Genomic DNA, 188,263 nt, shown 5'->3' on the forward strand with positions numbered 1-188,263 from the left:
TATTCTGATCAATCCGACGGGCCGGTTCGTGGTTGGTGGTCCGATGGGTGATGCGGGTCTGACGGGTCGGAAGATCATTGTTGACACCTATGGCGGGATGGCCCGTCATGGTGGTGGCGCGTTCTCGGGTAAGGACCCGTCGAAGGTGGACCGGTCGGCGGCGTATGCGACGCGGTGGGTGGCCAAGAACGTGGTGGCTGCTGGTTTGGCGGATCGGGCTGAGGTGCAGGTCGCGTATGCGATCGGTAAGGCGGCTCCGGTGGGGCTGTTCGTGGAGACGTTCGGTACGGAGAAGGTGGCGCCGGAGAAGATCCAGGCGGCGATCAACGAGGTGTTCGACCTGCGTCCGGCGGCGATCATCCGTGATCTGGATCTGCTGCGGCCGATCTACGCGCAGACGGCGGCCTATGGTCACTTCGGCCGTCCGGATGCGAACCTGCCGTGGGAGAACACCAACCGCACCGACGACCTGCTCCGCAGCGTGGGCTGACCAGGCCCGCAGCGCGTCTCGGCCGACCGTGGCCGTCCGGCGAGACCCGGGCGGCCACGTCGCTGTGCGTAGTTCCTGTCGCGGGTGAACGGGCCGACACGCCGCGGCCCTGCCGCTCGTCCGGGTGAGGCGGTGCCTTACGCTACGGAACTTGTGGTGAGCACGCAGGGAGTACAGGACACGGCGTCCGGGGCCTCGGGTGGGACGCCGCAGCCCCCGCGCGGCACCCGGTACATCAGCTGGGACGCCATCCGCGTCCTCGGTATCGTCGCGGTCCTGGCGTTCCACGCCACCTTCCTGACCCCGCACACGCTGCCCGGGTACGACATGCCGCCCGGCCCGCTGCAGATGGACTTCCCGTTCGGCGCCTCATTGCTGATCGTCATCTCGGGGTACTTCGCCGCGATGACCGTCGGCAGGAAGCCGCCGCTGCGGTGGTGGCTGCGCCGGCTCGCCCGGCTTCTGCCCGCGTTCTTCGTCGCGGTGATCGTCATCTTCGTGGCGAGCGTGGCGCTGCATCCCGAGGGCTTCTACCGGCCGTCCTACACCGACCTCGCCGGCAACCTCGCGCTGTTGCCGAACCTGCTCGGCGGTGTCGAGTACATCGACCGCGCTCACTGGACGGTGCCGATCCAGGTGTGCGGCTTCACCGCCATCGCGCTGTTGGCCTGGAAGGGCCGCGTGCGAGGGCGGGCCGCGACGGCGGTGCTGTGGGGTGTGCTGCTGTTCCCGCTCGCGCTGCGGTACCTGTTCATGGGTCCCGGGAAGGTCGCGCCCGAGTGGGTCAGCATGCTCATGGACGGCACCGGGCTGGCTCGTGCGCACCTACTGATCGCCGGGGTCGCGATCTTCCGGTGGTCGAAACAGCGCATGACGTTCACCCAGCTGTTGCTGATGCTGGTGGTCGTGCTCGTGGCGCACACGAAGCACCCACCGCCCGGCGACTCGGTCGTGGCGTTCGCGGTGGCGCTGGTGCTGATCTGTGTGGCCGCCTACCAGCCCATGTGGGACACGCCCCTGCTGACGAACTTCGCCAGGCCGATCCGCTGGCTGGGCGGCATCTCCTACGGCGTGTACCTGATGCACTACGTCATGGGGTCGCTGGTCGCCCGTCACCTCGCTGACCTGGGCGTGCCGTGGTACGGCTGGATCCCGGCGTACGTGGCGGTCGCCGTGTTGCTGGGCTGGGCACTGACCCGGTGGGTCGAACAGCCCGCGTTCACGTTGCTGAACCGCGGCATCGATGCGCTGCCGTCCCGGTCCCCGAAGGGGTCGGGGGCAGCGCACACCGGAGGGTGAGCAGCGCTCTGGTAGAGAAGACGGCGTGAGCGGCCCCGAACCGACCCCACTGTGGGAGCTGGACGATCTGCCCGCGCCGAAACCGGACGGGGCGGCCGGCTCCGGCGCGTCCGGAAGTGCCGGCGCGACCGCGGGTGGCGCGGGGCGCACCACCGGCAAGCGCACCACCGGCAAGCGCGGCGGTGGCAAGAGCAGCACCAAGGGACGCAAGCAGCCGGCCGACCGCGATCCGATCGCCCGTGTGGCCGTCGACGTGCCGCTGCCGCATCTGGACCGGACGTTCGACTACCAGGTTCCCGCGGAACTCGACGCTCGCGCGGTCGCGGGCTGCCGCGTGCGGGTGCGATTCGCCGGCCAGCTGGTCGACGGCTTCGTTGTCGAACGTGCCGCGACGACCGAGCACCGGGGGAGGCTGGCCTTCCTCGAACGTGTCGTCTCCAGCGAGGTCGTCCTGACCCCTCAGCTGGCCGGGCTCTGCCGGGCGATCGCCGATCGCTACGGCGGCACGTTCATGGACGTCGCCCGGCTGGCCATCCCGCCCCGCCACGCTGCCGTCGAGGGCGAGGGCAGCGTCGGATCCGGCGGTGACGCAGGCCGCGGATCACCGCCACAGGCCACGGACCCACAGCCCCCGGATCCGGGCGCCACGGACCCACAGGCCACGGACCCACAGGCCACGGATCCGGAAACCTCGGATCCGGAGGGCGGGAGTGCGAGTGCGGCGGTCGCGGGCCCGGCGAGCTCGGAGGAGGCGGCCGAGCCCGGCCATGTGACCGGCGAACGACCGGACGCGACGTCACCCGGAACGAGGCCATCGGACAGCACGCCACCCGACACGACGGCGTGGGAGCGGTACCAGTGGGGCTCGTCGTATGTCGGCGCGTTGGCTGCGGGACGGGTGGCCAACGCGGTGTGGCAGGCCCTGCCGGGGGAGGACTGGCCCAGGCGGCTCGCCGAACTGGCCGCCACGGTGGCCGCGGCGGGCCGGGGCGCCGTGCTCGTCGTGCCGGACCACCGGGACGTGACGCGACTGGCGGCCGCCTGTGCCGAACTGGCGGGCCCGGCTGCGGTCACCGCACTGTCGGCCGATCTCGGACCAGCCGAGCGGTACCGCCGGTGGCTGGCGGTGAAACGCGGCACGGTCCGCATCGTCGTCGGCACGCGTGCCAGCATGTTCGCGCCCGTGACCGATCCCGCCCTGTACGTGGTGTGGGACGACGGCGACGACCTGCACGCCGATCCGCACATGCCGTATCCGCAGGTGCGGGACGTGCTCATGGTCCGAGCCCACACCGACGGTGCGTCGTTGCTGGTCGGCGGGTTCGCCCGGACCGCGGAGGCCCAGCTGCTCCTCGAATCCGGGTGGGCACAGCCGCTCGTGGCCCCGCGGCAGCAGCTGCGTTCGCGGGCGCCGCGGGTGACCCCGACCGGCGAGGACTTCGACGTCGCGCGGGACCAAGCGGCGCACGCGGCACGGCTGCCCGCGGTGGCGTTCGAAGCGGCGCGCGCCGCCTTGAAGGCGGGGGCGCCGGTGCTGGTGCAGGTGCCCCGCCGCGGCTACGTGCCCGGACTCGCGTGCGCACACTGCCGCGCGCGGGCACGATGCCGGCACTGTGCGGGGCCGTTGGCGTTACCCGGCGGCGGGGAAGCGGGTTCGCCCCGTTGCCGGTGGTGCGGGGTGACCGACGCGGCGTTCCGCTGCTCGGCGTGCGGGTCGGTGCGGCTGCGTGCGGTCGTCATCGGGTCGAAACGGACGGCCGAAGAGCTGGGCAGGGCGTTCGCGGGTGCTCCCGTGCGGACCTCCGGCGGCGGCGAGGTGCTCGACAGGGTGGTTGCGGCACCGGCGATCGTCGTGGCGACCCCGGGCGCCGAACCGGTCGCCGACGGCGGTTACGGGGCAGCGCTGCTGCTCGACGGCTGGGCGTTGCTGGGCAGGCAGGACCTGCGCGCGTCGGAGGAGGCGCTGCGCCGCTGGATGGCCGCGGCCGCGCTGGTGCGTCCCGCGGAGGCTGGTGGCCGTGTGGTCGTCGGTGCCGAGGCGGGCATACCCGTGGTGCAGGCGCTGGTGCGGTGGGATCCCGGCTGGCTCGCGGAGTCGGAACTGGCCGAACGCCGCGAGCTCGGCTTCCCGCCCGCGGTGCGCATGGCCAGCCTCGACGCCTCGCCCGATGTTCTGGCGGCGGCGCTCGACGAACTCGAGCCGCCCGAGAGCGCGGAGATCCTCGGCCCGGTGCCGCTCGGCGAGGTCGACGAGGACGGCAACGCCGAACGCGAGCGGGCGCTGGTGCGGGTTCCGCGCGGCGACGGGCGCGCCCTCGCCGCGGCGGTGCACACGCTCAACGCCGTGCGAGGAGCCCGCAAGGAGCAGGAGCCCGTGCGGATCCGGCTCGACCCCCTCGACCTCATCTGACGCGCGGGCGGCGCTCTAGACTGGCGAGGATGATCGCACCGCTGACCCGTGCGGGCGGCCGATGAGGCTCGTCTTCGCCGGCACACCGGAACCCGCCGTCCCCACGCTCCGCGCGCTGCTCGCCTCGCGGCACGACGTCGTCGCCGTCGTCACCCGCCCGGACGCACCCGCCGGTCGGGGCCGCAAGCTCGTACGCTCTCCCGTCGGCGCGCTGGCCGACGAGCACGGCATCGAGGTGCTCACACCGACCCGCGCGGATGATCCGGACTTCCTGTCGCGGCTGGGCGCGCTCGCGCCCGACGCCTGCCCCGTGGTGGCCTACGGTGCACTGTTGAAGCAGGATGCGCTCGACATTCCCGCCCACGGCTGGGTGAACCTGCACTTCTCGCTGCTGCCCGCGTGGCGCGGCGCCGCCCCGGTGCAGGCCGCCATCGGCGCGGGCGACGACTACACGGGCGCGTCGACGTTCCGGATCGTTCCCGAACTCGACGCCGGTCCCGTGTTCGGTGTCGTGACCGAGCGCATCGGCGCCACCGACACCGCGGGCGCACTGCTCGGCAAGCTCGCCGAATCGGGCGCGGACCTCATGGTGTCCACGATGGACGGCATCGAGGACGGCACCGTCACCGCCGTGGAGCAGCCCGCCGACGGGGTGAGCTACGCGCCCAAGGTCACCGTCGACGACGCGCGGGTGCAGTTCGACCGGCCCGCGCTCGCCGTCGACCGGCACATCCGCGCGGTGACGCCGGACCCGGGTGCTTGGGCGCAGTTCCGCGACGCGCGCTGCAAACTCGGCCCGGTGCGGCCGCTGGAGGCCGACTCCGGTGTGCCCGAGCTGGCTCCCGGACAGCTGCTGGTGGAGCGCAAGCGCGTACTCGCGGGCACCGCCACCGCACCCGTCGAACTGGGCGAGGTGCAGGCACAGGGGAAGAAACGCATGGCGGCGACCGACTGGGCTCGCGGCACGAGAATCGAGCACGGGGAGCGCCTCACATGAGCGACGACGGCAAAGGTGGCAACGGCAAGGGCGGCAACGGCGGCGGCGACCGCCGTCGCCGTGACCGCGGCGGGCAAAGCGGTGCGGGCGGCAGGCCCGGCGGCCGCGGGGGCCGGGGCGGCAGGCCGCAGGACGATCGACAGCGCAGGCAGGGCGGCAGGCCGGATCGTGGCAGGCGGCCCGCGCCGCGCAAGGAAGGTCCGCGCAAACCGCCGGTCGACGATCCGGCGCGCCGAGTGGCGTTCGACGCCCTGCGTGCCGTCAGCGAACGCGACGCCTACGCCAACCTGATTCTGCCGGAGCTGCTGCGGCAGCGGCGCGTGTCCGGGCGTGACGCCGCGCTGGCGACCGAACTCACCTACGGCACGGCGCGCGCCGCCGGACTCCTCGACGAGATCATCGCGTCCTGCGTGGACCGCTCGCTGTCCGACGTGGACGGAGCCGTACTCGACGGGCTCCGGCTCGGTGCGTACCAGCTGCTGCGTACCCGGATCCCGCCGCACGCGGCGGTCGACTCGGCCGTGGAGCTCGTGCGCGACGTCGCAGGCTCGCACGTCGCCGGATTCGTCAACGCGGTCCTGCGCAAGGTGTCCGATCAGGACGAACAGGCGTGGGTCGACCAGCTGGCACCCGACATCGAGACGGACCGGATCGGCCATCTCGCGATGCGCACCGCTCACCCGCGGTGGATCGCGCGCGCGTTCGCCGAAGCGCTCGGCGACACGGGGGACGAGCTCGAAGCGGCGCTGCGGGCCGACGACGCCCGGCCCGAGGTTCACCTGCTCGCGCGACCGGGCGAGATCAGCTCCGACGAACTCGCGGCGATCACCGGTGGCGACGTCGCGCCGTACTCGCCGTACGGCGTGCACCTGCCGGCCGGCAGCGGTGACCTGGCCGCCTCGGAACCCCTGAAGGAGCACCTCGCGGCGGTCCAGGACGAGGGCAGCCAGCTGGTCACGCTCGCGGCAGTGGGCGCGCCCGTCGACGGGTCCGACGCGCGCTGGCTCGACCTGTGTGCCGGACCGGGCGGCAAGGCGACGTTGCTCGGCTGCCTGGCGGCGACGGCGGAGGACGAGGTGGCCGTGGACGCCGTCGAGGTCGCCGACCATCGCGCGCGGCTCATCGAGCAGGCCGTCGACGGGCTGCCCGTGACCGTGCACCGGGCGGACGGGCGCGACCCCGGTCTCGACGGCGGCTACGACCGGGTGCTGGTCGACGCGCCGTGCAGCGGGCTCGGCGCTCTGCGGCGCCGCCCGGAATCGCGGTGGCGCAGGCAGCAGAGCGACGTCGCGGACCTGACGAAACTGCAGGCCGAGCTTCTCGAATCGGCGTTCCGACTCGTACGGCCCGGCGGGATCGTGGCGTACGTGGTGTGTTCCCCGCACCTGGCCGAAACCGACGGTGCGTTCACCACGGCCGTACGGCGTGCCGGGGCCGAGCCCCTCGACGCGCGGGAGTTCTTCCCCGGCGTGCCGCACCTCGGCGACGGCCCTGCGGTGCAGCTCTGGCCGCACCGGCACGGCACCGACGCCATGTTCTGCGGCCTCGCCCGCGCCACGTGACGGCGACAGCCGGCCCGGCGGCGAGCGAGCCACCGGGCATCGAACGCGGCTGTCTTGGTCTCGTCGCGTCGGCGTGCGGGGGCGTGGAGACCCGGCTGGCGGCCGAACTGGCCGAACCCGCGGCCGAACGGGGCTGGCGGCTGGCGATCACGCTGACGCCGACGGCCGCGTCGTGGTTCGACGACCGGCAACTCGCCCGGCTGCAGGCGAGCACCGACCTCGACGTCCGGTGGACCGCGCGGTTGCCCGAACAGCCGCGGCCCCATCCGGATCCCGAGGCGTTCGTCGTCGCCCCGGCGAGTGCCGGCTCGGTGGCGAAACTCGCCCTCGGGCTGGCCGACAACCAGGCACTGACCGTGCTCGGCGACGCCGTCGGCGTGGTGCCGATGGTCGTGGGCCACCGGGTGCAGCCCACCAGGCCGGCCCATCCGGCCTGGCAGGGCCACCTCGACACGCTGGCAGGCGCCGGGGTGGCCGTGGCCGAGCTCGGCGGCGCACCGTGGACGGAGCTGCTGGACCGGCTGCCCGCGACGGCGTCCGGTGAGCACGGTGCCCGGTGAGTCCCGATGAGCACGGTGCCCGGTGAGTCCCGTGCCCGATGAGTGCTCCGGTGCGGTTCACCTCACTCCGGAGTGAGGTGAACCCCTCCCCGGACGGCCGCGGCGCGGGGCGCTGCCTAGGATTCGCGGTGTGGCCTCTCAACCGCTTCACCCGATGATCGCCCCGAGCATCCTGTCCGCCGACTTCGCCCGCCTCGGCGAGGAGGTGGCGGCCGTCGCCCGCGACGGTGAAACCCGTGCCGACTGGGTCCACGTCGACGTGATGGACAACCACTTCGTCCCCAACCTCACGCTCGGCCTCCCGGTCGTCGAGTCGCTGCAGAAGGTCACCGACGTCCCGCTCGACTGCCACCTGATGATCGAGAACCCGGACAAGTGGGCACCCGGCTACGCCGAGGCGGGCGCCTACAACGTCACGGTGCACGCCGAAGCGGCCCACGATCCGGTGATGCTCGCGAAGAACCTGCGCGCCGCGGGCGCGAAGGCGGGCCTGTCGGTCAAGCCCGGCACACCGCTCGAGGATCATCTCGAGACGCTCAAGCACTACGACACGTTGCTGATCATGTCGGTCGAACCGGGATTCGGCGGCCAGTCGTTCATCCCGGACGTGCTCGAGAAGGTGCGCACGGCGCGCCGCCTCGTCGACACCGGCCACCTCACCCTCGTCGTGGAGATCGACGGCGGCATCAACGCCGACACGATCGAACAGGCCGCCGAGGCCGGCGTCGATTGTTTCGTGGCCGGATCCGCCGTCTACGGCGCCGAGGATCCCGGCAGGGCCGTCGCGGCGCTGCGCGATCAGGCGGCCGGCGCGCGCTCGGCGCACTGACGTGCCTGCCGGATCGGCCGACCGCGAGGCCGGGACAGGTGTGGCGGGGGCGATGGCGGCGGCGCTCGCGCTGAGCGAGGGCGTACGCGGCACGACGAGCCCCAACCCGCCCGTCGGAGCGGTGATCGTCGACGTCGGGGGCGAGGTCGTGGGCAGGGGAGCCACACAGCCTCCCGGCGGGCCGCACGCCGAGGTGATGGCCCTGCGCGAAGCGGGGGAGCGGGCGCGCGGCGGCACCGCGTACGTGACGCTCGAACCGTGCGGTCACCAGGGCAGGACCCCGCCGTGCGCGCAGACGCTGCGCGACGCCGGTGTCGCCGCGGTGCGGTACGCGGTCACCGACCCGAACCCGCCGGCGGCAGGCGGTGCCGAGGTGCTGCGTGCGGCGGGCGTGGACGTGGCGGGGGGACTGCTCGCAGACGAGGTCGCGGGCGGGCCGCTGCGGGCGTGGCTGCACTCGGTGCGCACGGGCAGGCCGCACGTCACGTGGAAGTACGCCGCCACGCTCGACGGCCGCGTGGCTGCTGCCGACCGCACGAGCCGGTGGATCTCCGGGCCCGAGTCGCGCGCCGAGGTGCACCGCATCCGCGCGGCGGCCGACGCGGTGGTCGCGGGCACCGGAACGGTTCTGGTCGACGACGCGTGGCTCACCGTCCGCGGCGCCGACGGTGACCTCGCCGACCGGCAGCCGCTGCGCGTCGTCGTCGGCGCGCGGGAAATACCCGGGACCGCGCGCGTGTTGGACGACGCGGCTCCGACCCTGCAGCTGCACACGCACGATCCACGGGAGGTGCTGGCCGCACTGGCCGAGCGCGGGGTCGTCGACGTGCTGCTCGAAGGTGGGCCGACGCTGGCGGGTGCCTTCGCGGGGGCGGGCATGATCGACCGGATCGTGGGATACGTCGCGCCGGCGCTGCTCGGGGCAGGGCCGACGGCGCTCGGCCCTGCGGGCGTGTCGACCATCACCGAAGCCCACCGGTGGCGTGTCGAAGGGGTCACCATGAGTGGGGACGACGTGCGGATCACGGCCGTACCGGCCGCCGGTGAAGGAGGACCCTGACGTGTTCACGGGCATCGTGGAGGAGCTCGGCGAGATCACGGCCGTCGAGGGGAGCGGTGACGCGGCACGACTGCGCGTCCGCGGCCCGGTGGTGACCGGAGACGCGAAGCATGGGGACTCGATCGCGGTGAACGGTGTGTGCCTGACCGTGGTCGAGGTCCACGGCGACGAGTTCACCGTCGACGTCGTGTCCGAGACTCTCGAGCGCACCAGCCTGGCCAAAGCCGAAGCGGGGCGGGCGGTGAACCTCGAGCGTGCGATGGCCGCGGGCGGCCGGTTCGGCGGGCACGTCATGCAGGGGCACGTCGACGGCACGGGGGTGTTCCTGCACCGTGACGCCGATGATCTCACGCATTTCGCGTTTCCCCCGCAGCTCGGGCGCTACATCGTGGAGAAGGGTTCCATCGCGATCGACGGCGTGTCGCTGACGGTCGCGAGCGTCTCGCCGGAGGAACTGACGATCGCGCTGATTCCGACGACGCTGTCGCTGACCACGCTCGGCCGCACCGAACCGGGTGACGTCGTGAACCTCGAGGTGGACGTCCTCGCCAAGTACGTCGAGAAGCAGACCGCCGGTGGAGCAGCGTCGCTTCCGGTGGACAATGGCGGTGGCAAGGAGGACGGGTGAGCATGACAGAGACGTCAGAGACGTCAGCGGCGTCGCAGGCGGGTGCACCGGCCGGATTCGACATCGAGTCGATCGAGCTGGCCATCCAGGACATCGCCGACGGTAAGGCCGTGGTCGTCGTCGACGACGAGGACCGCGAGAACGAGGGCGATCTGATCTTCGCCGCGGAGAAGGTGACGCCGGAGCTGCTGGCGTTCATGGTGCGGTACACGTCCGGCTACGTGTGCGTGTCGCTGACCGGTGAGGATTGTGATCGGCTCGATCTGCCGCCGATGTTCCACACCAACCAGGACGTGCGCGGCACGGCGTACACCGTCACGGTCGACGCCGGAGAGGGCATCGGCACGGGCATCTCCGCCACCGACCGGGCGCACACGATCTCGCTGCTGGCGGACCCGTCGACAGGGCCGAAGGACTTCAAGCGCCCCGGACACGTCGTTCCGCTGCGCGCCAAGGACGGCGGCGTGCTGCGCCGCCCCGGTCACACGGAGGCCGGCGTCGACCTCGCGCGCTTGGCGGGGCTGGCTCCGGCGGGCGTGCTGTGCGAGATCGTGTCGCAGAAGAACGACGGCGACATGGCCAAGCGGGACGAGCTCGAGGTGTTCGCCGCCGACCACGACCTGCGGCTGATCACGATCGCGGACCTGATCGCCTACCGCAGGCGCATGGAGAAGCAGGTCGAGCGGGTCGCCGAGGCACGGATCCCGCTCGCCGCGGGCACGTTCCGCGCGATCGGCTACGACAGCCTGCTCGACGGCATCGAGCACGTCGCGTTCGTCTACGGCGACATCGGCGACGGTGAGGACGTGCTGGTCCGGGTGCACTCCGAATGCCTGACCGGCGACGTGTTCGGCTCGCTGCGTTGCGACTGCGGCCCGCAGCTGCAGGCCGCTCTCGAGGCCGTGGCGGCCGAGGGGCGCGGCATCGTGCTCTACATCCGCGGTCACGAGGGCCGGGGTATCGGGTTGCTGCACAAACTGCAGGCGTACCAGCTGCAGGACGACGGAGCCGACACGGTCGACGCGAACCTTCAGCTGGGCGTGCCCGCCGATGCGCGGGACTACGGCACGGGCGCGCAGATCCTCACCGACGTCGGGGTGCGGTCGATGCGGCTGCTGACCAACAATCCGACCAAGCGGGTCGGGCTGGAAGGCTACGGCCTGCGCGTGACGGGCCGGGTGGCGCTGCCGGTGTCGCCGAACCCGGAGAACCTGCGGTACCTGCAGACCAAGCGCGACCGCATGGGCCACGAGCTGGCGCAACTGGAGAACGCGGACGACGTCGGCGCGGGCTTGATCGAGTTTGGCGAGGCCGCAACCGGCGCCGCCGGCACGGGAACGGAAGACGGTGGTGGAGCGCCGTGAGTGGCGAAGGACGGCCGGACGAGAACGTCGAGGGGCTGCGCGAGTGCGAGAATCTGCGGCTCGCCGTCGTGGCCACCCGCTGGCACACGACGATCACCGACAGCCTGCTGGAGAACGCGCTGCACGCGGCGTCGGAGGCGAACCTGGCCGATGAACCGACGGTGGTGCGCGTGGCGGGTGCGGTGGAGCTGCCCGTCGTGGCGCAGGCGCTGGCCAGGGGACACGACGCGGTCGTGGCGCTTGGCGTGGTGATTCGCGGCGGCACGCCGCACTTCGATTACGTGTGCGATGCCGTCACGGCAGGTCTGACGCGGGTGGCGCTCGACGAGTCGACGCCCGTCGGCAACGGTGTGCTGACGTGTGACACCGAGCAACAGGCCCTGGACCGTGCCGGTCTGGCCGACTCGGTGGAGAACAAGGGACGGGAGGCCACCGTCGCCGCGCTGACCACCGCGGGCGTGCTGCGTGGCCTGCGCCAGCCGTGGACCGAACGGGGCTTCGTGTGAACGCGGGTGACCAGATGACCGCACATTCCGGCGATGGCGTGACCGGCGACGACGTGGTCGTGGCCCGGCCGCGGCGGACCGCGTGGATGGGTATCTCCCTCGGGATCGCGCTGCTGGCGGTGTTCACGGTCGTGGCCGTGTTGCTGCGCGGCTCCGACAGCGGGGCGATCTTCCACCTCAGCGACCAGATCGCGATGGTGTTCGTGGGCCTGCTGCTGGGCCTGGCGTGCGCGTCGTTCGGCACCCCGAAGGTGCGCGCCGACTCCCGTGGCATCGACGTGCGCAACGTCGGCACCACCCGGCATTTCGAATGGGACCAGGTGCTGTCGGTGAGTTTCCCGGACGGCGCCTCGTTCGCCCGCCTCGAGCTGCCCGACGACGAGTACTACCCGCTGCTCGCGGTGCAGGCCGTCGACCGGGACCGCGCCGTGACGGCCGTGCGCGGGCTGCGCAGGCTGCACCGGCGCGCCCGGGAGGACTGATCAGCGCGGGCGCGTCACCGGTGGCGCGCCCGCGCTGATGGGGTCAGAGGTCGACGTCGACGACGACGGGCGCGTGGTCGGACGGGCTCTTGCCCTTGCGTTCCTCGCGGTCGACGTAGGCGTCCGAGACGGCGCCCGCGACGGTGGCGTCGGCGTACACCAGGTCGATCCGCATGCCCTTGTTCTTGGGGAAGGCCAGCTGGCGGTAGTCCCAATAGGTGTACGGGTGGTCGTATTTCAGCGGCCGGGGCACGACGTCGGTCAGCCCGGCGTCCCGCAGCGCGGCCAGCGCCTTGCGCTCGCGCTCGGTGACGTGCGTCGATTCGGCGAACAGCGCGATGTCCCACACGTCGTCGTCGGTGGGGGCGATGTTGAAGTCCCCGAGGACGGCGAGCGGCCGTGCCGGGTCCGCCGCGGTGTCCGCGGCCACCGTGTGGCTGAGCGTCGCGAGCCAGTCGAGCTTGTAGTCGTAGTGTGCGTGCCCGGGTTCGCGGCCGTTGGGTACGTACACCGACCAGACGCGCACGCCGCCGCAGGTCGCGCCGATCGCGCGGGGTTCGACCGCGCCGTCGTAGGCGGGCTGGCCGGGGAGGTCGCGTACGACGTCGTCGAGCCCGGCCTTCGACAGGATCGCCACGCCGTTCCAGCGGCCGGTGCCGTGGGAGGCGATCTCGTAACCGAGTTCGCGTACCTGGTCGGTGGGGAAGGCGTCGTCGGTGCACTTGAGTTCCTGCAGGCACAGCACGTCCGGCCGGGCCGAGTCGAGCCAGGCGAGCAGCCGGGGGAGACGGGCGGTGACCGAGTTGACGTTCCAGGTGGCGATCCGCATGCGGGCAGCCTCGCACAACGAGGTCGATGTATAATGACCTATACGGCATCGCTGTGGTGGCCGTGTCCTTCGCCGCTGTCCGGCGTCGCACGCCGGTCACCGTCCCATACATGCCCGGACGTGGGAGGTCGGCTCGGGCAGTGGCCACCGTCGGGTATCCACGGTGGTGTCCTCGGCTCCGCCGCGGACACCACCGGTTAGAGCGCCAGCAGGCCCGCCACCACCTCGTCGACCCGGCTCGCCACGACGTGGGGGCGTTCGACCAGCGGAGTGAGATCACCTTCGAGGCGCGAGGCGAACCCCGCGAGCAGGCCGGCCTTCACCGCGCCGTGCGTGTCCCACGAGTGCGCGGCCACCAGTGCCGTGTCCCCGGGCGTGGCGCCGGCCTGCTCGCACGCCCAGTGGTACACGCGCGCCGGCGGTTTGAACGAGCGGACGGCTTCGGCGGAGAGGACGCCGCGCAGTCGCCCGCTCATCCCGTGTCTGTCGAGAATGGACTCCAGGATGCCGGCGCTGCCGTGGGTGAAGCCGTAGGCGGGCACCTGCGCCTCCGCGAGCAGGGTGAACGCGGTCTCCGCCTCGGGGTGCAGCGGGAGGTCGCCGAAGCCGTCGAGGATGTGGGCGATCGCATCGTCGGTCAGCGTGTGGCCGGACGTGATCGCGAGCTGCGCCGCGGCGACGGCACGGAACGGCGGTGCCTCGCCGGCGAGGGTGTACGCCATGCCGTCGCGCAGCGTGCGCGCGAAGAACAACTCCAGCTCGTGGCCCGGCCTGCCCGTCTCGACGAACCGCTCCCGCAACGGCTCCAGCTGTACCAGAGTCTCGAACACGTCGAACAGCACCACCGACGGCCGCCTCGGCACAGCGCGTTCCATGTCGGCCAGGCTACGTTGCGGCCCCGGGCGCCGCGAGGTGATCGCACGGGAACCGGACCGGCCTCGGGTTCCCACACGGCGCGGCCACCCGGCGGACCCCGCACTCTGCTCTCTGCGTCGCGCACCCCGCACCCGCGACGTCGCAGGGTCGTGACCCGTGGCCCCTGACCAGGGTGTCGGCGGGTCGCCATAGAGTGGAGCCCGTGGCTGACCCGTCGACCTACCGGCCCGCCCCTGGGAGCATTCCGGACGAACCGGGCGTGTACAAGTTCCGCGACGAGCGGCGCCGCGTCATCTACGTCGGCAAGGCGAAAAGCCTGCGCAGTCGGCTGAACTCCTACTTCGCCGACCTCGCGGGGCTGCACCCGCGTACCCGGCAGATGGTCACCACGGCGGCGAGTGTCGAATGGACCGTCGTCTCCACGGAGGTCGAGGCGCTCCAGCTCGAATACAACTGGATCAAGGAGTTCGACCCGCGGTTCAACGTCCGCTACCGCGACGACAAGAGCTACCCGGTGCTGGCGGTGACACTGAACGAGGAGTTCCCCCGGCTGCACGTCTACCGCGGGCCGCGGAAGAAGGGTGTGCGCTACTTCGGCCCGTACGCCCACGCGTGGGCGATCCGCGAGACGCTCGACCTGCTGCTCCGTGTGTTCCCCGCCCGCACGTGCTCGAACGGGGTGTTCCGCCGGCACGCTCAGATCGGCAGGCCCTGCCTGCTCGGCTACATCGACAAGTGCTCCGCCCCGTGTGTCGGCCGCGTCACCGCCGACGAGCACCGCGCGATCGTCGACGACTTCTGCGACTTCCTCGCCGGCAGCACCGACAAGATGGTGCGCAGGCTCGAGAAGGCGATGGCGGAGGCCTCGGAGGGGCTGGAGTTCGAACGCGCCGCCCGGCTGCGCGACGATCTCGCCGCGCTGCGCCGCGCGATGGAGAAACAGGCCGTCGTGCTGGGCGACGGCACGGACGCCGACGTCGTCGCGTTCGCCCACGACGAGCTCGAGGCGGCCGTCCAGATCTTCCACGTGCGCGGCGGCCGGGTGCGCGGCCAGCGCGGCTGGGTGATCGACAAGGTCGAGGAGATGGACGTCGCGGCACTGGTCGAGCAGTTCCTCAGCCAGTTCTACGCCGAACAGCTCGACCTGGCCCGGGAGGCGCCGGGAGGCGGCGGGCCGACCGTGCCGCGCGAGGTGCTGGTGCCCGAGCTGCCTGCAGACGCCGAGGCCATGACCGACTGGCTGTCGGAACTGCGCGGCTCGCGGGTCCGCCTGCGGGTGCCGCAGCGGGGCGACAAGCGCGCGCTCGCCGACACGGTGGAGCGCAACGCCAAGGAGGCGTTCTCCCAGCACAAACTCCGCCGCGCGGGTGACCTCACCGCCCGGTCCGCGGCACTGCAGGAGCTGCAGGAGCACCTCGCTCTCGACACGGCGCCGCTGCGGATCGAATGCGTCGACATCAGCCACACGCAGGGCACCGACGTCGTCGCATCGCTCGTCGTGTTCGAGGACGGCGTGCCACGCAAGACCGAGTACCGCCGGTTCGCGCTTCGCGAGGCCGCCGACGAGGGCGACGTTGCGGCGATCGCCGAGGTCGTCCGGCGCCGGTTCGCCCGCTATCTCAAGGAGACGGCCGACAGCGGCAACGGCGAGACCGCCGGGGACGCCGGCACCGCGGACGCGACGCCGGGGGAACCGGCCCCCGCCGGTATTGCGCCTGCGGAAACCGACGGCGCGCAGGACGGCCCGCCGGGGATCGATCCGGAGACGGGCAAGCCGAAGAAGTTCGCCTACCCGCCGAATCTGCTGGTCGTCGACGGCGCCGGACCGCAGGCGACGGCGGCGTCCGACGTCCTCGCCGAGCTCGGCATCACCGACGTGGCCGTGGTCGGCCTCGCCAAACGCCTCGAAGAGGTCTGGCTGCCGTCCGACGACGAGCCGGTCATCCTGCCGAGGACCTCGGACGCGCTGTACCTTCTGCAGCGAGTGCGCGACGAGGCGCACCGGTTCGCCATCCGGTACCACCGGGAGAAGCGCGGCAAACGGGTGCAGGCCTCCGAGCTGGACGGGGTGCCGGGACTCGGGCAGGCGAGGAAGTCGGCCCTGATCAAGCACTTCGGTTCGGTGAAGAAGCTCAAGCAGGCCAGTGTCGACGACATCGCACAGGTGCCGGGCTTCGGGAAGCGGACCGCCGAGGCCGTGCACACGGCGCTCACAGGGGGACAGAACATGGAGCGAGGGGAGTCAGACCAGTGAACAGTGCGGCAGCCGACAGAGCCGACGCGGCCGACGAGGACGGCCGGGGCTCGGGCATGGAGGTCGCGGTCGTCACCGGCCTGTCCGGGGCCGGCCGGAGCACGGCGGCGAAATGCCTGGAGGACCTGGGCTGGTTCGTCGTGGACAACCTGCCGCCGGAACTGATCTCGACCATGGTCGAGCTCGGCGCGCAGTCGCGGGGTGCGATCACGAAGGTCGCGGTCGTGATGGACGTGCGGTCGCGGGCGTTCACCGACGACCTGGCTTCGGTCATCAAGGGTCTGGACATGCGCGGGTACAAGCCGCGAGTCCTGTTCCTGGAGGCGACCGACGCGGTGTTGATCCGCCGGTTCGACCAGGTGCGGCGGGGACATCCGATGCAGGGGGACGGCAGGCTCGTCGACGGCATCGGCGCCGAGCGGGCGCTGCTGGAACCGCTGCGGGCCGAGGCGGACCTGCTGCTGGACACCTCGTCGCTGTCGGTGCACGATCTGCGCGCCAAGATCGAGGACGCGTTCGGCAGCGAGGCGTCCGCGCAGACCCGGGTGACGGTGCTCTCGTTCGGCTACAAGTACGGTCTGCCGATGGACTCCGACCTCGTAATGGACGTGCGGTTCCTGCCCAACCCGTTCTGGATCCCCGAGCTGCGGGACCACAGCGGCCTGGACACCGAGGTGCGCAATTACGTGCTCGGCCAGGAGGGGGCGGAGGAGTTCCTCGACCGCTATCAGGACCTGCTGCGGTTGATCGGTGCCGGATACAAGCGCGAGGGCAAGCGGTACCTGACGCTCGCGATCGGTTGCACCGGCGGCAAGCACCGCAGCGTGGCGATCTCGGAGGAACTCGCGAACCGGCTGTCCAAAGAGGATGGAACGGCCGTGAAGGTGGTGCACCGGGACCTGGGCCGGGAGTGAACACGGAGATGCGCGCGGTCGCCCTGGGCGGGGGTCACGGTCTGCACGCCACGCTGACGGCGTTGCGGCGGCTCACCGACGACGTCACGGCGGTGGTCACGGTCGCCGACGACGGCGGATCGTCGGGACGGCTGCGCCGCGAACTCGGCCTGCTGCCGCCGGGAGACCTGCGGAAGGCGCTGGCCGCACTGGCCGCGGCGGACGACGGCGGCGCGCGGTGGGCCGAGGTGTTCCAGCACCGGTTCGGCGGTAGCGGCGCGCTGACCGGCCACGCGGTCGGCAACCTGCTGCTGGCCGGGTTGTTCGAGGTGCTGGGCGACCCCGTGGCCGGGCTCGACGAGGCGGCCCGGCTGCTGGGCGTCTCCGGCCGCGTGCTGCCGATGTCGACCGACCCGCTCGACATCGAGGCCGAGGTCACCGGCCTCGAACCCGACGGCGCGGTGAGCCGCATCCGCGGGCAGGTCGCCGTCGCCAGCACCCCGGGGCAGGTCCAGCGCATCACCCTGCACAGCGTGGTGCCGGCCGACAGTCCGGGAGCGGGCGCAGGCGTGACGCCCGCGGTGACGCCCCCGCAGGCGTGCCGGGAGGCCGTCGACGCCGTGCTGTCCGCGGACGCGGTGTTCCTCGGCCCGGGGTCGTGGTTCACGAGCGTGCTGCCGCACCTGCTCGTGCCCGAGCTGCACGACGCGCTCGTGAAGACGTCCGCCACGAAGATCGTCATTCTCAACCTGGTGCCGCAGCCGGGGGAGACGGCGGGCTTCTCACCCGAACAGCACCTGGACGTACTCTTCCAGCACGCTCCCCGGCTCGGAGTGGACGCCGTGATCGCCGACCGCGATTCGGTGCCAACGCCGGCGCGGCTGCGTTCGGCGGCCGCGGCGCTGGGCGGGCGTGCACATCTGGCGTCGATCGCCGCCCCCGGTGCGGTGGGGCGGCACGATCCGGATGCGCTGGCCGGTTGTGTGCGAGACGCGCTCGGTGCGACGAGCGCGAAGGAGGGGCTCTCATGGCGATGACCGCTGCGGTCAAGGACGAACTCAGCCGGCTCGAGCTGACCAAGGTGAGCCCACGGCGGTCCGAGGTCGCGGCGATGCTGCGGTTCGCGGGCGGGCTGCACATCGTGGCGGGCCGGGTCGTCGTCGAGGCGGAACTCGACACCGGTTCGGTGGCCCGGCGGCTCCGTAAAGAGGTCCACGAGCTGTACGGGCATCAGGCCGAAGTGCACATGATCACCTCGGGTGGGCTGCGCAAGGGCAACCGGTACGTGGTGCGCGTGGTCAAGGACGGTGAAGGGCTCGCGCGGCAGACCGGCCTGATCGATCAGCGCGGCCGCCCGGTGCGCGGTCTGCCCGCGCCGGTGGTGTCCGGCGGGATCGCCGATGCCGAGGCTGCGTGGCGCGGGGCGTTCCTGGCCCACGGTTCGCTGACCGAACCGGGACGCTCGTCGTCGCTCGAGGTCACGTGCCCCGGACCGGAGGCTGCGCTGGCGCTCGTCGGCGCGGCGCGCAGGCTGGGCATCCAGGCCAAGTCGCGGGAGGTGCGCGGGGCCGACCGGGTCGTGGTCAGGGACGGCGACGCCATCGGCGCGCTGCTGACCCGCCTGGGTGCGCATTCGAGCGTGCTGGCGTGGGAGGAGCGGCGCATGCGCCGCGAGGTGCGGGCGACCGCGAACCGCCTCGCCAACTTCGACGACGCCAATCTCCGCCGATCGGCCAGGGCCGCCGTGGCTGCGGCCGCCAGGGTGGAGCGGGCCATGGAGATCCTGGGCGAGGACGCCCCGGACCACCTGCTCACGGCGGGCAGGCTGCGGGTCTCCAACCGGCAGGCCTCGCTCGAAGAGCTCGGTCAGCTCTCCGACCCGCCGATGACGAAGGACGCCGTCGCGGGCCGGATCCGCAGGCTCCTCGCCATGGCGGATAAGAAGGCGGCCGATCTGGGTATCCCCGATACGGAGTCGGCTGTGACCGCGGAGATGCTCGACGAGGAAGTGTGACTACGCGCACGTTACCCGGGCCGCGCGGCGACCGTGATCTCGTAACGTAGCGGTTGCGCGGCCGAGCCACGGCCGGAAACGCGGCGCCCCGACGCTCGGGGGCGAACGGTTCGTACCTCATCCCGGAAAGCCGCCCGCGGCGGAACACGATCGGGTTCGACGAAAGGGGGCATCACGTGCACGCGACCGGTACAGGCTTCGACGGCACCGAACTCGCCGTCTCACCCGAGATCGGGACGTGGCTCGAACAACGGTCCGGCCGAGCCGACGATTGGACGGCCGCGGACCTCGTGACCGCCAAGCGCGGGCGCACCGTGAGCGTGGTGATCCCGGCCAGGGACGAGGACGAGACGGTCGGCGGGATCGTGCGCACGATCCGCACCGAACTGGTCGAGCGGGAGCCCCTCGTCGACGAGATCCTCGTGGTCGACTCGCACTCGCAGGACGCGACCGCCGAGGTCGCCGCGGACGCGGGTGCCGCCGTGGTCGCGCAGGACGACGTGCTGCCCGCGCTGCCGCGCCACCGGGGCAAGGGTGATGCGCTGTGGAAGGGTCTCGCGGCCAGCCACGGCGACCTGGTGGTGTTCGTCGACGGCGACCTCTACGACTTCACCGCGGGGTACGTGACCGGCCTGCTCGGGCCGCTGCTCACCCGGCCGGACGTCGACTACGTCAAGGGCTTCTATCATCGCCCGCTCGCCGGGGAGGGGCGCAGGGAGGTCGACGGCGGGGGCCGCGTCACCGAGCTCGTCGCGCGGCCGCTGCTGAACATGTTCTGGCCGCAGCTGTCCGGGTTCGTGCAGCCGTTGGCGGGCGAGTACGCGGGCCGGCGCGAGGTGCTGGAGGCCATCCCGTTCGTCACGCACTACGGCGTCGAGATCGGCCACCTCATCGACCTGGTGGAGTGGCGGGGCCTCGACGCGCTCGCCCAGGTCGATCTGGGACACCGCACGCACCGGCACCAGACCACGCAGGCGCTGGGCCGCATGTCCGCGCAGATCATCCTGACGATGCTGGACCGCCTGACCCGGCACGGCCGGCTGTCGATGCCGGTGCCGCCCGCGACGTTGCTGGCCCAGTTCCAGCGCAGCGTGACCGGACCGGGCAGCGGTGTCGAGCGGGACCTGGTGCTGACCGACCTGACCCTCGAGGAGCGCGATCCGCTCGCGGCCGTCACCCGCGACACCGGCGACGCCGGGGGCGGCGACGTGGCCGCGCCGACGTCGGAGTGCGGCGGCGCTCTGCGCCGGACGGCCTGACCCGCGAGGCGGCTGACGGGCGCGGCATCCGGACGTCACCGGTCCGATCCCGCGCCGCGCCCGGGGGCCTGCGCGGGAGTCAGGGGCCGGGTTGCTAGCTTCCTGACGTGCTCGCTCCCGCGCTGTTGAAGCGCCGTGCCCTCGAACTCGGCCGCCATCACTGGCTCTTCCTCGTGGTGTTCGTCGCCGGTCTCGGCCTGCGTGCGGCCGCCTGGTTGGCGTACCCGCCCGCGTTGCTGTACGGCGATTCGTTCCGATACCTGGACAACGTCGGCACGCATAACCCGACCGGACTGCACCCGATCGGCTACGACCTGTTCGTCCTCGAACCCGTGCTGGCGGTCGGCGGGCTGGGTCTCGTGTCGTTCCTGCAGCACGTCGTCGGCTTGGGCTGTGGCCTCGCGCTCTACGCACTGGCCCGCCGGCTGGGGGTGCGCCGGAACTGGCTGGCGGCACTGGCGGCGGCACCGGTCCTGCTCGATGCCTACGAGGTGCAGATCGAGCAGATGATCATGTCGGACGTCTGGTTCCAGGTCATCCTGGTCGCGGTGCTGTGGCTGCTGCTCGGCACGAAGCGCGGCGGACAGCCGCCGGTGTGGGCGACCGCCGTGGCGGGTGTGCTGTTCGGCGTCGCGGTGATCTTCCGGATGGTCGCGCTGCCGCTCGCGTTGCCCGCCGTGGTGTTCCTGCTCATCGCGGGCGGCGTCTGGCGGCGCTGGGGTACCTGGGCGGCGTGGCGCACGATCCTCGTGCGGGTCGCCACGCTCCTGCTGCCGTTCGCGCTCGTGGTCGTCGGCTACGGCGCCTACTACGCGAGCTGGTCGGGTCACTTCGCGCTCAGCCCGTCGACCGGCAACGTGCTCTACGCCCGCGGCGCCGTGGTGGCCGACTGCCAGAACCTGGAGCTGGCGGAGCGGCTGCGCCCCGCGTGCCCCGACGAGCCGCTGGACGAGCGGATGGGCAGCGACCGGTACGCGCACATCGGCGCGGACGACGAGTGGCGGGCGCAGTGGCCGGAGGGCACGAACATCGTCCGGATCCAACAGGACTTCGGCAAGGAGGTCATCCGGCAGCAGCCGTTCGACGTCGCCGTCGCGATCATGACCGACTTCCTCAAGGGCTTCCGGGGCTGGCGCGTCGACACCCCGGGTGACGTCTCGGTGGAACGCTGGCACTTCCAGTCCACGTACCAGTTCTACAACCACGAGGAGAAGAGCCGGGAGTACGCGCTCCGCTACAGCGGCGAGGAGCCCGAGTCGCGGCCGACGCTGGGCACGGCGCTGCGCTGGTACCAGCTGTTCGGCGGCTTCACACCGGGCAACGTGCTCGGTGTGGCGCTACTGCTCGCGCTGGCTGCCGGTCTCGGGGTGACCCGCAGGGCACGGGCCAGCGGCCTGCGCTCGGCGATGTTGTTGCCTGCCGGCATGGCACTGGTGTCGCTCGGTGGCGCCGCGGCGTTCGAGTTCTCGTGGCGCTATCAACTGCCCGGCATCACGCTGCTGCCGTTGGCGGGCGTGCTCGCCCTGACGGCGTTGCTGCGGCACCGGAAGCGGCGTGACGCCGATCCGGTCGGCGTACCCGCGCCCGACGGCGGTCCCATGGACGGCGCCGGACAGCGGCACTCCGGTGGCAACGGGCGGGTCGGTCCGGCTGCGGGTGACGGCAACGGTGTCGGAAAGGGCAACGGTGTCGGAAAGGGCAACGGTGTCGGAAAGGGCAACGGTGTCGGAAAGGGCAACGGCGCCGGAAAGGGCAACGGCGTCGGGAACGGGGCCGCTCACGGCGACGGCGCCGTGAGCGGTAACGGTCACCGCGAGCCCGCGCACGGATCCACCGGCGAGGCGGCAGCCGAGTCCCCGGACGACGAGACCGGCCGGGGCGAGGTTCCCGCGGAGACCGGCCCGGAACGGGGTTGATCCGGCCGACGCGGAAACGACCCTCGCCGGTCCGGCAACCGGCGGGCCCGAAGAAGACGGGAGCGCGGTTCCCCGCCGGAAGCGGCGCGGCGCGGCTGCCTTAACCTCACACCGTGCGAGCTGACGAGACGACCGCCGACCCCGACGAGGGGCTCGCGCGCCGGCTGAAGGCACTCGCGTGCACCGCGCCGTTGCACGACCTGGACGCGCGTAAGTCCAAGCTCGACTGGGCCGATGCGACCGTCTACCAGATGGCCGAGATCGGGCTGCACACGATCGACCAGGTCACGATCGCGATGGACTTCGACACCGGCGCCGACCACCACCAGGTCACCCGCCGGCTGCTGCCGTTCATCGCGGCGCAGGCGCCCGATCGCACCACCGACGAGCACACGCGGGTGGCCCGGTGGGTGCTCGACAACCTGATCAACGTCGGCACCACCGATCGCGGGTTCCGCCGCGTGTACGGAGCCGTCGACGCCGACGGGCGGTACCGCAGGCGGGCGTTCGACTTCAAACTGCTCGTCGAACTGGCCGCGCCGGACGGCGAGGTGTACCTGCGTGCGACGGACGAGGCGATCAACGTGCTCGTCGGTGCGCTGGACACCGACGTCGAATCGGCCCACATCGCCGCCGAGGTCAAACTCGAGAACCTGATCACGCGCGGCAGGCTGGCCGACGCGAAGCTCGCCGCGGAGCAGGCGCGCTACCGCACCGTGCAGTACGGCGAGATCCTGCGCGCCAAGCTCGACGCGACCCGGCGTGACGTGCGGTCGGTCGACTGGGAGCGGGAGTTGCCCGAGCTGCTCGACTCCGCGCTGACGCACATCGAATCCCGGTTCCGCGCGGAGACGGCGATCCTGAAGAACATCACGGCCGCCAGGGACGAGGCGGAGGACCCCGATCACAAGCGCCGTGCCGCCGAGCTCGTCGACATCGTGGCGGACTGCATCCGCAGGCACACCCAGCTGCAGAACCGGTTGCAGGCGGCGGGTGCGGTGTTTCGCGCCGAACAGGACCGGCAGCAGTTCTCCGGCCCGGCTCAGCGCGCCGCCGTCGACGTGTTCGGGCAGTTGCTCACGCCGACCCTGGACCTGCCGCTGGCCGACGCCCTCGCGCCCGTCGAGGCGTACTTCCGGGCGGGGACCGGAACCACGGTGCCGAGCGTGCCGTCCCTGCCGTCGCTGGTGTCGCTGCTGCTGCGGCCCGCTCCGGAACGCGAGCACGTCGTGGGTGAGGTGCCGGATCCCGAGCTGCAACCGGCCGAGGACACCGACGCGTTCACCGACGAGCAGTGGCGGCAGGCCGATGCGCTGCTCGACCTGCCCGAGGTGCCGCGGCGGCTCTCCGGCCTGCTGGAGGAGGCCCGCAGTGCCGACCCGGCCGTCGCGCGGCTCGTCGCCCTGCGTGCCGTGCACGCGTACGGTCCCGAGGTCGGCGGTGCGCTGCGGCAGTCGCAGGGGTCGGTGCTGCTGGCCGTCGACGACGGCACCGAACTGGACGACCCCGAGATCGGCGGTGCCGACCTGCTGCTGATGGCCGCGGTCGTCGACGGCGACCCCGCGGGTGAGGACCCCGGCACCGGCGAGACCGGCACGGAAGCCGATGGGCCCGCGGGCGACGGCGAGGACCAGGCGGGCAGCGGCGGAGCGGAGCGCGAGCCCGCGCTGTTCGACGACACCGAGGCCATCGACGACACCGGGGCCATCGAGGAGGCTGCTCTGTGAGCACGGGACATGCGTCGGCCGACGCCGAGGCGGCGGCGCGGCTGCTCGCCTTCGGCATGCGGCCCAAACTCGTGCCGGGACGGGACGTGGTCTACGCGGACCTCGTGCGGCGTTACGGCGAGGACAGCGCGTTCAAGCAGCTCACCCACTCCGTGGCGGCGGGGCTGGGACTGCTGGTGCTCGAGGTGAACGCCCAGGCGGGCGCGGTGCTGGCCGCCACCGACGAGTCGATCTTCGAGATCAAGATGGACAGCTACGCGCGGCAGTCGAAGATCCGGGAACGGCGAGACACGGAGAAGGTCCTGCACGGGCTCATCCACCTGGCGACGGCGGCGCTGGGATATCCGAGACCCGACGACCTGGCCAACGACACCTACATCGGCAGGGTGAGTGTCGAGCAGGTGGACGGGGTCGTGCGGGAGGCGTGCCGGATCCTCGACGAACGGGCCGCGGCGAACACCGACCCGCTCGCCGACGCGCCGGAACTGGAACAGGCGTGGCGCGCGTACGCCCGCAGGCCCGCCGCCGCGGCGACCAAGGACGGCAGGCTCGCCCCGGACACCACGCGCGGGATGGTGACGCGGGCGCTACGGTTCCTGGCCGAGCAGGGATTCCTCGTCCCGGTGAGTTCCGAGCAGGGCGGGACGTACCGGACGACGCCGCGTTACCAGGTGCAGGTGCGCGAGCTGGCGGCCGACGCCGCGTTCGACGAGCTGCTCGCACTCGGGGTCGTCTCGGTCCCGGGTGAGGGTTCGACGCTGCGGGCGTCGGCCACCGACACGCTGTAGGGGAGTGGATGTACGAGCTGTCGCGGGTGCGGCTGCACTCGGTGGGCCCGAGCGGTGCGCGGTACCAGGACGTCGTGCTGGACTTCTCCGGCGTCGGCGACGTGGTGGCCACGCTGACACAGGATGCGCTGTTCGGCGCGGGCATCCACCATGCCGAGGGCGGGCCGCCGCGTCGCCCGTCACCGGCGAGCGTGCTGTTCCTGGAGAACGGCGGCGGGAAGTCGGTGCTGATCAAGCTGATCTTCTCGGTGATGCTGCCGGGCAGGCGGCAGGTCGTCGGCACGACCAACACACGCGTGCTGGAGAAGTTCGTCGGCTCGAAGGACGTCGCGCACGTGGTGCTCGAATGGCAGCACGTGGAGACGGGCGAGCGGTTGATCACCGGCAAGGTCTCCGAGTGGCGCGGCCACGTGGCCTCGTCGGACCCGGCCAATCTGGTCGACTCGTGGTACTGCTTCCGCCCCGGTGCGGACGTCGGCCTGGAGTCGCTGCCGCTGACCGCCGAGGGCAAACTGCTGACGATGTCCGGGTTCCACGACCGGATGACGTCGCTGCACGGGGACGTGCCCGAACTGCAGCTGTTCTGGACCCGCAGGCACCACGAGTGGACCGAGCGGCTCGACCAGCTCGGCCTGGACACCGAGTTGTTCCGCTACCAGCGCGCCATGAACGCGGGCGAGGGTGAGGCGGCGGACGCGTTCGCGTTCAACACCGACGAGGCCTTCGTCGAATTCCTGCTCCGTGCGGTGATCACCGAGGACGAGCCGAAGGACCTCGCCGACGTCGTGGTCACCTACGCCGACAACCTCGCCCAGCGCGGTGAGCTGATGACCGAGCGGGACTTCGTGGCCGGTGCTCTCGATGCGCTCACGCCGCTGATCGACGAGGAGAAGCTCGCGGCGGCGGCGCGGAAGCTCGCCGACGCGGCCCGCGCGGAACTCGAGACCCTCGCCGGTGAGGTCGCGGGTAGGAACGCCGCCGAGTCCGAACGGCTCGAGACGCTGACCGCGCACGTGCAGGAGGTCTCCGACGCCGAACGGCTCGCCGAGGGTGATCATCGGCGCAAGCAGGCCGTGCTCACCGAGTTGCGCAGGCAGGTCGCGGCGATGCTGCGGGAGGAGGCGCAGGCCGAATCCGAGCGCATCGACGCCGAGCTCACGGAGGCGAAGACCCTCGCGGAGGCGTGGCGGGAGACCGGAACCGTGCTGACGCACCTGGGCGCCACGCGGAAGGCCGCCGACATCCGTGAGCTCGTCGGCAGCAGGGAGGAGAAGGCGCGGCCCGCGCTGGAGGCGAAGAACGCCGCCGCGACGGCGCTGGCGCGCGGCCTGCTCGGCCTGGCGCGGGAAGCCCAGCAGCAGGCTGACGAGGCGGACCGGCAGGCGAACCAGCTGCAGGCCGAGGCCGAGGACGCGCAGCGGGAACGGGACGAGGCGACCTCGGCGGCTGCGAACCGCCGCGCCGAGGCCGACGGGCTGACCGCACGGCTGGACGAGGTGCGGGCGGAGATCGCGCAGGCGACCGCCGACGGGTTGGTGAGCCACGGTGCGGACGTCGCCGAGGCGGCCCGGACGGCCGCGGCCGAGGGCGAGGAGGCGACCGCCGAGCTGGCCAGGAGGGAAGCGGAACTGGAGCGCGTCGCCGAGGAGCTCGGCGCCGCCCAGACCGCCGCGCACGAGGCGCAGCGGGAGGCCGCGAGCGCCCGCGACCGTGCCCAGCGGGCGGCCGAGGAACTCACGCGCGCGCACCGCCGCACCGACGCGCTCGCCGCGGAGCCGCGGCTGGCCGAGCTGCTCGGCACCGACACCGTCACGCTGGAGACCGACACGCCGGCGGTGCTGGAGCGGCTCGCCGAGGCGCGCGGTGAGGCCGAACGCGAGCAGACGACGCTGCGGATGGAGGAGTCGCGGGACGAACGCGCGCTGGGAGCGCTCGGCTCGGGCGGCCTGTTGCCCGCGCCCGAGGAGCTGCAGGCCGCGCTCGAAGTCCTCGAACAGGCCGGCATCACGGCGTGGTCCGGCTGGCGCTACCTGTCCACGCTCGACGCCTCGACGCGCGCGGACGCGGTGCAGCGGGCACCGCAGCTGGTGTCGGGCGTGCTGCTCAACGACCCGGCCCAGCTCGGACGTGCCCAGGAGGTCCTGACCGAGCACCGGCTGCTGCCCGGTGCGGCCATCGCCGTGGGCACCACCGCGGCGCTGGCCGACCGTGATCTCGACGAGGCACCCGGGGTCGCGTTCCTCGTGCCGCCGAACCCCGCGATGTACGACGAGGACGCGGCCGACGCGGAACGCGAGGCCATCAGCCGCCGCCAGCACGACCGGCAGCGCCGGCTCGCCGACCTGGAGGAGTCGATCGGCCGCGACGCCGCGCTGACGTGGAAGCTCTCCGCCTGGCGCGAGGACTACCCGCCCGGCAGCATCGCCGTGCTGGCCGAGCAGTCCCAGGAAGCCGAGACGGCACGGGATGCTGCCGAGCGGGCGGCCCAGGAGGCCGAACAGGCCGCCGGGCGGCTCACCGAGAAGCGCGACGCGCTGCGGGAACGGGTCCCGGCGTTGCGGACGGAGGCCCGCCGCGCCGAGGACGCCGCGCGCACGCTCGACGATCTCGCGGGCCGCACCGGCCGGATGGCGCAGTGGACCGAGGAGGCGGAGCGGGCCAGGGAAGCGGCCGCGCTGGGGGACCAGCGCGCCGACGACGCCGCGGCGCGGGCAGCCCGGCTGCGGGAGCAGGCCGCCGAGCACCGGCGCACGGCCGACGGCCACCGGCGTACCGCGACCACCGCACGCGGTGAGCTGGCGGAGGTGCCCGGCGGCGGGTCCGTGTCGGCCGACGACCCGGTGCCCGCGGAACCGGTCGACGCGCTGCGCCGGGCGTTCACGTCCGCGTCCGAGGCCTACTCCCGGGTCGAAGTGGGCGGTGACCTGCGGGCCGAACTCGAGCAGGCCGAAGCGGCCGAGTCGGCGGCCAGAGCCGCACTGGAGAACCTCGACGAGGACGTGCGCGCCCGTGCGGCCGAGCTCCTCGACACGCCCGACGGCTCGGACTCGTCGGCGCGCGCGGCCGCCCAGGCGCGTGTGGTGCGGACCGTGGAGACCCTGGAGGCCGAACGCACCGAGGTGATCGGCAGGCTCGCCACCCGGACGGCCGAGCTGGAACAGCTGCCCTCACCGTCGGGGCCACTGGACACGGTGACCCGACCGCGGGACGTCGACCACGGCCGGGAGCTCATCGACGAGGCAGGCGACGAGGTGTCGGCCGCCGCGAGGGAGTGGGAGGAGCTGCAGCAGCGGCACGCGGCCGCGCAGGCCTCCCTCGACGCGGCGAAACAGAGCGCCTCCGGTTTCCGGCTGCTGGCCGAGTCGCTCGCGGCGTACGTACCCGCGGGCGAGCCTGCACGGGCGTTTGACGGTGACGTGGAGGAGGCGCAGGCCCGGGCCACCGAGCTCACCGGACGTCTCACTTCGGCGCAGCAGCAGGTCGACGAGGCCGCCGCACGGGTGCGGGCCGCCGCCGACACGCTGGCGCAGTACGCCACGGAGAAGCGGTTCGAGCAGCTGGACACGCCGGTGCGGCAGCAGGTCGTGTCCGTCCGCCGCGACAGCCTGCCCGAGCACGCGCAGGAGTGGGCCGAGGCGCTGCGGCCGCGGCTGCGGACGCTCACCGACGACCTCGCGCAGATCGACCGCCACCGCTCCGGCATCGTCACCCGGCTGCAGAGCATGGTCGAAGGCGCGATCCGCACGTTGCGCTCCGCGCAGCGGGTGTCGCGGCTGCCCGACGGGCTCGGGGACTGGTCCGGCCAGGAGTTCCTCCGCATCCGCTTCACCGAGCTCGACGACGCCGACCTCGCCACGGCCCTTGGCGAGGTCGTCGACGAGGCGGCGGTCGGCAAGACCGCAGACGGCAGGGACGTCAAACGGGACGGGCTGTCACTGCTGCTGCGCGGCGTCCGCGCCGCGGTGCCGAAGGGCTTCCGCGTGGACATGCTCAAACCGGATTCGGTGCTCCGCACCGAACGCCAGCGGGTATCGGAGATCCGCGACGTGTTCTCCGGCGGCCAGCAGCTCACCGCGGCGATCATCCTGTACTGCACCCTCGCGGCGCTGCGGGCCAACAACCGCGGCCGGATGCGGAATCCGCACTCGGGCGTGCTGTTCCTCGACAATCCGATCGGCCGCGCCTCGGCCGGTTATCTGCTGGAGTTGCAGCGCGCCGTCGCGAGTGCACTGGGGGTGCAGCTGGTCTACACGACCGGCCTGTTCGACGCGGGGGCGCTGTCGGAGTTTCCGCTCATCGTGCGGTTGCGCAACGACGCGGACCTGCGGGCGGGCCGCAAGTACCTGTCGGTCGACGCGACGATGCGCAAGCAACTCGAGGAGCTGCCCGAACCCGACGGCACGGCCCGGCTGACGTCGACCCGGGTGTACACGAAGTCGGCGGCGGGCTGAGCGGCACGCCTCGGGCTGACCGGCCCGTGCTTGTCGGGGACCGCTGGTAGACACGGCCCGTGACCCCGACCATGACCACGGCCGAGCGGCGGGCGCGTCTCGCGTGGCGCCATTTCCTGAGCGCACCCGCCGACAGCGTCGCAGCGATCGCCGAGGGCGTGGTCGCGTTCCACGCCACGGACCCGGCCAGCGTGTACCTCGCCGCGGCGGCCCGCCTCGCCGAGTCCGGACCCGGCGGCCACGCCGTCGATGCGGTCGGCGCGGTGGAACACGCGCTGTACGAGGATCGTTCCGTGCTGCGGATGCTCGGCATGCGCCGCACGATGTTCGTCGTCGGCCGCGGCGTCGCGCCCCTCGTGCAGGCTGGTTGTGCCGTCGACATCGAGCGCAAGCAACGGCGACTGCTGTTGCGCCACCTCGAACAGACCGGTATCCCGCATCTCGACCGTTGGCTGGCCGACGATCTGGTGCGACGGCCGCGTCGTCGGCGGCTGGGCCCACCGGTGGAACGGCGAGGGCACCGCGGGAGAGGTCGCGACGCGGCTGCTGGAGGACGTCGGCGCCGAACGGACGGCACTGGTGGCGGCCGAGGCCGAACGGCTCACGCAACGGTTGTGCAGCTGGCTGCCCGACGCCGTGGTCGTGCCGCGCTTCCGGACCCCGGTGGAACGGGAACTGAGTGCGGTCGGCGGGCATCCGGCGTCACCGGGTGACCGGGCGATGTGACCTGAGCGATCTTGAACGATTTCTGCAAGGTTCAAGGTGCGCGACGTCTCGCACGGGGTATCCGGGTATGGCCTGGTCGCCACGCTAGGGTGTGGTCGTCCCAAGGATGTGCAAGCCGGCCTTCGCGCCGGGTCGAGAACACTGTGAGGAGAGAGCAGACGTGACGGTTCGCGTAGGCGTCAACGGCTTCGGCCGGATCGGCCGCAACTTCTTCCGTGCCGCGGCGGCCAGCGGCCACGACATCGAGGTCGTCGCCTTCAACGATCTCGGTGACGTCTCCACGATGGCCCACCTGCTCAAGTACGACAGCGTGCTCGGCCGTTACCCGGAAGAGGTCACCACGTCCGACGAGGGCATCGTCGTCGGCGGCAAGACGATCAAGGCGCTCGCCGAGCGCGACCCCGCGAAGCTGCCGTGGGGCGACCTTGGCGTCGACGTGGTCGTGGAGTCCACCGGCTTCTTCACCAACGCCGAGGACGCCAAGGCGCACCTGTCCGGTGGCGCGAAGAAGGTCATCATCTCCGCGCCGGCCAAGGGTGAGGACCTGACCGTCGTGCTGGGCGCCAACGACTCCCTGTACGACGGGTCGCAGGCGATCATCTCGAACGCTTCGTGCACCACGAACTGCCTCGCGCCGCTGGCCAAGGTGCTCAACGACGAGTTCGGCATCGAGAAGGGTCTCATGACGACGATCCACGCCTACACGGCCGACCAGAACCTGCAGGACGGCCCGCACAAGGACCCGCGCCGTGCCCGCGCCGCCGCGCTCAACGTCGTGCCCACCTCGACCGGTGCGGCCAAGGCCATCGGCCTGGTGCTGCCGGAGCTCAACGGCAAGCTGGACGGCTACTCGCTGCGCGTGCCGGTGCCGACCGGCTCGATCACCGACCTGACCGTCAACCTGTCGAAGAAGGCCACGGTCGACGAGATCAACGCCGCCTACAAGGCCGCCGCCGAGGGGCCGCTCAAGGGCATCCTGCGCTACAGCGAGGACCCGATCGTCTCGTCGGACATCGTCAACGACCCGGCATCCTGCGTCTACGACGCGCCGCTGACGAAGGTCATCGACGACCAGGTGAAGGTCTTCGGCTGGTACGACAACGAGTGGGGCTACTCCAACCGTCTCGCGGACCTGGCCAACCTCGTCGGTTCCAAGCTGTCCTGAGCCATGGCGGTCAAGTCACTCGACGATCTTCTGTCCAGTGGGGGCACCCCCGCCAACGAGGGCGTAGCCGGTGGAGGGGTCGCCGGGCGGTACGTGCTGGTCCGCTCGGACCTGAACGTGCCGCTCGACGGCGCGACCATCACCGACGACGGCCGGGTCCGTGCCGCGCTGCCGACGATCCGTCGTCTCGCCGAGGCAGGCGCACGGGTGGTCGTCACAGCGCATCTCGGCAGGCCCAAGGGAGCGCCCGACGACGCGTACTCGTTGCGGCCCGTCGCCGCGCGGCTCGGTGAGCTGCTCGGCAGCGACGTCCCGCTGGCCGGTGACGTCGTCGGACGCGAGGCCCGCGACGTCACGGCGAACCTGGCCGACGGCCAGGTCGCCATGCTGGAGAACGTCCGCTTCGACCCGCGGGAGACGAGCAAGGACGCCGACGAGCGCGGCGAACTGGCCCGTGAGCTCGCCGCGCTGGTCGGTTCCGGCGCCGCGTTCGTGTCCGACGGCTTCGGCGTGGTGCACCGCAAGCAGGCGTCCGTCTACGACATCGCCCGTGAGCTGCCCGCCTATGCGGGTGGCCTCGTGCTGTCCGAGCTCGAGGTGCTGCGCACGCTCACCGGTGATCCGCAGCGGCCGTACGCCGTCGTGCTCGGCGGCTCGAAGGTCTCCGACAAGCTCGCGGTCATCGAGGCCCTGCTGCCGAAGGTCGACCGGCTGCTGGTCGGCGGCGGCATGTGCTTCACGTTCCTGGCCGCACAGGGCCAGGGCGTCGGCAGCTCGTTGCTGGAGGCCGACATGGTCGAGGTGTGCAAGCGGCTGTTGGCCGAGGCGGGCGACAAGCTCGTGCTCCCGGTCGACGTCGTCGCCGCCGATGCCTTCTCCGCCGACGCCGCCACTCGCACGGTGGGGGCAGGTGAGATCGAGGAGGGCTGGATGGGCCTGGACATCGGTCCGGAGTCCGTGCGCCGCTTCGCCGACGCCGCCGGCTCGGCCGCGACCGTGTTCTGGAACGGCCCGATGGGCGTGTTCGAGATGGCGCCGTTCGCCGGTGGCACCCGCGGTGTCGCGCAGGCGATCGCCGACGGCGGCGCCTTCAGCGTCGTCGGCGGCGGTGACTCCGCCGCCGCAGTGCGGCTGCTGGGACTGCCCGAGGACGGGTTCTCGCACATCTCCACCGGCGGCGGAGCCTCGCTGGAGTATCTGGAGGGCAAGGACCTGCCCGGCGTGGCGGTCCTCGGCGAGTGACGCGCGGACCCGACACGGACACGTGCCGATGCGTGCCGAGGGCGCCAGGCCATACGGCCCGGTGCTCTCGGCACGCACCCTCGAGAAGTTCCACCCCAAGTACCATTCGTGATCCGGAAGGTGGCCGCATGACGCGCAAGCCGCTCGTCGCCGGCAACTGGCTGTGCTGTCCATTCAGGGGGAGCTCCGCTCCAACCCGGCCCCCCTCGTCCCCCGGGAGGTGCAGGTATGACGACGCGCAAGCCACTCGTCGCCGGCAACTGGAAGATGAATCTCAACCACCTCGAGGCCATCGCCCTGGTGCAGAAGATCGCCTTCTCGTTGCCGGAGAAGTACTACTCGAAGGTGGACGTGGCGGTCATCCCGCCGTTCACGGACATCCGCAGCGTGCAGACGCTCGTCGACGGCGACAAGCTGCTGCTCACCTACGGCGCGCAGGACGTGTCCCAGCACGCGTCCGGTGCCTACACCGGTGAGGTGTCGGCGTCGATGCTGGCCAAGCTCGGCTGCACCTACGTGGTGGTCGGCCACTCGGAACGGCGGGAGCACCATGCCGAGACCGACGAGGTCGTGGGCAAGAAGGTGCGTGCCGCGCTCAAGAACGACCTCACACCGATCCTGTGCGTCGGTGAGCCCCTGGAGGTGCGGGAGGCCGGTGACCACATCTCCCACACGACCACGCAGCTCATCGAGGCCCTCAAGGGCCTGAAGACCGAACAGGTCGCCGACGTCGTGGTGGCGTACGAGCCGGTGTGGGCGATCGGCACGGGCCGGGTCGCGACGCCGGCCGACGCGGAGGAGGTGTGCGCCGCCCTGCGCAACGCGCTGGCGGAGAAGTACGGTGCCGACCTCGCCGGTGGGGTGCGCGTCCTTTACGGTGGCTCGGTGAAGTCGGGCAACATCGCCGATCTCATCGCCTGTGAGAACGTGGACGGTGCGCTCGTCGGCGGCGCCAGCCTCGACGGCGACGAATTCACGAAACTCTGCGCGATGGCCGCCGGAGGCCCGCTACCCTGACAGCGTGTGGCACCCGCTACTCTGGGTGCCCTCGCCACCCGCAGTAGACAGAGGATGACATGCAACTGTTCCTGCAAATCTTGTTGGTCGTGACCAGCGTTCTGCTGATCATCGCGGTGCTGTTGCACCGTGGCCGCGGTGGGGGCCTGTCGTCCTTGTTCGGTGGCGGGATGCAGGCCAGCCTGGCCGGCTCGAGCCGGGCCGAGTCGAACCTCGACAAGGTCACGATCGGCCTCGCCGCGGTCTGGATCATCGCGATCATCGGGCTCGGCCTGCTCCTCAAACTCTGATCGGTCGCGTGCCTAGCGCACGCCGGGTTACTGGTGGGTGAGGTTTGATGGTTGGCGGTAACGCGATCCGGGGGACGCGCATCGGCGCGGCCGGTCCGTCGAGCGAATCCGAGCGTGGCGAGACCGCGCCGCGGAGTGTCGTGTCGTACTGGTGCGCCAACGGGCACGAGTCGCGGCTGTCGTTCGCGCTCGACGCCGAGATTCCGGACGAATGGGATTGTCCGAAGTGCGGTCTGCCCGGTGGGCAGGACGTGCAGAATCCGCCGTCGGCGGGCCGGACGGAGCCGTTCAAGTCACATCTGGAGTACGTGAAGGAACGGCGCAGCGACGAGGAGGGCGAAGCGCTCCTCGAAGAGGCCCTGGAGAAGCTGCGGCAGCGCCGCGGCAGGGCCTGACCCACCGCGGACAGGCACCGGCGACGGGCGGAGGCCCGCACCGCCTGTCTGAGACGTGCGACAGGCTGGCACGGCCGCGAGGCCGGCAAGCGTTGCGTTCGCCGGCGACGGAATGACCGTCGCCGGCGAACGTGTGTCTCACGGTGCAGGCTGGCCGCGCGGGTTCTCGCAACCTCGGCTCGGGCGCGACCGGCCCGAGCGGGCCGCTCGCGCCCGTTGGCCTGCCCACGTGGGCGGTGTCGACGAGCAGGGACGGCGAATGGCTACGACGCCGACGACGCCTCCACCGGCTCGGCGTCTCCCAACGGGGTGACCGGGTAGCGAGCCGTGACACAGAACCCGCCGTCGGCCGTGGGCGCCGACTCGACCGTCCCACCGAGCATCCTGGCCCGCTCGGCAAGGCCCGTCAGCCCGAAACCACCCGAGGGCAGGGGGCCGCTGTCGGCCGTCCTCGCAGGCGGGTCGTTGCGGACCTCCACCAGCAGCGCTTCGTCGTCGGCCGACACCTTCACCAGGGTCGTCGCGCCCGGGGCGTGCTTGCGGACGTTGGTGAGCGATTCCTGCACCGTCCGGTAGGCGGCGGCCGACACCTGGTCGGGCACATCCGCGGGAAGCGTGTCGAGCTCGAGTTTCACCGGCACCTGACAGCCGTGCACGAGATCGGGGATCTCGCAGACCTTCGGTGACCCGCCGTCGTCCTCGGCCGACCCCGACCGGAGGAGACCGACCAGGCCGCGCAGCTCTTCGAGCGTGTGCGTGCTCAGCTCCCGGATCGTGCGCGCGGTCCGTTCCGCGTCACCGCCCGGTGCGGCCGCGGTGAGCACCCCGGCCTGCATCGCGATGAGCGTGATGTTGTGCGACACCACGTCGTGCATTTCCCTGGCCAGGCGGGTGCGTTCCTCTGTTCGGACCATCTCGGCGTGCAGTTTGCGTTCTCGGTCCCGACTCGCAGCCAGTTCGGCCAGGCGGGTGGCGAGTTGCTGCCGGGCGCCGATGAGCAGCCCGATCGCCAGCGGCATGCCGGCGACGACAGTGCTGTAGATGATGTCGAGAGCGTGGAGTTGCCAGCTCAGGGCGACGAACTCGTCCAGCGGCCAGAGGATGAAGCGGCACATCCAGACGACCCAGGCGCCGACCCAGACCTGCCAGTGGGTCTGCTTGCGGGTGGCCAGGAACCCCAGCGCCATCATGGCGGCGACCTGCGCCCAACCCGCCATGAACCCGGGTGCGGCGAGCATCAGCACTGTGAACGGGAACCAGCGGCGCAGCAGGAGCGCACCGCAACTGAGTGCCGACAGGTACACCGAGTAGGTCGGCGCGTCGGCGGGGACGACGAGCCACACGTCCAGAACAGCGATCAGGAACACCGAGACGTCGATCACGGTGCTCCGGACCGCGGTGCGGCTCCACAAGGTCGACAGCGAGTTTCGGATGGCGGAGAACGCGAGGCGTACGCGGTGTGCCACGGAGCGCGGGCCCTGAAGCGAGACGTCAGGGAGAAACGTTCCCTCTGTGGTCATGGTCGAGACCTCTCGTCTTGTGGACCTCACCATGAGAGAACATCCTGCCCCGCAGTGTCTCCCTATTCGAGAAAAAGTGTGCGGATGTTAACGCAACGCGCATAAGTTTTTCGTGTGACGCCCCCTGTGCGTGCCGGCGGCGTCACACCTGCGGGTAGTTTTCCTACACGCGCTGTGACCAGGGAAGTTCGGCCGCGGCCTCGGTGTCGAGCAGCCACAGCGTCCTGCCCGTGCCGCGGGCTCCCGCGACCGGAAGCTCGACCTCACCCACGCCGCGGTGCGCCGCAGCGACCGCGCCCGCCTTCGCGGCCCCGGCGGTCACCAACCACACCTCGGTGGCCCGCCGGATCGCCGGGAACGTCAACGACACCCGGGTCGGCGGCGGTTTCGGGCAGTCCCGCACCGCGACCACGGACCGCTCGGCCTCGTGCGCCGCGGGCGTGTCCGGGAAGATCGACGCCGTGTGCCCCTCGCCGCCGAGGCCGAGGAGTATCACGTCGAAAGTCGGCGCGTCGGCGCCGGACGCCGCCGTGGCCAGCACCTGCGCATAGGCGGCCGCGGCGGCGTCCGGATCGTCACCGAACTCGCCGTCGGCGGCCGCCATCGCGTGCACCCGCGCGGGATCGACCGGCACGTGGTCGAGCAGCGCCTCGCGGGCCTGCTTCTCGTTGCGTTCCGGGTCGTCCGCCGGGACGAACCGTTCATCGCCCCAGAACACGTCGAGCCGCGACCAGTCGACCGCATCCTTGGCAGGGGAGCGGCGCACCTGTTCCAGGATCGCGATGCCCGTACCGCCGCCGGTGAGGACCACCGACGCCGAACCGCGGGCCGCCTGCGCGTCGGTGAGCGCGGTGATCAGCCGTGCGGCCGTCGCCGCGGCCAGTACGTCGGCATCGGAATGGACGACGACGTCGCCTGCCGGCGAGGCGGAGGTGCTCATGCCCGGCCCTTTCCTGTCTTCGTGGTGGACTGTTTCGACGAGGACGCCGATGTCGACGAGGACGTGGACTTCGCCTTCGACGACGTGCCCGGCGACCGGGTCGACCCGGACTTCGCCTTCGAGCCGGCCTTCGAACCCGACCTACCCTTCGAGCTCGACGTTGACTTCGTGGTGGTCGTGGCCCCGGTGGACGACGCCCCGGTGGACGATGCCGAGGCCGACGCGGTCTTCGCCGTCGCGGCCGTCCGGGACGAACTGCGACCCGAACCGCGATCCGAACCGCGGCTCCGGGCACCCGACAGCTTCGCCAAGCCACGCAGCGACGCCTCGTACACCTCGTCCGAGTCGAGCCGCCGCAGCTCTTCGACCAGGCAATCGCGGTTGTCGCGCCGGTGCAGGGCCACCTTCCGCATGGGCTGGCCCGGTTGTGTCAGCGTGCCCGTGCGCCCGTCGGGACGTTCGATCGAGACCGGTCCCGACGGACGGTCCAACGTGACGGACAGGATCCCCTGCGCGCTCGAGCTCTTGTTCCGCTTGACCGGCACGTCCAGGTACTCGGCCAGCCAGCCCGCGAGCAGCTCGGTCGACGGCGAGTCACCCTCGCCGACCACCGTGGCGCCGGTGACCTGCTCGTACGGCGGCAGGTCCAGCGCGCCCGCGAGCTGCGCCCGCCAATGGGTCAACCGCGTCCACGCCAAATCGGTGTCGCCGTCGGTGTACGCCTTGGACCGGGACAGCAGCGACCGGATCGGATTCTTCTCGGCCGCCGAATCGGTGATGCGGCGCTGCGCCAGCTTGCCCAGCGGGTCCTTCATCGGCGACTTGGGACCGTTGCTCGGCCACCACGTGACGATCGGAGCGTCGGGCAGCAGCAGCGGCACCACCGCACTCTGCCCCTGATTCGCGAGCGGACCGTACAGCCGGAGCACGACGACCTCGCTGGCACCGGCGTCACCGCCCACCCGGATCTGACCGTCGATGCGAGGAGCCGCCGTGCGGACGCCCTTCGCCACGACGATCACCCGCGACGGATGCTCGCGGCTCGCCTCGTTCGCCGCGTCGATCGCATCCTCGAGCTGTTCGTCGTCCTCGGCGACGATCACGAGCGTCAGGACCCGGCCCAGCGCCACCGCGCCGCCCCGTTCCCGCAGCTCGACCATCTTCTTGTTCAACTGCGACGTCGTCGTCGACGGCAGGTCGATGATCACGGGCGCCTCCAGTGACGGCCTGTGCGCTCCAACATCCGGTCCGCCGACGGTGGTCCCCAGCTGCCCGGTGCGTACGGCTCGGGACTACCCCGTTCGGCCCAGTGCTCCAGCACCGGATCGAGGATCTTCCAGGACAGCTCGACCTCCTCGTTCACCGGGAACAGCGACGGCTCGCCCAGCAGCACGTCGAGGATCAACCGCTCGTAGGCCTCCGGCGAGCTCTCGGTGAACGAATGGCCGTAGCCGAAGTCCATCGTCACGTCCCGGACCTCCATGGTGGTGCCCGGAACCTTCGACCCGAACCGCATCGTGACACCCTCGTCCGGCTGCACCCGGATCACCATGGCGTTCTCCCCGAGCTCCTCGGTCGAGGTGGAGTCGAACGGCAGGTGCGGCGCCCGCTTGAACACGACGGCGATCTCCGTCACCCGCCTGCCCAGTCGCTTGCCGGTGCGCAGGTAGAACGGCACACCGGCCCACCGGCGGTTCTGCACCTCGAGGGTGACCGCGGCGTAGGTCTCGGTCGTCGACTCCTTGCGGAACCCGGCCTCCTGGGCCAGTCCGGGCACCTTCTTGCCGCCCTGCCAGCCGCCCGCGTACTGCCCGGCCGCGGTCGTCTCGTCGAACGGGCCGACCGCCTTCGTCGCGCCCAGCACCTTGACCTTCTCGGCCCGCAGCGCGCCGGGTTCGAACGAGACCGGTTCCTCCATCGCCGTCAGCGCGAGCAGCTGCAGCAGGTGATTCTGGATGACGTCGCGGGCCGCGCCGATGCCGTCGTAGTACGCGGCACGGCCCCCGAGGCCGATGTCCTCGGCCATCGTGATCTGCACGTGGTCGACGTAGTGGGCGTTCCACAGCGGTTCGAACAGCTGGTTGGCGAACCGCAGCGCCATGATGTTCTGCACCGTCTCCTTGCCGAGGTAGTGGTCGATGCGGAACACCGACTCCTCGGGGAAGACGTGGTTCACCACGGAGTTGAGCTCCTGGGCGCTGGCGAGGTCGTGACCGAACGGCTTCTCGATCACGACGCGGCGCCAGGTGTCCTCGTCGGAGTCGGCAAGCCCGCTGCGGGAGAGCTGCTTGGTCACGATCGGGAACGCCCACGGCGGGATCGACAGGTAGAACGCCGTGTTGCCGCCCGTGCCGCGTTCGGCGTCCAACTGGTGCACCGTCTCCGCCAGCCGGTCGAACGCGTCGTCGTCGTCGAACGTGCCCTGCACGAACCGGATACCTTCCGCGAGCCGGTTCCAGACCGACTCGCGGAAGGGCGTACGCGCGTACTCGGCAACGGCGTCGTGAACGACCTCACCGAAATCCTGGTTCTCCCACTCGCGGCGGGCGAACCCGATGAGGGAGAAGCCAGGGGGCAGCAGCCCGCGATGGGCCAGGTCGTAGATCGCCGGCATCAGCTTCTTGCGGGACAGATCGCCCGTCACGCCGAAGATCACCAGGCTGGACGGCCCGGCGATGCGGGGGAGACGTTTGTCCCTGGGGTCGCGGAGCGGATTGGTCCAGCTGCGCGTCATCGATGGAGCTCCTGTACGGCACGCACCAGCTCGGCGAGACCGGCCGCGCGGTCGGTCAGGTGCAGCCGCAGCACGGGCCTGCCGTGGTCGGCGAGCACCTGGCCGTCGCCGAGGGCCTGCGCCAGCTGAAGCGTGCCCAACGTGTAGGGACGGTCCGGCACCTGCAGGTCCTCCTCGGACGCGCCGGTGAGCTGCAGGAACACCCCGTTCTGATGGCCGCCCTTGTGGTACTGACCCGTCGAGTGGAGGAACCGCGGGCCCCAGCCGAACGTGGTCTGCACCCCGGTCCGCTTGGCGAGCTCGGACCGCAGCAGCGCCGCGGACGCGTCGTCCAGCCGGTCGAGGTAGGCCTGTACGGCGAGATAGCCGCCGTCGGGGACCGTGGCGGTGAACTCCCGCAGCATGTCGGCGAGCGACCCTTCGGCGCTCGTGCCCGCAGAGGCGTAGACCTCCACCGCGCCGGCCACGGCCGCGGGCGCGGAGGTCGCGTGGAGGGCATCCGGATCGTCGAGCAGCGAACGGGCCGCCTTTTTGGCGGCCTCGACGTCGGGCTGGTCGAACGGGTTGATGCCGAGCAGCCTGCCCACCATCGCGACGGCCGACTCCCACAGCAGGAACTGTGCCCCGAGCGAGCCTTCCGCGGCGATCCGTGCGCCGTTGCCTGCCGGGCCGATCGCCACCGGGGTGGCGTCGCCGCCCGCATCGCCGAACCCGGGGGCGTCCGGGCCTTCGACGACGACCGGCAACAGGCCCGTGCCCTGCTTGCCCGTCGACTCGGCGATGAGCTGCTCGGCCCAGTCGCCGAACCCGGTGATCCCCGATCCGGTGTCGGCGAGCACGAGCTTCTCGGCACCACCGTCGTGGGCCGCGGCGAACGCCGCCGCGAGCCGCAACGCCGGGTTCTCCGACGTGTCGGCGGCCAGCACGTCGGCGACCAGCGCCGAATGGTCGAGCAGCCGCGCGACGTCCGCCCCCGCCAGACCGGCGGGCACGAGGCCGAACGCGGTCAGTGCCGAGTAGCGGCCGCCCACGTGCGGATCGGCGAGGAAGACCTTGCGGCACTGCTCCAGCTCCGCCAGCGGCGAGCCAGGATCGGTCACGACGACGATGCGCCGTGCCGGGTCGATGCCCTCCTCCTCGAAGGCGGCGGCGAACACCCGGCGGTGGCTGTCGGTCTCGACGGTGGTGCCGGACTTCGACGACACGACGAGCACGGTGCGGTCCAGGTCGCCCGCGAGCGCGTCGGCCACCTGGGCGGGATCGGTCGTGTCGAGGACCGTGAGCGACACACCCTCCGTGGCGGTGATGACCTCCGGTGCGAGCGACGAACCGCCCATCCCGGCGAGTACCACGCGGTCCACGCCTTCCGAGCGCAGATCGTTGCGCAGCGCCTCGATCTCACCGATCAGCGGACGCGACGTGCGGTGCAGCCCGGTCCACGACAGACGGATCGACGCCTCGGACTCGGCGTCGGAGCCCCACAGCGTCGCGTCCTGGGCGGAGAGCTTGCTCGCCACCCCGTCGGACACCAGCTTCTCGAGCAACGGTGCCGCAGCGGCCTCGAGTGCGGGATCGACGGTGATCCCGATCTGTTGAGCGCTCATCTCCGCGTCTCAGCCCTTCGCCTTCTCGAGCTGGCCCGACACGGTGTCGAGCAGCTCGCCCCACGACTTGTCGAACTTCTCCACGCCCTCGTTCTCGAGCGTGATGAACACGTCGGTGATGTCGATGCCGGCGGCGGCCAGCTTGTCGAACACGGCCTGGGCCTGCTCGGCGGTGCCGGACACCGTGTCGCCGGTGACGTTCGCGTGATCGGCCGAGGCCTCCAGCGTGGCCTCCGGCATCGTGTTGACGGTGCCGGCGACGACCAGCCCGTCGACGTAGCGCGTGTCGGAGTAGTCCGGGTTCTTCACACCGGTGGAGGCCCAGAGCGGACGCTGCGGGTTCGCTCCGTCGGCCTTCAGGGCCTGCCACCGTTCGGAGGAGAACAGCTCCTCGTAGGCGGCGTAGGCGAGCCGGGCGTTGGCGATGGCGGCCTCGCCACGGAGCCCGAGTGCCTCATCGGTGCCGATCGCCTCGAGTCGCTTGTCGATCTCGCTGTCCACGCGGGACACGAAGAACGAGGCGACCGACTGGATGGCGGACAGGTCGTGGCCGTTGGCCTTCGCCTGCTCCAGGCCTGCGAAGTAGGCGTCGATCACGGCGCGGTAGCGCTCGACCGAGAAGATCAGCGTGACGTTGACGCTGATGCCCTGGGCGAGCGTCTTCGTGATGGCGGGCAGACCCTCCTCGGTGGCAGGGATCTTCACCAGCACGTTCGGCCGGTCGACCGTCTTCCACAGGTCGGCGGCCTCGGCGACGGTCTTGTCGGTGTCGCGGGCCAGCCCCGGGTCGACCTCGATCGACACGCGGCCGTCGAGGCCGCCGGTGCTTGTGTACACGTCGCGGAACACGTCCGCGGCGTTGCGCACGTCCGTGGTGGTCAGCTCACGCACGGTCGCGTGCACGTCGGCACCGCGCGCCGCGAGCTGGCGAACCTGCTCGTCGTAGGCCTCGCCGTCGGACAGCGCGCCCGCGAAGATCGTCGGGTTGGTCGTGACGCCCACGACGTGCTTGTCGCGGATCAGCTCGGCGAGATTGCCGGAGTTGATCCGGTCGCGGGACAGGTCGTCGAGCCAGATCGACACGCCGGCCTGGGACAGAGCCGCAAGGTTGGTGCTCATCAGATGATTCCCCAATCCGGTCAGGAGTTCTTGTCCAGTGCGCGGCGGGCCGCGGCGACCACGGCCTCCGCGGTGAAGCCGAACTCACGGAACAGCGTCTTGTAGTCGGCGGAGGCGCCGAAGTGCTCGATCGAGACGATCTCGCCGCCGTCGCCGACGAACCGGTGCCACGGCTGGGCGATGCCCGCCTCGACGGCGACCCGCGCCTTCACGGTCGGCGGGATCACGGCGTCGCGGTAGGCCTGGTCCTGGCGATCGAACCACTCGACACACGGCATCGACACGACGCTCGCCGCGACGCCGTCGGCTTCCAGCGCCGCCCTGGCCTCGACGGCCAGCTGCACCTCGGAGCCGGTCGCGATGAGCACGACCTCCGGGTTGCCGTTGGACGCCTCGGCCAACACGTAGCCGCCCTTGGCGACCCCTCCGGCGTTCGTGCCCTCGAGCACCGGGACGTTCTGCCGGGTCAGTGCCAGGCCGGTCGGGTGCTGGGTGTCCTCGAGAGCGGCCTTCCACGCGGCGGCCGTCTCGTTGGCGTCGGCCGGGCGCACGACGCTCAGCCCCGGAATGGCGCGCAGCGAGGCGAGCTGTTCGATCGGCTGGTGCGTCGGCCCGTCCTCGCCGAGGCCGATCGAGTCGTGCGTCCAGACGTAGGTCACCGGCGCCTTCATCAGGGCGGCCAGGCGGACGGCGGGGCGCATGTAGTCGCTGAAGATCAGGAACGTGGCACCGTACGGGCGAGTGCCGCCGTGCAGGGCGATGCCGTTGAGGATCGAGCCCATCGCGTGTTCACGCACGCCGAAGTGCAGGTTCCGGCCGTACGGGTTCATCGTGAACATGTCCGTCGACGCGGACTCCGGGCCGAACGAGTCGGAACCGTTGATGATGGTGTTGTTGCTCTCCGCCAGGTCGGCAGAGCCGCCCCACAGCTCGGGCAGCACGTCCGCGACCGCGTTCAGGACCTGACCGGACGCCTTGCGCGTGGCCACGCCCTTCTCGTCCGGCTCCCACGTGGGCAGCTGCTCGGCCCAGCCCTCCGGCAGCGACCGGGTGCGCAGGCGGTCGGCGAGCTTCTTGCGCTCCGGGTTCTGCGTGGCCCAGGCGTCGAAACGCTCCTGCCACTGCGCACGCTCGGTCTTGCCGCGCTCCAGCGCCTTGCGGGTGTGGTCCAGCACCTCGTCCTCGATCACGAAGCTCCGGTCCGGATCGAAGTCGAGGGCCTTCTTGACGCTGGCGACCTCGTCGGCGCCCAGTGCGGCGCCGTGGGCCTTGCCGGTGTCCATCTTCGTCGGCGCGGGGTAGCCGATCACCGTGCGCAGCAGGATGAACGACGGCTTGTTCGACTCGGCCTTCGCCGCGGCGATCGCGTTCTCGAACGCGACGACGTCCTCACCGCCGTCGACGACCTGCACGTGCCAGCCGTAGGCCTCGTAGCGCTTGGCCGTGTCCTCCGACAGCGCGACGTTCGTGTCGTCCTCGATGGAGATCTTGTTGTCGTCGTAGATCACCACGAGGTTGCCCAGTTCCTGCCTGCCCGCGATCGAGGAGGCCTCGGACGTGACGCCCTCCTCGATGTCGCCGTCGGAGGCGATCACATAGACGTGGTGGTCGAACGGGCTCTCGCCCGCAGGGCTCTCCGGGTCGAGCAGGCCGCGCTCGCGGCGGGCGGCCATGGCCATGCCCACCGCGTTCGCCAGGCCCTGGCCGAGCGGCCCGGTGGTCGTCTCCACGCCGGGTGTGTGCCGGTACTCGGGGTGGCCCGGGGTCCTCGACTCCCACTTCCGCAGCTGCTCGAGGTCGGCCATCTCGAGGCCGTAGCCCGCGAGGAACAGCTGGATGTACAGCGTCAGGCTCGAGTGACCCGCCGACAGCACGAACCGGTCACGCGCGGGCCACTCCGGGTCGGCCGGGTCGTGGCGCATGGTGCGCTGGAACAGCGAGTAGGCCACCGGCGCCAGGCTCATCGCCGTGCCGGGGTGGCCGCTGCCGCAGTGCTCGACCGCGTCGGCGGCGAGGACGCGGACGGTGTCCACGGCGCGGGTGTCGACATCGGCCCAGTCGGCCGGGTAGTTCCGGCGCAGCAAGGGGTTGTTCTCCGCGGTCGAGGCGTTTTCCGACACTAGAACTCGGCTCCTGATCGTCTTTGGTTGAAGCTGTCTTCGGTGCGCGCCGCGGGTCGGCGGACGCTGTGTTGTCGTGGCGAACGTTGTCGTGGCGAACGGTTTGGGTTGTCGTGGCGAACGGCTGTCCGGCGAACCGTCGCCGGGCGGACGGCCGCCGGGGCGAACCGCTGTCCGGCGAACCGTTGTCCGGCGACCGCTGTGCTTCGACAGTCGCTGTGCTTCCACACCGGCTGTTTCCGCACACACCACACTGTGTTCTGCGGTGCACGCTGTTCTCCGACGCACGCTGTTCTCCGGCGCACGTTGTTGTGCCCGGAGTGTGTTTCCGGACACCACAGCGTGCGTCGGAGCAGTGAGCGTCGTTGGCGCCGTGGACACGTGCTGCGACCGCGTGGACGCCGACACCGCGATCTTAATCGATCAGGCGCCGTGTGCCCATGGTGCTCGCCGGGTGGGTGCCGGCCGGGTGGCCGACGCGGTCAGCGTAATCCGCGCGTCCCGGCGGCGCGCCCGGGCGCGCCGCCGGGACGCGCGCGGTGTGACACGGCCGGCGCCTGCGTGCCCGCGAATGTGACGTGCGCTGCGCCGCGGGGTGCCGTGCGCCGGGGTCCGGCAGGGCTCTACTACCCTTTGTCACGGAAACGGCCGATCCGCGGCCGTCACGGCGTCTGAGCCGTCACGGTCCGACCCGAATCTGACGCAGGGAGCGACATGTCGTTGGTGCACGCTGCGCATCCGCCACATGGGCGCAGTGGTCACACCAGCGCCGGCAACAGCAACGTCGACGGTGCCGAGGTGGCCGGAGGTGGGGGAGCCGGTGCCGAGGGTGGGCCGTCGGGTGGCAGGCGCGGCGTGCGCGGTGCCGTCGCGGCCTACGCGGCCCTGGCGAAGCCGCGCGTGATCGAGCTGCTGCTCGTCACCACGATCCCCGCGATGTTCCTGGCGGGCCGCGAGATCCCGAACCCGTGGCTGCTGCTCGCGACGCTCGTCGGCGGCACCATGGCGGCCGGCAGTGCCAACGCGCTCAACTGTGTCGTCGACGCCGACATCGACAAGGTCATGAACCGCACGAAGAAGCGGCCGCTCGTGCGGGACACGGTGCCGCGCACGAATGCGCTGATCTTCGGGCTCGTGCTCGGCGCGGCGTCGTTCGCGCTGCTCTACGCCACGGTCAACCTGCTGGCGGGGCTGCTCGCGATCGCGACGATCCTGTTCTACATCTTCGTCTACACCCTCGGGCTCAAGCGGCGGACGCCGCAGAACGTCGTCTGGGGCGGCGCTGCGGGCTGCATGCCGGTGGTGATCGGCTGGGCCGCCGTGACCGGCACCGTCGAATGGCCTGCCTTCGTCATGTTCGGCGTCATCTTCTTCTGGACGCCCCCGCACACGTGGGCGCTCGGGATGAAGTACCGCGAGGACTACGAACGCGCGGGCGTCCCGATGCTGCCCGTCGTCGCGAGCCCGCTGCACGTCGCGAAACAGATCGTCATCTACTCGTGGGTCATGGTCGGCTGGACGCTGCTGCTGGTCCCGGCCACGAGCTGGCTCTACGCGGCCTTCGCCGGACTGGCCGGCGCGTGGTTCCTCTTCTACGCCCACAGCCTGTACGCCGGCGTCAAACGCGGTCGCGAGACCAAGCCGATGGCGCTGTTCCACCGTTCCAACACGTATCTCATGATCGTGTTCGTCGCGCTCGCCGTCGACGCCGCGATCGGCATGCCGGTCCTCGGCCTGCCGTTCTGACCTGTTTGTCGCGCCGCTGGGATCGCTCGGGCAGGCGGCACCGCCGCCGTGCGCCCAGGCTGCCGGCGTCGCCCCGGCGTCCCTGACCTCGCGATGCGCGCGTTCGGCTCCGCGACTTCGCCTCCTCGCCCGCCGGGGTACCGGCGTGAGGGGCGACCCGCGGGGTGGGCGGGGTGGGTTACTCATCCCGTCTCCCGGGAATTCATGCGCGGCCGCGGTCGTTGAACCTCGGCCGAACCTCCCCACGTCCGAAAGGCGCCGCCCTTGTCCGTGTCCGCCGACGCTCGGGCCACCGAAACCGGTAAGACCACCGCGATCGCCGAGGAACAGGAATACGTCACCGGTCTGTACACCGCCCTGGACGCCGAGCGCGAGCTCGTCGCCCGGAGGCTGGCCGACAGCCTCCGCGCCGTCGACGACGGCGAACCGCAGGCACAGGCCGAACGCGAGGCAGCGACGACCACCTACAGCGATCGCATGGCACAGCTGAAGTCCGTGGAGCAGGGGTTGTGCTTCGGCCGGCTCGACTTCACCGACGAGCGGCTCGCCCGTGGCGATGTCGAATCGCCGCTGTACATCGGCAGGCTCGGGCTGTTCGACGAGTCCGACGACTACCGGCCGCTGCTCATCGACTGGCGGGCCCCGGTGGCCCGTCCGTTCTACCTGGCCACCGCCGCGTCCCCGGACGGCGTGCGCAGGCGCCGGCACCTGCGCACCCTGACCCGGCGTGTCGTGGACGTGGACGACGAGGTGCTCGACCTGGGGTCCGAGGGCGACAGCGACCACCTCGGCCTGGCGGGTGAGGCCGCGCTGTTGTCCGCGTTGGAGCGGCGGCGCACCGGCGAGATGAGCGACATCGTCGCCACCATCCAGGCCGAGCAGGACCGCATCATCCGCGCCGACATGGGCGGTGCGCTGGTCGTTCAGGGCGGTCCCGGAACCGGTAAGACCGCTGTCGCGCTGCACCGCGCTGCGTACCTGCTCTACACCTACCGTAGGCAGCTCACCACCCGCGGCGTGCTGGTCGTCGGTCCGAACAGCACGTTCCTGCGCTACATCGGCCAGGTGCTGCCGTCGCTGGGTGAGACCGGGGTGCTGCTGGCCACGGTCGGGGAGCTGTATCCCGGACTCGAGGCCGTCGGCACGGACACCCCGGAGGCCGCGGAGATCAAGGGGCGCATCGTCATGGCCGACGTGCTCGCACGGGCGGTGCGGGATCGGCAGACGGTGCCCGACGACGTGATGCGCATCGACGCCGAGGACAACGACGTGCTGACGCTGGAGCGGCGCACCTGTGAGCGTGCGCGGGAGAAGGCGCGGGCCACGCTCAAGCCGCACAACGTGGCGCGCCGCGTGTTCGTCGACACGCTGCTGGACGCGCTCGCGGAGCAGGCCGTGGCTCGGCTCGAGTCCAGCGTGCTCGACGACGTCCCGCAGGTCCCGCTGACCGAGGACGAGGCCGACGACGGCGTGCTGCTCGACGAGCGCGATTACGCGACGATCCGACAGGAGCTGACCGAGGACCGCGCGGTGCGCGCCGCGCTGCACGCGCTGTGGCCCAAGCTGACGCCGCAGGAACTGCTCGCGGACTTGCTGACCGACGCCGATCGGCTGGCCTCGGCCACCGAGGGCTCGCTGTCCGCCGCCGACCGGGACGCGCTCCTGCGCAGCCCCGGCTCGTGGTGGACGCCCGGTGACGTGCCGCTGCTCGACGAGCTCGCCGAGCTGCTCGGTGAGGACGACACCGAGGCCAGGCAGCGGCGCGAACGGCGCGAACGGGAAGAGCGCGCGTACGCCGAGGGCGTGCTGCACGTGCTCGAACAGGACGACGAGATCCTCGACGAGGACCAGATCCGCGTACGTGACGTCCTCGACGCCGAGATGATCGCCGAACGGCAGGAGGCCCGGAGCAACCTGACCGCCGCCCAGCGGGCCGCGCAGGACCGGACATGGACGTTCGGGCACGTCATCGTCGACGAGGCGCAGGAACTGTCGGCGATGGATTGGCGCACGCTCATGCGGCGCTGCCCGAGCCGCTCGATGACGCTGGTCGGCGACGTGTCGCAGACCGGTTCGAGGGGCGGCACGTCCTCCTGGGGCGAGGTGCTCTCGCCGTACGTCGGCGATCGTTGGCGGCTGCGGGAACTGACGGTGAACTACCGCACGCCCGCCGAGGTGATGGACGTCGCGGCCGGGGTACTCGCGGCGATCGACCCCGAGCTGCAGGCGCCGCAGTCCGTGCGCGACACCGGAGTCCTGCCGTGGCAGTGCCGCGCCGACCGCGGCGACCCGGCACCCGTGCTGCGGTCCGTTGTGGATGGTGAACTGGCCGAAGTGGACGGCGGCACGGTAGCGGTGGTCGTGCCCGAGACCCTGGCGGATGTGACGTTCGACTCGATCGCGGCCGACACCGATCGCGTGTCGGTGCTGACCGTCGGCCGGGCGAAGGGGCTGGAGTTCGACGCGGTGGTCGTCGTGGCACCGGACGAGATCATCGCCGAGTCGCCGCGTGGCCTGAACGACCTGTACGTCGCGCTGACGCGTGCCACCCAACGGCTGGGGATCGTCCACACCGGGCCGGTGCCCGCCGCGCTCGATGCCGCGGTGTCAGGTGCGGAAATCGCCCACTGAGCGGGCGGCTAGGGTAGGCGCATGCGCAAAGCTGGCAAAATCCTGATCGCGGCTGCCGCCGCCACGGCGCTCGCGGCGTGCTCGCCGTCCCTGGAGGAACCGACCGACCAGCCGGCGGGCGAGCAGAACTCGCACACGCCCGCACCCGTGTCGGTGTCCGAGAGCGCCGCCTCCGACAGCGCCGACGGCGGCGGGCACGCCGGAGGGGGCAACGGTGCCGCCACGTGTGCGGCCGACGACGTCACGGTCGACACCTCGGCCGCCGAGTCGCAGGTCGAGATCCCGCGTGATTGCGCGGCACCGGCACAGGTCCTCACCCGTGATCTCGAATCCGGGTCCGGTGCGGCCGCGACGCCGCAATCGACGGTGCAGCTGGACTACACCGTGTTCGGCTGGTCCGACGGCAGCGTCGCCGACAGCGGAACCGCGTCGGTCGACCTGTCGGCGCAGGCGGGGGAGATCGAGGGCTGGCCGCAGGGCCTGGAGGGCGTCCGGCAGGGCGGCGAGCGGCTCATCGTGCTTCCGCCCGACCTCGGCTACTCCGAGCAGAGCGGGAACCCGCTCGCCGGTCAGAACCTCGTCGTGGTGGCCGAGATCACCGGCATCGCCTGACGCGGACCGTCCCCACGTCGCGAACCCGCCCCCAGCCGCGCCGGTGAGGCACCGCTGGGGGCGGTCGTACGTCCGCGGCCGTCACGGGACGAGCAGCACCTTGCCGGTGGTGCGGCGGCCCTCGAGGTCCTCGTGGGCGGTGCGCGCGTCGGCCAGCGGATACCGCGCCCCGACCCGGACGTCGAGCGTTCCCGCGGCCACGGCCGAGAACAGCTCCCCGGTACGCCACGTGAGCTCGTCGCGGGTGGCGACGTGGTCGGCGGCCGTCGGGCGCGTGAGGTACAGCGATCCGCCGGAGTTGAGCACCTGCGGGTCGATCGGCGGCACCGGGCCGCTCGAGGCGCCGAACAGCACGAGCATGCCCCGCCTCCGCAGGCACCGCAGGCTCGCCTCGTACGTGCTCGCACCGACGCCGTCGTAGACCACGGCCACGCCCTCGCCGCCGGTCAGCTCGTCGACCGCCTCGGCGAAATCCCGGTCCGTGTAGCGGATCACCTCGTCGGCGCCCGCCCGGCGCGCGAGCGTCTCCTTCTCCGCCGTCGACACGGTGCCGAGCACGCGGGCACCCTTCGCCTTGGCCAGCTGGGTCAGCAGCAGTCCCACCCCGCCCGCGGCCGCGTGCACGAGGATCGTGTCGCCTGCTGCCACGGGATACGTCGAGTTGACGAGGTAGTGCGCCGTGACTCCTTGGAGCATCACCGCGGCCGCCGTCTCGGCGGGCACCGCGTCGGGCACGGGAACGGCGACGTTCGCAGGGATGAGAGCCCGCTGCGCGTACCCGCCGGGATGGCCCTGCCAGGCCACGCGGTCGCCTGGCGCCAGTCCGGTGACGCCGGAACCCACCTCGGCGATCGTGCCCGCGCCTTCGAGGCCCGGCGTGTACGGCAGGTTCATCGCGTAGACGCCGGCGCGCTGATACGTGTCGATGTAGTTGACCCCTGCGGCGGCGACATCGACCAGCACCTCGCCGGGGCCGGGCGAGGGCACCTCGACGTCGGCGGGGGTGAGGACCTCCGGACCTCCGGTCCGCTCGATCCGGATGGCTGTGGGCATGCGGGTTCCTCCTCGGCGAGGTTCGTCGGACGTGACGGCTCCGACCTTAGAGCCCGCACCATGATCGTGACGTGGAGCGCGTCCCTGCCCCGTACTGCGGGACCGGCCCCTACACTGTCGCCGTGGCTGAGACCGAGAGCACCGAGCAGACCCCGGCCGAGCCGACCAAGGCGCAGGTGACCGCCGCGCGCGGGTTCGTCGCCGAGCACGGCGCGCCGACGAAGGCCGTTGTGGAGCGGATCGGGCGCCTGGGCGCCCGCGTCGTGCTGGTGGGCGCCGACGGCGCCATGGGTGACGTGGTCGTGCCGAGCACGGAAACCGGCACGGCGCTCGTCGAGGCGATCGACGACATCGAACCCGCCGAATGGGATTCGGACACCGTGAACGCCACGGTGATCGGCGCGGAGCACCGCCGCACGATGGCCGGTCCGCGCGCTCGCGCGTGATCGGGGCGAAACGTACGGCCCTGCTGGTCGGCTGCAGCCGAGTACCGCAGGGCGACGGGGACGAACGCGCAGTTCCGGACGCCCTCGCGGATGTCGGGGTCGACACGCGGTGGGCCGTCTGGGACGACCCGGCCGAGGACTTCGCGGCCGCCGACATCGTGATTCCGCGATCGACGTGGGACTACACGGAGCGGCGCGACGAGTTCCTGGCGTGGTGCGCGTCGGTACCGGGACTGGCGAACCGGGCGAGCGTGGTCCGTTGGAACACCGACAAGGCCTACCTGCTCGACCTCGCCGCCGCCGGTGTCGATGTCGTGCCCACCGAGCTGGCTGCGCCGGGTGAGACGCCGGAGTGGCCGGACCGCGACTTCGTCGTCAAGCCGTCCGTCGGTGCGGGATCGCGGCGTGCGGCGCGGTTCACACCCGCGGGCCGCGACGCGGCGACGCGCCACCTCCGCGCGCTGCACGACGACGGCCACACGGCCCTCGTCCAGCCGTATCAACCCGCGGTCGACAGCGAGGGCGAGACGGCGCTGGTGTTCTTCGGCGGCCAGTATTCGCACGCGTTCACCAAGGGGCCGATGCTCAGCGGTGCGGACCTGCACGAATCGGGGCTGTTCGTCACCGAGAAGCTGGCCAGCGCCGCTCCGGAGGGGCCGTGGCGGGCGCTCGCGGAGGACGCGCTCGACGCAGCCGCCACCAGGCTCGGCCTGCGCCGTAGCGAGTTGCTCTACGCCCGCGTCGACGTGGTGCGGACCGCCGCCGGTGAGCCTGCGGTCCTGGAGCTGGAGGTCAGCGAGCCGAGCCTGGGATTCCGTCAGGCCGACGCCGGCGCACCCGTGCGGTTCGCGTCGGCGGTGCGGGCCGCGCTGAGGTGACCGGACGGTGCTGCCCGCACCAGCGGGCGGGCAGCACGCGCTCGCGGTGTCAGGCGGCGACGCGCTTGGCGGCGAGCCGCTCGGGCTTGGGCCAGCGGACACCCCGGACCCAGCCGAGCTTCTCGAAGATCCAGATCAGCCGGGCGGAGATGTCCAGCTGGCCGCGCAGCACCCCGTGCCGGGCGCACGTCGGGTCGGCGTGGTGGGAGTTGTGCCAGGATTCGCCCATGGACAGAATCGCCAGCGGCCAGAAGTTGGAGGCCTTGTCGCGACTGGTGAACGGACGCTCGCCGACCATGTGGCACACCGAGTTGACCGACCACGTCACGTGGTGGGAGAAGGCGATGCGGACTAGCCCTGCCCAGAAGAACGCGGTCACCGCACCCCACCAGGACCAGGTCACGAGTCCGCCGATGAGTGCGGGCAGGCCGAGGCTGGCCACGATCCACAGGGCGAAGAACCGGTTGACGATCTTCAGGTCCTCGTCGGCGAGCAGGTCCGGTGCGAACCGCTGGTAGTTCGTGACGTCGCGCTGGAACATCCACCCCATGTGGGCGTGCCAGAAGCCGCGCAGCAGCGCGCCGGGGGAGGTGCCGAACAGCCACGGCGAGTGCGGATCGCCCTCCCGGTCGGCGAACGCGTGATGCCTGCGGTGGCTGGCGACCCAGAAGATCACCGATCCCTGCACGGCCATGCTGCCCGCGATGGCGAGTGCGATGCGCAGCGGACGGCCGGTCTTGAACGCGCCGTGCGTGAAGTAGCGGTGGTAGCCGACGGTCACGCCGAGCGTCCCGATCGTGTAGAAGCCCACGGCGAGGCCGAGGTCGAGCCAGCTGAGTCCCCAGCCCCAGGCGAAGGGGACCGCGATGATCAGCGCGGCGAACGGGATGAGCAGGAACGTCTTCAGCACCAGCATTTGCCCTGTCGTGCGGGCTTCACCGAGAAGGGGCTTCGGTCCGGACGTTCCGGATGTGGTTTCCGGTGCCTGTTCGGCAGTGCTCATGGGGAGGTGCGACCTCGTCTCGATGCGGTGGCAGGGGAGTGGGACGGTCTCGCGCCCGCGGCGGAGGCGGGCGTCGGGGCCGCCGGTGGGCGACGCCGGTCGGAGAATACCGGCCCGCCACGGGGCCATGGGCACTTCCGTGGTGACAGGTGACGAAACGTACGGTCGGCCGCGGTCGGCGCCGGCGTGAACGATCCGGTGGCATCGGTGATGGCGGCAGGCGGCCGGGCGAGGGTCAGTGGGACGTGGTGCCCGCGGCGGGGCCGGGCGCCGGAGTGTCGGACGGAGTGTCCGCCGGATCCGCGGGCTCCACGGCACCGGCCGGGGCGGGGTGGTGGCTGACTGCGGTGCCGCGGTCGCGAGCGGCGCACCAGAGCGCGGACACGGCGACGATGACGGCGGCGGAGCCGAGGACGTGGAACGACACGAGCTCCTCCGGAACACCGAGTTGGTACTGCACGCTGCCGAGCACCCCCTGGGCCAGCGCGACGACCCAGACCATCGCGTACCTGCGCCGCAGCGCGGGCGGCGGCGGAGTCTGTGCTCGGTGGCGCCGTGCGGCGACCCCGAGTGCGGCGAGGATGGCGAGGAACACGACGAGCAGCCCGCCGTGGATGAACGAGAGCGTTTCGATGGGCGCGTCGAACCGCGGGGTTTCGGGGTCGCCGCCGTGCGGTCCTGCGCCGGTGACGGTGGTGCCGGCGGCCAGCAGTGCGGCGAGGGAGACGACCAGTGCCTGCAGCAGCGGCCGGTGCCGCGCGGGCAGGACGGGGCGGGGTTCGTCGTCGCCTTCGTCGAGGGCGTACAGCAGCTGTGTGGCGAGCCAGACGAGAACGGCGGAGACGAGGAAGTGGATCGCGACCGTCCACCACAACAGGCCCGTGACGACCGTGAGGCCGCCGATGATGGCCTGGGCGACGACGCCACCGGGCATGGTCCACGCCAGTGCGACGAGTCGGCGGCGGCCGGGGTGGTCGAGCTTGATGCGCCAGGCCACGATCACGCAGAGGGCGGCGACGATGCCGACGATGCCGGTGAGCAGGCGGTTCCCGAATTCGATCCACTGATTGAACATCGCGTACTCGGCGTGCTCGACCGGGAACATGCTGCCGGGGAAGCACTGCGGCCAGGTGGGGCAGCCGAGACCGGAGCCGGTGACGCGCACGATCGAGCCGGTGACGCCGATGCCGCCCTGGGTGATGATCGCGGCGATCGCGATGGTGCGTTGCACCGCGCGGGACGGATAGGGCAGGCGGCCGACGAGCGAGGACAACCGCTCCACGAATGCGCTCACACTACAGATTGTAGGGGCAGCGCGGAGCGCTTCCGGTTGGGTGGTGGTGGGAGAGGGGCTGGCCGTAAGAGGTGGCGCGAAGCGCCTCGTTTTGGTAGGTGGCGGGAGAGGTGCCCGAGGCGCCCTTGGGGCATCCAACGCCGCACCTGTGACGTGGCCCCGGAGTCAGGTGAGTTTCGTCGTCCTCGTGGCGACCGCGGCGGCGAGGGCCGTCCAGACGGCGAGCACGGCACAGGATCCCGCGGAGAACGTCCCGTCGACGAGAGCGGCGTGCAGCCCTTCCGCGAGCGCCCCGGACGGCAGGAGCGCGACGACCGTCGCGTAGGCGTCGGGCAGGGCGGACGGAACCATGAGGATCCCGCCGGCGAGCAGCAGGACGAACCACACGATGTTCGCGAGGGCCAGAACCGCCTCCGCCTTCAGCGCGCCGCCGAGCAGCACGCCGAGCGCGCCGAAGCACAGCGTGCCGAGCACGAGCGCGGCGACACCGAACGCGATGCCTGCCGCCGAGGGCGACCAGCCGAGCAGCGCCGCGACGCCGCCGAGAATCAGCACCTGCAGGGTGACGACGACGAGCGCGGCGACGAGCCGGCCCGCGACGAGCAGCCACCGTGGCAACGCCGTGGCGGCGAGTCGTTTCAGCACGCCGTACCGCCGGTCGAAACCGAGCGCGATGGCCTGGCCGGTGAACGCCGAGGACAGCACCGCAAGGGCGAGGATCCGCGGAGTGATCCAGTCGACGCGTGGCATGTCGGCGAACTCGCCCGCGGGCAGCACGTCGAGCAGGCTGAGCCCGAGGAGCAGGGCGAGCGGGATGAGCAGCGTGAGCAGGATCTGTTCGCCGTGGCGCAGCGTGAGTGCCGTTTCGACGCGCGCGTGGGCGGCGAGCATGCGCCCGAGCCGGCCGCGGCCGGGTGCGGGCGTGAAGGTGCCGGGGGCGAAGCGGGACGTCGTCATGTGCGCAGCTCCCGTCCGGTCAGTTCGAGGAAGACCTCTTCGAGATCGCGTCTGCCGACGTGCAGCTCCTCGGCCAGCACGCCCTGTTGGGCGCACCACGAGGTCACCGTGGACACGACCTGCGGGTCGACGTGCCCGATGACGCGGTAGGAGCCGGGTGACGATTCGCGGACGACGTACCCCTCGGGCAGTGCGGCGGCGAGCAGGCGCGTGTCGAGGCCGGGACGGGCACGGAACCGCAGCTGGGCGTCCTCGGCGTGTTCGGCCGTGAGCGCGCTGGGCGATCCCTGGGCGATGACGGTGCCGTCGTCCACGATCACGACGTCGTCGGCGAGAGCTTCCGCTTCCTCCATGAGGTGGGTCGTGAGCAGCACGCTGACCCCGTCGGTACGGAGCGCGCCGAGTAGTTCCCACACGAGCCTGCGGGCCTGCGGGTCCATGCCGGCGGTGGGTTCGTCGAGGAACACCAGCTCCGGCTTGCCGACCAGGGCGCACGCCAGCGACAGCCGCTGCTGCTGACCGCCGGAGAGACGTTTGAACGGGGTGCGGCGCGCGCCACCGAGGCCGAGGACGTCCAGCAGCCACGCCGGGTCGAGCGGATCGGCCGCGCAGGCGGCGACCAGGCGGAGCATCTCCTCGGCGTGCACTCCGGGGTAGGCGCCGCCGCCCTGAGGCATGACACCGACCCGCGGGCGGAGCGCGGCCCCGCCGCGTGCGGGGTCGAGTCCGAGTACGCGCACCGTGCCCGCGTCGGGCGTGCGGAATCCTTCGCAGATCTCGACGGTGGTCGTCTTGCCCGCACCGTTGGGGCCGAGCAGGGCGAGGATCTCGCCTCTCGGCATCTTCAGATCCAGCCCGTCGACGGCGGTGACCGATCCGAAGCGCTTCACCAGACCGGTGATCTCGACGGCCGCAGCATTCACGAATGTCAAGGGTACGGCCTGCGGGCCGCGTGCTCGCGTCGCCCTGGCGCCGGCCACCCGGTCAGGGCCTGTTCCGCGGCGTCGTGTCGCGTGGTGCGGCGCCGCTCGCCTCCGGTGCGTGCTCGGCGCCGGCCGTCGCAGGGCCGGCGCTGACGGGGCCGGTGGAGTGCCTGCGGTGCCTGCGCCCGATCGTGCTCGCCTGCGGGTGGAGCAGGTCGTCGGGATCGGTGCGAGCGAAGAGCACGGCCGGTGCCCGCCACCACAGCAGTGCCAACGCGCCGAGGACGACGAGACCGCCCGCGAAGTAGGCCTGCGGCAACGTGTAGAGGCGGCCGTCGAACGGGCTGCCGTTCGGCGGGATCAGCACGGCCAGCACGACACTCATGCCGGTGGCGAGCACGCGGAACCGGGACGTGCCCGCCGAGGCGGCGAGCGGGATGATCGCCCAGAGCAGCCACCACGGCTGCATCGCGACGTGCAGGAACATGAACGCGCCGACGGAGACGCCGAGGCCGATCATCGGCCGGTACCGCCAGTGGAGGCTGTCCCAGAGGAACTTGACGGTGATCGCCCCTGCAGCGAGGTAGCTCAGGATGGCGAGCACGGCGATGATGCCTGCCGTGTGGTTGCCGAGTCCGAGTGTGACTCCGAGTACGCCGCCGAGCTGGCCGATCTCGGCCGTCGGGGCGATCCAGTTCCAGAGCTTCGTCGGGGTGCTGAGCCCGTTGACCCAGCCGTAGTCGAGGCCGACCCCGTAGGTCACCGCGGTCATGACGACGGCGCAGATCACGAGCATGCCGGAACCGGCCTTGAGCAGGTCCTTGATGCTGCCGTACCAGCGCCGGGCGATCATCACGCCGAAGAAGCCGAGCGCGACGATGGCGTGCAGCTTGATGGTGGCGGCGACGGTGATGATCGCGGCACCGGCGACGATGAACCCGATCTCGCCGTTGACCAGCGGCGGGGGTGAGTCGCCGCGGACCCGGTACGGCAGGCGCCGGAGGCCGACCTCGAGGCCCAGCAGCATGAGGCCGATGCCGAGCGCGTCGTTGTGGGCGCCGCCGACGATGTGGAACAGCACCAGCGGGTTGGCCACGCCGAGCCACAGCGCGGTGCTCGGCGGGACCCCGAACCGGTCGGCGAGCCGGGGCAGTACCCACACGACGACGCCGAGTCCGACGAGGGTGAGCAGGCGGAACAGCAGGATGCCGCCGGAGACGTGCTCGCCTGTGATGCCGGTGATCCAGCTGCCGATGCGCAGGAACAGCGGTCCGTAGGGGGCGGGGGTGTCGCGCCAGATGTTGGCGACGCCGACCACGAGCGGGTCGTCGTTGCCGAGGGCCTCGGGGCCGACCTCGTAGGGGTCCATGCCGCGGGTGAGGACCTCGCTCTGACCGAGGTAGACGTACGGGTCCCGGGTGAAGATCGGTGGGATCACCACGAGTGGGGCGATCCACAGCAGCAGGGTGCGGTGCAGTTCCCCTCTGCCGACGATGCGCTTGCGACTGGGCCTGGCGAACCGGCCGAGCAGCAGCCAGCCGACGATCAGCATGATCATGCCGATGAACGCCAGCGCGAGTGACACCGTGGGGATTCGCGCGAAGATCCGCAGGACCGGCAGCGTGTTCACCGGGTTGAGTACGGGGGCGGCGCCCGCGCCGAGGGAACCGAACGCGAGCATCAGCGAGCCGAAGGTGCCGAACGTCTGCACGAGGCGGACCGAACGTCGCTCGTCGGCGGTCAGCGGCTCACGGTCGCCCGGATGCGCGGGCGAGCGCGCGGGGACCCACACCGTCGAGGCGGCCAGTGAGGACAGCCGGGAGCCGCCACCGCCGGTCTCCCGCGCCGGCGCGGGGTCGTCCTCGTCGCCGGGTCGCCGCCTGCGTCCCCCGCCGAAAGTCACGGGGCCCCTGCCGAATGCCACGCCGAGAGACTAGCGGTGGGCAGCCATCCATCGATCGGTGGTGGTCGGGGCCTGGTGCTGCGGGCTCGCGCGTGGGCTGCTGCGCGCCCCGAGGGGCACCTTCGAGGCGATCGGCCCGGCCACCGTGGCGCGGAGCGCGCCTTCCGGGGCTCCCGCCTGCCTCCCGCCACCATCTGGACGGGCTGTCCACGGCCGGTGTCGGCAGTGTGTACCGAGGGGGTGCACGTCTCGAGTGGTGACTCCAGTCACGGCCGGTGAGGCACCTTTGCCTGCCGCGAGGAAATAAGACACAATTATGTTGTGAAAAACGACGGCAACCAGGATCAGCAGGGTGGCACCACGCCACCGGCGCCTCCCGGTTCCGTCACGGCACCCGTGCCGCCGCCGGGTTCGGACGGTGGCACGCGGGGTGAGGTCGCCAGGGTCCTGCTCGAGCAGGGTCCGATGACCGCGGCCGCGGTGGCCGAACAGCTCGGTATCAGCCCGACGGCGGTGCGCCGGCATCTCGACGCACTGCTGGCCGACGCTGAGGCCGAGACCAGGGAGGCATCGCGACGTGGCCGAAGGGGGCGTGGCAGGCCCGCGAAGCTGTTCCTGCTCACCGAGCAGGGCAGGGCGCGGTTCGGGCACGCCTACGACGACCTTGCGGTCTCCGCGATCCGATTCCTCGCCGAGCACGTGGGCGAGGAGGCGGTTCGCGCGTTCGCCGAGCGGCGCGTGGCGGCGCTCGTCGATCCGTACCGGGAGCAGATCTCTAACGAGGGTGCTCCCGCGGACAAGGCGGAGGCCCTCGCCACCGTCTTGACCAGGGAGGGTTACGCTGCGTCGACCAGGCAGGTCGGCGCCGGCGGTCCGGACACCGGAGCTTCTGGCGCCGGAACTTCCGGGACCGGAGCGCAGCTCTGCCAGCACCACTGCCCGGTGGCCCACGTCGCAGCGGAGTTCCCGCAGCTGTGCGAGGTCGAGACCGAGGCTTTCGCACAGTTGCTCGGCACGCACGTGCAGCGACTGGCCACCATCGCGCGCGGCGACGCCGTGTGCACGACGCACGTGCCCGGCCCGGCGCCGGGTCACGAAGCACGAACTCCGAATGGAGGGACGACCGCATGACTGCCGCTGCCGAGCAGCGCAATCCCACCACCACGCCGTTGAGCCAGGAAGAGACCATCGAGTCTCTCGGCAATTACGCGTTCGGCTGGTCGGACCCGGATACGGCGGGCGCGAGCGCTCGGCGTGGGCTTAACGAGGATGTCGTAACGGACATCTCGGATAAGAAGTCCGAGCCGGAGTGGATGCGCGACGCACGTTTGAAGGCCCTGAAGCTCTTCGAGCGCAAGCCGATGCCCAACTGGGGCGCGGACCTGTCGGGGATCGACTTCGACAACATCAAGTACTTCGTGCGTTCCACCGAGAAGCAGGCCACCAGCTGGGACGACCTGCCGACGGACATCAAGAACACCTACGACAAGCTCGGCATCCCCGAGGCGGAGAAGCAGCGCCTCGTCGCCGGTGTCGCCGCGCAGTACGAGTCCGAGGTCGTCTACCACCAGATCCGTGAGGACCTGGAGGCCCAGGGCGTGCTGTTCCTGGACACCGACACGGCGCTGCGCGACTACCCGGAGCTGTTCAAGGAGCACTTCGGCTCGGTCATCCCGGCGGGCGACAACAAGTTCTCCGCGCTGAACACGGCCGTGTGGTCCGGTGGTTCGTTCATCTACGTGCCGAAGGGGGTGCACGTCGACATCCCGCTGCAGGCCTACTTCCGCATCAACACGGAGAACATGGGCCAGTTCGAGCGGACGCTGATCATCGTCGACGAGGACGCCTATGTGCACTACGTCGAAGGCTGCACGGCGCCGATCTACCAGTCCGACTCGCTGCACTCGGCGGTCGTGGAGATCGTGGTGAAGAAGGGCGGCCGCTGCCGCTACACGACGATCCAGAACTGGTCGAACAACGTCTACAACCTGGTGACCAAGCGCGCCAAGGCCGAAGAGGGCGCCACCATGGAGTGGGTCGACGGCAACATCGGCTCCAAGGTGACGATGAAGTACCCGTCGGTGTTCCTCATGGGTGAGCACGCCAAGGGCGAGGTCCTCTCGGTCGCGTTCGCGGGCGAGGGCCAGCACCAGGACGCGGGCGCGAAGATGGAGCACCTCGCACCGCACACCTCCTCGACGATCGTGTCGAAGTCGGTGGCGCGTGGTGGCGGCCGTACCTCGTACCGGGGTCTGGTGAAGGTCGCGAAGCGGGCTCACCACTCGCGCTCCAGCGTGGTCTGTGACGCCCTGCTGGTGGACACGATCTCGCGGTCGGACACCTACCCGTACGTGGACATCCGCAACGACGACGTGTCCATGGGCCACGAGGCCACCGTGTCCAAGGTGAGCGAGGACCAGCTGTTCTACCTGATGTCGCGCGGCCTCACCGAGGAGGAGGCCATGGCGATGGTGGTGCGCGGGTTCGTCGAGCCCATCGCGCGCGAGCTGCCCATGGAGTACGCGCTCGAGCTCAACCGCCTGATCGAACTGCAGATGGAAGGAAGCGTCGGCTGACATGACGGTTGCTGACAACACCGCAGCCGCGAACGCAGCGGAGGCCGCCGAGGTCACGATCCCGGCGGCCTCCCGCGCGGAGCGTTTCGCCTCGTACGACGTCGAGGCGTTCGAGGTCCCGGGCGGCCGTGAGGAGAACTGGCGTTTCACGCCGATGAAGCGCCTGCGCGGCCTGCACGACGGTTCGGCACCCGCCACCGGTGAGGCCGAGCTGGAGCTCGAGGCCGCGCCGGAGGTGCGGGTCGAGACCGTGGGCCGGGACGACGAACGACTCGGTCAGGCAGGCGTTCCGAGCGACCGGATCTCCGCTCAGGCGTACTCGTCGTTCGAGAAGGCGACGCTGGTGACGGTGCCCGCCGAGACGAAGGCCTCGGCCCGCACACTGGTGCGGTTCCACGGTCCCGGTGAGGGCAAGACCGCCTACGGGCACGTGCAGGTCCGCGCCGAGCAGTTCGGCGAGGCGACGGTCGTGCTGGACCACGTCGGCTCCGGCACCTACGCCGACAACATCGAGTTCGTCCTCGGTGATGGGGCACAGCTGACCGTCGTGTCGGTGCAGGACTGGGCCGACGACGCCGTCCACGTCTCCGAGCAGCATCTGAAGCTGGGCAGGGACTCGCGGCTCAAGCACATCGTGGTCACGCTCGGCGGCGACCTGGTGCGCGTCAGCCCGACGGCCACGTTCGCGGGCCCCGGTGGTGACGTGGAGATGCTGGGTCTGCACTTCGCCGACTCCGGCCAGCACCAGGAGCACCGGCTGTTCGTGGACCACGCCGTGCCCAACTGCAAGTCCAACGTCCTCTACAAGGGCGCGCTGCAGGGCGACAATGCGCACTCGGTGTGGATCGGCGACGTGCTCATCCGCGCGGCTGCCGAGGCGACCGAGACCTTCGAGCTCAACCGCAACCTCGTACTGACCGAGGGTGCCCGGGCCGACTCGGTGCCGAATCTCGAGATCGAGACCGGCGAGATCTCCGGCGCCGGGCACGCGAGCGCCACGGGCCGTTTCGACGACGAGCAGCTGTTCTACCTCCAGGCGCGCGGCCTGCCCGAGGACGAGGCGCGCAGGCTCGTTGTGCGCGGGTTCTTCCACGAGATCCTCATGAAGATCGAGGTCCCCGAGGTGCGCGAACGGCTCGAGGCGGCCATCGAGGCCGAACTCGAAGCCATCGGCGTGTAACGCGGCCGGACCATCACTGACGACTTTCGAACGCCGAAGAGAAACGAAGAAGGCATGGCCACACTGGAAATCAAGGATCTGCACGCCGACGTCGTGACCGACGAGGGCAACAAGCCGATCCTCAACGGCGTCAACCTGACGATCCGCTCGGGCGAGACCCACGCGATCATGGGCCCGAACGGCTCCGGCAAGTCGACGCTGTCGTACGCGATCGCCGGTCACCCGAAGTACGAAGTGACCTCGGGCGAGGTGCTGCTGGACGGCGAGAACGTCCTGGAGATGAGCGTCGACGAGCGTGCTCGCGCGGGCCTGTTCCTCGCGATGCAGTACCCGGTCGAGGTGCCGGGCGTGTCGATGTCGAACTTCCTCCGCTCGGCCGCCACCGCGGTGCGCGGCGAGGCCCCGAAGCTGCGGCACTGGGTCAAGGAGGTCAAGGACGAGATGAGCCAGCTGGACATCTCCTCCGAGTTCGCCGAGCGCAGCGTGAACGAGGGCTTCTCCGGCGGTGAGAAGAAGCGCCACGAGATCCTGCAGCTGGCGCTGCTGAAGCCGAAGTTCGCCATCCTCGACGAGACAGACTCGGGCCTCGACGTCGACGCTCTGCGCACGGTGTCGGAGGCGGTCAACGACTACAAGTCGAACAACGAGGTCGGTGTCATGCTGATCACGCACTACACGCGGATCCTCAAGCACATCGAGCCCGACTTCGTGCACGTGTTCGCCGGTGGCAAGGTCGTGCAGTCCGGCGGCAAGGAGCTGGCGGACGAGCTCGAGGCCGACGGTTACGTCAAGTACACGACGGAAGCCGCGGTCTGACACGTCACGCGCGGTCTGCCGGGGGCGGTGACAGCACCGCTCCGGCAGGCCCGGACCGAAGGGAGCCGGCGATGACCACCACGGATTCACTGCCTGTGGACGTCACGGCACTGCGAACCGATTTCGCCATCCTGTCGCGCACCGTCCGTGACGGAAAACCGCTGGTGTACCTCGATTCCGGGGCGACATCCCAGCGTCCCGCCCAGGTGCTCGACGCGGAGCGGCGGTTCGTGGAGACGTCGAACTCCGCGGTGCACCGTGGGGCGCATCAGCTGTCCGAGGAGGCGACCGACGCCTACGAGGGAGCCCGCGCGACGATCGCGTCGTTCGTCGGGGTCGCGCCGGGCGAGGTCGTGTTCACGAAGAACGCGACCGAGGGCATCAACCTCGTCGCCTACGCGATGAGCAACGCCGGCACGGCGGGCCCGGAGTCGGCGCGGTTCGCCGTCGGGCCGGGCGACGAGGTCGTCGTCACGGAGATGGAGCACCACGCGAACCTGGTGCCGTGGCAGCAGCTGTGCCAGCGCACCGGGGCGACGTTGAAGTGGTTCCCGGTCACCGACGAGGGCAGGCTCGACCTGTCGGGGCTGGACTCGATGATCACCGAGCGGACGAAGGTGGTCGCATTCGCCCACCAGTCCAACGTGCTCGGGACGGTGAACCCGGTCGAACCGTTGGTGCGGCGGGCCCACGAGGTCGGTGCGCTGGTCGTGCTCGACGCGTGCCAGTCCGTGCCGCACGGCGTGTACGGGCGGGGTGCGGTCGACTTCGGCGCGCTCGGCGTCGACTTCGCCGTGTTCTCCGGGCACAAGATGCTCGGTCCGTCGGGTATCGGTGTGCTGTACGGGCGGCGGGAACTGCTCGAGGCGATGCCGCCGTTCCTGACCGGTGGGTCGATGATCGAACTGGTCCGGATGGAAGGGTCGACGTTCGCGCCGCCGCCGCAGCGTTTCGAGGCGGGTGTGCCGATGACCTCGCAGGCCGTCGGGCTCGCCGCTGCGGTGGACTATCTGAACGGTGTGGGCGTGGACCGCATCGCGGCGCACGAGCACACGCTCGTCGAGCGGGCGCTCGCGGGCCTGTCGGGAATTCCGGGCGTGCGGATCATCGGACCGGCCGACACGGTCGACCGCGGTGCGACCGTCGCGTTCGTCGTCGACGGGGTGCATCCGCACGACGTGAGCCAGGTACTCGACAGCGTCGGCATCGCCGTGCGGGTGGGACACCACTGTGCGTGGCCGCTGCACCGGGCGTGCGGCGTGCCGGCGACGGTGCGCGCGTCGTTCTATCTGTACAACGAACCGTCCGAAGTGGATGCGCTGGTTGCGGGGGTCCGTGAGGCGCAGCGGTTCTTCGGAGTGGGGGAGTAGGCATGCAGCTCGAGAGCATGTACCAGGAGATCATCCTGGACCACTACAAGAACCCGCATGCCCGCGGCCTGCGTGAGCCGTTCGACGGGGAGTCGTTCCAGGTCAATCCGACCTGCGGTGACGAGGTGACCCTGCGTGTCAAGGTCACCGACGACGGCAAGGTTGAGGACGTGTCCTACGAGGGGCAGGGCTGTTCGATCAGTCAGGCCGCCACGTCGGTGCTGACCGATCTGGTGATCGGCCGCAGCGTCGACGAGGCGATGACCACGATGGATGCGTTCACCGAACTGATGCAGGGGCGCGGCCAGGTCGAACCGGACGAGGACGTGCTCGAGGACGGCATCGCGTTCGCCGGTGTGGCGAAGTATCCTGCGCGGGTGAAGTGCGCGTTGCTGGGATGGATGGCCTTCAAGGACGCACTGGCCCGCACGTCGAACGGTGTGGAGGCCGGGTGAGCGACAATGGAGCTTGCGCAGCACCGCTCACCAAGGCCGACTCCCGCAAGATAGAGGTGGAAGCATGACCGAAGCCGGCACGCAGCAGGAGCGAGAGGGCCGGACCGCGGCCGATCTCGATCAGGAAGCACAGGCCGCCGAGGCCGTGGCGGGCGGCGACGTGGCGAAGGTCGAAGACGTCGAGGAGGCCATGCGCGACGTGGTCGACCCCGAGCTCGGCATCAACGTCGTGGACCTGGGCCTGGTGTACGACATTCGGGTGGAGCCGGACAACACGGCGACCATCGACATGACGCTGACGTCGGCGGCCTGCCCGCTGACGGACGTGATCGAGGACCAGACGGCGTCGGTGCTGAAGGGTTCCGGCAAGCTGGTCGACGACTACCGGATCAACTGGGTCTGGATGCCGCCGTGGGGGCCGGAGAAGATCACCGAGGACGGCCGCGAACAGCTGCGCGCCCTCGGCTTCACCGTCTGAGACGTTCCACGGCCTGAGGCGATGCACGCGCGCCGGACACCCGCTCATGGGTGTCCGGCGCACGTGTTTCTGCGGGGCCGCAGGTCTCGTGCGGTCGGCTCGGGGCGTGCCCGCGCGTGGCGTGGGCCGAGGGTGGAGTGGGCCGAGGGTGGAGTGGGTTCCGCCCCGGCCGACGGCGGGTGGCGCGTCGGCCGGGGCGGTGGCTCGGGCAGGACGGCGTCCGGAGCGGCGAACGTCAGAGGGATGCGCTGAGCGCTTCGAGGAGGCGGTCGGCGCGGCCGTCGGCGTTCTCGCTGCGCAGTTCGTTGGTGACGAAGGAGAAGCCGAGGCCTGCCTGTGGCCACGCGCCGTGACGCCCGCCGCCGGCTCCGGAGTGGCCGAACGCGCCTGCCGAGCGTGACGTGGGGCCGTAGGTGCCGATCGGGTCCTCGAGTTCGTAGCCGAGGCCGAACCGCAGTGGCCGGTCGTTGATGGCGTCCACGCCTTCGGACCAGGTCCGGGTGGCGCGTGCCAGCGGGTCCGGTGGGACGACCTGCCCGTGGCCGAGCAGGTCGTAGAGCCGTGCCATCGATCGTGCGGTGCCGGTGGCACTCCCGGCCGCCAGTTCGGCGCGGCGGTAGGCGGCCGAGTTCATCCGCTCGTCGGAGTCGAGCAGGCCCGCGTACATGCGTTCGACGATCTTCCTGCGCTCCGGGTCGTCGAGAACCGTGCTGATGGCGTACCCGGGGGCGCGCAGCAGGCGCGCCATCCGGCCGTCGAGGTACTCGGGTGTGCCGAGATGCAGGTCGAGCCCGAACGGCTCGGCCAGGGTCTCCCGCACGAGCGTGCCGACGGAGCGGCCGGTCGCGCGGCGTAGCAGTTCGGCGACGAGGTGGCCGTACGTGAGTGCGTGGTAGGCCACTCGTGTTCCGGGTGTCCACAGGGGACGCTGCTCGGCCAGTAGCGCGGCACAGGCGGCGTTGTCGAGCATGTCGTGTTCGCCGTCCACATAGGGCAGACCGGCGGTGTGGGCGAGCACGTGGCCGATCGTGGCGTCGGCGGTGAACCCGGGCCAGACCTCGCGCACCGGGGCGTCGGGGTCGAGGACGTCGAGTGCGGCGACGACGGTGGCGACGATGCCCTTCGTGCCGGAGAACAGGACGCACAGGGTGTCGTCGCGCCACGGCACGGCCGACGCCGGGTCGGCGAGCCCGCCCCACAGGTCGACGACCGCCCGGCCGTCGCGGACGACGGCGAAGGAGGCGCCGCCGCGCGCGTCGGCGAGTACGTCGGCGAAGGCGTCCCGCACGGCGTCGAAACCCGGCGCGACCGAGCCGAGGACCGTCATCGTCACATCCTCGGCGTGTTGGCGAGCAGTTCACGCGTGTACTCGTGCGACGGGGAGCCGAGCACCTCGTCGACCGTGCCCGATTCGACGACTTCCCCGCCACGCAGTACCGCGATCCGGTCGGCGACGTGCCGGGCCAGCGCGATGTTGTGCGTCACGAACAGCATCGCCGTGCCCAACTCCCGCCGCAGTTCGCAGAGCAGGTCCACGATCGTGGCCTGCACGGACACGTCGAGCGCGGAGGTCACCTCGTCGCACAGCAGCACCTCCGGCGTGGTCACCAGAGCACGGGCGATGGCCGCGCGCTGCCGCTGGCCGCCGGAGAGCTCGTCGGGAAGCCGGTCCCCGAACGCCGGATCGAGACGCACCCGTTCGAGAGTCTCGGCCACGCGTGCGCGGCGCGCGGTGGCGTCGAGGTCCGTCAGGGTCCGCAACGGCAGTTCCACCGACTGCGCGATCGTCTTGCGCGGGTTGAGCGACGAGTACGGGCTCTGGAACACGTACTGCACCGAGCGCAGCTGCTCGGCGGTACGCCGCTGCGTCGAGGTGGCCAGCGGGCTTCCGGACAGCGACACCGTGCCGGCATGCGGTTCGCCCAGCCCGGCCACGCACTGCGACAGGGTCGTCTTGCCGGAGCCGGATTCGCCGAGCAGCATCAGACATTCGCCCGCGCGCACGTCCAGGGAGACGTCGTGCAGCACCCGGTGGTCGCCGTACGAGACGGACAGGCCGGAGACCGACAGGACCGGGGTGCGTGCGCGGTCGCCGCCGGTCGCGGCGGGCGCGGCGTCACCCGGCTGCGTCCCGTTCGAGTCGGCACTGTCCGCTTCCGCACTGTCCGGTTCTGCAGTGTCCGCGCTGGCTCCGTTCGAGCCCACACCGTCAGGTTCCGCACCGTTCGAACCGGCACTCTCCGGAGTGACTGATTCCGGCCGTTCCGCGGCGGATGTGCTGGTGGCACCCGTGCCGTCGAGGTGCGGCACCGCGGTGACGAGCTCGCGGGTGTAGGCGTGCGACGGGGCGCGGAGCACCTCCTCGGCGGAGCCGCACTCGACGACCTCGCCGTGGCGCAGCACGGCGACCCGGTGGGCGATCGTGGCGACGACCGCCAGGTCGTGCGTGATGTAGAGCGCGGCGGTGTCGTGTTCGGTGGTGAGCGCGGCGACCGTGCGCAGGACCAGCGTCTGCGTGGTGACGTCGAGTCCGGTGGTCGGCTCGTCGAGCACGACGACACTCGGCCGGCACGCGAACGCCATCGCGATGCCGACGCGCTGCTGCTGACCGCCGGACAGTTCGTGCGGGTACCGCCGCTGGTAGCTCTCGTCGTCCGGGAGACCGACCTCGGCCAGGACCTCGGCGATGCGTGCGGAACGTTCGGCGGCGGAGGTGCCGTAGCCGTGCGTCTCGAGCACCTCGCCGATCTGCCTGCCGATGCGCAGTGCCGGGTTGAGGGAGGCGGCCGGGTCCTGGGGGATGTAGGCGACCGTGCTGCCGCGCAGCGACCGCCGCTCCCGGTCGCCGACCTCCAGGACGGACACCGGCTCGCCGTCGTCGGACTGCAGCGAGACGGTGCCGCCGGTGTGGACGAGTCCGCGGCGGAAGTGGCCGAGTGCGGCCAGTCCCGCGGTGGTCTTGCCGGAACCGGATTCGCCGACCAGTGCCAGCACCTCGCCGGGGGCGATCTCGTACGACACGCCCTTCAACACGGGGTGTCCGGCGACGGTGTCGACGCGCAGATCCCGCGCGGCGAGCGTGTGCGTCAACGTGGCGGGAGCGGTCATGCCGAGGCCTCCTTCGCTGTCTGCGGCTTGCCGGACTGTGAGGTGCCGGCGGCCGCCGAGGCGAGCGAGTCGGTGATCAGGTTGGTGCCGACGGTCAGCACGGCGATCGCGAGCACGGGCAGCAGCACGCCCCACGGCTCGACGACCAGGGCGATGCGGTTCTCGTTGATCATCAGCCCCCAGTCCGCGGTCGGCGGCTGGATGCCGAGTCCGAGGAACGACAGTGAGGCCACGTAACCGATGGAGTACGTCAGCCGCAAACCGAGTTCGACCATCAGCGGGCCGGTGATGTTGGGCAGCACCTCGCGGAGCAGGATGCGCCGGCGCGGCATGGCGTACATGCGGGCGGCGCGGATGAAGTCCGCGTCCTTGACCGCCACCGTGGCCTGCCTGGCCACGCGGGCGACACGGGGTGCGTGGGTGATGCCGATGACCAGCACCAGCAGCCAGCCCTCCGGGCCGATCATGGCGATCGCCAGGAGCGCGAACACCAGCTGCGGGAACGACAGCAGCACATCGCTGCCGCGCATGATCAGCGAGTCGAGCCAGCCGCCGCTGTAACCGGCGAGCATGCCGAGGACCGCACCGAGCACCAGGCCGAGCGCGGTCGCCAGTACCGCGTAGATCAGCAGGGTCAGGCCGCCGGAGAGGAACCGGGTGAACACGTCGCGGCCGAGACCGTCGGTGCCGGCGATTCCTCCGGACTGGAAGGGCTTGCCCGCGAAGCTGGTCGTGTCGTGGCCGGTCAGCCAGGGCCCCACCCACGGGCCGAGCACCGCGACGCCGACGACGACCACGGTCAGAGCCAGCCCGATCTTCGCCTGCGGCAGGGCCCACGCACGCCGCAGCAAGGTGGACTGTGTGGTCGTGGCGGTCATCGGGCCACCTCCGCGCGCAGTTTGGGGTTGGTCATGATGCCGACGATGTCGGCGATCAGGTTCACCACGATGTAGACGGCGGCGATGAGCAGCGTGATCGCCTGGACGACTTCGACGTCGCGGTTGTTGACCGCGTCGATGAGCGCCTGTCCGATTCCGGGGTAGCGGAAGAGGAACTCGACCACCACGACGCCGCCCGCGAGCCAGGCCAGCTGGATCGCGATGACCTGCGCGACGGGGCCGATCGCGTGCGGCACGGCGTGCCGGGTGATGACGACACGCTCGGGCAGGCCTTTGAGGCGGGCCATCTCGACATAGCCGCTGTCGAGCACCTCGCTCATCGTCGCGCGCATCATGCGCGTGATGTACGGCGTGACGACGAGCGTCAGTGCGAGGATCGGCAGCACGAGCTGGCTCGGCCGCGACCACACCGGTTCGCCCGGCGGCGCCAGCGTCACCGAAGGCAGCACCGGCAGCACGGTCGTCGACAGCACGACGATCAACGCGACACCGATGACGAACTCGGGCAGCGCCGCGACGACCAGGCTGAGCCCGGACACGGTGTGGTCGACGGCGCGGCCACGCCGCAGCGCCGACCAGGTGCCGAGTGCGAGGCCGAGCACGGTGCTGATCACCGCGGCGCCGACGAGCAGCACCAGCGAGGCGCCGATACGCCCGCCCAGCAGCTCGGTCACCGGGCCCTGCGAGGCCGCCGACGTGCCGAGATCGCCGGTGACCACACCGCCGAGCCAGTCGAGATAGCGCTGCCACACGGGCGCGTCGAGGCCGAGTTGATCGTTCAGCGCGGCGATGCGTTCGGGCGTGGCCTGCTGGCCGAGGATGGCTCGGGCCGGGTCTCCCGGCAGCAGCAACGTCGCGACGAATACCAGCAGCGTCACGAGCCACAGCACGGCGACGCTGATCGCGAGCCTGCGCAGAATCAGTCGAAACACGAAATCCTCACCTCCTCAGCCGAGCCAGACCTGGCCGAACGAGTAACCGGACAGGGGAAGGCCGGTGCGGTCCGGGACGAGCCCGGCGACGTAGACCTGATGTGCGTCGACCTGGTTCACGAAGCCCCAGACGATCAAGCCGCCGCGTTCGTGCTCGATGCGCTGCGCCTGCTTGAGCAGCCGGGTGCGTTCGCCGGTGTCGCTCGTGCGGTTCGCCGTGCGGACGAGCCGCACGAACTCGGGGTCGTCCCAGTGGGTCTCGTTGTAGGGCGAGTCCGGCAGCGAGCCGTTCGCGGCCTGCGGCAGGTAGTTGCGCGTGTACCAGAAGTCCTGGGCGAAATCCCACTTCAGGTAGTTGTCGCCGTAGAAGGTGGTGGTGTCGACGCGGCGGAGGCGCACGTTCACGCCCGCGGCCTTCGCCTGCTGCTGGAACACCTGCGCCGCCTCGACCGCGCCGGCCTGGATCGGTGCGGTGACGAGCTCGATGTCCAGATTCGACTTGCCCGCCTCGGCCAGCAGCCTGCGCGCCTCGGCGATGTTCCGCGTGCGCTGCGGCAGTTCGGAGGCGTACGCGGGGTCGAACGGGGCGTACAGGTCGTTGCCGACCCGGCCCTGGCCCGCCAGCACCTGGTTGATCATCTGCTCGCGGTCGATGACGAGGCGCAGGGCCTGCCGGACGCGTACGTCGTCGAACGGCGGGCGGTCGACGCGCATGGTGAACGGCAGCCACGTGCCCGTCTCCGACGAGAGAATGCGCATCCGTTCGTCGCTGCGCAGCACCTCGACGAGGGACACAGGCACCTGGTCGATGGCGTCGACCTGGGAGGCGAGCAGGGCGTTGATCCGCGCGTCGTCCTCGGTGAAGTTGATGAGGACGAGCTCGTCGAGGTACGGCCGTCCCGGCCGCCAGTAGTGCGGGTTGCGCACGAACCGGCTCTGCAGACCCGCGGTGAACGATGCGGCGCGGAACGGGCCGGTGCCGACCGGGTTCTCGAGGTCGAAGTCGGCGGGCACGATCCCGAGCGAGTACTGGCCGAGGTAGTCGGCGAACACCGCCGAGGGCTCGTTCAGGTGGAACTCGACCTGCCGGTCGCCCTTGGTGGTCACCTTCTCGAGCATCGACAGACTGGTCGCGCCGGACTTCGGGTCGTCGGGGTCCATGACGCGGCGGAACGTGGCGACGACGTCGGCGGGGGTCACCGGCCTGCCGTCGTGGAAGCGGACGCCCTCGCGGAGGGTCGCGGTCCAGGTCCTCGCGTCCGCCGAGGGCTCGAGCTTCTCGGCGACCAGGTAGGAGACCTCGAAGTCGTGGTCGCGGTAGACCAACGGTTCGTAGAGGTTGCGAACCCGCGCGATGTCCGGGTTGGTGACGGGGGAGTGCGGGTCGAGTGTGTCGGAGGCGCCACCGCCGGTGACGCCGACGCGCAGCGTGCCGCCGCGCTTCGGTGGGCCGGTCGGCGCCGCGGCGGCGTCGGAACGCCCGCCGCAGGCCGACAGGAACGGAACGGCGCCGGCCAGTGCGGCGCTACCGAGCAGGAACTTCCTTCGAGAGAAACGAGTGTCGTGGTTGTCGAGGGACATGAAGGGCTTTCTGTCGGGGACAGGGGCGGGTCAACAGCGAATCGCTCTCCCCGCGTACTCCGGCGCCGGCTGGAGCAGGCGGCGGAGCTTGTCCGCCACGTGATCCGGGAACGGCGCGGCCCCCTCTTCGGCGACGTGGATCGCCGTCAACTCCTCGGTCGCCACGAGCTCGCCGCCGACGCGCAGCTCGTGGCACAGCACGGCCTTCTTGGCCGCCACCGAGGTCACGAACGTGGTGACGTGGAGGTCGGCGCCGGGGCCGACCTCACGCAGGTACCGCACGTGCGCCTCGACGGTGTAGAGCGAGCACCCGGTCTCGGTGCGGTACGCCTCGTCGAGACCGACGTGGTCCATCAGGCTGGTCGTGGCGAAGCCGAACACCATGACGTAGAACGGCTCGCTGAGATGACCGTTGTAGTCGATCCAGTCGTCGCGGACCCGGTCGTGGTATTCGAGGACGTCAGCCATCGGCGCGTCCTCGGGATTCGGCGACGGCGCGCTGCACGGCGATGACGGCGCGGTCCCGCTCGGCGACGAGCTCGGCGATGCTCCGGCCGTCGGCCTCGGACTCGCAGCCGGCGACCATGTCGTCGCGCAGCTGCTTCGTGAGGTCGGGCGCGGTCAATCGCGTCCAGGGCGCCTCGAGTGACGGTCCGAAGTGGTCCAGCATGTGGGCCATGCCGCCCTCACCGCCGGCGAGGTGGAACGTCAGGCACGGACCGTGTACCGGCCAGCGCAGGCCGGGACCGTCGGTGATGGCGGTGTCGATCTGTTCGACGGTCGCCTCGCCCTCGGCCACCATGTGCAGCGCCTCCCGCCAGAGCGCCTCCTGCAGGCGGTTGGCGATGAAGCCCGGCAGTTCGCGGTCCATGGTGATGACGGACTTGCCGACGTGCCGGTAGAAGGCGCTCGCCTGCTCGACGGCCCAGCGCTCGGACTTCTCGCCGCCGACGACCTCGACGAGCGGGATGAGGTACGGCGGGTTGAACGGGTGGCCGACGACGAGCCGTGCGGGATTCGCGGCGGTCGTGGCCATGTCGGTCATCGGAAAGCCCGATGTGGACGATGCGATGACCACGTCCGACGGTGTGACGGCGTCGATGTCGGCCAGCAGCGTGCGCTTGAGGTCGAGGTCCTCGGGCGCGCTCTCCTGCACGAAGCCGGCACCGTCGACGGCCTCGGCCAGCGTCGGCAGCACGGTCAGGTTGTCGCGGGAGGCGCCGTCGGCGAGGCCGAGTTCGGTCAGCGCGGGCCAGGCGCCGTCGACGATGCGACGCAGTTTCGCCTCGGCGTCGGGCGCGGGGTCCCAGGCGCGTACCCGGTAGCCGCGGGCGAGGAAGTGGGCGGCCCAGCCGCCGCCGATGACGCCGGCGCCGACACAGGCGACGGTGGTGATGTCGGTGGAGGTGTCAGCCACGGCCCGCTCCCTTCAGGTTCAGCTGGGCGCGCGCCTCGTCCGGTGTGGCGATGGTGCCGCCGAGCCCCTCGACGATGCTCACCGCGCGCTCGACCAGCTGGGCGTTGGTGGCCTTGACGCCCTTGGCGAGGTAGAGGTTGTCCTCGAGCCCGACGCGCACGTGACCGCCGAGCAGCGCCGACTGGGCCACCCACGGCAGCTGGTTGCGGCCGATCGCGAACGAGGCCCACTGGGCGCCCTCGGGCAGCATGTTGACCATCGTCTGCAGCAGCTCGGGGTTCGCCGGGGCGCCGTACGGGATGCCCATGCACAGCTGGAACAGCGGCGGCGCGTCGATCAGACCTTCCTCGATCAGCTTCGTGGCCAGCCACAGCTGACCGGTGTCGAAGATCTCGAGCTCGGGTTTCACACCGAGCTCCTGGATTCGCTTCAAGCCGGTGCGCAGCATGTCCGGGGTGGAGACGTAGAGCTGGCTGCCCTCGCCGAAGTTCAGCGAGCCGCAATCCTGGGTGCAGATGTCGGGTAGCAGCTCCTCGACGTGCGGCAGCCGGTCGGTGGCGTTGACCAGGTCGGTGCCGTCGACGGGCTTGAGCGGGTCGTCCTGATCGAGGAACAGGTCGCCGCCCATACCCGCGGTCAGGTTCACGACGACGTCCACACCGGACTCCCGGATACGGCCGACCACGTCGCGGTAGAGGGCGACATCACGGGAGCCCTGGCCGGTGTCGACGTTGCGTACGTGGATGTGGACGACGGCGGCGCCCGCGTTCGCGGCGGCGACGGCGTCGGCGGCGATCTGTTCCGGTGAGACCGGAACGTGCTCGCTCTTGCCCACGGTGTCGCCGGCGCCGGTCAGTGCGGCGGTGACGATGACTCTGTCCTGCATGGAGGGTTTCACAGTCCCTTTCCTGCGATGGTGCGGTCGATGAAGTCCTTCAGGTGTTCACGCATGGCGTCGACCGAACTGCCCGGTTTGCCGGTGAGCACCTGGATGCCGAGCCCGTCGACGAGCGCGCTCAGCTGGGTGGTGATCGCGTCGGGGTCCCGCTCGGCGAAGACGCCCTGCTCCTGTCCACGTCGGATGGTCATGGCGATCGTGTGGAACCACCGGTCGTAGGAGTCCCAGTAGAGTTCGCGCATCTCGGGATTGAGCGCGGACTCGTTCCACACCTGCAGCCAGACCGACCACTCGTCGTGGAGCAGCCCGTCGGTGGGCAGCTGCAGCTCGACGAGCCGCAGCAACCGGTCGCGGGCGTTGTCGATCGTGTGGAGCTCGGCGACCTGCCGGTCGAACGCGAGCTTGACGTTGCGCCGCAACGCTTCGGTGAGCACGGCCTTCTTGGTGGGGAAGTGGTAGTGGATGCTCGCCGTGCTCTGGCCGCACGCCTTCGCGATGTCGGCGATGCGCACGTGGTGGTAGCCACGCTCGGCGATCAGTTCCCACGCGGTTTCCAGGATTCTCCTGCGGGTCTCCGGTTGCGGACCGTCCTGTGTGGAGCTCGCCGACGCGGTGGGCACCGCGGTGACGGTCACGGCGTCGTCGCTGCCGTTCAGCAGCCAGTTGACGGTGACACCGGAGTGTTCGGCGACCCGGACGAGTTCGTGGGGCGAGAACCTGCGGGTTCCCTTCAGCGATTTGGACAGTTTCGTTTCGTCGAGCCCGATCGCCGTGGCGAACTCCCGCTGCGCGCCGGGTTTCGCGGGGATCAGTCCCCGGACGCGGTCACGCAGTCCATCCGTGTCGGCCATGTCGCTGGACCGTAGTAATTGCTTGCGGTGATCGCAAGGGGCTGACTGGCACATCAGTCAGTCGCAAGCCTGTGACGTGGGCCGATGTTCGCAACGAGTTATGGGTCACCGCTCCCCGTGTGCTGGATGCGGTAGCCGGGGTATCGACCGATGTGGGCGGACCGGCCCACCGGTCACCGGCCGTCACATAGTGTGTCGCGCATGGGAGCTGCAGACGCCGCGCGCACGACACGACGGAACGCCGAAGCGGAGGCCGGAGGCTTCGCGGACCTGGTGAGCAGTCCGTTCCGCATCGACCGGGACCGCATCGCAGGCTCGCCGTACTTCGCCCGGTTGTCCGGCGTCACCCAGGTCGTCAGCACCGGTGGGGCGGGGCTGTTGCACAACCGGCTCACGCACAGCCTCAAGGTCGCGCAGGTGGCGCGGGCGATCGCGGAACGTCTCGGGTCCGAGTCCGAGGCTGCCACCGTCGTCGGCAAGCTCGGCGGGTGCGACCCGGACGTGGCGGAGGCGGCCGCGCTCGGCCACGACCTCGGGCATCCGCCGTTCGGGCACCTCGGTGAGCAGGTGCTGGACCGCATCGCGCGGCGTCGGTACGGCTTGTCCGACGGTTTCGAGGGCAATGCGCAGACCTTCCGGATCGTGACGACCACGGAGGTGGGCGGTCCGACGCCCGAGGGGCTGAACCTGACGGCGGCCACCCGCGCCGCGCTGCTGAAGTACCCGTGGTTCCGGCTCCACCGTCCCGAACCGCATCCGGCGACGATGGACGAGCCGCCGCGGGGTGCCGCCGAGGGTGAGGAGCCGGGCACCGGATCGGCGAAGTTCTCGGCGTACGTCACCGAACTCGACGACGTCGACCAGGCTCGCGCGCCGTTCACCGGGCTGGTCGAACCGTGGCAGCAGACCGTCGAGGCGTCGGTCATGGACCTCGCCGACGACATCGCCTACGCCATCCATGATCTGCAGGACTTCCACCGGATCGGGGTGTTGCAGCACGCCTCGGTCGCCACGGAGCTGGGGCGGTGGCTCGCGGAGCCGGGCGCGTTCGCCGCGCTGTCGGACGAGACGCTGCGTGAGGTGCACGGCCGTCCCGGCCGGTCGCTGGAGACGTTGCGCAGGAGGATGCACGCCAAGGACGCGTGGATCGCCGACGACGCGGTGTTCGCCGCCGCGGTCGCGCGGGTTCAGCACCAGCTGGTCGACGGCCTGCTGGCGAGTCCGTTCGACGGCTCGGTCGAGGCGGAACAGGCGATGGCGACGTTCTCGGCGAGTTGGACGGCGCGGCTGGCCGACGGGGTGGTCGTGACGCCGTCGCCGACGACCCGCAGCGGGCACGTGACGCTGCGGCAGCCGCAGTGGCACGAGGTGCAGGTGCTGAAGTTCGTGCATCGGCAGTTCGTGTTGCAGCGGCCGGATTTCGCGCTGCACCAGCGCGGGCAGGCGGCCCTGCTGACGTCCCTTGTGGACGCGCTCGACAGCTGGCTCGGCGACCGCGACGAGGCGGGCAGGTTGCCCCGCAAGCTGCACGACCTGGTGGCGCTGGCGAGTGCGGAGTACGGCCGGTTGGTGCGTGAGGATCCGGAGCTGTTGGTCGGCGCTGCGGGGGAGCGGGTCGAGGGCGCCGACGCCGTGCGCGGGCTGGCGCGTGGCCGCGCGGTGGTCGACTTCGTCGCGTCGCTGACGGACGCGCAGGCGGCGACCATGCTCGACGCCATCACCGGCCGCGGCGGCCAGCCGTGGTCGGACTCCTTCGTCCTGTGACGCCGAAGCGCCGGAATCCCCGCCCACACACAACACCTCCACGCACAACGCCTCCGCACGCGCTGCGGGGGACGGCCGCATACGGTGGCGGTCATGGCACGGGTGCGGCAGGTCAGCGGTGGCGGGAAGGCCGTCGAGGTGGAACCCGAGCGTCTCGCCGGCTGGTTCGACCGGTTCGCGGCCCGCAACGGTGGTGCCGCGTCGACGGCCGTGACACCGACGAGGGTCGTCGTGACCGCGGGTGACGGCACCACGGCGACGGTCGACGTGCCGTTCCCGCCGCTGGACGCCGACTACCGCGTCGGCGAAGGTCTCGCCATGGCCGCTCTCGTCGAGCACGTGTGCGCCCCGCGGCGGATCGGCCTGTTGCTGGTTCGGCTCGGCGCGCACAGCGTCGGGATCGCGGAGGGGCCGGACGTGGTCGTCTCCCGCACCGACCGGCACCTCGTGCACGGCCGCAGCGCTGCCGGCGGTTGGTCCCAGCAGCGTTTCGCCCGGCGCAGGGACGGCCAGGCCCGGCAGGCGCTGCGGGCGGCGGCCGACGACGCGGCCGACGTCCTCGCTCCGGCCGCGTCCGAACTGGACGGTGTGGTGCTCGGCGGCGACCGCGGGGCGCTCGACGAGCTGCGCGGCGATCCACGCCTCCAGCCGGTGTTCACGCTCGCCTCGTCCCGCGTGCTCGACGTGGCCGAGCCCCGCAGGGCCGTGCTGGAGGAGGCGGCTCGGCGGGCGCGGGCCGTCGAGGTGGTCCTGCGGTGACCGCGGTCACCGGGGCCGAAACCCCGTTGTGCGTGCCCCGTACACTCGGGTCCGTGGTCGTTCTGCTGGAGTAGCCCTCGCGCCGTGCCCGTGCGCCCGCGCCCCGTGTGCGCGCCGCACGCGCAGCGGCATTCACGGACGTCTCCACCTTCCGAATCAACGCCACGGAGTTTCCTGTGATCACGGCTACCGGCCTGCAACTGCGCGCGGGTTCGCGCATCCTGCTCGACGACACGACCCTGCGGATCCAGCCGGGCGACCGCATCGGCCTCGTGGGCCGCAACGGTGCGGGCAAGACCACCACGCTGAAAGTCCTCGCCGGCGAAGGCGAACCGTACGCGGGCGACGTCACCGTCGGCGGTGAGGTGGGCTACCTGCCGCAGGACCCGCGGGAGGGCGACCTGTCCGTCCTGGCCAAGAACCGCGTGCTGTCGGCCCGTGGGCTCGACAGGATCCTGCGCGACATGGAGAAGGCTCAGACGGCGATGGCCGAACTCGTCGACGACGGCGAGCGGGACAAGGCCGTGCGCAAGTACGGCAGGCTCGAGGAACGGTTCTCGTCACTGGGCGGGTACGCCGCCGAGAGCGAGGCCGCCCGCATCTGCGCCAACCTGGGCCTGGAGGAGCGGATCCTCGACCAGCCGTTGCAGACGCTGTCGGGTGGCCAGCGCAGGCGCGTGGAGCTCGCGCGGATCCTGTTCGCCGCCTCCGAATCCGGCGCGGGCGGGAAGTCCGGCACGATGCTGCTGCTCGACGAGCCGACCAACCACCTCGACGCCGACTCGATCAGCTGGCTGCGCGGGTTCCTCAAGGCCCACGAGGGCGGGCTCGTGGTGATCAGCCACGACGTCGACCTGCTCGACGAGGTCGTCAACAAGGTGTGGTTCCTCGACGCGACGCGGGGCGAGCTCGACGCCTACAACATGAACTGGAAGCGTTACCAGGAGGCGCGCGCGACCGACGAGAAGCGCCGCCGCCGCGAACGCGCCAACGCCGAGAAGAAGGCGAGCGCGCTGCAGCAGCAGGCAGCCAAGCTCGGTGCGAAGGCCACCAAGGCCGTGGCCGCGAAGAACATGGCGCGCCGCGCCGATGAGATGCTGTCGAACCTCGACGAGGAACGACAGTCCGACAAGGTCGCGAAGATCAAGTTCCCGGCGCCGGCGTCCTGCGGCAAGACACCGCTCACCGCGGAGGGCCTGTCGAAGTCCTACGGGTCGCTGGAGATCTTCACCGGGGTCGACCTCGCGATCGACCGGGGCTCGAAGGTGGTCGTGCTCGGCCTCAACGGTGCGGGCAAGACGACCCTGCTGCGCCTGCTCGGCGGGATGGAGAAGCCCGACACCGGATCGATGATTCCCGGTCACGGCATGCGGATCGGCTACTACGCCCAGGAGCACGAGACGCTCGACCACGACTCGTCGGTGTGGGACAACATCCGCCATCTCGCCCCCGACACGGGCGCGCAGGAGCTGCGCACGCTGCTCGGGTCGTTCCTGTTCTCCGGGGAACAGCTCGACCAGCCCGCCGGGACGCTGTCCGGCGGAGAGAAGACGCGGCTCGCGCTCGCCGGGCTCGTGTCCAGCGCCGCGAACGTGTTGCTCCTCGACGAGCCGACGAACAACCTCGACCCGGCGAGCCGTGAACAGGTGCTCGACGCGTTGCGCAGTTACACGGGTGCCGTCGTGCTCGTGACCCACGACCCGGGCGCGGTCGAGGCGCTGGAACCGGAACGGGTGATCCTGCTGCCGGACGGCACGGAAGATCATTGGTCGGCCGATTATCTGGAACTGGTCCAGTTGGCCTGACGGCAATTGCCGTACGGCGGCGTTTTCCGCTTGTTTTCGGGGTCTACGCACCGTCGTTGACGGGTGGCCAAGAAAGCTCGCCGATCGTTAGTTGACGTGCACAAATACCGGATCGGCGCAACATTTCCGCGCTTCTGCCGAGTTTTGCCGTTCTCGTCTGGCATTCCGGCCGTTGGTGTTCGATCATTGCGACCACGGGGGCCGAATGTGGCCCAGAACACGAACAGGCGGAAGGTGGATCGACGTGGTTGACCTCAAGAAGGGCGCGCGTATCACCGGGAACACGCGTGACAAGCTCGCCGCCGACCTGAAGAAGAAGTACGAGAAGGGCGCGAGCATCCGTTCCCTGGCCGAATCGACCGGCAGGTCCTACGGATTCGTGCACCGCGTGCTGTCCGAGTCCGGTGTGCAGCTTCGGGGTCGTGGCGGCGCCACGCGTGTCAAGAAGAAGTAGCGCCGAGCAGCAGTAGGAGCGTCACGACGAAGAGCGTCACGACGAAGTAGGTGCAGCAGACCTCCGCGCCTCGTCGCCCTCGCCTCGGTCGTGGTCCTGCGCGGAGGTGTCGGCCGGATATCGGCGGGTGTCGTCGTGGACACGCAGGCACAGCATCGCGCCGAGCAGCACGGCCGGATATACGAGGTACCCGAATCTCGTCGCCGGTGTGAGCAGGGTGAACGCGCCCAGGCCGACGGCGATGCGGAGCATGGCGTCCGCGCCGTCGGTCGGCGGACGAACGAGTAGCCAGCAGGTGATCGCGACGGCCGCGAGCCCGAGCAGGACGAACGCGATCACCTTGCCCGCCGCGCCCGTTGCGGCGATGAGATGACCCGGCAGCGGGCTCGCCGCCGGTGACGAGACCGCGCCGAGCCCTGCCGGGAACCTGAGCACGTGCTCGGCCATCGCGTGCGGGTCGACGAGCAGGGCCGGCAGGTGCACGGCGGCGCAGGTGCCCGCGAACACGCCGCAGAACCGGGCGAGCGCGCCCGCGCCGAGGCGTGCGCAGACGAGCGCGGCCACGACCACGGCGGCCGGGAGCACGATCAGTTTCGCACTGGTCACCAGCGCCAGTACCAGTGCGGCCCACAGTGGCCGGTCGACCGCGGCGAGGGTCGTCCCCAGGATCAGCATGCCCGCGATCGCCAGGTCCGGGCCCGCCGTGGCCCACGTCAGCGCTGTCAGCGGGAACACCGCGGCGAGCTGTGCGGCGCGGACGGGGATGCGCGGACGACCGAGGAGTCGCCACGCTCCCCAGGCGCACACCACGGCGGTGGCTGCGAACAGTAGGCGGGCATCGGTGAGCAGATCACCGGCCGGGCTGCCGCCGAACCACGCCCGCGGCAGGCCGAACAGCGGCATCACCGGGCCGTACGGCGTGTAGTCGTCGACGACGGGCGCGCGGCCGAGTGCGGTGACGTCGACGTACGGGGTCCCCGTCGTGGTGAGCAGGTCGGCGGAGCGTTCGATCACCCACACCTCGGGCTGGGCGGACCACCGGTTCGGATCGGGATTCCAGTCGCCGCCGGTCAGCCGCTGGGCGAGGAGTGTGCCGAGCGGGGCGAGCATGCCGACGGCGCCGATGATGCCGACGCCGGTCCAGCGGGACGCGCGCCGGCCCACCGCACGAGGGGACAGTCGCAACCACAGCGTGTGGGCGAGGGCCATCCCGTATGCGGCGACCGCGAACCCGGCCCACACCCGGAACCCGTAGTGCTTGTCCGTGAGGGCGAGAGCGAGGGCGTAGCCGCTGCACAGGGCGTAGAGCACGAGGTCGAACCGCAGGGGGCGACCGGACGGCCCCTCGTCCCAGCTCACGCGTATCCAGTCTCCGACGAGGCGGCTGCCCATGACTTGTCAGGTTAGGCGATGAGGTCACAGCATCCGGGAGGCAGCCGGGAATCCGTGTCGAGAATCGGGAAGGATCATGTTCCCGGCGGTGTTGTGCAGGACATATGCCGACCATAGCTCGACTAATGTCGAGGGTTGGTGTGACTGCGAAGGGCGGACGGAGACGCGGGATGGACGGCAGCTGGTCACTCATGAGCGGCGCGATGCGCGCTGCGGACGCCCCGAAGGGTCTGCATTCGGGCACGGTACGACGGGTCGCGGCGTTCGCCCGGCCGCACTGGCGACGGCTGGCGGTCTTCCTCGCCCTGACGGTCGTCGCCGCGGTGATCGCGGTGTCGACGCCGCTGCTGGCCGGGCGGGTGGTCGACCAGATCGTCGGTGGGGGCGCCGTGAGCGCCGTCGTCTGGTTGGCACTCGCCATCGCGGGGCTGGCGGTCGCCGACGCGGCCGTCGGCCTCGCCGAACGCTGGCAGTCGGCGCACATCGGGGAGGGCCTGATCTTCGACCTGCGCCGTGCCGTGTTCGAGCACGTGCAGCGTATGCCGATCGCGTTCTTCACCCGCACGCGCACCGGCGCCCTGGTCAGCAGGCTCAACAACGACGTCATCGGCGCCCAGCGCACGTTCACCGCGACGCTGTCCGGACTGGTGACGAACGTGATCCAGCTGGTGCTGTCGGTGGCGGTGATGGTCACGCTGTCATGGCAGGTGACGTTGCTGGCGCTCGTGCTGCTGCCGATCTTCGTGATCCCCGCACGCCGCATCGCGCGGCGGATGGCGGACCTGCAGCGCGAGTCGGCGGAACAGAACGCATCGATGACGACGCAGATGACCGAGCGGTTCTCGGCACCAGGGGCGACGCTGGTGAAGCTGTTCGGCAGGCCGCGCGACGAGGCGAGCGAGTTCGCCGAACGCGCGGGGAAGGTGCGGGACCTCGGGGTGCGCACGGCGATGCTCACCCGCTGGTTCATGACGACGCTCACGCTCGTCTCTGCGCTGGCGCTCGCGCTCGTCTACGGCCTTGGCGGCTGGCTCGCGCTCGACGGACAGTTGGCTGCGGGCACGGTCGTGTCGCTCGCGCTGCTGCTGACCCGGCTGTACACGCCGCTGACGGCGCTGGCCAACGTGCGCGTCGACGTCATGACCGCGCTCGTGTCGTTCGAGCGCATCTTCGAGGTGCTGGACCTCGACCCGATGATCACCGAGAAGGAGCGGCCGCGGGAACTGCCCGACGGCGCCGTGTCGGTCGAGTTCGACGCCGTGCGGTTCGCCTACCCGTCCCCGCACTCGTACTCGCTGGCCTCGCTCGAGGACGTGGCCGCCCTGGATCACCGCGGCGGCGAGGAAGTGCTGCACGGCGTGAGCTTCCGCGCCGAGGCAGGCGAGATGGTGGCGCTCGTCGGGCCGTCCGGCGCGGGCAAGTCGACCATCGCGAGCCTCGTACCGCGGCTCTACGACGTCGACGCGGGCGCGGTCCGCCTGTCCGACGTCGACGTGCGTGACCTCGGATTCGACACCATGAAATCGGCCGTCGGCGTGGTCACCCAGGACGGGCACCTGTTCCACGACACGATCCGCGCCAACCTGGCGTACGTCAGTCCGGGAGTCGCCGACGCCGACATCTGGCACGCGCTCGACCGGGCGCGGCTGACCGAGCTGGTGCGATCGCTCCCGGACGGACTCGACACGGTGGTCGGCGAGCGCGGCTACCGCCTCTCCGGCGGCGAACGGCAGCGGCTGACGATCGCACGGCTGCTGCTGGCGCAGCCGCGCGTGGTCGTGCTCGACGAGGCGACAGCCCACCTCGACTCCGAGTCCGAGGTGGCGGTGTCGGAGGCGCTCGCCGAGGCCCTCGCCGGGCGGACCTCGCTCGTGATCGCTCACCGGCTCTCCACGATCCGGGCGGCCGACCGCATCTGCGTCGTCGCCGAGGGCCGTGTCGTCGAGCAGGGGACCCACGACGAACTGCTGGCCGCCGACGGCCGGTACGCGCAGCTGTACCGCACCCAGTTCCGGGACGGCGCCGGTGAGCCGGCCGACGGACCGGACGGCGGCACGCCGACCGGCGAGCCCGCGGGCGACGAGGCGGTCGTGGCGTGACCGTCGCGGGCGATGGCGCCGGTGGCGCGACCGGTGATGCGGATGGCGCACCAGAGCCGTCGCTGACGGTGCGCCGCGGCCGCGGCGCGGTCCGGGGTGTGGCGCTCGTGCTGCACGGCGGGGCCGAGTACGGCACCGAACCGGTGCGGCCGTGGCGTACGGCTTACCTGCGGATGGTGCCGTTCGCGCGTGCGTTGGCGGCGGCGTACGGACGGCAGGGCGTCGACGTCTACCTGCTCCGTAACCGGGTCAGGGGCTGGAACGGGACCTCCCAGGATCCGGTGGTCGACGCGCGCCGCGCCTTGGCACGCATCCGCGACGAACGGCCCGGTGTCCCAGTGGCCCTGATCGGGCACTCCATGGGTGGCAGGGTCGCGCTCCGCGTGGCCGACGACGACGCGGTGCGCTCGGTGTGTGCGCTCGCACCGTGGACGCCCGACGGCGATCCGGTGGCGGCGCTGCGTGGTCGCAGGCTGCTCATCGCGCACGGTACGGAGGACGAGCGCACGAGCCCGGCGGCGTCGCGCGCCTACGCCGAGCGTGCCGCGGCCGTCGCCGAGCGCGCCGTGTGGGTGGGCCTCGCCGGCGAGCGGCACGCGATGCTGCGCAGGCCGGGCGTGTGGCAGCGGCTGGTGCTCGACGCGACGGCGCGTGGCCTGGAGTTGCCCTCCGAGCCGCGGATGGTCGATCTCGACGACACGACGTGTGAGCCTGCTCCCACATGCTTGTCGATCACGCTGTGACGTACTGTGACCTGCGGTCGGGCCGTTCGCGGACGCGGGTGTGCGGGCGGTCCGCGCAACCGAAGCGGGGTCACGCGCGTCTTCGACAGTGGGCGTGCGGTTTAGTGGACCCCGGGCGCCTTCGGCGCGAGACCGAGCAGTACCGAGACGGACCGGGAGACGGCCATGACGCAGGGCGGGCAGTACGGCGGGGGATGGCCGGAGGGTCGGCCGCCGCACGGACACCGGCGACCGCCGCGTGGCCCAGCCGGTCCGCCCGGCCCCGGCGGCCCTGGTGGTGGCGGCCGTCCGGGTGGCGGACCGCCCGGTGGCCGTCCCGGTCCGCGCGGGCCGCGTGACCACCAGCGAGCGCAGATGATGCCGCTGCCGGGCAGTGACCAGGCCCGGCACGCACCGCCGCAGCAGCACACGCGGGTCGCGCCGCCGGAGGAACCGCCGCCGGAGCGGCCGGTCGATCCGCAGCGCCGACCGGAAGGTCGCCGCAACCGCCGGTGGTCGTTCGGCAAGATCGCCGGATCGCTGGCGATGGTGATCGTGCTGTTGCTGGCAGGCGTGTGGCTGTACCTGGAGTTCTCGATCAACCGTATCGATGCGATCCAGGACTACGAAGGGCGTCCGGCCGCCGGTGCGGGCACCAACTGGCTGATCGTCGGGTCGGATTCCCGGGAGGGGCTCGACCAGGATCAGAAGGATGCGCTGGTCACCGGTGATGCGGGCGGTAACCGCACCGACACGATGATGATCGCGCACCTGCCGGACAACGACACCAAGCCGACCCTGTTGAGCCTGCCGCGCGACTCGGTCGTGGAGATCCCCGGCCACGGTTCGGGGAAGATCAACTCGGCGTTCGCGATCGGCGGCGCACCGTTGCTGGCGAAGACGGTCGAGCAGGCCACCGACCTGCGGATCGATCACTACGCCGAGATCGGATTCGGCGGCTTCGCCGGCATGGTCGACGCGATGGGCGGTGTCGAGATGGACATCGCGGAGGAGATGCACGACCCGAAGACCGGGATCACCATCCCGGCCGGCACGCAGGAACTCGACGGTGCACAGGCGCTCGGCTTCGTCCGGATGCGCTACAGCGCGGCGACCCCGCGCTCGGACCTGGACCGGGTGGTCAACCAGCGTCGGTTCATCGGCGAGATGGTCAGCCAGATGGCCAGTCCGGGCACGTTGCTGAATCCGTTCGCCGTCGTGCCGCTGCTGGCCGAGGCGCCGGATGCGCTGACGATGGACGACGAGGACCACCTGCACCACCTGGTCGCCCTGGCCTGGGCCATGCGCGGCATCTCCGACGGCGGCGTGGTCAGCACTACGATGCCCACCTCGTCGGCGTCGGCGGAACAGTGGGACGAGGCGCGTTCGACGGCGTTGCTCGACGCGTTGCGCAACGACCACCCCGTGCCGGAGAACGCGATCGTCGAATGAGGCGTCCCCGGTGGCTCGCCGCGGACGGCACCAGCCACCGGGGTCTCGACCACGCCTTCCGGCGGCGGTCAGGCCGCGCTGCGCAGGACCTCGAGAGCGCGCTCCGCGTGGACCGCCATGCGCAGTTCGCTCTTGATGACCGCGAGCACCCTCCGGTCGGTGCCGATGACGAACGTGTGCCGTTTGGTGGCCAGTGGGCCGAACGCCCGTCGCACCCCGAACTGCCGCGCGACGGTGCCGTCTGCGTCGGACAACAGGGGAAAACCCACGTCGTAGGTCGTGTCGAACTTCCGCTGCTTGTCCACCGGGTCGGGGCTGATGCCGACCCGATGCGCGCCGATCTCGGCGAACTCCGCCGCGTGGTCACGGAAGTGGCAGGTCTCGGCCGTGCAGCCGGGCGTCATCGCGGCGGGGTAGAAGAAAAGCACGACCGGTCCGGTGTCGAGGAATCCGGTGAGCGACCGCGGTGAGCCGCTCTGGTCTGGCAGGGTGAAGTCCGGGGCGAACTCGTCGGTGTTCATGCCGGCGAGTATCGCTGGTCGAGTACGGCGGCGATCTCGGTGCCCGTGGCGGAACCGCCGTAGTGGTCCCCACGGCCCGCGAAGATGCCGACGTCGCGGAGTCGCTGGGCGTGCGCGGCGTCGCGGACACCGTCCGCACCGACCCGCTTGATGCCGAGCTCGCGCGCCCGTTCGAGCAGCGCGTACAGGTGTGCCCGCGCGTTGTCGGCCTCGGTGCCCTCGGTAGCGAGACCGTCGACGAGCGGGCCGGACAGGATGGCGAATCCGACGGGCAGCTTGTGGGTGTGGACCAGTTCGAGGTCCGAGGCGCCGGACACGGCGAGGGTGATCTTCACGTCGAGATCCGACAGGACGGACAACGTGTCCAGTACCTCGCCGCGCGGGTCGAAGAGCGCGAGGCTGTCGGTGCAGATGCGCAGCTTCTGGTGCGGCAGGCCGGTGCGCTCGAACTCGTCGCGGATGATGCGGACGAGATTCGGGTCGACGGCCAACCGCGTCGGCAGCCGCACGCACAGGTCGGGCGCGGTGGGGAAGTCGCGGTACCACTCCGCGGCGTCCGACATCGCTTCGGTGAGCAGCAGCGTACCGAGACTCGGCGTCATGCCGGTGGTGTCGGCGAGCGGGAAGAACTCGGCAGCGGTGAGCGTGCCGTGCTCCGGATGGTTCCACCGCAGCACGGCGTTGACGACGGCGATCTCGTCGCTGCCGTCCAGTTTCACCGTGGGCTGGTACTCGACTTCGAACTCGCCGTTCTCCATGCCGCCGCCGATGCCCGCACCAATGCTGTAGCGCTTGCGGTCGCCGGAATCCAGCTCGGGCTCGAACAGCATCCACTGGGCGCGCCCGGCCTCCTTGGCACGGTGCAGCGTGATCTCGGCGGCGCGCTGGATCTCCTCGGTCGTTCCGGTGCCGGCGTCCTGGACGACGATGCCTGCGCTGACGCTCACGGCGACGCCCCGGTCGCCGATGTAGACCGGTTCGGCGAGTTCGGCCATCGCCGCTTCCACCAGTTCGATCACCGCCGCGGCCGTGACCCGGCCGCGGTGCAGCACGCCGAACCCGTCGCCGGAGAGCCGGGCGACGACGGTGTCGGGACCCCGGAACACCGTCTCGAGTTTGCCCGCGGCATAGCGCAGCACCTCGTCCGCCGAGCCGGGGCCGAGTCCGTCGTTGACGACCTTGAAGCCGTCGATGTCGAGGTACACGACGGCGATCCGGCCGGATTCCGGTGAGCCGAGCCAGGTTTCGAGCGTCGTGTGGTAGCTGCGCGAGTTGGGCAGGCCGGTCAGCTGGTCGTGGGTGTTCTGCCGCCGCAGCGCCTCGCGCAGCAGCTGCAGCTCGTTGATGTTCTCGGCGAGCAGGACCGGGTGCAGCCGGTCGCCCTCGCTGCTCGGCAGTGCCGTGACGGTCACGTTGGTGAGCGCGGAACTCTCCTCGGCCGAGCCGAGGTGTACCTGCTCGCGCTTGCGGGCGCGGCCGTCCTCGGCGAGGTCGGTGAGCGCGGTGCGGAGTGCGGCCGCGTCGCGTTCCTCCGTGCCGAGGCCGGTGAGAGTCCGGCCGACGAGCTCGTCGAGCGTGGTGTCGAGCAGCTCGAGCATCGCCGGGTTCGCGTCCAGGATCAGTCCGTCGGGGTCGGCGAGAACCACGCCGCACGGCGTGGCCGCGTAGAGCGCGGCGAAGCGCTCCACGGCGGAGTCGTGTCGGGTGCGGCACTGGGTCGTGCCCGCATCGGCCCCTTCACGGACCGCGGCGGCGACGGCGCGTTCGAGCTCGGCCGAGGGCACGCTCGACCCGGCCGCGGCGGCGATCTCGGCAGCCCAGCGGCGGGTGATGTGGGACAACCCTGGTGCGTCACCAGGCTCGGGCACCGTGCACCTCTCTCAACGTGCGCCTCTCCAGAACACAGCTGGCACAGCCGTGCGATTCAGCTGCCCCGACAGAGCTGGGGCACGGCCTCGACATGTCAAAGGCCGGCTCGCCCGTATGCCAACCTGCGGAGCTGTCCAACCCAACTCCTGCGGAGCTGTCCAACTATGGCGCACCACAGAACGAAATATGGCGCACCGCAGAGTGTGCATCGGCGGTCGAGTCGGCCGTCAGACATGCAACATCATCATGCCAGCCACGCTGTGTCTACCGACTGTACGGGTGGTTCTACAGGCAGTGTGCGTCACTCTCCGTAGTTAGACCGGCTGGAGGTGCACCGGAAGCCCATCGACGGGTACCGGAAGCGAGACGTAATCCCACCGGACCTCGTAGTCGCTCGGCACGGTGATCCGGTACGAGCGGACGAGCTCGTGCAACAGCGCCTTCGTCTCGAACATGCCGAAGTGCAGTCCGATGCACTTGTGCGCGCCGCCGCCGAAGGGCATCCACGCGAATCGGTGCGACTTGTCCTCGCGACGGCCGGCGGCGAACCGTTCGGGATCGAACCGGTGCGGCTCGGTCCAGCACGTCGGGTCGAAATGGTTCACCGCAGGGGCGACGCCGACGAGTGAGCCCTTCGGGATGAAGTGCCCGAGCACCTCGGTGTCCTTGACCGCCGTGCGCGACAGGCTCGGCACCGGTGCGACGAGCCGGAGCGCCTCCTTGATGACCAGTTCCAGCGACGTCAGCGAATCGAGTGCGGCCATGTCCGGAGGATCGTCCCCGAGTGCGCGGGACTCGGCGCGGACGCGTTCCTGCCACTCCGGGTTCTTCGCGAGGTAGTAGGCCGCGGCCGTGGACGTGATCGTCGTGGTGTCGTGCGCGGCCATCATCAGGAACACCATGTGGTTGATGACGTCGGTGTCGGTGAACCGCTCGCCGTCCGGCGTCGTGGCGTGGCACAGCGCGGAGAACAGGTCGTCGCCGTCGCCTGCGCGTTTCGCGGGCAGGTTGTCGGCGAAGTACCGCTCGAGCCGCTTGCGTCCTTCGAGTCCGGCGCGCCAGCGCCCGCCGGGCACCGGCACGCGAACCAGGGCCGTGCCGGCACGCACACAGGCAACGAAGGCCCGGTTGATCTCGCGTGCCTCCTCGTCGCTGCGCATGTCCATGAACACGCGGGTCGCGACGTCGAGGGTCAGCTGTTTGAGCGCCCAGTACAGCCGCGGCGACGACGGGAAGGCGGCGATGCCCTCCCGCAGCGTTGGCCCCATGCTCGAGACGTAGCCGGCGAGCCGGTCGCGAGTGAAGGCCTCCTGCATGATCCGGCGGTGCATCCGGTGCTCGTCGAAGTCGAGCAGCATGAGTCCGCGATGGAAGAACTTGTCGATGAAGAACCGCCAGCCCTCCTGCGAGAAGGCCTTGTCGCGGTTCACCAGGGCGGCCTGGGTCGCATCGGCGCCGGTGAGGGTGACGATCCGCCTGCCGAACGCGCCGGTCCACGACACCGGGCCGTAACGCTCGAACCGGCGGAGGCCGAACTCGACGCCGAAGCGCATCTGCGTGAGCGTGTTTCCCACCAACGGCGGGCCCGCGTCGCCGAACACGGGGGAGAGCCCGCTGCCCTCGGGTGGGCTCGCGAGCTCCCGCGCAGGCCAGCGCTGCTCGAGCAGCCGGTCGTCGACCGCGCTCGGCAGCGGCCATGCCGTGAGCGGCGGCATGCGCTCCCGCAGCACGGTGCTGACCCGGTCGATCGCGGCTGCGGTCGCACCGCGGGCGGCGTTGACTGGTGTGACGACCATGACGGCACCATCTCCTCGTCGAGACCCTCCATCCACCGTGCCGCACCTGTTGGCACAACGACAAGGGCGTTCGCCCGGTCGCAGGGAACGGCCCGGGATGCGCTGGTGCTGGGCGTCCTCCGGTCACGAATTCCCCCAGGGTGCACTTCGGGGATCCCTTGCGGCACCGTCAGTCGGCCGCGCCGGTCCGGGCCGGCCAGCTCGGGTGGGGTGAGGCGGATCCGACGCGGAAGTCGGCGAGGTGCACCCGCCGGGTGCGGGTGCGGTACTCCCGGGTTCGCCCCGGCCAGTTCGACACCACGCGGCCGCCTGCGGCCCGGTACCAGCTCCGGCAGCGGGTCCACACCGAACGCGCGAGCCTGCGCTGCACCGACTCGTCCCAGGCGTGCTCGACCTCGGGGCGCACGTCGAGATACCGGCCGGGGCGGCTGCGGAGCATCGCGACGGCGTCGCGGATGTAGCGCGCTTGACTCTCCAGCATGTAGACGATCGAGCTGCCGCCGAGATTCGTGTTCGGCCCGTACATGAGGAACATGTTGGGAAAGCCCGGCACCGTGATGCCGAGGTGGGCGCGGGCGCCGTCGCGCCAGGTTTCGGCGAGCTCGCGGCCACCGAGGCCGTTGATCGTCATCGGGGCGAGCAGATCCTGGGCTGCGAAGCCGGTGCCGTAGATGATGACGTCGGCCTCGTGCAGCGTGCCGTCGGCCGTGCGCACGCCCTCGGGCGTGATCGCGGTGATGTCGTCGGTCACGAGGTCCACCGCGGGAGACGTCAGCGCCGGCAGGTAGTCGTTGCTGAACAGCACGCGTTTGCAGCCGAGCGCATAGTCCGGCGTGAGCTGCTCGCGCAACCATGGGTCGGCGACCTGTGCCCGCAGGTGCTTGGCGGCCTGCCTGCTGAACACCGGGGTGAACGCCTGCCACCGGGAGAGGCAGGCCTGTGCGAACTCGGCGTAGAGCCAGAAGCCGAGCCGGTCGAGTTTCTGCAGCGCAGGAACGGTCCGTAGCGGTGCGTGATACCAGCGGTCGTAGGAATGGTCGCGCTTGGGCAGGATGTACTGCGCCGAACGCTGGAACACGGTCAGGTGCCCGGCCCGCGGCCGGATCTGCGGCACGAACTGGATTGCGCTCGCACCGGTGCCGATCACGGCGACCCGCTTGCCGGCGAGGTCGCAGTCGTGGTTCCACTCGGCCGAGTGGAACGCCGTGCCGCGGAACGTGTCCCTGCCGGGGATGTCCGGGTAGGCGGGCCGGGAGAGCTGGCCGACGGCGGGAATGAATGCCGTGGTCTCGTACTCCTCGCCGCCGGTGGTGCGAACCAGCCAGCGGGCCGTGGTCTCGTCGAACTCGGCCGAGGCGACCTCGCGGCCGAACCGGATGCGGCCGGTGACGCCGTACTCGCGGGCGACCCGCCGCAGATACGCGAGGATGTCGGGCTGCCCGGCGTAGCGCCGAGGCCATCGCGTGGCCCCGGTGAACGAGAACGAGTACAGCGGGGAGGGCACGTCGCAGCCGGCTCCCGGGTACGTGTTCTCCCGCCACACGCCGCCGAGGTCGGCGGCTTTCTCCAGGACGACGACGTCGTCGATGCCGCGGCGCTGCAGCTCGACGGCCATGGCGATGCCACCGAAGCCGGCTCCGACGATCAGCGCGGTGCTGCGAGTGATCATGGCGGCAGCCTAGGGATCGGACCGCCGGTCGCCCCATCTCATCGACGGACACACTGTTGACATTTCCGGACAGTTGATATTTTCGGACACGTGGCCGAATGGGATTTTCCTCGCGGGGTGGCGAGCACGGCGCTGCTGGCAGGGTTCGCGGAGGAACTCGGCCAGTCGGTCGACGACGTGCTGGCCGGAACAGGTCTCGACCCGGCTGCCCTGCGCGATCCACAGGCGTGTGTGACCGCCGAGCAGGAACTGACCGTGGTGCGCAATCTGGTGCGGCGACAGGCCGACCGCGATCCCGGTGTACTCGGACTCCGGGCGGGCACGCGGTATCACGCGACGTCGTACGGCATCTGGGGCTACGCGGTGACCAGCTGCGAAACCGTGCGCGAGGCGGTCGAGCTGGCCCTGCGGTACATCGAGCTGACGTACGTCTTCTGCCTGCCGGAACTGCGCATCGCCGGCCGGCTCGCCGAACTTCGATGCCAGGACGACGAGGTGCCGGCCGACGTGCGCGGTTTCCTGGTGGCACGCGACATCGCCGCGATCGTGACCCTCGTGCGCGAGCAGGCGGCAGCCGACCTCCGCCCGGCGGTCGTGTCGCTGCGTGTGCCCGAACCCGCCGACATGCGGCCGTACCGCGAGGCTCTCGGTGTGGTTCCGGAGTTCGGTGACAGCACCCGGATCACCTTTCCCCGCGAGGTGCTGGACCAGCCGATGCCGCAGGCCAGCGTCCACACCCTGGCGTGGTGTGAGCGGCAGTGCCGGGAACTGCTCGACGCGCGGCGGCGGGACACCGACGTGGCCACCCGGGTCCGAAGGGCGCTCGCCGAGGTGGGGCCCGGCGCGGGGATGACGGCGATCGCGGCCAGGCTGTCGCTGACCGAGCGCACCCTGCGCCGCAGGCTTGCTGCCGAGGGCGTGAGCTATCGCGACCTGGTCGACGGGGTGCGGCGCCGGCGGGCGGAGGAACTGCTCACCGACGGCACGCTGACGGTCGAGCAGATCTCCAACAGGTTGGGCTACAGCGAACCGTCGAGCTTCCTCCACGCGTTCGCGCGATGGCACGGCATGTCCCCGCGCGAGTTCAGCCGCCGAACCGGATCCGTGCGCCGGACAGGTGTGCGCTGAACATCGGGGTGCGGCCGGCGAGATAGCCGAGCGGGCCGTGTGGGTTGATGTTCCAGGCCGCCGTGGCCGCGCCCGGCTTCGCCGACGACCGCACGGCGCTGGTCAGCGGGCCGCCCGCGGATTCCTGGCGGATCGCGAAGGATGCGGGCACCCGGGCGGGCAGGGCCGGCCGGGGCGAGAAGGCGGCGGTGGCGATCCAGTCCCCGCCGGCTACGCCCTCCCCGCCGGCTACGCCCTCGCCGGCGGGGGCGCCCGCACCTGCGGGGGCGCCCGCACCTGCGGCAACCGCCGTGGCATTGAAGCCGCGGCCGTGGGCGAACTCGAGGTCGGCGAGCTCCTTCGGGATCGCCCACAGGTTCCGGCCGCCCGCCTTCGACGCGGGACTGTCGACCCAGATCTCCGTGATCGTCGCGGTGGGGGTGAGACCGCTGCGGACGACGACGGCGGAGAGCAGCTCGTGGTACGACATCTGCCCCGACGGCAGATAGTCGAACCAGGCGGTGGCCACGAACGCCGTGCCGCCGACCGTGACCGGCCGTTCCCCGGCGGGCAGGCGCGACAGGTCGGCCACCGGGACCGTCCACAATGACAGGTAGGCGTCGGCGGTGAGGCGCCACGGGGCGGGCGGGTACTCCGACAGGGCGTGATCCGACATGCCGTGATCCGGCGTGGTGTCCGGGGTCGCGGGCAGTGGGCGGGGCGGCTGCGGTGAGGACATCAGTGGCTCCAGGGGAGGAAGTCGGGCAGGTCCTTGTCGGGGCTGAGGGTGAATCGCGGCCGGCGCTTCTGCAGGAACGACAGCACGCCTTCGGCGGCGTCCGGGTTGGTGCCGATGCTCGCGATGAGTTTCGAATCGACCTCGTGCACCGGCGCCGGTGAGTCGAGCGCCGACATGCGGTACAGCAACTGGCGGGTCACGGCGACCGACACCGGCGCGGTGTTGGCGGCGAGATCGGCCGCCAAAGCGTAGGCGGCGTCCAGGAGGCCTGCGGGGTCGTGGACTCTGTGGACCAGCCCGGCCTGCTCGGCCTCGGCGGCGTCGAAGAGGCGGCCGCTGATCATCCAGTCCATCGCCCGTCCCATGCCCACGAGCCGCGGCAGGAACCACGCGGAGGCGCCCTCGGGGTAGATGCCCCGGCGGGTGAAGACGAACCCGAAGCGGCTGTCGGCGGCGGCGAGCCGGTAGTCGGCCGACAGCGTGATGGTGAGCCCGCCGCCGACAGCGCTGCCGTGCAGTGCGGCGATCACCGGCTTGTCCATCGTGAAGATGCGTTTCGAGCAGCGGCCCGCCGGTTCCTGCCAGGCCGCGTCCGGTCCGGTGTCGGGGTCGAAGTCGAATCCGCCCTGGGAGAGGTCGGCGCCGACGGAGAAATCTTTGCCCTCGCCGGTCAGGACGACCACGCGGACCTCGGGATCGCGGTCGGCGCGGTCGAACGCGGCGGCCAGCTCGTCGGCCATCCGGACCGTGTAGCCGTTGCGTGCCTCGGGGCGGTTGAGCGTGACCGTGGCGATCCGGTCGGTTACGCGGTACGTGATCTCGGTGAAGTCGGTCGTCGTGTCACCCACGGGTCTCTCCCGGTGTCGTCGGCGAAGCTCCGGTGCCGCGGGAGCGCGGCGGTGAGCGGGTGGCGAGGTGCCGAAACCTGACTACGGGGCTTACTGGCATCGTGTCAACAAGGTAAAAACAATCACGCGTGCTTGATTTGGTGTGCGACGGCGGCTTACGGTGCTGCCGCGTTCCCCGAATGGCCCTCCCGGCTGCCGGGAGATGACGACGCAGGGACCCGCCGGTGCCCCGACAACCGGCGACAGGCCGGATCTGGAACAAGGAGGTACCCGGGTGGCGGACCTCGAGGCGATCCTCGACGACCTCGACGCGGAGAGCGCCGAACTCGACGAGCTGGTCGCAGGACTGCCCGACGCGGACTGGCAGCGGCCCACCCCGGCCGAAGGCTGGACGATCGCCCATCAGATCGCCCACCTGACCTGGACCGACGACAAGGCGCTGCTCGCCGCGCGCGAGCCCGACGAGTTCGGCACCGAACTGACCCGTGCACTCGACGGCGGCGAAGGGTACGTGGACGCGGGCGCCCGCGAGATCGCCGAGACCACCGGGCCGCCCGAACTGCTGCGCCGCTGGCGCGCGGGCCGGACCGCACTCCGGGAGGCGCTTACCGCCGTGCCCGCTGGGCAGAAGCTGCCCTGGTACGGCCCGCCGATGAGCGCCGCATCCATGGTCACCGCCCGCATGATGGAGACCTGGGCGCACGGGCAGGACGTCGCCGACGCCCTTGGCGTGGTGCGCACCCCCGCGCCGCGGCTGTGGCACGTGGTCCGCATCGGCGTGCGCACCCGCGACTTCGCGTACCTCGTCCACGACCGGACCCCGCCCGACACCGAGTTCCGCGTCGAACTGACCGCACCCGACGGCGACGTCTGGACCTTCGGTCCCGATGAGGCCGCCGACCGCGTCACCGGCACCGCACTGGACTTCTGCCTGCTGGTGACCCAGCGCCGGCACCGCGACGACACCGACCTGCGGGCGACCCCGGGTGCGGAGGACTGGCTCCGGATCGCCCAGGCGTTCGCAGGCCCACCCGGCGACGGCCGTGCGGCGGGCCAGTTCACCGCCGGTCCGTCCCCGGCACCGACACCTGCCGCCGGGGTCCAACAACCCACCCGGCAGCGACCGTCCGCGGGACAGCAACCGTCCGCCGGACACGAGGAGTGACCGTGACCCAGCCGGATCCGCTCGCCACCCCGGAACGCACCGCACTGCGTGCGACCGTGCGCGAGTTCATGGAGCGTGAGGTGCTGCCCCACCTCGACGAATGGGAGTCCGCGGGAGAGCTGCCACGGTGGCTGCACCAGAAGGCAGGCAAGGCCGGGTTGCTCGGCGTCGCGCTGCCGGAAGAAGCGGGTGGAGGCGGTGGGAACTTCCTGGACGCGCTCGTCGTGACCGAGGAGATCCACGACGCAGGCGGCTCCGGCGGTCTCGTCGCATCGCTGCTGACCTGCGGTATCGCCGTTCCGCACATGGCCGCCGTCGGCGATCCGGACCAGCTCGACAAGTGGGTCAAGCCGGCGCTCGCCGGCGACAAGGTGTGCTCGCTCGCGATCACCGAACCCGATGGCGGGTCCGACGTGGCCGGGATCCGCACCACCGCGCGGCGCGACGGCGACCACTACGTCGTCAACGGCGCCAAGACGTTCATCACCTCCGGCTGCCGCGCCGACTTCATCACCACCGCCGTGCGCACCGGCGGCGACGGCGCACACGGGCTCTCGCTCATCGTCGTCGAGAAGCCCACACCGGGGCTCACGGTCGGCCGCAAGCTCGACAAGATGGGCTGGCGTTGCTCCGACACCGCCGAACTGTTCTACGACGACGTGCGCGTCCCCGCGGCGAACCTGATCGGACCGGAGAACAGCGGCTTCTTCCAGATCGCGACGCAGTTCGTCGGCGAACGGCTGTCACTGGCGGTCCAGGCCTACGCGACCGCGCAACGGGCACTCGACGTGACCGCCGAATGGTGCCGCACCCGCGAGACGTTCGGCCGCCCGTTGCTGTCGCGTCAGCTGGTGCAGCACAAACTCACCGACATGGCGCGGAAGGTCGACGTGGCACGCACCTACACCCGCGAGATCGCGAAACGGCACGCCGCGGGCGAGGACGTGATCGCCGAGGCGTGTTTCGCGAAGAACACCGCCGTCGAAACCGGGGAATGGGTCGTGGGCGAAGCGGTTCAGCTGCACGGCGGGCTCGGCTACATGAGCGAATCCGAAGTGGAACGCCACTATCGCGACGTCCGCATTCTCGGCATCGGCGGCGGCACCACCGAGGTGCTCACCGGACTGGCGGCCAAACGGCTCGGCTACACGAGCTGAGCACGCCCGGTCACACCCCCGCCGTTGCGAGACCGGAAGCACGACTCCGGTAACGCGACTTGGGCAACACGACTTCAGCAACGCGACTCGGGCAACACGCTCCGAACACGCTCGGGCAACACGGCGCACGCACACGGGCCGAGTCACCGCACGGCCCGCGGCACACGCAGGAAGGACGGCACCCATGACGGGCTTCACCGAATCCGAGGAGCGGGAGGCGCTGCGGCAGGCCGTCTCGGAGCTGGCACAGAAGTACGGCCACGACTACTACATCGAACGCGCTCGCGGTGGCGGGAAGACGACCGAACTGTGGGACGAGGCCGGCGGCCTCGGCTATCTCGGCGTGTCCGTCCCGGAGGAGTACGGCGGCGGAGGTGGTGGCATCGGCGACCTCGCCGCGGTGTGCGAGGAGTTCTGCGCCGCGGGCACCCCGATGCTGTTGATGGTGGTGTCACCGGCGATCTGCGCGACGGTGATCGCCCGCTACGGCACCGACGACCAGCGCGCGCGGTGGCTGCCCGGATTCGCCGACGGCAGTGTCCGCATGGCGTTCGGGATCACCGAACCGGACGCCGGTTCGAACTCCCACCGCATCACGACCACCGCCGCCCGGGACGGGGGAGACTGGGTCCTCAACGGACGCAAGGTGTTCGTGTCCGGTGTGGACGAAGCGGACGCGGTGCTCATCGTCGGCAGGACCACGGATGCCAGGACCGGCAAACTCAAGCCGGCGCTGTTCATCGTGCCCACCGACACACCCGGGTTCGAGTACAAGGAGATCCCGATGGATCTCGTGTCGGCCGACAAGCAGTTCGGACTGTTCCTGGACGACGTGCGGCTGCCCGCCGACGCCCTCGTCGGTTCGGAGGACGCGGCGCTGGCCCAGCTGTTCGCCGGGCTCAACCCGGAGCGCATCATGGGTGCGGCCTTCTCGGTCGGCATCGCCCGGTACGCCCTCGACAAGGCCGCGGCGTATGCGCAGGACCGCAGCGTGTGGGGTGTTCCGATCGGGTCGCACCAGGGCATCGCGCACCCGCTCGCCGAGGTCAAGATCGAGACCGAGCTGGCCAAACTGATGGGGCAGAAGGCCGCCGCGTTGTACGACGCCGGTGACGACCACGGCGCGGGCGAGGCGGCCAACATGGCCAAGTACGCGGCCGCCGAAGCCGCGACCCGCACCGTGGACCAGGCGGTTCAGACCCACGGCGGCAACGGGCTTGCCTCCGAGTACGGTCTCGGCACGCTGCTCAGTGCCGTGCGGGTCGGCCGGATCGCACCGGTCAGCAGGGAGATGGTGCTGAACTTCGTCGCCCAGCACAGCCTGGGCCTGCCGAAGTCCTACTGAGCACGTAGTGGTCAGATTCCGCGGGAGACGAGGAGCGGATGCCGATGAACGCGGCCACCGAGCCCAGGCCGGTGCCGGACGACGAGACGGTCGGCGGGGAAACGACCGCAGCCGACGGCCGCAGGCGGCAGGCCCGCGGCCGCACCACCCGGCGCAAACTCATCGGCGCTGCCGTGGAATCGCTCGCGGAACGCGGCTGGCACGCCACGACGATGCTCGAGGTCGCCGAACGGGCGGGCGTGTCACGCGGTGCGGCACAGCATCATTTCCCGACCCGGGAGTCGCTCGTCGTCGCGGCGGTCGAGCAGCTGGGGGAGGAGCAGATCACCGAACTGCGGCGGCGGGCCGACGAGCTGCCGCCCGGGCGGGCACGGACCCCGGCGGTTGCCGAGATGCTGCTCGACCTCTACACGGGCGTGAAGTTCCGCGCGGCGCTGGACCTGTGGGTGGCAGCCTCGCACGACGCGGGGCTGCGGGAGGTGCTGGTGCCGCTGCAGGCCCGCGTCGGCAGGGAGGCGCACCGCGTCGCCGTGGAGCTGCTGGGCGCCGACGAAACCCGGCCCGGCGTGCGCGAAGCCGTGCAGGCAACACTCGACCTGGCACGCGGGCTCGGGCTGGCCAACCTGCTCACCGACGACGCGCCGCGCCGGGCGCAGATCGTCCGGCAGTGGGCCCGCATGCTCGACGCGGCGGTGTGATCGCGGTTCAGGCCCGGCGAACCTCGACCAGGAAGCAGCCGTACTCGACGGCGCGGACCTGGACGAACGCGACGTCCGGGTCCAGCCGCAGGCGGACATCGGCCAGGGCGTCCCGTGCCGGTTCGAGTCCCTGGGCGTGACGCTGCGGTCCGGCTCTCCCCTCGGGTGCGCCGCCTCACTGCGCGGGTGGCGTGTCAGTGCTCGTCGGCCGGTGTGCCGATGTCCTCGAACCACAGGGCGGGCCGTTCGCGGATGAACGTCTCCATGAGGGCGGTGCAGTCGGCGTCGTCGAGGATCGTGACATCCACACCTGCCTCGGCGAGCCAGTCGTGACCACCTGAGAACGTGGTGGCCTCGCCGATGACGAGTCGGCCGATGCCGAACTGGCGGACGAGCCCGCTGCAGTACCAGCACGGCGAGAGCGTGGTGACCATGACCGTGTCGCGGTAATGGGGCCGCCTGCCCGCGTTCCGGAACGCCGCGGTCTCGGCGTGCATGATCGGATCGTCGTCCTGGACCCGGCGGTTGCGGCCGCGGCCGAGCAGCGTGCCGTCGAGGTCGAACAGGGCGGCACCGATCGGCACCCCGCCCTCCTCCGCGCCGGCACGGGCCTCGGCCTTCGCCGGGGCGAGCAGCGTGTGCGGGTCGGGTAGTGGCGCGGTCGGCGAGGTCATGGGGTGCTCCTCGGTGTGTCGGTGGGCCGGGTGTGTCTATTTCGGACGGGAGAGGCGAGCGTTCGGGCCGGGCGGGACGAGTGCGCGGATACTCCCGCGTGCCGATCGGGTGCCGGCCGGCCCTGGTGCATCAGGTGAGCGGTTGCTTAGGATGGGTTTCGCGAGGACAGCGCTGTCGCGGAAGCCGGAGGTGATCGGTCGTGACCTTGGCCCGTGCCGTCGGCCATCGTGGTCACGACCCTGGCGTGGCCGCCGCACCGAGCATGCGCAGGACGAGGTCTCCGTACTCGCTGCCGAGTTCCTCCGGGGTGAGCCGCGACCGGTCGGTGTACCAGCGCGCGACGTCCACGCCGAGCGAGAGCACCGCCCGGGCCGCCGTACCGGCGTCGCCGACGGTGAACAGTCCGTCGGCGCAGCCGCGTTCCACCACGTCTCGCACCAGCCGTTCGATGTCCTTGCGCAGGCTCGCCACGACGCCGTACTGCTGCTCCGGCAGCGCCTCCAGCTCGTACTGCACCACGCGCGCGATCGTGTGCCGCCTGGCGTGCCAGGCCGTGAATCGCTCGACGAGGTCGCGGACGGCCGTGGCCGGGTCGGCCGCCTCGTCGACCGCTTGCTGCGCGAGGGCCAGCACCTGCTCGTGGCCGCTGCGGCTGATCGCGAACAGCAGCGCCGCCTTCGACGGGAAGTGGACGTACAGCGCCGCGGGGCTCATCCCCGCCGTCGCCGCGATGTCCCGCGTCGTGGTGGCGTGGTATCCGCGTCGTGCGAACGACTCGACACCGGCGAGCATCAGCCGCCGCGCAGCATCGGGCTGCACCTCCGGCCACAGGTCGGCCGGTTGCGGACCGGCGGACGAGATCCCAGACATGTCAGCAGTGTAAGCGAGCGCTCAGCGCGGATTGGAGTACGACGACATGACGAGCACCGCAGGGCCGGGCGATCTCACCGGCACCGTCGCCGTGGTGACGGGCGCGAGTAGGGGAATCGGCTTCGGGATCGCGCAGGATCTGGTGCGTCGCGGCGCGAAGGTGTGTATCACCGCGCGCAAACCCGATCCGCTGGCCGAGGCGGTGACCCAGCTCGGTGGCGACGATGTGGCACTCGGCGTGGCCGGCAGGGCCGACGACGCCGAACACCGGCAGGAGGCCGTCTCCCGAACCATGGAGAAGTTCGGGCGCATCGACTACCTGGTCAACAACACGGGTATCAATCCGCACTTCGGCTCGCTGCTGGACTGCGACGAGCAGGCCGCCGCGAAGATCTTCCAGGTCAACGTCCTCGCGCCGTTGGCATGGACACGGGCGGTGCGCGACGCATGGATGGGCGAGCACGGTGGCGCCATCGTCAACGTCGCCTCCGTCGCCGGCATCCGGACCTCGCCCGGCATCGGCATGTACGGCGTGAGCAAGGCCGCGGTCATCCGCGCGACCTCGGAACTCGCCGAGGAACTGGGCCCGCAGATCCGCGTCAACTGCGTGGCGCCCGCGATCGTGAAGACGCAGTTCGCCACTCAGCTCTACGAGGGCAGGGAGGCCGAGATCGCCTCGTCGTATCCGCTGAAGCGGCTGGGCATGCCCTCGGACATCGCGGGCGCGGTGACGTTCCTGCTGTCCGAACAGGCCGCCTGGCTGACCGGCCAGACACTCGTGCTGGACGGCGGCGTCACGCTCGGCGGTGGCCTGTGAGTGTGGAACTGGCCGGCGCAGGCGTCGTGATCACCGGCGCTGGCCGGGGCATCGGTGCCGCCCTCGCGCGGACCTTCGCCGCCGAGGGGGCTCGCCTCGTGCTGGCCGACAGGGACGGTGCGGCCGTCGAATCGGTCGCTCACGACCTCGGGGCGGTGGCCGTCGCGGGCGACGCCGCGAGTGAGGACGGCGTCCGCGCCCTCGTCGCGCGTGCCCGCGAGGAGCTGGGCGAGGTCGATCTGTACTGCGCGAACGCAGGCGTCGCCGAACACGGCGGGCCCGAGGCGCCGGAAGAGGCGTGGGCCCGTTCGTGGGAGGTCAACGTGATGGCGCACGTGCGGGCAGCCAGAGAGCTGGTGCCGCACTGGCTCGAGCGCGGCAGCGGCCACCTGCTCGTCACGGCCTCGGCTGCGGGGCTGCTCACGAACCTCGGGTCAGCGCCGTACTCGGTCACCAAACACGGTGCGGTCGCCTTCGCGGAATGGCTCGTGGCCACCTACCGGCACCGGGGCATCGGGGCACAGGTCGTGTGCCCGCAAGGGGTGCGGACGGCGCTGTTGGAGGACGCTGGTGCGGCGGGGCAGGCACTGCTCGGCGCCGACGCCGTCGAGCCCGAGGACGTCGCGGCGGCCGTCATGGCGGGGCTGCGGGACGGGCGGTTCCTGATCCTGCCGCATCCCGAGGTCGCCGAGTACTACGCCAGACGTGCCACCGACACCGACCGCTGGCTCGGTGGGATGAACAAGCTGCAACGGCGGATCGAGGACGCGGTCGGCGGCACGGCGCCGTGACCGGATCCGTGGTGCGAGCCGCGGCCGCACGTCCGGCACCGGCGGCGTTCCCGCCGGCCGGTTCGCTCGGGTAGCGGGTCGTGGGCGGTTGGCAGCGGGGCCGGGGAGCGGTCCCGCTGCCACCGCCCACGGCGTCCTAGGGTGGGCGCCATGACTCGTGAACACGTCGTCGTCGTGACCACCACCGACTCCGAGGAGGCAGCCAGGGGACTGGCCGCCGCGGCCGTCGAGGCGCGGCTCGGTGCCTGCGCGCAGGTTGTCGGCCCCATCACCAGCGTGTACCGCTGGGAGGGCGCCATCGAGACCGACGCGGAGTGGCGTGTCGAGGTCAAGACGGCGGGGGACCGGGCGGAGAGTCTCGTGGCGCTGCTGACCGAGCGGCACACCTACGACGTGCCCGAGGTGATCGTCACGCCCGTCGTGGGCGGCCACGCGGACTATCTGTCCTGGTTGGTCGAGGAAACCCGCTGACGCCCCGGACGAGCGGGTGGAGACGCCCCACCTCCCGGAGCGTCTCCACCCGCGGCGGCAAACCGGATCAGCCGGGCAGGTCCACGAGATCGCCCAGTGCTGCCCGGTGTCTGCCCGGGGCTCCGAAGGCGACCTGACTCGCCTTGGCCCGCTTGAGGTACAGGTGGGCCGGGTGCTCCCACGTCATACCGATCCCGCCGTGCAACTGGATGCACTCCTCGGCGGCATGGACGGCCGTCTCGGCGCAGTAGGACTGGGCCATCGCCACCGCGACGGGTGCGTCGGCGTCCCCGCGGGCCAGGGTGTCGGCGGCGTAGCGCGCGGCCGCCCGCGCGCCGACGAGTTCGAGCCACAGGTCGGCCAGCCGGTGTTTGAGAGCCTGGAACGAGCCCACCGGCCTGCCGAACTGGTACCGGCCTTTCAGGTACTCCACGGTCTCGTCGAGGCACCACTGGGCGAGGCCGAGCTGTTCCGATGCGAGCAGTCCGGCACCGGTGCTCAGTGCTCCGGTCACCGCGCCGGGCGCGCGGTCCGATCCCGCCAGTCGGGTCGCAGCGGCACCCCCGAACGTGACGTCGGCGATCGGGCGCGTCAAGTCGAACGACACCGGAGCCGAGACCTCGGCGGCAGTGGCCTCGACCGCGTACAGGCCGGGACCGTCCGGCCCGGTCGCCGGGACGACGAACACGTCCGCGGCCGCGCCGTCGGCGACGGATCGGACGGTGCCGCTGAGCGTGCCGTCGGCGGCGGCCGTGACGGCGGTGGGGAATTCGGCGTCGGCCATCGTCGACAGCGGTACTGCGAGTGCGCCGGTCGACGTGCCAGAGGCGAGCTTGCGCACCAGGTCCGCGACCTCGGCGGACGCCGTGTCACAGGCCAGCAGCGCCGACGTGGCGAGTACGGCGCTGCCGAGGAACGGCACCGGCGCCACCGACCGGCCGAGCTCCTCCAGCACGAGTGCCACCTCGCGCGTCGACGCGCCCTGCCCGCCGAGCTCCTCCGGTACCGCGAGCCCCGCGGCGCCGAGCTCCCTGGCGAGGGTGTGCCACAGCTCCAGGTCGTACGGCTCGTCGCTCTCCACCCTGGCGAGCAGCGAGGCGGGCTCGCAGCGATCGTTGAGCAGGTCGCGCACGCTAGCACGCAGATCGGTCTCGACGTCCGAGTAGAGCAGGTCCGCAGTGGTCATCGAGGCAGGTCCTTCCAGGCGACATCCTTGTCGGTGCGCGGTTCCGAGGGCAGGCCCAGCACCCGCTCGGCGATGATGTTGCGCAGCACCTCGGAGGTGCCGCCCTCGATCGAATTGCCCTTGCTGCGCAGATATCGGTAGCCCGCGTCGCGGCCGGTGAAGTCGACGAGCTCGGGCCTGCGCATGGACCACTCGTCGTAGCGCAACGCGTCCTCATCGAGGATCTCCAGTTCCAGCGCGGCGAGTTGCTGTGCCACGGTCGCGAACGCCAGCTTCATGCCGGAGCCCTCCGGCCCGGGCTGGCCGACGGCGAGCTGCTGCCGCAGCCTGCTGCCGGCGAGCCGGAACGCCTCCGCCTCGGCCCACAGCTTCACGAGGCGGTCGCGCAGTTCCGGGGTGCGCAGCTCGGGCCGGTCGCGCCAGGTCTCGGCGACCTTGCCGACCATGCCGCCCTCCCGCGGCTGGGCGTTGCCGCCGATCGCGACGCGTTCGTTCATCAGCGTGGTCTGCGCGACCTGCCAGCCCGCGCCGACCTCGCCGAGACGCTGCGCGTCCGGGATGCGCGCGTCGGTCAGGAACACCTCGTTGAACTCGGCCTCGCCGGTGATCTGCCGCAGCGGCCGCACCTCGACGCCCGGCTGGGTCATGTCCAGCACGAAGTACGTCATACCCCGGTGCTTCGGCACGTCCGGATCGGTGCGGGTGACGAGAATGGCCCACTGTGCCGTGTGCGCACTCGAGGTCCACACCTTCTGCCCGTTGACGATCCACCCGTCCTCGTCCCGCACCGCGCGAGTGGCGAGCGCGGCCAGATCGGAACCCGCCCCCGGTTCGGAGAACAGCTGGCACCACACCTCCTCGCCGGTCCACAGCGGACGGAGCAGCCGCTGCTTCAGTTCCTCGCTGCCGAACTTGAGGATGGTCGGTGCGGCCATGCCGAGGCCGATGCCGATGCGGCGCGGATTGTTGTCCGGCGCACCGGCGGCGGCGAACTCGGCGTCCACGACCGACTGCAGTTCCCGAGGGGCGTCCAGCCCACCGAGGCCGACGGGGAAGTGCACCCACGCCAGTCCGGCGTCGAACCGCGCCCGCAGGAATGCGAGCCGATCGGTGGTGGCGGGATCGTGCGCGGCCAGCACGTCGGCGACGCGGGCGCGCAGGGCCTCGGCGTCGAAGCTCTTCTCGGAGGTCGTCATGACTGGTACCTCTTCAGTTCTCGGCGGGCGAGGGAGCGCTTGTGGACTTCGTCGGGGCCGTCGGCCAGACGCAGCGTGCGTGCCGAGGCCCACAGTGCCGCCAGCGGAAAGTCCTGGCTCACGCCGCCGGCACCGTGGAGCTGGATCGCCTTGTCCAGAATGGACTCGACGGCCTGCGGGGTAGCGATCTTGATGGCCTGGATCTCCGTGTGGGCGCCCTTGTTGCCCGCGGTGTCCATGAGCCACGCCGTCTTCAGTACCAGCAACCGCAACGATTCGATGGTCACGCGGGACTCGGCGATCCACTCGTGCACGACCCCCTGCTTGGCCAGCGGAGTGCCGAACGCCTCCCGGCTGACGGCGCGGGTGCACATCAGCTCGAGCGCCCGCTCGGCCATGCCCAGCAGCCGCATGCAGTGGTGGATGCGGCCCGGCCCCAGCCGGGCCTGCGCGATGGCGAAACCACCGCCCTCCTCGCCGATGAGGTTCTCGGCGGGAACGCGCACGTCGTCGAAGACGACCTCGGCGTGTCCGCCCCCGGAGCTGTCGTCGTAGCCGAACACCTGCATGCCGCGCTTGACGTGCAGCCCCGGCGTGTCACGGGGCACCAGGACCATGCTCTGCTGCCGGTGTGGTTCGGCGTCGGGGTCGGTCTTGCCCATCACGATGAAGATGCGGCAGTTCGGGTTCATGGCTCCGGAGATGAACCATTTCCGTCCGTTGAGGACGTAGGTGTCGCCGTCCCGCTCGATACGGGTCGAGATGTTGCGGGCGTCGGACGAGGCGACCTCCGGCTCGGTCATCGCGAAGGCCGAGCGGATGGCCCCGTCCAGCAGCGGTTCCAGCCATGCGCGCTGTTGCTCGGCGGAACCGAACATGTGCAGCACTTCCATGTTGCCCGTGTCCGGCGCCGCACAGTTCAATGCGGCCGGCGCCAGTTCGGGACTGCGACCGGTGATCTCCGCGAGCGGCGCGTACTGCAGATTGGTCAGCCCGCCGCCGTCGGGACCGGGGAGGAAGAAGTTCCACAGCCCGCGCTTGCGCGCCTCGGCCTTGAGTTCCTCGACGACGGGCGGAACCGACCACGGGTCGCTGCGCTCGGCGAGCTGCTCGTGCAACACCGGCTCGGCCGGGTACACGTGGGAGTCCATGAACTCGCGGAGTCGCCCCGCGAACTCCTCCGTGGTGCTGTCGAGGGCGAAATCCATCAGTTCTCCTTCAGTGCGGAGTTGCCGAGCGCGACGAGCGGGGCGACGCCCGCCCCGATGCGGTCGAACCCTTCACCGACCGTCTGCCCGTGGCTGTAGCGGTAGTAGATGCCCTCGAGAATCACGGCGAGCTTGAACAGTGCGAATCCGAGGTACCAGCCGAGTGCGGACACGTCGCGCCCGGAGGCGCGGGCGTAGGCGTCGGCGAGCTCGTCCGGCGACGGGTGTCCCGGCGCGGCGCCGACGTCGCTGACGGTGTCCAGGTCCAGGGTGTGCAGTTGCGAGTACGCCAGGAGTAGCGCCAGATCGGTGAGCGGGTCACCGAGCGTCGACATCTCCCAGTCGAGGACCGCGTTGATGCGGTCGTCGGCGCCGACGAGCACGTTGTCCAGGCGGTAGTCGCCGTGCAGGATCGACGGTGCGGGCGAGACGGGGATGCGCGCCGCGAGCCGTTCGTGGAGTTCGTCGATACCGGGCACATCACGACTGCGGGACGCGGCGAGCTGCTTCGACCAGCGCCGGAGCTGGCGTTCCAGGAACCCGTCCGGTTTGCCGAAATCGCCGAGCCCGACCTCGTGCGGATCGACGGCGTGCAGGTCCACCAGGGTGCGGACCAACCGGTCCACGATCGCCCTCGTCCGTTCCTCACCCCGCGGCCGCAGCTGTTCCGCGGTGCGCAGGGGAGAGCCGTCGACGAAGTCCATGACGTAGAACTGCGCGCCGAGCACGTCGTCGTCGGTGCACAACGTGCGGGCGCGGGGGACCGGCACGGCGGTCCCGCTCAGCCCGCTGATGACGCGGTACTCCCGTCCCATGTCGTGCGCCGTCGGCAGGACGTGACCCAGCGGAGGACGCCGGAGCACCAACCGGCGGGCGCCGTCGTCGAGAATGTAGGTGAGATTCGACCGGCCGCCCTCGATCAGCCGTGCCGTCAGTGGACCGGTGACGGCACCGGGCAGCTCCCGGTCCAGATAGGTGCGCAGCCGCGCCAGGTCCACGCCGGGGGGATCTGCGTCGCTCATCCGACCTCCTTGTCATGAGCGGTGCGGTGTCGGTCCGGGGGTGTCCGGCCCTCCGGACACCCCCGGCGCATCACGGCACCAGGACGGTGACCATCTCGGCGATACAGGCTGGTTTCGCTTCGCCGTCGATCTCGATGGTCCACCGCACGATGGCTTGCGTGCCCTGTTTGGCGGGGGTGGCCTCGGCGAGCTCGGCGCTCGCCCTGATCCGCTGGCCGACCTTCACCGGCTGTGGGAAGCGCACCTTGTTGAGGCCGTAGTTGATGCCCATGCTCAGTCCGTCGACGCGGTAGATGTCCTTGGCGAGCCGGGGGACGAGCGAGAGCGTGAGGAACCCGTGGGCGATCGGCCCGCCAAACGGTCCCGTTGCGGCGCGCTCGGGGTCGACGTGGATCCACTGGTGGTCGAGCGTCGCGTCGGCGAACAGGTCGACCTGTTCCTGCGTGACGGTGTGCCACGTGCTGTGTCCGAGGTGCTCGCCGACGGCGGCGGTGAAACTGTCCAGGTCGTCGAAGACCCTGGCCGGTTCCGGCTCGGAGGACTCGGGTGTGCTCATGCCTTCGGCCCTCCCGCGACGTAGATCACCTGACCGGACACGAACCCGGCGCCGTCGCTGACGAGGAACGACACGGTGTGGGCGATGTCCTCCGGCGCACCGACCCGGCGCACCGGGATCTCCTTCGCCGCGGCGGCCTTGAAGTCCTCGAAGCCCATGCCCAGCCGCTCGGCCGTCGCCGCGGTCATATCCGTCGCGATGAAGCCGGGTGCGATGGCGTTGGCGGTGACGCCGAACTTGCCGAGTTCGACGGCCAGTGTCTTGGTGAAGCCCTGCAGTCCGGCCTTCGCCGTCGAGTAGTTCGCCTGGCCGCGGTTGCCGAGCGCGGACGTGCTCGACAGGCTGACGATCCGGCCCCAGCCCTGGTCGGTCATGTGTTTCTGCACCGCGCGGGACATCAGGAACGCGCCGCGCAGGTGCACGCCCATGACCGAGTCCCAGTCGGACTCGGACATCTTGAACAGCAGGTTGTCCCGCGTGATGCCGGCGTTGTTCACCAGCACGGTCGGCGGCCCGAGCGTGTCGGCCACCTCGGCGACGACCCGGTCCACCTCCTCCGCGTCGCTGATGTCGGCGGCCAGGCCGACCGCCTTGCCGCCCGCAGCGGTGATCGCGTCCGCGCCCGCCTTGGCGCCGGCTTCGTCGAGATCGATCAGGCCGACCGCGAAGCCGTCCTCGGCGAGCCGCCGGGCGACCGCGGCTCCGATACCGCGGCCCGCGCCGGTCACGACCGCGACACGGGACGGTGACTCCGGAACAGGTTTGTCCACCGACACGAAGGACCTCCTCATCGAGTAAGCGTGCGCTTAGGAAGCTACCAGTCGGAAGGCCGGTGCGGGAGACCGACGGCAGCCGGAACCCACCGGTGGGGCGGAACAGTCGGGTGCGGGGCGGGGCGTCGACCCAGGTACGGACGCAGCCGACGCCGGGGGCGCGGTGCCTGTCCGGCGATGGCTTCTGCCGGAGATCAGCTCACGACCTGGGCGAGCACCGCGCGGAAGGCTCGGACATCCACAGTGGACGGATCGTCGGCCAGCCACGCCCCGGCGTCGCGGACGAACTGCTGCGGGGTCAGTACCGCGATGTCGGTCCCGCCGGTGCCGAAGCCCCCGGTCGGGCCGACCGTGATCGTGCCCGCGCGGCTGGGATACAGCACCAGTGCGCCGCGGACCTCGATGTCGGGAAGGAGAACTTCGAACATGTCGAGGGCTTCGGCGAGCCGACTGCCTCCTCCGCCGAACCTGCGCCCGTTGCGCTGCAGCACGTCGTCCTCGGCGACGGTGTAGTGACCGGGCAGCCAACGTTTGGATTCGACGAGCAGCAGCCGCCTCCCGCACAGGACGGCGTGGTCGATGTCGGCGAACACCGAGCCCGGCCAGGCCACGCCGTGGAAGATCCGAGCGCCGGGCAGGCGGGTCAGGTATCGCTCGAGCAGGTCGGCCGTGCGGCGCTCGGCGATCTGGTCGTCGTCGGCGCCGGGCCGGCCGAACACGACGTCGCGCACCTCGGCCCGCGCGGCCCGCAGTGCCGTGTGCCTCCGGTGGAGGTACACACCGAGGGAGCCGGCCGCCGCCACGGCTGCGGCCAGCCCGGTGGCGAGGACCGGGGCGGGTGCTGCGGCGAGGGCGAGCGCCGCTGCGACCAGCACGGTGACGGCGGGTACGAGGGTCGGTACCGCGTGCCCGGGCGCACGTCCCGGTGAGAAGCGGGTGCGCGGCTCCGCGGCCGCGGCGTCCCACCACGCGATGCTCGCCGGGTCGATCCGCACCCGCGGCGGCCGGAACGACGGGTCGTCCCCGAAGGCGCGCGTCCGCGGCCGGCGCGGCGGTGGGACCGGATCGGGATCCGTCGTCGCACCGGCCGCGGACACGCCAGCCTCCTCGTCCTCCTCGTCCTCCTCGTCGCCGGCGCCGTCCGTGCCGTCGTAGGCGGCGCGCAGCACGGGATCGGTGAGCGTGTCGTAGGCCTCGCGCAGCAGGGCGAACCGGTGAGCGTCGCCGCCGGCGTCGGGATGCCACGACCGCGCCCGGGCACGGAACGCGGATTTGAGCTGTGCCGGGGTGGCGTCGTCGGGGACACCGAGCAGGTCGTAGAAGTCGACTTCGTCGGCCGGGTCGGTGGCCGTTGCGCCGTCGCCCATCGGGTGACCGTCGGCGGGGTCCTCGCCCACGGGTCCGCCGGCCGACTCGTCCGCCACGGCGCCCGGTCGCGGGCCGCGCCGGTCGTCGTCGCGCACGCTGCTCCTCCTCCGTGGCCTGCTCGGGTGTCGTCCCGCCGGCGGGTACTCGCGCGGGGCGGCAATACCGTCGGCGCCATACTGTAGGCCGTCGGATGCGGTGCGTGACGTGATCCCCGCTCTGGCGGATCACCGGCGGGAACCACGCAGCGAAGCCGCGCCGGCGGCGGGCGTCACAGTAGTCTGGCCGCATGGACGAGACCGGTGACGCGGGCGGTGCTCCGCTCGTGGTGCTGGACGGCGGCTTGGCGACGGAGCTCGAAGCGCGCGGGCACGACCTGTCGGGTTCGCTGTGGTCGGCGCGGATGCTGGCCGATGCGCCCGACGAGATCGTCGCCGCCCACGAGGCGTTCTTCCGGGCGGGAGCGACCGTCGCGATCACCGCGAGCTACCAGGCGAGCGTGCCGGGGTTCGCCGCGCACGGACTGCCGGAAAGCGAGACGCGGCGGCTCCTGCGGCGCAGCGTCGAACTGGCGCGGCAGGCGGCCGAACGTGTGGGTGGTGGACGGGTGGCGGCCTCGGTCGGCCCCTACGGCGCCTACCTGGCCGACGGGTCGGAGTACCGCGGCCGGTACGGACTGACCGCGCGCGAGCTGACGGCGTTCCACCGGCCCCGCATGGAGACCCTCGCCGAGGCGCGGCCGGACCTGATCGCGCTGGAGACCGTGCCCGACGTCGACGAGGCCGCTGCGCTGCTGGCCGCGCTCGACGCGGTGGACGTACCGGCGTGGCTGTCGTACACCGTGGCGGGTGGCCGCACGCGGGCCGGACAGCCGCTCGAGGAGGCGTTCGCAGTCGCTGCGGGCGACGACCGCGTGGTAGGCGTTGGGGTGAACTGCTGCGCGCCCGACGAGGTGGTCCATGCCGTCGAGGTGGCACGTGCGATCACCGGAAAACCAGCCGTGGCGTATCCGAACAGTGGCCACGGATGGGATGCCACCGCGCGTCAATGGACCGGGCGGGCGACCTTTTCCCCCGCGCAGGTGAGCGAGTGGATTCGCGCCGGGGCGCAATTCGTGGGTGGATGCTGCAGGGTGTGTCCAGCGGAGATAGCCGAGATCGCGAAAATCGTTCAAGAATTTGGGACCTCACCCGATCGGGGTGATTAGTCGATCTCGAAAGGCGCTTCGCCGATGCGCGTGTGAGCCTCATTTTCCGGGTAGTCCGCAACCACCCGGAAAGGATGGTACCGGCGATGAACATTGGTGATTCGTTCCGCAGCGTCTTGGACACGGTGATCAACTTCCTGCCCAGGCTCGCTGTGTTCTTGGTGATTCTCGTCGTCGGCTGGATCGTGGCGAAGGCGCTGCGCAAGGTCGTCGACATGGTGCTCGAGCGGCTGCATTTCGATCGCGCGGTCGAACGTGGTGGTATCAAGCGGGCGCTCGAACGCTCGAAGTACGACGCGAGTGATCTGATCGCAGCGATCGTCTACTACGCGGTCCTGCTGATCGCACTGCAGATGGCCTTCGCGGTCTTCGGTCCGAACCCCGTCAGCACGCTTCTCGCCGACGTGGTCGCCTGGCTGCCGATGGCCGTGGTCGCGATCGTGATCGTGGTGGTGGCCGCCGCGATCGGCAACGCGGTGAAGGACATCGCCAGCGCGGCACTCGGCGCGTTCAGCTGGGGCAACTTCGTGGCCAGGGTGGCGCAGGTCTTCATCGTCGCGCTGGGTGTGATCGCCGCACTGAACCAGATGGGCGTGGCCACCACGGTGACGATGCCGGTGTTGGTGACGGTACTCGCGACCGTCGGCGGCGTGATCGTCGTCGGGGTCGGCGGCGGCATGGTGCGGCCGATGCAGCAACGGTGGGAGCGCTGGCTCGGCAGGGCCGAGTCGGAGCTGCCCGCGACCGGGTCGGACGAGGCCTACCAGCGCGGTCGTGAGGACACGATGCGCGCCCAGTCCGGTGCCGCGACGGCCCAGCAGGAGCCTGCCACCGGGCCGATTCCGACGGCACCGGGCGCCTCGGGCATGCAGTCCGAACAGCCCCGGCCCGACACGGGCGACTACCCCAGGTGAACGCCCACGAGTAGTTCCATCGCCGCGGCGGGTGCGGCCCCGAGAACCTTCGGGGGCGTACCCGCCGTCGTGTGTGCGGCCCGCGGATGTGCCGGGGTGGTGCGGACCCCGGTGCGGCCCCGGATACGGCGGGAACGGCCGGCTGAACGAGCCGGTCGGTCGAACGTCGGCTTGCGGGAAGTCTCGCTCGGCGGAACCGGGCGGGTCAGGAGAACAGGGCCGGGTCGAGCTCTGCGCCGGCGGCGGCGCCCACCGTGGCCAGCAGGCAGACGGCGGCCAGTCGGAGGATGACCCAGTCCGTGGCGGACTCCTCGTCGGCGGGCGGGGTCCAGCCCGCGTCGCGGGCCGCGTCGTGCACGCCGCGGGCATAGTAGGCGAGCTGGGCCTGGGAGAGGCCGCCCGCGCCGAGAGTCAGAATGTCGCGGATCGCGGCCGCGTGCTGATCGACCGCCGCCAGCCGGCCCACCGGCAGCAGGGCGGGTGCGGCTCCGATCCGGCTGAGCCGGTCGGTGAGCGCGGTGAGTTCCCGCCTGGCGGCAGACTCCCGCCACGTGTTCATCAACCAACTCATGGCCCCGTAGTCTATCCACCCGTTCGGGTGGATCTTCAGGCGCTTCGTGACTCACGGTCGTCCGTGGGCGGGGAACGTCGCTGCGTGCCGGCCCGTACGCACAGCGTGTGATGTCGCGCCTGCTTGCGCGGTTGTGCCGTGCGCCGAGGCCGGGCCATCTACGCTGTCCGGACCATGCAGATCCCCGTAGCTCGCCGGAACTTCAGGAGCCGCCGTTGAGTGACGACGAAGGCCGTCTCATCGCGGAGCGTTATCGTCTGCGCTCCCGGATCGGTACCGGTGCGATGGGCGTGGTCTGGCGGGCGGTCGACGAACGGCTCGATCGGACCGTGGCGGTCAAACAACTCCTGCTGCCGCCCGGGCTGAATCAGCGCGAGGCCGAGACCGCGCGGCAACGCGCGTTCCGGGAGGGGCGCATGGCGGCCCGGCTGCAGCATCCGAACGCGATCACCGTCTACAACGTCGCCGAGGACGCCGGCCAGCCGGTGCTGGTGATGGAGTTCCTGCCGTCGCGCAGCATGGCCGATCTGCTCGCCGAGGGGCGGCTGCTCGCGCCTGCCGACGTGGCGGGACTCGGCGCACAGGTGGCCTCGGCGCTCGGGGCCGCCCACGCCGCCGGTGTCGTGCACCGGGACGTCAAACCGGGCAACGTGCTCATCGCCGACGACGGCACGGCGAAAATCACCGACTTCGGTATCTCCCGGGCGGCCGGAGACGTCACACTGACCAGTACCGGCCTGTTTGCGGGCACTCCCGCGTACCTGTCCCCGGAGGCAGCCCGCGGTGCCGACCCCGGACCGGCTTCCGACGTGTTTTCGCTCGGCGCGACGCTGTACTCGCTGGTCGAGGGCGGCCCACCGTTCGGCACGCTGGACAACGAGATCGCGTTGTTGCACAAGGTGGCCACGTCCGCAGCCACGCCGCCGCGCCAGGCGGGGCCACTGACGGGTCCGCTCCAGGCGATGCTGCACCAGGACCCGGCCCAGCGGCCGTCGATGGCGGCGGTCGAGGCGGCGCTTCGGGCGGTCGCGGCCGGGGCGGCGCCGCAGCTCGAACCCCCGACCGTGCCCGCTTCCGCGCCGGTCACTGCGCCGATGCCCGCTGTGGCCGGGGCGGGCCCGGTGACGACGGTGGCTGCGGCGGAACAGCGGCCGGCGACCCGGGTCGGGCTCCCCGCTGCGGAGCCGGAACGCCCCGGGCGGGACCGCAAGCGGATCGCGATCGTCGCGGCCGCGGTGGTGGCGGCCGTCGCCGCCGGCGTGTTGGTGTCCGAGATCCTGGTACGCGCGGTGGGCGCCTCCGGTTCGGAGGCCGATGCGGCGCCGACCACGTCCGCGCCGGCTCCGTCCTCGTCCGCGCCGTCGACCACGAGTACGCGGCCGCAGCCGTCGCGCGCCGAGTTGGAGGCCGTCGTCGCCCGTTACTACGCGCTGGTGCCGGACGACGCGGACAGCGCGTGGGGTTCGCTCGGCCCGACCCTGCACGCCCAGGGCAAGGAACAGTACGAGGAGTTCTGGGACGGCGTCGAGAAGGTCGAGATCAGTGGCGGCCCTCGCGCCGTCGACGACGAAACGGTCCAGGTCCGGCTGGACTTCACGACCACCGACGGTGCGCGCACCCGCGAGATGCACAGTCTGGGGATGACGGTGTCCGATTCCGGCGATCCGCTGATCGACACCGACGAGGTGGTCAGCAGTCACGACCTCGGCGGCAAGGGCGAGGGGAAGCGCGGCGAGAAGCCGGAGAAGGACGACGAGAAGAAGCGCGGCGAGAAGAAGAAGGACAAGAAGAAGGACGACGAGGACGACGAGTAGTGGCGCCCGCGGCGGTCGGCCCGGGTGGCGCCAGGGGGACGGCCGGTGCTCACGGGCCGGGACCGGGCCGAGGTCCCTGCGATGGGCCCCACGCGTTGCGGTAATTTTGTCGCGATTGCTGCAGCTGACTGCCTCAGAGGGATGCCTTGGCTCAGGACGACGACTCCGTGACGCCCGACCCTGCGACGTCCGAAACCGGTGACGTGCCGGATCGGGCCTCGGGTGCCGAGTCGTCGTCCGGTAACTCCGCCGATGCCGATGAGGCCGCAGGCCCCGCGGTGGATCCCGACGACGCTTCGGACGGTGACCCCCGTCCAGCCGATCCTCAGGGTGAGGACACCGCAACGGGCGGGAACGACACCGGCGGTGACACGCCCGCCGCCGATGGCGACGGTGAGCAGGGGGCGGGCGACGCGACGCCCGACGGGCACAGCGGTGAGCTGGGCACCGTCGACACGAGGCCCGGCGGTGATCCGGGAGGCGCGGTCGAACCGGAGTGGCCCGAAGAGGGCCCGGCATGGCCGTCGGAGAGCGACGCCGCCGCGCTCGGAACCCGCGGCATCGCCGGTGCGGGAGCCGCCGCAGCCGTGTCCACCGGTGGGGACGCCGCCGGCGAGCCCGGGTCGGGCGTCGCCGACGCCCGGACACCCGAGACCGGCGCATTCCGCGCCGCGGAGGCCGACGGCGCGGACACCTCGGATACGGCCGGCAGCGAGGACACCGGCAGCGAGGACACCGGCGCGGAGGACACCGGCGCCGGAGACGCGCCGCCGGACGCCGCCGATGCGGACACCACCTCCGCCACCACGACGTCGGAGGACGCGGCTGCGAGCCGCGTGCTGCCGTTCGACGTGCCGTGGCGCAGGGTCGGTGTGATCTCGGCGGTCGTGGTCGGCGTGCTGGTGGTGCTGTACGGCCTCGACCTGCTGATCAGCCAGGGAGATGTGGCGCGGGGTCGCACGGTCGCGGGCGTCGACGTGGCCGGGCAGAGCCGCGAGGAGGCCGAGCGCACGTTGCGCGACGAGCTGGACGAGGAGTCGCCGGTCCGGCTCACCGGAGGCGGGGAGCACACGCTCGACCCGGCGTCGGCGGGCCTGTCCGTCGACTGGCAGGCCACGCTCGACGCCGCCACGGACCAGCCCCTGAACCCGTTCACGCGGCTGGCGTCGCTGTTCACCGGTGAGGACGTCGGACTCGTCTCGACCGCGGACACGGCCCAGCTCGACGCGGAGATCGAGCGTCTCCGCGACGACATCGACCGGAAGGCCACCGAGGGGACGATCCGCTTCGAGGGCACCACGCCGGTCGCGGTCGATCCGGTGAAGGGCCGCAAGCTCGACTCGGGCGGGGCGAGGTCGGCGATTCTGGCGCGCTGGGCGGCGCCGGGCGGAGTCGCACTGCCCGTGCGGACCATTGAGGTGCGTTCGACGCCCGGCACCGTGCGTACCGCGGTGACCGACCTCGCCGAACCCGCCGTGTCCGAGCGGGTGACCATTCGGGGCGAAGGAGCCACCGCCACGGTGCGGCCGCGCGGTATCGCCCGCTCACTGACGTTCGACGTGCGTGACGACGGGTCGCTCGCGGCCGGGATCGACGAGGAGATCCTGCGTGACGTCGCGGGGCCGCAGCTCGCCTCGACCGAGGATCCCGGCAGGGACGCGCGGTTCACGTTCGCCGGCGGTAAGCCGAAGATCGAACCCTCGACCGACGGCTACGGCGTCGACTGGGCTGCCGTGGCGAAGAAGCTGCCCGGGGTGCTCACCGGCGACGGCGATCGGGCGGTGACCGCCCCCTATGGCGAGCAGCCCGCCGAACTGACCACGAAGGAAGCCGAGGGCCTCGGGATCGAGGAGGTTGTCGGCGAGTTCACCACCGGCGGATTCGCCTACGACTCGGGGCTGAACATCAAGCAGGTCGCGAAAGAGGTCAACGGAGCGGTCGTCGAACCGGGCGAGACGTTCAGCCTGAACGAGTTCACCGGGCCGCGCGGCCTCGAGCAGGGGTACGTGTCGGCGGGCGTCATCTCAAGCGGCCAGCCGGGCCGGGCCGTCGGCGGGGGTATCTCGCAGTTCGCGACGACGCTGTACAACGCGTACTACTTCGCGGGCCTGAAGGACATCGAGCACAAGGAGCACAGCTACTACATCAGCCGCTATCCGGTGGGCCGCGAGGCGACCGTGTACCAGAACCCGGACGGCTCGAGTGTCATCGACCTGAAGTTCAAGAACGACTCGCCGAACGGCATCGTCATCCAGACCATCTGGACTCCCAGCGACATCACCGTGAAGCTGTGGGGCAGCAAACGGTACGAGGTCGAATCGGTCAACGGGGGCCGGTACAACTTCACGTCGCCGCCCACCGAGGTGGTGCCCGCGAGTGAGTCCTGTGTGCCGAGCAGCGGTTCCAGCGGGTTCAGCACCAACGACACCCGGGTCTTCAAGGACTCGCAGACCGGCGAGGTGGTCAGCCGCGAGCGGCGCGACGTGGTGTACCGGGGGCAGACCGCCGTCGTGTGTCTCGAACCCGAGCCGGAACCCGAACCGTCGGACGGAGACGGTGGTGACGGCGACGGTTCCGGCAACGGCGGCGACGGCAACGGCGGCGACGACAGTGGCGGTGGGTCGGATGACGGCGGCGACGGCAACGGCGGCGGGTCCGGCAACGGCAACAACGGCAACGGCGGCAACAACGGCGGCGGCGGCAACGGCGGCGGGCGATAGCGCCGCGGAGCGCCGGTGCCTGTGGGGTCCGGTGCCGGAGATCCAGTGCCGGAGATCCAGTGCCGGAGATCCAGTGCCGGAGATCCAGTGCCGGAGATCCGAGTATGCCGGTGAGTTCATCTGCCGCCCAGTGCGACGCCGCCCCGGACTGGACGCTCGGGACGAGACGTTCCGGGCGTCCGAGGGTTAGCGCACGACGACGGTGTGTTCCCCGCGCGGGCGCAACTCGCCGATGACGGGCGCGCCCGGTACCTCACCCGCGACGAGCAGGCCTCCCGACGTCTGCGCATCGGCCAGTAGCAGTGCCGTGTCGTCGTCCACACCGGACAGGTCGGCGCTGGGGCGAACCCAGTCGAGGTTGCGGGTGCTGCCGCCGGGGACGAACCCGTCGGCCAGCGCCTGCCGCGTACCGTCCACATAGGGCACTGCCGCGGCGTCGATCACGGCGGTGACGCCGCTGGCGCGCGCGAGCTTGTGCACGTGCCCGAGGAGTCCGAAGCCCGTGACGTCGGTGGCGCAGCGGATGCCCGCCTCGACGGCCGCTCGGGATGCGGCGTCGTTGAGGGTGGTCATCACGGCGATCGCGGCCTCGTTGCGGTCACCCGTCGCCTTGTGACGGGCGTTGAGCACGCCCAGGCCGAGTGGCTTCGTCAGCGACAGTGGCAGGCCGGGCGTGCCGGCGTCGTTGCGCAACAGCCGGTCCGGGTCGGCGAGACCGGTGACCGCGAGGCCGTACTTCGGTTCCGGATCGTCGACGCTGTGCCCGCCGGCGAGGTGGCAGCCGGCGGCCGTGCAGACATCGGCGCCGCCTCGCAGCACCTCGGTCGCCAGGTCCGGGGACAACCGTTCCCTCGGCCAGCACAGTAGATTCAACGCCAGCAGCGGTGCGGCGCCCATGGCGTAGACGTCGGACAACGCGTTGGTCGCAGCGATGCGGCCCCAGTCGTAGGCGTCGTCGACGACGGGCGTGAAGAAGTCCGTCGTCGCGACGACCGCTCTGCCACCGTCGATCCGCACCGCTGCGGCGTCGTCGCCGGTGTCCAGGCCGACCAGCAGGTCGCCGGCTGCTCCCGGCGGCGTGACGGTGCCCAGGCCGCGAACCATGTCCTCGAGTTCACCGGCGGGGATCTTGCAGGCGCAGCCGCCACCGTGGGCGTATTGGGTCAGTCGCGGGGTCATACCCCGATCCTGCCTGTGCGAGCCGTGATCGTCCTTGCGAGGATGACGGCATGTCGGTGATCGCGGCATTGCTGCAGGGAGGCGCTTCCGGCCTGGTGACCGGCCCGGTCTTCAACACCGTGGAACGGCAGACACTGCCGTTGGCGGGTTCGATTCCCGTTCGCCTCCGCCGGGACCGGTGCGGGGGTGCGTCGTGACAGACCCACGGCGGCGCATCCCCCGCACCGACGCCCTGCTCGCCGAACCACGACTCGTGAAGGCGGCGGAGGAACTGGGCCGGGATCGCGTGAAGGCGGCGATCGTGACGGCGCAGCAGCGCGCCAGGGCCGGTGAGATCGCTCCGGAGGACGTGGTGGAGGCCGCACTCGCCGGTGTCGAGTCGCCGACGGTACGGCGGCCTGCGGGCCTGGCACCGGTGGTGAACGCGACCGGCGTCATCGTGCACACGAACCTGGGAAGGGCACCGCTGTCGGGCTCGGCGCTGGAGGCGGTGCGCACCGCGGGTGGCTACACCGACGTCGAGTTCGATCTCACCGACGGCAGGCGCGCCCGGAGGGGCAGGGGAGCCCTCGCGGCCCTGGCCGACGCGGTGCCGGACGCCGGTGACGTGCACGTGGTGAACAACAACGCCGCCGCGCTGCTGCTGTGTGCCCTGACGTTGGCACCGGGCAGGGAGATCGTGCTGAGCCGGGGCGAGCTCGTCGAGATCGGCGACGGGTTCCGGATCCCGGAGCTGCTGACCTCGGCGGGTACGCGGCTGCGGGAGGTCGGCACGACGAACCGCACGAGCGTCGCCGACTACGCCGCCGCGATCGGCCCGGACACGGGCTGCGTGCTCAAGGTGCATCCGTCGAACTTCCGGGTCACCGGTTTCGCCGCGGAGGCCTCGATCGCCGAGCTGGCGGATCTGGGGGTTCCGGTGGTCGCGGACATCGGTTCCGGCCTGCTGCGGCCGCATCCGCTGTTGCCGGACGAACCGGATGCGACGACGGCGCTGCGTGCGGGTGCTGCCGTGGTCACGGCGAGCGGCGACAAGCTGCTCGGCGGCCCGCAGGCCGGCCTGCTGCTGGGCGATACGGCGCTGGTGGAACGACTGCGGCGGCATCCCGCGGCGCGAGCGTTGCGTGTGGACAAGCTGACACTGGCCGCGCTGGAGGCCACCCTGCGGGGCGATGTCCCGCCGGTGGTGGTGGCGCTGGACGCCGATGTGAACGACCTGTGGTCGCGGGCGGAGCGACTCGCGGCGGAGCTGACAACTCGTGGGGTGGCGGCCACGGCCGTGGCATCGGTCGCCGCCGTGGGGGGTGGGGGAGCGCCCGGTGTGGAACTGCCGAGTGCGGCGGTGAGTCTGCCGGAGCACTACGCCGACCTGCTGCGCGCGGGCTCACCCGCCGTCGTCGGCAGGCTCGATCGCCGGCGCTGCCTGCTGGACCTGCGAACCGTGCCGGAGAGCGACGATCGCAGGCTGGTCGAGGCGGTGATGCGGTGCACGTCGTAGCCACCGCGGGTCACGTCGACCACGGCAAGTCGACGGTGGTGCGCGCGTTGACCGGGATGGAGCCGGACCGGTTGGCGGAGGAGCAGCGGCGGGGCCTGACGGTGGACCTCGGCTTCGCCTGGACGCGGCTGTCGAGTGACGAGACCGGTGGTCGCGACGGTGCGGCGGGTGCCGTGACAGCGCAGCGGGTCGCCGCCGGCGCTGCGGGCGGTGTGGACGACGTCGTGGCGTTCGTCGACGTGCCCGGCCACGAACGGTTCGTGCCGAACATGCTCGCGGGCGCAGGGCCGGTGACGGCGGCGATGTTCGTGGTGGCGGCCGATGAGGGATGGCAGGCCCAGTCGGCGGAGCATCTCGCGGCGCTCGACGCCTTCGGGGTGTCGCGGGGGCTGCTGGTCGTCACGAAGACGGACCGGGCCGATCCCGGCCAGGTGATCGCCGACGCCCGCGCGCGGATGGCGGCCACGACGCTCGGCGACGTACCCGCGGTAGCCGTGAGCGGGCGCACCGGCGCGGGACTTGCCGACCTGCGGCACGCGCTCGCGGCCCTGGTACGCGGCATGCCCGCTCCGGACGCCGGGGCCGACGTCCGGTTGTGGGCCGACCGGGTGTTCACGATTCGTGGCGCGGGCACGGTCGTGACGGGAACGCTGGGTGCGGGCCGCATCGCCGTGGGAGACGAGCTCGAACTGTCCGGCTCCGGCAGGCGGGTCACGGTGCGCGGACTCCAGGCACTCGGGAGCGATCGGGACGCGGTCGACGCGGTCGCGCGGGTGGCGGTGAACCTGCGGGGCGTCGACCGTTCCGGGCTCCGGAGGGGTGAGGCACTGCTGACACCCGGCGCGTGGCGGCCCGCGTCGGAGGCCGACGTGCGGCTGCGTGGTGACAAGGCGGGTGAACTGCACCGGGACCTCGTCCTGCACGTCGGCGCGGCCGCCGTGTCGTGCCGGATCCGTCCGCTCGGTGACGACACGGCGAGGGTGACGTTCCGTGAGCCGCTGCCGTTGCGTCGAGGCGACACCGGACTGCTGCGGGATCCGGGCGAACACCGTGTACCCGCGGGTGTCGAGATCCTCGACCCGGATCCGCCCGCCCTGCGCAGGCGCGGAGCGGCTCGCGAGCGCGCCAGGGAACTGGCCGAGGCGGACCCGGCCGTGGCCTACGTACGCCGCTGCGGGGTCGTGGCAGCGGCGGAGCTGCACGCCCGCGGGTTCCACCCGGACGTGCCGGTCCTCGACGGTCTGCACGTCGACGCCGATCTGCTCGCGGCCCTGCCGGCACGGGCGCGTGACCGGGTCGGCGCCTTCACCGCCTCGGACCCGCTCGCGGCGGGCATGCCGGTGGACGCGCTGCGGCGCGAGCTGGATGTCCCGGCGGTGCTGATGCCCCGCATCGTCGATCGCGCGGGGTTGGAGTGCGGCGACGGGCTGGTCCGCAGCCCCGGGGCCGGTGGGCTTCCGGCTGCGGTCGACCGGGCGGTGGCGGAGCTCGAACGGCGCCTGTCGGCGGAACCGTTCCGGGCGCCGGAGGCCGACGACCTCGCCGAACTGGGGCTGGGACAGCGAGAACTGGCCGCGGCGGAGCGTGCGAACAGGCTCGTGCGGCTCACCGACACCGTGGTGCTGGCGGCGGGTTCGCTCGAACGCGCCGCGGTGGAGCTGCGGCGGCTCGAGGGGCCGTTCACAGTCAGCGAGGCCCGCCGGGTGTGGGCGACCACGCGTCGGATCGCCGTGCCGTTGCTGGAGCGGCTCGACGCCGACGGCGTGACGCGGCGGCGCGACGACGGCACGCGCGAGTTGTCGTGATCGTCCCGTTCGCGGGTGTTGTGAAGCGCGGTGCCGGGCGGGTGTCAGTGCACGCCGCGGGGCCGGAACTGGATGCTGATGCGCGGTCCGACGGGTTTCGACGTCTTGGGAACGGCGTGTTCCCACGTTCGCTGACACGAACCGCCCATCACGACGAGATCACCGTGTCCCAGGCCGTAACGCGCGGTGGTGCCGCCGCCGCGTGGCCGCAGCAGCAACGGCCGGGCAGCGCCGACGGACAGGATCGCCACCATCGTGTCCTCCGTCCGGCCACGCCCGATCGTGTCGCCGTGCCAGGCCACGCTGTCGGAGCCGTCGCGGTAGTAGCACAGGCCCGCGGTGCGGAAAGGTTCGCCGAGTTCGGCACCGTAATGCGCGGACAGCGCGTCCCGCGCCTCGGCCAGCACGGTGTCGGGCAGGGCGTCCTGCTCGTCGTAGAAGCTCAGCAGCCGTGGCACGTCGACCGTCCGGTCGTACATCCGCCTGCGTTCGGCATGCCACGGGACCTGCGTCGCGAGCGTCCGGAACAGCGTGTCGGCGCCGGACAGCCACCCGGGCAGCACGTCGATCCAGGCGCCGCGGCCGAGCTGTGTGCGGCGGACGTCTGTCAGCGCCCGGAGTGCCGGTGCGGCCTCGGTACCGCGGGCCTCGGAGTCGGGGTCCGCGGCTTCGGCTCCGGCGGCCGGCGCGTCGAAGAGTGATCCCTGAAGTGCCAGGTCCATGGGCCTGACGGTACGCGATGTCGAACGGGTGTTCTACCCGTGTCCGGTGGTGGTTTCGATCATTCCCGCGTCGACGGCCCCACGGGGCAGGTCTGGCGCCTACAATCGACCCATGCATCGACCTCGACCGGTCACCGAGGTCCCCGACGTGGTCGGCCTCGGAGCCGAGGACGCGTGTGACATCGTGCGCCGCGCGGGTCTCCTCCCCGTCGGGCCGGACGGTGCTCCGGCACCGGCGACGGGTGTCGTCTCCGCGCAGCGGCCGATCGGCGCGGCCGGAGCCGAGGAGGGGGCGAAGGTCGCACTGTGGACCCACCCCGGCAAGGATTCGGCGGAGGCGCTCGTGGGGCCGACCCCACGAGAGTCGGCCGACTTCGACCCGGTGTGAGCGGACCGGGCAGGCGCAGCGCGGGCATCCTGTTGTATCGCCGCGATCGGGCTGCCGTCGAGGTGCTGATCGGGCACATGGGAGGTCCCTTCTGGGCGCGTCGGGACGTGGGGGCGTGGACCATCCCCAAGGGCGAGTACGGCGAGGACGAGGAACCCGAGGCGGCCGCACGTCGGGAGTTCGCCGAGGAGCTCGGCATGCCAGTGCCGGACGGCGCGGCGATGTCACTCGGCGACGTTCGCCAGTCCGGCGGCAAGATCGTCACCGTCTGGGCGGTGGAGGGTGATCTCGATCCCGCACGCGTCGAGGCCGGCACGTTTGAGCTGGAGTGGCCGCGCGGATCCGGTCGCACACAGGAGTTTCCGGAGCTCGACCGCGTCGAGTGGTGCACGGTCGAGGCCGCGCGAGGGCGGCTTGTCGTCGCACAGCGAGTGTTTCTGGACCGGCTCGTCGGCGAACTCGCAGGCTGATGTCGTTGGCGGCACCGGTGGTCCGGTCCAGTCCGGTTCGGACATCACGGACACCCGGCGTCGTGATGGTTTCGCCGTCGCCTGTTCGGGTAAGCCGGGAGTATGACGATGGCGCCGGAAGCGAGTGAGGCGGCCGACGGTGTATTCGGGCCGGTGCGGCTGGTGAGGGAGGCCGCGACGCGCGCGCTCCACGGACGGGGATGGCGGATCCGGGTGCTCTCGTCCTATTCGGTTCCGGTGGGGCAGGGGAGCGCGGAACTGCACAGTCTCGCCGATGTCGTGGAGTTCGTCTGCGCGCAGTGTCTGGAGTGGTGCGAGGCGACGCTCGTGGCGATTCGGCGCCGGTATCTCGTGTGCCCGGGCTGTTTCGGTGCGCAGCCGCGGGCCGTCGCCCCGGAACCGATCCCCGCGGGGTCCGGCGGGTCGGAGCCTGCCGGGTCACAGTCCGCCGTGTCGGCGCTGCCCGTGCCGCAGGCCGCGGCATCGTCGCAGTCCGCCGCTTCGCAGCGTGCTGCGGCGCCGACGTCACTGACCGGTACGCGCCGCGCGCCGTGGAGCCTGCACGCCGCCCGTACCTGCCGCCGCGAACGCGCGGGGTGACCCGGTGGGCGGGTGTCAGCCGGTGAGACTGAGCCCGACGACCCCGGCGACGATCGCGGCGATACTGAGCAGCCGCGTGCGGGAAGCCGGTTCGCCGAGTCGGACCATGCCGGTGAGGGCGACGCCGACGGCGCCGATGCCGATCCAGGCGCCGTAGGCGGTGCCGACAGGCACCGTGCGGAGCGCGTGGGTGAGCATGCCCAGGCTGATCATCGCGAGTGTGATGCCGGTGACGGCCCACCAGGGGCGGCTCGCTCCGTCGGCCACCGTCGAGGCCAGGGACGACGGGAAGCTGCTCGAGCGTCTCGGCCGGGCGGTCGCCGAGGGGGATCTGCCCGCGAACGCCGATCCCGGCACATTGGCGTCCTACGGGACCACGGTGTTGCACGGACTCTCGATTCAGGCGCGTGACGGATGCACCCGGGAGCAGGCGCACGCCGTGATCGGCGGCGCGATGCTGGGGTGGGACGAGCTCGTGCGGTGCGCGGAGCAAGCGGCACGGGGCGACAGAGACGTATAACGACCTATACGGCACCGCTTTTGGCTGCCGCCTCGCTCTCTCACCCTGGGCGTGCCCCTCACCGAGAACGCACGGAGGCCGGAAAATCGCTGGGCCCGGCGGGCGGTCGAGTGCCAGGGTCGGCACATGTCCTCGCCGACCCTGATCTTCGTCCCCGGTTCGAACAGCAACTCGTTCTCGGTGGCGCCGTTGCTGCGGGAGCTGACCCTGCTGGGGGTGCGGGCGCTCGCCGTCGACCTGCCCGGTCACGGTTTCGGCGGTACTTGGCCCGCCGCCTACCAGGCTCCGCAGGACACGGCCGCGCTCGGCGCTGTGCCGTCGAAGGCCGCCGGGCTGACGGTGGCGGACGCGGCCGAGCACCTCGCGGCCGCCGTCCGTAGGGCGCGCGAGCACGGGCCCGTCGTCGTGGTGGCACACAGCCGCGGCGGGTTGCCGCTCACCAGGCTGGTGAGCACCGAGCCGGAGCTGGTCGACCGGGCCGTGTACATCGCGGCGTGGTGCCCGGTCGCGGCCACGGTGGCCGAGTACATGGCCGTGCCCGAGTACGCCGCCAGCGCATTGAACGGTCTGCCGAACGTGCTCGTCGCCGACCCCGCGCAACTCGGCGCGCTCCGGATGAACTGGCGCAAGGCCGACCCGGACGTGCTCGCGGCGCTCAAACACGCGATGCTCGCCGACGGCACCGACGAGGAGCTCCTCGCCTACCTGGCCCTGCTCGACCCGGACGAGATCCTCGACCCGGGCGAGCGTGCCGACCCCGCCCGATGGGGACGCGTGCCGCACACGTACGTGCGGCTCGCGGACGACACGTCCATGCCGCCCGCGATGCAGGACCGGCTGATCGCCGACGCGGACGCGGTCACGCCTCACGATCCGTTCGCCGTGCACACGCTGCCCGGTAGTCACGCGGGATTCCTCGTTCGCGCCGAGGCGAGGGTACAGGCGGCGCAGCTGTTGGCCCGCATCGCGGGAGGGACGCCGTGACGATGGCGCCTCACGCCGGCGGTGCAGTCCACAGTGGAGGCCGGCGGCGGGTCGGGGTGCCGCCGTCAGCCAGGGGGCCACTCCATGCCTCGTCCGCCGAGGACGTGGCAGTGGGCGTGAAAGACGGTCTGCTGGCCGTCCTTGCCGGTGTTGAACACGAGCCGGTACCCGGCGGCATCGACCCCGTCGTCGGCGGCGACCGTCCCCGCGACGTTCAGCACCTCACCCGCCAGCGCAGGGTCGGCGGCCGCCATCGACGCGGCGTCGACGTGGTGGGCCTTGGGGATGACCAGCACGTGGGTGGGCGCCTGCGGGTTGATGTCGCGGAACGCCAGCACGGAGCCGGTCTCGTGGACGATCGTGGCGGGCACGGACCGTTCGACGATGTTGCAGAACAGGCAGTCGGAACTCACGCGGCACACTGTAGATCGCGCGACACGCGGCGCGACAGCGCCGGAACAAGTACGTCGTCAGCCGGCGACCGGATGGTCGAGCGGATCCCCGGGGCGTACTGTGCCGCCGGTGACGACCTCGGCGTACATGCCCATCTCGTTGTGCCCGAACTCGCGGTGCAGGCGCCGCGGCAGGTCAATGTCCCGTTCTGCGGTGTCCGGGTTGACCTGCGTCGCGGCGCAGCGCTTCGTGGGGAGCACACCCCGCAGCCGGAGGCCGCCGACCGTGATCTCCTCACCGACGAGGTCGCGTTCGCTGAACGCGGGCAGTCCGTCGTAATAGATGTTCGCGCGGAACCGCCGCGGATCGAGTTCCGTGCCGAGACGTTCGCCGAGGGCCCGCACCGAGGCGAGATTCACCAGCGAGACGGCATTCATCATCGAGTCGGATATCACCGAGACATCGGTGAATCGCCTGCCGTCGACGCGGGCGAGTGCTGGCGGAGTGGACAGGCCGAGCGCCTCGGCGAAGAATGTGGTCACGGCCGCAGCGCCGTCGTCGGTGGTGAGGGTCGCCTCGAGCACGGTGCGACCGTCGCGGTCCGCCTGCAGGACACCCGTCTCCGGGTCGAAGCGGGTGCGGTACCCCGCGAGCGACGCGTCGCGGGCGAGCATGAAGAACTGGGTCTTCGGCAGCGGCTCGGTCAAGCCGGGGGTGTAGTCGCCGTCGGGCCGGGCGAGCGCGAACGCCCGGTCGTACGGCACGCCGCGACCGGGTTCGAGGGGGACCGACGGCAGCTCCTGCGGGCTCAGCCCCTTCACAGGATAGACGTACAGTCCGCGGATCTCGCCGGTCATGTCGCGTGCCCTTCTCGCGGCGGGTTCGGAATGTGCAGGGGCAATCTAACCGTTCCACGGAGTGTGGTTCGCGGGGGAACCGCCCACCCCATCCGGGTGCGGCGAAAGGGGAGGCAATGACAGCATCGTCGGCACCGGCGATCGAGACGTCCGGCTTGGTCAAGGTTTTCGGCGCGACCCGCGCGGTCGACGGCATCGATCTGACGGTGCCGGAGGCGGCCGTGTACGGGATTCTCGGGCCGAACGGCGCAGGCAAGACGACGTTCGTGCGCATGCTCGCGACCCTGCTGCGGCCGGACGGCGGCCACGGCACCGTGTTCGGGAGGGACATCGTCGGCGAGGCCGCGCTCGTCCGGAAGCAGGTAAGTCTCACGGGGCAGTACGCCTCGATCGACGAGGACCTGACGGGCACCGAGAACCTGGTGTTGCTCGGCAGGCTGCTGGGGCACGGGAAGTCGGCGGCGCAGCGCCGGGCGGGGGAACTGCTCGACGCGTTCGGATTGGCCGCCGCCGCGGACCGGCAGGTGAAGCACTATTCCGGCGGCATGCGGCGGCGGATCGACATCGCCGCGAGCATCATCTCCACGCCGCGCCTGCTGTTTCTCGACGAACCGACGACCGGCCTGGATCCGCGCAGCCGCAACCAGGTGTGGGACATCGTGCGGGTCATCGTCGCCCAGGGCACCACCGTGCTGCTGACCACCCAGTACCTCGACGAGGCCGATCACCTGGCGGGCCGGATCGCCGTGATCGACCACGGCACGGTCATCGCGGAGGGCACGCCCGGCGAATTGAAGGCGTCCGTGGGAGCGGGATCGGTACGCGTGCGGCTGCGCAGCGGCGAGCAGCGGGTCCAGGCCGAACGCGTACTGGCCGCGGAACTGGGTACCGAGGTGCAGTTCGACGCCGATCCCGTGGCGCTGACCGCCCGGATCGCGGGCGGGGAGTCCGGCAGGGGAGCCGCCGAGCACGCCTCGCGCGCCCTCGCGCGGCTGGCGCAGGACGGCATCACCGTGGACGACTTCTCACTCGGCCAGCCCAGCCTCGACGAGGTGTTCCTGGCCCTGACGGACCGGAAGGGGAACCGGGCATGACGAGCACGTCGAACGCGGAGCGCGCGGACGCCGGCGGTGACACGCCCGTCGCGGACAACCTCGGAGCGGTGCTGGCCACCGGTGAACCGCCGACCCCGCCGAGCGCGTGGTCGGCGTCGGTGACGTTCGCGTGGCGGGCGATGCTGAAGATCAAGCACGTGCCGGAGCAGCTGTTCGACGTCACCGCGTTCCCGGTGATCATGACGCTGATGTTCACCTACCTGTTCGGTGGTGCATTGGCGGGCTCGCCGGAGGAATACCTGCAGTACCTGCTGCCGGGCGTGCTGGTGATGAGCGTCGCGATGATCACGATGTACACCGGCGTCGGGCTGAACGCCGACATCCAGAAGGGCGTGTTCGATCGGTTCCGCACGTTGCCGATCTGGCGGCCGTCAGCACTCGTGGGCGCGGTCATCGGCGACGTGTGCCGCTATTCACTGGCCTCCGTGGTGATCATTCTGCTGGGGCTGGCCCTCGGCTACCGGCCGGGCGGCGGGGTGCTCGGCGTGCTGGCTGGTGTCGGCCTGCTGCTGGTGTTCTCGTTCGCGTTCTCGTGGATCTGGACGCTGCTCGGCCTGCTGCTGCGGTCGGAACGCTCGGTGATGGGGGTCAGCGCCATGGTGCTGTTCCCGTTGTCGTTCCTGAGCAACGTGTTCGTCGACCCGCGGACGATGCCGTCGTGGCTGCAGGGGTTCGTGGACGTCAACCCGATCGCGCACCTGGTTGCGGCGGTGCGCGGCGCGTTGAGCGGCGAGTGGGACGCCTCTGCGACGCTGTGGATGTTCGTCTCGGCCGGGATCATCCTGGCGATCTTCGGCCCGCTGACCATGCGGATGTACAACCGCAAGTGACGCCGACCGCGCGTGACGCCGGGTGACAGTGACGCCGGGTGACGCTGCGACACCGGGTGACGCTGCGGCGGGCTCCGCGCTCGCCGTGGCGTCGGTGTTCGGGAACCGGCCGTTTCCTCACCATGGGCCAGGTCGCCGGACGAGAGCGGCTCCGGTTCGTGGCAGGACGCTCTTGTCCGGCCGGAGCGGGCTCATTAAGGTCACACCATTGGTGCGGAGCGAGGCGATGCAGAGGTGCATTCATGATCTTCCCCTGTGACGGCAGCGCGAGACGATCCCACCCGAGTCTCTCGAGGTTGTGCTCACGCCCTCGGCCGGCGCTCACACTCCTGGCGGACGCAGCGACGATGCGCAGGAACCATCCTATGTACCCGGTGACCGACGCCGTGTCCTGATCCGCCCGGACCGAGACGGCGCGCGAGTCGTCGAACATCCCTGCCGCTGAACACTCGGACCCGACCCACGGCTACGACACGGGTCCCCAGACACAACGGTGTGTCGAAGGGTGTGTTTCCCATGGACAACTTGGCCGTTCTGAGTCTCGTCGCGTTGGCGCCGCTTGCCGTCGTCGGGATTTTCCTCGTCGGTTTCCGATGGCCGGCGAAATACGCCATGCCCATCGGCTTCGTGACCGTCGTGGCCATCGCCGCGATGGTGTGGGAAGTTGAGTTCGCCGTCATCGCCGCGGCCAGTGTCGAAGGCCTGATCATCGCGGTCGGGATCCTGGCCATCGTGTTCGGCGCGCTGCTGCTGCTGGGAACGCTGAGCAAGAGCGGCGGCCTGGCCACGATCAGGTCGACGTTCACCGACATCAGTCCGGATCGTCGCGTCCAGGCGATCATCATCGGCTGGCTGTTCGGATCGTTCATCGAAGGCGCATCCGGGTTCGGCACCCCGGCCGCCGTCGTCGCGCCGTTGCTTTTCGCGCTCGGATTCCCCGCCATGGCCGCGGTGATGGTCGGACTGGTCATCCAGTCGACACCCGTGACGTTCGGTGCCGCAGGCACGCCGGTGATCACCGGCATCGGTGACGGACTCAGCGGCAGCGCGGCCGTCGACGAACGACTGCGGTTCCTCGGCCTCGAGATGCCGGAGTACGTCGCACGCATCGGTGTCGACGTGGCTTTCATGCACGCCATCATCGGCACGCTGATTCCGCTGTTCCTGGCCTGCATGGTGACCGGATTCTTCGGGGAGCGCCGCCGGTTCGGCGACGGTCTGGGGGTCTGGAAGTTCGCGTTGTTCTCGGCGTTCGCGATGACCGTGCCGTATGTCGTGTTCGCCATCGTGCTCGGTCCGGAGTTCCCGGCATTGCTGGGCGGCCTCACGGGCCTGGCGATCGTGGTGACCACGGCCCGGCGCGGATTGTTCATGCCGGAGCAGGCGTGGGAGTTCCCCGGCCGCGAGCAATGGGACCCACGCTGGACGGGCACGTTGGAGCCGGAGACCGACGTCGCAGGCCGGCGCATCCACCCGCTGCTGGCGTGGACTCCCTACGTGTTGCTGGCCGTGCTGCTGGTGGTGTCGCGCACGGTGACTCCGGTCCAGGAGCTGCTGACGGGCGTCTCGCTGGATTTCGAGAACATCTTCGGCACCGAGATCAGTGAGAGCATCGAGCCGCTGTACCTGCCCGGTTTCCTGCTCATCGTGGTGTGCCTCGCGACCTACGGCCTGCACCGGATGCGCGCCCGCGAGATCGCCGGTTCCTGGCGGATCGCGGGCAAACAGATCTTCGGCGTGGCCGTCGCGCTGCTGTTCGCGGTGCCATTGGTGCGGGTGTTCATCAACTCCGAGATCAACCTGTCCGGCTACGAGAGCATGCCGTTGACCATCGCCGAGGGGGTCGCCTCGATCACGGGAGGGAACTGGCCGCTGTTGGCACCGGCGATCGGTGCGCTGGGAGCGTTCGTGGCCGGCTCGAACACCATCAGCAACATGATGTTCTCGCTGTTCCAGTTCTCGACCGCCGAGCAGGTCGGCCTGCCACCGGAGGGTGTGGTCGCCTCGCAGGCGGTCGGCGGTGCGGCCGGCAACATGATCACGGTGCACAACGTCGTCGCCGCGTCCGCCACGGTCGGTCTGCTGGGCAGGGAAGGCGATGTGATCCGGAAGAACCTGCTTCCACTGGGCTACTACGTCGTCTTCGCGGGCGGCCTCGGGTACGTGTTCGCCTACGGCTTCGGGGTCAACCCGGGCACGATCCTGATCGCCCTCCTGGTCGCCGGGCTGGCGGTGACCGCGTGGCTGCTGCGCAGGCAGCGCCGGGAGCAGGACACGCGGGTCTAGATGTAGTGCCACGCCACATGTGGGATCGGTAGGCCGAGCCGATGTCCGACAGGGTCCGTTCGATGGTGACGCCGTGTTTCGTGAACCCTGCGACGGCGGCTCGGTGCAGAACGCCGACGTTCAGGTGGCGGGTGCGGTGTCGCGTTCGATGAAGACCTCGCGTGCCACGACGCTGGCGTTCACCGCGCGTGGGAATCCGCAGTAGCAGGCGGCGTGCAGGATGACCTCGGTGATCTCGTCCCGGCTGATGCCTACGTTCAGTGCTGCGCCGATGTGGACCTTGAGCTGCGGTTCGCAGCCGCCGAGCGCGATCAAGGAGCCGAGGGTGACGAGTTGGCGGCTCCGGGGATCCAAGCCCGGACGGTCGTAGATGTCGCCGAATCCGAATGCCGCGATGTGGTGTCCGAGCGCCGGGTTGATGTCGGCAAGCGAGTCGATCACGGCCTCGCCGGCGTGTCCGTCGATTCGCGACAGGACTGACTGTCCGTGACGGCGGCGAGCGAGCTGCCCGGGGCTGTCGATGTCGTGTTGGCCAGCGGCCGTGTCGGTCATGGTCGAGGGCCTTCCCGATAGGTGGCGATCTTGTACTCGGTGGCGGCGAGAGCCAGTTGGAGCTGGGCGATCTGGGAGCGCAGGGTGTCGCGGTGCTCCAGCAACATGTCCATGCGTTCATTGACCGTGTCCCGATCCGCGTCGACGAGGTCGACGTAGTGGCGCAGGTCGCTGATCGACATGCCTGAGGTCCGCATCCGGACGAGGAACAGGAGTCGGCGCACCGCGGCCGCGTCGTAGCGACGATGGCCCGCACCGTCGCGAGGTACGCAGACCAGGCCGATGCGCTCGTAATAGCGGAGGGTGTGGGGATTCACCCCGAGGTGAGCGGCAGTCGTCGCGACGTCCCACGCGGTCGCGTCGTCATCGCGAGCGAGCTCACGCAACGCCTCGATCGAGACCCCGCCCGGCGGATCCACCGCCAGCCGAAGCGCCTCGCGCAACGTGTCGTCCGGTTCCATGACCAGGACGCTAGAGGTGTGAGCGCACTCGAAGGCAAGCGCGCCATCGAGCCATGTCCGCGGTCGGTACATCCAGCGGGGAGAACGCGCGCGTCTGAACGCAGGACACGTGGGTTTTAACGCAGGACACGCGGGTCTGAGTGCAGAACACGCGGGTCGCGCGGCGGCGCCGCGGCGGGGGAGCGGCCGTCGCGGCGCCGGGCGCGGTCAGGCGCTGCGGAAGAACCGGTCGAGGACTCGGGTGCCGAACTTGAGCGCGTCCACCGGGACCCGCTCGTCGACGCCGTGGAACAGCGCCGAGAAGTCCAGATCGGCGGGAAGCTGCAGGGGAGCGAACCCGAAATTGCGGATGCCGAGCCGCTGGAACGCCTTCGCGTCCGTACCCGCGGAAAGCATGTACGGCAGGGTCCGCGCGCCGGGGTCCTCTGCGGTGACGGCGGCGCTCATGGCGTCCACGAGCGCACCGTCGAACGTCGTCTCCACCGGCGGCAGTTCCATCCACTCGCGTTCCACGTCGGGGCCGAGCAGATCGTCGAGTTCGCGGTCGAACGCCTCCAGCCTGCCGGGCAGGATGCGGCAGTCGACGGAGGCCTCGGCCACCGAAGGGATCACGTTGGCCTTGTAGCCGGCGGTGAGCATCGTCGGGTTGGCGGTGTCGCGGAGCGTCGCGCCGATCATGCGGGAGATGTTGCCGAGTTTGGCGACGCTGCCTTCGAGGTCGTCGTCGGGGAAATCCCATCCGGTGATCTCGGTGACGCCGTCCAGGAACTCCCGCACCGAGTCCGACACGACGAGCGGGAAACGGTGGTTGCCGAGTTTCGCCACGGCCTCGGAGAGCTTCGTGACGGCGTTGTCGCGGTGGATCATCGAGCCGTGGCCCGCCGTGCCGCGTACGCGCAGCGTCATCCAGCGGATCCCGCGCTGGGCCGTCTCGACCAGGTAGGCGCGCACGTCGTCCTTGAGCGTGATCGAGAAGCCGCCGACCTCGCTGATCGCCTCGGTGGCACCCTCGAACAGCTCGGGCCGGTTCGACACGAGCCACTGCGCGCCGTACTTGCCGCCCGCCTCCTCGTCGGCGAGGAAGGCGAAGATCATGTCGCGGGGCGGGACGATGCCCTCGCGCTTGTAGTGCCGCGCCAGCGCGAGCGTCATGCCCACCATGTCCTTCATGTCGACCGCGCCGCGGCCCCAGACGTAGCCGTCCTGCACCGCGCCGGAGAACGGGTGCACGGACCACTCGGCGGGGTCGGCGGGCACGACGTCGAGGTGGCCGTGCACGAGCAGCGCGCCGCGCGAGGGATCGGCGCCGGGCAGCCGTGCGACGACGTTGTGCCGGTTCGTCCCGCCGGACTCGACGTAGCTGACCTCGTAGCCGACCTCGGTGAGTTTCTCGGCGACGTACTCGGCCGCCGCGCGTTCACCGACGACCGTGTCGGGGTCACCGGTGTTGGTCGTGTCGATGCGGATGAGCTCGCTGGTGAGAGTCACGGCCTCGTCGGCGGCCGCCTCGATGGGATTCTCGGTCACAGGACCTTCCTATCACTGAGACCGTTGGTGCAGGTGAGACACGTGGGATCGCAAAGGTGGACCCCCCCTGTGCGCGGGGTCGCTCGTGTCCGCTACTCTATTCGCCAGCAAGTCCGAGTGGCGGAATGGCAGACGCGCTAGCTTGAGGTGCTAGTGCCCGTAACGGGCGTGGGGGTTCAAGTCCCCCCTCGGACACCACAACTGCCCACCCGGTTTTCCGGGTGGGCAGTTTTTTATGTTACCGGCGTCGGGGGTCGCGGCGCGGTGCTCACGGGTGGTGCGCGGCGCCCGGTACGGCTCGTGGTCGGGAGCTACGCGGCCGGTGACGGCGACAAGCCGGCGGGTGGGCGCTCACGGCGCCGCTCTGGCCGCTGCGGAACTGGGCCGGCGCAGGTCACCCACGGCAGCGGTCCGCGTTCGTTCGCATTTCCGGGTCCGATGCGGACGAACCCGGTGATCATCGAGCCGCATCGGGCCGGGTACCGTACCGCTCTCGCCAGGGGCGACGAGGGTTTCCTGCGTGACAGGCCGGGTAGTCGACGTTTTGTTCCGGAGAGTCACGAGGAATAGAATTTGCCCGATATGCGTGGACCACGTTCCACGGCCGACACCGAGGAGGACGGATGACCGACAACGCCGGCTCGGGGACGGGAGCGCAGGTCGAGGAGACCCGGCGTGGCGGATTCAGCAGCCGACGCGTGTTCATCCTCGCCGCAGTCGGGTCCGCGGTCGGGCTCGGCAACATCTGGCGGTTCCCCTACGTCGCCTACGAGAACGGCGGCGGCGCGTTCATCCTGCCGTACCTCGTGGCGCTGCTGACCGCGGGAATCCCGTTCCTGCTGCTCGACTACGGGCTGGGGCACCGCTTCCGTGGCTCGGCGCCGCTGTCGTTCGCCCGCGCCCGCAAGCGCATCGAGGGACTCGGCTGGTGGCAGGTTCTGATCTGCTTCTTCATCGCCGTCTACTACGCGGCCGTGCTCGCCTGGGCGCTGCGATACACGTTCTTCTCGGTCAACAAGGCCTGGGGTGACGATCCGGAGGCGTTCTTCTTCGAAGACTTCCTCCACCTCGGCGATCCTGGCGTGGCCATGGAGTTCACGCCCGGTGTGCTGGTGCCGCTGCTCGTGGTGTGGGTGGCCCTGATCGTGATCATGGCGCTGGGCGTGCAGCGGGGCATCGGCACCATCGCGATGATCTTCATCCCGATCCTGGTGATCGCGTTCCTCGCCCTCGTGGTGCAGGCGCTGATGCTGCCGGGTGCCGGCGGCGGGTTGAACGCGTTGTTCACTCCGGACTGGGCAGCGCTGCTCGAACCGGGGGTCTGGGCGGCCGCCTTCGGGCAGATCTTCTTCTCGCTGTCGATCGGCTTCGGCATCATGATCACCTACGCGTCCTACGTGAAGCGCAAGACCGACATGAGCGGTTCGGCGATGGTGGTCGGCTTCTCCAACTCCGGCTTCGAGCTGCTCGCCGGTATCGGGGTGTTCGCGGCACTGGGATTCATGGCCCAGGCCTCCGGAGTGGCCGTGGGCGAGGTCGCCTCGGACGGCATCGGCCTGGCCTTCGTCGCCTTCCCCGCCATCATCAGCGAAGCACCGGCAGGAGCGGTGCTCGGCGTGCTCTTCTTCGGCTCACTGGTGATCGCCGGGCTGACCTCGCTGATCAGTGTGCTCGAGGTCGTGATCTCCGGTGTGCGGGACAAGTTCGAGATGTCCCGCACGACCGCGACGCTGGCCGTGGTGATCCCGACCGCTCTGGTGAGCCTGGTGCTCTTCTCGACGACGAGCGGGCTGTACGTGCTCGACATCGTGGACCACTTCATCAACCAGTTCGGCATCCTGGCGGTTGCCGTGATCAGCATGCTGGTGCTCGCCTGGGGTGTCCGCCTGCTTCCGGAACTGGCCAGGCATCTGAACCACCGCGGTTCGATCCCGTTGGGTCGACTGTGGAAGGTGCTGGTCGGTGTGGTGGCACCGGTGGCGTTGCTCTACGTGCTGATCCGGCAGCTCATCACCGACATCAGCGCGCCGTATGAGGACTATCCGGCGTGGATGCTGGCCACGTTCGGCTGGGGCGTCGTCGTCGGTGTGGTCATACTGGCCGCGCTGGCATCGCTGGCGCCGTGGAAGTCGCAGACGAGGCTGGACCTGACCGAGGAGGAGGTGCGCTGATGGACGTCTCGGCCGTGGTGATGATGCTGGTCGCGATCCTGGTGATCTGGGGCGGTCTCGCGCTGGCGATCGTCAACCTGGTCCGGCGCAGTCCCGAGAACCGAGGGGAATAGCGCGCGGCGAGTCGGTGTTCAGTGGTCGTCAGCCACCTGCTGCGATCCTGCCCCCGTGAAGATCGGGGGACCCGGCGAACCAGGAGCGGGCCTGCGCTCGGAAGCGTGCCGGGGCGAGAGCGCCGGCGCCCTCCGGAAGTGCCGCGACGACCGGTACTCCGGTGACGCGGGGCAGATCGGTGAGGTTGCACTGCTCGGCGAGGCCGGGCCGCTCCGGAACGGCGCCGAGCACGAGTCCTGCCGGCTCGATGCCGCGGGAGCGGAGCTCGTTGACGGTGAGTTCGGTGTGGTTGAGCGTGCCGAGGCCGACTCGGGTCACGACCAACACCTCGACGTCGTGATCGCCGGTTAGGTCCGTCGCGAGGTCCGCCAGTGTGCCCCCGTAGGTGTCGAGGCGGACGAGGAGTCCGCCGCTGCCCTCGACGATCACGGAATCGTGACGCGCCGCGAGTTCGCGGATGCGGGCGGCGTGCGCGTGGACCGGAGGGATGTCCACGCCACGCAGCCGGGCCGCCGTGTCGGGGGCGAGGGGGTCGTCGAGCCTGACGAACTCGGCGGTGGGACAGGCCGCCAGACACTGCACCACGGCGCAGTCGGGTTCGTCGGTGCCGGCGCCGGTCTGTGCGGGTTTGACGACGATCGTGCCGGGGCCGGCGCGCACCGCGAGCGCCGCGGTGGCGACGGTTTTGCCGACGCCGGTGTCGGTCCCGGTGACGACGGTGATCACGTTCGGCACCGGCGCACGGCGGCCGTCAGGACATCGAGGGCGTGAGCCCAGCTCTCGTCGTCGAGTCCGGTGTGGGTGGTGATCCGCAGCCGCGAGACGCCGTCCGGCACCGACGGAGGGCGGAAGCAGCCGACGCGGACTCCGGCGGCGAGTGCGTCGGCCTGCGCGGCCAGGGCGGCCCCCGGCGACGGCATCGGGACCGACAGCACGGCACCCGCCGACCGTGGCACGCCGAGCCGTTCGGCCAGTTCGCCGCCGCGCCGGTGGATCCCCGCCGGGCTGAGCCGCCGGTCCCGCAGTAACCGCAGGGCGGCCAGCGCCGCTGCCGTCGGCGCGGGGGCGAGGCCGGTGTCGAAGATGAACGGGCGGGCGCGGTTGACGAGGTGGTCGACCAGTTCCGCGGAGCCGAGCACGGCACCGCCCATGGCGCCGAGGGATTTCGACAGCGTCGCGGTCATGATCACGTTCGGATGGCCGGCCAGGCCTGCGGTGCGGACGGCGCCACCTCCGTCCTCACCGATCACACCGAGTCCGTGCGCTTCGTCGACGAGAAGCAGCGCGCCGGCCGCCGCGCACACGTCGGCCAGATCCGCCAGCGGCGAGGCGTCGCCGAGGACCGAGAAGACCGATTCGGTCAACACCACGGTCCGCCGCCCACCGGCTTCCGCGAGCGCGTCGCGGACCGCGGTGACGTCGTTGTGCGGGACGACCGTGACCGCCGCTTTCGAGAGCCGCGCCGCGTCGATCAGTGACGCGTGGACGTGCTCGTCCGAGACGATCAGGGAATGCCGGTCCACCAGTGCCGTCACCGCGGCCAGGTTCGCGTGGTATCCGGTCGAGCAGACCAGCGCCGCTTCGTGGCCGGTGAACTCGCTCAGCGCCCGTTCCAGGTCGGCGTGCAGGGTGGTCGTGCCGGTGACGAGGCGCGAGGCACCCGCACCGGTACCCCATGTGAGGACGGCGTCGGAGGCGGCGCGGCACACGTCGGGGTGCTTGCTCAGTCCCAGATAGTCGTTGCTGGCGAGATCGATGGTGTCCTCGGCGGCCTGCCGTGGCCGCAGGGTGCGCTGCAACCCCGCCGTCTCACGCGTCGTCCGCTGCTCGGCCAGCCACCCCGTCCACGCGGTCATGCCGCCTCCGCCGCGGCGGCGATCCCGGCGCAGATGGTGGCGATGTCCTCGTCGGTGCACACGTAGGGCGGCATGGTGTAGATCAGGTCGCGGAACGGACGCAGCCACACTCCCCGGGCGAGTGCCGCTTCGGCGGCTGCGGGCACGTCGACGTCGTGGTCGAGTTGGACCACCCCGACCGCGCCGAGGACCCGCACGTCGGCGCAGTCGATCCCGTGCAGGGCCTGCAACCCGGCGTTGATCCGCCGCACGTCGGCTGTCCAGTCGCGTTCGGTCAGCAGGTCCAGACTCGCGGTGGCGATCGCGCAGGCCAACGGATTGCCCATGAACGTCGGGCCGTGCATGAGCACCCCGGAATCGCTGGCGGAGACGCCGCGGGCGACGTCCGCCGTGCACAACGTGGCGGCGAGGGACAGGTAGCCGCCGGTGAGGGCCTTCCCGACGCACATGACGTCCGGGGCCACACCGGCCGCGTCGGCGGCGAAGAAGGTGCCGGTACGGCCGAACCCGGTGGCGATCTCGTCGAAGATCAGCACCAGGCCGTGTTCGTCGGCCACCTCACGAAAGATCGACAGGCACTCGGCAGGGTAGGGGTGCATGCCTCCGGCGCCCTGCAGGAGCGGCTCCACGATCAGGCCTGCCAGCTCGTCCCGGTGCCGCGCCGCGAGCGCACGAAACCCCTCGGCCCACGCATCGACATCGCCGCCGAGCGGGGGAGGCCGCTCGCCGAACACCTGCTGCGGCAGAAGGCCCGACCACATCGAATGCATGCCGCCGGTCGGGTCACACACGCTCATGCAGTCGAACGTGTCGCCGTGGTATCCGCCGCGGACGGTCAGGAACCGGGAACGCTGCGGCCTGCCGCTGCCACGCTGGTACTGCAGCGCCATCTTCATCGCCACCTCGATGCTTACCGACCCGGAGTCGGCGAGGAACACCCGGTCGAGCTCGCCGGGCGCGAGGTCCACGAGGCGACGGGCGAGTGCGATCGCGGGGTCGTGGGTGAGTCCCCCGAACATCACGTGCGACATCCGGTCGAGCTGGCGGTGCGCGGCCTCGTCGAGCACGGGGTGCCGGTACCCGTGGATGGCCGACCACCAGGACGCCATCCCGTCGACCACGTCGCCGACGCCGTCGAGGGTGATGCGGCTGCCGGCCGCGCCCGTCACGAGCCGCACCGGAGCCGGACCGGTCATCGACGTGTACGGGTGCCACAGGTGCTCGCGATCGAACGCGAGCAGTTGTTCGGCCGGTGCCGTCATGCGTTGGGAAGGACGTCGGTGCCCGCACCACGGCGCCGGATCGCGGGGTCGGCCGGTTCGGGCTGGGCGGCCCGCTCGGCCAGGTCCTGTTCGGAGCCCAGTACGACGAAACCGTTGTCGCGGATCATGTCCAGGTCCGCACGGGCGTCCTGGCCCTCGGAGGTCAGGTAGTCGCCCAGGAACAGGGAGTTGGCGACGTGCAGCGCTATCGGCTGCAGCGACCGCAGATGCATCTCGCGTCCGCCCGCGATGCGGACCTCCTTGTCCGGGCAGACGAATCGCGCGGCCGCGAGGATCTTCACGCAGCGGGCGGGGGACAGTTCCCAGGTGTTCTCGTGGGGCGTGCCCTCGAAGGGCATCAGGAAGTTCACCGGGATCGAGTCGGAGTCCAGCTCACGGAGGGCGACGAGTGCCTCGACGAGCTGCTCGTCGGACTCGCCGAGCCCCGCGATGAGCCCGGAGCACGGGGAGATCCCCGCGCTTTTCGCCTTCTGCACGGTGTCGACCCGGTCGTCGTAGGTGTGGGTCTGCACGATGTTGGCGTGGTTGCTCTTCGCGGTGTTGATGTTGTGGTTGTAGGCGTCGACCCCGGCCGCCTTGAGCTGCTCGGCCTGACCGTCCGCGAGTAGCCCGAGGCAGGCGCACACCTCGACGTCCGGATACTCCGATTTCAGCGACTCGACCATGTCGGTGACCTTGTCCACGTCCCGCGTGGACGGTCCGCGTCCCGAAGCGACCAGGCAGACCCGGCTCGCCCCACCGCGCAGTCCCGCACTCGCCTGCGCCAAGGTGTCCTCCTTGGACAGCCACGAGTACTTGAGGATCGGAGCGTCGGAACCCAGCGCCTGCGAGCAGTAGTTGCAGTTCTCGGGGCACAACCCGGACTTCAGGTTCACGAGGTAGTTCACCTTCACCGTGTTGCCGAAGTGGGCGCGGCGCAGCCGGCCGGCGGCGGCGACGACGTGCATCAGCTCGGCGTCGTCGGCGCGCAACACCGCGAGTGCGTCCTCCGGTGTGGCCGGCGTGCCGGCCAGGATCGCGTCGGCAAGCTGCTGGAACGTGTCGCTCATCGCGTCTCCGGTATCGACCGTGGGGTACTGAACCTGAACAGTGTTCAGCTGAACGGTGTTCAGGTTAAACCGGTCGGCGCCGCGCGGTCAACGGAACGGGTCGTGCCGGCGGGGCGTGAACCGAAAGCGGCGGCCGGCGGCGAGGACGTGGATCACGCCTCGCCGCCGGCCGCCTCGAATCCCTCGGCCCGCCCGCGGGTTACGCGGCCGGGGTGGTGTCGGCCTCCTGCTGTTCCTCGGCGGCCAGGGCCTGCACGGCCGGCCTCGTGATGACGACCGCCAGTCCGATGGCCAGCAGCCCGCCCACCAGCTTGCCGATGAGCAGCGGTCCGATGAGGTTCGGCTGGAAGTTCGCCGTGAACGCCAGGTGGTCGCCCACGAGGAACGCGGCGCAGACGGCGAACGCGATGCACAGCACCTTGTCCTTCGGCGGCATGTCCCGGATCAGGCGGAACAGCGCCAGCACGTTGGCCACGGCGGCGAGGAGCCCGGCGGTGCCCTCGGTACTCATCCCGACGCGGCGGCCGAGTGCTCCCAGCGGCCGGGCGAGCCCCTTGCGCAGCACGTAGACCATCGGGAACGCGCCGGCCAGCATGATGCCGATGTTGCCGGCGACCTCGAGGGCCCGGTACTGGTCCTCGGAGTCGGCGATGATCGGGTCGAAACCCCAGCTGCCCAACACGGCGGAGAACACGCCCGTGAAGTGCTCGATGATGCTCACCGCCAACACGAGTTTCAGCGCGGCGTCGAGGATCCGTCCGAACCAGATGAACAGGCGGATCATGAACTTCGGTGCGAACCACAACGCCGCCGCCAGCGCCGCGACGAACACCGCGAGCGGCAGCAGGTTGAGCAGCATCGAACCGGCGTCCAGCCCGGACAGCGCGGCGTCGGAGGCGCTGTCGGCGGAGACCTCACCGCGCACCGTCGTGGAGCTCGCGACCAGGATGGTCGTGGTGACCAGCACGCCGATGGGGATGGCGAGCACGCCCGACATCACGCCGAGTGCCATGTACCGGTGGTCCCGTTTGTCCAACATGGCCAGACCGACGGGGATGGTGAAGATGATGGTGGCGCCTGCCATGTAGCCGACCACGGTCGCCATGATCCAGCCGCCGGTGCTGGCCGCGGTTTCCTGCGCCAGTTGGTAACCGCCCATGTCCACGGCGATCAGGCTCGTCGCGGCGATCGCCGGATCGGCGCCGATGGCGTCGAACAACGGCCCGGCGACGGACTCGACGAGGGCGGACAGGTACGGGATGGCGGCCATGATCCCGGCGACCGGGATGAAGATGGCGCCGATGGAGTGCAGGCCTTCCTTGAACTCCTTGCCGAGGCCGTGCTCGTCGTCCCGGATCGATGCCACGGCACCGATCACGACGAACCCCATCATGATGTAGATGATCAGGTTCCCGAAGGACTCCACGTGTCCTCCTCCTTCCGGTGGGGGACGGGTCAGCGCAGGAGCGGACGCAGGTGGTCGTTCAGGAACACACCGTCAGGATCGAACTCGCGACGCACGGCGAGGAACGTGTCGAACTCGGGGAACAGCTCCTCGAGCCGATCGCGGGTCATGAAGTGGATCTTGCCCCAGTGCGGGCGTGCCTGGTACTGCTGCAGCCGCTGGTCGACGGCGCGCAGGAACGGCCAGTAGTCCGTGCCGGGAGCGCCGGACACGGAGATCACCATGGTGTCGCGCCGGTAGTTCGGTGACAGGTACGCGTCGTCGGCCGCGGTCCAGCGCACCTCGATGGGGTAGAGCTGGTCGGGGAACTCGTCGAGCATGAGCCGGCGGATCTTGTTGAGCGCCTCCAGGCCGTACTCGGCGGGCACCATGTACTCCATCTCGTGGAACGGCTCGTCGTATCCGCCCGGGTAGACCCGGTAGGCGCGGTCGGTGCGGTTGCCCACGTCGTCGGAGACGAGCCCGTCCGGCTCGGTGACCTCGACCTCGTCGTAGATCTTGACGTAGCAGTGGTTGTGCATCGGCTGGTCGGGAGGTGCCGGCAGCTGGTAAAGGTCCACCGAGTGGTCCGCGGGGCACCAGAAGAACGAGAAGTGCCGGTGATTGGCGATCAGCTCGTCCCAGGATTCCTCGATCTCCTGCCACGGCCGGTAGCTGATCTCCTCGGCGATGTAGTACTTGGGGGAGACCTCGAGTTCCACCTCGAGCATCACGCCGAGCGTGCCGAGCGCGACCTGTGCGGCGCGCAGCTCGCGCATCCGGTCCTCGCCGATCTCGACGACCTCGCCGCGGCCGTCGACCAGGCGCACCCGGCGCATCGCGGCCGACATGTTCGGCAGTTCGATGCCGGAGCCGTGGGTGGCCGTCGCGAGCGCCCCGGCGATGACCTGCTTGTCGATGTCTCCCTGGTTGGACAGCGAGAGCCCGGCGTTCCACAGCGGCTCACCGAGCTTGCCGACCGTGGTGCCCGCCAGCGCCGAGGCCCGCAACCGCTGCGGATCGGTCGCCGTCACGCCGCTGAGCTGCGTGAGGTCGAGCATGAGCCCACCGGTCGGCACGATCGGCGTGAACGAATGGCCCGTTCCGGCGACGCGCACGTTCATGCCCTGTCGGATCGCGTACCGGACGGCCTCGACGACCTCGGCTTCGTCCCGGGGTTGGGCGTACATGGACGCGGTGACGGTGTGGTTGCCCGCCCAGTTGGTCCAGACCCGGTCGTAGCTGGTGGGTGCGGACAGCGATGGCTCGGTCACGTGCATGCTCCGATCTTGTGCAGCGGATCTCGGTCAGCGTCTCGGCCGCGTTTCCACGCAGCAGGGCGGCGTGACAGTGCGGCCGGCAGCGGCCCCGCAGGTTCGGGACCGCTCAGGACGCGTCGATCACGACGTGCCGCGTCCGGGGAGCGGATGTCGGGCGGTCCTCGTGGAGCCCTGGGGCGGCTCCGGGGACGGACGCGGCCATCGGCCCGGTTCCGGTGGCCCGACTGTGTCGTCGTCATGGGACCTGCTCCCGAAGGCTCGTCGACGGAGTCGGCGGATCGGATTCTGCGGTGAACCCTGCCGGCGGCACCCCGAGTGGACGGCGGCGCAGGAAACATAAAACACTTAAATTTAAATGACAAGTCTGTGTGAAGCCGGGTGACACGGGGTCGCCGAATCGGTGCCGTACCGTGACAGTCGAGCGATTCGTTCCCGTCCGCACGTCGAACCCGCCTGGACTAGCTTGGTGAGCAGAGGAAACACAACGGTGTCGAGCTTCGCCGCGTACCTGCGGTTGGACGCCACCGAAGGTCCCGGCCTTCCGCAGAACGTGGCCCGGCAACTGGAGACGGCGGTCGCCGTCGGGCTGCTCAGCCACGGAGACCGGCTGCCACCGGAGTCGGAACTCGCGGCCGAACTGGGGATCTCCACCGGGACGCTCCGCCAGGCACTCGAGACCCTGCGGCAGCGCGGGGTCATCGAGACTCGCCGTGGCCGCGGCGGTGGCAGCTTCGTACGGACCGCCTCGCAGCCGCCGCCCGAAGCCGTGAAGAAGCGGCTGCGCGAACGCAGTGCCGACTCGCTACGTGATCTCGGTGACGCGTGCGCGGCCGTCGTCGGCGGTGCCGCGCATCTCGCCGCCCAGCGCGCCGTCGGTGAGGACGTGGAGCACCTGCGGTCGCTGGCCGAACAGTTCCGTCTCGCCGAGACCGCCGACGAACGACGTCGGGCCGACAGCCGTTTCCACATCGAGATCGGCGTGATCGCCCATTCGGCGCGGCTCACGCAGGCCATCGTCCATCTGCACGACGAGTTGGCATCGCTGTTCTGGATGGTCGGCGGGGAGGCCGGTCATCACCCGGTGACGGAGAGTGCGCACGCCGCACTCATCACGGCCGTTGACGGTGCCGACGCCGACGCGGCGCGTGACGTGGTGATGCGCAACGTCGAAGGCCGGGTCCAGCACCTGCTCGACCTGCACCTGGACCTGGCGGTGCGGGGTGAACCAGGATGACGGCTACGCGCGGGCGAGAAGGTGAAGGATCGTGAACGAGGGAGACCTGGCGTCGTTGCGCCGTTCCGCGGAATGCATCCGGGAGCGCATCGATCGTGTGCTGGCCGATCTCGCCGAGACGGCGAGCGATGTGATCCGGACACTCGCGACGGCGGAGCGGCCGCTGCGGCGCGCCGCGCTCACACACGTCCAGCCGGCGCTGCTGGCGGTGATCGACCGGCACCGTGGATTCGTCCAGGGCGTGGGGCTCGCGCTCGACGACGGCCACCTCGCCGACGCGGCACGCTGGATGGAATGGTGGCGCAGCGAGGACGGGGAGCCGGCCGAGTTCGTCAGTCACAACCTCGACCCCGCGCACAACTACTTCTACGACTACCCCGGCAAGGAGTGGTTCGCGCTGCCGCGCGCGACGCGACGGGCGGCGGTCACGGGCCCGTTCGTCGACTTCGGCGGAACCAACGAGCACACCATCACGTTGGCCGTGCCGGTGGCCCATTCCGACGGCTACGTCGACGTGCTGGGCGCCGATGTGGCGGTCGAGGGTGTCGAACGGCTGCTGATCGAATCGTTGCGATCGGCTCCCCAGGACATGGTGCTCGTCAACGAGCATGACCGGGTCGTGGCATCGACCAGTGCCCGATGGTGGAGTGGAACCCTGTTGCAGCGTGCGCCCGGCGACGGGTGGTCGCAAGCGGTCGACGTCGGCGGCCACGTGAGCTGGCGGCTCCTGACAGCTCACCGGTGACGGCGAGCTCACCGGTGCCGCGGCCGTGCGGACCCGGGACCACGCTGCCCGGGACCACGCTGCCCGGGACCACGCTGCCCGGGACCACGCTGCCCGGGACCACGCTGCCCGGGACCACGTTCCCGGGCAGCGCGGGCGCGTCGGTCGTGCTCGCGCGCTGCCCGGGACGCTCGTGGGACTAGTCGAGCAGGCCGCGCATCTCGGTGATCTCGGCTCGCTGGGTGTCGATGATGTTCCGGGCCAGTTCCCCGGCTTCCGGATTGATCCCGTTCGCGAGGTGCTTCTTGGCCATCCGGACCGCTCCCTCGTGGTGGGCGATCATCATGTCCAGGAACGACCGATCGAAGGCCGCGCCGCTGGACTGTTCGAGCTGTCGCATCTGGTCACCGGTCATCATGCCGGACATGCCGCCGTGGTCGTCGGATTCGTGGTCGCCTGACTCGTGGCCCCCGGATTCGTGGTCCACTCCGGACTCGGGCGCGTTCCACGCGGCGAGGAATCCGCGCAGCGTGGTGATCTCCGGGGCCTGCGCCTGTTCGATCTTCGCCGCGAGCCGGCGCAGCTCCGGACTGGCTGCCCGATCGTCGGCCAGCTTCGACATCTCGATCGCCTGCTGGTGGTGCGGGATCATGCCCCGGGCGAAGGTGATGTCGGCGTCGTTGTGCTCGGCCGACGCCTGCGTGCCGGACTCCGACGTGGTCGGGTCGGCCGGCGCGGAACTCGGGGTGCTTCCGGAGGTGTCCGCTCCGGTGCAGCCGGTCAGGACGAGGGCAGCGGTCAGTGCCGCGGCGGTGGCCGCCACGTTGGTGCTTTTCATGATGATGTGGGCTCCTGTGCGGATGAGATGTGATCGGTCCGGCTGCGGCGCTGGTGCGCCGAGCGGTGATCAGGTCCGCAGCACACAGAGCTGAGCGAGCCGGCGGGAGACCGGCGGCGGCCGCTGCACCGGCATCCGGCCGAAGGGTGACGGTGATCGCCTCGCTGGCGCCGCCGGCCGGACTCTGCCGAGCACCGACCGGGCGGCCGGCACGATGAGTCCGGCCGCGGCCAGTACCGCCAGGCAGAGATGGAGCAGCAGGTCGTGCTGACTTTCGTGATCGGCGGGCGGGGCGTGCTCGGTCTGCGGCTGGACCTCCTGCGTGACCGCGGCGCGCGGTTCGTTCGCCCTGTGCCCCGCGACCTCGTGCCCCGCGATCTCGTGCCCGGCGGTGGTGCTGGCGGCTCCTGCCGCAGCCGGTGAGGCGGGCGGGGTGACGAGCGCATGCATGCCCACGACGCCGAACAGAACGCACAGGGTCAGCAGCATCAGAAGCCACCACCGTGATCGCCCGTTCCGCATTGACGTCACCTTACCCGGCCGGGGTATCGGCCGTGTGTGGTGTCGGCCGCCGACGCGGGGCGGGGAAGGGGCAGGGGCAGGGGGCGAGTCCTGACTCACCGTCCGTGGGCGGCGGGTCGGACCTGCCGCGCCGGCGGAGGACGGGCGGGCCGTCCGCGACGGGCATGCGGCCGGGCCCCACCCGGCTACGCGCCGGTGCCGTCCGGGGCGAGGACGATGTCGAATCGCGCCGCGGTCCACGGGCGCCCGCCCAGATCGCGGCCGTCCGGCGGGGGAGTGTCCGCCTGCTGTTCCTCGAAGCGCTTGACCAGCGAGTCCTTGACCCCGAACACCGAGTCGCCGATCTCCAGCTGGGGGTCGCCGTCGACGAAGATGTGCGTGACGAGCGTGCGCAGGCCCTCGGCGGTCACCATGAAGTGCAGATGCGCGGCGCGGACCGGGGATCGGCCCGCGGCCTCGAGCAACCGCCCGACCGGGCCGTCGTGCGGGATCGGGTACGGCGTCGGCGTCAGACACCAGAACCGGAAACTCCCGTCCGACTCGGAGAAAAGGTGCCCCCGGCCTGCGACGCGGTCGTCGTCGTACTGCACGTCGTAGAAGCCGTCCTCGTCGGCCTCCCACACCTCGATGCGGGCGCCGGGCACGGGGTTGCCGTCGGTGTCGCGTACGGTCCCTTCGACCCAGCAGGGTTGTCCGGGTGCGCCACCCGCGATGTCGCCGCCGTTGCCCACCAGGGGCGCGCCGGAGACGAAGAACGGGCCGAACACGGTCGCCTCGGTCGCGTCGCGGTAGGCCTCGTTGTTCACGGCGATGGTCTGCATCGACGCTCCGAGCACATCGGACAGCAGGATGAACTCCTGGCGTTTGTCGTCGGTGATGTGGCCCGTGGCGGTGAGGAAGTCGATCGCCTGTTTCCACTCGTCCTCGGTGAGCCGGACGTCGCGGATGAAGGCGTGCAGGTGCCGGGTCAGCGACTCCAGCACCGCGCGCAGCCGGGCGTCGCCCGCGCCCGCGAACGAGGCGACGACCTCCTCGGTCAGCCGCTCCTCGATCCGGCGCTGCGCTTCGGACCCGGCGGGACCGGCGGAGGCCGTGGACGAGTCGTCGGTGGTGGTCATGCGTCGGCTCCTTCTCGGGTCGGACGAGGGCGGCTCGGGAGAGTCCGCGGCCGTGTCGGGTGGGTCATGCTGCCGGTGAGCCGTCGGTGCGGTCGAGGATCCGGCGCAACACGCCGAGCAGTTCGCGTTCGGGGTCGTCGACGAGGTGGTGGCTTCGCCACCCGACATGCTTGTCGGGCCGCACCAGGACGGCCCCGTCCTCGGCCACGCCGCACCGTTCGGCCCAGTCGAAGTACAGATCGGTCACCTCGCGGCCGGGCCCGATCACGACCGGCCGGACGGCTACGCCGAGCTCCGCGGCCGCCTTCTGCGCCGCCGCGGCCCACGGCTCGCCCGTGACGCCGGTCAGCAGGGTGAACCCCTCGTAGGCGGCCAGGTCGTGGGTCGATCGGCGGCGGTTGCTGTCGCCCACCCAGACGTGGGGCAGGCGGGCGCCGGGATGGGTCGAGGGGTCGTAGTACAGCTCAGGGTCGCGGGTCGGCTCGGGCCGTGGGGTGCCGTCACCGACAACCGCGGCCGACTCGGACGCGTCGTAGTGCTGGCCCAGTTCCACGCCGTGCGCGTTGAACTCGTAGTTCTTCAACGCCATGGCCTCGCGCACGGCGGCACGTTTCGCAGCTCCTGCGGGCGTATCGTCCTTACGCTCCTCCAGCCGTTCCTGCATCTGCTCCGCGTCGGTGGCCGTGTCGAGGCCGAGTGCGGTGAACAGCGCGCCGAACTCGCGGGCGGACGTGTTGGCACGCGTCACGATCTGCCTGGCCACGGGTGCGCGTTCGGTGGTGTAGGTCTCGAGCAGGCCCGCACCGGCGTGCCCCTGCAACACCGCGGCGATCTTCCACGCGAGGTTGTAGGAGTCCTGGACCGACGTGTTGGAGCCGAGGCCGTTGCTCGGCGGATGCTTGTGGACGGCGTCCCCGGCGCAGAACACGCGGCCGTGCTGGAGGCCCGTCGCGTACTGCTCGTTGTTGCCCCACAGTGAGACGCCGGTGATCTCGACGTCGAGGTCCGGGGCGCCCACGAGATTGCGCACGATCCCGGCGGCGTCCTCGTCGGTCACCTCGGGCGGTCCCTGGTCGATGTCGAAGCCCCACACGACGAGCCATTCGTTCCACGGGCGCACCATGCGCACGAGGCCCGCACCGATACCGCCGATGTCCGCGCCGGGCTGGATCACCCAGTACAGCACCGACGGGCGGTGACCGCAGAGGGCGGAGAGGTCGGCCTTGAACGTGATGTTCATCGACCCCGCGATGTCCATCCGCCCTTCGTAAGGCAGTCCGATGTCGGCGGCGACCTGCGACCGCGCGCCGTCGGCACCGATCAGATACCGCGCGCGGATCGTGTACTCGGTGCCGGCGAACCGGTCGAGCACCCGCACGTTCACGCCGTCGGCGTCCTGGGTGTGTCCGAGGTACTCGGTGCTGAACCGGGTCTGTGTGCCGCGCACCGTGGCGTTTCGCACGAGGATCGGCTCGAGGTAGGTCTGCGGGATGTCGCAGGGCATCGACGGTGACGCCAGTTCGTAGTCGGCCCGGCGTGCCGGATGATTGCCCCAGGTGAGGATGCGCCCGATCTCCTCACCGGCGATCGCCGTGCAGAACACCGTGTCGCCCATCAGGTGGTGCGGTGTGGCGTCGGCGAGCACCTGGTCCTCGATGCCCATGTCGCGGAAGATCTCCATCGTCCGCTGGTTGGTGATGTGCGCCCGCGGCGTGTTCGCCGTCCAGCGGTACTTGGTGATCATCGTGTTGCGGACCCCGAGGGTCGAGAGAAACAGCGCTGCGGACGCGCCCGCGGGGCCCGAGCCGACGATCAGCACATCCGTCTCGATCACGGCCGTGGTCGGTTGAGTGGTCTCGGCGAGCCCGTCGTCGAACGTCACCATGGCTGCTGGCCTCCGTCGTCGGCGTCCGGCCTCGTCGCCGGACCGTGGCCGACACCCTGCCAACGGACGGCCACGGGTAGGCCGGCGGCGGCGTCGATGGCGGAAACGAGCAAAACCACCGGGCCGTGGCTCAGTCGCGGGCGGCCTCCCGACGGTCGCGCAGGGGAGTGGTGCCGAAGCGCGCGCGGTAGCTGCGGGAGAAGTGTGCCTGGGAGGCGAACCCGTGACACGCGGCGAGCTCGGCGAGGGACCTGCCACGGGTCGCCGGGTCGGTGACGGCGGCCCGTGCCGCGTCGAGCCGGGCGGCGAGCACTGTTCGGGGGACGCTGTCGCCCGCCGCGGCGAACAGCCGGGACAGCTGCCGCTCCGACACGCCGACAGCGCGGGCGATACGACCCGCGGACAGTTCCGGGTCCGCCAGGTGCGCGGCGATGTACGCGTGCGCCGCCGCGAGATGGCCGCCGTCGGCCGGCTCCGATCCCACGACCGCCGGCAACAGCTCGACGACGCGCGACTCGAGCGCGTCCCAGTCGGTCTCGCCGCGGAGCCCGCCCGCCACGAGCGAGGCGAGCGCACGGCCGTGCGGCGAGCCGATGCCGATCGTGCGGGGCCGCGCGAGCCCGGAGCGGCCGGTCGCCTCGCGCAGCACACCGCGGGGCACCGCGAGGACGAGCTCGGTGAGCCCGCGGGAGAAGTCGCGGCGGAACGGCTGGTCGGCGTCGCACACGAGCGCCTGTCCCGGTGACAGCACCACACGGCCCTCCCGGTGGTGGAACGCTCCTTGTCCGGACAGCGCGAAGTAAACGACGACGCCGTCGCCGGGAGACGTCGCGATCTGCCCGGGGCCGCGTTCGACGACGTGCGGTGAGCCCGTGACCTTCGCCAGCCGCAGCCGGGAGAGGCTGAGGTTGAGCTCGGTCCCGGTGAACGGCCGCTGACCCAGCGGCCGGGCGCGGAGCCCGACGAGGGAGCGCACGTTGTGCTCCTCCCACGCCGCCAGTCTGCGGCGCTCGGGGACGTCGCCGGTGTGGAAGCGGGTCAGGCCGTGCACGGTCACGGGCGTCCTCCGGTCACGGGAGCGGGTACGGATCGGGCTCTCATCGGCCGACCGCGGCGGCGGTGGCGGTGGTGGTCCACGGTGCGCTTCATGCCGCGCCGGATGGTTCGGCGAGCGCCTGCCTGCGGAACTGGGCGGGCGTGAGGCCGGTCTCGCGTTTGAAGACCTGCCCGAAGTGCGACGGCCCCGCGAACCCCCAGCGGGCGCCGACGGACGACGCGGCCAGCTGTGCGAGCGCTGGGTCGGCCAGGTCGAGCCGGCAACGTTCCACGCGCCGTCTGCGGATGTACCGCGCCACGGTCGTGCCGGTCGATTCGAACAACGCGTGGAGCGCGCGCGGCGACAGGAAGTGGGCGGCCGCGATCCGGCCAGGGCCGAGATCGGCATCGGACAGGTGCGCGTCGATGTAGCCGAGGACGCGCTCGAGCTGGTGCTCGTCGGGCGAGCTCGGCCGAGTGTGCCGGCCGAGCTCGCTGAGCAGCATGGTGCCGACGAGGGTCATCAGCGAGTGCACCGTCGTGTGCCCGTGGACACCGAGCGCCTCAAGGTTGCGGTTGACGCCCAGAATCGTGCTCCAGACGGCGTCGTTGAGGCCGGGAGCACAGGTCATCGGCCGGGCGGTGAGCTCGGCGAGACGATCGGCGTCGTGCGGCGCGATCGCCGTCTTCGGGAACCGGATGCACGTCGAGCGGTAGCCCTCGCCAACGGTGAGGGCGGCGGGCCTGCTGGAGTCGTAGAGCGCGAACAGTCCGGGTTCGAGAGCGGCGACCCGCTCGTCCTGCTCGATGCGGATCCGCCCGTCGAGTTGCAGGGTGAGCACGTAGAAACCGGTGTCGGCCTCGCTGATCGTGGTGTGGTCGCGGTAGGCGGCATGCGGTTCCGAGGTCATGTCGATGAAACTGACCCCGTGCAGGTATCGCTCCCTGACCGTGCCGGTGAACCGGTCGGGCCGGGGGCAGTCGAACTCGAAACTGAGCACGCTGCGCCGGACGGCGTCCTTCCAGGACGGGAACGTGACCGGGTGTTGCGACGGCCCTGTCACGGTGAACTGCTCCGTGAGCGACGTAAGTGACATCGTTGTCATCTCCACAGCTGACGACTGCACGTCGTTCGGGACACAGTACCCAGCGGGCCGTGTCGCACACCATCACCGAGTTTCGGGCGGGAGGTGGTGCGCGGGTTCGACATCGTCGTGCGCTCTGACGTCACACACCGGCAGGCGGCGTTCCTACAGTTCGCCTCAACGGATTTCTCAGTGTGGAGGAGCCAGGCGATGACATACGTGACAGGGTCGCACCACGTGACGCTCTCCGTGGCGGACGCCCAGGAAGACGTCGATTTCCACGTCAAGGTCCTCGGCATGCGCTTCATCAAGCGCACCGTGCTGTTCGACGGCTCCCTGCCCGTCTACCACCTGTACTACTCGAACGCCGCGGGTGATCCCTCCAGCGTGGTGACGACGTTCCCGTGGGCGCAGGCCGGCTTGTACGGCACCCGTGGCACCAACCAGGCGCGGGAGGTGCTGCTGTCGGTGCCGGACCATTCCCTGGACTTCTGGTACGACCGGCTCGCCGCCCACGACATCGAGGTGGCGAACGTCGAACGGTTCGGCAAGCGCAGGCTCGCCTTCCGGCACCCCTCGGGCATCGAGTACGTGTTCGTCGGCAACAACGGGGACGAGCGGATCGGCAATCCCGGGTACGGGGTGCCGCAGGAACACGCGATCCACGGCATCCACGGTGTGGGCGTGCACATGGCCACACCGGACCGCATGGTCGAGTTCGCGGGCGAGTCCTTCTTCGCCACCGGCGGCCTCACCGAGGAGGGCTCGGTGCTCGGGATGCAGATCGGCGACGCGAAGCACGGCAACCACCTGGAGATCACGGTGAACCGGCGCGACGACCAGGGAACCTGGGGTTATGGTGCCGGCACCTACCACCACTTCGCGTGGAACCTCGACACGCTCGACAACCAGGATGCGGTGAAGTTCGCCGTCGAAGGACGGGGCTACACCGATATCTCGGAGCTCAAGGACCGCAAGTACTTCAAGAGCGTGTACGTCCGTACGCCCAGCGGGGCCCTGTTCGAGCTCGCCGTCACGCACGCCGACGGCGGCTGGACGTGCGACGAGTCGCCGCACGAGCTGGGCAGCCGGTTCCAGCTGCCCGAGCAGTTCGAGCACCGCCGTGAGGAACTGCTCGGCCGACTCGAACCGATCGACATCTGAACACCGGTGAGGTGGCTGACATGACGGCACCGCATGTGGCGGGCGGCCACGAGTTGACCGTCCGCCGTGGACAGTTCTGGGTTCCCGGCGAGCGCGTCGCGACCGACTACGGCACCGTGCAGCGCGCACCGATGTTCGTCTCCTGGGAGGCGCCGCCGGAGAGCGTCCACCCCGTCCCGCTGGTGCTGGTGCACGGCGGGGGCGGCCAGGGCACCGACTGGACCGGAACGCCGGACGGCAGGCCTGGCTGGGCGACGCGCTTGGTCGAGGCGGGGTTCGCGGTCTACGTCGTCGACCGCTGCGGACACGGACGCTCGCCGTACCACCCCGACGTGGTGGCACCGATGGGCGCGCAGCTGCCGTACGAGGCCGCGCGGGCCCTGTTCCTGCCCGAAGAATCGCGGGCGGCCCAGACGCAGTGGATCTGCGAGCGCGACGTCGGCTCCGATCACCTCGACCAGCTCGTGTGCCCGATGGGACCGTTGCCGGCGGATCTGGCCGAATCGCAGCGGTTGGACGCCGACCGGCTGGCCAGGCTTCTCGATATCGTGGGCGAGGCGGTGCTGGTGACTCACTCGGCCGGCGGACCGGTCGGCTGGCTCACCGCGGCCGCGCGGCCCGGGCGGGTCCGCGGCATCGCCGCCATCGAACCGGTCGGCCCGCCGTATGCGGAGATCCCGGGGCTCGGCACGCTCACCTGGGGACTCACGAGTGCGGAGATGCCCTGCGACCCGCCGGCCGGCTTCCCCGAGGAGGTTGCGGGACGGCGGATCCCGGGGCTGGCGGACAAGCCCGTGGCCGTGGTGACCGGCGGCGCCTCGGCGTTCGCCGACTTCGCTCCGCAGGTCGTGGACTTCCTGAACGGTGCGGGAGCCGCCGCGCGACGTATGCACCTGCCTGACCTCGGCATCACCGGCAACGGCCACGGACTGATCTTCGAGGCCAACTCGGACGAGACCGTCAAGCCGGTCATCGATTGGATTCTGACCACCGTCGCGCCGCAGCAGCAGCAGGCCGCGGAACGGACCAAAGGACGGACATCATGAACAACCTGCACGTCAGTGAGCACTTCGACGCGCTCATGGAGCGCCTCGACAGCATCACCCCGGTCTTGGAGGAGAACGCTGACCAGGGCGAGGAACTGGGCCGGCTGTCCGACGAGGCGGCGAAGGCGCTGTGGGAGAGCGGGGTCTTCAAGGTCGGCGTCCCCCGCGAACTCGACGGCTACGAGTTCTCCCCGCGGCAGGTGATCGACACGATCGCGAAGGTGTCCTACGCCGACGCCTCGGCGGGATGGGCGTTCATGGCGCTGCAGATGATCACCGGGACGACCGCGGCGTACCTGGGGCAGGAGGCGATCGCCGAGCTGTTCCCGGACACGGCAGACGACCGGTACGCGCTCATCGCCGGCCAGGGCACCAAACTCGGGACCGCGGTGAAGACCGACGGTGGGTACCGCATCAGCGGGCATTGGCATTTCGCGTCGGGGATCTCGATGGCGACCCACATCCACACCGCCGCGCTGTGTGAGGAGACCGGTGAGGCGCTGATCTTCACGCTGCCCAAGGAGCAGGCGACCGTGATCGACAACTGGGACGTCATGGGCCTGCGCGGGACCAGCAGTCACGACTACGTCTGCGAGAACCTTTTCGTCCCGGAGAGTCACGTCTATGACATCGCGACCACGGACACCCGCCACGGCGGCGCGATCTACCGGATGGGACTGGCCAACATGTCCGGCATCTGCCACACCGGGTGGGCGCTCGGGGTCGGCAGGCGGATGCTCGACGAGATGCGGGCACTGGCGGCCAAGAAGAGCGGTGCTCCGAACGCGTCGGTGGACACCCAGCAGTTCTACGCGGAATACGCCCAGGCCGAGGCGAAACTGCGTTCGGCGTGGGCGTGGGCGATGGACGTCTGGGCCGCCAACGAGGCCACATTGGACGCCGGTGAGGTCCTGACCACCGAGCAGGAGACGCTCACGCGGCTGATGCTCAACAACACGACGTGGTCGGTGCACGCGGTGGGGCAGACCGTCTACAAGTGGGCGGCCACCGCGGCGCTGCGACGGGGCGTGCTGCAGCGGTTCTTCCGCGATCTCCATGCGGGTACCCAGCACGTCACCTCGGGCCCGGTGGTGCTGCAGAACTGCGGGAAACTCCTGAGCGGCCTGGCGCCGAACGCGCGGTGGGTGTTCCTGGAGCTGCAGGAGGCATCGTGATGACCGAGCGCGACGAGGACCTGGCCCAGCGGTTCGCGGCCGCGTTCCGTGCCCATCCCGCCGGGGTCGCGATCATCACGGCCGATGACGGCGCGGGACCGGCCGGACTCACGGCGACATCGGTCATCTCGCTCAGTGCCCGTCCCGCGGTGCTGGCCTTCTCGTTGTCGGCGCAGTCGTCGGCGTCCCCGCGCATCGAGGCGGCGGGGACGGTGGTGGTGCATCTGCTGGGCGCCGGGGAGGTCGAGTTGGCGAAGCGGTTCGCAACGGGTGGTATCGACCGATTCGCACCGCCCTGCCGGTGGCATCGGCTGCCGACCGGTGAACCCGTCCTCTCGACCGTGGGCACGTGGCTGCGGGGCCGGATCGCCGACCGGGTCCCGGCCGGCGGATCGACACTCGTCGTGGTCGACGTCGAGGAGGCCGATCCGGGCACGGCGGCGGAGGTGCCGCTCGTGTACCGCGACCGCACCTGGTACGCGCTCGACGAACGGGCGGTGACGACGTGAGCCCGCCGCTGCAGGAGTGGGGCGTTCCGGCCGACCGGGCCGAACTGGCCGTGCTCGCCGTACACGGCCGGGGCCAGGATCCCGCGTTCATGCGGGACACGTCGATGCGATTCGGCCAGGTGCCGGTCCGGTTCTTCGCCCCGGAAGCCGACGGCAACACGTGGTACCCGCTGTCGTTCCTCGAACCCGTCGAACGCAACGAACCCGCGCTCGGGCGGTCGTTACGTGTACTGGAGGACAGTCTCGTCGGGATCGCCCGGGCCGGGTTCGATGCGCGGCGTGTGGTGCTCTGGGGCTTCTCCCAGGGTGCGTGCCTGTTGTCACACCTGATCCTCACCGCGCCGCGGCCGGTGGCCGGTCTCGTCCTGCTGACCGGTGGTTACCTCGGCACGGAACCGCCGCTGGTGCAGGGGGAGCGGTTCCTGCGTGGCGTGCCGGCCGTGGTGCGGAGTGTCGAGAACGACCCGTGGGTGCCGCGAGACCGCGTCGAGGCGACGGCGGACGTGTTGCGCCGGGCGGGTGCCGCGGTCGACGTGCGCATCGATCCGGGCGATGAGCACATCATCACCGACGAGGCGTGCCGGTCGGCCACTGACCTGCTGGCCGGGGCCGCCGCGCGCACATCGCAGGTGTGACCCGGCTTCCTGCCACATCTGCGCCGGGACCACGATGGGCGCGGTCCGGGAGGCAGTCGTCCCGCGGCGAGATGGATGACTGCCCCCAGGGTCGGGGCACGATCGGGTGAGAATCGCTGCGGGCGGCAGCAGGCGGGACGGCGTTCCGGTCCCCGAGACGGGTGCGGGAAGGGGAGACCCGCCGACCCCGCAGGCGGCTGATCGCCGGGATGCGCAGGCGAAACCGGTATCGGACGGCCGAGCTCGTGGTGAGCGTGGGCGCGACGGCCGCCCCACCCGTCCACACCACTGGGCGGGCGTTATCGTGGCGCGACAACACGGTGATCAACCCGTGACAACGACGTCGTCGGCGGTCGAATCGGCCGATCCGGTGGCATAGCGCAGAAAACGGCCATGGCGTCGTCCGCGTCGTCGCGCGACGGCGTCCTGTGGTGCGGTCGCACGCGGTCGCCGGTGCATCCGGGGCCGTCGCAGTTCCCGCGTCGTCACCGTTCCCGTGGTTTCGCCTCGCGGCAGTGAGCGGCGGACCGATCCATGGCGTGCCCGCACCGCAGGCCGATCCGTCAATCCCGCCCGGCAGGAGGTATCCGCACCGTGCTCGAAGCGAAGCGTCACAAGGTAGGAAGGGTGGCCCGCGAGGTCTACCGCGCCATGCGTGACCAGGCGCGCACCCAGGACGTCGAACGACTCGAAGCCGAGGTGGCGGAACTTCGCAAGGATGTCAGGCGTGTGCTGGACCGGGTGGTGGAGTTCGAGATCCGGTCGCGGCGCGACACCGTCTACGCGGGGGATCAGGAGGCGGCGCTCGAGAGCCACCATTTCGCCAGGGAGAACATGATCGGGGCGGAGCACTTCCGGACCCCGGCCGAGACGCTGCGCCACGCCGTGTCGCTGGCTCCGACCGGTGGTATGGCGCTCGAGTTCGGCGTGGCCACCGGCAACACGCTCCGGCTGATCACGACGATCCGGGACGACAAGCAGGTCTTCGGGTTCGACTCGTTCCAGGGGCTTCCGGAACCGTGGCTGGTCGGGATCCAGGCGGGCACGTTCGCGCGTGAGGACCTGCCGGAGGTGCCCGGCGCGGACCTGGTGGTCGGCTGGTTCGAGGACACGCTGCCCGATTTCCTCGACCAGCATCCCGGTCCGGTGGACTTCCTGCACGTCGACAGCGACCTCTACAGCTCGGCGAAGACGGTCCTCGATCTGGTCGGTCCCCGGCTGCGGCCCGGCAGCATCGTCGCGTTCGACGAGTACTTCAACTACCCGGGCTGGCAGGAGCACGAGCACCGGGCCTGGCAGGAGTACGTCGAACGTACGGGCACCGAGTTCACCTACGAGGCCTACACGTACGCGAACCGTCAGGTGGTCGTGCGGATCACCGGCTGAATCGCCGCGCGGCCCGTCGCGCCCCGTGCCGCGCCGTTCCCCGTGATGCGGCCGGGGCTCGATTCCACGGCCGTGCGGAGGGACGGGCCGCGGCCGGACGCGGGGCTCGCCGGGCCCGGGGAGCTCGGGTTGCAGGATTCGGGCGTTCAGCCGGGGTCGGGCGGGTCACCGCGCCGTTCCGGGTGCTGCGGCCGTGACATCGAGCGCGCGGACCTCGGCGAGGCTGTCGGCCAGGGTGCGGCTGCCGAGTACATTGAGGACGGCCTCTTCGGTGTCGGCACTGAGCCGGCTGAAGAACTCCGCCGTGTTCGCGGTCACCTCGCAGGACGCGGCGGTGTCGGGGCGGCACGCCCACAGCGGCTTGTCGCCGATCGAACACCGGTAGATCTCGGCGAGGGTGATCTCCTCGGCGGGTTTGGCGAGCCGGGCTCCGCCGGCGCGGCCCTTCGTCGATTCGACGAGGCCGCCGTGGACCAGGGGTACCAGGAGTTTGCGGACCAGGCTCGCGTTCGTCGCGAGGACCTCGGCGAGCTGGGCCGAACTCGACGTCGGCGGATCGGCGGGATCCTGCTCGGCGGTGACGGCGAGGTAGAGCAGCGCCTTGAGCGCGCTCGAGAATCTGATGTCCAGCACGTGCTCGTTCACCGCCCTCCGTGTCGCGGCTCCAGCGTACCGGTGCCGAGCTGCCGAGCCATTCCCGCGCGCCGAATGGTATGTAACACAGTTGCAGTTCCGGTGCGGATATGTATGTTTGACGGGAGCAATTTTTGTCCCGGGGCTCGGGTTGCGGCGCCGTCGCCGACGACGCGTCCGGCCCCGACAGTGCACCGTCGAAACGCAGTAGGAGCAGCATGTCCACACGCGCGGCACAGGTCCTCGCCCGCCCGTTCACCCTGGGATCGGCGGAGCTGCCGAATCGGATCGTCATGGCACCGATGACGCGGGCGTTCTCGCCGTACGGAGTCCCGAACGAGGATGTCGCGGCGTACTACAGCAGGCGGGCCGCGGCCGGCACCGGGTTGATCATCACCGAGGGCACGTACATCGATCACCCGTCGGCGGGCGACATCGGCAAGGCGCCGCGGTTCCACGGCGAGGACTCCCTCGCCGGTTGGCAGCGCGTCGTGGACGCCGTGCACGCCGAGGGCGGCACGATCATGCCGCAGCTGTGGCACGTGGGGATCCAGCGAGTCGCCGGGAAACCGCCGTATCCGGAGGCGCCGTCGGTCGGCCCGTCCGGGGTGGCGCTCGACGGTACCGAGCGTGCGGGGGAGACGCTGACCTCGTCGGACGTCGACCGCATCATCGAGGCGTTCGCCGAGGCGGCCGCGCAGGCCGAGCGGATCGGCTTCGACGGCGTCGAACTGCACGGCGCCCACGGCTACCTGATCGACCAGTTCCTGTGGGAGCGCACCAACCGGCGAACCGACGCCTACGGCGGTGACGCGGTTTCGCGGACGAAGTTCGCCGCCGACATCGCGGCGGCCGTGCGCGAGCGCGTGTCGCCCGAGTTCCCGGTGCTGTTCCGGTTCTCGCAGTGGAAGGCCGACAACTACGACGCGAAGCTCGCGACGACGCCGGACGAACTGCAGGCGCTGCTCGGCCCGATCTCCTCGGCCGGCGTGACCGCGTTCCACGCATCCGGCCGTCGTTACTGGGAGCCGGAGTTCCCCGAGTACGACTCGGCGCTCAACATCGGCGGCTGGGCCCGCAAGGTCACGGGCAAGCCGGTCATCACCGTCGGTTCCGTCGGTCTCGACGCCGTCTTCAGTCCGGAGACGTTCCAGGGTGCGGGCGCCGGCGTGCAGAGCATCGAGGGACTGATCGAACGTTTCGAACGCGACGAGTTCGACCTGGTGGCCGTCGGCCGGGCACTGCTCGCGGACCCGGAGTGGGCACGCAAGGTGCTCACGGGTCGCGAATCCGAACTCGTCCCGTTCACCAAGGACTCCGTCCAGACGCTCCACTGACGGCGGGTCGCGGCGCGCGGAGCCGATGCGGTCTCGCTCGGTACCTCACAGCGCGGCCGGCGAATCATCGCGTCGGCGGCTCAGCGCTGTGAGGTCGTGGCGGCCTCCGCGGCCGAGGTGGTGTAGAGGTCCCGCTGGAAGCGTTCCCGGATGGAGGCCACGGCGACGAACGTGACCGCGGCGGTGGCGATGATGTACAGCGCCACCGACCACGAACTGCCGGTCGCCGCGAGCAGTGCGGTCGTGATGAACGGCGCGAGCCCGCCCGCGAACACGGACGCGAACTGGTAGCCGAGTGAGGCGCCGGAATAGCGCACGTCCGCGGGGAACATCTCCGCATAGAGCGTCGCCTGTGGTCCGTACATGGTCGCGTGGATCGTGAAGGCGACCAGCAGGGCGAGGAACACCAGCGGTACCGATCCGGTGTCGACGAGCCAGAACATCGGGAAGGCGAACGCCGCCATCAACACGGTGCCGGTGAGGTACAGCTTCTTGCGGGTGCCCATGCGGTCGGTCAGCGCGCCGAAGAACGGCATGGTGACCACCTGCGTCAGACCCGCGATCATCACGCACCACAGGATCGTCGCCTGGGACATGCCGATGTGTGTGGTGGCGTAGTTGAGCATGCCGCTGATGAGGAAGTAGAAGGTGGCGTTCACGACGAAGAACGCGCCGGCCGCCTGCAGGATCTGCCGCCAGTGCGAGCGGACTGCGTCCACCAGGGGCGCTTTCCGCAACCCGGCTTCGTGTTTGGCGGTGGCGGTCTGTTGCTGCAGTTCGCGGAACACGGGCGTGTCCTCGATCTTCAGCTGGACATAGCAGCCGATCAGCACCAGCAGGAGGCCGGAGAGGAACGGGATGCGCCATCCCCAGCTGGTGAACTGCTCCTCGGTCAGCGCGGTGGTCAGCAACACGAAGAACAGGTTGCCCGCGACGGCGCCGAGAACCGCGCCGGTCTGCACCAGGCTCCCGTAGAACCCGCGGCGTGCGACCGGTGCGTGCTCGGTGAGCAGCAGCGCGGCCCCGCCCCACTGCGCGCCGACGCCCAACCCCTGAATCAGGCGCGCGACGACGAGGAGGATCGGAGCCCAGACGCCGATCGTGGCGTAGTCGGGCAGCACGCCGATGGCGAAGGTCGCCACGCCCATCAGCAGCATCGCGGCGACGAGCGGCGGTTTCCTGCCGAATCGGTCTCCGACGTGGCCCGCGATGATGCCGCCGAGGGGACGTGCGACGAACCCGACGGCGAAGGTGGCGAACGAGGCCAGCGTGCCGGCCACCGGACTGGCAGCGGGAAAGAACAACGGCCCGAGCACCAGTGCCGCCGCCGTGGCGTAGATCAGGAAGTCGAACCATTCGAGGGCGGTGGCGAATACCGCCGCTGCGGCGAGTCGCCCCATCTTGGTGGTGTGATCCGACGGGTTCATGCGCGTCCACCTCCGGGTCGCGTCATTGCGTCCGTGGTGCCGGGACGGGAGAGTTTTGTGGGAACGACAAGAACGATCGTTCGTGCACGTTAGCGAAGCGGTGTGTCCGCGGCAAGAGGTACCGGAGTGACGTACCGGAGTGGGGCGGCGGAGTGGGGCGGCGGACCTGATCAGCGGGGTAGCGGCCCCTCGAGTAGTGCGAGGGCGTAGCGGGCGTACTGCTCTGCCAGTTGGCCGCGACTCAGCGCGCCGTCGCGGCGGTACCACGACGCGATCGCCGCGACGGCGCTGAGGATCGCGCGCGCGGCGTCGCGTGCGTACGGCGTCCGGAACGCACCGTCGGCGGCACCCTGGTCGATGATCCGTTCGAACGTCGCCTGGGTGGCATCGCGATGCGACACGAGCGCGGTCCTGTCGTCGGGCTCGAGGTAGCGCACCTCGTTCGTGGCCACGAGCGTCGCGACCTGGTGATCGACGACGAAGCCCACGTGGGCGCGGACCGCCTCGCGCAGCTGCGACGGCGCGTCGTCCCCCGCCTCCTCGACCGCACGCAGCACGCGGTGCTGCAACTCGTCGTTGGCGTGCCGGAGCACCGCGGCCAGGAGTTTCGACTTCGAGGGGAAGTAGTTGTACAGGTTCGACAGGCTCGTTCCCGCCCCCTTTGCGACATCGCGCATGGAGGCTCCGTTGAAGCCCCTGGTGCCGAATGCCTCCAGTGCGGCGTTGAGGATCACGGCCTCGTTGCGGCGACCCGTGTCACGGACGAGAGCTTCGGGCGAACGAGCATTCATACACGTACCGTAGCCGACTGAAACGGGGCACGAGTGGCGCGTTGACAGCAGGCATCGGAGGCTGGTTGTCTCGACAACAAGAACAGTTGTTCATGTCGGCGAAAAGGTGGTCGATGGACGACACCGATAGCGGCCCCTACTTCGAGGACTTCGACGTGGGACGGGTGTTCACCGGCGCCGCGCGTACCTTCTCCGCGGACGTCGTCGCGGCGTTCGCGGAGATCAGCGGTGACCGGGCCGCACTGCACACCGAGTACGGCCGCACGCGAGACGGGCGACCGTTGGTCCACGGGCCGCTCGTCCTGGCCTCGTTCTTCGGCTGGCATCACGATCTCGGGCTGTCGACGCACGTGGAGGCGGCGTTCGGCACCGAATGGGACTTCGTGGCTCCGATCCACGTCGGCGACACGGTCACCTACGAGATGACTGTGACCCGGGCGCGTCGCACATCGGGACTGCGGTCCGGGGTGATCGGGCGGCACGTGACGGTGCGGAACCAGCACGATCAGGTGGTGCAGGAGGGGCGAACCTCCGCGCTCGTCACCGCACGGCATGCCGTCGACGACGGCGAGACCCGGCTCGGTCGATCGTTTCCGACGACGGCGTGGGCGCACGCGCTCGCGGAGCGACTGGAGGCCGCAGCGGCGTTCACGACGGCGACCGGCGAATGGGACGGCACGATCGGGCTCCGCTTCGGCGACGACACCGTGCTCTTCCGGGTGTACCGGGGCCGCGTGCTGGAGTGCGGAACGCGCACGCCGCACGCACCGACGTTCGTCCTCGGGGCGACCGATCTGACCTGGACGCGGCTGATCACCGGACCCGTCAACGATTTCACCGGACGGACGATGCGCGGCGAGTTCTCGGTGTGCGGCAGCGGGTACGAGTATCTGCGGCTGACCTCGGCGCTGGTGGCACTGGTGGACGAGGCTCGGGAGCTGGCACGGATCGGCAGTGCGGCGCCCGCGAACCCGGTGCGGGCCCGAGCGGTGGGTGAGGTGTGATGAAGGCCGAGTATCTCGACATCGGCGGTACGCGGTCTTTCGTGCTCGAGGAAGGGCAGGGGCGAGGGGTCCTCTGTCTGCACACTGCCGGGCAGAACGGCGTGCAGTGGCGGGACACGCAGTCCGCGCTCGCCGCCCGCGGCTATCGGGTGATCGTCGCGGATCTGCCCGGTCACGGGCGGTCGGAACCCGCGGCCGGCGGTCCGGTCCGTGATCTCGCCGAATACGCGACGTGGTGTGAGGAGCTCATCGACCTGCTCGACCTGGACCGGCCCTTCGTCGTCGGCTGTTCGATCGGTGGTGGAATCGCGCTGCAGTTGGCGGCACGGCGGGGCGGGCGTCTCGGCGGCGCCGTTGTCATGGCGGCGCACGGCGGGTCGGACGTGCCTGGAATGAGCGTGCGGGGTCTGGGCAGGGAACTGGTCGACGCCGCGGCGCCGAGCCGTTCCGACCGGACCTACTTCGGTACCCGTGCGGTCGTCGGACGGAGCGTGCCCGCCGCACGGGCCGAGCTCATCGCGCGCATGCACCGCCGGGAGGATCCCCAGGTGTCGACCAGTGACCTGATCGGCTGGGCGACGCACGACGTACGCGCGGCGCTGCCCACGATCGCCTGCCCGGTGCACCTGGTGGTTGGCGATGACGACCTGTGGGTCGATGTGCGCGACGTCCGCAGCACGGCCGCGGCGATCTCCGACGCACAGTGCAGTGTGCTCGAGGGCGTCGGTCATTACCCGATGGAGGAACTTGAGGACTTCGCGGTCCTGCTGCAGGAATGGCTCGACGACCTGGCCCTGCGATCCATCGGGAGGCAGCGTGAACACACCTGAGTCCGCGACGTTGACGGAGCTGCTCGCGGCCGGCGATCCGGCGTCCGTCGCGATCATCGACGGCGGGCCGGAACCGCGTCGCGTGACCCGTGAACAGTTGTGGCGCCGTGTCCTCGTGGTCCGGGACGAGCTCGAGGCCCGCGGAGTGGACGAAGGTGACTGTGTCGGCGTGTGGTTGCCGAACTGGTCCGACGCCCTGGTCTGGCAGTTCGCCGCCGCGGGACTGGGCGCGCACGTCATCGGGATCAACACCCGCTACGGCATTGCCGAGGTGGCCCACGTCCTCGACCACGCGCGGCCGAAGGTGCTGGCGGTGGCTCACGACTTCCTGGGACTCGACCTCGTCGGCACGCTCTGCGGCGCCGCGGAGCGGAGCGGTGTCCCGGTCCCGTCCGTGGCGGTGATCGCCGGGCCCGGCGGAGATGCGGTGTCGGGCACTGATCTCGCTGAGTACGACATCGGTGCAGGTGCGTGGACCCCGATGGGAGAGGCCGGGCCTGTGGAGCCGTCCGGCACCCTGCGGCACCTGCCGGACGCCCTGGCCGTCGCGTTCACGACGTCCGGTTCGACGGGCATGCCGAAACTCGCGGCGCACCGCGGCGGCGCGGTCGCCGAACACGCGCGGAACGTCGCCGCGGCGGGCGGATGGGACGCCGCCTCGGTGAGTCTCGTGGTCCTGCCGCTGTCCGGTGTGTTCGGGTACGTCCCCGCGATCACGGCCATCGGCTCCGGCGGTGCGGCGCTGCTCGAGCCACGGTTCGACCCGGACCTCGTGCTGCGGCACATGGCCGAATTCGACGTCACCCACCTCGCCTGCGCGGACGACGTCGTGGGCAGGCTCGCGGCCGCCTGGTGGGCACACCCGATCGAGCTGCCCCGGTGGCGCCGGATGCTGATGGCCGACTTCTACGGCGACTCGCACCGGCTGTCGGCGTGGGCCGAGGACGAGACGCATACGTCGGCGATGGGTGTTTACGGATCCAGCGAGGTGTTCGCCCTGGCCGCGTTCTGGGACCGCCGCGACACGGTGCCGGCGCGCTGGCGGGGTGGTGGCAGGCCGGTGTCCGAGCGGTTCACGGTCCGTGCGGTCGATCCGGTGACCGGCGAACCGCCTTCCGAGGGTGAGCCGGGTGAGCTGCAGTTCCGTGGCTATCCCGTCGTCGACGCCTACCTCGGTGACGACGACGGCGTGATCCGCGCCCGCTCGTTCACCGACGACGGCTGGTTCCGCAGCGGAGACCTGGGTGTCGTGCACGCCGACGGGAGTTTCGATTACCTGTGCCGCATGGGCGATTCGCTCCGCCTGAAGGGTTTTCTCGTCGAGCCCGCGGAGATCGAAGCGCGACTCGCCGAGCACGCGAGTGTCGCCCGCGCCAAGGTCGTCGGCGTGCCGCTCGCCGGCGAGACGCACACGGTCGCGTTCGTCGAACCGGATCCCGACGGCGGTGCCGTCGCCGACCCGGACGCGTTGCGGGCGTGGTGCGAGGAGACGCTCGCTGCGTTCAAGGTGCCCCACGACGTGCGGGTGATCGACGACATGCCGATGACGGCGGGGACGAACGGGTCCAAGATTCGCACGGCTGCGCTGCGGGAGCTGGCCGAGCGGATCGTGGCCGGTGACGGCCGGTGAACGCAGCCGGCCGTCACCCGCCTGCGGCGATCAGGACCGCTCCGCCTTCTCCTGCTCGTAACGCTCGGTCATCGTCGCCACGGCCTGGAGCTGTGCGGCGGCGTAGTCCTCGCGGGTGCTGCGGGCGCGCTGCTTCGCGGCGAGCGTCTGGTCCGCGTGCGAGACGGACCCGCCCTGGAAGTGCGGCATCACGTGCTGGGCGATGAGTTCGTAGGAGCGTTTCGTCGCGGCCGGGTTGGCCCATTCGTGGGCGAGCAGCAGCATGCAGCCGAACCCGCCCGACTGGTCCCACAGCCGCTGCACCTGGGCGCGGGCGTCGTCGACGGTGCCGATCGCGCCGACACCGGCCTCGTTGATGAAGTCGATCATCTCCCGTAGGCGGTTCCCTTCGACGGCCATCTGCGGGAACGCGGCCGTCTTCTGGAAGTAGTCGAACCACGTCTCGATGCCGTACTCGACGTCGCGGTAGGCCTGCTCGCGGGTCTCTGCCACGTGCATCAGCCCCACGAGACGCCAGTCCCGCCGGGAGACCGGCTGCCCGTAGTGGGCCGCCCGCTCCTCGACGACGCCCCAGTGGTGGGCGAGCGCGTCGAATCCGTCCTGCGTCATCGTGGCGCCGATCGACAGCAGCCCGGCTCCGTACCTGCCGGCAAGCCGGGGGCCCGTCGGGGAGGCGACCGCCGCGACGGCGATGTCGAAGCACGGCTCGGTGTAGGGCCGCAGGTGCAGCCGCGCGTCGACCAGGTTGTGCGTCCTGGTCTGCTCGGTGACGGCCTCGCCGCGGAGCAGTCGCATGATGATGTCGAGGTCGACCTCCATGAGCTCACGCGTGTCCGTCGGCGTGAGCCCCAACATCATCGAGTCGCTCGGCAGCGACCCGGGACCACAGCCGAGCATCGTCCGGCCGCGCGTCAGGTGGTCGAGCAGCACCATGCGCTCGGCAACCCACAGCGGATTGTGGTACGCGATCGAGGTCACGCCGGTGCCCAGCTTGATCCGCCGCGTTCGTTCGGCGGCCGCGGCCATGAAGATCTCCGGTGACGCGATCAACTCGGTGCCCGCCGAGTGGTGTTCACCGATCCACGCCTCGTCGTACCCGCAGGCGTCCAGATGTTCGACGAGTTCGAGGTCGCGCTGCAGTGCCAGCGTCGGGTTCTCGCCTGCGGGATGGAACGGGGCGAGAAAAGTGCCGAAGCGCAATCGGTCCATGGGGCTCTCCTTGAGCTCGTGGTGCTCACGGCGGTCCCTCCGAACGTAAGCCGGATCACATCCGGTGGTTGTCCAGATATTCGACACCTCGGCCGCCCCGACTTCCCGCCCGTACGGGTGATGTACGAGGGGGTCACGGTTGTCCATTCAGGTTTACAACCCTTAGTCTCATGTAAAGCCACGTCGAGGAGGTCTGTGATGAGCGCGAAGGCAACGGTGCCCGCCGGCTCGACGGAGCGGTGGACCGACCGCAAGCGGTACCTGTGGTTGATCGGTCTGGTCGTGCCGTCTCTGGTGTTCCTGGCGATCGGCCTGCATGCGGCGACCGGCTGGGGCGTGTGGCTGTGGCTGGGGCCCGTCGTGATCCTGATCGTCGTCCCGGTGCTCGATCTCGTGGCCGGGCTGGACCGGAGCAACCCGCCGGACGAGGTGATCGAACAGCTCGAGAACGACCGGTACTACCGGTGGATCACGTACGCGTTCCTGCCGATCCAGTACGCGGGATTCGTCGTCGCGCTGTGGATGATCATGCGTGGCGGGCTGTCCACCGTGGACAGTGTGGGGCTGGCGATCACGGTCGGCTGTGTCGGCGGCATCGGTATCAACACCGCGCACGAACTGGGCCACAAGAAGGAGAGCCACGAGCGGTGGCTGTCGAAGATCGCGCTCGCCCAGAGCTTCTACGGGCACTTCTACATCGAGCACAACCGCGGGCACCACGTGCGGGTGGCGACGCCCGAGGACCCTGCGAGCAGCCGGGTGGGGGAGAGCTTCTACCGGTTCTGGCCCCGCACCGTCGCCGGCTCGCTGCGTTCGGCCTGGCGACTCGAGCGCAAGCGCTACGCCAGGCGCGACCGGCATCCGTACCGGATCGGCAACGATGTGCTCAATGCCTGGCTCATGTCGGCCGTGCTGTGGGCGCTGCTGATCGCCTGGCTGGGCATCGGTGTGCTGCCGTACCTGCTGATCCAGGCAGTGGTCGGGTTCTCGCTGCTGGAAGTCGTGAACTACATGGAGCACTACGGCATGCTGCGGCAGCAGCGGGGCACACCCGGCCGGCGCCGGTACGAGCGCGTCGACCCCAGCCACAGCTGGAACTCCAACAACATCGCGACGAACGTGCTGCTCTACCACCTGCAGCGGCACAGCGACCACCACGCCAACCCGACCCGCCGCTATCAGACCCTGCGGGACTTCGCCGAGTCGCCGGTGCTGCCCACCGGGTACGCGGGAATGATCGTGCTCGCCCTGGTGCCGCCGCTGTGGCGGCGTGTGATGGACCCTCGGGTCCTCGAGCATTTCGACGGCGACATCTCCCGCGCCAACATCCAGCCGAGCAAGCGGGCGAAGGTCCTCGCCCGGTACGGGCACGCCACCACGCCGGAGGCGCCCGAGGAGATCACTACGCCGGAGGCGCTGAAGGAGGCCACGGCGCCGGAGGCGCCCGAGGCCACGGCGCCCGAGGCCACGGCGCCCGAGGCCACCGTGCCCAAGGCCACCGTGCCCGAGGGGGCCACGACGCCGGGGACCGCGAACGAGGCAGGGGGCGCCGACTTCCGTGGCGACGCGACCGGTGGGGGAATGTGTCCCGGCTGCGGGTACGTCTACGACGAGCGGACGGGGGACCCGCGGGAGGGCTTTCCGGCGGGGACGCCGTGGTCGGCGATCCCTGACTCGTGGTGCTGCCCGGACTGTGGGGTCCGGGAGAAGGTCGACTTCGTCGTCGCGGGGACGGCGCGGGCGTGACGCGGTTCGCGGCGGACCTGACCGGGGAGCGTCCGCCTAGAATGGTGATCATGGGTGACACTCTCGCGGCCGCGACGGCGGTCGGCGGTCAGTATCGGCAACCGATCGTCGTCGCGGCCATCGAGATCACGGCGCGTGAGGGCTGGGCGGCCGTCACGATGGCCAGGTTGGCCGAGAGTGTCGGTGTCAGCCGTCAGACGGTGTACAACGAGGTCGGGTCGAAGACGGCGCTGGCCGAGGTCATGGTCGGCCACGAGCTCGACCGGTTCCTCGCCCTGGTCCGCGGTGCGTTCGACCGCCACCCGCGCGACCTCCCGGGCGCGGTCTACGACGCAGTCAGGGGCGTGCTTGCTCTCGCCGCCGACAACGTGCTGCTGCGTGCCGTCGCGTCGGCCACCCACGGCGCCGACACCGAGCTGTTGCCGCTGCTGACGACGCGGGCCGACGCGCTGATCACCGATGCGACGACCCTCCTGTCCGAGCGCGTGCGGTCGTATCCGTCGGGCGTGTCCGATGAGCAGGTCGACGTGGTCGTCGACGTGGTCGTGCGCGCCGTCCTGAGTCATGTCATGCAACCGTCGGACACGCCGGAGCGCACTGCCGACGGCCTGGCGTGGCTGGTCCGGAGGGTCCTCGACGACGGTGCCTCGGGGCCCCCGCTGCGGTACGGCGGGCGCTGACCCGCGCGCTACCTGACCCAGCGGTAGCGGTGTTCGGGGCGGCCCGCCGAGCCGTAACGCATGCGCAGTTCGGCCCGGCCGTCGGCGCACAGGTATTCGAGATACCGGCGCGCGGTGACACGGGCGATCCCGGCGCGTTCGGCGACCTCGACGGCCGACAGGTCCGATCCCGCCGCGCGCAGTGTCTCGGCCACCAACCTGGCAGTCTCGGCGGTGAGGCCCTTCGGTAGCTCTTGTCGGGTGGTGGGCCGTTGGACCCCGAACACGCTGTCCACGTCACGCTGCGTGACCTGATCGACGCCGCTGAGCTTGTCCCTCGTGGCGGCGAAACGTTCCAGCTGTTCGCGCAGCGCGTCGAGGTCGAACGGCTTGATCAGGTAGTAGACGGCGCCGCCGTGCATGGCCCTGCGGACACTGTCGACGTCGCGCAGCGCGCTGATGACGAGCACGTCCGCGGGCGCAGTGCCGCCGGCCCCGCTCGTGGTCCGCAGCTGCCTGAGAACGTCGATGCCCGACATGTCGGGCAGGTAGAGGTCGAGCAGCACCAGATCCGGCCGGTGCGCCTCCACCGCCTCCAGCGCCGCCGCGCCGGTGTGCACGACCGCCGTGACGGCGAACCCGCGCATCGACGCGACACAGTCCGCGTGGTTGCGGGCCACGCGCGCGTCGTCGTCGACAACGAGCACCGACAGCACCAGGGCACCTCTCGTGGATCTCGGCGGGTCCGGGGCGCGGCGTCCGGCCGGGGCCGGACGCGCTATCGCGCATCTTCCCGTACGGGCAGGAACGCGCTGAACACGGTCTCCTCGGCGGAGTCGACGTCGACCCAGCCGCCCCACCGGGTGCATGCCTGGCGCACGAGTGCCAGGCCGAGTCCCCGAGGGGCGTATCCACCCGGTGTGCGGTCCTTGGTGCTCACGCCCGCGGTGAACACGTCGTCCCCGAGCGCGGGGTCGATGCCGGGCCCGGAGTCGGTGACCCGTACTTCCAGCAGGCGGTGGTCGTCGTCGTGCAGGCGGACGAGCAGTTCGACCCAGCCGGCGCTGCCGACGGCGTCGAGCGCGTTGTCGACGAGGTTGCCGACGACGAGCAGCGCGTCGTCTCGCAGGCGCTGCGGCAGGTCTGCGGGCACGTCACTGAGCGCAGCGAGCTCGAAGTCGACGCCCTGCTCGGCGGCCTGTGCGGATTTCGCCAGCACGAGCGCGGCGAGCGCGGTGTCGGCGACGTGCTCCGACACCCGGGTCGAGGCCTCGGTCGTCGTGGCCGAGAGCTCGGCCAGATACTGCCTGGCCTCCGGGACGGCACCCAGGTCGAGCATTCCGCTCACCGTGTGGATCCGGTTGGCGAACTCGTGGGTCTGCGCCCGAAGTCCGCCGACCATGGTGCGCACACCGTCGAGTTCACCGCCGAGCCGGACAAGTTCGGTGTGGTCGCGCAGGGTGACGAGCCTGCCCGTGCCCTGATCGCCGATGCGCACGGCCCGGTGCTCGCACACCAGGAGGCGGTCGCCGACGGGCAGGAACAGCTCGCCGGTCGTGTCCTCCGTGCCCGCCAGCATCGCACGCAGCCGTGGGTGCAGGCCCAGGTCGGCCGGGCTGCGGCCGACACAGTCGTCGGGCAGATCGAGCATCGTGCGTGCCGAGTCGTTGGCGAGCAGCACCGCTCCGTCGGAGTCGGCCGCGAGTACGCCCTCGGAGATGGCGTAGAGGAGGGCTTCCCTGCTTTCGAGGAGCTCGGTGATCTCCCGCGGTTCGAGCCCGTGCGTCTTCGCCCGGATCCGGCGCGAGATGAGCCACGCACCGCCCGCGCCGACGACGAGCGCGAGCAGCAGCCCCGCGCCGATCGTGGGCAGTGTGCTGGTGGCCGCGAGCGACACCCGCGAGGACAGCACGCCGACCGACACGTAGCCGACGACGTCTCCCGCCCGGGATTCCACGGGCACCCGGGTGCGCAGGGTCAGCCCGGCGGGACCCCATTCGGTCCCCGTCCAGGTGTTGCCTGCGAGCACGTGTGCGGGGTCGGTGTGCGGCCGCCCGCCGATCTGGGCCGGGTCCGGATGGGAGTGGCGGATGCCGTCTGCGTCGACGATCACGACGTAGCGCACCTCCGCGGCGCGACGGATGCGCTCGGCGAGCGGCGCGATGTCGCCGCGATGCCGGGGGTCGGCGAGGTAGTCCCGCACGCTCGGCAGCTCGGCGACGGACTGGGCGAGCGTCAATGCACGTTCGGTGTACTCGTCGCGCACCTCGCGATACTGATTGACCGTCCACAGTGTACCGGCAGCGAGCAGGGCTCCGAGCAGCAGAATCGTGATCGAGAGGAACAGGTACCCCGTCAGCGACAGCCTGGGACGGCCGCACCGGATGCGGCGGGCCGTCACGACGCCGGCTCCGCGACGGCCGCCGGTGATGCGGGTGAGACCAATACGACCATTACCGATCCAATGCACACAACGCTCGTGGGCGCGGCCACGCCCGGTTCATGATGTCGCAAATCGCCGTACATCCGGGTGAAACACCCTCCCCGGAGCGTGCCGGCGGGCGAACTCGGTGACCAACGGAGGCAGGAGAAGCGCCCATGCTCAGTATCGTCGGCTTCGGGGTGATCGCAGCGATATCGACGCTGCTGATCCTCGGCCGGATCGCTCCCGTCGTAGGACTGACCGTCATTCCGACGGTCGGGGCCTTCCTGGCGGGGTTCAACGCCGAGGAGATCGGCGAGTTCTTCGAATCGGGGCTCGCCTCGGTGTTGAACGTGGCCGTGATGCTGGTGTTCGCCATCCTGTTCTTCGGCATCATGAACGACGTCCGCCTGTTCAACCCGATGATCAACCTGATGGTGCGGATCAGCCGGGGGAATGTCGTCGGCGTCGCCATGGTCACGGTGATCATCGGGGTGGTCTGCCACCTCGACGGTTCCGGTGCCACGTCGTACCTGATCGCGATTCCCGCGCTGCTCCCGCTGTACAAGCGGCTCGGGATGAGCCCGTACCTGCTGATGCTGCTGCTCAGCACCAGCATGGCGATCCTGAACATGCTGCCGTGGGGCGGTCCGGTGGGCCGCGCCGCCGCGTCCACCGGCCACGACCCGATCGAGCTGTGGCAGGGTCTGATCCCGCTGCAGATCGTGGGCATCGTCATGTTGCTCGGCATGGCCGCGCTGCTCGGACTGCGGGAGAACCGGCGGATCGCCGCGCGGGCCGTCGCGATGACGGAGCCGGAACCGGTCCTGGCGGGCGCCCGATCGACCGGCACCGGTGGCAGCTCCGCGGGTTCCGGCGACTCCGCCGTTCCGGACAAGCCGACGAGCGGCTCCGGTGACTCGTCGACCGGCGCGGACGACTCCGTGGCCGGCGACGGGCACTCCGAGGCGGTGGCGGGCAAGCCGTACCGGCCCTGGTTCAACGGACCGCTCGTCGTGACGCTGCTGGGTGTCCTGGTGGCGGACGTGCTGCCCGCGGGTCTGGTCTTCATGTTGGGCCTGAGCGCCGCGCTCGTGGTGAACTACCCGAGGGTGTCCGACCAGATGGAGCGCATCCGCGCCCACGGCGGTGGTGCCCTCGGTACCGGAGCGATCATCCTCGCCGCCGGCTGTTTCCTCGGCGTGCTGGAGGAGTCGGGCATGCTGCGGTCGCTGGCGACCGACCTGATCAACCTGCTGCCGGACTCGGTCGTGCCGCTGTTGCACCTGATCGTCGGTGTACTCGGGATGCCGCTCGAACTGGCGCTGAGCACGGACGCGCATTACTTCGCGCTGTTGCCGCTCGTGCACGACGCGGCGGCCCAACTGGGTGTCGGTTCGCTCACGGTGGTGTACGCCGTACTCATCGGCAACGTGATCGGGACGTACATCAGCCCGTTCAACGCCTCGGTGTGGCTCGGCATCGGACTCGCCGGCGTCGACATGGGCAAGCACATCCGCTACTCGTTCCTGCCGATGTGGGCCTTCAGCATCGCGATGCTCGCGGTCGCCGTTCCGCTCGGGATCGTCGCGTTGTAGGTCGTCAGGCCAGGGCTTCGACGGCATCACGGACCGCCGCACCGATGGCGAGGTCGACGTCGTGCTGGATCCTGGCGGTGCGTTCGGAGGTCGTGAGCGCGGCGACCGCGACCCGGGACGTGCCGTACTCGACGACGCCGATCTCGTGGCGCAACGTCAGGAACGAGCCGGTCTTGCCCGCGATCCGGATGTCGTCGGCCTGGAGGTCGGCGCCGATGCGAGGGCTGGTGAGCTGCCGGGACATGGCCTCGCGCACGGTCGCGGTGGCGGCCGGCTCGGCGATGTCGCCGGTCCAGATGCGGCACAGGAGGTCGACGAGTGCGGCGGCGGATCCCACGGTCGCGCGGTGCACGTCGAGCGAGTCGATCACGTGACCGCCCCTCGGGCGGGCGCCTTCCACGGCGAGGCGGCGCCCGAGCGTGAAATCGGGTCCGGCGACCCGGGTCGCGGCCTCGTACATCAACTGCATCGGGTGGCGGACGTGGATCGCGTCCACGCCCCACTGGCGCAGCCGGGAGGTGACCTCGGGTGGTGGAACGAGCTCGAACAGCGCGTCCGCGGCGGCGTTGTCGCTGACGGTGATCATCTGGAGCAGCAGGTCGTCGATCGCGCACGTCGCGGGATGCCGGAACGCCGACAGTCCCGTGGGGCCGTGGCTGCGTTCCGCGGGCTCGAGGGTCACCATCGTGCCGCCGGCCAGCTCGCCCTGCGCGATCCGGTCGGCGACCACGAGGGCCAGCGGCACCTTGGCCACGGAGGCGAGCGGCCAGGGCCGGCCGGGGTCGACGCAGAGCTGGCGGCCGGTGTCGATGTTGCGGGCGACGAATCCTCCGTGGACACGGAGGTCGCGCCAGCGGTTGCAGATGTGGTCGGCCAGTTGGAGGAGCTCGGCCGAATCGCCCGACATCGGCGGTGTGGTCACGTCCGCTCCTTCGATCGCAGTGGCGCGCGGCCGGGTGCCACAGCGCCGGGTGAGCCGGAGTCGGGCGCCCCGGAATTGGGTGAGCCGGAATTGGGTGAGCCGGAGTCAGGTGAGTCGGAGTCGGGTGAGTCGGAAGGACTCGGCACCGGGGTGTCCGGTTCGGCGGAGACGGCGGCGCCGAGCAGGTCCAGAGCGTGCGTCCGCAGTGGACCACGGGCGAGCGCGGCCGGCAGGGGATCGCGTTCGGCGAGCCGGTATCCCCGCAGCATCGGGGGATCGGCCAACGGTGCCCACGACAGACCGTGCCGACGAGCCTCGGCCGCGGTGCAGAACAGGTGCGCCCGGCCGGCCAGCGCCTCGGCGAACGCGATGTGGGGTGGCTTCGCCCGCAGCAGCGCGGGCGACAGGCCGGCGGCGTCGGCCGCGGCGTGGAGCCGTTCGCCCTGCGGGGGCTCCAGATCGTGCGGCAGTACGAGGACGGGACGTGCGGCGGCCCCGCGCCGAGGCCGCAGCCCGCTCAACCGGACGGGACGGTCGCTCCCGCCGGGTGCGGACGCGGCACCGAGCCGCACCGTCCACCGTGCCGACGCGGGCTCGCAGCGGACGATCGTCCAGGAGCTGTCGGCGGGTGGCTCACCTCCGTTGTCGCATGTGAGGTCGACGGCCAGCTGCGCGTCGTCGAGCAGCCGCAGCAGCCGGGCGAGCGCGGCGGGATCCGACTCGGAGGGAGCAGCCAGCGTGACGATCGCCGGGTCGGCGTCGCGGATGGTGCGCACGAGATGATCGGCCTGCTCGACGAGATGGCGGGCACGTGGCAGCAGCGCCACGCCGTCCGGTGTCAACGCGATCTGCCTGCGTGATCGGTCGACGAGTTCGACGCCCAGTTCGCGCTCCAACGTGCGAAGGCGACGGCTCAGCAGCGGCTGGTCCAGACCGAGTCGCAGCGCTGCCTCCGACACGCTGAGTTCCTCGGCGACGGCGACGAAACCGCGCAGATGCAGCACCAGATCCACAGTGCACAGTATCGCGTACGGGCGGAGTCGTGTCGTATGTCGCGCCGACATGGGCTCATGCGTGTGCGTCCTTGGACGGGCGGGCCGTCTCGGTGCCATCGTTCGCTCCGAACGAACAGGGAGGAGATGCGGGTGGACAGCAGGGAAGGGCTGAGCAGGCGCGCCGTGCTCGCGGGAGCGGCGGCCGGAGCGGTGACGGTCGGCCTGCCGGCCGCGGCGGCGGCCGGCAGCGCGCCGCAGCGGAGTGCGGGTGGCGAGGGACGCGTGGACGAGGAGTTCACCGAGCTGGAACGCACGTACCGGCGGCGCCTCGGCGTCGTCGCGATCAATGTGCGCACGGGTGCGACGCTGGAACATCGGCCCGACGAGAGGTTTCCGATCTGCTCGGTGTTCAAGGTGCTGCTGGCCGCGCGGATCCTGCGCGACTTCCCGTCGAGCGTGCGGGACCGAAGGCTCACCTGGACCGCCGACGACCTGGTGATCAACTCGCCGGTCACCGAGGTCACCATCCGAAATGGTCTGACGGTCTCGCAGCTCGTCGAGGCGGCGGTGACGGTCAGCGACAACACGGCCACGAACCTCCTCATGCGCGAGTTCGGCGGCCCCGCCGGCGTCACCGGGTTCGCGCGGTCGGTCGGCGACCCGGTCACCCGGATCGACCGGTGGGAACCGGAGATGAGCACCGGTGCGCCCGGCGACGAGCGGGACACCACCTCGCCGCGGGCGATCGCGCGGACGTTCGGAACACTCGTGCTGGGCAGCGCGCTGCCCAGGGCGGACCGGCGGCTGCTGACCACGTGGATGCTGGCGAACCGGACCGCCGGTCCGGTGTTCGGTTCCGGCGTGCCGGCGGGCTGGAAACTGGCGGACAAGACCGGATCGGGCTGGTACGGCGTGCGCAACGACGTCGGCATCACGTGGACACCCGACGGCGTCCCGCTGGTCGTCGCGGCGTTCACCCGGGGCACGCACTACGAGGACGACACCCTCAGCGAACCGATCGCCGCCGTCGCCGAGTCCGCGTGCCGGCGCCTCACCGGTGGGGACGTCTAGCGACCGTGGCGTGCCGCGGGGCGGGTCTCCGGAACGGTCCCGCAGAACCGCCCCGCGGCGGGCGGACGTCTCAAACGTCGAGCAGATCCTCCAGCCGGATGGGGATTCGTCGCACGCGGACCCCGGTGGCGTTGTGGACGGCGTTGGCCACGGCCGCCGCCATCCCGACGAGGCCGATCTCGCCGAGCCCACGGGCGCCGAGATCGCTGAGCAAGGTGTCGGGATGCTCGACGAACCGCACGTCCACGTCGGGGATGTCGGCGTTGACGGGAAGGAGGTAGTCGGCGAGGTCGCGAGTGGCGACCCTGCCGTCGGCGTCGAACTCGATGCCCTCGTGGAGCGCTGCGGACACACCCCAGATCATCCCGCCCATGAGCTGGCTCCGCGCCGCCTGCGGGTTGATGATCCGGCCCGCGTCGAACACGCCCAGCAGCCGCGACACGCGGATCTCCCTGGTCAACCGGTGCACTCGCACCTCGCAGAACTGGGCTCCCCACGAGCCGAACGAGTGTTTCGTCGTCTCCTCCCCGGGGGCGGTGGTGCCGGTGGTGCCCAGTGTGTCGCGACCGGTCGACCGCAGCACCTCGCCGAACGTCATCGGTGCGCGGTCCGCGCCGTCGAGGGCGTACACCCTGCCGTGGGCGTAGCCGACCTCGCGATCACGGAACGGGCCGTCGGGTGACGCGGCGAGCGTGAGCAGCTGCTCGATCACCGTGCTCGCGGCCACCATCGTCGCCGAACCCGCGCTCGCGGTCGCCGTGGAACCGCCGGACAGGCCGCCCGGCGGAAGTCGTGAGTCGCCGAGCAGCGGGGTGACGCGGTCCCGATCGACGTCGAGCGACTCGGCAGCCACGATCCCCAGCACGCCCAGCAGGCCGGTACCGGGGTCGGCCCCGGAGGCCGCGACCGTGGCGGTGTCGTCGGCATGCAGTGTCACACCGACCGTTGCCGGGAATCGCAGACCCGGGAACATCGCCGTCGCGGTTCCCATACCGACCAGCCAGTCGCCGTCGACCCGGCCGCCGGGTGATCGCTGGGCCCAGCCGAACCGGGCCGCCCCGATCTCGAAGCACTCGTCGAGGTGTTTGCCGGACCACTGCAGGTCCTTGCCGGGAGGGGCGGCCGAATTGTTGCGCGTGCGCAGCGCGATCGGATCCATCCCGAGCGACGCTGCCAATTCGTCGATCGCGCTCTCGAGGGCGAACGATCCCGGACCTTCACCCGGCGCGCGCATGAAGGTCGCGGGCGGGATGTTGAGCGGCACCGCCTTCTGACTGATCTCGAGGTTCTCGGTGCGGTACCACTCACGCGACGTGCCGTGCGAGGTCGGTTCGACGAAGCCGAGGTCCGGCGTGGTCGACGACCACGAGTCGTGCCGCACGGCGACCAGCGCGCCGTTCCCGCGTGCGCCGAGGGTGATGCGCTGCACGGTCGCGGGCCGGTTGGCGGTGGCGGTGAAGACCTGCTCGCGGGTGAGCGCCGCTCTGACCGGCCTGCCGAGCTCCCGTGCCGCGGCAGCGGCGAGCACGGCAGGCATCGACGTGGCCTTTCCGCCGAACGCGCCGCCCACGACGGGATTGACGACCCGCACCGCATCGGCGGGCAGTCCGAGGCCACCGGCGAGGTCGGAGGCCACGAGGTGGGAGGCCTGGTTTCCGGTGTACACGGTCAGCTCGCCGCCCGCCCACACCGCTACGGCGGAGTGAGGTTCCATCGCCGCGTGGTTCTGCGCTGCGGTCTCGTACGTCGCGTCGATCGTCACATCGCTCGCCTCGAGCGCGTCCTCGATCGAGGCGACCCCGTCGGCCAGTACGGAGAGCGAGGGCGGGGCCTCACTCGCGGCGGGCTGCGCGTCGACGGCCGACGCGAGTCCGTCGGCGAACGAGGTGGCCGCCGGCCGCTCGTCGTAGGTGACCTCGACGAGCCCCGCGGCGTCCCGCGCCTGCTCGAAGGTCTCCGCGACGACGAAACCGATCGGCTGGCCGTGGAACGTCACGTTCGTGTCCTGCAGCGGAAGCCACATCGGACCGAGTAACGGCGAGTTGACCGGATGTAACGTGAGAGGCTCGAACGGCGTGTACACGCCGAGCACGCCCGGTGCCGAGCGGACAGCGCCGACGTCCATCGACGCCACCTCGCCATGGGCGACCGTACTGAGCAGCAGAAAGCCGTGGGCGGCACCGTCGATGACGTTGTCGAGCGCGTACGTGGCGCTCCCGGTGACCTTGAGCGGGGCGTCCGGCCTGGCGATCATCGCTCGCCTCCTCCGGTCAGGTCGAGCAGGGCGCGGACGAGGGTCCGTTTCAGCAGCGGCACCTTGAATCCGTTGTGTGCCAGCGGTTCCGCGCCGTGGGCGGCGATCTCGGCTGCCGCCGCGAACGACGATTCGGTGGCCGGTTCGCCGCGTAGCGCGGCCTCGACCCCGGGAAGGCGCCACGGGATCGTGCCGACCCCGCCCGCGGCGATTCGCGCCTCCGCGACGACGCCGCCGGTGACCTCGAGCGTCGCCGCGACCGAACACAGTGCGAACTCGTAGGAACGGCGGTCGCGGATCTTGACGTAGGTCGAGTTGGCCGCGTGCTCGGGATGCGGGACGAGGACGTCCGTGATCAGCTCGCCGGACCGCAGATCGTTCTCGATGTCCGGGGTGTCGCCCGGGGTGCGGTAGAAATCGGTCAGCGGGAGGGCGCGTGTACCGTCCGGGCCGGTGATCCGGAGCTCGGCGTCCAGCGCGACGAGGGCGACGGCCAGATCGCTGGCGTGCGTGGCGGCGCAGTGCCGGCTCGCGCCGAGGACGGCGTGCATGCGGTTGGTTCCGCCGATCGCACCGCATCCGCTGCCGGGACTGCGTTTGTTGCACGGCATCGTGGTGTCGCGGAAATAGCCGCACCGGGTGCGCTGCATCAAATTTCCGCCGATGGTGGCCATGTTGCGCAGCTGTTGTGACGCGCTGAGCGTCAGGGCGCGGGTGATGGCCGGCGGCACGCCGGGGTGCGCGGCGACGTCACTCATGCGTTCGAGGGCTCCGATGCGCAAGCCGTCCTCGGTGCTGATCCCGCGGAGCGGGAGGGCCGTGATGTCGGCGACGCGCGGCGGTGTGACGACGTCGAGTTTCATGAGGTCGACGAGGGTCGTGCCACCGGCCAGAAAGGTGTGTCCGCTCGCGACGGCCTCGTCGACGGTCGCCGGCACGGTGAGCTCAAACGGTCGCATCGGTTCGCCTTTCCTCGGCGCCGGCCCGGCGGACGGCGGCGACGATGTTCGGGTAGGCCGAGCAGCGGCAGAGGTTTCCCGACATGAACTCGCGAACCTCGTCGGGGTCGTCGATACCCTGCGCAGCGGCGGCGACGGCCGACATGATCTGCCCGGGTGTGCAGAACCCGCACTGCAGGGCGTCCTGATCGGCGAACGCCTGCTGCACCGGGTGGAGGCCGTCGGAAGTGGACAGTCCTTCCACGGTGGTGACGGGGTCTCTCACGGTGGCGGCCAGGGTGAGACAGGACAGCGCCGTCCTTCCTCCGATGTGGACGGTGCAGGCGCCGCACTGGCCGCGGTCGCAGCCCTTCTTCGGGCCGGTGATGCCGAGGTGTTCGCGTAAGGCGTCCAGGAGGGTGACGCCGGGGGCGATGTCGAGGTGTTCGGTGGTGCCGTTGATCTGGAGTGCGATGTCCATGGGATCCGTTCCGCGCAGTTCGGATGCGCTTCGAGGGCGGAAGGGAGAAACGGAAGCGGATAGGTATCCGGTCGCGACGCCGACGACACTAGCGGATACCTATCCGCTCGGCAACGGGTACGCTACGCGGGTCAGTGAATCGGGGGCGAGCGAGTGCGGGAGGGGCGATGTCCACCGGGTCGGTGAGCGGCCGGCGCGCTGACGCCCGCCGCAATCACGAGGTGATCCTCGCTGCGGCGGCCGCATCGCTGACGAGGACCGGCGAGGTGTCGTTCAACGCGATCGCGAAGCAGGCGGGCGTGGGTGTCGGCACCGTCTACCGGCACTTCCCGACTCCCGCATCGCTGATCCTCGCGGTGTACGAACGCGAAGTGGACCACATCGTCGAAGCAGTGCCGGCGCTGCTCGCCGAGCGGGAACCCGAGGTGGCGTTCCGGACGTGGATCATGGACCACCTCGCGCACTACATGATGACCAAACGCGGGCTGGCCGAGGCGCTGCGGCGGGTCAGCGCGACTGCCGAGGAATCCGGCTCGCTTCCTGCCAGTGCGTTCGACCGGATGCGCTGCGCGCTGTCGGATCTGCTGCGTGCGAACGTCGACGCGGGCAAGGTGCGGGCGGACACCGAGGTCGAAACCGTCATCCGCTGCCTTTTCGGACTGTTCCACCTCGACCCGCAGGGCGACTGGAAGACCGAGGTCGCGAAGCTGACCGACGTGGTGTGGCGCGGCATCCGCGCGGACTGAGGAGCCGCGGCGGTCGACACCCCGCCGGGCATGAAGGCGTTGCGCGGCCGGGGATCGCGCCGTGGTGCTAGCGTGCATCGGTATGTCCCACGCTGACCCGTCGTCACCACGTCGGATCTATCTCGTCGGCCCCACCGGGCTGCCCAACTTCGGTGACGAGCTGGTCGCCGCGACCTGGCTCCGATACCTGGCTCGCACCGAGCCGGACGCGGAGGTGTGGCTCGACTGTCACACGCCCGGCACGGCTCAGGTGATGCTCGCCGGACTGCACCCCAATCTGCGTTGTACGAACACGCTGTGGCGGCTCGCGGTCGAGGCCCCGGATCCCGAACCGTGGGCGGTCGTGGCCTGGGTCCGCAAGGTCATCCACGACCCCGGGTTGGCGCCGCGTTGCCGGCCCGGGGTGGAGTTGCTCGCGACGGCGGACGTGATCCACCTGATCGGCGGCGGGTACGTCAACGCGCTGTGGCCGCAGCACGCGGGGCTCCTCGCGGGTGCCATCGCCGGGAGCGTGCGTTCGGGCGCTCGCCTCGCCATGACCGGGCAGGGGTTCCTCCCGGCCGCACCCGACGTCGCGGAGCTGCTGTACTCGCTCGCCGCCCGGTTCGACGTCGTGGACGTGCGCGACCGCGACTCCGCCGAACTGCTCGCGGTGGCCGCGCCCGCCGGGTTCACGTGTGACGACGTGTTCCTCGACGTGCCGGAGACCGGGTTCCAGGACTACACGCGCGCGGTCATGGTGTGCGTGCAATCGGACATCGGCGAACTCGGTCCTCCCGCGCTCGCGGGCCGGGTGAAGGGGATTCTGCGCAGTTGGGACGTCGAACCGGGTGACGTGACGTTCGTCGAAGCGATTCCGCGGGTCGACCGTGCCGTGTACGACCTGCTCGCGGCCGATCTGCCCGGCGCGTCGTTCATGCCGTTCTCGGACCTGTGGCGCGACGGTGTTCCCGCGCTCGAGGGGCAGCTGTGGATCTCGACCCGATTCCACCTGCACCTGATCGCCGCGGCGGCCGGTGCGCGTGGCGTCGCGATGAGCGTGTCGCCGGACTACTACGACACGAAGCACCGCAGCCTGATCGAACTCGGCAGTGGCTGGACGATCCTCGACGCTGCGGGAACCGACGTGCCCGATGTGCCGGAGAAGGGCGGATATCCGGCCGACACGGTGGCGGAGCTGCGGGGCCGTAAGGCCGCGGTGGCCGAGCGGATCTACGCACGGTCCTGAGCGCGCCGCGAGTGCGGCCGCCGCGCTGCCCGAAGATCCGCCTCGCGTGTGGTCGGAGCGCACCCAGGGTAATCCCGGAGTGCGCCGCGGCGCGTTCGGTGGCTCAGCGACGCCGTGACCGCGGGTGACGATCGCGCTGCGGTCGGCGATGTCGACCTTGCGGCTCACGTCGGGCGGCGGCGCGTCGACGGTCGCTGTTTCCGCAGGTAGGACCGCAATTTTTGGTCTCGTGCACCCCTTGACGCGCGATGGGGTGCGGCGCATGCTGAAAGCACGCAGTTTAGTAATGCAGAACTCGTTGCGAATGACACAACCGGCATCGGTAGCCGGTAGGCAACTGCGTGAAGGCAACGAGGCGGCGGGCATTCGCCCACTTCTCGGAATACATCGAACGGGCCGGAAAGACCGAGGGGGCCCTCATGACGGATGTGCTCAACACCGCCGCCCGGCCGGACATCGCGGGGGAGCCCCACGCGATCGTCGAACGGCCCGCGGTGATGCTCTACACGCGACTGCGAAAGTCGCCTTACTTCTGGAAATCCCGGGCCTGTGGCGCGGCGTGCTACAGCGTGTACAACCACACCTACCACCCGCGTCACTACGGTGACCCGGTCGGTGAGTACTGGGCGCTGCTCGACGGTGTGACGATCTGGGACGTCGGTGTCGAACGGCAGCTCGAGATCTCGGGCCCGGACGCGTTCGACTTCACGAACATGCTCGTGCCACGGGATCTGACCAAGTGCGAGGTCGGGCAGTGCAAGTACGTGTTCATCACCGCGCCCGACGGCGGGATCGTCAACGACCCGGTCCTGCTGCGGCTCGAGGAGAACCGTTTCTGGTTGTCACTGGCCGATTCCGACGTCGGACTCTGGACGATGGGTCTGGCCCACGCGGGTGGATGGAACGTCCACATCGCGGAGGCCGACGTGGCACCGCTGCAGGTGCAGGGACCACGGTCGAAGGAAGTGCTGCGCGACCTGTTCGGCGACGGGGTGCTGGACGTGCCCTACTACCGCATGCGTGAGTTCACCGTGGACGGAATGCGCGTCGTCGTCAGCCGCACGGGCTACTCCGGCGAGGTCGGCTACGAGCTGTACCTGCGCGACGCGTCGCGTGACGCGGAGCGGTTGTGGGACGCCGTCTGGCAGGCGGGCCAGCCCTACGGCATGCGCCCGATCGGACCGTGCCACATGCGCCGCATCGAAGCGGGCATGCTCGCCTACGGCTGCGACATCACGCTCGACACGAATCCGCTTGAGGTCGGCTACGACTACCGGTGGATGGTCGACCTCGATCAGGAGGCCGACTTCATCGGCAAGGAGGCCCTCACGCGGGCACGGTCGGAAGGGATCTCACGTCTCATGGTGGGCGTGGAGATCTCCGGCGAACCGCTCGGCACCTACAACGACGGGTCGATGATCGAGCCGTTCGACGTCTACGCCGGGTCGGACACTCCGGTCGGCCGGGTCACCAGCGCGTGCCGGTCGCCACGGCTGGAACGCAACATCGGGCTGGCGATGGTGCCGATCGGGCTCAGCGAACTCGGCACGCCCCTGCAGATCCACACACCGTCCGGCATGCGTGAGGGAACGGTCGTCGAGAAGCCGTTCATCGATCCGCGGAAGGAGACCCCGAAGCGATGAGGCGCAGGCGGGAGTCCGGGAACGCGCCGGTGCCGACAGCGGCACCGGCGGGTGTCCTGGCGCGCCCGCGCTTCGAGGTGCTGCCACTGCGCGGGGTGCTCGAGGAGACCGGCACGCTGCCGGAGCACACGGTCGTCACCGTGACGGCCTCCCCGCGCCGCGGCACCGAGGCGACCGTCGAGCTGTGCGAGAAGCTCGCGGCGCAGCGACTCCGGCCCGTGCCGCACCTGGCCGCCCGGCAGCTGACCGGGCGCGGCGAGCTGATCGACGTGCTCGACCGGCTCGCCGGTGCCGGCGTGGACGACGTGTTCGTCGTCGGCGGCGACACGCCGGAACCGGCGGGGCCGTACCCGGACGGCGCCGCGCTGCTGCGGGAGATGGCCGATCTCGGCCGGCTGCCCGCCGAAGTCGGTGTGCCGTCGTACCCGGAGGGGCATCCTTCGATCGACGACGCGACGCTGTGGGCGTCCCTGCGGTCCAAACAGGACCTGGCGACGTACACGGTCACCCAGTTGTGCTTCGACCTGGCCGCGATCCGGGAGTTCCTGCGGCAGGCCGGTGAGCACGGCATCACCCTGCCGGTCGTCATCGGCGTGGCGGGTGCCGTCGACGTCACGACGCTGGCGCGGGTCGGCAGCCGGATCGGGGTCGGCGACTCGCTGCGGTTCTTGACGTCTCACCGGTCCATCGTCGGACGGTTGCTCCGTCCCCGCCGCGGACGGGACGCCGTGTTGCGCGGCGTGGTCGACCTGGCCGCCCGGCCCGGCGAACCCACTCCTGCGGGGGTGCACTGCTACACGTTCAACAAGGTGCGGGCGACCGCCCGCATGATCGCCGACCTGTCCGCCGCGACCGGCGGTACGGGTGGGCCGGCGTCCGGCCCAGGAGGGGAGGGGTGAGTCATGCCGTCGATGCCGTCGGACCTGGAGATTTCCCGGGCGACGTTGCGGAAGCCACTGTCGGACGTGGCCGGGGACATGGGGATAGAACCGCGGCTGTTCGAGCCGTACGGGCATGCCGCCGGCAAGATCGCGCTGGAGGCGATCGACGAGTTCGCGACCAGGCCGCGGGCGAAGTACGTCGTGGTCACGTCGATCACGCCGACCCCGCTCGGCGAGGGGAAGACGACCACCACGGTCGGCCTGGGGCAGGCGTTCGCCCACATCGGCAAACGTGGCGTGATCGCCGTCCGGCAGGCGTCGATGGGGCCGACGTTCGGCATCAAGGGCGGCGCCGCGGGCGGCGGCTACTCCCAGGTCGTGCCGATGGAGGCCGTGAACCTGCACCTGACGGGTGATCTGCACGCCGTGACGTCGGCGCACAACCTCCTCGCCGCGATGGTCGACAACCATCTGCACAAGGGCAACGCGCTCGACATCGATCCGCTGGCGGTCGCGTGGCGCCGGGTGCTCGACGTCAACGACCGCGACCTACGGCAGATCGTGACCGGCCTCGGCGGCCGCCAGGACGGGATACCGCGGCAGACGGGGTTCGACATCACGGCGGCCAGCGAGGTGATGGCGGTCCTCGCGCTGGCCTCGTCGTTGCCGGACCTGCGCGCACGGCTCGGCCGGATGGTCGTCGCCTACGACCGGCGGGGCGAGCCGGTGACCGCCGAGGACGTACGCGGCGCCGGTGCGATGTGCGTGCAGCTGCGTGATGCGCTGAAGCCGAACCTGCTGCAGACGACGGAACAGACGCCCGCCCTCGTCCACTGCGGGCCGTTCGGCAACATCGCCCACGGCAACTCGTCGGTCGTGGCCGACCTGATCGGGATTCGCTGCGGCGACTATCTCGTCACGGAGGCCGGCTTCGGCGCCGACATGGGCGCGGAACGGTTCTTCAACATCAAGTGCCGCGCCTCCGAACTCACGCCCGACGCGGCGGTGGTGGTCGCGACGGTCCGCGGACTGAAGGCACACACGGGGCGCTACCACGTCGTCGCGGGCAAGCCGTTGCCGGAGGAGATGCTCGCCGAGAACCCCGACGACGTGCGGGACGGTGCGACGAACCTGCGCAAGCAGATCGCGAACGTGCGCGCGCACGGCGTGACGCCTGTCGTGGCCGTCAACGCGTTCCCAGGGGACTACGACAGTGAGAAGCAGGCCATTGTGGACGTCGCCGCGGAGGAAGGGGCGCGTGCCGCGATCACCACGCACGCCACCGAAGGCGGCAAGGGGGCCGCAGAACTCGCCGAGGCCGTCGCGGAGGCGTGCGCCGAGCCCGCCGGGTTCTCCTACCTGTATCCCGACGACGCCTCGCTGACCGAGAAGATCGAGACGCTCGCCCGCCGGATGTACGGCGCCGACGGTATCGAGCTCAGCACCACCGCCCGCAGGCAGCTGGACGAGTGCGAGCGGCACGGATTCGGCCACCTGCCCGTGTGCGTGGCGAAGACGCACCTGTCGCTCTCGGCCGACCCGTCGCGCAAGGGCGCACCCGTCGGCTGGACGCTGCCGGTGCGCGAGGTGCGCCTGTCCGCGGGCGCGGGTTTCGTCTACCCGATCTGCGGGGACATGCGCACCATGCCCGGTCTGTCGTCGCAGCCGGCGGCGGAGAACATCGACATCGACGAGGCGGGCCAGGTCGTGGGGCTGTCCTGAGGAGTGATCGAGATGACCGAGATTCCCGAACGCGCCGACGTGGTCGTTGTCGGAGCCGGCATCGTGGGCAATTCGGTGTGCCACCACCTCGCCGAACTGGGGTGGCGGAACATCGTGCTGATCGAGAAAGGGCCGCTGCCCGATCCCGGCGGGTCGACGGGGCACGCGTCGAACTTCATCTTCCCCGTCGACCACTCCCGCGAGATCACCGCGCTGACGACGGATTCCATGCGCCAGTACGAGAAACTGGGCACGCTGATCACCTGCGGCGGTGTCGAGGTGGCGCGGGAGCCGGAGCGGGTCGAGGAGCTGAAACGGCGGATGGCCTCGGCGCGCGCCTGGGGTGTGGACTCCGAGTTGATCGAACCGCGCCGTGTCGCGGAACTCGTGCCGTTCGTGGACCCGGACATTCTGCTCGCCGGGTTCTGGACCCCGTCGGTGGCCGTCGTCGACCCGTTGCGGGCCGGCGCGCTCATGCGGGAACAGGCCATCGCCGACGGCGCGCTGACCGTGTCGGCGAACACGGCGGTCACCGGCATCCGCACGGACCGAGGACGGGTGCAGGCCGTGTGCACCGATGCCGGGGACGTCGAGACACCGGTCGTGGTCGTCGCGTGCGGCGTGTGGAGCCCGCGGATCGCGCGACTGGCGGGTGCGCAGATCCCACTGACACCGGCGGTGCACCAGATGATGGACGTCGGTCCGATCCCGGAGCTCGAATCGACCGGAACGGCCATCGCCTATCCGATCGTGCGCGACATGGACGCGCTCATGTACGAACGGCAGAGCGGCGCAGACCTCGAGATCGGGTCGTACGCGCACCGGCCGATCCTGCACGAGCCCGACGAGATCCCGTCGCTGGAGGCGGCGGCCCTCTCGCCCACGCAACTGCCGTTCACCTCCGACGACTTCGACCCGCAACTGGAGCAGGCACTCGAACTGTTCGGCAGCATCCTCGACCGGCCCGACGCCGGCGTGCGGCACGCCATCAACGGCCTGCTGTCCCTCACCCCAGACGGTGCGCCCGTGCTGGGCCCGTCGCCGGAGGTGAACGGGCTGTGGTCGGCCGCGGCCGTGTGGATCAAGGAGGGGCCGGGCGTCGGCCGGATGGTGGCCGAATGGCTCACCCACGGCGACTGCGAGTTCGACATGCACGGCGCCGACATCGCCCGCTTCTACCCGCACCAGCGCACGCGTGAGCACGTGCGTGCCCGCGCGAACGAGGGCTTCAACAAGACGTACGGCATCGTGCATCCACGCGAGCAGTGGGAATCCGCCCGTGGCAGGAAGCTCTCGCCGTTCCACGCGCGCGAACGCGAGGCCGGCGCCGTGTTCTTCGAGGTCGGTGGCTGGGAACGGCCGCACTGGTACGAGTCCAACCGCGGCCTGCTCGACGAGTTCGGCGACCGGATCCACGAACGTCCCCACGAGTGGGACGCCCGGTGGTGGTCGCCGATCGTGGAGGCCGAGCACCTGGCCCTGCGGCAGCGGGCCGCCATGATCGACCTGACGGCCTTCGCCCAGTTCGACGTACGCGGGCCAGGGGCACTCGACTACCTGCAGCGCATGACCATGGCCCAACTCGACCGGCCCGTCGGCAGGCTCTGCTACACGCCGGTGCTGACACCGGGCGGCGGGTTCCGCAGTGACCTCACGGTCGTGCGTCTCGGCGAGCACCACTTCCGCGTCATCACCGGCGGTGCGGACGGCGCACGCGATCGGTACTGGTTCGAGAGCCACCTTCCCGCCGACGGCTCGGCGTCACTGGTGGACGTGACCTCGGCCGTGTGCACCCTCGGCCTGTGGGGGCCGAAGGCGAGGGACGTCCTCGCCGCGGCGACCGAGGACGACGTGTCCGGCGAGGCACTGCCGTTCGGCACGGCACGGTGGATCGCCGTCGACGGGATTCCCGTGCTCGCCCTTCGGGTGTCCTATGTGGGCGATCTCGGCTGGGAGCTGCACGCGCCGTTCGAACACGGCCAGGCGCTGTGGGACGCGATCGCCGAGGCGGGCAGCCCGCACGGCATCGTGCCGGCGGGCATCGGCGTCTACGGCACGACGGGACGGCTCGAGAAGGGCTACCGGCTCATGGGTGCCGAGCTCGACGGCGAGTACGACCCGGTCGAGGCCGGACTCGCGCTGCCGAAGGTCAAGGCGGCCGACTTCATCGGCAAGGACGCCTACCTGGCCGCACGCGAGGGCACCCCCGCGGCGACCCTGTGCACCCTCACGGTCGACGATCACACCAGCGCGGACGGCATCGCGCGGTACCCGCAGGGCGGCGAGCCGATCGTGACGCAGGGCGGGGAACGCATCGTGGACCGCAAGGGCCGGGGTTCGTTCGTCACGAGCGCCGGGCCCGCACCGTCGCTGGACGGCTATCTGCTCATGGCCTACCTGCCGCCCGAGTTCGCCGTCGAAGGAACGTCGCTGCAGGTCGAGTACATGGCCGAGCGGTACCCGGTCACGGTGGCACGGGTGGGCAGGACGCCGCTGTTCGACCCGGAGGACACGCGCATGAAGGCGTGAACCGGCCCGAGACACCGAAGCCGAACCCGCCGGAAGGAGGCGGACGTCGTGGACATCGTGGTCTGCATCAAACGGGTGCCCGCGTTCGGAGCGCAGGTACCGCTGACCGACGACGGGAGCGCCGTCGACACGCGGCACCTCGGCTTCACCATCGGCCCCCACGAGGAGTGCGCGGTCGAGGAGGCCGTGCGTCTCACCGCGAAGTACGGGGGCCGCGTCACGGTCCTGACGGTGGGGCCGCAGGACGCGGGCGAACAGCTTCGGTACGCGTTGGCGATGGGAGCCCATCAGGGTGTGCTCGTCGACACGGGCACGACCGAGCTCGATCCGGAGGCGACGGCGACGGCCGTCCTCGCGGGACTGGCGGACGAGCCGGACCCGGACCTGCTGCTGTTCGGCGACGCCTCGGCCGACGCGGGTCATGGGCAGGTCGGCGTCCGGGTCGCGCTGGCGCGCGGCCTACCCGTCGTCGGCGGCATCACCGGTCTCGACGCCGAGAACGGGAGCACCGACGGGAACGGTGACGCAGCGGGGAACGGTGCGGTGTCGCTGCGGGCGAGCCGCGACACCCCCGACGGAACCGAGGTGTTCCGACTGCCGGTGCCCGCGGTCGTGGCGGTCAAGGAGGGTTTGAACCTGCCCCGGTACCCGACGTTGCCGGGCCGGCTCAAGGCGAAGAAGGCGGCGTTGCGCACAGTGGCGTGCGACCCCGAACCGGGCGGTCTGCACACCGTCGGCCTGCGCAGGCCCGCGGACGACCGGGCCGGTGCGATTCCGCTGGGACGCGGGGCCGACGCGGCGCCGGCGGTCGTCGACGTGTTGGCCGAGTTGGGGAAGGTGTGACGACGATGCAACTGGTCGTGGTGGCCGATGCGGCCGTGGTTCCCGAGCTGCCCGCGGTGGCGCGGTCGGTGGCCGGCAGGGACGAAGCGGTCGAGGCGGTGACGTTCGCCGGCGTCGAGGTCCCCGCGGGGGATCTGGCCCGCGAACTCGGCGGGCACGGTGTCGCGAGGCTTCACGTGGTACGGCACGAGCTGCTCGACGATTATGCGCCCGAGGCGTGGGGGAGTGCGCTGGCGACCCTGATCGACCGGCTCGGGCCGTCCGGGGTGCTGGCGCCCGCGACGCACCGCGGAACCGAGATCCTCACGCACGCGGCCGCCCGTGCGGGACTGCCGCTGGCGACAAACTGTGTGCGCCTCACGGCCGACGACGCTTCGGGTCACGGCGGTGCCGGCGACGGGACGTGGCGGCTGACCCGGACGCGTAGTGGTGGTGTGCTCCTGGAGGATGCCGAGCTGACGGCGCCGGTGAGGCTGGCGACGGTGGCTGCGGCCGTCGAAACCCCACAGGTACCGCTCCAGGCTGCCGACTGTGAGGTCGTCGAATCCGCAGTGGACGTTCCGCCGGAACTGGCCCGTACGCGGGTGGCCGAACGCGTCGCGAGTGAGACCGGACTGTCGCTGTCGACCGCTCCGGTCGTCGTCTCGGGCGGCCGGGGTGTCGGCGGTGCCGACGGGTTCGTCGTCCTGGAGGAACTGGCCGAGCGACTCGGCGGTGTCGTCGGCTGTTCGCGGGTGGCCACCAACAACGGCTGGCGGCCGCACCGGGATCAGGTGGGGCTCACCGGCACGAAGATCGCGGCCGACCTCTACATCGCCTGCGGTATCAGCGGCGCCACGCAGCACTGGGTGGGCTGCATGGACTCGGCGGTGATCCTGGCGATCAACACCGACCCCGAGGCGCCGATGATGCAGCGAGCCACCTACGCCGTCGAAGGCGACGTGCACGAGGTGGTGCCCGCCGTGCTCGCCGAGATCCGGCGGCGGGGCGGCGCCGCAGCGGCAGCCGGGTCGGACCGGTCCGCGGCCGAGGAGTCCGAGCCGGCCGCGGCACCGCCGGTGGGCTAGGAGCTGTTTAGGAACGAGGGGTGCTGTAGGTAAGAGGAGAGGTCTCCGGTAGATGGATCAACGACCAAGAAGATCAACATCTATCCGGAGACCTCGATGGGAAGCGTATCGAGCGGTGCTCGTAAGGATCTGACGGACCGGCAATGGGTGGCGTTGCAGCGCGTGTTGCCGTCTCGGCCGGTGGTGGGTCGTCGGCCGAAGTGGACGCGGCGGCAGTTGCTGGATGGGATCCGGTGGCGGGTGCGGGTGGGTGCTCCGTGGCGGGACGTGCCGGAGCGGTATGGGCATTGGCAGTCGATCTACCAGCTGTTTCGCCGCTGGCAGCGG

At 70.8% G+C, this 188,263-nt stretch carries 167 protein-coding genes and 2 tRNA genes; 97 read left to right on the top strand and 72 right to left on the bottom strand.

What is annotated here, in order from left to right; genetic code table 11:
• The 12 genes from LY40_RS25170 to LY40_RS25225 all read left to right on the top strand — a co-directional run.
• On the top strand, positions 1-490 hold a 490-nt coding region (locus tag LY40_RS25170), incomplete at its 5' end, for a methionine adenosyltransferase domain-containing protein (protein WP_258938367.1).
• A 153-nt stretch (positions 491-643) separates the two neighbouring features.
• The gene (locus LY40_RS25175; RefSeq protein ID WP_372497789.1) at positions 644-1,789 is read left to right on the top strand and encodes an acyltransferase family protein; all 1,146 of its coding nucleotides are present in this window, start codon (positions 644-646) and stop codon (positions 1,787-1,789) included.
• 25 nt (positions 1,790-1,814) lie between these two features.
• Complete coding sequence (locus LY40_RS25180; protein WP_258938369.1) at positions 1,815-4,199, top strand: primosomal protein N'; 2,385 nt, start codon at positions 1,815-1,817, stop codon at positions 4,197-4,199.
• Between the two features lie 61 nt (positions 4,200-4,260).
• A complete protein-coding gene (fmt, locus tag LY40_RS25185; protein WP_258938370.1) occupies positions 4,261-5,196 on the top strand; it encodes a methionyl-tRNA formyltransferase in 936 nt (311 codons plus the stop codon).
• Positions 5,193-6,758 (top strand): RsmB/NOP family class I SAM-dependent RNA methyltransferase, encoded by a 1,566-nt coding sequence (locus LY40_RS25190; RefSeq protein ID WP_183786979.1) that lies wholly within the window; start codon positions 5,193-5,195, stop codon positions 6,756-6,758. The genes fmt and LY40_RS25190 overlap by 4 nt, the downstream gene beginning before the upstream one ends.
• On the top strand, positions 6,755-7,318 hold the full coding sequence (locus LY40_RS25195; protein ID WP_258938371.1) for a flavoprotein: 564 nt from the start codon (positions 6,755-6,757) through the stop codon (positions 7,316-7,318). Before LY40_RS25190 ends, LY40_RS25195 begins: the two co-directional genes overlap by 4 nt.
• A 154-nt stretch (positions 7,319-7,472) precedes the next feature.
• On the top strand, positions 7,473-8,147 hold the full coding sequence (gene rpe / locus LY40_RS25200; protein ID WP_183787020.1) for a ribulose-phosphate 3-epimerase: 675 nt from the start codon (positions 7,473-7,475) through the stop codon (positions 8,145-8,147).
• A gap of 52 nt (positions 8,148-8,199) precedes the next feature.
• A complete protein-coding gene (ribD, locus tag LY40_RS25205) occupies positions 8,200-9,207 on the top strand; it encodes a bifunctional diaminohydroxyphosphoribosylaminopyrimidine deaminase/5-amino-6-(5-phosphoribosylamino)uracil reductase RibD (protein ID WP_258938372.1) in 1,008 nt (335 codons plus the stop codon).
• A 1-nt stretch (position 9,208) separates the two neighbouring features.
• Positions 9,209-9,835, top strand: a complete 627-nt coding sequence (locus LY40_RS25210; RefSeq protein ID WP_183786981.1) for a riboflavin synthase — start codon at positions 9,209-9,211, stop codon at positions 9,833-9,835.
• 2 nt (positions 9,836-9,837) lie between these two features.
• Positions 9,838-11,199 (top strand): bifunctional 3,4-dihydroxy-2-butanone-4-phosphate synthase/GTP cyclohydrolase II, encoded by a 1,362-nt coding sequence (locus LY40_RS25215; protein WP_258938373.1) that lies wholly within the window; start codon positions 9,838-9,840, stop codon positions 11,197-11,199.
• The gene (ribH, locus tag LY40_RS25220; RefSeq protein ID WP_183786982.1) at positions 11,196-11,705 is read left to right on the top strand and encodes a 6,7-dimethyl-8-ribityllumazine synthase; all 510 of its coding nucleotides are present in this window, start codon (positions 11,196-11,198) and stop codon (positions 11,703-11,705) included. The genes LY40_RS25215 and ribH overlap by 4 nt, the downstream gene beginning before the upstream one ends.
• Before the next feature lie 14 nt (positions 11,706-11,719).
• On the top strand, positions 11,720-12,187 hold the full coding sequence (locus tag LY40_RS25225) for a PH domain-containing protein (RefSeq protein WP_183786983.1): 468 nt from the start codon (positions 11,720-11,722) through the stop codon (positions 12,185-12,187).
• Between the two features lie 43 nt (positions 12,188-12,230).
• On the opposite strand, the gene LY40_RS25230 is transcribed toward LY40_RS25225, so the two are convergent.
• Together LY40_RS25230 and LY40_RS25235 are read right to left on the bottom strand one after the other, a co-directional pair.
• On the bottom strand, positions 12,231-13,016 hold the full coding sequence (locus LY40_RS25230; protein ID WP_183786984.1) for an exodeoxyribonuclease III: 786 nt from the start codon (positions 13,014-13,016) through the stop codon (positions 12,231-12,233).
• A 197-nt stretch (positions 13,017-13,213) separates the two neighbouring features.
• Positions 13,214-13,891 carry an HAD family hydrolase gene (locus LY40_RS25235; protein WP_258938374.1) on the bottom strand — a complete coding sequence of 226 codons (678 nt, stop codon included), beginning with the start codon at positions 13,889-13,891 and terminating at the stop codon, positions 13,214-13,216.
• Between the two features lie 203 nt (positions 13,892-14,094).
• On the opposite strand from LY40_RS25235, the gene uvrC reads away from it, so the two are divergent.
• The 15 genes from uvrC to LY40_RS25310 all read left to right on the top strand — a co-directional run bounded on the left by uvrC (position 14,095) and on the right by LY40_RS25310 (position 34,029).
• On the top strand, positions 14,095-16,146 hold the full coding sequence (gene uvrC, locus LY40_RS25240; RefSeq protein ID WP_183786986.1) for an excinuclease ABC subunit UvrC: 2,052 nt from the start codon (positions 14,095-14,097) through the stop codon (positions 16,144-16,146).
• Between the two features lie 56 nt (positions 16,147-16,202).
• Complete coding sequence (gene rapZ, locus LY40_RS25245) at positions 16,203-17,060, top strand: RNase adapter RapZ (RefSeq protein WP_183787021.1); 858 nt, start codon at positions 16,203-16,205, stop codon at positions 17,058-17,060.
• Positions 17,061-17,068: 8 nt separating this feature from the next.
• Positions 17,069-18,076, top strand: a complete 1,008-nt coding sequence (locus LY40_RS25250; protein WP_183786987.1) for a gluconeogenesis factor YvcK family protein — start codon at positions 17,069-17,071, stop codon at positions 18,074-18,076.
• Positions 18,067-19,053: a DNA-binding protein WhiA gene (gene whiA, locus LY40_RS25255; protein WP_183786988.1), complete on the top strand. Its 987-nt coding sequence runs from the start codon at positions 18,067-18,069 to the stop codon at positions 19,051-19,053. Before LY40_RS25250 ends, whiA begins: the two co-directional genes overlap by 10 nt.
• 176 nt (positions 19,054-19,229) lie before the next feature.
• Positions 19,230-20,312 carry a glucosyl-3-phosphoglycerate synthase gene (locus tag LY40_RS25260; RefSeq protein ID WP_258938375.1) on the top strand — a complete coding sequence of 361 codons (1,083 nt, stop codon included), beginning with the start codon at positions 19,230-19,232 and terminating at the stop codon, positions 20,310-20,312.
• 107 nt (positions 20,313-20,419) lie between these two features.
• A complete protein-coding gene (locus LY40_RS25265; RefSeq protein WP_258938376.1) occupies positions 20,420-22,228 on the top strand; it encodes a hypothetical protein in 1,809 nt (602 codons plus the stop codon).
• A 113-nt stretch (positions 22,229-22,341) separates the two neighbouring features.
• Complete coding sequence (locus LY40_RS25270) at positions 22,342-23,955, top strand: hypothetical protein (protein ID WP_258938377.1); 1,614 nt, start codon at positions 22,342-22,344, stop codon at positions 23,953-23,955.
• A gap of 56 nt (positions 23,956-24,011) precedes the next feature.
• The gene (locus LY40_RS25275; protein ID WP_221213605.1) at positions 24,012-24,743 is read left to right on the top strand and encodes a hypothetical protein; all 732 of its coding nucleotides are present in this window, start codon (positions 24,012-24,014) and stop codon (positions 24,741-24,743) included.
• A gap of 8 nt (positions 24,744-24,751) precedes the next feature.
• Entirely contained in the window at positions 24,752-29,194 is a 4,443-nt protein-coding gene (locus LY40_RS25280) for a coiled-coil domain-containing protein (protein WP_258938378.1), read from the top strand.
• 59 nt (positions 29,195-29,253) lie between these two features.
• Complete coding sequence (locus LY40_RS25285; RefSeq protein ID WP_258938379.1) at positions 29,254-29,907, top strand: DNA glycosylase AlkZ-like family protein; 654 nt, start codon at positions 29,254-29,256, stop codon at positions 29,905-29,907.
• Positions 29,908-30,080: 173 nt separating this feature from the next.
• Positions 30,081-31,085 (top strand): type I glyceraldehyde-3-phosphate dehydrogenase, encoded by a 1,005-nt coding sequence (gap, locus tag LY40_RS25290; RefSeq protein ID WP_258938380.1) that lies wholly within the window; start codon positions 30,081-30,083, stop codon positions 31,083-31,085.
• Between the two features lie 3 nt (positions 31,086-31,088).
• Entirely contained in the window at positions 31,089-32,327 is a 1,239-nt protein-coding gene (locus LY40_RS25295; protein ID WP_258938381.1) for a phosphoglycerate kinase, read from the top strand.
• A gap of 228 nt (positions 32,328-32,555) precedes the next feature.
• Complete coding sequence (gene tpiA, locus LY40_RS25300; RefSeq protein ID WP_183786996.1) at positions 32,556-33,344, top strand: triose-phosphate isomerase; 789 nt, start codon at positions 32,556-32,558, stop codon at positions 33,342-33,344.
• 59 nt (positions 33,345-33,403) lie between these two features.
• Positions 33,404-33,634 carry a preprotein translocase subunit SecG gene (gene secG, locus LY40_RS25305; RefSeq protein ID WP_183786997.1) on the top strand — a complete coding sequence of 77 codons (231 nt, stop codon included), beginning with the start codon at positions 33,404-33,406 and terminating at the stop codon, positions 33,632-33,634.
• A gap of 47 nt (positions 33,635-33,681) precedes the next feature.
• Positions 33,682-34,029, top strand: a complete 348-nt coding sequence (locus LY40_RS25310) for an RNA polymerase-binding protein RbpA (RefSeq protein WP_183651390.1) — start codon at positions 33,682-33,684, stop codon at positions 34,027-34,029.
• Between the two features lie 263 nt (positions 34,030-34,292).
• On the opposite strand, the gene LY40_RS25315 is transcribed toward LY40_RS25310, so the two are convergent.
• The 7 genes from LY40_RS25315 to tkt all read right to left on the bottom strand — a co-directional run bounded on the left by LY40_RS25315 (position 34,293) and on the right by tkt (position 44,066).
• On the bottom strand, positions 34,293-35,549 hold the full coding sequence (locus LY40_RS25315) for a sensor histidine kinase (protein WP_258938382.1): 1,257 nt from the start codon (positions 35,547-35,549) through the stop codon (positions 34,293-34,295).
• 163 nt (positions 35,550-35,712) lie between these two features.
• Positions 35,713-36,489: a 6-phosphogluconolactonase gene (pgl, locus tag LY40_RS25320; protein ID WP_258938383.1), complete on the bottom strand. Its 777-nt coding sequence runs from the start codon at positions 36,487-36,489 to the stop codon at positions 35,713-35,715.
• A complete protein-coding gene (gene opcA / locus LY40_RS25325; protein WP_183787000.1) occupies positions 36,486-37,697 on the bottom strand; it encodes a glucose-6-phosphate dehydrogenase assembly protein OpcA in 1,212 nt (403 codons plus the stop codon). The genes pgl and opcA overlap by 4 nt, the downstream gene beginning before the upstream one ends.
• Complete coding sequence (zwf, locus tag LY40_RS25330; RefSeq protein ID WP_183787001.1) at positions 37,694-39,223, bottom strand: glucose-6-phosphate dehydrogenase; 1,530 nt, start codon at positions 39,221-39,223, stop codon at positions 37,694-37,696. Before zwf ends, opcA begins: the two co-directional genes overlap by 4 nt.
• Positions 39,220-40,827 (bottom strand): phosphoglucose isomerase-related protein, encoded by a 1,608-nt coding sequence (locus tag LY40_RS25335; RefSeq protein ID WP_258938384.1) that lies wholly within the window; start codon positions 40,825-40,827, stop codon positions 39,220-39,222. The genes zwf and LY40_RS25335 overlap by 4 nt, the downstream gene beginning before the upstream one ends.
• 9 nt (positions 40,828-40,836) lie before the next feature.
• On the bottom strand, positions 40,837-41,946 hold the full coding sequence (gene tal / locus LY40_RS25340; protein ID WP_183787003.1) for a transaldolase: 1,110 nt from the start codon (positions 41,944-41,946) through the stop codon (positions 40,837-40,839).
• Positions 41,947-41,966: 20 nt separating this feature from the next.
• Positions 41,967-44,066, bottom strand: coding sequence for a transketolase (gene tkt / locus LY40_RS25345; RefSeq protein WP_183787004.1), 2,100 nt, complete (start codon positions 44,064-44,066; stop codon positions 41,967-41,969).
• 714 nt (positions 44,067-44,780) lie between these two features.
• Between tkt and LY40_RS25350 the strand changes: the two genes are divergently transcribed.
• The 3 genes from LY40_RS25350 to LY40_RS25360 all read left to right on the top strand — a co-directional run bounded on the left by LY40_RS25350 (position 44,781) and on the right by LY40_RS25360 (position 49,055).
• The gene (locus tag LY40_RS25350; RefSeq protein ID WP_183787005.1) at positions 44,781-45,812 is read left to right on the top strand and encodes a heme o synthase; all 1,032 of its coding nucleotides are present in this window, start codon (positions 44,781-44,783) and stop codon (positions 45,810-45,812) included.
• A gap of 264 nt (positions 45,813-46,076) precedes the next feature.
• On the top strand, positions 46,077-48,443 hold the full coding sequence (locus tag LY40_RS25355; RefSeq protein WP_183787006.1) for a HelD family protein: 2,367 nt from the start codon (positions 46,077-46,079) through the stop codon (positions 48,441-48,443).
• 21 nt (positions 48,444-48,464) lie between these two features.
• Positions 48,465-49,055, top strand: a complete 591-nt coding sequence (locus tag LY40_RS25360; protein ID WP_183787007.1) for an FKBP-type peptidyl-prolyl cis-trans isomerase — start codon at positions 48,465-48,467, stop codon at positions 49,053-49,055.
• Positions 49,056-49,136: 81 nt separating this feature from the next.
• Here LY40_RS25360 and LY40_RS25365 read toward each other — a convergent pair whose 3' ends face one another.
• A complete protein-coding gene (locus tag LY40_RS25365; protein WP_258938386.1) occupies positions 49,137-50,108 on the bottom strand; it encodes a quinone oxidoreductase family protein in 972 nt (323 codons plus the stop codon).
• A 122-nt stretch (positions 50,109-50,230) separates the two neighbouring features.
• Between LY40_RS25365 and LY40_RS25370 the strand changes: the two genes are divergently transcribed.
• The gene (locus tag LY40_RS25370; protein ID WP_183787009.1) at positions 50,231-50,554 is read left to right on the top strand and encodes a hypothetical protein; all 324 of its coding nucleotides are present in this window, start codon (positions 50,231-50,233) and stop codon (positions 50,552-50,554) included.
• Positions 50,551-51,432, top strand: a complete 882-nt coding sequence (locus LY40_RS25375; protein ID WP_258938387.1) for an ATP-grasp domain-containing protein — start codon at positions 50,551-50,553, stop codon at positions 51,430-51,432. The genes LY40_RS25370 and LY40_RS25375 overlap by 4 nt, the downstream gene beginning before the upstream one ends.
• A gap of 49 nt (positions 51,433-51,481) precedes the next feature.
• Here LY40_RS25375 and LY40_RS25380 read toward each other — a convergent pair whose 3' ends face one another.
• From LY40_RS25380 to mptB, 5 genes are all read right to left on the bottom strand, one after another.
• On the bottom strand, positions 51,482-52,435 hold the full coding sequence (locus tag LY40_RS25380; RefSeq protein ID WP_183787010.1) for an acyl-CoA desaturase: 954 nt from the start codon (positions 52,433-52,435) through the stop codon (positions 51,482-51,484).
• A gap of 235 nt (positions 52,436-52,670) precedes the next feature.
• Complete coding sequence (locus tag LY40_RS25385; protein WP_258938388.1) at positions 52,671-53,729, bottom strand: COX15/CtaA family protein; 1,059 nt, start codon at positions 53,727-53,729, stop codon at positions 52,671-52,673.
• A 165-nt stretch (positions 53,730-53,894) separates the two neighbouring features.
• Entirely contained in the window at positions 53,895-54,686 is a 792-nt protein-coding gene (locus LY40_RS25390) for an ABC transporter permease (protein WP_183787011.1), read from the bottom strand.
• Positions 54,683-55,609, bottom strand: a complete 927-nt coding sequence (locus LY40_RS25395) for an ABC transporter ATP-binding protein (RefSeq protein WP_258938389.1) — start codon at positions 55,607-55,609, stop codon at positions 54,683-54,685. Before LY40_RS25395 ends, LY40_RS25390 begins: the two co-directional genes overlap by 4 nt.
• A gap of 61 nt (positions 55,610-55,670) precedes the next feature.
• A complete protein-coding gene (gene mptB, locus LY40_RS25400; RefSeq protein WP_258938462.1) occupies positions 55,671-57,401 on the bottom strand; it encodes a polyprenol phosphomannose-dependent alpha 1,6 mannosyltransferase MptB in 1,731 nt (576 codons plus the stop codon).
• Positions 57,402-57,833: 432 nt separating this feature from the next.
• Here mptB and LY40_RS25405 point away from each other — a divergent pair, with 432 nt between their 5' ends.
• The 7 genes from LY40_RS25405 (at position 57,834) to LY40_RS25435 (ending at position 64,387) form a co-directional block, all read left to right on the top strand.
• Positions 57,834-58,643, top strand: coding sequence for a helix-turn-helix transcriptional regulator (locus LY40_RS25405; RefSeq protein ID WP_372497788.1), 810 nt, complete (start codon positions 57,834-57,836; stop codon positions 58,641-58,643).
• The gene (sufB, locus tag LY40_RS25410) at positions 58,640-60,088 is read left to right on the top strand and encodes a Fe-S cluster assembly protein SufB (RefSeq protein ID WP_258938390.1); all 1,449 of its coding nucleotides are present in this window, start codon (positions 58,640-58,642) and stop codon (positions 60,086-60,088) included. Before LY40_RS25405 ends, sufB begins: the two co-directional genes overlap by 4 nt.
• Position 60,089: 1 nt before the next feature.
• Positions 60,090-61,268: a Fe-S cluster assembly protein SufD gene (gene sufD, locus LY40_RS25415; protein ID WP_258938391.1), complete on the top strand. Its 1,179-nt coding sequence runs from the start codon at positions 60,090-60,092 to the stop codon at positions 61,266-61,268.
• 54 nt (positions 61,269-61,322) lie between these two features.
• On the top strand, positions 61,323-62,084 hold the full coding sequence (sufC, locus tag LY40_RS25420) for a Fe-S cluster assembly ATPase SufC (RefSeq protein ID WP_183787363.1): 762 nt from the start codon (positions 61,323-61,325) through the stop codon (positions 62,082-62,084).
• A gap of 71 nt (positions 62,085-62,155) precedes the next feature.
• Positions 62,156-63,454, top strand: coding sequence for a cysteine desulfurase (locus tag LY40_RS25425; protein WP_183787362.1), 1,299 nt, complete (start codon positions 62,156-62,158; stop codon positions 63,452-63,454).
• Between the two features lie 2 nt (positions 63,455-63,456).
• The gene (sufU, locus tag LY40_RS25430; protein ID WP_183787361.1) at positions 63,457-63,909 is read left to right on the top strand and encodes a Fe-S cluster assembly sulfur transfer protein SufU; all 453 of its coding nucleotides are present in this window, start codon (positions 63,457-63,459) and stop codon (positions 63,907-63,909) included.
• A gap of 64 nt (positions 63,910-63,973) precedes the next feature.
• The gene (locus LY40_RS25435) at positions 63,974-64,387 is read left to right on the top strand and encodes a metal-sulfur cluster assembly factor (protein ID WP_183787360.1); all 414 of its coding nucleotides are present in this window, start codon (positions 63,974-63,976) and stop codon (positions 64,385-64,387) included.
• Positions 64,388-64,622: 235 nt separating this feature from the next.
• Here the strand turns inward: LY40_RS25435 and LY40_RS25440 are convergent, their stop codons facing one another.
• From LY40_RS25440 to LY40_RS25480, 9 genes are read right to left on the bottom strand one after another with little or no spacing between them, the layout of a single operon-like run.
• Positions 64,623-65,714: a serine hydrolase domain-containing protein gene (locus LY40_RS25440; RefSeq protein ID WP_258938392.1), complete on the bottom strand. Its 1,092-nt coding sequence runs from the start codon at positions 65,712-65,714 to the stop codon at positions 64,623-64,625.
• Between the two features lie 2 nt (positions 65,715-65,716).
• On the bottom strand, positions 65,717-67,495 hold the full coding sequence (locus LY40_RS25445; protein WP_258938393.1) for a dipeptide ABC transporter ATP-binding protein: 1,779 nt from the start codon (positions 67,493-67,495) through the stop codon (positions 65,717-65,719).
• The gene (locus LY40_RS25450; protein ID WP_258938394.1) at positions 67,492-68,373 is read right to left on the bottom strand and encodes an ABC transporter permease; all 882 of its coding nucleotides are present in this window, start codon (positions 68,371-68,373) and stop codon (positions 67,492-67,494) included. Before LY40_RS25450 ends, LY40_RS25445 begins: the two co-directional genes overlap by 4 nt.
• Entirely contained in the window at positions 68,370-69,326 is a 957-nt protein-coding gene (locus tag LY40_RS25455) for an ABC transporter permease (RefSeq protein WP_258938395.1), read from the bottom strand. The genes LY40_RS25450 and LY40_RS25455 overlap by 4 nt, the downstream gene beginning before the upstream one ends.
• A 15-nt stretch (positions 69,327-69,341) precedes the next feature.
• Positions 69,342-70,907, bottom strand: coding sequence for an ABC transporter substrate-binding protein (locus LY40_RS25460; RefSeq protein ID WP_183787355.1), 1,566 nt, complete (start codon positions 70,905-70,907; stop codon positions 69,342-69,344).
• 30 nt (positions 70,908-70,937) lie between these two features.
• Positions 70,938-71,375 carry a thioesterase family protein gene (locus tag LY40_RS25465; RefSeq protein WP_258938396.1) on the bottom strand — a complete coding sequence of 146 codons (438 nt, stop codon included), beginning with the start codon at positions 71,373-71,375 and terminating at the stop codon, positions 70,938-70,940.
• A complete protein-coding gene (locus LY40_RS25470; protein ID WP_183787353.1) occupies positions 71,368-72,324 on the bottom strand; it encodes a 3-hydroxyacyl-CoA dehydrogenase NAD-binding domain-containing protein in 957 nt (318 codons plus the stop codon). The genes LY40_RS25465 and LY40_RS25470 overlap by 8 nt, the downstream gene beginning before the upstream one ends.
• Positions 72,317-73,210 carry a beta-keto acid cleavage family enzyme gene (locus LY40_RS25475; RefSeq protein ID WP_258938397.1) on the bottom strand — a complete coding sequence of 298 codons (894 nt, stop codon included), beginning with the start codon at positions 73,208-73,210 and terminating at the stop codon, positions 72,317-72,319. The genes LY40_RS25470 and LY40_RS25475 overlap by 8 nt, the downstream gene beginning before the upstream one ends.
• Positions 73,211-73,218: 8 nt before the next feature.
• Entirely contained in the window at positions 73,219-74,073 is an 855-nt protein-coding gene (locus tag LY40_RS25480; protein ID WP_258938398.1) for a TetR/AcrR family transcriptional regulator, read from the bottom strand.
• 201 nt (positions 74,074-74,274) lie between these two features.
• Between LY40_RS25480 and LY40_RS25485 the strand changes: the two genes are divergently transcribed.
• The 4 genes from LY40_RS25485 (at position 74,275) to LY40_RS25500 (ending at position 78,855) form a co-directional block, all read left to right on the top strand.
• Positions 74,275-75,837 (top strand): deoxyguanosinetriphosphate triphosphohydrolase family protein, encoded by a 1,563-nt coding sequence (locus LY40_RS25485; RefSeq protein WP_183787350.1) that lies wholly within the window; start codon positions 74,275-74,277, stop codon positions 75,835-75,837.
• 93 nt (positions 75,838-75,930) lie between these two features.
• Complete coding sequence (locus tag LY40_RS25490; protein ID WP_258938399.1) at positions 75,931-76,596, top strand: acVLRF1 family peptidyl-tRNA hydrolase; 666 nt, start codon at positions 75,931-75,933, stop codon at positions 76,594-76,596.
• 176 nt (positions 76,597-76,772) lie between these two features.
• On the top strand, positions 76,773-78,401 hold the full coding sequence (locus LY40_RS25495) for an ABC-F family ATP-binding cassette domain-containing protein (protein WP_183787348.1): 1,629 nt from the start codon (positions 76,773-76,775) through the stop codon (positions 78,399-78,401).
• 244 nt (positions 78,402-78,645) lie between these two features.
• Positions 78,646-78,855 (top strand): helix-turn-helix domain-containing protein, encoded by a 210-nt coding sequence (locus LY40_RS25500; protein ID WP_030530550.1) that lies wholly within the window; start codon positions 78,646-78,648, stop codon positions 78,853-78,855.
• A gap of 36 nt (positions 78,856-78,891) precedes the next feature.
• Here LY40_RS25500 and LY40_RS25505 read toward each other — a convergent pair whose 3' ends face one another.
• Positions 78,892-80,247: a glycosyltransferase 87 family protein gene (locus LY40_RS25505; RefSeq protein WP_258938400.1), complete on the bottom strand. Its 1,356-nt coding sequence runs from the start codon at positions 80,245-80,247 to the stop codon at positions 78,892-78,894.
• Positions 80,248-80,417: 170 nt separating this feature from the next.
• Between LY40_RS25505 and LY40_RS25510 the strand changes: the two genes are divergently transcribed.
• The 3 genes from LY40_RS25510 to LY40_RS25520 all read left to right on the top strand — a co-directional run bounded on the left by LY40_RS25510 (position 80,418) and on the right by LY40_RS25520 (position 84,520).
• Complete coding sequence (locus LY40_RS25510) at positions 80,418-82,346, top strand: ABC transporter ATP-binding protein (RefSeq protein ID WP_183787346.1); 1,929 nt, start codon at positions 80,418-80,420, stop codon at positions 82,344-82,346.
• On the top strand, positions 82,343-83,089 hold the full coding sequence (locus tag LY40_RS25515; protein WP_372497787.1) for an alpha/beta hydrolase: 747 nt from the start codon (positions 82,343-82,345) through the stop codon (positions 83,087-83,089). Before LY40_RS25510 ends, LY40_RS25515 begins: the two co-directional genes overlap by 4 nt.
• A gap of 354 nt (positions 83,090-83,443) precedes the next feature.
• Positions 83,444-84,520 carry an LCP family protein gene (locus LY40_RS25520; RefSeq protein ID WP_372497786.1) on the top strand — a complete coding sequence of 359 codons (1,077 nt, stop codon included), beginning with the start codon at positions 83,444-83,446 and terminating at the stop codon, positions 84,518-84,520.
• Between the two features lie 68 nt (positions 84,521-84,588).
• Here LY40_RS25520 and LY40_RS25525 read toward each other — a convergent pair whose 3' ends face one another.
• From LY40_RS25525 to LY40_RS25540, 4 genes are all read right to left on the bottom strand, one after another.
• On the bottom strand, positions 84,589-85,041 hold the full coding sequence (locus tag LY40_RS25525; RefSeq protein WP_183787344.1) for a peroxiredoxin: 453 nt from the start codon (positions 85,039-85,041) through the stop codon (positions 84,589-84,591).
• Positions 85,038-86,909, bottom strand: coding sequence for a diguanylate cyclase domain-containing protein (locus tag LY40_RS25530; protein ID WP_183787343.1), 1,872 nt, complete (start codon positions 86,907-86,909; stop codon positions 85,038-85,040). Before LY40_RS25530 ends, LY40_RS25525 begins: the two co-directional genes overlap by 4 nt.
• 315 nt (positions 86,910-87,224) lie before the next feature.
• Complete coding sequence (locus tag LY40_RS25535; RefSeq protein WP_372497790.1) at positions 87,225-88,625, bottom strand: cytochrome P450; 1,401 nt, start codon at positions 88,623-88,625, stop codon at positions 87,225-87,227.
• A 250-nt stretch (positions 88,626-88,875) separates the two neighbouring features.
• On the bottom strand, positions 88,876-90,375 hold the full coding sequence (locus LY40_RS25540; protein ID WP_258938402.1) for a flavin-containing monooxygenase: 1,500 nt from the start codon (positions 90,373-90,375) through the stop codon (positions 88,876-88,878).
• Positions 90,376-90,465: 90 nt separating this feature from the next.
• On the opposite strand from LY40_RS25540, the gene LY40_RS25545 reads away from it, so the two are divergent.
• On the top strand, positions 90,466-91,503 hold the full coding sequence (locus LY40_RS25545; RefSeq protein ID WP_258938403.1) for an AraC family transcriptional regulator: 1,038 nt from the start codon (positions 90,466-90,468) through the stop codon (positions 91,501-91,503).
• On the opposite strand, the gene LY40_RS25550 is transcribed toward LY40_RS25545, so the two are convergent.
• Entirely contained in the window at positions 91,460-92,221 is a 762-nt protein-coding gene (locus LY40_RS25550) for an acetoacetate decarboxylase family protein (RefSeq protein ID WP_307877187.1), read from the bottom strand. The two genes, LY40_RS25545 and LY40_RS25550, sit on opposite strands and share 44 nt — an antisense overlap.
• The gene (locus tag LY40_RS25555; RefSeq protein ID WP_183787339.1) at positions 92,221-93,069 is read right to left on the bottom strand and encodes an enoyl-CoA hydratase-related protein; all 849 of its coding nucleotides are present in this window, start codon (positions 93,067-93,069) and stop codon (positions 92,221-92,223) included. Before LY40_RS25555 ends, LY40_RS25550 begins: the two co-directional genes overlap by 1 nt.
• Positions 93,070-93,343: 274 nt before the next feature.
• Between LY40_RS25555 and LY40_RS25560 the strand changes: the two genes are divergently transcribed.
• The 4 genes from LY40_RS25560 (at position 93,344) to LY40_RS25575 (ending at position 97,434) form a co-directional block, all read left to right on the top strand.
• Complete coding sequence (locus LY40_RS25560; RefSeq protein WP_258938404.1) at positions 93,344-94,234, top strand: TIGR03084 family metal-binding protein; 891 nt, start codon at positions 93,344-93,346, stop codon at positions 94,232-94,234.
• A 2-nt stretch (positions 94,235-94,236) separates the two neighbouring features.
• Complete coding sequence (locus LY40_RS25565; protein ID WP_372497785.1) at positions 94,237-95,391, top strand: acyl-CoA dehydrogenase family protein; 1,155 nt, start codon at positions 94,237-94,239, stop codon at positions 95,389-95,391.
• A gap of 184 nt (positions 95,392-95,575) precedes the next feature.
• Positions 95,576-96,736, top strand: a complete 1,161-nt coding sequence (locus LY40_RS25570; RefSeq protein WP_258938405.1) for an acyl-CoA dehydrogenase family protein — start codon at positions 95,576-95,578, stop codon at positions 96,734-96,736.
• A gap of 44 nt (positions 96,737-96,780) precedes the next feature.
• Complete coding sequence (locus LY40_RS25575; RefSeq protein WP_258938406.1) at positions 96,781-97,434, top strand: TetR/AcrR family transcriptional regulator; 654 nt, start codon at positions 96,781-96,783, stop codon at positions 97,432-97,434.
• Between the two features lie 194 nt (positions 97,435-97,628).
• Here the strand turns inward: LY40_RS25575 and LY40_RS25580 are convergent, their stop codons facing one another.
• Together LY40_RS25580 and LY40_RS25585 are read right to left on the bottom strand one after the other, a co-directional pair.
• The gene (locus LY40_RS25580; protein WP_183787334.1) at positions 97,629-98,108 is read right to left on the bottom strand and encodes a nucleoside deaminase; all 480 of its coding nucleotides are present in this window, start codon (positions 98,106-98,108) and stop codon (positions 97,629-97,631) included.
• Between the two features lie 232 nt (positions 98,109-98,340).
• The gene (locus tag LY40_RS25585; RefSeq protein ID WP_258938407.1) at positions 98,341-98,979 is read right to left on the bottom strand and encodes a TetR/AcrR family transcriptional regulator; all 639 of its coding nucleotides are present in this window, start codon (positions 98,977-98,979) and stop codon (positions 98,341-98,343) included.
• 46 nt (positions 98,980-99,025) lie between these two features.
• On the opposite strand from LY40_RS25585, the gene LY40_RS25590 reads away from it, so the two are divergent.
• The 3 genes from LY40_RS25590 (at position 99,026) to cutA (ending at position 101,058) form a co-directional block, all read left to right on the top strand.
• Complete coding sequence (locus tag LY40_RS25590; RefSeq protein ID WP_183787332.1) at positions 99,026-99,796, top strand: SDR family oxidoreductase; 771 nt, start codon at positions 99,026-99,028, stop codon at positions 99,794-99,796.
• Complete coding sequence (locus tag LY40_RS25595) at positions 99,793-100,587, top strand: SDR family oxidoreductase (protein WP_258938408.1); 795 nt, start codon at positions 99,793-99,795, stop codon at positions 100,585-100,587. The genes LY40_RS25590 and LY40_RS25595 overlap by 4 nt, the downstream gene beginning before the upstream one ends.
• Positions 100,588-100,737: 150 nt before the next feature.
• Complete coding sequence (gene cutA / locus LY40_RS25600; RefSeq protein ID WP_183787330.1) at positions 100,738-101,058, top strand: divalent-cation tolerance protein CutA; 321 nt, start codon at positions 100,738-100,740, stop codon at positions 101,056-101,058.
• A gap of 67 nt (positions 101,059-101,125) precedes the next feature.
• Here the strand turns inward: cutA and LY40_RS25605 are convergent, their stop codons facing one another.
• From LY40_RS25605 to LY40_RS25635, 7 genes are all read right to left on the bottom strand, one after another.
• Complete coding sequence (locus LY40_RS25605; RefSeq protein ID WP_258938409.1) at positions 101,126-102,244, bottom strand: acyl-CoA dehydrogenase family protein; 1,119 nt, start codon at positions 102,242-102,244, stop codon at positions 101,126-101,128.
• The gene (locus tag LY40_RS25610; protein ID WP_258938410.1) at positions 102,241-103,440 is read right to left on the bottom strand and encodes an acyl-CoA dehydrogenase family protein; all 1,200 of its coding nucleotides are present in this window, start codon (positions 103,438-103,440) and stop codon (positions 102,241-102,243) included. Before LY40_RS25610 ends, LY40_RS25605 begins: the two co-directional genes overlap by 4 nt.
• The gene (locus tag LY40_RS25615; RefSeq protein ID WP_183787327.1) at positions 103,437-104,648 is read right to left on the bottom strand and encodes an acyl-CoA dehydrogenase family protein; all 1,212 of its coding nucleotides are present in this window, start codon (positions 104,646-104,648) and stop codon (positions 103,437-103,439) included. Before LY40_RS25615 ends, LY40_RS25610 begins: the two co-directional genes overlap by 4 nt.
• The gene (locus LY40_RS25620) at positions 104,648-105,670 is read right to left on the bottom strand and encodes a phosphotransferase family protein (protein ID WP_258938411.1); all 1,023 of its coding nucleotides are present in this window, start codon (positions 105,668-105,670) and stop codon (positions 104,648-104,650) included. Before LY40_RS25620 ends, LY40_RS25615 begins: the two co-directional genes overlap by 1 nt.
• Positions 105,671-105,740: 70 nt before the next feature.
• Positions 105,741-106,226: a MaoC family dehydratase gene (locus LY40_RS25625; protein ID WP_258938412.1), complete on the bottom strand. Its 486-nt coding sequence runs from the start codon at positions 106,224-106,226 to the stop codon at positions 105,741-105,743.
• Positions 106,223-107,017: a 3-oxoacyl-ACP reductase FabG gene (gene fabG / locus LY40_RS25630; protein WP_183787324.1), complete on the bottom strand. Its 795-nt coding sequence runs from the start codon at positions 107,015-107,017 to the stop codon at positions 106,223-106,225. Before fabG ends, LY40_RS25625 begins: the two co-directional genes overlap by 4 nt.
• A gap of 176 nt (positions 107,018-107,193) precedes the next feature.
• Positions 107,194-108,462, bottom strand: coding sequence for a J domain-containing protein (locus tag LY40_RS25635; RefSeq protein WP_258938413.1), 1,269 nt, complete (start codon positions 108,460-108,462; stop codon positions 107,194-107,196).
• A gap of 191 nt (positions 108,463-108,653) precedes the next feature.
• On the opposite strand from LY40_RS25635, the gene mmuM reads away from it, so the two are divergent.
• Both mmuM and LY40_RS25645 read left to right on the top strand, forming a co-directional pair.
• On the top strand, positions 108,654-109,571 hold the full coding sequence (gene mmuM / locus LY40_RS25640) for a homocysteine S-methyltransferase (protein ID WP_183787323.1): 918 nt from the start codon (positions 108,654-108,656) through the stop codon (positions 109,569-109,571).
• A gap of 86 nt (positions 109,572-109,657) precedes the next feature.
• Positions 109,658-110,485, top strand: coding sequence for a mechanosensitive ion channel family protein (locus LY40_RS25645; protein ID WP_183787322.1), 828 nt, complete (start codon positions 109,658-109,660; stop codon positions 110,483-110,485).
• Positions 110,486-110,690: 205 nt separating this feature from the next.
• Here LY40_RS25645 and LY40_RS25650 read toward each other — a convergent pair whose 3' ends face one another.
• Positions 110,691-111,056, bottom strand: coding sequence for a DUF6401 family natural product biosynthesis protein (locus tag LY40_RS25650; RefSeq protein ID WP_183787321.1), 366 nt, complete (start codon positions 111,054-111,056; stop codon positions 110,691-110,693).
• Positions 111,057-111,271: 215 nt separating this feature from the next.
• Here LY40_RS25650 and LY40_RS25655 point away from each other — a divergent pair, with 215 nt between their 5' ends.
• Together LY40_RS25655 and LY40_RS25660 are read left to right on the top strand one after the other, a co-directional pair.
• A complete protein-coding gene (locus LY40_RS25655) occupies positions 111,272-112,870 on the top strand; it encodes a serine/threonine-protein kinase (protein ID WP_258938414.1) in 1,599 nt (532 codons plus the stop codon).
• A gap of 146 nt (positions 112,871-113,016) precedes the next feature.
• Positions 113,017-115,590, top strand: coding sequence for a VanW family protein (locus tag LY40_RS25660; RefSeq protein WP_258938415.1), 2,574 nt, complete (start codon positions 113,017-113,019; stop codon positions 115,588-115,590).
• 186 nt (positions 115,591-115,776) lie between these two features.
• Here the strand turns inward: LY40_RS25660 and selD are convergent, their stop codons facing one another.
• Entirely contained in the window at positions 115,777-116,769 is a 993-nt protein-coding gene (gene selD / locus LY40_RS25665; protein ID WP_258938416.1) for a selenide, water dikinase SelD, read from the bottom strand.
• Between the two features lie 77 nt (positions 116,770-116,846).
• Between selD and LY40_RS25670 the strand changes: the two genes are divergently transcribed.
• The 3 genes from LY40_RS25670 to LY40_RS25680 all read left to right on the top strand — a co-directional run bounded on the left by LY40_RS25670 (position 116,847) and on the right by LY40_RS25680 (position 120,072).
• A tRNA-Sec gene (locus LY40_RS25670) sits at positions 116,847-116,938 on the top strand.
• 24 nt (positions 116,939-116,962) lie between these two features.
• Positions 116,963-118,267, top strand: a complete 1,305-nt coding sequence (selA, locus tag LY40_RS25675; protein WP_258938417.1) for an L-seryl-tRNA(Sec) selenium transferase — start codon at positions 116,963-116,965, stop codon at positions 118,265-118,267.
• On the top strand, positions 118,255-120,072 hold the full coding sequence (locus LY40_RS25680; RefSeq protein WP_258938418.1) for a SelB domain-containing protein: 1,818 nt from the start codon (positions 118,255-118,257) through the stop codon (positions 120,070-120,072). Before selA ends, LY40_RS25680 begins: the two co-directional genes overlap by 13 nt.
• A gap of 44 nt (positions 120,073-120,116) precedes the next feature.
• Here the strand turns inward: LY40_RS25680 and LY40_RS25685 are convergent, their stop codons facing one another.
• Positions 120,117-120,794: an alpha-ketoglutarate-dependent dioxygenase AlkB gene (locus tag LY40_RS25685; protein ID WP_258938419.1), complete on the bottom strand. Its 678-nt coding sequence runs from the start codon at positions 120,792-120,794 to the stop codon at positions 120,117-120,119.
• A 112-nt stretch (positions 120,795-120,906) separates the two neighbouring features.
• On the opposite strand from LY40_RS25685, the gene LY40_RS25690 reads away from it, so the two are divergent.
• The 3 genes from LY40_RS25690 to LY40_RS25700 all read left to right on the top strand — a co-directional run bounded on the left by LY40_RS25690 (position 120,907) and on the right by LY40_RS25700 (position 122,252).
• Positions 120,907-121,182, top strand: a complete 276-nt coding sequence (locus LY40_RS25690; RefSeq protein ID WP_258938420.1) for a PASTA domain-containing protein — start codon at positions 120,907-120,909, stop codon at positions 121,180-121,182.
• Positions 121,179-121,652, top strand: coding sequence for an NUDIX hydrolase (locus LY40_RS25695; RefSeq protein WP_258938421.1), 474 nt, complete (start codon positions 121,179-121,181; stop codon positions 121,650-121,652). The genes LY40_RS25690 and LY40_RS25695 overlap by 4 nt, the downstream gene beginning before the upstream one ends.
• Positions 121,653-121,754: 102 nt before the next feature.
• A complete protein-coding gene (locus LY40_RS25700) occupies positions 121,755-122,252 on the top strand; it encodes a hypothetical protein (protein ID WP_258938422.1) in 498 nt (165 codons plus the stop codon).
• Positions 122,253-122,267: 15 nt separating this feature from the next.
• Here LY40_RS25700 and LY40_RS25705 read toward each other — a convergent pair whose 3' ends face one another.
• Positions 122,268-122,465 carry a DMT family transporter gene (locus LY40_RS25705; RefSeq protein WP_307877189.1) on the bottom strand — a complete coding sequence of 66 codons (198 nt, stop codon included), beginning with the start codon at positions 122,463-122,465 and terminating at the stop codon, positions 122,268-122,270.
• Here LY40_RS25705 and LY40_RS25710 point away from each other — a divergent pair.
• Positions 122,449-122,772, top strand: coding sequence for a hypothetical protein (locus LY40_RS25710; protein WP_258938467.1), 324 nt, complete (start codon positions 122,449-122,451; stop codon positions 122,770-122,772). The genes LY40_RS25705 and LY40_RS25710 overlap by 17 nt on opposite strands.
• A gap of 126 nt (positions 122,773-122,898) precedes the next feature.
• The gene (locus LY40_RS25715) at positions 122,899-123,756 is read left to right on the top strand and encodes an alpha/beta fold hydrolase (RefSeq protein WP_258938424.1); all 858 of its coding nucleotides are present in this window, start codon (positions 122,899-122,901) and stop codon (positions 123,754-123,756) included.
• A 65-nt stretch (positions 123,757-123,821) separates the two neighbouring features.
• Here the strand turns inward: LY40_RS25715 and LY40_RS25720 are convergent, their stop codons facing one another.
• Positions 123,822-124,169, bottom strand: coding sequence for a histidine triad nucleotide-binding protein (locus tag LY40_RS25720; RefSeq protein WP_258938425.1), 348 nt, complete (start codon positions 124,167-124,169; stop codon positions 123,822-123,824).
• Positions 124,170-124,226: 57 nt separating this feature from the next.
• The gene (locus LY40_RS25725) at positions 124,227-125,006 is read right to left on the bottom strand and encodes an MOSC domain-containing protein (protein WP_258938426.1); all 780 of its coding nucleotides are present in this window, start codon (positions 125,004-125,006) and stop codon (positions 124,227-124,229) included.
• 116 nt (positions 125,007-125,122) lie between these two features.
• Here LY40_RS25725 and LY40_RS25730 point away from each other — a divergent pair, with 116 nt between their 5' ends.
• The 3 genes from LY40_RS25730 to LY40_RS25740 all read left to right on the top strand — a co-directional run bounded on the left by LY40_RS25730 (position 125,123) and on the right by LY40_RS25740 (position 129,237).
• Complete coding sequence (locus LY40_RS25730) at positions 125,123-126,100, top strand: ATP-binding cassette domain-containing protein (protein WP_258938427.1); 978 nt, start codon at positions 125,123-125,125, stop codon at positions 126,098-126,100.
• Entirely contained in the window at positions 126,097-126,951 is an 855-nt protein-coding gene (locus LY40_RS25735) for an ABC transporter permease (RefSeq protein WP_183786922.1), read from the top strand. Before LY40_RS25730 ends, LY40_RS25735 begins: the two co-directional genes overlap by 4 nt.
• 516 nt (positions 126,952-127,467) lie before the next feature.
• Entirely contained in the window at positions 127,468-129,237 is a 1,770-nt protein-coding gene (locus LY40_RS25740) for an L-lactate permease (protein WP_258938428.1), read from the top strand.
• 120 nt (positions 129,238-129,357) lie between these two features.
• Here LY40_RS25740 and LY40_RS25750 read toward each other — a convergent pair whose 3' ends face one another.
• The 3 genes from LY40_RS25750 to LY40_RS25760 form a co-directional block, all read right to left on the bottom strand.
• Positions 129,358-129,789, bottom strand: coding sequence for a carboxymuconolactone decarboxylase family protein (locus LY40_RS25750; protein WP_183786920.1), 432 nt, complete (start codon positions 129,787-129,789; stop codon positions 129,358-129,360).
• The gene (locus LY40_RS25755; protein WP_258938429.1) at positions 129,786-130,250 is read right to left on the bottom strand and encodes a MerR family transcriptional regulator; all 465 of its coding nucleotides are present in this window, start codon (positions 130,248-130,250) and stop codon (positions 129,786-129,788) included. The genes LY40_RS25750 and LY40_RS25755 overlap by 4 nt, the downstream gene beginning before the upstream one ends.
• A gap of 207 nt (positions 130,251-130,457) precedes the next feature.
• Positions 130,458-131,777: a M20/M25/M40 family metallo-hydrolase gene (locus tag LY40_RS25760; protein WP_183786918.1), complete on the bottom strand. Its 1,320-nt coding sequence runs from the start codon at positions 131,775-131,777 to the stop codon at positions 130,458-130,460.
• A gap of 111 nt (positions 131,778-131,888) precedes the next feature.
• Between LY40_RS25760 and LY40_RS25765 the strand changes: the two genes are divergently transcribed.
• The 3 genes from LY40_RS25765 (at position 131,889) to LY40_RS25775 (ending at position 134,061) form a co-directional block, all read left to right on the top strand.
• A tRNA-Leu gene (locus tag LY40_RS25765) sits at positions 131,889-131,975 on the top strand.
• A gap of 425 nt (positions 131,976-132,400) precedes the next feature.
• The gene (locus LY40_RS25770) at positions 132,401-133,948 is read left to right on the top strand and encodes a sodium-dependent transporter (protein WP_258938430.1); all 1,548 of its coding nucleotides are present in this window, start codon (positions 132,401-132,403) and stop codon (positions 133,946-133,948) included.
• Complete coding sequence (locus tag LY40_RS25775) at positions 133,948-134,061, top strand: methionine/alanine import family NSS transporter small subunit (RefSeq protein WP_183786916.1); 114 nt, start codon at positions 133,948-133,950, stop codon at positions 134,059-134,061. Before LY40_RS25770 ends, LY40_RS25775 begins: the two co-directional genes overlap by 1 nt.
• Before the next feature lie 28 nt (positions 134,062-134,089).
• Here LY40_RS25775 and bioD read toward each other — a convergent pair whose 3' ends face one another.
• The 6 genes from bioD to LY40_RS25805 all read right to left on the bottom strand — a co-directional run bounded on the left by bioD (position 134,090) and on the right by LY40_RS25805 (position 140,968).
• Complete coding sequence (gene bioD, locus LY40_RS25780) at positions 134,090-134,797, bottom strand: dethiobiotin synthase (protein WP_258938431.1); 708 nt, start codon at positions 134,795-134,797, stop codon at positions 134,090-134,092.
• Positions 134,785-135,918, bottom strand: a complete 1,134-nt coding sequence (locus LY40_RS25785) for an 8-amino-7-oxononanoate synthase (RefSeq protein ID WP_258938432.1) — start codon at positions 135,916-135,918, stop codon at positions 134,785-134,787. The genes bioD and LY40_RS25785 overlap by 13 nt, the downstream gene beginning before the upstream one ends.
• Positions 135,915-137,180 carry an adenosylmethionine--8-amino-7-oxononanoate transaminase gene (locus LY40_RS25790; RefSeq protein WP_258938433.1) on the bottom strand — a complete coding sequence of 422 codons (1,266 nt, stop codon included), beginning with the start codon at positions 137,178-137,180 and terminating at the stop codon, positions 135,915-135,917. Before LY40_RS25790 ends, LY40_RS25785 begins: the two co-directional genes overlap by 4 nt.
• Positions 137,177-138,250 (bottom strand): biotin synthase BioB, encoded by a 1,074-nt coding sequence (gene bioB, locus LY40_RS25795; protein ID WP_258938434.1) that lies wholly within the window; start codon positions 138,248-138,250, stop codon positions 137,177-137,179. Before bioB ends, LY40_RS25790 begins: the two co-directional genes overlap by 4 nt.
• A gap of 199 nt (positions 138,251-138,449) precedes the next feature.
• Positions 138,450-139,676: an ethanolamine utilization protein EutH gene (eutH, locus tag LY40_RS25800; protein WP_258938435.1), complete on the bottom strand. Its 1,227-nt coding sequence runs from the start codon at positions 139,674-139,676 to the stop codon at positions 138,450-138,452.
• A gap of 29 nt (positions 139,677-139,705) precedes the next feature.
• A complete protein-coding gene (locus tag LY40_RS25805) occupies positions 139,706-140,968 on the bottom strand; it encodes a D-arabinono-1,4-lactone oxidase (protein ID WP_183786911.1) in 1,263 nt (420 codons plus the stop codon).
• Positions 140,969-141,461: 493 nt separating this feature from the next.
• On the opposite strand from LY40_RS25805, the gene LY40_RS25810 reads away from it, so the two are divergent.
• On the top strand, positions 141,462-142,208 hold the full coding sequence (locus LY40_RS25810; RefSeq protein ID WP_258938436.1) for a FadR/GntR family transcriptional regulator: 747 nt from the start codon (positions 141,462-141,464) through the stop codon (positions 142,206-142,208).
• 31 nt (positions 142,209-142,239) lie between these two features.
• Positions 142,240-142,953, top strand: a complete 714-nt coding sequence (locus LY40_RS25815; protein ID WP_183786909.1) for a cache domain-containing protein — start codon at positions 142,240-142,242, stop codon at positions 142,951-142,953.
• A gap of 178 nt (positions 142,954-143,131) precedes the next feature.
• Here the strand turns inward: LY40_RS25815 and LY40_RS25820 are convergent, their stop codons facing one another.
• The 6 genes from LY40_RS25820 to LY40_RS25845 form a co-directional block, all read right to left on the bottom strand.
• Positions 143,132-143,770, bottom strand: a complete 639-nt coding sequence (locus tag LY40_RS25820; protein WP_258938437.1) for a DUF305 domain-containing protein — start codon at positions 143,768-143,770, stop codon at positions 143,132-143,134.
• Between the two features lie 69 nt (positions 143,771-143,839).
• On the bottom strand, positions 143,840-144,259 hold the full coding sequence (locus tag LY40_RS25825) for a DUF6153 family protein (protein ID WP_258938438.1): 420 nt from the start codon (positions 144,257-144,259) through the stop codon (positions 143,840-143,842).
• A 218-nt stretch (positions 144,260-144,477) separates the two neighbouring features.
• Complete coding sequence (locus tag LY40_RS25830; protein WP_258938439.1) at positions 144,478-145,410, bottom strand: hydroxyquinol 1,2-dioxygenase; 933 nt, start codon at positions 145,408-145,410, stop codon at positions 144,478-144,480.
• Between the two features lie 64 nt (positions 145,411-145,474).
• The gene (locus tag LY40_RS25835) at positions 145,475-147,295 is read right to left on the bottom strand and encodes an FAD-dependent oxidoreductase (protein ID WP_258938440.1); all 1,821 of its coding nucleotides are present in this window, start codon (positions 147,293-147,295) and stop codon (positions 145,475-145,477) included.
• Between the two features lie 130 nt (positions 147,296-147,425).
• A complete protein-coding gene (locus tag LY40_RS25840) occupies positions 147,426-148,352 on the bottom strand; it encodes a helix-turn-helix domain-containing protein (protein ID WP_183786904.1) in 927 nt (308 codons plus the stop codon).
• 88 nt (positions 148,353-148,440) lie between these two features.
• On the bottom strand, positions 148,441-149,427 hold the full coding sequence (locus tag LY40_RS25845; protein ID WP_258938441.1) for an AraC-like ligand-binding domain-containing protein: 987 nt from the start codon (positions 149,425-149,427) through the stop codon (positions 148,441-148,443).
• 198 nt (positions 149,428-149,625) lie between these two features.
• Here LY40_RS25845 and LY40_RS25850 point away from each other — a divergent pair, with 198 nt between their 5' ends.
• The 6 genes from LY40_RS25850 (at position 149,626) to LY40_RS25875 (ending at position 155,330) form a co-directional block, all read left to right on the top strand.
• A complete protein-coding gene (locus LY40_RS25850; protein ID WP_183786902.1) occupies positions 149,626-150,579 on the top strand; it encodes a VOC family protein in 954 nt (317 codons plus the stop codon).
• Between the two features lie 20 nt (positions 150,580-150,599).
• Positions 150,600-151,625, top strand: coding sequence for an alpha/beta fold hydrolase (locus LY40_RS25855; RefSeq protein ID WP_258938442.1), 1,026 nt, complete (start codon positions 150,600-150,602; stop codon positions 151,623-151,625).
• Entirely contained in the window at positions 151,622-152,800 is a 1,179-nt protein-coding gene (locus LY40_RS25860; RefSeq protein ID WP_183786901.1) for an acyl-CoA dehydrogenase family protein, read from the top strand. The genes LY40_RS25855 and LY40_RS25860 overlap by 4 nt, the downstream gene beginning before the upstream one ends.
• On the top strand, positions 152,800-153,309 hold the full coding sequence (locus LY40_RS25865) for a flavin reductase family protein (protein ID WP_258938443.1): 510 nt from the start codon (positions 152,800-152,802) through the stop codon (positions 153,307-153,309). Before LY40_RS25860 ends, LY40_RS25865 begins: the two co-directional genes overlap by 1 nt.
• Complete coding sequence (locus LY40_RS25870; RefSeq protein ID WP_258938444.1) at positions 153,306-153,944, top strand: alpha/beta hydrolase; 639 nt, start codon at positions 153,306-153,308, stop codon at positions 153,942-153,944. The genes LY40_RS25865 and LY40_RS25870 overlap by 4 nt, the downstream gene beginning before the upstream one ends.
• Before the next feature lie 594 nt (positions 153,945-154,538).
• Complete coding sequence (locus tag LY40_RS25875) at positions 154,539-155,330, top strand: class I SAM-dependent methyltransferase (RefSeq protein ID WP_258938445.1); 792 nt, start codon at positions 154,539-154,541, stop codon at positions 155,328-155,330.
• 165 nt (positions 155,331-155,495) lie between these two features.
• Here LY40_RS25875 and LY40_RS25880 read toward each other — a convergent pair whose 3' ends face one another.
• Positions 155,496-155,975 carry an RrF2 family transcriptional regulator gene (locus tag LY40_RS25880; protein WP_258938446.1) on the bottom strand — a complete coding sequence of 160 codons (480 nt, stop codon included), beginning with the start codon at positions 155,973-155,975 and terminating at the stop codon, positions 155,496-155,498.
• A gap of 206 nt (positions 155,976-156,181) precedes the next feature.
• Between LY40_RS25880 and LY40_RS25885 the strand changes: the two genes are divergently transcribed.
• Entirely contained in the window at positions 156,182-157,300 is a 1,119-nt protein-coding gene (locus LY40_RS25885) for an NADH:flavin oxidoreductase (protein WP_258938447.1), read from the top strand.
• An 80-nt stretch (positions 157,301-157,380) separates the two neighbouring features.
• On the opposite strand, the gene LY40_RS25890 is transcribed toward LY40_RS25885, so the two are convergent.
• Positions 157,381-158,727, bottom strand: a complete 1,347-nt coding sequence (locus tag LY40_RS25890; protein WP_183786897.1) for an MFS transporter — start codon at positions 158,725-158,727, stop codon at positions 157,381-157,383.
• Positions 158,728-158,897: 170 nt separating this feature from the next.
• Positions 158,898-159,518 (bottom strand): TetR-type transcription factor C-terminal domain-containing protein, encoded by a 621-nt coding sequence (locus LY40_RS25895; RefSeq protein ID WP_183786896.1) that lies wholly within the window; start codon positions 159,516-159,518, stop codon positions 158,898-158,900.
• Between the two features lie 113 nt (positions 159,519-159,631).
• Between LY40_RS25895 and LY40_RS25900 the strand changes: the two genes are divergently transcribed.
• The 3 genes from LY40_RS25900 to LY40_RS25910 are packed head-to-tail and all read left to right on the top strand — an operon-like array spanning position 159,632 to position 162,982.
• On the top strand, positions 159,632-160,522 hold the full coding sequence (locus tag LY40_RS25900) for a hotdog family protein (RefSeq protein WP_183786895.1): 891 nt from the start codon (positions 159,632-159,634) through the stop codon (positions 160,520-160,522).
• Positions 160,522-161,352 (top strand): alpha/beta fold hydrolase, encoded by an 831-nt coding sequence (locus LY40_RS25905; protein ID WP_258938448.1) that lies wholly within the window; start codon positions 160,522-160,524, stop codon positions 161,350-161,352. Before LY40_RS25900 ends, LY40_RS25905 begins: the two co-directional genes overlap by 1 nt.
• On the top strand, positions 161,339-162,982 hold the full coding sequence (locus tag LY40_RS25910) for an AMP-binding protein (RefSeq protein WP_258938449.1): 1,644 nt from the start codon (positions 161,339-161,341) through the stop codon (positions 162,980-162,982). The genes LY40_RS25905 and LY40_RS25910 overlap by 14 nt, the downstream gene beginning before the upstream one ends.
• A 30-nt stretch (positions 162,983-163,012) precedes the next feature.
• Here LY40_RS25910 and LY40_RS25915 read toward each other — a convergent pair whose 3' ends face one another.
• Positions 163,013-164,191 (bottom strand): LLM class flavin-dependent oxidoreductase, encoded by a 1,179-nt coding sequence (locus tag LY40_RS25915; protein ID WP_183786892.1) that lies wholly within the window; start codon positions 164,189-164,191, stop codon positions 163,013-163,015.
• Positions 164,192-164,386: 195 nt separating this feature from the next.
• On the opposite strand from LY40_RS25915, the gene LY40_RS25920 reads away from it, so the two are divergent.
• Both LY40_RS25920 and LY40_RS25925 read left to right on the top strand, forming a co-directional pair.
• Positions 164,387-165,937: a fatty acid desaturase gene (locus tag LY40_RS25920; RefSeq protein ID WP_443687895.1), complete on the top strand. Its 1,551-nt coding sequence runs from the start codon at positions 164,387-164,389 to the stop codon at positions 165,935-165,937.
• Between the two features lie 41 nt (positions 165,938-165,978).
• Positions 165,979-166,617: a TetR/AcrR family transcriptional regulator gene (locus LY40_RS25925; RefSeq protein WP_183786931.1), complete on the top strand. Its 639-nt coding sequence runs from the start codon at positions 165,979-165,981 to the stop codon at positions 166,615-166,617.
• A gap of 8 nt (positions 166,618-166,625) precedes the next feature.
• Here LY40_RS25925 and LY40_RS25930 read toward each other — a convergent pair whose 3' ends face one another.
• Positions 166,626-167,312, bottom strand: coding sequence for a response regulator (locus tag LY40_RS25930; protein WP_183786890.1), 687 nt, complete (start codon positions 167,310-167,312; stop codon positions 166,626-166,628).
• Between the two features lie 62 nt (positions 167,313-167,374).
• Entirely contained in the window at positions 167,375-168,997 is a 1,623-nt protein-coding gene (locus LY40_RS25935) for an ATP-binding protein (protein ID WP_221213560.1), read from the bottom strand.
• Between the two features lie 197 nt (positions 168,998-169,194).
• Here LY40_RS25935 and LY40_RS25940 point away from each other — a divergent pair, with 197 nt between their 5' ends.
• Complete coding sequence (locus tag LY40_RS25940) at positions 169,195-170,616, top strand: CitMHS family transporter (RefSeq protein ID WP_258938451.1); 1,422 nt, start codon at positions 169,195-169,197, stop codon at positions 170,614-170,616.
• A 4-nt stretch (positions 170,617-170,620) separates the two neighbouring features.
• Here LY40_RS25940 and LY40_RS25945 read toward each other — a convergent pair whose 3' ends face one another.
• Both LY40_RS25945 and LY40_RS25950 read right to left on the bottom strand, forming a co-directional pair.
• Complete coding sequence (locus LY40_RS25945; RefSeq protein WP_258938452.1) at positions 170,621-171,538, bottom strand: serine hydrolase; 918 nt, start codon at positions 171,536-171,538, stop codon at positions 170,621-170,623.
• Positions 171,535-172,551, bottom strand: a complete 1,017-nt coding sequence (locus tag LY40_RS25950; protein ID WP_258938453.1) for a LysR family transcriptional regulator — start codon at positions 172,549-172,551, stop codon at positions 171,535-171,537. The genes LY40_RS25945 and LY40_RS25950 overlap by 4 nt, the downstream gene beginning before the upstream one ends.
• A gap of 132 nt (positions 172,552-172,683) precedes the next feature.
• Here LY40_RS25950 and bla point away from each other — a divergent pair, with 132 nt between their 5' ends.
• Positions 172,684-173,604, top strand: coding sequence for a class A beta-lactamase (gene bla / locus LY40_RS25955; protein ID WP_258938454.1), 921 nt, complete (start codon positions 172,684-172,686; stop codon positions 173,602-173,604).
• 70 nt (positions 173,605-173,674) lie between these two features.
• Here the strand turns inward: bla and LY40_RS25960 are convergent, their stop codons facing one another.
• The 3 genes from LY40_RS25960 to LY40_RS25970 are packed head-to-tail and all read right to left on the bottom strand — an operon-like array spanning position 173,675 to position 177,277.
• Entirely contained in the window at positions 173,675-175,858 is a 2,184-nt protein-coding gene (locus tag LY40_RS25960) for a xanthine dehydrogenase family protein molybdopterin-binding subunit (protein ID WP_258938455.1), read from the bottom strand.
• Positions 175,855-176,817 (bottom strand): FAD binding domain-containing protein, encoded by a 963-nt coding sequence (locus LY40_RS25965; protein ID WP_258938456.1) that lies wholly within the window; start codon positions 176,815-176,817, stop codon positions 175,855-175,857. Before LY40_RS25965 ends, LY40_RS25960 begins: the two co-directional genes overlap by 4 nt.
• Positions 176,804-177,277, bottom strand: a complete 474-nt coding sequence (locus LY40_RS25970; protein ID WP_183786884.1) for a (2Fe-2S)-binding protein — start codon at positions 177,275-177,277, stop codon at positions 176,804-176,806. The genes LY40_RS25965 and LY40_RS25970 overlap by 14 nt, the downstream gene beginning before the upstream one ends.
• 167 nt (positions 177,278-177,444) lie before the next feature.
• Between LY40_RS25970 and LY40_RS25975 the strand changes: the two genes are divergently transcribed.
• The 9 genes from LY40_RS25975 to LY40_RS26015 all read left to right on the top strand — a co-directional run.
• The gene (locus LY40_RS25975) at positions 177,445-178,023 is read left to right on the top strand and encodes a TetR/AcrR family transcriptional regulator (RefSeq protein ID WP_183786883.1); all 579 of its coding nucleotides are present in this window, start codon (positions 177,445-177,447) and stop codon (positions 178,021-178,023) included.
• 82 nt (positions 178,024-178,105) lie between these two features.
• A complete protein-coding gene (locus LY40_RS25980; RefSeq protein ID WP_258938457.1) occupies positions 178,106-179,251 on the top strand; it encodes a polysaccharide pyruvyl transferase family protein in 1,146 nt (381 codons plus the stop codon).
• A 419-nt stretch (positions 179,252-179,670) separates the two neighbouring features.
• Positions 179,671-180,894 carry a glycine cleavage T C-terminal barrel domain-containing protein gene (locus tag LY40_RS25985; RefSeq protein ID WP_258938458.1) on the top strand — a complete coding sequence of 408 codons (1,224 nt, stop codon included), beginning with the start codon at positions 179,671-179,673 and terminating at the stop codon, positions 180,892-180,894.
• Complete coding sequence (locus LY40_RS25990; RefSeq protein WP_258938459.1) at positions 180,891-181,793, top strand: methylenetetrahydrofolate reductase; 903 nt, start codon at positions 180,891-180,893, stop codon at positions 181,791-181,793. The genes LY40_RS25985 and LY40_RS25990 overlap by 4 nt, the downstream gene beginning before the upstream one ends.
• 12 nt (positions 181,794-181,805) lie before the next feature.
• Positions 181,806-183,497 (top strand): formate--tetrahydrofolate ligase, encoded by a 1,692-nt coding sequence (locus LY40_RS25995; RefSeq protein WP_258938466.1) that lies wholly within the window; start codon positions 181,806-181,808, stop codon positions 183,495-183,497.
• 12 nt (positions 183,498-183,509) lie between these two features.
• The gene (locus LY40_RS26000) at positions 183,510-186,026 is read left to right on the top strand and encodes a GcvT family protein (protein WP_258938460.1); all 2,517 of its coding nucleotides are present in this window, start codon (positions 183,510-183,512) and stop codon (positions 186,024-186,026) included.
• 48 nt (positions 186,027-186,074) lie between these two features.
• A complete protein-coding gene (locus LY40_RS26005; protein WP_183786878.1) occupies positions 186,075-186,869 on the top strand; it encodes an electron transfer flavoprotein subunit beta/FixA family protein in 795 nt (264 codons plus the stop codon).
• 5 nt (positions 186,870-186,874) lie between these two features.
• Positions 186,875-187,936 (top strand): electron transfer flavoprotein subunit alpha/FixB family protein, encoded by a 1,062-nt coding sequence (locus LY40_RS26010; RefSeq protein WP_258938461.1) that lies wholly within the window; start codon positions 186,875-186,877, stop codon positions 187,934-187,936.
• Between the two features lie 96 nt (positions 187,937-188,032).
• A partial coding sequence (locus LY40_RS26015; protein WP_258936283.1) for a transposase occupies positions 188,033-188,263 on the top strand: 231 nt, incomplete at its 3' end.

The sequence above is a fragment of the Prauserella salsuginis genome (genome assembly GCF_024648885.1).
Taxonomy (GTDB): domain Bacteria; phylum Actinomycetota; class Actinomycetes; order Mycobacteriales; family Pseudonocardiaceae; genus Prauserella; species Prauserella salsuginis.

Excerpts from the sequence above, each read along its gene's own strand:
- LY40_RS25190 (WP_183786979.1), top strand. The coding sequence starts at position 5,193 with ATGAGCGACGACGGCAAAGGTGGCAACGGCAAGGGCGGCAACGGCGGC.
- selD (WP_258938416.1), bottom strand. The coding sequence starts at position 116,769 with ATGACCCCGCGACTGACCCAATACGCCCACGGTGGCGGCTGCGCCTGC.
- LY40_RS25435 (WP_183787360.1), top strand. The coding sequence starts at position 63,974 with ATGACCGAAGCCGGCACGCAGCAGGAGCGAGAGGGCCGGACCGCGGCC.
- LY40_RS25725 (WP_258938426.1), bottom strand. The coding sequence starts at position 125,006 with ATGACCGGCGAGATCCGCGGACTGTACGTCTATCCTGTGAAGGGGCTG.
- LY40_RS25825 (WP_258938438.1), bottom strand. The coding sequence starts at position 144,259 with ATGCTGCTGACCCTGTGCGTTCTGTTCGGCGTCGTGGGCATGCATGCG.
- LY40_RS25905 (WP_258938448.1), top strand. The coding sequence starts at position 160,522 with ATGAAGGCCGAGTATCTCGACATCGGCGGTACGCGGTCTTTCGTGCTC.
- LY40_RS25295 (WP_258938381.1), top strand. The coding sequence starts at position 31,089 with ATGGCGGTCAAGTCACTCGACGATCTTCTGTCCAGTGGGGGCACCCCC.
- LY40_RS25750 (WP_183786920.1), bottom strand. The coding sequence starts at position 129,789 with ATGACCGACACGGCCGCTGGCCAACACGACATCGACAGCCCCGGGCAG.
- tpiA (WP_183786996.1), top strand. The coding sequence starts at position 32,556 with ATGACGACGCGCAAGCCACTCGTCGCCGGCAACTGGAAGATGAATCTC.
- LY40_RS25590 (WP_183787332.1), top strand. The coding sequence starts at position 99,026 with ATGACGAGCACCGCAGGGCCGGGCGATCTCACCGGCACCGTCGCCGTG.
- LY40_RS25365 (WP_258938386.1), bottom strand. The coding sequence starts at position 50,108 with ATGCCCACAGCCATCCGGATCGAGCGGACCGGAGGTCCGGAGGTCCTC.
- LY40_RS25505 (WP_258938400.1), bottom strand. The coding sequence starts at position 80,247 with ATGGGCAGCCGCCTCGTCGGAGACTGGATACGCGTGAGCTGGGACGAG.
- LY40_RS25250 (WP_183786987.1), top strand. The coding sequence starts at position 17,069 with ATGCGCGCGGTCGCCCTGGGCGGGGGTCACGGTCTGCACGCCACGCTG.
- LY40_RS25980 (WP_258938457.1), top strand. The coding sequence starts at position 178,106 with ATGTCCCACGCTGACCCGTCGTCACCACGTCGGATCTATCTCGTCGGC.
- LY40_RS25735 (WP_183786922.1), top strand. The coding sequence starts at position 126,097 with ATGACGAGCACGTCGAACGCGGAGCGCGCGGACGCCGGCGGTGACACG.
- LY40_RS25605 (WP_258938409.1), bottom strand. The coding sequence starts at position 102,244 with ATGACCACTGCGGACCTGCTCTACTCGGACGTCGAGACCGATCTGCGT.
- LY40_RS25715 (WP_258938424.1), top strand. The coding sequence starts at position 122,899 with ATGTCCTCGCCGACCCTGATCTTCGTCCCCGGTTCGAACAGCAACTCG.
- LY40_RS25275 (WP_221213605.1), top strand. The coding sequence starts at position 24,012 with ATGCGGCCCAAACTCGTGCCGGGACGGGACGTGGTCTACGCGGACCTC.
- LY40_RS25925 (WP_183786931.1), top strand. The coding sequence starts at position 165,979 with ATGGTGATCATGGGTGACACTCTCGCGGCCGCGACGGCGGTCGGCGGT.
- sufD (WP_258938391.1), top strand. The coding sequence starts at position 60,090 with ATGACGGTTGCTGACAACACCGCAGCCGCGAACGCAGCGGAGGCCGCC.
- LY40_RS25475 (WP_258938397.1), bottom strand. The coding sequence starts at position 73,210 with ATGCAGGACAGAGTCATCGTCACCGCCGCACTGACCGGCGCCGGCGAC.
- LY40_RS25845 (WP_258938441.1), bottom strand. The coding sequence starts at position 149,427 with ATGTCACTTACGTCGCTCACGGAGCAGTTCACCGTGACAGGGCCGTCG.
- LY40_RS25995 (WP_258938466.1), top strand. The coding sequence starts at position 181,806 with ATGCCGTCGGACCTGGAGATTTCCCGGGCGACGTTGCGGAAGCCACTG.
- LY40_RS25940 (WP_258938451.1), top strand. The coding sequence starts at position 169,195 with ATGCTCAGTATCGTCGGCTTCGGGGTGATCGCAGCGATATCGACGCTG.
- LY40_RS25335 (WP_258938384.1), bottom strand. The coding sequence starts at position 40,827 with ATGAGCGCTCAACAGATCGGGATCACCGTCGATCCCGCACTCGAGGCC.
- LY40_RS25755 (WP_258938429.1), bottom strand. The coding sequence starts at position 130,250 with ATGGAACCGGACGACACGTTGCGCGAGGCGCTTCGGCTGGCGGTGGAT.
- LY40_RS25610 (WP_258938410.1), bottom strand. The coding sequence starts at position 103,440 with ATGACGACCTCCGAGAAGAGCTTCGACGCCGAGGCCCTGCGCGCCCGC.
- LY40_RS25315 (WP_258938382.1), bottom strand. The coding sequence starts at position 35,549 with ATGACCACAGAGGGAACGTTTCTCCCTGACGTCTCGCTTCAGGGCCCG.
- LY40_RS25855 (WP_258938442.1), top strand. The coding sequence starts at position 150,600 with ATGACGGCACCGCATGTGGCGGGCGGCCACGAGTTGACCGTCCGCCGT.
- LY40_RS25770 (WP_258938430.1), top strand. The coding sequence starts at position 132,401 with ATGACCGACAACGCCGGCTCGGGGACGGGAGCGCAGGTCGAGGAGACC.
- LY40_RS25540 (WP_258938402.1), bottom strand. The coding sequence starts at position 90,375 with ATGATCACTCGCAGCACCGCGCTGATCGTCGGAGCCGGCTTCGGTGGC.
- LY40_RS25990 (WP_258938459.1), top strand. The coding sequence starts at position 180,891 with ATGAGGCGCAGGCGGGAGTCCGGGAACGCGCCGGTGCCGACAGCGGCA.
- LY40_RS25890 (WP_183786897.1), bottom strand. The coding sequence starts at position 158,727 with ATGAACCCGTCGGATCACACCACCAAGATGGGGCGACTCGCCGCAGCG.
- bioB (WP_258938434.1), bottom strand. The coding sequence starts at position 138,250 with ATGAGCGACACGTTCCAGCAGCTTGCCGACGCGATCCTGGCCGGCACG.
- fabG (WP_183787324.1), bottom strand. The coding sequence starts at position 107,017 with ATGAGGAGGTCCTTCGTGTCGGTGGACAAACCTGTTCCGGAGTCACCG.
- mmuM (WP_183787323.1), top strand. The coding sequence starts at position 108,654 with ATGGACGAGACCGGTGACGCGGGCGGTGCTCCGCTCGTGGTGCTGGAC.
- LY40_RS25230 (WP_183786984.1), bottom strand. The coding sequence starts at position 13,016 with ATGCGGATCGCCACCTGGAACGTCAACTCGGTCACCGCCCGTCTCCCC.
- LY40_RS25625 (WP_258938412.1), bottom strand. The coding sequence starts at position 106,226 with ATGAGCACACCCGAGTCCTCCGAGCCGGAACCGGCCAGGGTCTTCGAC.
- LY40_RS25835 (WP_258938440.1), bottom strand. The coding sequence starts at position 147,295 with ATGGTGACGTTCGACGACGGGCTCGCCGAGACCACTCAACCGACCACG.
- LY40_RS25820 (WP_258938437.1), bottom strand. The coding sequence starts at position 143,770 with ATGAAAAGCACCAACGTGGCGGCCACCGCCGCGGCACTGACCGCTGCC.
- LY40_RS25575 (WP_258938406.1), top strand. The coding sequence starts at position 96,781 with ATGAACGCGGCCACCGAGCCCAGGCCGGTGCCGGACGACGAGACGGTC.
- cutA (WP_183787330.1), top strand. The coding sequence starts at position 100,738 with ATGACTCGTGAACACGTCGTCGTCGTGACCACCACCGACTCCGAGGAG.
- LY40_RS25690 (WP_258938420.1), top strand. The coding sequence starts at position 120,907 with ATGCATCGACCTCGACCGGTCACCGAGGTCCCCGACGTGGTCGGCCTC.
- LY40_RS25915 (WP_183786892.1), bottom strand. The coding sequence starts at position 164,191 with ATGGACCGATTGCGCTTCGGCACTTTTCTCGCCCCGTTCCATCCCGCA.
- LY40_RS25460 (WP_183787355.1), bottom strand. The coding sequence starts at position 70,907 with ATGTCCCTCGACAACCACGACACTCGTTTCTCTCGAAGGAAGTTCCTG.
- LY40_RS25865 (WP_258938443.1), top strand. The coding sequence starts at position 152,800 with ATGACCGAGCGCGACGAGGACCTGGCCCAGCGGTTCGCGGCCGCGTTC.
- LY40_RS25970 (WP_183786884.1), bottom strand. The coding sequence starts at position 177,277 with ATGGACATCGCACTCCAGATCAACGGCACCACCGAACACCTCGACATC.
- LY40_RS25740 (WP_258938428.1), top strand. The coding sequence starts at position 127,468 with ATGGACAACTTGGCCGTTCTGAGTCTCGTCGCGTTGGCGCCGCTTGCC.
- LY40_RS25485 (WP_183787350.1), top strand. The coding sequence starts at position 74,275 with ATGGGAGCTGCAGACGCCGCGCGCACGACACGACGGAACGCCGAAGCG.
- LY40_RS25705 (WP_307877189.1), bottom strand. The coding sequence starts at position 122,465 with ATGATCAGCCTGGGCATGCTCACCCACGCGCTCCGCACGGTGCCTGTC.
- LY40_RS25790 (WP_258938433.1), bottom strand. The coding sequence starts at position 137,180 with ATGACGGCACCGGCCGAACAACTGCTCGCGTTCGATCGCGAGCACCTG.
- LY40_RS26010 (WP_258938461.1), top strand. The coding sequence starts at position 186,875 with ATGCAACTGGTCGTGGTGGCCGATGCGGCCGTGGTTCCCGAGCTGCCC.
- LY40_RS25465 (WP_258938396.1), bottom strand. The coding sequence starts at position 71,375 with ATGGCTGACGTCCTCGAATACCACGACCGGGTCCGCGACGACTGGATC.
- LY40_RS25535 (WP_372497790.1), bottom strand. The coding sequence starts at position 88,625 with ATGCCGCCGCTCACGGCATGGCCGCTGCCGAGCGCGGTCGACGACCGG.
- LY40_RS25520 (WP_372497786.1), top strand. The coding sequence starts at position 83,444 with ATGATGCCGCTGCCGGGCAGTGACCAGGCCCGGCACGCACCGCCGCAG.
- LY40_RS25975 (WP_183786883.1), top strand. The coding sequence starts at position 177,445 with ATGTCCACCGGGTCGGTGAGCGGCCGGCGCGCTGACGCCCGCCGCAAT.
- LY40_RS25280 (WP_258938378.1), top strand. The coding sequence starts at position 24,752 with ATGTACGAGCTGTCGCGGGTGCGGCTGCACTCGGTGGGCCCGAGCGGT.
- LY40_RS25685 (WP_258938419.1), bottom strand. The coding sequence starts at position 120,794 with ATGGACCTGGCACTTCAGGGATCACTCTTCGACGCGCCGGCCGCCGGA.
- whiA (WP_183786988.1), top strand. The coding sequence starts at position 18,067 with ATGGCGATGACCGCTGCGGTCAAGGACGAACTCAGCCGGCTCGAGCTG.
- sufU (WP_183787361.1), top strand. The coding sequence starts at position 63,457 with ATGCAGCTCGAGAGCATGTACCAGGAGATCATCCTGGACCACTACAAG.
- LY40_RS25585 (WP_258938407.1), bottom strand. The coding sequence starts at position 98,979 with ATGTCTGGGATCTCGTCCGCCGGTCCGCAACCGGCCGACCTGTGGCCG.
- LY40_RS25350 (WP_183787005.1), top strand. The coding sequence starts at position 44,781 with ATGTCGTTGGTGCACGCTGCGCATCCGCCACATGGGCGCAGTGGTCAC.
- LY40_RS25310 (WP_183651390.1), top strand. The coding sequence starts at position 33,682 with ATGGTTGGCGGTAACGCGATCCGGGGGACGCGCATCGGCGCGGCCGGT.
- LY40_RS25900 (WP_183786895.1), top strand. The coding sequence starts at position 159,632 with ATGGACGACACCGATAGCGGCCCCTACTTCGAGGACTTCGACGTGGGA.
- fmt (WP_258938370.1), top strand. The coding sequence starts at position 4,261 with ATGAGGCTCGTCTTCGCCGGCACACCGGAACCCGCCGTCCCCACGCTC.
- pgl (WP_258938383.1), bottom strand. The coding sequence starts at position 36,489 with ATGAGCACCTCCGCCTCGCCGGCAGGCGACGTCGTCGTCCATTCCGAT.
- LY40_RS25710 (WP_258938467.1), top strand. The coding sequence starts at position 122,449 with ATGCCCAGGCTGATCATCGCGAGTGTGATGCCGGTGACGGCCCACCAG.
- LY40_RS25730 (WP_258938427.1), top strand. The coding sequence starts at position 125,123 with ATGACAGCATCGTCGGCACCGGCGATCGAGACGTCCGGCTTGGTCAAG.
- LY40_RS25425 (WP_183787362.1), top strand. The coding sequence starts at position 62,156 with ATGACCACCACGGATTCACTGCCTGTGGACGTCACGGCACTGCGAACC.
- sufB (WP_258938390.1), top strand. The coding sequence starts at position 58,640 with ATGACTGCCGCTGCCGAGCAGCGCAATCCCACCACCACGCCGTTGAGC.
- LY40_RS25965 (WP_258938456.1), bottom strand. The coding sequence starts at position 176,817 with ATGCGACCGTTTGAGCTCACCGTGCCGGCGACCGTCGACGAGGCCGTC.
- LY40_RS25360 (WP_183787007.1), top strand. The coding sequence starts at position 48,465 with ATGCGCAAAGCTGGCAAAATCCTGATCGCGGCTGCCGCCGCCACGGCG.
- rpe (WP_183787020.1), top strand. The coding sequence starts at position 7,473 with ATGATCGCCCCGAGCATCCTGTCCGCCGACTTCGCCCGCCTCGGCGAG.
- LY40_RS25960 (WP_258938455.1), bottom strand. The coding sequence starts at position 175,858 with ATGATCGCCAGGCCGGACGCCCCGCTCAAGGTCACCGGGAGCGCCACG.
- ribD (WP_258938372.1), top strand. The coding sequence starts at position 8,200 with ATGGCGGCGGCGCTCGCGCTGAGCGAGGGCGTACGCGGCACGACGAGC.
- LY40_RS25215 (WP_258938373.1), top strand. The coding sequence starts at position 9,838 with ATGACAGAGACGTCAGAGACGTCAGCGGCGTCGCAGGCGGGTGCACCG.
- tal (WP_183787003.1), bottom strand. The coding sequence starts at position 41,946 with ATGAGCACCAACCTTGCGGCTCTGTCCCAGGCCGGCGTGTCGATCTGG.
- LY40_RS25390 (WP_183787011.1), bottom strand. The coding sequence starts at position 54,686 with ATGACGACGTCCCGCTTCGCCCCCGGCACCTTCACGCCCGCACCCGGC.
- LY40_RS25440 (WP_258938392.1), bottom strand. The coding sequence starts at position 65,714 with ATGACGGTCCTCGGCTCGGTCGCGCCGGGTTTCGACGCCGTGCGGGAC.
- LY40_RS25480 (WP_258938398.1), bottom strand. The coding sequence starts at position 74,073 with ATGGCCGACACGGATGGACTGCGTGACCGCGTCCGGGGACTGATCCCC.
- LY40_RS25235 (WP_258938374.1), bottom strand. The coding sequence starts at position 13,891 with ATGGAACGCGCTGTGCCGAGGCGGCCGTCGGTGGTGCTGTTCGACGTG.
- LY40_RS25830 (WP_258938439.1), bottom strand. The coding sequence starts at position 145,410 with ATGACCACCACCGACGACTCGTCCACGGCCTCCGCCGGTCCCGCCGGG.
- LY40_RS25860 (WP_183786901.1), top strand. The coding sequence starts at position 151,622 with ATGAACAACCTGCACGTCAGTGAGCACTTCGACGCGCTCATGGAGCGC.
- rapZ (WP_183787021.1), top strand. The coding sequence starts at position 16,203 with ATGGAGGTCGCGGTCGTCACCGGCCTGTCCGGGGCCGGCCGGAGCACG.
- secG (WP_183786997.1), top strand. The coding sequence starts at position 33,404 with ATGCAACTGTTCCTGCAAATCTTGTTGGTCGTGACCAGCGTTCTGCTG.
- LY40_RS25620 (WP_258938411.1), bottom strand. The coding sequence starts at position 105,670 with ATGAGCGACGCAGATCCCCCCGGCGTGGACCTGGCGCGGCTGCGCACC.
- LY40_RS25550 (WP_307877187.1), bottom strand. The coding sequence starts at position 92,221 with ATGTCCTCACCGCAGCCGCCCCGCCCACTGCCCGCGACCCCGGACACC.
- LY40_RS25510 (WP_183787346.1), top strand. The coding sequence starts at position 80,418 with ATGGACGGCAGCTGGTCACTCATGAGCGGCGCGATGCGCGCTGCGGAC.
- zwf (WP_183787001.1), bottom strand. The coding sequence starts at position 39,223 with ATGACGCGCAGCTGGACCAATCCGCTCCGCGACCCCAGGGACAAACGT.
- sufC (WP_183787363.1), top strand. The coding sequence starts at position 61,323 with ATGGCCACACTGGAAATCAAGGATCTGCACGCCGACGTCGTGACCGAC.
- LY40_RS25985 (WP_258938458.1), top strand. The coding sequence starts at position 179,671 with ATGACGGATGTGCTCAACACCGCCGCCCGGCCGGACATCGCGGGGGAG.
- LY40_RS25775 (WP_183786916.1), top strand. The coding sequence starts at position 133,948 with ATGGACGTCTCGGCCGTGGTGATGATGCTGGTCGCGATCCTGGTGATC.
- LY40_RS25650 (WP_183787321.1), bottom strand. The coding sequence starts at position 111,056 with ATGAGTTGGTTGATGAACACGTGGCGGGAGTCTGCCGCCAGGCGGGAA.
- LY40_RS25895 (WP_183786896.1), bottom strand. The coding sequence starts at position 159,518 with ATGAATGCTCGTTCGCCCGAAGCTCTCGTCCGTGACACGGGTCGCCGC.
- LY40_RS25850 (WP_183786902.1), top strand. The coding sequence starts at position 149,626 with ATGACATACGTGACAGGGTCGCACCACGTGACGCTCTCCGTGGCGGAC.
- LY40_RS25380 (WP_183787010.1), bottom strand. The coding sequence starts at position 52,435 with ATGAGCACTGCCGAACAGGCACCGGAAACCACATCCGGAACGTCCGGA.
- LY40_RS26000 (WP_258938460.1), top strand. The coding sequence starts at position 183,510 with ATGACCGAGATTCCCGAACGCGCCGACGTGGTCGTTGTCGGAGCCGGC.
- LY40_RS25785 (WP_258938432.1), bottom strand. The coding sequence starts at position 135,918 with ATGACCGCGTGGACGGGGTGGCTGGCCGAGCAGCGGACGACGCGTGAG.
- LY40_RS25570 (WP_258938405.1), top strand. The coding sequence starts at position 95,576 with ATGACGGGCTTCACCGAATCCGAGGAGCGGGAGGCGCTGCGGCAGGCC.
- LY40_RS25700 (WP_258938422.1), top strand. The coding sequence starts at position 121,755 with ATGACGATGGCGCCGGAAGCGAGTGAGGCGGCCGACGGTGTATTCGGG.
- LY40_RS25580 (WP_183787334.1), bottom strand. The coding sequence starts at position 98,108 with ATGACCTCGCCGACCGCGCCACTACCCGACCCGCACACGCTGCTCGCC.
- LY40_RS25645 (WP_183787322.1), top strand. The coding sequence starts at position 109,658 with ATGAACATTGGTGATTCGTTCCGCAGCGTCTTGGACACGGTGATCAAC.
- LY40_RS25615 (WP_183787327.1), bottom strand. The coding sequence starts at position 104,648 with ATGGATTTCGCCCTCGACAGCACCACGGAGGAGTTCGCGGGGCGACTC.
- LY40_RS25885 (WP_258938447.1), top strand. The coding sequence starts at position 156,182 with ATGTCCACACGCGCGGCACAGGTCCTCGCCCGCCCGTTCACCCTGGGA.
- LY40_RS25450 (WP_258938394.1), bottom strand. The coding sequence starts at position 68,373 with ATGACCGCCACGACCACACAGTCCACCTTGCTGCGGCGTGCGTGGGCC.
- LY40_RS25525 (WP_183787344.1), bottom strand. The coding sequence starts at position 85,041 with ATGAACACCGACGAGTTCGCCCCGGACTTCACCCTGCCAGACCAGAGC.
- LY40_RS25445 (WP_258938393.1), bottom strand. The coding sequence starts at position 67,495 with ATGACCGCTCCCGCCACGTTGACGCACACGCTCGCCGCGCGGGATCTG.
- LY40_RS25490 (WP_258938399.1), top strand. The coding sequence starts at position 75,931 with ATGGCACGGGTGCGGCAGGTCAGCGGTGGCGGGAAGGCCGTCGAGGTG.
- LY40_RS25225 (WP_183786983.1), top strand. The coding sequence starts at position 11,720 with ATGACCGCACATTCCGGCGATGGCGTGACCGGCGACGACGTGGTCGTG.